204 protein-coding genes, 1 pseudogene and 2 riboswitches (1 of these 207 cut by a window edge) are annotated in these 230,686 nt (G+C 51.3%); of the genes and pseudogenes, 146 read left to right on the top strand and 59 right to left on the bottom strand.

Going from position 1 to position 230,686, the window contains the following annotated elements; translation table 11 throughout:
- From ACFVTB_RS07350 to ACFVTB_RS07330, 5 genes are all read left to right on the top strand, one after another.
- Window positions 1–149, top strand: partial view of a hypothetical protein gene (locus tag ACFVTB_RS07350; protein WP_387746863.1) — the end only. 310 nt of this gene lie to the left of the window's left edge; only the last 149 of its 459 coding nucleotides appear in the window; its start codon lies off the left edge, out of view; the stop codon is at window positions 147–149.
- A 600-nt stretch (window positions 150–749) separates the two neighbouring features.
- Window positions 750–1,913 carry a Gfo/Idh/MocA family protein gene (locus tag ACFVTB_RS07345; RefSeq protein WP_387746861.1) on the top strand — a complete coding sequence of 388 codons (1,164 nt, stop codon included), beginning with the start codon at window positions 750–752 and terminating at the stop codon, window positions 1,911–1,913.
- Window positions 1,914–2,393: 480 nt separating this feature from the next.
- Window positions 2,394–3,467, top strand: a complete 1,074-nt coding sequence (locus ACFVTB_RS07340; protein ID WP_387746859.1) for a Gfo/Idh/MocA family protein — start codon at window positions 2,394–2,396, stop codon at window positions 3,465–3,467.
- 229 nt (window positions 3,468–3,696) lie between these two features.
- Complete coding sequence (locus ACFVTB_RS07335) at window positions 3,697–4,557, top strand: sugar phosphate isomerase/epimerase family protein (protein WP_387746857.1); 861 nt, start codon at window positions 3,697–3,699, stop codon at window positions 4,555–4,557.
- Window positions 4,558–4,562: 5 nt separating this feature from the next.
- On the top strand, window positions 4,563–5,411 hold the full coding sequence (locus ACFVTB_RS07330) for an AraC family transcriptional regulator (protein ID WP_387746855.1): 849 nt from the start codon (window positions 4,563–4,565) through the stop codon (window positions 5,409–5,411).
- 51 nt (window positions 5,412–5,462) lie between these two features.
- Here the strand turns inward: ACFVTB_RS07330 and ACFVTB_RS07325 are convergent, their stop codons facing one another.
- Entirely contained in the window at window positions 5,463–5,711 is a 249-nt protein-coding gene (locus ACFVTB_RS07325; RefSeq protein ID WP_387746853.1) for a hypothetical protein, read from the bottom strand.
- 233 nt (window positions 5,712–5,944) lie between these two features.
- Here ACFVTB_RS07325 and ACFVTB_RS07320 point away from each other — a divergent pair, with 233 nt between their 5' ends.
- The 5 genes from ACFVTB_RS07320 to ACFVTB_RS07300 all read left to right on the top strand — a co-directional run bounded on the left by ACFVTB_RS07320 (window position 5,945) and on the right by ACFVTB_RS07300 (window position 9,839).
- Entirely contained in the window at window positions 5,945–6,670 is a 726-nt protein-coding gene (locus ACFVTB_RS07320) for an MBL fold metallo-hydrolase (RefSeq protein ID WP_387746851.1), read from the top strand.
- A gap of 28 nt (window positions 6,671–6,698) precedes the next feature.
- On the top strand, window positions 6,699–7,283 hold the full coding sequence (locus tag ACFVTB_RS07315; protein WP_387746849.1) for a TetR/AcrR family transcriptional regulator: 585 nt from the start codon (window positions 6,699–6,701) through the stop codon (window positions 7,281–7,283).
- Window positions 7,284–7,344: 61 nt separating this feature from the next.
- On the top strand, window positions 7,345–7,710 hold the full coding sequence (locus ACFVTB_RS07310; protein WP_387746847.1) for a hypothetical protein: 366 nt from the start codon (window positions 7,345–7,347) through the stop codon (window positions 7,708–7,710).
- A gap of 111 nt (window positions 7,711–7,821) precedes the next feature.
- Window positions 7,822–9,075, top strand: coding sequence for an MFS transporter (locus ACFVTB_RS07305; RefSeq protein WP_387746845.1), 1,254 nt, complete (start codon window positions 7,822–7,824; stop codon window positions 9,073–9,075).
- Between the two features lie 152 nt (window positions 9,076–9,227).
- Entirely contained in the window at window positions 9,228–9,839 is a 612-nt protein-coding gene (locus ACFVTB_RS07300; protein WP_387746843.1) for a hypothetical protein, read from the top strand.
- An 88-nt stretch (window positions 9,840–9,927) separates the two neighbouring features.
- Here the strand turns inward: ACFVTB_RS07300 and ACFVTB_RS07295 are convergent, their stop codons facing one another.
- A complete protein-coding gene (locus ACFVTB_RS07295) occupies window positions 9,928–10,155 on the bottom strand; it encodes a 3-dehydroquinate dehydratase (RefSeq protein ID WP_387746841.1) in 228 nt (75 codons plus the stop codon).
- Window positions 10,156–10,660: 505 nt separating this feature from the next.
- Between ACFVTB_RS07295 and ACFVTB_RS07290 the strand changes: the two genes are divergently transcribed.
- From ACFVTB_RS07290 to ACFVTB_RS07260, 7 genes are all read left to right on the top strand, one after another.
- On the top strand, window positions 10,661–11,440 hold the full coding sequence (locus tag ACFVTB_RS07290; RefSeq protein WP_387746839.1) for a sugar phosphate isomerase/epimerase family protein: 780 nt from the start codon (window positions 10,661–10,663) through the stop codon (window positions 11,438–11,440).
- 32 nt (window positions 11,441–11,472) lie between these two features.
- Entirely contained in the window at window positions 11,473–12,492 is a 1,020-nt protein-coding gene (locus ACFVTB_RS07285; protein ID WP_387746837.1) for a Gfo/Idh/MocA family protein, read from the top strand.
- Between the two features lie 210 nt (window positions 12,493–12,702).
- Entirely contained in the window at window positions 12,703–13,023 is a 321-nt protein-coding gene (locus ACFVTB_RS07280; protein WP_387746835.1) for a PadR family transcriptional regulator, read from the top strand.
- A complete protein-coding gene (locus tag ACFVTB_RS07275) occupies window positions 13,020–13,577 on the top strand; it encodes an HAAS signaling domain-containing protein (RefSeq protein ID WP_387746833.1) in 558 nt (185 codons plus the stop codon). Before ACFVTB_RS07280 ends, ACFVTB_RS07275 begins: the two co-directional genes overlap by 4 nt.
- Window positions 13,574–14,476 (top strand): DUF4097 family beta strand repeat-containing protein, encoded by a 903-nt coding sequence (locus ACFVTB_RS07270; protein ID WP_387746831.1) that lies wholly within the window; start codon window positions 13,574–13,576, stop codon window positions 14,474–14,476. The genes ACFVTB_RS07275 and ACFVTB_RS07270 overlap by 4 nt, the downstream gene beginning before the upstream one ends.
- Window positions 14,477–14,870: 394 nt before the next feature.
- Window positions 14,871–15,725: a CAP domain-containing protein gene (locus ACFVTB_RS07265; protein WP_387747047.1), complete on the top strand. Its 855-nt coding sequence runs from the start codon at window positions 14,871–14,873 to the stop codon at window positions 15,723–15,725.
- A gap of 116 nt (window positions 15,726–15,841) precedes the next feature.
- On the top strand, window positions 15,842–16,681 hold the full coding sequence (locus ACFVTB_RS07260; protein WP_387746829.1) for a 3D domain-containing protein: 840 nt from the start codon (window positions 15,842–15,844) through the stop codon (window positions 16,679–16,681).
- A 65-nt stretch (window positions 16,682–16,746) separates the two neighbouring features.
- On the opposite strand, the gene ACFVTB_RS07255 is transcribed toward ACFVTB_RS07260, so the two are convergent.
- Together ACFVTB_RS07255 and ACFVTB_RS07250 are read right to left on the bottom strand one after the other, a co-directional pair.
- Window positions 16,747–17,619 carry a polysaccharide deacetylase family protein gene (locus ACFVTB_RS07255; RefSeq protein WP_387746827.1) on the bottom strand — a complete coding sequence of 291 codons (873 nt, stop codon included), beginning with the start codon at window positions 17,617–17,619 and terminating at the stop codon, window positions 16,747–16,749.
- Window positions 17,620–17,921: 302 nt separating this feature from the next.
- Window positions 17,922–19,184, bottom strand: a complete 1,263-nt coding sequence (locus tag ACFVTB_RS07250; RefSeq protein ID WP_387746825.1) for a methyl-accepting chemotaxis protein — start codon at window positions 19,182–19,184, stop codon at window positions 17,922–17,924.
- 251 nt (window positions 19,185–19,435) lie between these two features.
- Here ACFVTB_RS07250 and ACFVTB_RS07245 point away from each other — a divergent pair, with 251 nt between their 5' ends.
- Window positions 19,436–19,843 (top strand): O-methyltransferase, encoded by a 408-nt coding sequence (locus ACFVTB_RS07245; RefSeq protein WP_387746823.1) that lies wholly within the window; start codon window positions 19,436–19,438, stop codon window positions 19,841–19,843.
- Between the two features lie 50 nt (window positions 19,844–19,893).
- On the opposite strand, the gene ACFVTB_RS07240 is transcribed toward ACFVTB_RS07245, so the two are convergent.
- Both ACFVTB_RS07240 and ACFVTB_RS07235 read right to left on the bottom strand, forming a co-directional pair.
- Window positions 19,894–20,430, bottom strand: a complete 537-nt coding sequence (locus tag ACFVTB_RS07240; RefSeq protein WP_387746821.1) for a DUF1980 domain-containing protein — start codon at window positions 20,428–20,430, stop codon at window positions 19,894–19,896.
- Entirely contained in the window at window positions 20,427–21,443 is a 1,017-nt protein-coding gene (locus ACFVTB_RS07235) for a permease (protein WP_387746819.1), read from the bottom strand. Before ACFVTB_RS07235 ends, ACFVTB_RS07240 begins: the two co-directional genes overlap by 4 nt.
- Window positions 21,444–22,371: 928 nt before the next feature.
- On the opposite strand from ACFVTB_RS07235, the gene trpS reads away from it, so the two are divergent.
- Window positions 22,372–23,361, top strand: coding sequence for a tryptophan--tRNA ligase (trpS, locus tag ACFVTB_RS07230; RefSeq protein ID WP_387746817.1), 990 nt, complete (start codon window positions 22,372–22,374; stop codon window positions 23,359–23,361).
- A gap of 1,194 nt (window positions 23,362–24,555) precedes the next feature.
- Here trpS and ACFVTB_RS07225 read toward each other — a convergent pair.
- Entirely contained in the window at window positions 24,556–24,729 is a 174-nt protein-coding gene (locus ACFVTB_RS07225) for a DUF5325 family protein (RefSeq protein ID WP_387746815.1), read from the bottom strand.
- Window positions 24,730–24,865: 136 nt separating this feature from the next.
- Between ACFVTB_RS07225 and ACFVTB_RS07220 the strand changes: the two genes are divergently transcribed.
- Window positions 24,866–25,090, top strand: coding sequence for an alpha/beta-type small acid-soluble spore protein (locus ACFVTB_RS07220; RefSeq protein ID WP_387746813.1), 225 nt, complete (start codon window positions 24,866–24,868; stop codon window positions 25,088–25,090).
- 174 nt (window positions 25,091–25,264) lie between these two features.
- Here the strand turns inward: ACFVTB_RS07220 and ACFVTB_RS07215 are convergent, their stop codons facing one another.
- Window positions 25,265–26,251 (bottom strand): metal-dependent hydrolase, encoded by a 987-nt coding sequence (locus ACFVTB_RS07215; protein WP_387746812.1) that lies wholly within the window; start codon window positions 26,249–26,251, stop codon window positions 25,265–25,267.
- 151 nt (window positions 26,252–26,402) lie between these two features.
- On the opposite strand from ACFVTB_RS07215, the gene ACFVTB_RS07210 reads away from it, so the two are divergent.
- Window positions 26,403–26,705, top strand: coding sequence for a hypothetical protein (locus ACFVTB_RS07210; protein WP_387746810.1), 303 nt, complete (start codon window positions 26,403–26,405; stop codon window positions 26,703–26,705).
- On the opposite strand, the gene gerQ is transcribed toward ACFVTB_RS07210, so the two are convergent.
- Complete coding sequence (gene gerQ / locus ACFVTB_RS07205) at window positions 26,702–27,112, bottom strand: spore coat protein GerQ (protein ID WP_387747044.1); 411 nt, start codon at window positions 27,110–27,112, stop codon at window positions 26,702–26,704. The two genes, ACFVTB_RS07210 and gerQ, sit on opposite strands and share 4 nt — an antisense overlap.
- Here gerQ and ACFVTB_RS07200 point away from each other — a divergent pair.
- The gene (locus tag ACFVTB_RS07200; RefSeq protein ID WP_387747053.1) at window positions 27,072–27,590 is read left to right on the top strand and encodes a pentapeptide repeat-containing protein; all 519 of its coding nucleotides are present in this window, start codon (window positions 27,072–27,074) and stop codon (window positions 27,588–27,590) included. The genes gerQ and ACFVTB_RS07200 overlap by 41 nt on opposite strands.
- A 122-nt stretch (window positions 27,591–27,712) precedes the next feature.
- On the opposite strand, the pseudogene ACFVTB_RS07195 reads toward ACFVTB_RS07200, so the two are convergent.
- Window positions 27,713–27,967 (bottom strand): annotated as a pseudogene (locus tag ACFVTB_RS07195) (cell wall hydrolase); the annotation flags it as partial.
- Window positions 27,968–28,229: 262 nt separating this feature from the next.
- Between ACFVTB_RS07195 and cyoE the strand changes: the two are divergent.
- The 3 genes from cyoE to ACFVTB_RS07180 are packed head-to-tail and all read left to right on the top strand — an operon-like array spanning window position 28,230 to window position 30,679.
- A complete protein-coding gene (cyoE, locus tag ACFVTB_RS07190) occupies window positions 28,230–29,084 on the top strand; it encodes a heme o synthase (RefSeq protein ID WP_387746808.1) in 855 nt (284 codons plus the stop codon).
- A gap of 32 nt (window positions 29,085–29,116) precedes the next feature.
- The gene (locus ACFVTB_RS07185; RefSeq protein WP_387746806.1) at window positions 29,117–29,734 is read left to right on the top strand and encodes an SCO family protein; all 618 of its coding nucleotides are present in this window, start codon (window positions 29,117–29,119) and stop codon (window positions 29,732–29,734) included.
- Between the two features lie 6 nt (window positions 29,735–29,740).
- Entirely contained in the window at window positions 29,741–30,679 is a 939-nt protein-coding gene (locus ACFVTB_RS07180; RefSeq protein ID WP_387746804.1) for an AEC family transporter, read from the top strand.
- On the opposite strand, the gene ACFVTB_RS07175 is transcribed toward ACFVTB_RS07180, so the two are convergent.
- The 3 genes from ACFVTB_RS07175 to ACFVTB_RS07165 all read right to left on the bottom strand — a co-directional run bounded on the left by ACFVTB_RS07175 (window position 30,670) and on the right by ACFVTB_RS07165 (window position 32,648).
- Window positions 30,670–31,038 (bottom strand): toprim domain-containing protein, encoded by a 369-nt coding sequence (locus ACFVTB_RS07175; RefSeq protein WP_387746802.1) that lies wholly within the window; start codon window positions 31,036–31,038, stop codon window positions 30,670–30,672. The two genes, ACFVTB_RS07180 and ACFVTB_RS07175, sit on opposite strands and share 10 nt — an antisense overlap.
- A 168-nt stretch (window positions 31,039–31,206) precedes the next feature.
- Window positions 31,207–31,317, bottom strand: a complete 111-nt coding sequence (locus ACFVTB_RS07170) for a YjcZ family sporulation protein (protein ID WP_387746800.1) — start codon at window positions 31,315–31,317, stop codon at window positions 31,207–31,209.
- 161 nt (window positions 31,318–31,478) lie between these two features.
- Window positions 31,479–32,648 (bottom strand): MFS transporter, encoded by a 1,170-nt coding sequence (locus ACFVTB_RS07165; protein ID WP_387746798.1) that lies wholly within the window; start codon window positions 32,646–32,648, stop codon window positions 31,479–31,481.
- A 158-nt stretch (window positions 32,649–32,806) separates the two neighbouring features.
- Between ACFVTB_RS07165 and ACFVTB_RS07160 the strand changes: the two genes are divergently transcribed.
- The 17 genes from ACFVTB_RS07160 (at window position 32,807) to ACFVTB_RS07080 (ending at window position 53,554) form a co-directional block, all read left to right on the top strand.
- Window positions 32,807–33,262 carry a hypothetical protein gene (locus ACFVTB_RS07160; RefSeq protein ID WP_387746796.1) on the top strand — a complete coding sequence of 152 codons (456 nt, stop codon included), beginning with the start codon at window positions 32,807–32,809 and terminating at the stop codon, window positions 33,260–33,262.
- Between the two features lie 46 nt (window positions 33,263–33,308).
- Window positions 33,309–34,475 carry a transglutaminase domain-containing protein gene (locus ACFVTB_RS07155; RefSeq protein WP_387746794.1) on the top strand — a complete coding sequence of 389 codons (1,167 nt, stop codon included), beginning with the start codon at window positions 33,309–33,311 and terminating at the stop codon, window positions 34,473–34,475.
- Window positions 34,476–34,518: 43 nt separating this feature from the next.
- The gene (locus tag ACFVTB_RS07150; protein ID WP_387746793.1) at window positions 34,519–36,594 is read left to right on the top strand and encodes a peptidoglycan D,D-transpeptidase FtsI family protein; all 2,076 of its coding nucleotides are present in this window, start codon (window positions 34,519–34,521) and stop codon (window positions 36,592–36,594) included.
- Window positions 36,595–36,933: 339 nt separating this feature from the next.
- Window positions 36,934–38,985, top strand: a complete 2,052-nt coding sequence (locus ACFVTB_RS07145; RefSeq protein WP_387746792.1) for a peptidoglycan D,D-transpeptidase FtsI family protein — start codon at window positions 36,934–36,936, stop codon at window positions 38,983–38,985.
- Between the two features lie 421 nt (window positions 38,986–39,406).
- Window positions 39,407–40,384 carry a metal ABC transporter solute-binding protein, Zn/Mn family gene (locus ACFVTB_RS07140; protein ID WP_387746790.1) on the top strand — a complete coding sequence of 326 codons (978 nt, stop codon included), beginning with the start codon at window positions 39,407–39,409 and terminating at the stop codon, window positions 40,382–40,384.
- 33 nt (window positions 40,385–40,417) lie between these two features.
- Entirely contained in the window at window positions 40,418–41,230 is an 813-nt protein-coding gene (locus ACFVTB_RS07135) for a metal ABC transporter ATP-binding protein (RefSeq protein WP_387746788.1), read from the top strand.
- Complete coding sequence (locus ACFVTB_RS07130; RefSeq protein ID WP_387746786.1) at window positions 41,230–42,219, top strand: metal ABC transporter permease; 990 nt, start codon at window positions 41,230–41,232, stop codon at window positions 42,217–42,219. The genes ACFVTB_RS07135 and ACFVTB_RS07130 overlap by 1 nt, the downstream gene beginning before the upstream one ends.
- Window positions 42,216–43,103 carry a metal ABC transporter permease gene (locus tag ACFVTB_RS07125; protein ID WP_387746784.1) on the top strand — a complete coding sequence of 296 codons (888 nt, stop codon included), beginning with the start codon at window positions 42,216–42,218 and terminating at the stop codon, window positions 43,101–43,103. Before ACFVTB_RS07130 ends, ACFVTB_RS07125 begins: the two co-directional genes overlap by 4 nt.
- 1,179 nt (window positions 43,104–44,282) lie before the next feature.
- Window positions 44,283–45,746 carry an ABC transporter substrate-binding protein gene (locus tag ACFVTB_RS07120; protein WP_387746782.1) on the top strand — a complete coding sequence of 488 codons (1,464 nt, stop codon included), beginning with the start codon at window positions 44,283–44,285 and terminating at the stop codon, window positions 45,744–45,746.
- Window positions 45,747–45,823: 77 nt separating this feature from the next.
- Window positions 45,824–46,582 (top strand): Cof-type HAD-IIB family hydrolase, encoded by a 759-nt coding sequence (locus tag ACFVTB_RS07115; RefSeq protein ID WP_387746780.1) that lies wholly within the window; start codon window positions 45,824–45,826, stop codon window positions 46,580–46,582.
- A 6-nt stretch (window positions 46,583–46,588) separates the two neighbouring features.
- Entirely contained in the window at window positions 46,589–47,068 is a 480-nt protein-coding gene (locus tag ACFVTB_RS07110) for a DUF456 domain-containing protein (RefSeq protein WP_387746778.1), read from the top strand.
- Window positions 47,069–47,124: 56 nt separating this feature from the next.
- A complete protein-coding gene (locus tag ACFVTB_RS07105; RefSeq protein ID WP_387746776.1) occupies window positions 47,125–48,777 on the top strand; it encodes a putative polysaccharide biosynthesis protein in 1,653 nt (550 codons plus the stop codon).
- 140 nt (window positions 48,778–48,917) lie between these two features.
- Window positions 48,918–50,504 carry a copper amine oxidase N-terminal domain-containing protein gene (locus ACFVTB_RS07100; RefSeq protein ID WP_387746774.1) on the top strand — a complete coding sequence of 529 codons (1,587 nt, stop codon included), beginning with the start codon at window positions 48,918–48,920 and terminating at the stop codon, window positions 50,502–50,504.
- A gap of 19 nt (window positions 50,505–50,523) precedes the next feature.
- Window positions 50,524–50,865 carry a thioredoxin family protein gene (locus tag ACFVTB_RS07095; RefSeq protein WP_387746772.1) on the top strand — a complete coding sequence of 114 codons (342 nt, stop codon included), beginning with the start codon at window positions 50,524–50,526 and terminating at the stop codon, window positions 50,863–50,865.
- A 175-nt stretch (window positions 50,866–51,040) separates the two neighbouring features.
- Entirely contained in the window at window positions 51,041–51,964 is a 924-nt protein-coding gene (locus tag ACFVTB_RS07090; protein ID WP_387746771.1) for a COX15/CtaA family protein, read from the top strand.
- Between the two features lie 74 nt (window positions 51,965–52,038).
- The gene (locus ACFVTB_RS07085; protein ID WP_387746769.1) at window positions 52,039–52,746 is read left to right on the top strand and encodes a Cthe_2314 family HEPN domain-containing protein; all 708 of its coding nucleotides are present in this window, start codon (window positions 52,039–52,041) and stop codon (window positions 52,744–52,746) included.
- Window positions 52,747–52,777: 31 nt separating this feature from the next.
- Entirely contained in the window at window positions 52,778–53,554 is a 777-nt protein-coding gene (locus ACFVTB_RS07080; RefSeq protein WP_387747042.1) for an SDR family oxidoreductase, read from the top strand.
- Window positions 53,555–53,629: 75 nt separating this feature from the next.
- On the opposite strand, the gene ACFVTB_RS07075 is transcribed toward ACFVTB_RS07080, so the two are convergent.
- Window positions 53,630–53,875, bottom strand: coding sequence for a NifU family protein (locus tag ACFVTB_RS07075; RefSeq protein ID WP_387746767.1), 246 nt, complete (start codon window positions 53,873–53,875; stop codon window positions 53,630–53,632).
- Between the two features lie 92 nt (window positions 53,876–53,967).
- Between ACFVTB_RS07075 and ACFVTB_RS07070 the strand changes: the two genes are divergently transcribed.
- Window positions 53,968–54,213, top strand: a complete 246-nt coding sequence (locus ACFVTB_RS07070; RefSeq protein WP_387746765.1) for a YuzB family protein — start codon at window positions 53,968–53,970, stop codon at window positions 54,211–54,213.
- A 17-nt stretch (window positions 54,214–54,230) separates the two neighbouring features.
- On the opposite strand, the gene ACFVTB_RS07065 is transcribed toward ACFVTB_RS07070, so the two are convergent.
- Window positions 54,231–55,301, bottom strand: a complete 1,071-nt coding sequence (locus tag ACFVTB_RS07065; protein WP_387746763.1) for an NAD(P)/FAD-dependent oxidoreductase — start codon at window positions 55,299–55,301, stop codon at window positions 54,231–54,233.
- A 73-nt stretch (window positions 55,302–55,374) separates the two neighbouring features.
- On the bottom strand, window positions 55,375–56,478 hold the full coding sequence (gene mqnE / locus ACFVTB_RS07060) for an aminofutalosine synthase MqnE (protein WP_387746761.1): 1,104 nt from the start codon (window positions 56,476–56,478) through the stop codon (window positions 55,375–55,377).
- A gap of 314 nt (window positions 56,479–56,792) precedes the next feature.
- Between mqnE and erpA the strand changes: the two genes are divergently transcribed.
- The 3 genes from erpA to ACFVTB_RS07045 all read left to right on the top strand — a co-directional run bounded on the left by erpA (window position 56,793) and on the right by ACFVTB_RS07045 (window position 59,582).
- Window positions 56,793–57,149: an iron-sulfur cluster insertion protein ErpA gene (gene erpA, locus ACFVTB_RS07055; RefSeq protein WP_387746759.1), complete on the top strand. Its 357-nt coding sequence runs from the start codon at window positions 56,793–56,795 to the stop codon at window positions 57,147–57,149.
- Between the two features lie 409 nt (window positions 57,150–57,558).
- A complete protein-coding gene (locus ACFVTB_RS07050) occupies window positions 57,559–58,716 on the top strand; it encodes a hypothetical protein (RefSeq protein ID WP_387746758.1) in 1,158 nt (385 codons plus the stop codon).
- Between the two features lie 350 nt (window positions 58,717–59,066).
- Complete coding sequence (locus tag ACFVTB_RS07045; RefSeq protein ID WP_387746756.1) at window positions 59,067–59,582, top strand: PCYCGC motif-containing (lipo)protein; 516 nt, start codon at window positions 59,067–59,069, stop codon at window positions 59,580–59,582.
- Window positions 59,583–59,688: 106 nt separating this feature from the next.
- On the opposite strand, the gene pstA is transcribed toward ACFVTB_RS07045, so the two are convergent.
- The 4 genes from pstA to ACFVTB_RS07025 form a co-directional block, all read right to left on the bottom strand.
- Entirely contained in the window at window positions 59,689–60,600 is a 912-nt protein-coding gene (pstA, locus tag ACFVTB_RS07040) for a phosphate ABC transporter permease PstA (RefSeq protein WP_387746754.1), read from the bottom strand.
- Window positions 60,597–61,559: a phosphate ABC transporter permease subunit PstC gene (pstC, locus tag ACFVTB_RS07035; RefSeq protein WP_387746752.1), complete on the bottom strand. Its 963-nt coding sequence runs from the start codon at window positions 61,557–61,559 to the stop codon at window positions 60,597–60,599. Before pstC ends, pstA begins: the two co-directional genes overlap by 4 nt.
- 86 nt (window positions 61,560–61,645) lie before the next feature.
- Window positions 61,646–62,497 (bottom strand): phosphate ABC transporter substrate-binding protein, encoded by an 852-nt coding sequence (locus ACFVTB_RS07030; RefSeq protein WP_387746750.1) that lies wholly within the window; start codon window positions 62,495–62,497, stop codon window positions 61,646–61,648.
- A gap of 39 nt (window positions 62,498–62,536) precedes the next feature.
- Entirely contained in the window at window positions 62,537–63,898 is a 1,362-nt protein-coding gene (locus ACFVTB_RS07025; protein WP_387746748.1) for a TolB family protein, read from the bottom strand.
- A 206-nt stretch (window positions 63,899–64,104) separates the two neighbouring features.
- Between ACFVTB_RS07025 and ACFVTB_RS07020 the strand changes: the two genes are divergently transcribed.
- The 8 genes from ACFVTB_RS07020 to ACFVTB_RS06985 all read left to right on the top strand — a co-directional run bounded on the left by ACFVTB_RS07020 (window position 64,105) and on the right by ACFVTB_RS06985 (window position 71,881).
- A complete protein-coding gene (locus tag ACFVTB_RS07020; RefSeq protein WP_387746746.1) occupies window positions 64,105–64,821 on the top strand; it encodes a winged helix-turn-helix domain-containing protein in 717 nt (238 codons plus the stop codon).
- Entirely contained in the window at window positions 64,821–65,885 is a 1,065-nt protein-coding gene (locus tag ACFVTB_RS07015) for a sensor histidine kinase (protein WP_387746744.1), read from the top strand. The genes ACFVTB_RS07020 and ACFVTB_RS07015 overlap by 1 nt, the downstream gene beginning before the upstream one ends.
- A 117-nt stretch (window positions 65,886–66,002) precedes the next feature.
- Window positions 66,003–66,779, top strand: coding sequence for an ABC transporter ATP-binding protein (locus ACFVTB_RS07010; RefSeq protein WP_387746742.1), 777 nt, complete (start codon window positions 66,003–66,005; stop codon window positions 66,777–66,779).
- Window positions 66,754–68,718: an FtsX-like permease family protein gene (locus tag ACFVTB_RS07005; protein ID WP_387746740.1), complete on the top strand. Its 1,965-nt coding sequence runs from the start codon at window positions 66,754–66,756 to the stop codon at window positions 68,716–68,718. The genes ACFVTB_RS07010 and ACFVTB_RS07005 overlap by 26 nt, the downstream gene beginning before the upstream one ends.
- A gap of 235 nt (window positions 68,719–68,953) precedes the next feature.
- Window positions 68,954–69,799 (top strand): SDR family oxidoreductase, encoded by an 846-nt coding sequence (locus tag ACFVTB_RS07000; RefSeq protein WP_387747039.1) that lies wholly within the window; start codon window positions 68,954–68,956, stop codon window positions 69,797–69,799.
- 236 nt (window positions 69,800–70,035) lie between these two features.
- On the top strand, window positions 70,036–70,509 hold the full coding sequence (locus ACFVTB_RS06995; RefSeq protein WP_387746738.1) for a hypothetical protein: 474 nt from the start codon (window positions 70,036–70,038) through the stop codon (window positions 70,507–70,509).
- Between the two features lie 82 nt (window positions 70,510–70,591).
- Complete coding sequence (locus ACFVTB_RS06990; protein WP_387746736.1) at window positions 70,592–71,335, top strand: AAA family ATPase; 744 nt, start codon at window positions 70,592–70,594, stop codon at window positions 71,333–71,335.
- 18 nt (window positions 71,336–71,353) lie between these two features.
- A complete protein-coding gene (locus ACFVTB_RS06985; protein WP_387746734.1) occupies window positions 71,354–71,881 on the top strand; it encodes a hypothetical protein in 528 nt (175 codons plus the stop codon).
- 136 nt (window positions 71,882–72,017) lie between these two features.
- Here ACFVTB_RS06985 and ACFVTB_RS06980 read toward each other — a convergent pair whose 3' ends face one another.
- Window positions 72,018–73,163, bottom strand: a complete 1,146-nt coding sequence (locus ACFVTB_RS06980) for a metallophosphoesterase (RefSeq protein WP_387746732.1) — start codon at window positions 73,161–73,163, stop codon at window positions 72,018–72,020.
- Window positions 73,164–73,346: 183 nt separating this feature from the next.
- Between ACFVTB_RS06980 and ACFVTB_RS06975 the strand changes: the two genes are divergently transcribed.
- From ACFVTB_RS06975 to sda, 3 genes are all read left to right on the top strand, one after another.
- On the top strand, window positions 73,347–75,497 hold the full coding sequence (locus tag ACFVTB_RS06975; RefSeq protein ID WP_387746730.1) for a DNA topoisomerase III: 2,151 nt from the start codon (window positions 73,347–73,349) through the stop codon (window positions 75,495–75,497).
- Between the two features lie 124 nt (window positions 75,498–75,621).
- Window positions 75,622–76,293, top strand: coding sequence for a YheC/YheD family protein (locus ACFVTB_RS06970; protein ID WP_387746728.1), 672 nt, complete (start codon window positions 75,622–75,624; stop codon window positions 76,291–76,293).
- 315 nt (window positions 76,294–76,608) lie between these two features.
- A complete protein-coding gene (sda, locus tag ACFVTB_RS06965) occupies window positions 76,609–76,758 on the top strand; it encodes a sporulation histidine kinase inhibitor Sda (protein WP_387746726.1) in 150 nt (49 codons plus the stop codon).
- A gap of 15 nt (window positions 76,759–76,773) precedes the next feature.
- Here sda and ACFVTB_RS06960 read toward each other — a convergent pair whose 3' ends face one another.
- The gene (locus ACFVTB_RS06960; RefSeq protein ID WP_387746724.1) at window positions 76,774–77,016 is read right to left on the bottom strand and encodes a hypothetical protein; all 243 of its coding nucleotides are present in this window, start codon (window positions 77,014–77,016) and stop codon (window positions 76,774–76,776) included.
- A 110-nt stretch (window positions 77,017–77,126) separates the two neighbouring features.
- On the bottom strand, window positions 77,127–78,134 hold the full coding sequence (locus ACFVTB_RS06955) for an NAD(P)/FAD-dependent oxidoreductase (RefSeq protein ID WP_387746722.1): 1,008 nt from the start codon (window positions 78,132–78,134) through the stop codon (window positions 77,127–77,129).
- 375 nt (window positions 78,135–78,509) lie between these two features.
- Here ACFVTB_RS06955 and ACFVTB_RS06950 point away from each other — a divergent pair, with 375 nt between their 5' ends.
- Window positions 78,510–79,703, top strand: a complete 1,194-nt coding sequence (locus ACFVTB_RS06950) for an NAD(P)/FAD-dependent oxidoreductase (RefSeq protein ID WP_387746720.1) — start codon at window positions 78,510–78,512, stop codon at window positions 79,701–79,703.
- Window positions 79,703–79,969: a hypothetical protein gene (locus ACFVTB_RS06945; RefSeq protein WP_387746718.1), complete on the top strand. Its 267-nt coding sequence runs from the start codon at window positions 79,703–79,705 to the stop codon at window positions 79,967–79,969. Before ACFVTB_RS06950 ends, ACFVTB_RS06945 begins: the two co-directional genes overlap by 1 nt.
- A 354-nt stretch (window positions 79,970–80,323) precedes the next feature.
- On the opposite strand, the gene hemQ is transcribed toward ACFVTB_RS06945, so the two are convergent.
- Window positions 80,324–81,070 (bottom strand): hydrogen peroxide-dependent heme synthase, encoded by a 747-nt coding sequence (gene hemQ / locus ACFVTB_RS06940; RefSeq protein WP_387746716.1) that lies wholly within the window; start codon window positions 81,068–81,070, stop codon window positions 80,324–80,326.
- A 210-nt stretch (window positions 81,071–81,280) separates the two neighbouring features.
- Between hemQ and ACFVTB_RS06935 the strand changes: the two genes are divergently transcribed.
- The 8 genes from ACFVTB_RS06935 to ACFVTB_RS06900 all read left to right on the top strand — a co-directional run bounded on the left by ACFVTB_RS06935 (window position 81,281) and on the right by ACFVTB_RS06900 (window position 90,363).
- Window positions 81,281–81,568: a YuiB family protein gene (locus tag ACFVTB_RS06935; RefSeq protein ID WP_387746714.1), complete on the top strand. Its 288-nt coding sequence runs from the start codon at window positions 81,281–81,283 to the stop codon at window positions 81,566–81,568.
- 116 nt (window positions 81,569–81,684) lie between these two features.
- Window positions 81,685–83,199, top strand: coding sequence for a replication initiation and membrane attachment family protein (locus ACFVTB_RS06930; RefSeq protein WP_387746712.1), 1,515 nt, complete (start codon window positions 81,685–81,687; stop codon window positions 83,197–83,199).
- 25 nt (window positions 83,200–83,224) lie between these two features.
- Window positions 83,225–84,184 carry a primosomal protein DnaI gene (dnaI, locus tag ACFVTB_RS06925; protein WP_387746710.1) on the top strand — a complete coding sequence of 320 codons (960 nt, stop codon included), beginning with the start codon at window positions 83,225–83,227 and terminating at the stop codon, window positions 84,182–84,184.
- Window positions 84,185–84,575: 391 nt separating this feature from the next.
- Window positions 84,576–86,303, top strand: a complete 1,728-nt coding sequence (locus ACFVTB_RS06920) for an ABC transporter substrate-binding protein (RefSeq protein ID WP_387746708.1) — start codon at window positions 84,576–84,578, stop codon at window positions 86,301–86,303.
- A gap of 96 nt (window positions 86,304–86,399) precedes the next feature.
- Window positions 86,400–87,371 (top strand): ABC transporter permease, encoded by a 972-nt coding sequence (locus ACFVTB_RS06915; protein WP_387746707.1) that lies wholly within the window; start codon window positions 86,400–86,402, stop codon window positions 87,369–87,371.
- Window positions 87,368–88,357 (top strand): ABC transporter permease, encoded by a 990-nt coding sequence (locus ACFVTB_RS06910; protein ID WP_387746705.1) that lies wholly within the window; start codon window positions 87,368–87,370, stop codon window positions 88,355–88,357. The genes ACFVTB_RS06915 and ACFVTB_RS06910 overlap by 4 nt, the downstream gene beginning before the upstream one ends.
- Window positions 88,324–89,343, top strand: a complete 1,020-nt coding sequence (locus ACFVTB_RS06905; RefSeq protein WP_387746703.1) for an ABC transporter ATP-binding protein — start codon at window positions 88,324–88,326, stop codon at window positions 89,341–89,343. Before ACFVTB_RS06910 ends, ACFVTB_RS06905 begins: the two co-directional genes overlap by 34 nt.
- Before the next feature lie 6 nt (window positions 89,344–89,349).
- Window positions 89,350–90,363: an ABC transporter ATP-binding protein gene (locus ACFVTB_RS06900; protein WP_387746701.1), complete on the top strand. Its 1,014-nt coding sequence runs from the start codon at window positions 89,350–89,352 to the stop codon at window positions 90,361–90,363.
- 86 nt (window positions 90,364–90,449) lie between these two features.
- On the opposite strand, the gene ACFVTB_RS06895 is transcribed toward ACFVTB_RS06900, so the two are convergent.
- Complete coding sequence (locus ACFVTB_RS06895; RefSeq protein WP_387746699.1) at window positions 90,450–91,889, bottom strand: hypothetical protein; 1,440 nt, start codon at window positions 91,887–91,889, stop codon at window positions 90,450–90,452.
- A gap of 273 nt (window positions 91,890–92,162) precedes the next feature.
- On the opposite strand from ACFVTB_RS06895, the gene ACFVTB_RS06890 reads away from it, so the two are divergent.
- From ACFVTB_RS06890 to ACFVTB_RS06875, 4 genes are all read left to right on the top strand, one after another.
- On the top strand, window positions 92,163–93,281 hold the full coding sequence (locus tag ACFVTB_RS06890; protein WP_387746697.1) for a sulfate ABC transporter substrate-binding protein: 1,119 nt from the start codon (window positions 92,163–92,165) through the stop codon (window positions 93,279–93,281).
- 40 nt (window positions 93,282–93,321) lie between these two features.
- Window positions 93,322–94,170: a sulfate ABC transporter permease subunit CysT gene (gene cysT, locus ACFVTB_RS06885; protein WP_387746695.1), complete on the top strand. Its 849-nt coding sequence runs from the start codon at window positions 93,322–93,324 to the stop codon at window positions 94,168–94,170.
- A gap of 12 nt (window positions 94,171–94,182) precedes the next feature.
- Window positions 94,183–95,073 (top strand): sulfate ABC transporter permease subunit CysW, encoded by an 891-nt coding sequence (gene cysW / locus ACFVTB_RS06880; protein ID WP_387746694.1) that lies wholly within the window; start codon window positions 94,183–94,185, stop codon window positions 95,071–95,073.
- Window positions 95,074–95,217: 144 nt separating this feature from the next.
- Window positions 95,218–95,454, top strand: coding sequence for a YezD family protein (locus ACFVTB_RS06875; protein ID WP_387746692.1), 237 nt, complete (start codon window positions 95,218–95,220; stop codon window positions 95,452–95,454).
- Between the two features lie 120 nt (window positions 95,455–95,574).
- On the opposite strand, the gene ACFVTB_RS06870 is transcribed toward ACFVTB_RS06875, so the two are convergent.
- Window positions 95,575–95,721, bottom strand: coding sequence for a YqzM family protein (locus ACFVTB_RS06870; protein ID WP_387746690.1), 147 nt, complete (start codon window positions 95,719–95,721; stop codon window positions 95,575–95,577).
- A 148-nt stretch (window positions 95,722–95,869) separates the two neighbouring features.
- On the opposite strand from ACFVTB_RS06870, the gene uvrC reads away from it, so the two are divergent.
- Window positions 95,870–97,774 (top strand): excinuclease ABC subunit UvrC, encoded by a 1,905-nt coding sequence (uvrC, locus tag ACFVTB_RS06865; protein ID WP_387746688.1) that lies wholly within the window; start codon window positions 95,870–95,872, stop codon window positions 97,772–97,774.
- Window positions 97,775–98,509: 735 nt separating this feature from the next.
- Here uvrC and ACFVTB_RS06860 read toward each other — a convergent pair.
- The gene (locus tag ACFVTB_RS06860) at window positions 98,510–100,123 is read right to left on the bottom strand and encodes a CPBP family intramembrane glutamic endopeptidase (RefSeq protein ID WP_387746686.1); all 1,614 of its coding nucleotides are present in this window, start codon (window positions 100,121–100,123) and stop codon (window positions 98,510–98,512) included.
- 286 nt (window positions 100,124–100,409) lie between these two features.
- Window positions 100,410–100,590, top strand: a riboswitch (cyclic di-AMP (ydaO/yuaA leader).
- Window positions 100,591–100,673: 83 nt separating this feature from the next.
- Here ACFVTB_RS06860 and ACFVTB_RS06855 point away from each other — a divergent pair.
- Complete coding sequence (locus ACFVTB_RS06855) at window positions 100,674–102,014, top strand: TrkH family potassium uptake protein (RefSeq protein ID WP_387746684.1); 1,341 nt, start codon at window positions 100,674–100,676, stop codon at window positions 102,012–102,014.
- A gap of 15 nt (window positions 102,015–102,029) precedes the next feature.
- Window positions 102,030–102,692: a potassium channel family protein gene (locus ACFVTB_RS06850; RefSeq protein ID WP_387746682.1), complete on the top strand. Its 663-nt coding sequence runs from the start codon at window positions 102,030–102,032 to the stop codon at window positions 102,690–102,692.
- A gap of 64 nt (window positions 102,693–102,756) precedes the next feature.
- Here ACFVTB_RS06850 and ACFVTB_RS06845 read toward each other — a convergent pair whose 3' ends face one another.
- Window positions 102,757–103,638 (bottom strand): LysR family transcriptional regulator, encoded by an 882-nt coding sequence (locus ACFVTB_RS06845; protein WP_387746680.1) that lies wholly within the window; start codon window positions 103,636–103,638, stop codon window positions 102,757–102,759.
- Window positions 103,639–103,891: 253 nt separating this feature from the next.
- On the opposite strand from ACFVTB_RS06845, the gene ACFVTB_RS06840 reads away from it, so the two are divergent.
- The 4 genes from ACFVTB_RS06840 (at window position 103,892) to ACFVTB_RS06825 (ending at window position 107,764) form a co-directional block, all read left to right on the top strand.
- A complete protein-coding gene (locus ACFVTB_RS06840; RefSeq protein ID WP_387746679.1) occupies window positions 103,892–104,563 on the top strand; it encodes a succinate dehydrogenase cytochrome b558 subunit in 672 nt (223 codons plus the stop codon).
- 24 nt (window positions 104,564–104,587) lie between these two features.
- Window positions 104,588–106,333, top strand: coding sequence for a succinate dehydrogenase flavoprotein subunit (sdhA, locus tag ACFVTB_RS06835; protein WP_387746677.1), 1,746 nt, complete (start codon window positions 104,588–104,590; stop codon window positions 106,331–106,333).
- A gap of 32 nt (window positions 106,334–106,365) precedes the next feature.
- The gene (gene sdhB / locus ACFVTB_RS06830) at window positions 106,366–107,130 is read left to right on the top strand and encodes a succinate dehydrogenase iron-sulfur subunit (protein ID WP_387746675.1); all 765 of its coding nucleotides are present in this window, start codon (window positions 106,366–106,368) and stop codon (window positions 107,128–107,130) included.
- A gap of 244 nt (window positions 107,131–107,374) precedes the next feature.
- Window positions 107,375–107,764 (top strand): hypothetical protein, encoded by a 390-nt coding sequence (locus tag ACFVTB_RS06825; protein ID WP_387746673.1) that lies wholly within the window; start codon window positions 107,375–107,377, stop codon window positions 107,762–107,764.
- A 169-nt stretch (window positions 107,765–107,933) separates the two neighbouring features.
- Here the strand turns inward: ACFVTB_RS06825 and ACFVTB_RS06820 are convergent, their stop codons facing one another.
- The 4 genes from ACFVTB_RS06820 to ACFVTB_RS06805 all read right to left on the bottom strand — a co-directional run bounded on the left by ACFVTB_RS06820 (window position 107,934) and on the right by ACFVTB_RS06805 (window position 111,192).
- Complete coding sequence (locus ACFVTB_RS06820) at window positions 107,934–108,242, bottom strand: winged helix-turn-helix transcriptional regulator (protein WP_387746671.1); 309 nt, start codon at window positions 108,240–108,242, stop codon at window positions 107,934–107,936.
- Window positions 108,243–108,326: 84 nt separating this feature from the next.
- Complete coding sequence (locus ACFVTB_RS06815) at window positions 108,327–109,184, bottom strand: DMT family transporter (protein WP_387746669.1); 858 nt, start codon at window positions 109,182–109,184, stop codon at window positions 108,327–108,329.
- A 234-nt stretch (window positions 109,185–109,418) separates the two neighbouring features.
- Entirely contained in the window at window positions 109,419–110,228 is an 810-nt protein-coding gene (locus ACFVTB_RS06810; protein ID WP_387746667.1) for a histidinol-phosphatase, read from the bottom strand.
- Between the two features lie 61 nt (window positions 110,229–110,289).
- On the bottom strand, window positions 110,290–111,192 hold the full coding sequence (locus ACFVTB_RS06805) for a LysR family transcriptional regulator (RefSeq protein ID WP_387746665.1): 903 nt from the start codon (window positions 111,190–111,192) through the stop codon (window positions 110,290–110,292).
- A 156-nt stretch (window positions 111,193–111,348) separates the two neighbouring features.
- Here ACFVTB_RS06805 and ACFVTB_RS06800 point away from each other — a divergent pair, with 156 nt between their 5' ends.
- Together ACFVTB_RS06800 and cysK are read left to right on the top strand one after the other, a co-directional pair.
- Window positions 111,349–112,623: an MFS transporter gene (locus ACFVTB_RS06800; RefSeq protein WP_387746663.1), complete on the top strand. Its 1,275-nt coding sequence runs from the start codon at window positions 111,349–111,351 to the stop codon at window positions 112,621–112,623.
- A gap of 129 nt (window positions 112,624–112,752) precedes the next feature.
- Window positions 112,753–113,688, top strand: a complete 936-nt coding sequence (cysK, locus tag ACFVTB_RS06795; protein WP_387746661.1) for a cysteine synthase A — start codon at window positions 112,753–112,755, stop codon at window positions 113,686–113,688.
- An 882-nt stretch (window positions 113,689–114,570) separates the two neighbouring features.
- Here cysK and corA read toward each other — a convergent pair.
- Together corA and ACFVTB_RS06785 are read right to left on the bottom strand one after the other, a co-directional pair.
- Window positions 114,571–115,506, bottom strand: a complete 936-nt coding sequence (gene corA, locus ACFVTB_RS06790) for a magnesium/cobalt transporter CorA (RefSeq protein WP_387746659.1) — start codon at window positions 115,504–115,506, stop codon at window positions 114,571–114,573.
- An 18-nt stretch (window positions 115,507–115,524) separates the two neighbouring features.
- Window positions 115,525–115,656 carry a hypothetical protein gene (locus ACFVTB_RS06785; RefSeq protein WP_387746657.1) on the bottom strand — a complete coding sequence of 44 codons (132 nt, stop codon included), beginning with the start codon at window positions 115,654–115,656 and terminating at the stop codon, window positions 115,525–115,527.
- A 223-nt stretch (window positions 115,657–115,879) separates the two neighbouring features.
- A riboswitch (SAM riboswitch) is annotated at window positions 115,880–115,981 on the top strand.
- Between the two features lie 111 nt (window positions 115,982–116,092).
- On the opposite strand from ACFVTB_RS06785, the gene metA reads away from it, so the two are divergent.
- The 6 genes from metA (at window position 116,093) to ACFVTB_RS06755 (ending at window position 121,822) form a co-directional block, all read left to right on the top strand.
- A complete protein-coding gene (metA, locus tag ACFVTB_RS06780; protein WP_387746655.1) occupies window positions 116,093–117,010 on the top strand; it encodes a homoserine O-acetyltransferase MetA in 918 nt (305 codons plus the stop codon).
- 22 nt (window positions 117,011–117,032) lie between these two features.
- The gene (locus ACFVTB_RS06775; RefSeq protein WP_387746653.1) at window positions 117,033–118,196 is read left to right on the top strand and encodes an aminotransferase class I/II-fold pyridoxal phosphate-dependent enzyme; all 1,164 of its coding nucleotides are present in this window, start codon (window positions 117,033–117,035) and stop codon (window positions 118,194–118,196) included.
- A 3-nt stretch (window positions 118,197–118,199) separates the two neighbouring features.
- Window positions 118,200–119,372 carry a trans-sulfuration enzyme family protein gene (locus ACFVTB_RS06770; RefSeq protein WP_387746651.1) on the top strand — a complete coding sequence of 391 codons (1,173 nt, stop codon included), beginning with the start codon at window positions 118,200–118,202 and terminating at the stop codon, window positions 119,370–119,372.
- 155 nt (window positions 119,373–119,527) lie between these two features.
- Window positions 119,528–120,667 carry a cyclic dehypoxanthinyl futalosine synthase gene (mqnC, locus tag ACFVTB_RS06765; RefSeq protein ID WP_387746649.1) on the top strand — a complete coding sequence of 380 codons (1,140 nt, stop codon included), beginning with the start codon at window positions 119,528–119,530 and terminating at the stop codon, window positions 120,665–120,667.
- Window positions 120,668–120,913: 246 nt separating this feature from the next.
- Window positions 120,914–121,189, top strand: coding sequence for a hypothetical protein (locus ACFVTB_RS06760; RefSeq protein ID WP_387746647.1), 276 nt, complete (start codon window positions 120,914–120,916; stop codon window positions 121,187–121,189).
- 309 nt (window positions 121,190–121,498) lie between these two features.
- Window positions 121,499–121,822, top strand: coding sequence for a hypothetical protein (locus ACFVTB_RS06755; protein WP_387746645.1), 324 nt, complete (start codon window positions 121,499–121,501; stop codon window positions 121,820–121,822).
- A 486-nt stretch (window positions 121,823–122,308) separates the two neighbouring features.
- Here the strand turns inward: ACFVTB_RS06755 and ACFVTB_RS06750 are convergent, their stop codons facing one another.
- Window positions 122,309–122,680, bottom strand: a complete 372-nt coding sequence (locus ACFVTB_RS06750) for a hotdog fold thioesterase (protein ID WP_387747036.1) — start codon at window positions 122,678–122,680, stop codon at window positions 122,309–122,311.
- A gap of 308 nt (window positions 122,681–122,988) precedes the next feature.
- Between ACFVTB_RS06750 and ACFVTB_RS06745 the strand changes: the two genes are divergently transcribed.
- From ACFVTB_RS06745 to ACFVTB_RS06720, 6 genes are all read left to right on the top strand, one after another.
- Complete coding sequence (locus ACFVTB_RS06745) at window positions 122,989–123,930, top strand: putative sporulation protein YtxC (protein WP_387746643.1); 942 nt, start codon at window positions 122,989–122,991, stop codon at window positions 123,928–123,930.
- A 406-nt stretch (window positions 123,931–124,336) separates the two neighbouring features.
- A complete protein-coding gene (thrS, locus tag ACFVTB_RS06740; protein WP_387746642.1) occupies window positions 124,337–126,274 on the top strand; it encodes a threonine--tRNA ligase in 1,938 nt (645 codons plus the stop codon).
- Between the two features lie 82 nt (window positions 126,275–126,356).
- Window positions 126,357–126,959, top strand: a complete 603-nt coding sequence (locus tag ACFVTB_RS06735) for a 3D domain-containing protein (RefSeq protein WP_387746640.1) — start codon at window positions 126,357–126,359, stop codon at window positions 126,957–126,959.
- Window positions 126,960–127,020: 61 nt separating this feature from the next.
- A complete protein-coding gene (locus ACFVTB_RS06730) occupies window positions 127,021–127,185 on the top strand; it encodes a hypothetical protein (protein WP_387746638.1) in 165 nt (54 codons plus the stop codon).
- A 232-nt stretch (window positions 127,186–127,417) separates the two neighbouring features.
- The gene (locus tag ACFVTB_RS06725; RefSeq protein ID WP_387746637.1) at window positions 127,418–128,830 is read left to right on the top strand and encodes a methyl-accepting chemotaxis protein; all 1,413 of its coding nucleotides are present in this window, start codon (window positions 127,418–127,420) and stop codon (window positions 128,828–128,830) included.
- An 82-nt stretch (window positions 128,831–128,912) separates the two neighbouring features.
- Window positions 128,913–129,293, top strand: coding sequence for a hypothetical protein (locus tag ACFVTB_RS06720; RefSeq protein WP_387746635.1), 381 nt, complete (start codon window positions 128,913–128,915; stop codon window positions 129,291–129,293).
- Window positions 129,294–129,381: 88 nt separating this feature from the next.
- On the opposite strand, the gene ACFVTB_RS06715 is transcribed toward ACFVTB_RS06720, so the two are convergent.
- Window positions 129,382–130,677 carry an ammonium transporter gene (locus ACFVTB_RS06715; RefSeq protein ID WP_387746634.1) on the bottom strand — a complete coding sequence of 432 codons (1,296 nt, stop codon included), beginning with the start codon at window positions 130,675–130,677 and terminating at the stop codon, window positions 129,382–129,384.
- A 271-nt stretch (window positions 130,678–130,948) separates the two neighbouring features.
- On the opposite strand from ACFVTB_RS06715, the gene liaF reads away from it, so the two are divergent.
- The 4 genes from liaF to ACFVTB_RS06695 all read left to right on the top strand — a co-directional run bounded on the left by liaF (window position 130,949) and on the right by ACFVTB_RS06695 (window position 134,168).
- Window positions 130,949–131,962: a cell wall-active antibiotics response protein LiaF gene (gene liaF, locus ACFVTB_RS06710; protein WP_387746632.1), complete on the top strand. Its 1,014-nt coding sequence runs from the start codon at window positions 130,949–130,951 to the stop codon at window positions 131,960–131,962.
- A 7-nt stretch (window positions 131,963–131,969) separates the two neighbouring features.
- Window positions 131,970–133,013: a sensor histidine kinase gene (locus ACFVTB_RS06705; protein WP_387746630.1), complete on the top strand. Its 1,044-nt coding sequence runs from the start codon at window positions 131,970–131,972 to the stop codon at window positions 133,011–133,013.
- A gap of 13 nt (window positions 133,014–133,026) precedes the next feature.
- Window positions 133,027–133,674, top strand: coding sequence for a response regulator (locus ACFVTB_RS06700; RefSeq protein WP_387747033.1), 648 nt, complete (start codon window positions 133,027–133,029; stop codon window positions 133,672–133,674).
- Between the two features lie 80 nt (window positions 133,675–133,754).
- Window positions 133,755–134,168, top strand: coding sequence for a YugN family protein (locus ACFVTB_RS06695; RefSeq protein ID WP_387746628.1), 414 nt, complete (start codon window positions 133,755–133,757; stop codon window positions 134,166–134,168).
- A gap of 94 nt (window positions 134,169–134,262) precedes the next feature.
- On the opposite strand, the gene ACFVTB_RS06690 is transcribed toward ACFVTB_RS06695, so the two are convergent.
- Window positions 134,263–134,391, bottom strand: coding sequence for a hypothetical protein (locus ACFVTB_RS06690; protein ID WP_387746626.1), 129 nt, complete (start codon window positions 134,389–134,391; stop codon window positions 134,263–134,265).
- 310 nt (window positions 134,392–134,701) lie between these two features.
- Here ACFVTB_RS06690 and ACFVTB_RS06685 point away from each other — a divergent pair, with 310 nt between their 5' ends.
- From ACFVTB_RS06685 to serC, 7 genes are all read left to right on the top strand, one after another.
- Complete coding sequence (locus ACFVTB_RS06685) at window positions 134,702–136,396, top strand: S1C family serine protease (RefSeq protein ID WP_387746624.1); 1,695 nt, start codon at window positions 134,702–134,704, stop codon at window positions 136,394–136,396.
- Window positions 136,397–136,530: 134 nt separating this feature from the next.
- Complete coding sequence (locus ACFVTB_RS06680) at window positions 136,531–137,220, top strand: response regulator transcription factor (RefSeq protein WP_387746622.1); 690 nt, start codon at window positions 136,531–136,533, stop codon at window positions 137,218–137,220.
- Between the two features lie 9 nt (window positions 137,221–137,229).
- Window positions 137,230–138,774: a sensor histidine kinase gene (locus ACFVTB_RS06675; RefSeq protein ID WP_387746620.1), complete on the top strand. Its 1,545-nt coding sequence runs from the start codon at window positions 137,230–137,232 to the stop codon at window positions 138,772–138,774.
- Window positions 138,775–138,849: 75 nt separating this feature from the next.
- Window positions 138,850–139,836, top strand: coding sequence for a 4-hydroxy-3-methylbut-2-enyl diphosphate reductase (locus ACFVTB_RS06670; RefSeq protein ID WP_387746619.1), 987 nt, complete (start codon window positions 138,850–138,852; stop codon window positions 139,834–139,836).
- 1,021 nt (window positions 139,837–140,857) lie between these two features.
- Window positions 140,858–141,919 (top strand): 3-deoxy-7-phosphoheptulonate synthase, encoded by a 1,062-nt coding sequence (gene aroF / locus ACFVTB_RS06665; protein ID WP_387746617.1) that lies wholly within the window; start codon window positions 140,858–140,860, stop codon window positions 141,917–141,919.
- A 253-nt stretch (window positions 141,920–142,172) separates the two neighbouring features.
- Window positions 142,173–143,597 carry a type I glutamate--ammonia ligase gene (gene glnA / locus ACFVTB_RS06660; protein WP_387746615.1) on the top strand — a complete coding sequence of 475 codons (1,425 nt, stop codon included), beginning with the start codon at window positions 142,173–142,175 and terminating at the stop codon, window positions 143,595–143,597.
- Between the two features lie 466 nt (window positions 143,598–144,063).
- Window positions 144,064–145,152, top strand: coding sequence for a 3-phosphoserine/phosphohydroxythreonine transaminase (gene serC, locus ACFVTB_RS06655; RefSeq protein WP_387746613.1), 1,089 nt, complete (start codon window positions 144,064–144,066; stop codon window positions 145,150–145,152).
- A 54-nt stretch (window positions 145,153–145,206) separates the two neighbouring features.
- On the opposite strand, the gene ACFVTB_RS06650 is transcribed toward serC, so the two are convergent.
- Window positions 145,207–145,923 carry a response regulator transcription factor gene (locus ACFVTB_RS06650; protein WP_387746611.1) on the bottom strand — a complete coding sequence of 239 codons (717 nt, stop codon included), beginning with the start codon at window positions 145,921–145,923 and terminating at the stop codon, window positions 145,207–145,209.
- A gap of 180 nt (window positions 145,924–146,103) precedes the next feature.
- Between ACFVTB_RS06650 and trmL the strand changes: the two genes are divergently transcribed.
- The 3 genes from trmL (at window position 146,104) to ACFVTB_RS06635 (ending at window position 148,543) form a co-directional block, all read left to right on the top strand.
- The gene (gene trmL / locus ACFVTB_RS06645; protein ID WP_387746609.1) at window positions 146,104–146,568 is read left to right on the top strand and encodes a tRNA (uridine(34)/cytosine(34)/5-carboxymethylaminomethyluridine(34)-2'-O)-methyltransferase TrmL; all 465 of its coding nucleotides are present in this window, start codon (window positions 146,104–146,106) and stop codon (window positions 146,566–146,568) included.
- A 120-nt stretch (window positions 146,569–146,688) separates the two neighbouring features.
- Window positions 146,689–146,937: an AbrB/MazE/SpoVT family DNA-binding domain-containing protein gene (locus ACFVTB_RS06640; protein ID WP_387746607.1), complete on the top strand. Its 249-nt coding sequence runs from the start codon at window positions 146,689–146,691 to the stop codon at window positions 146,935–146,937.
- Between the two features lie 409 nt (window positions 146,938–147,346).
- Window positions 147,347–148,543 carry an aminotransferase-like domain-containing protein gene (locus tag ACFVTB_RS06635; RefSeq protein ID WP_387746605.1) on the top strand — a complete coding sequence of 399 codons (1,197 nt, stop codon included), beginning with the start codon at window positions 147,347–147,349 and terminating at the stop codon, window positions 148,541–148,543.
- Between the two features lie 89 nt (window positions 148,544–148,632).
- On the opposite strand, the gene ACFVTB_RS06630 is transcribed toward ACFVTB_RS06635, so the two are convergent.
- The gene (locus ACFVTB_RS06630) at window positions 148,633–149,376 is read right to left on the bottom strand and encodes a DUF2161 domain-containing phosphodiesterase (protein ID WP_387746603.1); all 744 of its coding nucleotides are present in this window, start codon (window positions 149,374–149,376) and stop codon (window positions 148,633–148,635) included.
- Between the two features lie 219 nt (window positions 149,377–149,595).
- On the opposite strand from ACFVTB_RS06630, the gene ACFVTB_RS06625 reads away from it, so the two are divergent.
- The 13 genes from ACFVTB_RS06625 to ACFVTB_RS06565 all read left to right on the top strand — a co-directional run bounded on the left by ACFVTB_RS06625 (window position 149,596) and on the right by ACFVTB_RS06565 (window position 168,283).
- Window positions 149,596–151,494: a PrkA family serine protein kinase gene (locus ACFVTB_RS06625; RefSeq protein WP_387746601.1), complete on the top strand. Its 1,899-nt coding sequence runs from the start codon at window positions 149,596–149,598 to the stop codon at window positions 151,492–151,494.
- 156 nt (window positions 151,495–151,650) lie between these two features.
- Window positions 151,651–152,652 carry a protoglobin domain-containing protein gene (locus ACFVTB_RS06620; protein ID WP_387746599.1) on the top strand — a complete coding sequence of 334 codons (1,002 nt, stop codon included), beginning with the start codon at window positions 151,651–151,653 and terminating at the stop codon, window positions 152,650–152,652.
- 238 nt (window positions 152,653–152,890) lie between these two features.
- Window positions 152,891–154,348, top strand: coding sequence for a circularly permuted type 2 ATP-grasp protein (locus ACFVTB_RS06615; RefSeq protein ID WP_387746598.1), 1,458 nt, complete (start codon window positions 152,891–152,893; stop codon window positions 154,346–154,348).
- Between the two features lie 60 nt (window positions 154,349–154,408).
- Window positions 154,409–155,404, top strand: coding sequence for an alpha-E domain-containing protein (locus ACFVTB_RS06610; protein ID WP_387746597.1), 996 nt, complete (start codon window positions 154,409–154,411; stop codon window positions 155,402–155,404).
- The gene (locus ACFVTB_RS06605) at window positions 155,401–156,288 is read left to right on the top strand and encodes a transglutaminase family protein (RefSeq protein ID WP_387746595.1); all 888 of its coding nucleotides are present in this window, start codon (window positions 155,401–155,403) and stop codon (window positions 156,286–156,288) included. The genes ACFVTB_RS06610 and ACFVTB_RS06605 overlap by 4 nt, the downstream gene beginning before the upstream one ends.
- Before the next feature lie 197 nt (window positions 156,289–156,485).
- Window positions 156,486–157,577 carry an endospore germination permease gene (locus ACFVTB_RS06600; protein WP_387746593.1) on the top strand — a complete coding sequence of 364 codons (1,092 nt, stop codon included), beginning with the start codon at window positions 156,486–156,488 and terminating at the stop codon, window positions 157,575–157,577.
- Window positions 157,578–159,080 (top strand): spore germination protein, encoded by a 1,503-nt coding sequence (locus ACFVTB_RS06595; RefSeq protein WP_387746591.1) that lies wholly within the window; start codon window positions 157,578–157,580, stop codon window positions 159,078–159,080. It abuts the gene before it with no gap.
- 2 nt (window positions 159,081–159,082) lie between these two features.
- Window positions 159,083–160,228 carry a Ger(x)C family spore germination protein gene (locus ACFVTB_RS06590; RefSeq protein WP_387746589.1) on the top strand — a complete coding sequence of 382 codons (1,146 nt, stop codon included), beginning with the start codon at window positions 159,083–159,085 and terminating at the stop codon, window positions 160,226–160,228.
- Window positions 160,229–160,361: 133 nt separating this feature from the next.
- Window positions 160,362–160,502: a hypothetical protein gene (locus tag ACFVTB_RS06585; protein WP_387746587.1), complete on the top strand. Its 141-nt coding sequence runs from the start codon at window positions 160,362–160,364 to the stop codon at window positions 160,500–160,502.
- 71 nt (window positions 160,503–160,573) lie between these two features.
- The gene (locus ACFVTB_RS06580) at window positions 160,574–161,485 is read left to right on the top strand and encodes an aldo/keto reductase (protein WP_387746585.1); all 912 of its coding nucleotides are present in this window, start codon (window positions 160,574–160,576) and stop codon (window positions 161,483–161,485) included.
- A gap of 183 nt (window positions 161,486–161,668) precedes the next feature.
- Window positions 161,669–162,226 carry a sigma-70 family RNA polymerase sigma factor gene (locus ACFVTB_RS06575; protein ID WP_387746583.1) on the top strand — a complete coding sequence of 186 codons (558 nt, stop codon included), beginning with the start codon at window positions 161,669–161,671 and terminating at the stop codon, window positions 162,224–162,226.
- The gene (locus ACFVTB_RS06570; protein ID WP_387746581.1) at window positions 162,210–163,592 is read left to right on the top strand and encodes a DUF4179 domain-containing protein; all 1,383 of its coding nucleotides are present in this window, start codon (window positions 162,210–162,212) and stop codon (window positions 163,590–163,592) included. The genes ACFVTB_RS06575 and ACFVTB_RS06570 overlap by 17 nt, the downstream gene beginning before the upstream one ends.
- 140 nt (window positions 163,593–163,732) lie before the next feature.
- On the top strand, window positions 163,733–168,283 hold the full coding sequence (locus ACFVTB_RS06565; RefSeq protein ID WP_387746579.1) for a DUF7948 domain-containing protein: 4,551 nt from the start codon (window positions 163,733–163,735) through the stop codon (window positions 168,281–168,283).
- Between the two features lie 894 nt (window positions 168,284–169,177).
- On the opposite strand, the gene ACFVTB_RS06560 is transcribed toward ACFVTB_RS06565, so the two are convergent.
- Entirely contained in the window at window positions 169,178–170,626 is a 1,449-nt protein-coding gene (locus tag ACFVTB_RS06560) for a SpoVR family protein (RefSeq protein ID WP_387746577.1), read from the bottom strand.
- 238 nt (window positions 170,627–170,864) lie between these two features.
- On the opposite strand from ACFVTB_RS06560, the gene ACFVTB_RS06555 reads away from it, so the two are divergent.
- Window positions 170,865–172,136 carry an ATP-binding protein gene (locus ACFVTB_RS06555; RefSeq protein ID WP_387747030.1) on the top strand — a complete coding sequence of 424 codons (1,272 nt, stop codon included), beginning with the start codon at window positions 170,865–170,867 and terminating at the stop codon, window positions 172,134–172,136.
- A 61-nt stretch (window positions 172,137–172,197) separates the two neighbouring features.
- Here the strand turns inward: ACFVTB_RS06555 and ACFVTB_RS06550 are convergent, their stop codons facing one another.
- Window positions 172,198–173,025 carry a GGDEF domain-containing protein gene (locus ACFVTB_RS06550; RefSeq protein WP_387746575.1) on the bottom strand — a complete coding sequence of 276 codons (828 nt, stop codon included), beginning with the start codon at window positions 173,023–173,025 and terminating at the stop codon, window positions 172,198–172,200.
- A gap of 172 nt (window positions 173,026–173,197) precedes the next feature.
- Between ACFVTB_RS06550 and nagZ the strand changes: the two genes are divergently transcribed.
- Complete coding sequence (gene nagZ, locus ACFVTB_RS06545) at window positions 173,198–174,505, top strand: beta-N-acetylhexosaminidase (protein WP_387746573.1); 1,308 nt, start codon at window positions 173,198–173,200, stop codon at window positions 174,503–174,505.
- Window positions 174,506–174,779: 274 nt separating this feature from the next.
- On the top strand, window positions 174,780–176,156 hold the full coding sequence (locus tag ACFVTB_RS06540) for an FAD-dependent oxidoreductase (protein ID WP_387746571.1): 1,377 nt from the start codon (window positions 174,780–174,782) through the stop codon (window positions 176,154–176,156).
- Between the two features lie 172 nt (window positions 176,157–176,328).
- Here the strand turns inward: ACFVTB_RS06540 and odhB are convergent, their stop codons facing one another.
- Window positions 176,329–177,570: a 2-oxoglutarate dehydrogenase complex dihydrolipoyllysine-residue succinyltransferase gene (odhB, locus tag ACFVTB_RS06535; protein WP_387746569.1), complete on the bottom strand. Its 1,242-nt coding sequence runs from the start codon at window positions 177,568–177,570 to the stop codon at window positions 176,329–176,331.
- A gap of 6 nt (window positions 177,571–177,576) precedes the next feature.
- Window positions 177,577–180,453 (bottom strand): 2-oxoglutarate dehydrogenase E1 component, encoded by a 2,877-nt coding sequence (locus tag ACFVTB_RS06530; protein WP_387746567.1) that lies wholly within the window; start codon window positions 180,451–180,453, stop codon window positions 177,577–177,579.
- Between the two features lie 411 nt (window positions 180,454–180,864).
- Between ACFVTB_RS06530 and ACFVTB_RS06525 the strand changes: the two genes are divergently transcribed.
- The 4 genes from ACFVTB_RS06525 to ACFVTB_RS06510 all read left to right on the top strand — a co-directional run bounded on the left by ACFVTB_RS06525 (window position 180,865) and on the right by ACFVTB_RS06510 (window position 187,884).
- Window positions 180,865–185,211, top strand: a complete 4,347-nt coding sequence (locus ACFVTB_RS06525) for a helix-turn-helix transcriptional regulator (protein WP_387746565.1) — start codon at window positions 180,865–180,867, stop codon at window positions 185,209–185,211.
- Window positions 185,212–185,324: 113 nt separating this feature from the next.
- Window positions 185,325–186,017, top strand: a complete 693-nt coding sequence (locus ACFVTB_RS06520) for an S-layer homology domain-containing protein (RefSeq protein WP_387746563.1) — start codon at window positions 185,325–185,327, stop codon at window positions 186,015–186,017.
- 170 nt (window positions 186,018–186,187) lie between these two features.
- The gene (locus tag ACFVTB_RS06515; RefSeq protein WP_387746561.1) at window positions 186,188–187,144 is read left to right on the top strand and encodes a 3'-5' exoribonuclease YhaM family protein; all 957 of its coding nucleotides are present in this window, start codon (window positions 186,188–186,190) and stop codon (window positions 187,142–187,144) included.
- A 65-nt stretch (window positions 187,145–187,209) separates the two neighbouring features.
- On the top strand, window positions 187,210–187,884 hold the full coding sequence (locus ACFVTB_RS06510; RefSeq protein WP_387746559.1) for an HNH endonuclease: 675 nt from the start codon (window positions 187,210–187,212) through the stop codon (window positions 187,882–187,884).
- A gap of 157 nt (window positions 187,885–188,041) precedes the next feature.
- Here the strand turns inward: ACFVTB_RS06510 and ACFVTB_RS06505 are convergent, their stop codons facing one another.
- The 3 genes from ACFVTB_RS06505 to ACFVTB_RS06495 all read right to left on the bottom strand — a co-directional run bounded on the left by ACFVTB_RS06505 (window position 188,042) and on the right by ACFVTB_RS06495 (window position 191,058).
- Window positions 188,042–188,467, bottom strand: coding sequence for a DUF4190 domain-containing protein (locus tag ACFVTB_RS06505; protein WP_387746557.1), 426 nt, complete (start codon window positions 188,465–188,467; stop codon window positions 188,042–188,044).
- Window positions 188,468–188,631: 164 nt separating this feature from the next.
- Window positions 188,632–189,573: a glutaminase A gene (glsA, locus tag ACFVTB_RS06500; RefSeq protein WP_387746555.1), complete on the bottom strand. Its 942-nt coding sequence runs from the start codon at window positions 189,571–189,573 to the stop codon at window positions 188,632–188,634.
- A gap of 129 nt (window positions 189,574–189,702) precedes the next feature.
- Window positions 189,703–191,058, bottom strand: a complete 1,356-nt coding sequence (locus ACFVTB_RS06495; protein ID WP_387746553.1) for a dipeptidase — start codon at window positions 191,056–191,058, stop codon at window positions 189,703–189,705.
- A gap of 199 nt (window positions 191,059–191,257) precedes the next feature.
- Here ACFVTB_RS06495 and ACFVTB_RS06490 point away from each other — a divergent pair, with 199 nt between their 5' ends.
- Window positions 191,258–191,668: a YkvA family protein gene (locus ACFVTB_RS06490; protein ID WP_387746551.1), complete on the top strand. Its 411-nt coding sequence runs from the start codon at window positions 191,258–191,260 to the stop codon at window positions 191,666–191,668.
- 620 nt (window positions 191,669–192,288) lie between these two features.
- Here the strand turns inward: ACFVTB_RS06490 and yhbH are convergent.
- From yhbH to ACFVTB_RS06460, 6 genes are all read right to left on the bottom strand, one after another.
- Window positions 192,289–193,452: a sporulation protein YhbH gene (gene yhbH, locus ACFVTB_RS06485; RefSeq protein ID WP_387746549.1), complete on the bottom strand. Its 1,164-nt coding sequence runs from the start codon at window positions 193,450–193,452 to the stop codon at window positions 192,289–192,291.
- A 200-nt stretch (window positions 193,453–193,652) separates the two neighbouring features.
- Window positions 193,653–194,945, bottom strand: coding sequence for an alpha/beta hydrolase (locus ACFVTB_RS06480; protein WP_387746547.1), 1,293 nt, complete (start codon window positions 194,943–194,945; stop codon window positions 193,653–193,655).
- Between the two features lie 15 nt (window positions 194,946–194,960).
- The gene (locus ACFVTB_RS06475) at window positions 194,961–195,104 is read right to left on the bottom strand and encodes a DUF5808 domain-containing protein (protein WP_387747027.1); all 144 of its coding nucleotides are present in this window, start codon (window positions 195,102–195,104) and stop codon (window positions 194,961–194,963) included.
- Window positions 195,101–196,036, bottom strand: coding sequence for a DUF1648 domain-containing protein (locus tag ACFVTB_RS06470; RefSeq protein ID WP_387746545.1), 936 nt, complete (start codon window positions 196,034–196,036; stop codon window positions 195,101–195,103). Before ACFVTB_RS06470 ends, ACFVTB_RS06475 begins: the two co-directional genes overlap by 4 nt.
- Entirely contained in the window at window positions 196,033–196,425 is a 393-nt protein-coding gene (locus ACFVTB_RS06465) for a GntR family transcriptional regulator (RefSeq protein WP_387746543.1), read from the bottom strand. The genes ACFVTB_RS06470 and ACFVTB_RS06465 overlap by 4 nt, the downstream gene beginning before the upstream one ends.
- A gap of 180 nt (window positions 196,426–196,605) precedes the next feature.
- Complete coding sequence (locus ACFVTB_RS06460) at window positions 196,606–197,607, bottom strand: ABC transporter substrate-binding protein (RefSeq protein WP_387746541.1); 1,002 nt, start codon at window positions 197,605–197,607, stop codon at window positions 196,606–196,608.
- Between the two features lie 619 nt (window positions 197,608–198,226).
- Here ACFVTB_RS06460 and ACFVTB_RS06455 point away from each other — a divergent pair.
- A complete protein-coding gene (locus tag ACFVTB_RS06455; RefSeq protein WP_387747024.1) occupies window positions 198,227–199,390 on the top strand; it encodes an exonuclease SbcCD subunit D in 1,164 nt (387 codons plus the stop codon).
- Window positions 199,387–202,485, top strand: coding sequence for an AAA family ATPase (locus ACFVTB_RS06450; RefSeq protein ID WP_387746539.1), 3,099 nt, complete (start codon window positions 199,387–199,389; stop codon window positions 202,483–202,485). The genes ACFVTB_RS06455 and ACFVTB_RS06450 overlap by 4 nt, the downstream gene beginning before the upstream one ends.
- 1,411 nt (window positions 202,486–203,896) lie before the next feature.
- Here the strand turns inward: ACFVTB_RS06450 and ACFVTB_RS06445 are convergent.
- Window positions 203,897–204,439 (bottom strand): hypothetical protein, encoded by a 543-nt coding sequence (locus tag ACFVTB_RS06445; RefSeq protein ID WP_387746537.1) that lies wholly within the window; start codon window positions 204,437–204,439, stop codon window positions 203,897–203,899.
- A gap of 92 nt (window positions 204,440–204,531) precedes the next feature.
- Between ACFVTB_RS06445 and ACFVTB_RS06440 the strand changes: the two genes are divergently transcribed.
- Both ACFVTB_RS06440 and ACFVTB_RS06435 read left to right on the top strand, forming a co-directional pair.
- Entirely contained in the window at window positions 204,532–204,924 is a 393-nt protein-coding gene (locus tag ACFVTB_RS06440) for a DUF423 domain-containing protein (RefSeq protein ID WP_387747021.1), read from the top strand.
- Window positions 204,925–205,062: 138 nt separating this feature from the next.
- The gene (locus ACFVTB_RS06435; protein ID WP_387746535.1) at window positions 205,063–206,964 is read left to right on the top strand and encodes a putative bifunctional diguanylate cyclase/phosphodiesterase; all 1,902 of its coding nucleotides are present in this window, start codon (window positions 205,063–205,065) and stop codon (window positions 206,962–206,964) included.
- A 74-nt stretch (window positions 206,965–207,038) separates the two neighbouring features.
- On the opposite strand, the gene ACFVTB_RS06430 is transcribed toward ACFVTB_RS06435, so the two are convergent.
- A complete protein-coding gene (locus ACFVTB_RS06430) occupies window positions 207,039–207,530 on the bottom strand; it encodes a hypothetical protein (RefSeq protein WP_387746533.1) in 492 nt (163 codons plus the stop codon).
- 169 nt (window positions 207,531–207,699) lie between these two features.
- Here ACFVTB_RS06430 and ACFVTB_RS06425 point away from each other — a divergent pair, with 169 nt between their 5' ends.
- Window positions 207,700–208,026: a YunC family protein gene (locus ACFVTB_RS06425; RefSeq protein WP_387746531.1), complete on the top strand. Its 327-nt coding sequence runs from the start codon at window positions 207,700–207,702 to the stop codon at window positions 208,024–208,026.
- 102 nt (window positions 208,027–208,128) lie between these two features.
- Here ACFVTB_RS06425 and mtnA read toward each other — a convergent pair whose 3' ends face one another.
- Entirely contained in the window at window positions 208,129–209,181 is a 1,053-nt protein-coding gene (gene mtnA / locus ACFVTB_RS06420) for an S-methyl-5-thioribose-1-phosphate isomerase (protein WP_387746529.1), read from the bottom strand.
- A gap of 69 nt (window positions 209,182–209,250) precedes the next feature.
- Window positions 209,251–210,471: an S-methyl-5-thioribose kinase gene (gene mtnK / locus ACFVTB_RS06415; protein ID WP_387746527.1), complete on the bottom strand. Its 1,221-nt coding sequence runs from the start codon at window positions 210,469–210,471 to the stop codon at window positions 209,251–209,253.
- A gap of 278 nt (window positions 210,472–210,749) precedes the next feature.
- On the opposite strand from mtnK, the gene ACFVTB_RS06410 reads away from it, so the two are divergent.
- From ACFVTB_RS06410 to sufB, 6 genes are all read left to right on the top strand, one after another.
- Entirely contained in the window at window positions 210,750–211,334 is a 585-nt protein-coding gene (locus ACFVTB_RS06410; protein ID WP_387746525.1) for a DUF1802 family protein, read from the top strand.
- Window positions 211,335–211,510: 176 nt separating this feature from the next.
- Window positions 211,511–212,290, top strand: coding sequence for a Fe-S cluster assembly ATPase SufC (gene sufC / locus ACFVTB_RS06405; RefSeq protein ID WP_387746523.1), 780 nt, complete (start codon window positions 211,511–211,513; stop codon window positions 212,288–212,290).
- 22 nt (window positions 212,291–212,312) lie between these two features.
- A complete protein-coding gene (gene sufD / locus ACFVTB_RS06400) occupies window positions 212,313–213,620 on the top strand; it encodes a Fe-S cluster assembly protein SufD (protein ID WP_387746521.1) in 1,308 nt (435 codons plus the stop codon).
- The gene (locus tag ACFVTB_RS06395) at window positions 213,617–214,843 is read left to right on the top strand and encodes a cysteine desulfurase (protein ID WP_387746519.1); all 1,227 of its coding nucleotides are present in this window, start codon (window positions 213,617–213,619) and stop codon (window positions 214,841–214,843) included. Before sufD ends, ACFVTB_RS06395 begins: the two co-directional genes overlap by 4 nt.
- A complete protein-coding gene (sufU, locus tag ACFVTB_RS06390; protein WP_387746517.1) occupies window positions 214,830–215,249 on the top strand; it encodes a Fe-S cluster assembly sulfur transfer protein SufU in 420 nt (139 codons plus the stop codon). The genes ACFVTB_RS06395 and sufU overlap by 14 nt, the downstream gene beginning before the upstream one ends.
- A 54-nt stretch (window positions 215,250–215,303) precedes the next feature.
- Window positions 215,304–216,701 (top strand): Fe-S cluster assembly protein SufB, encoded by a 1,398-nt coding sequence (gene sufB / locus ACFVTB_RS06385; RefSeq protein ID WP_387746515.1) that lies wholly within the window; start codon window positions 215,304–215,306, stop codon window positions 216,699–216,701.
- 194 nt (window positions 216,702–216,895) lie between these two features.
- Here sufB and ACFVTB_RS06380 read toward each other — a convergent pair whose 3' ends face one another.
- Entirely contained in the window at window positions 216,896–217,558 is a 663-nt protein-coding gene (locus ACFVTB_RS06380; protein WP_387746513.1) for an HAD family hydrolase, read from the bottom strand.
- Between the two features lie 105 nt (window positions 217,559–217,663).
- Between ACFVTB_RS06380 and ant(6) the strand changes: the two genes are divergently transcribed.
- Window positions 217,664–218,524, top strand: a complete 861-nt coding sequence (gene ant(6), locus ACFVTB_RS06375; protein WP_387746511.1) for an aminoglycoside 6-adenylyltransferase — start codon at window positions 217,664–217,666, stop codon at window positions 218,522–218,524.
- Window positions 218,525–218,608: 84 nt separating this feature from the next.
- On the opposite strand, the gene ACFVTB_RS06370 is transcribed toward ant(6), so the two are convergent.
- The gene (locus ACFVTB_RS06370) at window positions 218,609–219,688 is read right to left on the bottom strand and encodes an HD-GYP domain-containing protein (protein ID WP_387746509.1); all 1,080 of its coding nucleotides are present in this window, start codon (window positions 219,686–219,688) and stop codon (window positions 218,609–218,611) included.
- A gap of 168 nt (window positions 219,689–219,856) precedes the next feature.
- Window positions 219,857–220,597, bottom strand: a complete 741-nt coding sequence (locus ACFVTB_RS06365; protein WP_387746507.1) for a molybdenum cofactor biosynthesis protein — start codon at window positions 220,595–220,597, stop codon at window positions 219,857–219,859.
- A 103-nt stretch (window positions 220,598–220,700) separates the two neighbouring features.
- Here ACFVTB_RS06365 and moaA point away from each other — a divergent pair, with 103 nt between their 5' ends.
- The 7 genes from moaA (at window position 220,701) to ACFVTB_RS06330 (ending at window position 229,060) form a co-directional block, all read left to right on the top strand.
- Window positions 220,701–221,705 (top strand): GTP 3',8-cyclase MoaA, encoded by a 1,005-nt coding sequence (gene moaA, locus ACFVTB_RS06360; RefSeq protein ID WP_387746505.1) that lies wholly within the window; start codon window positions 220,701–220,703, stop codon window positions 221,703–221,705.
- 7 nt (window positions 221,706–221,712) lie between these two features.
- The gene (locus tag ACFVTB_RS06355; RefSeq protein WP_387746503.1) at window positions 221,713–223,143 is read left to right on the top strand and encodes a bifunctional metallophosphatase/5'-nucleotidase; all 1,431 of its coding nucleotides are present in this window, start codon (window positions 221,713–221,715) and stop codon (window positions 223,141–223,143) included.
- A 140-nt stretch (window positions 223,144–223,283) separates the two neighbouring features.
- Window positions 223,284–224,402, top strand: coding sequence for an HD-GYP domain-containing protein (locus ACFVTB_RS06350; protein ID WP_387746501.1), 1,119 nt, complete (start codon window positions 223,284–223,286; stop codon window positions 224,400–224,402).
- 280 nt (window positions 224,403–224,682) lie between these two features.
- Window positions 224,683–225,822, top strand: coding sequence for a radical SAM/CxCxxxxC motif protein YfkAB (gene yfkAB / locus ACFVTB_RS06345; RefSeq protein ID WP_387746499.1), 1,140 nt, complete (start codon window positions 224,683–224,685; stop codon window positions 225,820–225,822).
- 36 nt (window positions 225,823–225,858) lie between these two features.
- Entirely contained in the window at window positions 225,859–227,172 is a 1,314-nt protein-coding gene (locus ACFVTB_RS06340) for a hemolysin family protein (RefSeq protein ID WP_387746497.1), read from the top strand.
- A 135-nt stretch (window positions 227,173–227,307) separates the two neighbouring features.
- Window positions 227,308–228,339: a sporulation integral membrane protein YtvI gene (gene ytvI, locus ACFVTB_RS06335; protein ID WP_387746495.1), complete on the top strand. Its 1,032-nt coding sequence runs from the start codon at window positions 227,308–227,310 to the stop codon at window positions 228,337–228,339.
- A 43-nt stretch (window positions 228,340–228,382) separates the two neighbouring features.
- Window positions 228,383–229,060, top strand: a complete 678-nt coding sequence (locus ACFVTB_RS06330; RefSeq protein ID WP_387746493.1) for an HAD family hydrolase — start codon at window positions 228,383–228,385, stop codon at window positions 229,058–229,060.
- Window positions 229,061–230,686: the final 1,626 nt, after the last annotated feature.

Below are 230,686 nucleotides of genomic sequence, written 5' to 3'. Positions count from 1 at the left end.
CCGTCTGTAAGCCGGAAAACCGTCTTACAGAGGCGAAAAACGAGCCAGCGCCCATCTGTAAGCCGGAAAACCGTCTTACAGATGTGAAAAACGAGCCAGCGCCCGTCTGTAAGCCGGAAAACCACTTCTGTAAGGCTTACAGAAGCTGAAAACTCCAAAGAGTTGAACTGTAAGGCTCCAAAGCGCCTTACAGAAGTAGAAAACGCGAAAGAGTTGAGCTGTAAGGCTCCAAAGTGCCTTACAGATGCAGAAAATGTTAAAAAGTTGAGCTGTAAGGCTCCAAAGCGCCTTACAGAAGCAGAAAACGCAAAAGAGTTGAGCTGTAAGGCTCCAAAGAGCCTTACAGAAGCAGAAAACACGAAAAAGTTGAGCTGTAAGGCTCCAAAGCGCCTTACAGAAAAGAAAAACACGAAAAAGTTGAGCTGTAAGGCTTCAAAGCGCCTTACAGAGATAAAAAGCGAGTCTGAACAAGTCTGCACTAGTCTGTGAGGTTGCAAACCGTCTCACAAAGAATGTTTAAGCACCGAACCGAGCCCTCTCTATTATTACTGCTATCTCGCGTAACCTCTATCCATTGGTTTAACTCTCAATCCCTTTTCGTAAAGCGAAGAAAAGCGTATTAGGACAATGACAGTTAAACGATCGTTCGGATTGATCATTATCAATCAAGCGCTTTCAAGTGCTGCATGCTACAATTAACGAAGAAACAGAAGCAGACAAATCCTTGAAAGAAGAGGGTGTTTTCTAATATGGAGAAGGTTAGAATCGGCATAGTCGGTTTAGGTAATATGGGTGCGGGTCACGCTAAGTATTTGATTGAGGGAAAAGTTAAAGGAGCAGTGCTGGCAGCCGTTACTGACGTTCGGCCGGAGCGCCTGCAGCAAGCGGAAGAGGAGTGGGGCGACGCAGTCAAGCGGTTCAGTGAGCCGGAGGCTATGTACAAGTCTGGCGAAATTGACGGAGTACTCATTTGCACGCCGCACTATGATCATCCGCAGCAGGCGATTGCCGCATTCGAAGCCGGACTTCATGTACTAATTGAGAAGCCGGCCGGCGTTTACACCCGTCAAGTCAGAGAGATGAACGAAAAGGCCGCCGCAAGCGGTAAAGTATTCGGTATTATGTACAACCAGCGCACCAATCCGCTGTACGCGAAGCTCAAAGAGCTGATTGCTTCTGGCGAGCTAGGAGAAGTGAGACGCACGAACTGGATCATTACAAACTGGTATCGTTCGCAAAGCTATTACGACTCTGGCGGCTGGCGTGCTACATGGGCGGGAGAAGGCGGAGGAGTCCTGATAAATCAAGACCCGCATCAGCTTGATTTATGGCAGTGGACGACCGGCTTGATGCCAAAGCGAGTCCGCGCCTTCTGCTCCTTCGGCAAGCATCGCGACATTGAGGTGGAAAATGATGTAACCGCCTATGTGGAGTACGACAACGGGGCGACCGGCGTGTTCGTTACGTCGACGTTTGAATCACCGGGAACAAACCGGTTTGAAATATCGGGCGATCGTGGAAAGATCGTCATCGAGGACAATCAGCTGACGTTCTGGCGTCTGCGCACGCCAGAGTCAGAGTTTAACCGTACGTTCAAAGGAGGCTTCGGCCAGCCAGAATGCTGGAAATGCGAGGTGCCGATTGCTGGCGAAGGCGGAGATCATCGGGCGATTACAGAAAATTGGGTTAGTGCAATTATGAACGGGACGACGCTGCTTGCGCCGGGAGAGGAAGGCATTAAAGGCTTAACGCTGTCGAACGCTATGCTGCTCTCTACTTGGACTGATCAATGGGTCGATCTGCCGATCGACGAGGAACAGTTCTACGAGAAGCTGCAGGAGCAGATCAAACAGTCGGGCAGCGGTAAAGACGCGTCGCAATACCGGAACTTGGACGTCGCAGGTACACACTAAACGGACTAAGGTATCGTCGCAATACCAGAACTTGGACGTCGCAGGCACACACTAAACGCACTAAGCGTATCGTCGCAATACCGGAACCTGGGCGTCATAGGCACACACTAAACGCACTAAGCGTATCGTCGCAATACCGGAACCTGGGCGTCATAGGCACACACTAAACGCACTAAGCGTATCGTCGCAATACCGGAACCTGGGCGTCATAGGCACACACTAAACGCACTAAGCGTATCGTCACAATACCGGAACTTGGACGTCGCAGGTACACACTAAACGGACTAAGGTATCGTCGCAATATCGGAACTTGGGTGCCACAGGTACGCACTATACACACTAACGTATCGTCGCAATACCAGAACTTGGACGTCGCAGGCACGCACTAAACACACTACGTATCGTCGCAATACCGGAACTTGGACGTCCCAGGCAGATACGCACTAAACGAACTAACTTACCCGGAGAGGAGAGGTTGGATTGTCGGCATCGAATGGCATGAACTACGCGCCGAAAGGCAAGCCGAGCGCGGTTGTCAAAGAAGGCGAATTTATAATAGCTGCGATGGCGCTTGACCATGGCCATATCTACGGCATGTGCAACGGTCTGCGCGAGGCGGGGGCTATAATCAAATGGGTATACGATCCCGATCCCGAAAAGGTGAAAACCTTTTGCGAGACCTATCCCGAAGCGCGGCCAGCGGCCTCGATTGAGCAAATTTTGCAGGACAGAGAAGTGCAGCTTGTAGCGGCGGCCGCCGTGCCCTGCGAGCGCGGACCGCTTGGCGTGAAGGTGATGCGTCACGGCAAGCATTATTTTACCGACAAAACGCCGTTTACTACAATGGCGCAGTTAGACGTAGCGAAAGCGGCGGCGACCGAGACGGGCCAGAAGTATGCGGTTTATTACAGCGAACGGCTTCATGTGGAAAGCGCTGAATTTGCCGGACAGCTCGTGAAGGGCGGGGCGATTGGTCGTGTTATTCACGTGATGGGACTAGGCCCGCACCGGTTGAATGCGTCCATGCGGCCGGATTGGTTTTTCGAGAAAAAGAAATACGGCGGCATTTTATGCGATATCGGCAGCCATCAGATTGAACAGTTTCTTTATTATGCCGACTGTCGAGACGCGACCGTGCAAGCCAGCAAAGTAGCAAATTACAACAACAAGCAGTATCCGGAGCTTGAAGACTACGGCGACGCTACACTGATCGGTGACAACGGGGCAACCAACTATTTACGCGTCGACTGGTTTACGCCGAACGGCTTGTCGGCCTGGGGCGATGGCCGGACGATGATCATCGGAACGGAAGGCTACATTGAGTTGCGTAAATATGTCGATATTACACGCAGCCGAGAAGGCGATCATCTGTATCTCGTCAATGGAGAAGGAGAGCATAAAATCGATGTGAAGGATAAGGTCGGTTTCCCTTATTTCGGAGCGCTTATTCTCGATTGTCTTAATGGTACGGAGTCAGCCATGACACAGGAACATACGTTTAAGGCCGCCGAGCTGTGCCTGCGTGCGCAGGAGCAGGCGATAAGGATTGAATAAAGTATGGATGCTATTAAAAAATGAACCCAAGAGCGCGGTGTGTTTCGTTGTATGGACATGATCAGGATGATGATCTCCGTATGCGATGGGTCGACAGATATAGAGTTTCAGCAACCAGGATGGACGTTTACAGCAGTACAAAAACAGCGAGCAAACTGACGATGGAACTGTCAATGAAACTGAAAATAAAGCTGAAGATAATAAAGTGAATCGAGAGGGGCGGAAACGGATGAAACTTTCCGTATTTACAGTGGCGACGCCGGAGTTTACGCCGGAGCAATTGGCCGAGGCGGCAGCTTCAGCGGGCTTGTCGGCAATCGAGTGGCGCTATAAGGAAGCGCCGGAAGGAGCGGAGAGCCAAGCCCCTTCCTTCTGGGGAAACAATTTATGCACGCTGCTGCCTTCCGGCGGCGACGCGATGGTCGAACGGCTGCGGCAAGCGGCTGCAGACCACGGACTGAAATCGATCAGCCTGACGCCTTATTTACAGGCAGGCGACTTGGAAGAAACAGAAGAAGTGCTGCGGAAGGCGGCGCTGATTGGCGCATCGTTCATTAGGCTTGGCGTACCGGCTTACGACCGAACCCGACCGTTCCACGAACTGTTCGAGCTGGAACGCCGCTACTTGCGCGAAGCGGAGAAGCTATGCGCGAAGTACGGAGTGAAAGGGCTCATTGAAACGCATCATCAGACGATTTCGGCTAGCGCGTCGGCGGCTTACCGGCTTTGCGAGGGTCTTAATCCCGATCACATCGGGGTCTTGTTTGACCCAGGCAATATGGTGCATGAAGGTTTTGAAAATTTCCGCATGGGCATCGAACTGCTCGGTCCTTATTTGGCGCATGTCCATGTGAAAAATGCAGGCTGGAGCATCGACGGTCAGCTTGCAGACGGCAGTGCGCAGTGGGTATCGAAATGGGTCGGCTTAAAGGAAGGCGTCGTTCCTTGGCAGCAAGTGATCGAAGATTTACAGTCGGTCGGATATGACGGCTATCTGGGCATCGAAGATTTCAGCGGCCAGTTTAGCGATTCTGCGGATATGCTGAATCATTTTGCCGCTTATATGAATGAACTGCTCCAAGGGAAGTAGGCGACATGCTTGATTTTACGTATTACGCCACTCACCCGATCGAGCCTGTGTTCCACTCTCATCCATACTACGAGGTTTATTATTTCCACGAAGGCAGCTGCAATTATTTGATCGGCGACAGTATCTATAAACTTGCTCCGGGCGATCTTATCATTATGTATGGGATGACGCTTCATTGCGCCAAAATAAATCCTTCCGTCCCGTATATCCGCTCGATCATTCATTTCGAGCCGGGACTTATCAAACCGCTGCTCGACATGCCGGGGGCAGTTCAACTGCTGGAGCCGTTTCAGCGGCTCAAAAATTACAGGCTCCGATTGCAGGATGAAGCTAAAAAGGAAGTCGAAGACATTCTCGCATTAATGCATAAGCATGAGCAGCAGGGAGGAGAAATCGGAGAAGGCAGGCTGCGGCTTGCATTCGCCGATTTGCTTCATCTGATATTCGCCGAATGCGCGCAGCCGCTCCGAGAACGCCAGGATTTTTCAAGCGAGAAAGAGTCCTCGGTTCAGCGCATCATTACGCTGCTTGAGCAAAGCTACAAAGACGATTTGCACATGGAGCAGCTTGAAGAGCAGCTTCATATGAGCAAGTCGTACTTGTCTAAGCTGTTTAAAGAAGTGACCGGTGTTACGATCTTTAACTATATATACCGGAGAAGAATAAATGAAGCGAAAATGCTGTTTTTGCTTGAGCCGGAGCTTTCGGTTACTGAGGTCGGCTTCCGTCTCGGCTTCAAACATCTGGCCCACTTCAGCCGTCTGTTTAAGCAATATACGGGCGTGTCTCCGGAGCAGTTTAAACGGCAGGAAGGCAGGAGCGCATTGCCGTTGGGGGCCGAACAACTGGTGTAAAGCCTTTGCGAGCGGCAAACAGCCAAGTCCCAGGGAAAAGCGTTCCGAAGACTAGCCAAGCAAGCCAAGCAAACCAAGCAAACCAAGCAAACCAAGCAAACCAAGCAAACCAAGCAAACCAAGCAAACCAAGCAAACCAAGCAAACCAAGCAAACCAAGCAAACCGAGCAAACCAAGCAAACCAAGCAAGCTAAGCAAGCCAAGCAAGCAAGCCAAGCAAGCAAGCAAGCCAAGCAAGCCAAGCAAGCCAAGCAAACCAAGCAAGCTAAACAAGCTAAGCAAGATAAGCAAGCCAAACAAGCCAAGCAAGCCTCATATTGCAGGCGCCGCATTGGGGCCTTACGGCGCTATAACAGGCAACTGGTATATGGCGGCTGCCATCGTAGTACGTCCGGTCCGTAACGCTACCCCACATTTTCAGTAAACGTCTGCTCTCGATATAAAGCCAGAAAAATAAAGCGGTTGACGACAGCCGCTTTATTCGATATTCTAAAACTAACAACATTAGTTTTAAGTGAAAGGTGGTTAGTTTTATGAAAATGACAAAACATCAATCGATATATCAGCTTACGTATTTGCCAAACCTGTTTCCGGTAAATTGCTACTTGATCGAGGAGGAAGATGGATTGACGCTTATTGATGCCGCTATGCCTGGGAACGCAGCCGCAATTTTGAACGCTGCATCAAGCATCGGCAAGCCAATCGTGCGTATTGTATTGACGCATGCGCACAGCGATCATATAGGCGCACTCGACGCATTGAAGGATAAGCTGCCCGAAGCGAAGGTGTATATTTCCGAACGGGATGCCCGTCTGCTGCGCGGCGATCGCACGCTTGATCCGGCCGAAGGGAATTTGCCGATCAAGGGCGGCGTGCCTAAGCCGGGAGCCATTCGCACCGTTCCAGATACGCTGCTGCGCGGAGGCGACAGGATCGGCTCGCTGCTGGCCGTCACAGCGCCGGGGCATACGCCGGGCTCGATAGCTTTCTTGGACACCCGGGGAGGAGAATTGATTGCCGGGGACGCGTTTCAAATTCGCGGAGGATTGGCCGTATCCGGCCAGCTGCAGTGGCGTTTTCCTTTTCCCGCATTGGCAACTTGGAACAAGCAGGTCGCATTGGACAGTGCCCGCAAGCTGAAGGATTTGCAGCCGACTCTGCTTGCTGCTGGACACGGCAGCTGGATTCACCATCCAGAGGAACGAATGAATCTCGCGATTGCAGCGGCAGAGGCGCGAATGGCCGGCGCATCGCGGTAGAAAGCTTAAAGAAAGGAGGGCAACACACATGTCGCCTCGAGCAGGAATTGATTTGCCTATTATTGTACAAGCGGCAGCGGAACTGGCCGACGAGCGGGGCTTGCAGGAAGTGACGCTCGCGTCGCTTGCCCAAAAGCTTGGCGTTCGTTCGCCTTCCCTCTACAACCATATCGACGGACTTGGCGGGCTGCGGATCAAGCTTGCTATTCACGGACTGAAAATAATGCGGGAGCAGCTGCTGCGAGCCGCGGCTGGCCGCTCCGGCGAGGAAGCGGCGCTTGCGTTGGGTCGGGCGTATATCGAGTTTGCGCTGGCCCGCCCCGGTTTGTACGAAGCGGCTCTTGCGCCGCATCAGCAAGAGGACGGCGAATTGAAGGAAGTCAGCGACGAACTCCTCGAACTGCTGCTTCGCATCGTCGAAGCTTACGATTTGGAGCGCCAAACGGCTATTCATTTGGCCAGAGGACTTCGCAGCTTGCTTCACGGCTTCGCATCGTTGAAGAGCAAAGGCGGATTCGGCCTGCCTTACGATTTGACCGACAGCATCGACACGGCGCTGCGCGCATATTTAGCAGGCATTCGCAACCAATATTCAAATTCCAAGTCGTCCTAGTCCCCTCTATTTCCTGCCTGCTTTCGTCATATATGGGCTTCCTCCTGGAGTAAGTATTAGCATGAACACTTACGAAGGGCAGGAGGGGATGAATTTGTCCGAAAAAAGATTGCCTCGCAATTCGCTGCTGTCGCTTGGCGGCTTGTTGTTTCCGATTGTGGTGCACGGCATTCATATGCTGCTGCCGCTTCTCGTTTCTGGTGGGGCAACGTTGGCGGGAAGCGTCCATCGTCATCAGAACGGCGGCGGCAGCTTGCCCGATCCGTTCATGGATGCGCTTATTCTCGGCATTACGGTTATTTCGTCTTTATTTACGCTGTGGTATTTGTATCGCATTTGGTCCCGCAAGGAGTGCAGCCGGGCAGCGGCTTGGGGATATACGTTCATTTCTGTTTTATGCTTTGCGCTAATTCTTGTTCTTCTGTAAAAAACGCCATGGTCCCAAAATTTCGGTTGCGCTTCCCGCTGTTCTCTGCTCTAATGAGAATGAAAGTGCAGACAGCAACTCGAACAGAGCGGAAGAAGGGAATAGCTCTCCATGGAGACGAAAGGCAGCGTATACAAATTTGGCTTGCAGATGACGCCGCGCGTATGGCATAACGCCAAAATCGACTTGGGCACATCGCTTTTATTCAGCTTATTTAATGTCGTATTAAATCAGTTTTTTATGCCGTTTGCGATTCAGCAAGGCGCAAGCAACGTACAGGTAGGGCTGTTATCGGCGGCTCCCGCCGTCGGTCTGCTTTTCTCTCCTTTGTGGGCGGGTATTATTGAGAAATGGGGCAATCCGAAGCCTTTTGTTATTATTCCGAATATGATCGGCAGAACGCTGCTGTTGTTGCCCGCCATCTTTCCCGATCCGGCCGTCTATGTAATGACCGCTATCGTGTTCCAACTGCTGATGGGCATACAGTCACCCGCATACGCGGCTCTGATCTCCCGAATGTATCCGGGTGATGTGCGCGGCCGATTAATGGGATACGTTCGCGTCGCGATGGGCGGCTTGATGATTCCGCTTGCTTACATCGTTGGCAACTGGGCGGATGCGGCAGGGCCGGGCTGGCCGCTGGCGGTCGCTTCACTGACAGGGCTCTGCTCTATTTTCTTATTCAATACGGTTAAAATGCCGAAAACGGCACCGGCTGTCGATTCCGCAAAAGCGAAGCCTGCCGGCGGCGGCCGGTTCCGGGTGCGAGAGCAATGGGAGCTGGTCAAAGGAAACCGAACGCTTGCCGTCATGCTGGTGGCCACGAGCCTGTCCGGCTTCGGCAACATGCTGAGCAATCCGCTTTATCAGCTTATTCAAGTGAATGTGCTTGAGCTGACGAATTCACAAATCGGCTATGCTAGAGTATCCTATTTTACGATGCTGCTCCTCACCTATTGGGTGGCAGGCACGATGATCGACCGCTACCCGATTAAGTACGTGCTGGCATGCGGCATCGCTGCTTATGCGATCGTTCCGATGCTTTATGGCTTATGGGGAACGTACCCGGCCGTTATTTTGGGCAACGGTATTCAAGGGATAGGGGAGGCGATATGGGATATCGGCATCCTTTCCTTTATTTTTCGTCTGGCGCCAGGGCGGGAAGCGGTCGTATTCGGCATCCATCTCATGTTGTTCGGGATTCGGGGAACGGTCGGCCCATTGCTTGGTGCGAGCTTATCCGGCAGCGTTTCATTGACCGTTATATTGATCGCTGCATCCGTATGCGGCTGGCTAGGCGTTCTTGTGTTTTTGTCCGGTAATCGCAGCCGTCCGCGCAAGCAGACAGTTACGCAATCGATATAATAAACTTCATCCTTCCAAAAAGCTCGTCCCGTTCCGGGGCGGGCTTTCCCTTTGGCGATCCAACATGTTCAAAACGTTCATGTCATGTTCATATTGAAATGCTACACTGCAACCGTCAACTTCATAACAAATGATTGAGGTAGAAGGGACGGTTGATTACATTGAAAAAAAACGGTTGGAAACTCATAATTGGAGCAGTTTTGCTTGCCACGGCCGTTAGCGGCTGCGGAGGCGCGGGCGGATCGGATAAGACGGATGCGCAGAGCGGCATTCAAGGTGAGATGCCAGGGCAGCGGCGTCCGGAAGGAGGTATGGCAATGAACGGAACGCTTGGGAAAATCAAATCGATCGACGGCAAAACGATGGTTATATACCAGTCGTCGTTTTCTCCCGGACAGCGCCCGGAAGGCGGACCGGACGGGGAAGCGCCGCCGCGAGGCGGCGAACAAGGCCAATTTCGCGATCGCAAGCAAGCGCCGGAGAGAGCAGAAGGTAGAGACATGCCGGAAGAGATGTTTTCGAACGAGACGATGGAAGTCGAATTATCCGACTCAACGACGGTTACGGAGACGTCATTCGCGAATGGCGAACGAGTGGAGGAGAACAGATCAATTGCCGATTTAAAAGAAGGCGATACGGTTTTCGTAACACTGAAAGAAGGTACACAGCAAGCGGAGGCGATCCGAATCGGCGGGATAGGCGGCTTCGGCGGTTTCGGAGGCGGCCCGAGAGCGGGCGGCAATGGCAATACCGGCGGGAAATAAACAATAAAGAGGCGAGCAACAACAAAACCTCCTACGGATATGGAAAAAATCCGAGGAGGTTTTATTTGTACAAGCAGCAATATTTCCATTAATACAGCGAAATCGTAAGCGTGTCTTTTTCGTAGAGCGAATGCAGCGTCGCTTCACTGCCGATGATCTCAACGCTGATGAGCGACTTAATACAGTTTTTCAACGCATTTTTGCCGGTTGTTAGCTTGCGATTCAATACGTCGGACAGTTTCTCGATTGCTTTTTTATTAGTGTCGGTAAAATAGACGGGAATTGTTTGCTCATTGAACAGAATCATTGTTTTCATAACAGGATCCTCCATTCCGGGGTTAAAAATAAAATTGATATCCGCCAGTATGCGGGCATCTGCGATCGTTATTAAAATAGTATTGTACCCTATACGACATCAACCGGAAAAAAGTTTCGATTTTCCCTTGAAAATGCACCAATGGCGAGGAAAACAACTAACTTTCTTCCACATGCTACTATCATAAACGAAATTAATTAATTTTATCTTAAAAAACAATTAGATTTTGGTTACAAAATGATGTCTCAGCGTCGTTTCTGCTTGATTTTATGCCGTTTCGGCCGTATAAGAAGGGGGACGCTCGTTCATGTTAAGAGTGTCTGTCAACGGTTACCGAAGTGCCGCGACGCAGGCAGCAATAGGGCTCCATAAGGGAATGACAAAAATGCATATAAAAAGGCTAAAAAATCACCTGTTTTTTTGCCGGATTAGCCCTTTATAATGGTAATCGAACAACAAAATCACATGAGACATCCATAGAATAAGCTAAGGAGACGATGATCCGATGAAACGTTTGGGGATTGGGCTGCAGCTCTATACGCTGCGCGACGTAATTGGCGATGACTTGGAAGGCACGCTGCGGAAGGTCGCGGCAATAGGATACGAGGGCGTTGAGTTTGCCGGCTACGGCGGCATCGAAGCGGATAGAATGCGTGATTTGCTCGAAGAGCTTGGTTTAAAAGCGATTGGCAACCACGTTTCGCTTGAAAACTTGGAGACGAAGCTGGACGAAGAAATTGCTTACTTGAAAACAATTGGAGCTCAATATGCGATTTGCCCATGGCTGCCGGAAGACCGTCGTTCGGCTGAAGCCTGGCTTAAGCTGTTCGTAGATTTCGAGCAATATGGAAAGCGGTTTCGGGAAGCGGGCATCGATTTCTGCTATCACAACCACGAATTCGAATTTGAAGTCGAAGTGGACGGAAAATTTGTATTCGACGCGCTGTATAATCGAATCGACGCCGACTTTTTGAAAGTGGAAATGGATTTGGGCTGGGTTCAATACGCGGGACAAGACCCGCTTGCTTATATTTCTAAGTATGCTAACCGCTTGCCGCTGCTTCATCTGAAAGATTTCCGCAAAGGTGACGGAACTCCAGGCAAGCGCATCGACACGGTTGAGCTTGGCCGCGGCGATCTTGATTTGCTGCCGCTTATCGAGCGTGCAGGCGAATCCGGCGTTGAATGGGTTATCGTGGAACAGGACGTATGCGCTAACCCGCCGCTTGAATCGGTAGCGGAAAGCATGGAATGGCTGAAAAACAATTATTTAAGTAAAATCTAAACTACGGATATTTAGAAGGGGCAGGGGAAACGATGAGTAAAGTAAGAGTAGCGGTAATTGGTTGCGGATCGATTTCGAAACATCGTCATATTCCGGAGTATGCAAGCAACGAGAACGTTGAGCTTGTTGCATTTGTCGATCCAGTCATTGAACGGGCGGAAGCTTATGCGGCTCAGCATGGCGGCAAAGCGTTTGCCGACTATGCAACAATGCTTGCTGAAATCAAGCCAGATGCGGTAAGCGTATGTACGCCTAACGCAACGCATGCTCCAATTTCCATTGCTGCAGCAAATGCAGGCGCGCATGTACTTGTCGAGAAGCCAATGGCTTCCACAGACGAGGAAGCGAAAGCGATGATCGAAGCGGCGGCTGCCAACGGCGTTAAGCTGATGGTCGGACACAACCAGCGCTTCATGCCTCCTCACGTGAAGGCAAAGCAAATTTTGCAATCCGGTGTGCTCGGCAAAGTGCTGACGTTCAGAACTTCTTTTGGCCATCCGGGTCCGGACGGCTGGAGCGTCGACGGCGCAGCTAGCTGGTTCTTCCGTAAAAACGAAGCAATTATGGGCGCGATGGGCGACTTGGGCGTTCACAAATCCGATTTGATCCGTTGGCTGCTTGAAGACGAAGTTTCCGAAGTGGCGGCGTTCATTGCAACGCTGGATAAACCGGGCGATGTAGACGACAACGCGAACGTTATTTTGCGTATGAACAAAGGCGCGATCGGCTCGCTGGTTGCAAGCTGGACGTATTACAAAGGCGAAGACAACAGCACGATTCTGTGGTGTGAGAATGGCGTTATGAAAATCGGCACGCATCCTGAAGATCAAGTCATTATTGAGCTGCGTGATGGAACGATTGAAAAGCACAACGTCGGCGGCATCTCGACGAACGAGAAGCAGCTCTCGAGCTTTGTCATCGATTCTTTTATCGACTCCATTGTAAGCGGCAGCGCAGTTGCGGTGCCAGGCGAAGAAGGACGGAAATCGCTTAACGTGATTTTGAGCGCCTTCGAATCGCAAGCAACGGGTCAATTTATTAAGCTGAACTAATTCCAACGAAATGGAATAACGATTCAAGCCTATACCTGCGACGGGGAACGCCTCCGTCGCAGGTATTATTTTTTGTTTACTATCTTGCATTGTAGAATAGCGTATGCTACATTAAAAATGGTTGAGAACAAGATGATACAGGCAACTCTCACTTACTATTCAACATAGCATAATAGCTTTCAATACAGTATAGATGGGGGCAATCATCAGATGAATGTGCAGTTTAAGAAAGGGGTATTGGAGATATGCGTGTTAGTCTTGGCGGCGAAGGAGGATCGATACGGCTACGAACTGGCAGTTAAAATTTCCGAGAAGTTCGAAGTAGCCGTAGGCAGTGTCTACCCGCTGCTCAATCGGCTAACGCAGGACGGTTATTTCTCTACTTATTTAAAGGAGTCGACAGAAGGGCCGCCGCGAAAATATTACCGGCTGACAGAGCAGGGATGGCATCATATGCGCGCGCAAATCGATGAGTGGTCCGTCTTTACAAATGCGGTTAACAAAATTATTGAGGAGGGGCTCGAATTATGAGCATAAGAGAGCAATATATGCTTGAACTGGAAGGGCTGCTGAAGGAAGTGCCGGCGCAGCTTCGCCAGGAATGGCTGTATGATTATTATAATCATTTTGAGCAAGCTAATAAAAACGGGCAAACCGAAGCGGAAGCGGCAATGGAATTGGGCGACCCGCGAACGATTGCCTACGAATTGCTGCTAGGCTTTCGCGTAGAGCAAGCAGAACGGAGCAAGAGCTTTGCCAAGCTATCCAAAGCCGTATTTGCAACGATGGGTATCGGCTTTTTTAATGTCATTTTCGTATTGGTTCCGTATATTGCTTTGTGCGCTTTATTATTGGCTTTGTGGATGACCGCCGTCGCACTGGCCGCCGGCAGCATCATCGTGACGATCGACAGCGTTAATTCCGGAGCATTTACACTGCAGCAGGCCTTATCGCTTGGTTTGATTGGCTTGGGGCTCGCGATGTTGCTGGCGGTATGGCTGTTTAAGCTGACCCGGAAATTTTTCGCGGTGACGCTGAAGTACTTGAAGTACAATCGAAAGCTGATGAGGGGGAATCAGGCTTGAAGAAATGGTTGATAAGCGGTCTGTTAATACTCGGAGTCGGGATTATCGGTGCCTTACTATCCTTTAATGGAACGGATTGGCGCAATTTTGGCACTAAGCCTTATTTTGAAGAAAAAACGGTAGATCTCGGTGATGCAAGAAAGCTTCATATAGAAAGCGTTTCGTTGGACGTGAAAGTGATACCCGGAAATGGACAAATGGTCGTCGTTCGCCTTGAGGGCAAAGCAAGTCCGAAATTTCACGATAACTTTGCATTCTCCGCAGAACGGGCAGGCGACACGATTGAGATCGAAAGCAGTATGGACAATTACATATCCTTCGGTCTCAATATCGTAGATGTGAAGCTGACCGTGGAACTGCCGAAGCAGTCCTGGGATGAAATGACGCTGGAGAGCAGGAGCGGCAATATACTTGTGCGTGAGCTTGAGGCAAAAGGAGTCAAAATCAACATGAATTCCGGCAATTCGGTTATCGAGAAGATTCATGCCGCAACGCTTGATTTTGCAGGAACGAGCGGAAATTTGAAAATCATTGATACGGATACTGAACAGCTTAACTTTAAGTTGAACAGCGGCAATGCCGTGGTAAGTAATACGACTGGCGTTACAAAAGGAAAAACGAACAGCGGCAATATTGTGTTCCGGACGGATTCGCTTCAGCATTCGCTGACGCTGCAAGCGCGCACGGGCAATATTAACGTCGAAACGAATCAAGAGCCGGCAAGCGCATGGCTGAAGGCGACCGTGAGTTCAGGGAATATCAAAAACAATTGGAGCGGGTTAGCTGCCGACGCACAAAGTGAACATTCGCTTACTGGAGGTATAGGCGGTGCGAATAGCAACGCGGCGCTTGTTGTCGAGCTGGAGACGACCTCCGGGAACATTCGAGTAGGCCGTTAATAGTTTGAGTAATAAAGATAGAACCGTCAACGAGCATGAATAATGCCGTCTTGACGGTTCTTTTTTGTACTGATATATGGGGAAAGCAGCGTTGAAAACGTTTTCTGAATGTATTCTAATCTTTCTTAGCATCTATACCGAGCGTATATCAAATTCGATTGCAATTCCTTAGTCTCTGCTTGTTTTCATCGTTTTGAGGCAAAAGTGAGCACTTTCTAATAAACACGAAAATATGCAGCTTTTATTAGGAAAACACGATTATTACCAGTTTTTGAGCCGTGAAACGGTTTTAAAGCCCATGTTACGATAGGTTGCGTCAAGAGGAACCACACAAGACACATCGACAAGGCATCATATCACATACATTATGAGGAGGACGATTTACTTGAAAAAGATGCAAACTTTACGTGTTGGTATTGCTAGTGTAGCGGCGGCGGCATTGATTGGCACTGGGGTGGGAGCAACTAACGTAAGCGCAGCTCCTGCAGCAAACACTAACGTAACGGCAAAAACATTTACGGTCAGCAATTTCAATAACGACCTTCTAAAACAAATCGCCGATCAATACGGCATTGATTTGAGCAAAATTTCGTTTAACGGCATTACAATTACTTTCCCAGGCGCTAACAACGGTGCCGGTACAGTAACGAAGCCGGACACTGGCAACAACGGTTCGACGACGAAACCGGACACAGGCAATAACGGTTCGACAACGAAGCCGGGCACAGGCAATAACGGTTCGACGACGAAGCCGGGCACAGGCAATAACGGTTCGACAACGAAGCCGGGCACGGGCAATAACGGTTCGACGACGAAGCCAGGCACGGGCAACAACGGTTCCACGACGAAGCCGGACACAGGCAACAATGGATCTGCATCGCTTAGCGAGTTCCAGCAACAAGTTGTTAATCTCGTCAACCAAGAGCGTGCAAAAGGCGGCTTGTCTCCACTGACGGTCGACACGCTGCTGACGAAAGTAGCGCAGGAAAAAGCGAGAGATATGGACGTTAACAAATATTTCAGCCATACTTCTCCGACGTACGGATCGCCATTTGATATGATGAAACAATTTGGCGTTACCTATTCCTATGCCGGTGAGAACATTGCTGCTGGCCAAAGAACGCCTCAAGAAGTTATGAATGCCTGGATGAACAGCCCAGGACACCGCCAAAACATTATGAGCCCGAACTTCAAAAAAATTGGTGTCGGTTTTGTAAACAACCAATGGGTGCAAGAGTTTACTGGCTAAGTTTGATGCGCAATGAAACGATCAAAGCGTCAGGCTGAGAAGCCTGACGCTTTCATTTTAAGAGCGAAATGCTTCATAACTTTAAATGCTCTGTATGCAGACATGAGGAGGAAATGATGAAGAAGACGATAATTACGGCTTCCGCTTTTGGTTTGTTACTTATTTTGATGGCCGCAGGGTTGGTTAATGCAGCTACATATCAGACGTCAGCCGATGGCTCTCCGTTTGAAACTGCCGATCATTCGGACATGCAGCCGCTTGCCGGCAGCACTGTTCATGCCATGAGTGCGGGAACGGTTATGCTGTTAAGTGCTGCTAAAGAAGAGGAGAAAAAGCGAGCTGCAGCCGCTGCGGAGACGAGACAATCGGCACGCATGCTGGTAGCTGACAACAAAAAAACGATTGCCGAGAAGGAACGCGAGAAACAGACGGCAAGCGTAAAAGCGGCTGCTAAAAAGGAAACGGCTGTCGTTTTGGATGCAAAGACAAGTAAAGCGGCTAAGGCGCAAACGGCAAAAAAACCGGTTGCCAAAAAGGAGCCGGCAAAATTGAAGACGAGCAAAAAAACATCCGGGCAAAAGTCGTCCTCCGCAGCTGGAGCCAGCAAAATTACCGTTAATGGAACGGAGCATTCGTACAGCAACAAGCTATCGATCGTAGCAACTGCATACAGCGCGGCCGCATCAGAGAACGGCGGCTGGGGAGCGGTCGATTACTTTGGAAATCCGCTTGCCGTCGGCACCATCGCAGTTGACCCCAATGTCATTCCACTGGGTACGAAAGTCTACGTTTCCGGATATAATCATGCCGGATTGCCAAGCGGCGGTATGATTGCATACGCGAAGGATACCGGCGGAGCGATTAAAGGCAACCGCATTGATATTTTTGTACCGGGCACATCGCAGCAAGTCAGCACGTTCGGCTATCAGAACGTAAGCGTTTTTATACTGAAATAGTCAGGAAGGCCAGGAGGCCGGGCATTCATGCAAGCATGAGGGGGCCGGAATACTCCTGGCTTTATTTATTTCTGCGCCTTTACCTTCGATTGAGAGAGGAGCTCCGGCAAGGTGACCAGCTCATAGCCTCTCTTTTTAAGCGAAACAATGAGCCGAGGCAGCGCCTCGATCGTACCGGTTAAGCTTTGACCGTCTCCGCCGCCGGCATGCTGCAGGACGATTGAACCTGGCTGAAGCGTCCGTTTAATGTTAAGCAATACTTTGGAGCTGGAAGGATTATTATTCCAATCGACCGAGTCAACGTCCCAATTGACGACGATAAAGCCGTTTTTTCTTGTCCATGCCACCTGAGATGCGGCTACTTCTCCGTAAGGAGGTCGAATAAAACGGGGCCGATAGCCTGTTATCCGTTTAATAATGGCATCGGTTTTCAAAATCTGCTTACGGAAGGCTTGCTCTGATAACTTCGGCAGCACTGCATGATTATAAGAGTGATTCCCTACGACATGTCCTTCGCGAACCATTCGCCGGATGAGATCCGGATGCGCGGCAGCACGATTACCGACAACGAAAAAGGTGGCGCAAACCTTATGCTGAGATAAAATGTCGAGGATGGCTGGCGTAAATCTCGGATCGGGCGCATCGTCGAACGTAAGCGCGATCCGTTTACGATTGCGAGGGCCATGCGTGACGAAAGCGCCGGGAAATTGCTTTTGCAGTCTGACCCAACTCATTTCATCAGTCGACTTTTTTTTAGCCGGTTTTGCTGCTTCGAGCATTTGAGCCTGCTCAATTGCCGTTGCATCGATGAGGGCGGTGGAAGCTCCCGCTGACGCCGGAGTAAGGCCGTTCCATGGCAGCGCATGCCAAAGCAGAAGAACGGCAATCAACGCCGCCCCTATCCGCCCTATTGAACCGCCCGATCGTATACGCCACATGAACTGATCCCCGTTTCTTGTTAAATTTCGCTCGTTCGGCTAGTATGCCCGTTTCCAAAGCACGCATCCGAGAAAACGAAGTCATGGCAAGATGAATGGTACGAATCCGTAGAGCGTCGCCATTGGGAACAGCGTTTCACTCCACAATTGAAAGAGCTCAAGCTTTAGCGCAAAAAAACATCCCGTCTCACATAAATCGTGAAACGGGATGTTTTTTTGTTCTATTTTTGGGGAACCTGCTCTCGTTTCGGAGCATCCCTTTTAGAAATCTGTTTTATGCTTCCAAACCTATCGGGCCGATCTTATTTCATTTTGAAAACTTGAATGGTCCGTTGAAGCTGCGTTGCCATATTGAGCATCCGTTCGGTTTCTTCAACGACGCCTTGTACGGAGCTGATTTGTTCATTCATGGACGCCGATACTTGCTCCGTGCCAGCGGCCGATTGCTGCGTAATGGACGAAATATTTTGTATCGCATCCGAAATTTTGCGGGCGCTTTCCAGCATCGCATCGCTTTCTTGAGCGAAGGCTGATATCTGGGTCGTAATAAACGTAACGCTTTCTACAATTTCATTGAATACCTGCTCTGACTCGCGAATTCGCTCGGTTTGAAGCTGAACGACTTCTTCATTTACCTTCATGTTCTCGATGGTATGCTTGATGCCTTGATCGATACTTTTTACCAGTTGGAATACTTGTTTGGTCGAAGAGCTTGACTCTTCGGCCAGCTTGCGCACTTCTTGCGCTACGACAGCAAAGCCTCTGCCGTGCTCACCCGCCCGTGCAGCTTCGATTGAAGCATTAAGCGACAGCAAATTGGTCTGTTCCGCGATATCGGAGATCGTCGTCGTTATGGCGGAAATACCTTGCGCCTTGCGCGCCAGCTCGGTGATCGTCTCTGATACTTTTGCGGTAGAATCCACATTGCGCTGCATAGCGTCGGCTTGCTCTTCGAGCGCCAGCCGGCCCTTATCGACCAACTGCAGCGTAAAATCGGAACGTTCGTTCATTTGTTTTGTCGAGTGTGCATAGCCGGCGACCATTTTTTCGATTTCTGAGATAGAATCGCTCATATGAGCGACATCATCGGAGATTTCGTTTGCGCCTGTAGCCAGTTCGTTCGAAGAGGCGGCAACCTGCTCCATCGCTTCTTTAATATGTGTATTCTTGTCAAAAATATTGCGGCTAGTCTCGGACACATGCTTCGTAATATTCGACGTTTCTGTCAAAATGTCGCGCAGCTTGTCCACCATGCTGTTGAACGCGAAGCCCAGTTTTCCAAGAGCGGCGTTGGATGTATCGATTTTTTGTGTGAAGTCTCCTTTGGAAATCCGGTATGCGGTGTCGGAAACATCGTCGTACAGCCCGCTGAACGATTTCTCTATAAAAGAGACGATAGGGTAGGCGATTATGGCGACAATCGCGGCAACCACGATCCCCGCGACGACGGAACCGCCTGAAAAAGAAAGCACCAGGATCATGGCAATGGCAAATATCGCTAAAATGGAATACGTTGCGAGCAATAATTTAATCCTCACAGATAACGAGTAGTACCATTGGATCATATGTAAGCGCTCCTTTATTGAGAATATCCATATTATAGCACTGGCGTAGAGATTGGTCTACGGAGTATCGACAATGTTTTACAAAAGTACGAGTCTTGACGAATTTAGGCTGTAAACAAACCTAGAAAATGAAAGAATTTTGTAAAATTATATTTATTACTATATTGCCAATTAATTGAAAATGACATATAATCGGACTTAAGAACTAGATACATACATCAAAGTAAATGGGTGGAGGGAGGAATATAAGTATGAATATGGATGCTATGCCGTTAGCTAGACAAGTGGATTACGTTTTTCGCCAGCTGGAGGAAGAATTGACGCATGCGACCGCAGGTACGGTTATGATTCACATTCGCAATAATGCGATCGGCAAGTTCGGGATGCGGCATAATCCGATTGAAAGCAAGAACGGACAAGTTGAGCATGCCGGGCAAGGAATGACGCCGCTGCAGGTGCAAGCTTTTCGAAAGCTGGCTATCGATGCATTGAAACTTAGGCGCAATTGGACGCACGGCGAGATCGTGTATGATTTCGCAGTCAGGCCAAGCGCTGGAACATGGTCGGCTAGCATCTGTTATGAATCGAATTACAACACGTCTAATTGGAATCACCGTTATCAGCCGAAGCATCCTTCTGCCTCGGAATGGGACAAGTAACGGCGCAGAAACCCCCGACTCCAGCTCTGGAATCGGGGGTTTCTGCGTCGTTAAGGATGGTGGTGGCCGTGATTGAAATGAACGTGTTCCTCCAGCCAAGCAGTCGTTTCTTTATCGAGGGCGGGAGTGAAGAAGCCCAACAGCAGCGGTAGCAGAAACAAGAAATAAATAAAAACACTTTTCCAATTAATGTTATTCGTAGGGCTGTGGTCATGCTGGTTGTTTTTGTCGGAATGATCGCCTATCTGACCAACACAACCGTAATTATGATGGCCGTCGTCTAAAGAATGATTGCAGTAGTCGTGATTGTAGAGATGATCAGCGTGATTGTGGTTATGGTGATTATGATGGTGGTGGTGGCCGTCTTCCATGCCGCAACCGCAGCTGGCGGAATGATTATTCGTCGATTTCGAAGAGGCCGTGTAGGCTTGATGAAAGGCGAATGCGAGAAGAATAAAAGAGCTAACGCGGATCAGCGGCTCCAACCAACCTGCGGCGAGTAGGGGAAGTTGACCTGAGTAATCCAAATATACGATTAGCAGGGCAAAGCCGGCCAGCAGAGCGGCTTTTATCCAATTATGAGTCATAACGCCGCCTCCATTAAAGCCGCTCCAGCCAACACAAGAACGAACGCTCCCAGCGCAACGGCCAACACGATTTTCGTCCGGAAAGCGGAAAGCAGCATGAGCATATTTTTAATATCGATCATTGGACCAAAGACGAGGAAAGCAAGCAGTGGTCCCGCTGAGAAAATACCTGTAAAGCTCGAAGCGATAAATGCATCCGACGTGGAGCAAATTGAAAGCAGGAAAGCGAAGCCCATCATGAATGGATACGCAAGTACTGGCTGATCGGCAATAGCGGACAGCGCTTCTCGATCGACAAAGCTCTGCATCATCGCAGTGAGCAGTGCACCAATAATCAAATACTTGCCCATATCGAATAGTTCCTCCGAAGCATGACCGATCGTGCCAGACAGGCGTGAACGAAAACGAACCGGTTTTGGACCAGTTGAGCCGTGTGTGGCCTGAGAATGAGGCAGCACTGCAAGCTTCACTTGCTCCTTCAGCAAGTTGCCTTTCGTGAACCTATAGATCAACAAGCCGATGACGGTAGCGACTAGGAAGGCTATTCCCATCCGACTGTATGCGATGGCGGGGGTGGAACGAAAAGCGGCGTATGTTGATAGAAACACGACCGGATTGACGATCGGTCCGGCAAGTAAATAAACGATGCCGATATAAGCGGGCATTCCTTTTCGGATGAGCCGCCTTACAACGGGTATCATGCCGCACTCGCAAAGCGGGAACAGCAAACCGAGCAAGCCGCCGAACACCACCCCGATGAATGGATTTCGAGGCATAATTTTTGCGATTAGTTCATCTGATACGAACATTTGAAGGAGGGCGGAGAATAGAACGCCGATTAGAATGAATGGAAAAGCTTCCAGAAGAATGCGGAGAAACAGCAGTTTGAACAGCTGTAAATCCGGTGAGCCGAGCGCTGCTAAAGTATGCGATTCACCTGATAAAATGAGGCTAAGCATAACAAGGCACCCTACGCCCAGCAAGAGCGTTCCGAGCCGAAACAACAATTTCATTCGAGCCAGTCCCCTTTTTGCTTGCTAGCTTGTAATAGCCGATAAATTTGCACCGAGTGCAATCCATGAGATACAGAGCGCCAACCATGTGCAAACAGAGTGAAACCTATACGCACATTGAGTGCATACGCAAACTGAGCGCAAACCGAGAAAACTAGGCATAAACCGCGAATCCCATGCGCAAACCGAGCGCAACCCTATGCGCAAAATGAGCGAGTACTTGGGCAAGCAAGTGCAACCGATGAGCAAACCGAGCGCAACCCATGCATATACCGAGCGTAACTCATTAGTAAATGGAGCGAATCCCGTGGGCAAACCGAGTGCAAATCATGCTCAAATCGAGGGGATACCATGAAAAAGCCATGGGGTAACCCGAGCATAACCCATGCATACACGAGAAACCTATGACAAACCGAGCGCAACTCATACTCAAACCAAATGCAAACCATGCACATTTTTTTTGTAGCTTGTTTGCGGCAGTTTGACTGTATAGATTTCCTTCCAGTCTATGCATGTCCGTATACGAATAGGACAACTTTTAAACGGAATTAGGGGCGATTCATCTTCTTGACTTTAGGAGGCTCGGCGTTATAATGAGGGTAACGCGTTGATGGGAACAAGTAAGCTTGAGGCGTTTATGCGAGCAGAGAGCCGGTGGGTGGTGCGAACCGGAGCAAGCCTTAAGCCGAATGGATCCTGGAGTGGAGTGCGGAACGCGGCAATCGGTGCCGCCAATGCATCCCGGCTGTTCCCCGTTATGGAACCAAAGAGGCTTTGCCGACTTTTCGTCCCCGACCGATTCGGGTTTACGAACAAGACGGCGATAGCGAATTAGGGTGGCACCACGGTCCTTCGTCCCTTTGCGGCGAAGGCTTTTTTGCGTTCGCCAATCATTATCGGTCCAGATTTATTAAAGGAGAGATATTAGATGGGTAAAGTATTATCGGGTATTCAACCGAGCGGACAATTAACTATAGGGAATTACATCGGCGCGCTCCAAAACTTCGTCAAACTACAGCATACTGAAGAATGCTTCTTTATGGTTGTCGACATGCACGCCATCACAGTGCCGCAGGAGCCTGCAGCATTGCGCGAGCAATCGGAAGCGGTAGCCGCTTTGTTTATTGCGGCAGGCATCGATCCATCCAAAGCAAACGTCTTTATGCAGTCGCATGTTCCTGCACATGCGGAGCTGGGTTGGATGTTGACGACGCTCACCAATATGGGCGAATTGGAGCGAATGACGCAATTTAAAGATAAATCAGCTGGCAAAGAATCGGTAGGCGCAGGCTTGTTCGTGTATCCTTCTTTGATGGCAGCCGATATTTTGATCTACAACGCTGATCTCGTACCGGTCGGAGACGACCAGAAGCAGCATTTGGAATTGACCCGCGATTTGGCTCAACGGTTCAACCATCGGTTTGGTGATTACTTCACGCTTCCTAAGCCGTATATTCCAGAAGTGGGCGCAAGAATTATGGGGCTTGACGACGCCAGCAAGAAAATGAGCAAAAGCAGCTCTAATCCAGGCAGCTTCATTACGTTGCTCGATCCGCCCGACGTTGTCCGCAAGAAGATTAGCCGGGCGACGACCGACTCCGGCCGCGAAGTGAAGTTCGATCCGGCGAATAAGCCGGAGATCAGCAACTTGATGGGCATTTACGCACATTGCTCCGGCCTGACGCTGGCGGAGATCGAGGCACGTTATGAAGGGCAAGGTTATGGGCCGTTCAAGAAAGAGCTAGCCGAGCATGTCGTTGCGGTTCTGGAACCGCTGCAAGCCCGGTACAATGAAATTCGCAGCTCCGGCGAAATTCATCAGATCTTGAAGCGGGGTGCTGAGCGTGCAGCGGAAGTTGCGAACAAAACAGTAGCCGATGTGAAAGAAAAAATGGGCTTCCTCGCTCCGAGAGCTTAATTGTTTGGTTTTTCGGCTGTGAGAAGCATTTAGAGCAACCACGTCAATTGGTAACTAAGGTGTGCGAAGCGCGAATACGTTGCGGGTAAGGTTCTGTAAGGCTCAAAAGCGCCTTACGGCGGCAAAATGTGGCAGCGACGATGCTGTAAGGCTCGAAAGCGCCTTACGGCGGCAAAATGTGGCAGCGACAATGCTGAAAGGCTCGAAAGCGCCTTACAGAAGCAAAAATGTGACAGCGACGACGCTGTAAGGCTCGAAAGCGCCTAACAGAAGCAAAAATGCCGCAGCGAAGGCGCTGTAAGGCTCGAAAGCGCCTTACAGAAGCAAAAACGCCGCAGCGACGGCGCTGTAAGGCTCGGAAGCGCCTTACAGCAGCAAAAACGCCGCAGCGAACGGCGCTGTAAGGCTCGAAAGCGACTTACAGCGGCAAAAATGTGACAGCGACGACGCTGTAAGGCTCGAAAGCGCCTTACAGCAGCAAAAACGCCGCAACGACGACGCTGTAAGGCTCGAAAGCGCCTTACAGAAGCAAAAACGCCGCAGCGAAGGCGCTGTAAGGCTCGAAAGCGCCTTACAGCAGTAAAAATGCCGCAGCGACGGCGCTGTAAGGCTCAGAAGCGCCTTACAGAAGCAAAAACGCCGTAGCGATGGCGCTGTAAGGCTCGAAAGCGCCTTACAGAAGCAAAAACGCCGCAGCGACGGCGCTGTAAGGTAGCTGAGAAGCCACCGTAAGACGTAAAACCGTCTTACAACGGCGAAAAAGTAGCTGAGAAGCCTCTGTAAGACGTAAAACCGTCTTACAGAGGTAAAAAATTAGCTGAGAAGCCGCTGTAAGACGTAAAACCGTCTTACAGAGGTAAAAAAGTAGCTGAGAAGCCACCGTAAGACGGAAAACCGTCTTACAGAGGCAAAAAAGTAGCTGAGAAGTCGCTGTAAGACGTAAAACCGTCTTACAGAGGCGAAAAAGTAGCTGAGAAGCAGCTGTAAGACGTAAAACCGTCTTACAGAGGCAAAAAAGTAGCTGAGAAGCAGCTGTAAGACGTAAAACCGCGTTACAGCAGCAAAAAAGTAGCTGAGAAGCCGCGTAAGCCGCAATACAGCCATACCCACTTACAGAGGCGCAATTCCATACCAAAAATCAAAAAGCCCCGACTGGCCATTCACTTCATGGCCAGTCGGGGCTTTTTCCGATGCTTACTCCGCACGGCGGCGCAATCTTGCTTTTACGATAAAACCGCTGCCGATCATCAAAATCGATAAAATACCAAACAGAGCGGCAAACCAGCCGTTGATCGAAATCGAGACCGCGGTAGCGAGCATGAGCACGACGGACAAAACGGCAAATAGCAGAGATAGAGGTTTGGACATGGCGTATCGTTTCTCCTTTTTTAAAACCGGTAATTTAAAAAATTGCGGAAAGAAGCATAGTTTGCAATGGAGTGAGCATAATAAGCTTGCAAGCTTGCAAAACACAAAGTTCCTATACTGAAAGGAGATTTTCCGCATGGCTAGCAACAGAAGCAGTAATCAACTGGTGGTTCCTCAAGCACAACAAGCACTGAATCAAATGAAATTGGAAGCAGCCCAAGAGCTGGGCGTACAAATTCCGGCCGACGGCTACTATGGCAATGTATCGACTCGCGATGCAGGTTCTTTAGGCGGATACATCACTAAAAAGCTTGTCCAAATCGCCGAGCAACAATTGTCCGGTTCGAGCAACTTCCGTTAATCGCTTTTTATACACAAAGAATAGCCATAGGCTCAAGGGAAACCTTGAGCTTTTTGCTGTTTCTGGAAATCGATCAGCGCGGCAAAAAGAAAAGCCCCTTCTTATTGTGCGACGGGGCTTTTCTGAAGTCAATCCCAATTGCGTTATCTCCAAAAGATGACTGAACCGTAATGTTCAATAAGTGTTCATCCGCAGCCGCTTCGTCAAACGTTCGTCGCTAAGCCAGCCTACGTATGAGCCAACCGTCTTATATTCCCGATCCATCAGCAAAACGCCGACAAAAGGGTACTGTTTGCGATGCCGATAGCGGACGTCGGACCAGCGTACCTCATAACCCCATTCATGCTCTTTCACATCGGCGCAGGCGAATTTGGTAAAATAGAGAAAGGAGCGGATAGCCGGGTCGTTTTGCGATTTCGCTACGGCCGGATGATCGGAGCATGTCGCTTTGTCGAGCCAGCGCAGATTTCCTCCACGCAAATCTCCAATATGAAAGGTGCCGTCCTCCGTCCGCTTCACGATGTTCCAGTTTGCCAATGAAATAGTCGGAATGACGATAGTGGCATCCGTTGGCTTGCGATACGGATCAAGCTTCGAAACCGCCCGCATCGTCGCCCGTTGGGCAACCGTTCGCCAAATAAAATAAACGGCGGTGAATGCGTAAAGAAGCGAGAAGAGGAGAGCAGGAGACGCAGCTCCGATCGCCCACAGAACAATAGCCCCGACATGAGTAGCGAAAATGACCGGATCGAAAATATGGATAATGTTCCATGATATCCATTTATCCGTGAAAGGCCGCATAGCCTGCGTGCCATAAGCATTGAACAAATCGGTAAGCACGTGTACGCACACGGACAGCAGCACCCAGCCGCCTACATGCAGCCAAGGAAGGCTGCCTCGGTAAAAGAGCTGCAGCAGTCCGGTAATTAGTATGGTCCAGATGGCAATCGCCGGCAGCGAATGCGAAATGCCGCGATGGTTGCGGATATAGCTGGCGTTTCCTTTTAAACGCAAAAAAGTATCGAAATCCGGCGCCTGTGAGCCAACGACTGTTCCAATTAATACGGCCATATGAATGGACGGGTTGGCGGCAACGACGGGATCGACGGCGGCAAGCCCAGCTAGACCGATGCCCATGACAAGATGTGTGCCTGTATCCACAGTGTATTATCCTCCTCTTTCGTTAGCGATGCCGGATGGTGGATGGAACGAGCGGCACCCAAGACTTTAAATGTAGTATCAACGAAGAAGAACGACTTTATCAAAAACAGCGCCATCGCATATATGGCAATAAGCAAAGGGAGAAGTGGAGATGCAAGCGATTTGTTTTGCCGAATACCGGATTGAAGACAGGCACCGGGATACTTATTTGGCCTATACGGCCAAGCTGTTGGAGAAAACGGCTGGCGTCCATTTATATGAAGGAACAGATCAAATCAACCTGTTCGTGGAAATATGGCATGCTGTCGACGAGAAGGAGGCTGAGCAGATAAAAAAAGAACGCTGCGCCGAGCGTTCTCCATGGTATCGCATAGCCGAATGGATTCCCGGCGGAGCGGATAAAATGCATGTGTGGACTTTCAAGCCGGCAGCTTTGCCATCCGAAGACCGTTAGTTCTCGCGGCTGCCCGATATTGGCGTCGTATTCGTGACAACGCCGCCTTCAAAAGGATATTCGTAGTTAATGGGGCCGTCAAAGGTTACATAATCGAGGTTCAGCATGAGCAGCAAATAGCGCATGCCGGTCGAAGGATCGCTGATGATGATATGGTCGCGTCCAGCCGCTTCGATGACTCCGCGGAAAATTTTCGCATTCCATTCGCGATTGTTTTCGTAGGTCATATAGAAAGTGCCGACTTTGCCGCGGTTCAAACGGAGGATGTTCTCAACGTAGGATTCTTCGGCAACTGGTACGGCGACGATATTGCCGCCTCCTTGCGTGATAAAAGAACCGCTTGGCACGCTAGGTACGCCAGTCGGCATGGATTGGACGCCCATTACGCCAGCATGGGACATTGGCATATTCGGCCCGACGGCTGCAGGCATCATTTTCGGCCCTACGTTCGAAGGCATTACCATGTTTGGCCCTACGTTCGAAGGCATTACCATGTTTGGCCCTACGTTCGAAGGCATTACCATGTTCGGTCCTACGTTCGAAGGCATTACCATGTTCGGCCCTACGTTCGAAGGCATTACCATGTTTGGTCCTACGTTCGAAGGCATCACCATGTTTGGTCCTACGTTCGAAGGCATCACCATGTTTGGTCCTACGTTCGAAGGCATCACCATGCTTGGTCCTATGCTCGAAGGCATCACCATCTTCGGTTCTACGCTCGAAGGCATGACCATTTTCGGTGCCACACTGGCAGGCAGCGTCTTGCTTGGTTCGGCACTGGCCGGGAGCACGGCCGATTTGTTCGGTCCTGTGCTAGCGGGCAGCGTCTGCGCGCCGTATCCGCCGTATCCTCCCGTGTTGGCCGGACTGACCGGCCCATTGTAACCATAACCACCATAACCGTTAGACATTATGTTGCTCCTCGCTTTCGTTTATGCAAATTAATGGAATGCCTTGATGCCTATCAGCGGTAAACGCTCGGACAATCTGCCGATGTCGGAAAAAGAAGCAATGCAGATATCGCTTTCCCGAGCTTTCTGATAGAAGTAACCCTTCTGCGTAGCTTCGAAACCTCCAGGGCTTTGATAGACCATTTGCGGAATAGAACGAATATTTTTGAAATCGAGGCAGTTGCCCAGAACGCGCTTAACGCCGACGTTGCCGATCATCAGCATGCCCAATTCGCCTTCTCCTTCGGTCTCTGCTCTCATTAGCCTGGCAAGCATTTTGGTATCTTCGGAATTGGATTTGATGACTGCCATAAGGTTAGAGCGTTCCCTTCCTTTCGCAATCTTTGCCGGTTGGCATTACCTCAAGCGCTAGGCATCAAACTACATAGACATCATATTGTGCGCCCGCCCAAAGGGTTCCAAATTATTTGTCACAATTTGAATGGCGAATTGATGAACAATGGGCTCGAACGTTGTCATTGTTATATTTTTTAGGTATGATTAAGAACGATTCAACAACGAAATGTTAAGGACGCGTCAGCGTCTTGCTGCATAATTTAGGAGGCATTGCAACGTGTTGGAAGACTTAATCGCAATAACAAAACCAAAGCTCCTAAGGCTCAACGTGTTTGCCGCCATCGGCGGCTTCTGGGTTGCTTCCAAATGGCATATCGATTGGTTGACGCTGCTCTGGGTCGTACTGGGGACAACGCTCACCATTGCGTCGGGATGCGTCATCAACAATTATTGGGATCGTGAGCTGGATTTGAAAATGGAGCGGACGAAGAACCGCCCGCTGCCGACTGGCCGACTGACACCGAACTTTGTGCTCGGATACGGCATCGTTCTTGGCATTGTCGGACTGGCTATTCTGTTTTTGCTCGTCAACCCGCTTACCGGTTGGCTTGGATTTCTCGGATGGTTTGTTTATGTCATCATCTATACGATGTGGCTGAAGCGGACTTCGACTTGGAACACATCCATCGGCGGCATTTCGGGAGCGATGCCTCCCGTACTCGGCTATTGCGCTGTAACGAATGAAGTGGATGCTGGAGCTTGGCTGCTTTTTATTTTCTTATTTTTATGGCAGCCGCCGCATTTCTGGTCGCTTGCGATTCGTCGGGTGGAGGAATACCGGGCTGCCGGCTTTCCAATGCTGCCGGTCGTGAAAGGGATCAAACGGACCAAGCTGCAAATGATTCCTTACGTCGTGCTGCTTATCCCGACTTGCATACTAATGTATGTATACGGTTATGTCGGCATCGTATTTCTTATCGTATCCATTCTGTGCGGCGTCATTTGGGCGGTACAAACGATTCAAGGCATGAAAGCCAAGGACGACGAGAAGTGGGCGAAAGTAAATTTCCTTATTTCCGTCAATTATTTGATGGTCGTCTTCATCGTCATGATGGCCAACACGATAAAGTAATGTAGCGTTAATTTCGGAGAGGAAGATAACGAATGGCATTTTTACGGAAGCATAGCTTTAAAATCGCCGTACTTGCGCTTTGCGCGGCAATGGGCATTTATTTGTTAATTACCAATCTCTCGCAAAACGATGAGAAGATGCCGATTCAAAAAGCGGCGCCCGCATTCGAGCTGTCCGATATCGACGGCAATGAGGTATCGCTCGCTTCGACTAACGGCAAAGCGCGCCTCGTCTATTTCTACTTCGCGAACTGCCCGGATGTCTGTCCACCGACGACGTTCTTGCTGTCGGAGACGCAGGATTTGCTCGAAAAGAAAGGCGTGCTTGGAAAAAGCGCGGAGATGATTTCCATTACGTTCGATCCGGAACGGGATACGCCGGAAGTCATCCGGGCGTTTGCCGAGCGTAATTTCGCGGAGCCGAATAACGGCTGGCGGTTTTTGCGCGGCGAAGGAGACGCTACCATCCAACTGGCTCAGGATTTTGGAGTCGGCGTGAAGAAGGACGAAGTGAATAAATCGTTTATTCATTTCAATACGATCACTCTCGTCGATAAGGACGGTCAAATTCGCAAATGGATTAACGGCAGCGACGAAAATTTGACGCCGGAGATGCTGGCCGACGATTTGATCCGACTGGCGAAGGAATAAGCGAACGTGGATATTTTCTTTCATATTTTATGGAGCAATATATTGCCGCTGACATTGATGATTTTAGTAGGATTCACAATGCAGCGGCTTTTTTCTTTGGATATCCGAACGCTTTCGAAGCTGAATTTTTTCGTGTTTTCCCCGGCCGTTATATTTAAGCTCCTTTATACGACGGATATTTCCGTCTCCTTAATCGGCAAGGTACTGCTGTTTGTCGCCGTATTTCTTGGATTGCAATGGGTAGTCGTAGAGGCGGCCATTCGGTTGCGAAAACTGCAGGGAGGAATGCGGGGGGCGATGCGCAACAGCGTGCTTTTCTACAACAGTGCCAATTACGGCATACCGCTCAACCAGCTCGCTTTTGCCGGCAATCCGTACACGTTGTCCGTTCAAATCATGGTGATGGTTACGCAATCGCTGCTTCCCAATACATACGGCATATACAGCGTCAACGCGCACAAGCTCCATTGGCGCGAAACTGTAAGGACCATTTTGTCCCAGCCGATTATTTACGTTATTCCGCTTGCCTTCGCGCTGAACGGCATGGAGGTAACGCTGCCGAAGTCGGTCGAGACTCCGATCAACTACCTTGCAGACGCCTTTATCGGCACTGCTTTGCTGACGCTAGGCGTTCAACTGGGCAGCATGAAATGGAATATTCGGCGGTCGCTGTTCATGAATGTTTTGCTTTCCAATTTTTTAAGACTGGCTGCCGGACCAGCGCTTGCCGCCTTTACCGTATGGGCAATCAGTCATTGGATCGAGATCGACCGGATGATGGCGGCGGCGCTGATTGTCTCGTCGGCCGTACCGACTTCACTAAGCAGCGTGCTGCTTGCGGTCGAGTTCGACAACGAACCGGAATTTGCTTCACAGGCCGTATTTTTGTCCACGTTGGTCAGCATTGTCACGGTAACCGTCGTTATTTATTTGGTTCATATTTGATCGTCCTTGCTCCATTCGGCGGCGGGCTTTGGGTAGCGGATATGCTCCTCGAGGCCCGCCTTTTCAAATTGCTCGATTAAGTATTCCTCAGGCGTATGCTCGACGCCGGAATAACCGCGTCTAGTATAGATATGGTCGGCGTCGGGAAACAGATCGCTCAGCATGCCGCGAATCCGCTTGCCCGACGAATCGTTGTCGGTGAATATGTAGACTTGCATTCCTGCCGTTTGCTTGCGCAGCCGATCCAGCTGATCCGGCCCGGGCGTTCCGAAGGTGCAATAGACAGGAATGTCCTCGTGCAGCACTTTCCGGATACGGCTCCGGTCGTTTTTTCCTTCTACAATAATGGCAATATCCACGTTGCGACCTCCGTCTGCGTAGCTTCAAGAAGAGGACAGCCAATAGAGAAGATGGTGTCCTATTAGCCAATAGTGTATCAGTAATCGGCCGTTAAAAAAAGCGATCCCGCCGCTCATGGAAGCGGCAGGATCGCTTATCGGTTTTTGTTGAACCTTTGATTGTCGTTATTAGCACCAAGCGCAGGCGATAATGACAAGCAAGATAAACAGAACAAGGATTAGCGCTATGTTAGAACCATGATGATGGCCGTGACGGGCGGCATCAACTGTTTGCGACATCGATGAGTCACCCCTCTCTTTTCAAGTTTGATGCGCAAGGTCGGCAAGGCTGATCGCCGCATTACATTTTCCATATGCAAACGCGATTCTCCACCAAGCTCGCTTTGGCCTTTTGACAATGTAGTATATGTGCCGGGGTGGCAATAGCCTTGTGCGAACACCTATTTTAATGAAAAATGGGTGTTTGTCGGTAAGCCTCTTTTTCGATGGAAGGGCAGCACGGTAGCGGCAATCATTAAAGCGAGAAAAGCCAAATAATACGGCGACAAATGGTCACGGAGCTGTCCAGCCAGCATCGGACCGATAAAAGCGCCGATCGAATAAGCGATGGACAGCACAGAGAACGTTCGGCCGTATCTGGCCCCGCCGCTAAGCTCGATGAGCAGCGTCGGGATAGCCGGAATGATGACGCCTTTCGCCATGCCGACAAGAAGCAGCGCTAGTGCGATCGGCATATAAGGACCGGATGCGAGCATGAAGTAGACAAGTCCCAGTGCGACGGAGCCCCATAACGTCCGGTAAAAGGAGGAAACTCGGTTCAGAAACAGCATACTGAGCGTAATAAGGGCGCCAATACTGACGACAGAGAAGAGCAGGCCTGTCGTCAGCATCGCTTCTTTCGTTTGCGCCATAAGCGGCAGCTCGAAGGAAAGGATGCCCTGCGCGCAACTGGTGGCAATCGGCAGGACGAAGACGAGCCAAGGAATCGGTGTGCCGGCATCTGCAACTGCCGAAGGGATGGCCGCCGGAGCCGGCGCTGCGGGCTTTGCGGCAGCGGCCGTCGCCGGAATATCACGTACGAAGAAAAGGGAACAAACGGCGGTCACGATCAAAATCCAGCCCAGTACATAGAAAGCGGTCGTGAAGCCGATCTTGGCGACCAGAAAAGCGCCTGCGGCAGGGGAAATGACGGTGGCCAGCGTATGCACGAGTCCGTTGCCGGCCATCAGCTTCCCTTGTTCCTCCCGGTTGCTGGTCATTCGAGCGAGCAGCGCCAGACAGGCGGGAGAAAGAAACGCCAGCACGAATCCGCTGATGGAACGGATGGTAAGGAGCTGCCAAGGGTTCGTCACATAAGATTGAAACAGCAGCAGCACGCCGGCTCCCATCAGGCTGAAGAAAATGAATAGCTTGCTGCCATAGCGGTCAACGCCATACCCGGCCATCAGATTGCCGGGGAGGTGAGTAATCGAATACATGCCCATCATCAATCCGATAAAAGAAGGAGCGGCCCCGAGAGAGATCGCGAACGGCGTCAAAATCGGGTATTGCGCATGCAGATCGAAAAAGGCGACAAAAAGAAACAAATAAAGCCATAATGCCGTTTTCACGTCCGGAACCCCCTTGCGTAACTTCATAGTCTACTTGTACGTAAAAGGAGGACAGGATATGTCTAGTCCAATAGACCTGCCACGTTTACGGTAGATTATGGGTGGGGTATAATGTTTGATAATGAGGGTACGCTCGCGTTATAATAGGGGGGATTGGGTTGGATTTTTTGAATTTCTCGAATTATGATTGGAACACCTGGACTACGTTTCTGAAAGAGCATTGGATCGTTCTGGCTGTGGCGCTCGTCGTCCTGCTGCTCGTAATCGGCATTGTGAAGACGGTTTTGAGATGGGCGCTTGTCGCTGTGATCGTCGTCGGTATTGTCGTGTATAGCGGGTACAGCATGGACGATTTGAAGGCAATCGGGACGAAAGTAGCCGACAGCGTGAAGCAGGAAGCGGTCACGGCGATGGTCGGCGAAGTGGAGAAGGCGACGTTTGCAACCAATTCGGACGGTTCTTTTACGGTGAAGACGGACAATTTGGAGTTGAAAGGCAAGCCGGGAAGCGGCGAAGTGTCCGTATCTTTCCGCAATGCGCCGCTCGGAACGTGGAAAATTGACGATACGATACAGAGATTGATCGACGAAGCGAAGCAAAATAGTAAAGCGTAAGCGGCGAGAAGCAGTTACGCCGAGGAACGGTAAGGAGGGGAACGGCATGACAAACGGTCTAGGATGGGACTCCACGCTGGAGCCGATCGCGATTGTCGTTCTCCTGCTGCTGCTTGGCTCGCTCTTGCAAGGGATGAGAAGAGGCGCATCGGGTTCAGCGAAGCGTCTTTTCTTCTTTTTATGGGACGCCGTCTCGCTGGTGGTTTGCCTGCTCGTTGCCTGGAAAGCAGCCGGAGCGTTGTCGAGTCCGGCGGCCGAATGGCTGACACGGGCGGTACAAGTGCCGGAAGGCGCGCTAAGCGGGTGGCAAAATTATTGGTACACGCTGGTTACTGGCCTTAGAGATTTTTCGCTGCTGCGTTTCGCCGTTTTGTTCTTGCTTACCTATGTGCTGCTTCGTCTGATCGTCTCTGCGCTGCTGACGCCGCTTGCAGGCCTGCTTCTGGCCGGGACGGGCCGCCAGCGTTCGGAAGGACGCCACGCTGCGTCCGTCATTCCCGGCAGTCGGGCGGCAAGTCGCGCAGCGGGAGCGGCGCTTGGTGCGGTGCACGGGGCCGGCCGCGCTTTCGTATTTATAGCGGTGCTGTTCGTATATGTATCGCTCGTACCGAATGGCTGGCTGGTCGGTGATATTAAGAAGTCGCCGCTTTACAACGAAGCGGCAGCCGTCCTGGAACCGGTCGCAGGCGACATACTGGCCGGACAAGGCCCGGTGCTGGCCGAGGCGGTGCAAGCCGAATTCCGCAAGGTGCTGCAGCGCAAATACGAGCTAATCGATGCAAATATTCCAGACGATATCGGACAAGCGGCGCTTGAAGTGACGAAGGGAAAGTCGGACGAGGAAGCGAAGGCGCGGGCTCTGTACGACTGGCTGGGTACTAGAATCGCTTACGACTGGGATAAGGCCAACAATTATGTGGAGCAGGGAGTCTGGAAGGAACAGACGCCTAGCGATACGTTTCGGACGAGGATAGGCGTATGTATCGATACCGCAAGGTTGTATGCCGTTATGGCAAGAGCGGCTGGCTTGGATGTGCGGGTCGTGACCGGACTTGGCGCCGACGGGCGCGGAGGCTACGGGCCGCACGCCTGGAACGAGGTGCGGGTCGGCGGCGAGAACGGCTTTTGGATTCCGCTGGACGCGACATGGGCCTCGTCGGGCGATTGGTTTAACCCGCCCGGCTTTGACAAAACACATATTCGGGAAGCTTAGCCTTCTCACTTGAACATAAAGAACGATAACAGAAGAGCATGAGGTGAGAGCTTTGCACGACGATCCGCAGAAGCGGGAAATAGTAAACAGACGGCATTTTTCGTTTCGGCTGAATTTTTTCTTTTTTGTCGTATTTGGACTTTTTAGCATTCTTATTATTCAGCTTGCCATTTTGCAGTTCGTGGAGGGGCCGACGCTTAGCGCCGCAGGCAGCAAGAAAAGCACGAGAAGCGTGAAAATCGCGCCGATTCGCGGCAATATATACGATTCTGCGGGCGAGCCGATCGCTTATTCCACATCGACGCAATCGCTGTATTTCACGATCTCCGCTGAGTTCAGAACAAAGGACCCGGATTACGCGATCGGAGTCGCCCAGAAGCTGGCTTCTGTGTTCGACAAGTACGGCGATCCCGAGAAAGCGATGACGGTCGACGATATCATTCGTCAGATGGACCTCGATTTCCGCCGCAACATTATCTCGACGCCGAGACGGATCAAGTCCGGACTGACTCAGAAGGAAATCGCATATTTCCTCCAAAACCGCAGCGAATTTGCGGGCGTCGATATCGTCGAGGAAAGCGTCCGCAATTACAGCAACGATTCTGTCTCGGTACAGCTTGTCGGTTACTTGAAGAAATACCGAGGCGTAAAGGAATCGGTTGATTTCTATAAGGACAAGGGCAGCGTAGAAGATCCGCAGCTTCAATATTTGGATGAAGAAGACGTAGGCTTCGACGGGCTGGAATATATGTATCAGGACATCCTGCGCGGCAAAAACGGATTGAAAAGCTATCCGGTCAACAATGCCGAGCGGATTATCGGGCCGATGGAAATTACGAATCCAGAGAAGGGCGCCGATTTGTTTCTGACGATCAACCGCAACGTACAGTTGAAGACCGAAGAAGCGATTATGAGCCATTTGAAAAAAATAAGCACTTCTCCGAACCGCTTCGAACGCGCGGAATATGCGAAGACGGGTTATGCCGTTGCGATGGAGGTTCAGACCGGCAAGGTTATTACGATGGCCAGCATGCCGGACTACGATCCGAATATTTGGGCTGGCGGCCGTATTAGCAGCGAAGACTACGAGAACTTCGAGTCGGTGCTGAGGAACGGTACGATCGGCGAGGTTTACGCCAAATACGATTCGAAAAACGAACGGGATCGTCACCCGTCTTCGCTCGTTCCTCCTGGCTCGACACTGAAGCCGTTGTCGATTCTGATCGGCCTGAACGAGAAGCTGTTTACCACGTCGACGACATATAACGATAATGGCGCGTTCTTTTTCGGACGCGAAGGACATCAGGTTCGAATCGGTAACGCAGGCGGTCACGCGTACGGCTTGCTAGATCCGGCCAGAGCGATTGCCAAGTCGTCCAACCCGTTCATGGCGGCGATGGTCGGCAACAATTTGTACAAAAAGTATAACGGCGCCAAAGGGGTCGACGTTTGGGACGATTACATGAAGCAGTTCGGCCTCGGAGTCACGACCGGCAGCGGCTTGAAGGGCGAGTCGGCCGGCACCGTCGACTACTATCATGAGGCGCAGAACGCGAGCTCGCAATCCGCGCTTGTCCGCGCATCATTTGGTCAACAGGCCCGCTACACGCCGCTTCAACTAGCGCAATATGCGACGATGCTGGCCAATCACGGAAAACGGCTGAAGCCGCAATTCGTCAGTGAAATCCGGAACTCTGACGGCAGCGTGCTGCAAAGCTTTAAACCGGAAGTTCTAAATACTGTTGATTTGCCGGACTCCTATTGGAAAGAAATCGAGACGGGCATGTCCCAAGTTAACGTGCAGGGCTTCAACGGTGTTTCCTACACCTTTAACCGGAAAACCGGTACGGCGGAATCGAGCGTTAAGGGACGGATGGCGGATAACGCGGTGTTCATCGCTTATGCGCCGGCTGACAATCCGAAGCTTGCCGTCGCGGTTGTTATTCCGGACGGGGGCTTCGGCGGCTGGGGCGCCGCGCCGATCGCCCGCCAAATTTTCGACGCTTACGATTATGAGATCGGCCTGAACGGCGTGCCAGGAAAGAGCAAGGATAGCGGCAATGGAGGCAGCGCCGAAGGAGGCGCGGCCGATGCTCCCGCAAACGGCAACGCGCAGTAAGCTCGCGGTCTCGCGAGGGAACGATAAGGCAAGAATGATAAAGCAAGAAATAGTAAAGCAAGAACGATAAGGCAAGAACGATAAAGCAAGAACGATAAGGCAAGGTCATTTCAAGCGTTGCAAGGCAGATGCTGAAAGCCTTTGCGCATAGTAGATATAAGCTGCTTTCGTCGGCCGTTTAACGGTCGGCGAGGCAGCTTTTTTTATGCCAAATTGTGTATTAGATACTCGTATTAAGCGCAATCAAAAATGCTCTTTTTTTGTTAATTTTGTGATATGATAGTGATCGTGCTAGGAAAATTTACCGGTTATTGCGCAACGGAAAGTGGGGGGAGTGCGTTGCACGAGGACGATCAGAAACGCCAAATTTCAAACAGGCGGCATTTTTCATTTCGTTTGAACGTTTTCTTTTTGATCAATTTTGTATTATTCAGCGTATTGATTATTCAGTTGGCCATCCTGCAGTTTGTGGAAGGTCCTACTTTAACGGAGATCAGCAACAAAAAATATACGAGAAGAGACAGTATTCCGCCGATTCGCGGCAACATTTACGATTCCGCAGGCGCTCCTATCGCTTACTCGACGTCGACCCAGTCGCTTTACTATACGGTACCGCCGGGCTTTAAGGTGAAAGACCCGGATTATGCCAGAGCTGTTGCCCAAAGCATTGAGAATGTATTTACGGAATACGGCGACCCGGAGAAAGAGATGTCCGTCGACGATATTATTCGTCAAATGGATTTGGAAGCGAGACGCAACGTATTATCTACGCCGCGGCGCATTAAGTCGGGGTTGACGCAGAAGGAGATCGCTTACTTTTTACAAAACCGCACCACGTTCAACGGAATCGAAATCGTCGAGGAGAGCGTCCGTAATTACACCAATGATTCGGTTGCTGTGCAGCTTGTCGGGTATTTGAAAAGATTCGGCGGCGGCGTCAAGGATAATCTTTCATTCTACAAAGAAAAAAGCTTGGAGAAGGACCCGCTGCTTAAATATTTGGAGGAAGAAGAGGTTGGAGTCGACGGACTGGAATTTATGTATCAAGATGTGCTGCGCGGAAAAAACGGTCTGAAGATGTACCCGATCAACAAAGACGAGCGGGTTATCGGCCCGATGGAAATCACGAATCCGCAAAAAGGCGCCAGCCTCTACTTGACCATTAACCGGCAGGTGCAGCTGAAAACGGAAGACGCCATCATGAATCATATTAAAAAAATAAGTACCTCGACGCATAAATCGGAACGGGCTGAGTACGCCAATATCGGCTATGCGGTCGCTATGGAGGTTGAAACTGGCAAAGTAATCGCGATGGCGAGCATGCCCGATTACGATCCGAACATTTGGGCCGGTGGACGGATTAGTCCGTCCGTGTACAAAAACTATGAAACGGTTCTGAACAACGGCACAATTCGCCCGGTGTACGGAAAATACGAAACGGATGATGAACGAGATCGCCATCCTTCCTCGCTCGTTCCTCCCGGCTCGACGCTGAAGCCGCTCTCGATTCTGGTCGGCTTGAACGAGAAACTGTTCACGACCAACAGCACCTATAACGATACGGGAGCCTTCTATTTCGGTAAAGCGGGGCACGAGGTTCGGATCGGCAATGCCGGCGGCCATGCGTACGGATCGCTTGATCCTGCAAAGGCGATTGGCAAATCGTCGAACCCGTTCATGGCCGCTATGGTTGGGAATAAGCTATACGAAAAATATAGAGGCAAAGCAGGCGTCGACATCTGGGACGGTTATATGAAGCAGTTTGGGCTGGGCGTCCTGACCGGCAGCGGGCTGCCTAATGAAAGCAAGGGAACGATTGACTACTATCACGAGGTCGAGACGGCCAGCTCACAATCGGCGCTGGTTCGCTCCTCCTTTGGACAGCAGGCCCGTTATACGGTGCTGCAGCTTGCCCAATACACCTCCATGCTGGCGAATCACGGCAAGCGGATGAGGCCGCAGTTTGTAAACGAGATTAAAGATTCGGAAGGCAACTTATTGCAAAGTTTCGAGCCGGAAGTTCTAAATACTGTTGATTTCCCGGACTCCTATTGGAAAGAAATCGAATTAGGCATGTCGCTGGTCGGCGTACAAGGCTTTGAGGGCGTTTCCTATACCTTTAACCGGAAAACCGGTACGGCGCAATCAAGCGTTAAGGGACGGATGGCGGACAACGCGGTGTTTATTTCCTACGCGCCAGCAGATAATCCGAAGCTTGCCGTCGCGGTCGTCATTCCGGACGGGGGCTTCGGCGGCTGGGGCGCTGCGCCGATCGCCCGTCAAATATTCGACGCTTACGACTACGAGATCGGCTTGAACGGCGTGCCGGGCAAGAATAAACAAGTTAACTTGCCGGTAGACGGGAATGCGCCCGAAGGGCAACAGCCTTAACACAATTTTAGGCCATTTTACAATTAATTTTTATCGCGCGCTGGGAGACGCGTGCGGTGCATAAATTTGATGTTGCTGGATGGAGCGACAAGTGCAAGTCTTGAGAGTGCCTGCGTAAAGAAGTGCCTGCGTAAAGACGCAGGCACTTCTTCTTTTTTGGATCAAATTATTTTAAAAGGTGAGCGCAATCGTTTCTCAAGAATCTCTTTGTCATTTCGTTGTTCTCCCCTTTTCCGTCAAACACTGATTTTAAGTTCGAACGATTTGGCGTGCAAAATTCGAGCTGCTCAAGGGGGGAGCAATTTTTTTTGGCTTAAAATGTTGCATAAGAGAAACTTTTTTGTATAATATAAAAAAAGAGTCGCTTGGCAAAATGATGTGAGCATAGGAAACATATAAGCGGCGGAGGAGAGGATAAATAATGAATCGCACTAAACCGTATAAGATGAATTCAGCCATTAAACGTTTTATTATGACAATTTTATTTCTGACCGCTGCGGCGCTGCTCGTGACAGCCTGCGGGGGAGAACGGGGACAAGAAACGGAGAGCGCGGACAACGGCAAGCTGAAAGTGACGACGACGATCGGCATGATTGCAGACGCGGCTAAAGAGGTCGGCGGCGATTATGTGGCAGTCACCGGCTTGATGGGCTCCGGCATCGATCCGCATTTATACAAAGCATCGCACGGCGACGTGGCCAAGCTGGACGATGCGGACATTATTTTTTACAACGGGCTTCATCTGGAAGGGAAAATGGCGGAGATGTTCGAGAAGCTGGAGAAGACAAAACCGACTATTGCCGTTTCCCGCAATATTTCTGAAGAACAATTGCGTGCTAATCCGGCAGCCGGAAGCGGGGCGCATGATCCTCATATTTGGTTCAATGTGAAGCTGTGGATGTCGGCGACGGAAGTGATCCGCGATACGCTGGCCCAGAAAGATCCGGCTCATGCAGACTATTATGCAGAACGGGCCGCCGATTATTTGGGCAAATTGGAACAACTCGATGCGTACGTACACGAGCAAATCGGCCTTATTCCGGAAAAAAACCGCATCCTCGTGACGGCGCATGACGCCTTCGGTTATTTCGGCGACGAATACGGATTGCAGGTGACCGGCCTACAGGGGATGAATACGATGTCGGAGTATGGTTCAAAAGATGTCAGCAAACTGCGCGACTTTCTCGTCGAGAATGGCATTAAGGCGGTATTTATCGAATCGAGCGTTCCTCGAAAATCGATTGATTCGGTTATCGAGGGTGCCAAAAAGCTTGGCCACGAGGTGGCGATCGGCGGAGAGTTGTTTTCCGATGCAATGGGCGATGAAGGAACGGAAGAGGGCACCTATATCGGCATGGTGAAGCATAACGTAGATACGATCGTTCAGGCGTTAAAATAACATTTTTGGCGGAATAGAAAGCGAGTGATCAAGATGGCAGAGCATAGAACGGCAGAGGAGAAGGTACAGCGGCAGGGAGCATCGCCGTTAACCATCCGCAACCTGAGCGCAGCTTATCAGAAAAAGCCGGTGCTGCGGGATGTCAGCTTTACTGTAAAAGAGGGCGAGCTGATCGGTGTGATCGGGCCGAACGGCGCCGGAAAGTCGACGATGATGAAAGCAGCGCTGGGCTTGATTCCACGTTTGAGCGGTGAAGTGCTGGTGTACGGCAAGCCATATAAAGAGCAACGCAAATTAGTAGGCTATGTGCCGCAGCGAGAATCGGTGGATTGGGATTTTCCAACTCACGCTTTAGATGTCGTCACGATGGGACGATACGGCCATTTGGGGCTGTTCGGAAGGCCGGGTGCGAAGGAGCGGGCCATTGCGCTGGAAAGCCTGGAGAAGGTCGGCATGGCGGACTTTGCCTATCGGCAGATCAGCCAGCTGTCCGGAGGCCAGCAGCAGCGTGTATTTCTCGCCCGGGCGCTTGCGCAGGACGCCAGCCTCTATTTTATGGACGAACCGTTCGCGGGTGTAGACGCCGCAACCGAGAAAGCGATCATCACGCTGCTGCAGGAGTTGAAGCAACAAGGCAAGACGGTAATCGTCGTTCATCATGATCTGGCGACTGTGGAGGATTACTTCGACTCGGTACTGCTGCTGAATGTGGAGCTTCGAGCATTTGGCCGGACGGAGGAAGTGTTTACGCAGGAACTGCTGCAGGAAACGTACGGAGGCAGGCTTGCCTTTCTTGGACAAAGAGACGGGACGGCGCGTGCGCGGGGCGAAAGGGTGATTCGGTAATGGAAACGTTGGGAATGTTGCTCCGCGATCCGAATATGCAATGGATTTTTCTAAGCTGTACGCTGCTCGGCTTGAGCAGCGGCATTATTGGATGCTTTTCTTATTTGCGAAAACAAAGCTTGATGGGCGATACGCTTGCGCATGCTGCTTTGCCCGGCATTTGCATCGCTTTTATGCTGACTGGAATCAAATCGCTGCCGGTGTTTCTGGTAGGCGCATTGGTGGCGGGTATTGTAGCTACCTTCGGAATTGACTGGATTACGAGGCATACGAGAATTAAAGCCGATGCGGCGATGGGCATCGTCCTGTCGGGCTTTTTCGGACTCGGCATTGTTTTGCTGACGGTTATACAGCACGGGAATTACGGCAATCAGGCCGGCTTGGATAAGTTTCTATTCGGTCAAGCGGCGGCGATGGTTGGCAGAGATGTTGTGACGATGTCGATAATGAGCGCTGTTCTGATTGCGATATGTTTCCTGCTGTTTAAGCAATTTAAGCTGATTTCATTTGATCCAGGATTCGCCAAAGGAATCGGTTATCGGGTAGCGCTGTTGGAACATTTGTTAATGTTTCTGACGGTGGTTGCTGTCGTAGCTGGCATTCAGGCGGTAGGCGTCGTATTGGTAGCGGCTTTGATCATTACACCTGCCGTATCCGCTCGCTATTGGACGCATCGGTTGGGTGTCATGGTTGCAGTATCCGGTTTGTTCGGTGCTTTGAGCGGTGCGCTCGGTACGCTTATCAGCTCGGCTGCTTCGAACTTGCCGACAGGGCCGCTGACCGTGCTTGTTGTCACTGCAGGCTTTATCTTGTCTGTATTGTTCGGGCCGGAGAAGGGGCTGCTCGCCAAGCGGCTCGTTCGCGCAAGATTGAAGCGGAAGCTGGAAATGCGGACAGTGCACGTGATGGGCACGGCGGAGACTTTGGAGTCGGATAAGGCTGTTCGAGGCGGAGTAAAGGACGCGGCAAACAAGGGGGCGACGTTATGACGACTTTTTGGATTTTGCTGACGGGGTCGCTGGTTGCAAGCTGCTGCGGCATTTTAGGCGCTTTTCTCGTCCTGCGCCGGATGGCGATGATCGGTGATGCGATTAGCCATTCGGTTATGCCGGGGATCGTCATCGCCTATCTGCTTAGCGGTTCGCGGGATTCCTTGCTTATGCTGGCGGCCGCCATGCTCTGCGGTTTGCTCGCTGTTTTCCTGATTCAGCTGTTTCAGCAGCACGGCATTCAATCGGACGCTTCGATCGGCGTCGTTTTTACCGCCATGTTCGCGTTCGGCGTGTTGCTCGTCAGCTTGTTCGCCAGACAGATACACTTAGATCAGGACGCCATTTTGTATGGCGAGATTGCTTATGTGCATTGGAATACATGGACGGTGTACGGATTCGATCTCGGGCCAAAAGCGGTTTGGTTGCTAGGCTCGACGCTGCTAGTGATCGTGCTAGTGATCGGGTTGTTCTATAAGCAGTTCAAGCTATGCGCATTCGACCCGGCGCTCGCCGCTGCACTCGGCATACCGGTAGCGCTGTTTCATTACTTGCTGATGGGGCTCGTGTCGATGGCAACGGTCAGTTCGTTCGAAAGCGTGGGGGCCATTCTCGTCGTCGGCCTACTCGTTATTCCGGCTTCCACCGCCTATTTGCTGACCGATCGTCTCGGAACAATGATCGGCTTGAGCGTTGTCGCAGGCATCGTCAGCACCGTGCTTGGCTATTACACGGCCGCTTGGCTGGACGCCTCGATTGCCGGCTGTATCGTTTGCGCCGCGTCGTTGCTGTTCATCCTCGCTTTCCTATTCTCGCCGTCGCACGGCTTAATCGCGAAAAAGCTCCGACAGCGCCAATTGGCGAGCGAATCGGCCGCCGCTTAGCCGCGGGCGGTCTGCGCAGTAAGGCGCAGGAGAGGAGTGCCTTACTGCGTGCGTTGTGACGGTGAAGCTGGCCGTTACTTCTGCCCCTGTAAGGCTCCAAAGCGTCTTACAGCAGCAGGAGTGACGGCCAATCGGAGCTGTAAGGCTCCAAAGCGCCTTACAGCAGCAGGAGTAATGGCCAATCGGAGCTGTAAGGCTCGAAAGCGCCTTACAGCAGCGGAAAGTAACTCCAATCGGAGCTGTAAGGCTCGAAAGCGCCTTACAGCAGCAAAAAGTGGCTCCAATCGGAGTTGTAAGGCTCGAAAGCGCCTTACAGCAGCAGAAAGTGACTCCAATCGGAGCTGTAAGGCTCCAAAGCGCCTTACGGCAGCAGAAAGTGACTCCAATCGGAGCTGTAAGGCTCCAAAGCGCCTTACAGGAGCAAAAAGTGGCTCTCGAAGGAGCCGTAAGCCGGAAAACCGTCTTACAGAGCAAAAAGTTGCTCTCGAAGGAGCCGTAAGCCGGAAAACCGTCTTACGGAGGAGTAAGCCGGGAGTCGAAGGAATTGTAAGGTGCAAAAGCGCATCACATAACAGAGGCATAAAGTGTGTTTTATAGGAGCAACAATCGAGCGTATAGACAGTCGTGACACGAGAGTGCCACGAACATGAGCAAGAACAGGATTAGTTGAGATCAGACGATGTTCCCCCTACTGCGGACTAACCAACTAACCGTCCTCCATTATCGATGGCCAATTCAAAAGCAGTTGACTCTACAGCGTCCATCTAACTTCAACTACAGGCGAAACTCCTATCAAAGCAACTGGTACAAATAAGGGGCTGTTCCCACAGGAACAGTCCCTTATTTGTGTCTAGTGGAGCCGGAGTCTAGTGGAGCCGGAGTCTAGTGGAGCCGAAGTCTAGTCGAGCCCGTGACTAAACGAACCCATGCCTATTCGTCCCGTTGTCTCTTATGCCCTGCTTTGATGCAGCAACGTGCAGTTTATCGCCCCGCGCTCAGCTCCCAACGCGCGGTATTTCGCTGCATCACGGCTGTCGGTCGGTCAATTCCAACCAAACGACAACACAGCAAAATTTGGAACATTTATGAGAAAAATGAAACATTTACCCATGGTTATACGTCTATTATATGGAGCTTAATGGAAAAAGAGTCGAAACGATAGGGGAGTGTTTTAAAAAGATGAGATCATGGATGAAGAAAACGGCCACCGCGGGACTGGCTTTGCCGATCCTGCTTACCGGATGCAGCATTGGCGGAAGCGACAAAGGACAGAGTAATGAAGAGCAAACGCTGAGAGTCATGTATTACGATGAACAGTCTTTCTTTCAGCAATACGGCATGCTGTTCTCGGCCATTCACCCGAACGTAAACATCGAAGTCGTGAATACACAAAGCATACGCCCTGGGGAGGGCGAGGATTACAATAAGCTGCTCGATGAATTTATCGAGAAGGAACAGCCCGATATTGTGATGCTGGGCTCAGACCAGTACGAGAAAATGTCGGCTGACGGCAAGTTGTACGAGCTCGATGGTTTTATCGAGAAGGACAAGTACGATACCGAAGGTCTTCTGCCGGGTATGATCGATTATTTGAAGGATCTGGGCGGCGGCAAGCTTTACGGCATGTCCGGCGACTATTCCAGCCAGGCCTTATACTATAATAAAGATTTGTTTGAGAAATACAATATTGATTTTCCAACCGATAAAATGTCTTACAGCGATGTGATCCAACTGGCGAAGCGTTTTCCAACCGACGGAGGAAAAGAGCGGATTTACGGTTTGAGAATGGGTTATAGCGACAACTTGTTCCAAGTTGCAACTCAACTCGCAAGCACTCAAGGATTAAACTATATTAATCCGACCAAGCAAGAGATGACGATCAATACCCCAGGCTGGAAGAGCATCGTCGAGCTTGCGCGCGACGCCATTAATTCCGATGCGCTTTACTTCGAAGATCGTGCAAACAGAGAAGGCCCGATGCAATACGAGGACTATCTGCTGAGCAATCCATTCGTTTCCGGAAAAGTGGCGATGACAGTCGACGGCCCGTATATGCTTCAGCAAATGAAACAGGCCCAGGATTATTTGAAAGAAGAGCAAAAAAGCAAGTTGGTTTCCAACTGGGATATGGTGACCGTACCTGTCGATCCAGCTAATCCGGACACGAGTACGATGGTCAATTTTTATAACATTTTCGCGATCAACAATCAGGCGGACAACAAGGAAGCGGCATGGTCGTTTATTAAATACATTACGGGTGACGATTTTGCGAGAGTGTCCTCGAAATCCAACATGTATGGCAACTTCTCGGTACGCACCAAGTATGCTAAAAAGGATGACGAGCATAACTACGCCGCTTTCTACGCGCTGAAACCGAGCAGAGTCAACCAATATAAAGATTGGGACAAACTTCCGCAAAACTTCTATATGGAGTTCAACGGACAGGCGGAAAACGAGTTCAATCAGCTCAAAGAAGGCAAGCAATCGGTCGACGAGACGCTTGCGAAGGTGCAGACGCTTGGGCAAAGCATTCTCGACAAAGCTCCTGAGACTAAGCCGGAAGAAGGCGGGAACGCTTCGGAAGGTGCTGTTAAGAGCGGAGGTGCATCCGAAAGAACAGAGCAAGTTATTATTACGAATTAACGGCGTTAACCGTTTGGAATATGCCCGATCTGTGCTAAAATGGCAGTAGCAAATGGGATACAGCACAGGAGGATGACATGGGACATTACAAGCTGGTAGCGCTCGATATGGACGGAACACTGTTGAACGAGCAAAGCGAGATTAGCGACGAGAATGCATTATGGATTCATCGGGCGCTGGACGCCGGAGTAACGGTCAGCTTCTCCACTGGAAGGGGCTTTCGCAGCGCCCTTCCGTTTGCGGAGCAGCTGAATTTGACAACGCCGATGATCACCGTCAACGGCAGCGAGATCTGGGAAAGGCCTCATGTGCTGCACCGGCGCACACTGCTGTCTGCCGCTTACGTGAGAAGGCTTCACGAAGTCGCGCTCAAGCACACGGGCACCTGGTTCTGGGCCTATTCGACGGACGATATTTACAATCTGGAAAAATGGATCGACCCTTCGACCGACTACGAGCATCATCATTGGCTGAAATTCGGCTACTATACGGAGGACGATAAGGTTCGCCGGTTGATTTTCGAAGAAGTATCCGAATGGGACGCGCTGGAGATTACCAACTCCTCGCCGCATAACTGGGAAATGAACGCCAAGGGCATTAATAAAGCGAGCGCGATCCGGGAGGTTTGCAACAATATGGGGATCAGCATGTCTGAAGTGATAGCGGTCGGCGACAGCTTGAACGATATTGCTGCGATTCGCGAATGCGGTCTCGGCGTTGCTATGGGCAATGCGCAGGAAGAAGTGAAGGCTGCCGCCGATTTTGTCACGCTGACTAACGATCAGCACGGCGTTGCGGAAGTCATCAAACGATACGTTTTTCATGAAAGAGGTTGATCCGGCGTGGATATTTTAGGCTGGGCGCTAGTTATTATTTTATTTGCCGTCGGGATGGCGGGAACGGTATATCCAATATTGCCGGGGGCACTAGCCATATACGGAGCTTTCTTCGTATACGGCTTTTTCTTCTCTTTTGAACCGTTCGGCTGGGTATTCTGGACCCTTCAAACCCTCATTGTCGTCGTCCTATTTATAGCGGATTATGCGGTCAGCGCCTGGGGGGTGAACCGCTTCGGCGGTTCGCGGGCATCGGTTGTCGGGAGCACGATCGGCATTATTATCGGTCCGTTCGTCATCCCGGCATTCGGTTTAATTATCGGCCCTTTTGCCGGAGCAGTAATTGGCGAATTGATTATCGGCACTTCCTTCGTGCAATCATTGAAGGTCGGCGTCGGTTCGCTTGTCGGCTTACTAACCAGCGTTGTCGTCAAAGTCATTCTGCAGGCCATTATGATCGTCTTGTTCATCATTTGGATTCTGTAGTCACTCATCCCTTTATTTCACCTAACAGAAACGATTGAGAAAGAAGAGACGATCCCGTGAAAAAAGATTCGCTTATAAAAGGTACGTTAATATTGGCCGCAGCGGCGCTAGTTGCCCGCTTTTTAGGCATTTTCCAGCGCATTCCGCTCGAGCATATCCTTGAAAAAGAGGGGATGGCTCATTTTGCCATCGCCAACACGTTATATTTGACGCTGCTCGTCATCGCGACAGGAGGCATTCCGAGCGCAATCAGCAAGCTCGTATCCGAACGCTACGCCCTGCAGCGCCCGGAAGAAGCGAAACGGATTTATCAAGCTGCGCTGGTCTTTGGCCTCGCGGCAGGCATTATTCTTACCGTTCTGCTTTACTTTGCCGCCCCTTACTATGCGATACATATCGCCAAAACGCCGGGAGCGGAGCTGGCGATTCGAGCGGTTGCTCCTACGCTGCTTATTTTCCCAATCATCGCAATGATGAGAGGCTATTTCCAAGGCAGACAAATGATGGCGGCAGGCGGCATTTCGCAGATCGTCGAACAGATTGCTCGCGTCATCGTCGGCGTCGGACTGGCTGTACTAGTGCTGGCGTGGGGATGGGGCGACCAATGGGCTGCGGCCGCAGCGACGTTCGGCAATGTGATCGGCGGCGTCGGCGCTTTCGTCGTCATGCTGTGGTACGCCCGCAAGCTGAAACGTCTTGATCGTGCGGAAGATATTGCAAATGGCGCCGGAGCGAATGCGAAAGAAGCGGCGGAAGCTGCGTCGCGCATTCCTTTCCGCTCGATCTACAAAGAAATTTTTACGATGTCCATTCCCGTCGTCATTACGGCGATGACGGTGCAACTGATTTATTTGTTCGATACGTCCCTCATGATTCGGCTGACGGAAATTTATTACGGCGGTTACCGGAACGCGCTGACGGTGCTTGGCGATTTCAGCTTTAAAGCCCAGTCGATTGCAGGCATTCCGCCGATTCTGGCTATTGCGCTCAGCACGTCAATTATTCCGGTCATTTCGTCAGCTTATTCACTGAGGAATATGGGCGAGGTACAGCGGCAAACGTCGCTTGTTATGCGAATCGTACTGTTCACAGGCGTTCCTGCGGCGCTTACACTGACCGCAGCTTCGTATTCGGTAACGGGCTTTCTGTTCAGCGGCCCGTCGGGCAGCGGCATTGTCGCGGCTCTGACAGCCGGCACCGTATTCCAGATTACGATGATGACAAGCAATTCCATTTTGTTCGGCATGGGCAAGCCGCGCCAGCCTATGATGCATACGTTTGTCGGCATTGGCCTGAAGCTGCTGCTCAGCGCAGCGCTTGCTCCTTTATTCGGCGCTTACGGTTTGATCGCCGCTTCAACGATTTGTTTTATCGTTATTACGTGGTTGAATCTGGAGACAATCGGCAAAGAAGCGAAGCCTGTCGTACTTGGCCGCAGATGGGTGCCTTACATGCTGACGATTGCGGTATCTATCGCAGCCGGCTGGGCAACCGAGGCTGGCATGCGCCAGCTGTTGGCAGATTGGCCGAATAAGCTGGCTTATTTGACCGCTGCCGTAACTGCCGGAATCGTTATTGGGCTGCTGTACTTGCTGCTGCTCATCGTTCTTCGCGTCGTTACGGTGGAAGATGCAAAGTCGTTTCCGGGTCCTCTGCGCAAGCTTTTCATGAAGCTGCTGAAGCCGTTTCAGGCGAAAAGCGCTTCATAAGTCACGAATGCGCCGAATATTCAGGCTATTTTTACTGCCAAAATATATACATCCATAGATTTACATCCCTAAATCAGTTAGGTACAATTAGGAAGATTGGACGATTGATCCAATAGTATCTGGGAGAGGGGTATTGTACATTGAAAAGATTGTTTACATTTAAGAGGGGGCTTGTGCTGCTGCTGGCGCTAACGCTCGTGTTTGCTGCGGGCTGTCAAGCCGTAGCCGGCGTTAACTTGAACGGTGTTTTGAAGAATGTTCTGAAAACGACGTCGATGGAAGGGAAGCAGTCTGTTGAAGTGCAACTGCTTGTCAATGAGAAATCATATGAAGGCATTCCGGAAGAAGAACTTGCACTTATCAAGCTTTTTAGCAAAGTAAAGGTTGATCTTAATAATGTAAAGGTACAGGACCCGTCGAATGCGTCTTATGACGGCAAGCTGGTGTTTGGCGATCAAGTATCGATCGGCTTCTCGGCGAAGATGTCGACGGAAGCGTTGGTTGTCGAGATCGAAGGTGCGAAAGCACCGTTTGTCTTCGATTTGACAGAGGAAGGACTGGCTGCATTTACAGGGCTGTCTGCCGCAGACCTGTCCGGCGTTACGCCTGAACAGCAGCAATCAATAACGGCGCTTGGCTATGAATTGATCGATTCTGCCGGCAGTTACTTGATCGACAATTTGCCAAACCCTGACAAGCTGTCGGTAGCGACAGTGAACGAGCCCATTAATGGCGTATCGACTTCACTCGCTCACATCAAAGCGGAGCTTGATGGTCCAGCGATTTGGGCTTGGATCAAAAAGTACGTAGATGCGCTCGCAGCTGACCAAAAAGGTTTGGAGACGTTCGTGTCGACAGTCGTGAACATTGTCTCCGAGAACGAAGCGGTATGGGCTGCTATCGGAGAAAGCAATCCATTCGCTGCTGGAGCATTGGATGGAGTCACCAAAGAAGAATTGATTAAAGAACTGACAAAGCAGCTTGTAGAAGGCCTTGGCTACCTGCAGGAGCAAATCAAGCTGTTTGAGAAAGAGGATCCGAAGACGCTTGCAGAAATTTTCAATAAGGATTCGTACATAAAGGCGGATCTGTATGTGGATAGCAAGCTGGATGTGCGCAAGCAAATCTTGGAAGCTTCCTTTAAAATTAACGGAGCTGATTTGATCCCGATCGACGGCATCGTCCTCCGCTCGGAGACTGAGCAATGGAATGTGAACGGTAAAGTAACGTCCGATAAGCCGGTCGTTCCAGAGCAATCCATTGCAATCGCCGATCTGTTTGATGCACAAGGCTACCAAGTGCTGCGTCAATTCGACGAGAAATCGGTCGTATACGATCTCTTGAAAAACAAGCTGCACATTGGCAAACAGGAAGTTCGCTTCTATGGATTCGAAGACTATCCAGCGATCGTTACGCCGACTAATGTCACGATCGTACCTCTTCGCGACGTTGCAGAGCAACTGGGCGCTGAGGTCGGCTATAATAAGCAGACGAAAAACGTGACGGTATTCGATGAAGCGACGAACACGACGATCGTCTTGAAAGAAGGATCAAACCAAGTTACAATTAACGGGAAAGCGGTCAAATGGCAATTCCCTGCTACAAGCATTGACGGCGCCTTATACGTGCCGGCAAGAAACTTCGCTGATGCATTGAAAGCGAAAGTGCGCTGGGAAAAAGCCGGCGGCGACTTCAAAACGTTCGTTGTCGACCGTGAAGTAAGCTAAGCCTGGAGGTCATATCAGCATGAACAAGTTGTCAACCGAAGCCGAGTTCCGCGATGCGGTGCAAAGCGAAGGAGTAACCGTTGCCGTATTCAAAACGACCTGGTGTCCGGACTGCCATTTTATTGATCCGTTCATGCCGGAAGTCGAAGAGCATTATAAAGGCGTCATCACCTTCGTCGAGATCGATCGCGACGATTTGCCGGACGTTTGCTCGGAGCTGAATATTCTCGGCATCCCAAGCTTTGTCGCCTTCAAGGGAGGCAAAGAACTTGTTCGTTTCGTCAGCAAGCTTCGTAAATCGCGGGACGAAATTGAGCAGTTTCTTGAACGGGCCGTTCAAGTTTCCGCAAATCTCGCATAACGATCAACAGTGTATCCGTGCGGTCGCAAGACGCCGCACGGATTTTTTCTGCCCTTTCGTAGCACGCTAAGTTTCACTTCCCATTTGCGAAACGTCACATTTTGAACATGGCTTTTGCCAGTTGTTGTCGCTATAATGTGAGGTGTAAACAATACCCGAAAATAGGTGATTTATTATGGTAACCGGCCGTTTTCGCACGTTAGCTATGCTTTCGTGCATCGGAATGCTTCTCGTACTGCTTGCCGGAGCGCTCGTTACGAATACGGAGTCGGGGAGAGGCTGCGGAGACGATTGGCCGCTCTGCAACGGCAAATTTATTCCTTCGTATACGGTGGAATCTTTCATTGAATATTCACATCGTTTAATTACCGGTTTTGAAGGACTGCTCGTACTGGCAGCTTTTTATGCGACTTATCGTCTGTACCGCAACAACAAAGTGGATTTTAAAGAGCCTCTCTATTATGCGGGAGGAGCCTTGCTGTTTACCATTGTTCAGGCGCTTATGGGGGCGGCTGCTGTACTCTGGCCGCAAAGTCCGCCCATTATGGCGATTCATTTCGGCATCTCACTAATCGCCTTTGCTGCGACTCTGCTGCTGGTCATTTGGACGTACCGCGTCAAGAACGGCAAACCGGTGGAGTTCAGCGTACCTAAGTCGATCTATCCAAGGGCGCTGGCCGTCACTGTTTACGCCTATGTTGTCGTATATTTAGGCGCATTCATCCGGCATACGGATTCGGCTGGAGGATGCGAGGGGTGGCCGCTTTGCAACGGTAAAGTAATACCGGAGTTCGAAGGTGCGACAACAAGCGTTTTTATTCACCGTGTAGCGGCGCTTATTCTAGGTCTGGCCATCTTTGGTCTGTACACGCACATTCGCCGCGTATCTAAGAATAAGGCTGGCTTGTCCGTTTCGGCCGCTTGGGCCGTTATTCTAGTCGTTTGCCAAATTTTCAGCGGAGCTTGGCTGACTCATTCGATCGGCAGCGACAACTGGTTTTTATTCACAAGCCTTTTGCATAATTTGATTATTACAGGTCTGTTCGGAATTTTGATCGATTTGCTTATCCGTTCTAAGCGTTTGCAAGAAAAGGAATAAAAGCAGGCTTTCAGTATTCGCAAAACTTTCGTAAAACTTCGCAAACGAAGGACAGAAGGGAGTAGGTCGGCTGCATGCTGCGATTTATGTTCGGTGAGGAAGAGCGGGAGCCGGAAGGAAGCTATGTTGAAGCGATCCGCTTGATGGAGCGTTTCGGCGACCGGCTTCGCGGACTAATCGATTCGGGAAAAGATACCGATCATAAGCTTCGGACCTATGAAGTGTGGACGCTCGGTTTATGCGCTTCGTTGAACGAATTAGAGCAAAGCTGCTATGCGGCTGACCGATTTCGGCGAAAGATTCGTTCCGATTCGACGGAGGATATGGCAGAGGAAGAGTCCATGAATTACAAAAGATACGTATATTTCGATAAGAACGCATTTATACGGATTTTTTCAATTATGGACAAGCTGAGCATTTTATTAAACGATTTGCTTGGGATGAAAACGGAACGTATTAAGGCTCATTTTTCCTACTTTACCGTGCTGCGCAACATGAGGGAGAAAAACGCGCATCCGGCTTTAACATGGAAGCTGAACGACCTCAAAGAGAACTGCAAAGAGCCAATGGGGCGTCTGCGTAAGCGGAGAAATACGGAGATTCATTATATGAATTCGGAAATGCAGGATGATTTGGTTCAACGCCATAAAGGCTACGGCGATGAGGTCAGACTTGAAAATATTGCTCAGCAAGCCGCCGATTTAGAGCAAGGATTTGCGATGGTTACAGAGTCCATGAAACTCACATTCGACTACGCCTGCGGACTACTGCGAACCAGATAGTCTAATCGCGAGGAGGAGAAGGCTCTTGGAGCTGCACGGACGAACCGCGCTAATTACGGGGAGCGCGAAAGGGCTGGGAAAACGCACGGCATTGCAATTGGCTGGGCTTGGCTGCGATGTTGTGCTGAATTATAAAGATAGCAAGGAAGAAGCACAGCGAACGGTAAGCGAAATCGAACGGTTAGGCGTAAGGGCGACGGCGATTCAAGCCGATATTACAACGATCGACGGGGTGAGCCGACTAGCCGAGGAAGCTTCCGCTTGGAACGGGGATATCGACATCCTGATCAATAATGCAGGTCCGTTCGTTCGCGAGCGCCGTCTGTTCGCCGACTCGGATGAAGCAGAGGTGATCCGGCTCGTGAACGGCAATTTAACGGGCGTCATGCTGTTGGATCATAAGCTGCTCCCTGGCATGCGCAAGCGCCGCTGGGGGCGGATTGTTCATTTTGGCTTTGGTCATGCGGGGGAGGCGAGAGCCTGGCCGCATCGGGCCGCTTATGCGGCCGCGAAAACGGGTCTTGTGTCCTTCACGAAGACGCTTGCCGTCGAGGAAGCGCCTTTCGGCATTACCGTCAATATGATTGGTCCTGGTGATATTAAAGGTAGCTTTAAGGAAGCATCCATCGTCGAGACAGCAGGGAAGATAGACGAGGAATCGCCGATCGGAAGGCCAGGCACGGGCGAGGATGTGGCGAGAGTTATAAGCTTTCTTTGTCATCCAAACTCCGATTTTCTAACTGGCAACATTATTAATGTGACCGGAGGCTTCGATCCGATTCGGCCTAATATACATACGAACGGATAAACGGAAAAGAAATAAAGCAACGCAAAAAAAAGCCTGCCGGAAATGAAAACCGGACAGGCTTTTTATGGTTGCCGATTAGAATACTTGAACGACTTCTTGAACGCCTTCGACTTCTTCGAGAAGCGCGCGTTCGATACCGGCTTTCAACGTAATTGTAGAGCTTGGGCAGCTGCCGCAAGCGCCCATCAAACGGAGCTTAACGATGCCGTCCTCCACGTCCACGAGTTCTACGTCTCCTCCGTCGCGTTGCAGGAACGGACGCAATTTATCGAGTACGTCCAGCACTTCATCGTACATAACGTCTTGTGTTTGTTCACTCATTGCATTCATCTCCTTTCTCCCCTATTATAGTACAAAGCGAAGCAATTGAAAATGGATATCAACACTTTAAGGCCAGGTGAAAAAAATTGCAAATGTCTTTGGTGGAATTTTGCGCAGGCAACATGCACCACGGCACCGAACGCGTTATGCAGTCGCTTGAGCGGCATTCGCAAGTACGCGTCGTCGAATACGGCTGCTTGGGCAATTGCGGAGAATGCTACCTGCTTCCATATGCGCTTGTGGACGGTACAATCGTATCCGCAGACGATATCAATCAATTAAATGATAAAATCATGGCTGCGATTGCCGAAACAGGAAAGTCGCCTCGTAGCACATAGTGCCGTGCCACAAGCAGTTATCCGAAATGCCGTTTAGATTTCCAAAGCACGCCGCTTTTGACGAGCCGCGGAATTTTACCGACCAGCGGTGTTTCACCCATCATGCCAAAGCCGCTCTTTTTACCGAGCGAGCCGAGCACGCCCTTCAGCTTGATTTTGCCAAGCTTGGCCGTTCGGTTGTTCCAAACCCCGTGAAGTACCTCGGCAATTTGCTTGCCCTGCGCGCCGGCGGCTTGCCCGCTTGGCGATAAAGGCAGGGAAGCGCAGTCTCCCACAACGTAAACGTCGTTATAATCCGGCAGCTGATGCAGTTCATTTAGAAGGAGGCGGCCTTGGGAATCTTTCGGCAGGTTCATTCGCTGGACGAGCGGAACCGGCTGGATACCTGCCGTCCAGACCGTCACATCGGTTAAAATCTCGCCATGGGCGTTGCAGTCGTGCAGGACGCCTTGTTCCAGCTTGTACAGCGATACGTTGCCGAGCATCTCAACGTCGTGCTCCGTGAACCATCCGGCGACAAATTTCTGCAGTGGACCTGGGAATGCCGAAAGTACGCTCGGCCCCCGGTCGAGGATGCGAATATTTAAGTCAGGCCGGCTTTCACGCAGCTCAGCCGCCACTTCGACGCCGCTCAGACCGCCTCCGATAATGGACACTTGTCCGTAAGGCTTAACGTCGTTGAGCTGCTGATAGGTGCGTCTCGCGGCCGACAACGATTGAATGCTCGTCGAGTATTGCTCGGCACCTTCGATGCCGTGATATTTATCCGTGCACCCGAGTCCGATAATGAGCCATTCGTACGCAAGCGGATCCTGATCCTTCATATATATAAGCTTGTGTTCTAGGTCAAGATCAACAACGTTGCCATACTTCACGGTCAAACGCGGGTCATGCGGGAACTTGACGCGAATCTCCAAGTCGGAGACCGTTCCCGCCGCCAGCGCATAATACTCGGTTTTCAACCCTTGGTAAGGCATTCGGTCGATCATCACAAGCTCGACATCGAGCGGTAATTGCTTTTCAAGCAGTTCCGCCGCAATAGCTTGGCCGCCGTAGCCGCCTCCTAAAATTACTGCTTTTCTGGTCATTTTATTCAGCCCCATCATTCTAGTTGATACTGTTGTTGCGTCATGGTGCTAATATTTGCGGCGGAAGCCGCGATTACTCATAAACCTGAATTTCGTTATAGAACGTATCGCGCTCGACAGGTATGCGACCCGCGCCTTTAATAAGCCAGATCAGATCCTCGCGCGTAATGCCTTCCGGCGTTAATGCGCCTGCGGCATGGCTGATTTTCTCTTTGACAATCGTACCGTGAGCGTCAGATGCGCCCATCGTGAGCGCGACTTGCGTCAGCTGGGTTCCGATATTAATGAAGTACGCTTTAATGTGCTGAATGTTGTCCAGCATGAGCCGGCTGATCGCAATTGTTTTCAAATCCTCGAACGCCGAGTTGCGGCGGCGGATGCCGGCACGCGGATTAATCGGCTGCATCGACAGCGGAATGAACACTTGGAAGCCGTTCGTTTCGTCTTGAAGGTCGCGAATATGGATCATATGACGGACCCGGTCTTCTTTCGACTCGATCGAGCCGTACAGCATCGTCGTATGCGTACGCATGCCGAGTTGATGGGCTGTCCGGTGAACATCCAAGTATTGGCTGACGTCGGCTTTGTCTACGCGCATTTTTTTGCGGTAATGGTCGGATAATATTTCTGCGCCGCCGCCCGTGAGCGATTTCAGTCCGACCTTCATCAGTTCCTGAAGTACCTCTTTATAGCTCAGTCCGCTGATTCGCGAGAAGAAATCAATTTCCGCCGCCGTGTATGCTTTCAGCGTAACGTCCGGGTACTTCTCGTTCAGCGCTTTGAGCGAATCAACATAGTATTGAAAAGGCACATGCGGATTATGACCGCCGACGATATGGAATTCGCGTACGCCTGGGTGGATATGCTGCTCGACGTATTCGATCATTTCAGGTCCGCTAAGCGTGTAGGCGCCTTCCTGGCCCTCATCTTTGCGGAAATTGCAAAATGCGCAATGGGCTTCGCATACGTTTGTAAAGTAAAGACTCATGTTTTCGATAAAATAAACCTTTTTGCCGTTCTTGCGAAGATTCGCCTCGTTCGCCAATTGTCCGATCGTCAGCAGGTCGTCCGATTGGTAAAGGAAGATACCGTCCTCAAGCGAAAGCCGTTCGCCGTTTCTTACTTTCTCTGCGATATCCTGCATTTGTTTGCTGTCGCTTTGCAAAGCGATGTTCATCCGAATTACCTCCCATATAAGCATTTCTATAATCGCATCAACCGGAATAGGAATGCGTTGCTATGATTTGTGAAAAAAAGAACTTTCTTTATAACGCTATAAGCTGACATTATTATAAACCTGTTCCTGAACAGGGGCAACCATAAAAGGCAATGAAAACCGAATACAAATTTACCCGAACGGAAACGGTTCCGACGGGCATTCCACTCTTGAGGAAGCGATAGAAGAGGAGTATACTACAAGTAACGGAGGCGCTATGCCGCCGTATTGGCATAACAGTCATCAGCGGGCGCTGAATGATAGGAGGAAAAGGCATGATTACAATTACAGATTCGGCTACGGATAAAATAAAAGAAATGCTCGAAGAGGAAGCTACACCGGGCTTGTTCCTGCGCATCGGCGTGAAGGAAGGCGGCTGCAGCGGCTTCTCCTACGGAATGGGTTTCGACGACGAGCAGCATGACAACGACCAAACGATGGAGCTGTTCGGCTTGAAAGTGGTCGTTGACGACGACAGCTTGAAATATTTGAACGGCTTGAACATCGATTGGAAGGAATCTGCTATGGGCGGAGGCTTCACGATCGAGAACCCGAATGCAACTCGCACATGCGGCTGCGGTTCGTCATTCCGCACGGCGGAAGCGGCGGGCAAGCCGGATAGCGATTGCTAAGTAAGTTTATCGAAGCGTTTGGCTTATCTATTAATAACAGCCTTGAATGAAGGTTGCGAATGACGTAAAAAAACCTCCCGATACGTGGTGATTGCTAATCACTTACTATCGGGAGTTTTTTTATTTGTAAAGATTTTTAGTTTGTATCCGATTCTACGATTGTCATATAGACAACAACAGCCCCGGATTGCCAAAACAAGAACTTATGTTCTATTATAGAAGACAATGGAAGTTGTTTTTCCTAAGGTACACTCAGAAGGTGTAATCGTAATGAGCAAAACGGCTTTGCTCATTATCGACGTTCAGAATGGCATGTTCGACGAAGCTGCTGCGGTTTTTCACCAAGCAGCGGAAGGCGGAAGAAATCGTATTTGGGTAACGAATTGAAATCGGGAGGAGAACAGAGGACTTGGATAAGAATAATCGATCGGAAGATATCGCCTTTGTTTTGGCTGAGTATGCGCTAACTCAGGATAATCATCGCGATCAGTTGATGATGGTTTTTGATTTGGAATTTGGCTTGAAGGGTGAACTAACAGAGGAGAAGCTGCAAGCGATGGACGAGAGCGGCTTTCGGACGATTGTCGGGGTGATGAAAGGTTTAATGATGACTCGCGAGTATGTACCCGATATAATAAATGCCTATAGTCATACCGATGTCCAATATTTACAGTCACAAGTGAGTTTCGGCTATCATCAAGAAGAGGAGCCGCCGCTTTCGGTGACAGATGAGCACTATGGCGCCTACGAAGTTCCGCCCACGATGCGGAAGCTAATCGAACTGGAGCAGGAAATGGGCAAAGCGATGGATAGGCAGTTGGGCCTTTGCCTCACCCGATCGGATTTTCGTTACATAAGTACGCCGCCGGACTTTATTCCGTTCGCTACCCCGGGCGTTGACGGCATACACTACTGCTTCGCGACCGACTTCGGATCGGTGCCGAACTTGGAAGAAGCAAATATAGCCGTCGTATCGCCGATGGATTTCGGAGATGCGGTATGGTTTGTCGCCCGCAACCTTCACGATTTCCTACGAATCGTTTGCACGGACGGCGACGTTCTCTACAATAACTTTAAAACCAGGGATGCCTACTTGGCGTATACGAAGAGAAGGGAAGCGGCAAGAGCGGAACCTGGTTACAAAGCCGAAGATAATAAGCGAGTACAAGCGCACGACCGACTGAGAGCGGCTTTCGGCTTGTCCGACATAACGGATTTGGCTGACTATATGGACGGCTTGAAACGGGAGAGAATGGCTAAAGCGGCGGTCATGACGCGGGATACGATCGGCGTAATGCCCTTACGGCGGGGAGAGGGAGACGGACCATCGGCTGAGCGGACTGAGCCCCCAATGATCGAAAAGATCCCTCAGGACGAGCGAGAGCTCACGGAAGCGTTTGCGAAGGCGGCGACGTCCGAGCTTAAGCTTGCGATTGTACGAGAGCTGCAATATGACAATGCGCTGTATGATAATCAGAGCATGCTGCTGATCTGCATGCGAGAGCTGGAGCGGTTAGGTCTAAGAGACGAGCGAAACCGTTTGGAGGAGGCGTCTAAGAGAGGCTAGTGAGACGGCAAAGACCTCCTTTTTGGAATATGGATGGACAAGCCCGCTCAGAAGAATGCCGAGCGATATCCTCAATTTTAGAATAAATAACCGGTTACACTGGCAATGACAACGAGCAAGCCAACGGCGGAAAGGCTGATGAGCAACCTTTTTTCCCAATAAGTCAACCGGATCTCCCCCTTTCTATCATTAAATGGCGGCAGCGTCCAGAAGGTTCTTCTGACTTTGTGGGACAAGCGTCTCTTCTGTAATAAAGGGGCCAAACCTGCTATGATAGAGCGGATAAGAGCGGAACGGCGCAGGGCCGCGCAGGTATGCCCGCCCGTCCCGAAGTGAAAGGAATCGATAACGTGAGAAAACAGCTATTATTTGGCATTCTAATGAGTCTGATACTGGTTTTAACAGCTTGCGGGGGCAGTGCGAAGAAGCCAAGCGGCGGAAACATCGAGCATGATGGCCATGCCGATCATGGCGTACATACCGCAAGCGGCGATTTGCAAGAGGAAACCGCCTCGGCGCGCGTGCTTCCATCATTTCTGGATAGCCAGAGCGACGACATCCGTCTTGTGTACGCTGCGGCCGGTCAAGCCGCCGACGTGCTGGAGTGGATTCCGTGCTACTGCGGCTGCGGAGACAGCGTCGGTCACAAGAGCAGCTTGAATTGCTTTATCGCCGAAATCAAAGAAGACGGATCGGTCATTTGGGACGATCACGGCACGCGCTGCGGCGTTTGCTTGAAAATTGCAGCCCAATCGATGAGCATGAAGCAGGAAGGCAAAACGAATCTAGAAATTCGCAATTTCATCGACGAAACGTATAAGAAAGGCTTTGCCGCTCCGACGGATACAAAGATGCCGACGGCATAAAAGAAAAAGAGGTTGTTTGACTGGCACATCGCCATCGAACAACCTCTTCGTATGATTAGGCCAATCGGATATTCCGGTTGGCCTATGCCTATTCATATGAGCTGAACTAGCCGCGCAGCTTCCGTGCACTGATCCACAGCGGGAGGCGGAACAGTAAATTAATCGCAAGTACGACGAATACGAGCACCGCAGCAGCTTTTTGCGCGATTTCCCGTGCATCGGGCACGATCGCTTCGGATTGGACGTACCAAAGGTGGACGGCGAGCGTTTCGCCAGGCGAGAACAGACTGAAGTCCCACATCGCTCCCGAGGTTGTAACACCCGCGGTAAGAATGATAACGGCGCTCTCGCCGAAGGCGCGGCCTGCCGTCAAGCAAATGCCAGTGATAAGTCCGCTTGCGGCAGCCGGTACCAGCGCCTTTACGATCGTCTGCAAATGAGTGGCCCCAAGCGCAAAGCTGGCGCTCTTCAATTCCTTCGGCACGGCGCGAATCGATTCCTCGGTTACCCGGGTCAGGACAGGCAGGTTAAGGAAGGCGAGGCTGACGGCACCGCCGAGGATCGTGAGACCGATTTGAAACATCTCAACGAACAAGGCGATGCCGAACAGGCCGAAAATGATCGACGGGACGGAAGCCAAGCCCTCGACGCAAATCCGAATAAAACCAATCCACTTGTTATCCGGGGCAAATTCCGCCAAGTAGATGCCGGCTGCCATGCCAAGCGGAATCGAGATAATAAGCGACAAGATCAAAATATAGAAGGAATTGAACAGCGTCGGTCCAATGCCGCCGCCCTCGTCGATTTCACTTGGAAGGCCGAATAGAAAATCCCAGCTCAGCTTAGGCAGACCTTCCTCCAAAATAAGAAACAACAGGCCGAAAATAAAGAGCGCCGCTGCGATCCCGATCGCCCAGACAAGCCAGCTGAATAGACGGTTGTTCCATTTGTTCGCGCCGCCCGGCTTACGGAATGGATTCGGAACGGCGGCCGTTCCGCTTGCGTTTTGCAGTTTCATCCTTGGGGTCCCCCTTTCCGCTGAAGCCAGCGTACGGTAACGATCATCAGCAGTGAAATAACGAGCAGCAGGAAGCCCATTAAATAGAGGGAATAGTTCCATGTTGAGTCAAAAGGCACGTTAGAAATTTGCATAACGATGTTGCTCGTCAGAACGGATGTTGGCTTCAGCAGGCTGTCGGCCAACTGCGCCGTATTGCCGATAACCATGACGACGGCCATCGTTTCGCCGATCGCCCGCGCCATACCGAGTATAACGGCGTACATGATGCCGCTGCGTGCGGACGGAAGCAGCACTTTCCAGACCGTTTGAAAGCGGGTCCCGCCTAGTGCGTACGAAGCATCGCTAAATTTGCGCGGAACGGCGGAAATCGCATCATCGCTAATACGGCTGATTGTCGGCAGCACCATAATCGTGAGAACGAGCGATGCGGCCAACAGACCGTCGCCCATGCCGCTGCCAGTGACATTCCGAATTAACGGAATGAGTACGGTAAGCCCCAAATAACCGTAGACGACGGAAGGAATGCCGACAAGCAAATCCAAAACAGGACGGAGCGCGTTCTTGAGCCAGCTAGGCACGAATACGGAAAGAAAGACGGCAATCATAATCGAGAGCGGCACGCTAATGAGCAGCGTGAGCGCGGTCAGAGCGAACGTTCCGAATATAAAGATAAGCGCTCCGTACTGTTCCTCCATCGGATTCCAATTGGCCGAGAGGAAAAAGTCGGCGAACGAAATATGACTGAAGGTCATAATGCCGGTGCGGAACATGAGCAGCAAAATAAGCACAAGCACAAGGCAAACGAAGCAAGCGCTGGCAATGCAGGCCCAACGGAAAAAGCGGTTCATCGCAAACAGGCGGCGTTTGCGGTCGAACGGCTTGCCGCTTCCGGTCGTAAGGCTGCCGCCAAGCTCGGAACGGGAAAGCGTTGGGCGGGAGGCAGCGGATTCTAACATGGGTTATCGGCTCCTTTATAAGAAAAACGGCCGGCTGCCATCGTTCATACGCGGTGCCGGCCGCTTCTCGAGAATTCGTCTTACGATTACTTCATTGCCGAAATCGGAATGAATTTCAGCTTTTTCAGCGATCCGTTTTGGAACTTGGCGCTTTGGACATACTCGATGAATTCCTTCGTTGCGCCTTTTGGTTCGCCTTTTGTCATGTAGTAGCCATAGCCCCAAACTTTGTATTTGCCATTGATGACGTTTGCTTCCGTAGGAGCCACGTCGTTAACGCTGAGAGCGGTCATTTTGTCGGTAACGTAAGCAAGGTCCATATAACCGATGGCGTTAGGCGTTGTTTCGATTGCAGTTTTCATGTCGCCGCTCGTTTTCACTTCTTTGTAGTTGTTGCCTTTGGTCATAAAGTCTACGCCGCCGAGCGCTTTGTCTTGGAAATTGACGCGCGTGCCGGAGCCGAATGTACGGTTGACAACGATAATGTCCGCGTCTTTGCCGCCTACGTCTTTCCAGTTGGTTACTTTGCCGGAGAAGATGTCTTGCAGCTGTTTTGTTGTCAGGTTGGTTACCGAAACGTTTTTATTAACGACAGTCGCGAAAGGAATGACTGCAACTTTGTGAGCGACTTGGCCGTCGAACTTTTTAAAGCCTGGAACATCCTTCGTTGCGTCCCAGTCTACAGCGCCGATATCGGCGATGCCTTTGCGTACCGCTTGAGGGCCAGTGATCGAGCCAGCGGCGGATGCGGAAATTTTCACTTTCGGGTGGAGCTTCTTGAATTCATTGGCTGCTTGCAGCGTAAGCGGGAGCAGGGCGGACGAGCCGTTGATTACAACTTTGCCGCTCAATTTGCTTGCCGCATCAACGACAGGCACTGCGCTAAATCCGATTGCGGCGATGAGCGCCGCGATAGTCAATTGTTTAAACCATTTCATAGCTAAATTCCTCCGTTATTTAAGGATAGGATGATAAGACTAGCGTGTAATCGTCGAGAATTTTCCGTTGGCTGCAACTGCAAGCTGGCCGTTGCTCAGTACGGCAATGCGTCCGCCATTCGAGACGAACAGCTCGGTGACGCCGTCGGAAACCGTATGTAGAAGCTTGGATGCGCCGGTAGCGGCATTAACCGAATAGATGGCATTTTTGTCCCCGTTGCCGCTCAGCAGGTAGAGGTTGTCGCCATGCGAGACGAGCTGGAACACGTCTTGATCAGCGAATACGACGGATGCTTCGCCTGCGGCGGATACAGCGGCAAGCGAGCCTACGCTGGCTTCGTCGTTTGTGAAGTTCACATAGAATGTTTTTGCACCGTTTGCAGCGATTTCCGGGAACGCTTTATCGGTTGCTTCTTTCGTCAGCTGCAGCGCTTTGTTATCGCCTGCGGCCGAATCGTAGAAGTAAATTTGCGGCTCAGTGCCCGTAGCGTCGATCGCCACATCGTCAAGATTGACGTCGGCTGCGCTGTCAGCCGTTACTTTCGGCTGCTTCGTTACGGTATAGGAGAATTTTTTGCCGTCAGCGGAGACGGAGAGATTGCCTTTATAGTCAACTTTATCTTCCAGCACTTTCGAAACGGCGCCGTCCGCAAGGTTTACCTTCGCGATAACGGAGTTTTTGTCGCCTTGCAGGAAGTAAAGCGAGGAGCCGTCTGCGGACCATTGCAGCTCGTTCTTAATCGAGCTGTCTTCGCTCGCCTTTGTCGATTGTTTTGTATCCAGCGCGATGATGTATACCGCACCTAACTCATCCGTATAAGCCGCTTTTGCTCCATCTGGAGAAATGACAAGTTCGGATGTGTTGGACGACTTGAGCAGCAGTTCGTTTTGCCCATTTGAAGCGTCGACCAGGTAGTCCTCACGGCCGCCTTCGATGCTGCGGGAGACGATGAGACGAGAGTCGCCAGCCCATACGGCGCTATCGATATCGGCCAACAGCTTGAAGGAAGTGATCGTCCGTACGCCGTTTTGCACGGAGTAACCGGCGCCAACGGCTTTCAGCAGCGCGGCTGGATCAACGAACGAGCCTCCGTCCGCTTTAACGGCGGCAGTCTCTTTCAGCACGTAGCTTTTGTGGTTCAGGCTTACGGTGATGTTTCCTTTCGATACGTTCAGGCTCGCGTCAATCGCTTTGGCGATGTCGCGTACGGAAACAAGCGTCGTTCCCTTCGATTGAATCGTGCGAAGAGATACTTTCGCGCCGTTAACGACAAACGGAGTTTGACTGATTTGAACGGCATTGCTGGTTACGGCTGCTGCGCTTGCCACCACAGGGCTTACGGCAGTAGCGGTCATTGTTGCGGCAAGAATGGAGAGGAGTAGTGCTTTTTTCATTTGCATCGGCTTCGTCACCTTTCCTTATATCGAACTGTTCATTGCCAAACGGTTCGTCTAGCTCATTGACGAATGCCGTTTGTGCTTGATCCAAGATTAACAGCCGATTATTATCCCATTATTTAGAATTTGTAATGATTTTGTGAAGGTATTTGATTGGTTTTCAACAAACTGCTATCATGAGTCTGAAAAAAAATGGGAGGGTGAACACCATGTATCGTATTTTTATCGTGGAAGACGACGATAAAATCGCATCCATCCTGCAGGCGACGATGACGAAGTATGGCTTCGAGGCGCGCCGCGCTGCGAAGTTTAGGGATCTGCTGGAGGAATTTGAACATTATGCGCCTCATTTGGCGCTTCTTGATATCAATTTGCCGTATTATGACGGTTATTACTGGTGCAGGCAGTTCCGCAAGCTGTCCAATTTGCCGATCATCTTTATTTCCGCCCGCGCCGGCGAGATGGATCAAGTGATGGCGATCGAGAATGGAGGAGACGATTACGTCTCCAAGCCGATCCATCTCGATTTGCTGATGGCGAAGGTGCGGGGAGCGCTTCGCCGCGTTTACGGGGAATACGCGAATGCAGCGCCCACGCAATCGGGAGGCGCCGGACTTTCCGCGAATGGTCTCCTGCTGCATATGAACCGCAACGAGCTGGAATGGCTCGGCCGGAAAGTAGAGCTGACGAAGAACGAAATGCTGCTGGCGGAATGCTTGATGCTTCAGCACGGGGAAGTGGCGAGGCGGGAAGAGCTGTTGGAAGCGTTATGGGATGACGTACAGTTCGTCGACGACAATACGCTGACCGTCAATGTGACCAGACTGCGCAGGAAGCTGGAGGAGCTTGGCTTATCGAAAGCGATTGAGACCATTCGCGGACAGGGCTACAAGCTGACCGTGTCCGAGGAAGAAGGAGAGGCGTAATGAGAGCTTATTTATGGGACCGCAAAATGTGGATTGCCACGTATATGGTATGTACGGGACTTGCGGCTGCGATGTTTTTGCTCGATAAGCTCAGATACGAAGATCAGGTCGATTCCGGTCTGGTCTATTATTTTGTGGAGCTGTCGCTTGTCGTTTTGATAGCGGGGCTTACCGTCGACTATATCCGTCAGCGTTCCTTTCAGAGGCAGTTGAAAGAAGCGGCAGGCAAACGGGATCTGCTGGAAGCTTCGCGGATCGTCCAAGCCGGCGTGACGAATGAGCAGAAGGCGATGCAGCGGCTGCTGGAAGCGCAGTACAGCGCATGTATGACCGAAATCGACCGCTACCGCAGACAGCAGGAGAGGCATAATCATTTCGCTATGCAATGGGTGCATCATATGAAGACGCCAATTTCAGTCATCGATCTGCTTCTTCAGGAGGCGCAGTCCAAAACATTGTCGCAGGAAGAGCAGGCGCTGCTGCTGACGAGCTTGCAGGAGGAGAACGAGCGGCTGGTCCGGGGATTGGAAACGATGCTGCATACGGCTCGGCTCGACAAGTTCGAAATCGATGTGCACATCCGCAGCGTTCCGCTGCACGAGATCGCTAGGAATGTCATTAATGCTCATAAAAAGCTTTGTATCCGATACGCGATTTATCCGCGCGTGGAGGGAGAGGGCTATGCGGAGACGGATGAGAAGTGGCTCGCTTTCGTGCTGAATCAGCTCGTGAACAATGCGATCAAATATTCGAAGCGCAAGCCGGGGAGCAAGAAGCTGGCCGTGCAGGTGTCAAAGCTGATGGACGGAGCGATTCGCCTGTCGGTAACGGACGAGGGGATCGGTATTGCGGCGCAGGATCTGCCGCGCGTCTTCGATCCGTTTTTTACCGGAGAAAATGGACGAACGATCGAAGAGTCGACGGGAATGGGTCTTTATTTGGCGAAGCAGGTATGCGGGCGGCTCGGGCATGAGCTGACGGTGGAGTCTGAGGAAGGACAAGGAACCCGCGTCTCGATGATTTTTTACAATCAATCGTTGTACAAGATCGCTGAGGCGCGCTAACATGACAACATTGTAAGGTCGGGCGTCCGCATTGAAAGGGAAATCGATGGGTCCGGCGGCCCTCTCGGGGATATACTTAGCTTACTAATAGGCCATGCGCCGGGAGGGTATAGACAAATGAGCGTTCTTCGTACAGAAGGGTTAGGTAAAATATACAGTTCGAAAGGCAACGTATCCTACAAAGCGTTGGAGGATATTGATTTGGCGGTGGAGGCAGGCGAGTTTGTCGGCATTATGGGGCCGTCGGGAAGCGGGAAGACGACGCTGCTTAATTTGCTGTCAACGATTGATAAGCCGACATCGGGAAGGCTGGAGGTAAACGGAATCGAGCCGGCCAAGCTGAACGACAAGAAGCTGGCGCTGTTCAGACGCCGCGAGCTCGGCTTTGTATTTCAAGATTTTAATTTGCTGGACACGCTGGCAATCAAGGAGAATATCGTTCTGCCGCTCGTTCTGGAAGGCATGCCGCCGAAGAAGATAGAAGAGAAGCTGGCGCCGCTTGCCGAGCTGCTGCAAATCAGCCATATCTTGAACAAACGGACGTATGAGGTATCCGGCGGACAAAAGCAGCGTGCGGCGATCGCGAGAGCGATTATTCATCAGCCGTCGCTTGTACTGGCCGATGAATTGACCGGCAACCTGGATTCCAAAGCGGCTAAGGATGTAATGGACGCACTTAAAGACATGAATGAACGGCTGCGTGCAACCGTGCTGATGGTTACGCATGATCCGTTCTCGGCGAGCTATTGCCAGCGCATTATTTTCATAAAAGACGGCAAGTTTTTCTCGGAAATTCGGCGAGGTTCGAATCGGCAGGCGTTTTTCCAACAAATACTCGACGCGCTCAGCGTGCTGGGGGGTAACTTCGATGACGTTCCGTTCGCTCGCGCTTAGCAATATCCGCGGCAATTGGCGGTCATACAGTGCGTTTTTCTGGAGCAGCGTTTTCTCGGTTATCATTTTTTATATTTATGCGGCGTTTCTATTTCATCCGGATGTCGTTAGCGGTCATATTTTGCAAGCGCAGCAGGTGCGCACAGGCATGGAGTTTTGCTTGTATATCATCGTTATCTTTTCATTTTTATTTGTGCTTTACTCCAATTCCGCTTTTCTAAAAACGAGAAAGCAGCAATTCGGACTGCTTACGCTATTCGGCATGACCCGGATGCAGCTTCGTAAAATGGTTATTTGGGAAAGCGTCATTATTGCGCTGCTTTCGATTGGCGCCGGGATCGGTTTCGGCATGCTGTTCAGCAAGCTCTTTTTCATGGCGCTGGGCGTTATGCTGAAGGTAGCCGAACCCATTCCGTTCGCAGCTCCATTGAAGGCGCTGGGCATGACGGGAGCAGGCTTTTTTATCCTGTTTCTTGTGATTGCCATATTCACCTCCACCCGCGTCGGCAAGGCAGAAATTATTGATTTGCTGAAAGCGGGCAGGAAACCGAAAGGCGAGCTCGTCTTTTCAAAATGGCTGGTCGCGCTCGCGATCGTCTGTCTCTCGGCCGCTTACGGCATGGCTTTAACGATGAAAATTAACACCTTCTTGATTACAGCGCCGTTAATTCTGGTTACGGTTATTATCGGTACCTATTTTATGTTCACGCAGCTCAGCGTACTGCTCATCCGGCTTTTGCAAAAACGCAAAGGGCTGTTCTACAATCGTACCAATATGCTGGTGCTTTCACAGCTCGGCTATAAGCTGAAGGACAATGCGCGCATTTTGTTCATGGTTTCGATTATGAGCGCCGTTATTTTGACCGCTTCCGGCACGTTCTATTTGATGCAGGTCGGCTATAAGAAGCAGGTAACCTCCTGGTCGCCTTATACGATTGCGGTCATCGAAGAGGGGACAAAGTCGCATGATGTAATCGATCCGGCCAAAATGAAAGCTATTTTGGAAGAAAACGGCCATCCGGTCGAGCGAGAGGTTCAATTTACAGGCGCAGCGATCAATAAAATCGTTTATACGAATACGGGCGGCGGGGAACGGGACTTACGCAACGACAATACGAAGGTCATCGTTTTATCGGCTACCGACTATAACCGGTTGGCCGAGCTGCAAGGACTTCCGACAGTCGTCGTCCCTCAGGATAAAGTGATTCTTGACTCATCCTGGAACAGCTATGTCCGGTCGGTACGCGGAGAGTTGAACGGTAAACCGATCGAGTTGACGGTTTCAGGTACAACGGACAAAACAGAAGGCTCTTTTATGAACAGGACGAATTACGAGATGTTCTATCTCATCATGGACGACTTTGCTTTCACGAAGCTGATGGCCGATATTCCGGACGAGGAGCGCGTCGTCGTATACGGATATGCAGTCAAGCAATGGGATAAGGCAGGCAAAGCCGTTGCTCAGGCGACGGAGCATGTATCGGGAGAAAAGCTGAACCAGATCGAAAAAGGCAGCACGGAATACTACGACAGGTATCAGCAATCCTCTTCGCTGACGCTGTTTATCGGCTTGTTCATCAGCCTGCTGTTCTTTATTGCCTCCGGCAGCTTGATCTACTTTAAGCTGTTCACGGAGCTGCAAGAGGATCAGGCGCAGTTCAGAGCCTTGAAACGCATCGGCATGACCAAGCAGGAAATCCGGCGCGTGTCGGTCAGCCAGATAGCCATCATCTTCTACATCCCTTGCGTCGTCGGCACGATTCATGCTCTGTTTGCGATGCGCGCGCTCGACCGATTGATGGGCTCGTCGATATGGCTCTATTCGCTCTTAGTCGTCGGTATATTCGTCGTCATGCAAACGGCCTACTTCCTTGTCGCAAGCTCCAGTTACTTGAAGGCCGTTAACAGCGGTAACGCCGCTCAGGCGAGCGCGCAGTAATACTGATCTAAAATAAGGGCGACTGGCACTGCGAGAAAAAAACGGGCTGGGATGCTTATGAAATTGGAACGGTTAAATATCCTTCGTATCCGCTTCTCATCTTTACAACTTCGGCTAAACTGCTATTGTATAATTAGAGCAAACAAACAGATAAAGTCATGCGAATATGCTGCTAATTTGAGAAGATAGACGAAGTTTCGTAAAACGATGGAGGAGGTTCGAGATGAGTGCGGATATGAAAGATAAACTGGTGATCGTGACTGGCGCCAATTCCGGTATGGGGCTGGCGACGACGGTTGCGCTTGCGTCGGCCGGCGCGCACGTCATTATGGCATGCCGCAGCAAAGAACGCGGGGAGCAAGCGTTGGAACAGGCGATCCAGCGGAGCGGAACGAACAACATCGAGCTGATGCAATGCGATTTGGCATCGTTTGCAAGCATTCGATCGTTTGCCGAGCAGTTTCGCCAGCGTTACGACCGGCTGGATGTGCTGATTAACAATGCTGGCGTCATCTCGTTGAAGCGCCAGGTGACGACTGACGGCTATGAAGTGGGTATTGGCGTCAATCATCTAGGACACTTCCTGCTGACCGAACTGCTGCTTGAATCGCTTCAGCAAGCGCCGCAAGGACGCATTATCAATGTCTCGTCGGGTGCGCATAAAGCGGGTACGATTCATTTCGACAATCTCAATTTGGAGAAGGGCTACAACGTTTGGAAAAGCTATTCGCAATCGAAGCTGGCGAATATTCTTTACACGAAGGAGCTCGCCAAGCGTCTCGCTCATACGAACGTGACGGTAAATTGCTTGCATCCTGGAGCGGTCGGAACGAATTTCGGAGTGGATCGGGACACGGGCTTCGGTAAACGTGTAATGGCGCTCGTCAAGCCGTTTTTCTTGACTCCCGAGCAAGGGGCCGACACGGCCATTTACTTGGCTACGGAAGAAGAGGGCGGCCGAGTGAGCGGAGAGTATTTTGTAAAGCGGCGAATCGCGAACGTTTCCACTAAGGCGAAGGACGAAGCGTCGGCAACCAGGTTTTGGGAGTGGAGCGAACGGCAAGTTGCATCTGGAAATTGAAAATAAAGGGAAACATCTCCATGACGGGGATGTTTCTTTTTTTAGAATTGCAACAACCATTTGCTGTTTTTTAGCGTCTATAATAGTAGGAAACATTTGCTAAATCAGGGTTATTGCTGAATAATAAAAGGTAGCAACAAGCAGGGATATCCGTTTGGACTGCACTTTATAGCGGCTGCGATCAGAGTAAATTTCCTGATACTAGCGTTTAGTTAGAAAAAGAGGCAGGTGTAACGATGAGTGTAGGCGTGATTGCCAAACTGCTGCTGGCGCTATTGCTGGGCTCGGCGATTCCGGGACAGACCTGGCAGAGTACGGCGAGCAGCTCCGTATTCGATCCGGAGCAAGTGGAAGAGGGGGACATTCTATCGGGCCTGACGGTCGAGCGCATCGACTACAATGCGAAGGACCGCTCATCCGTGCATGTCTTTTTTACAGGTGAAATTTTGGTTAAAGGCACGTACTGGCAGGAGCCTGTCTGTGAGACCGGATGCAGCGGAGAGGAGCATGGCGGGGCAATTTGGTTTACGGTATCGTCCGAATCGCGTCTGCCTATCGCCTCCTACGAGGAAAGCCGGCGCGCTTTTCTACTTGAAGGCTCTCCGTTAACGGGGGAAGGAAAAGCGACGCTAGTCATTAAAAATTACGAGATTCATTACGAAGGCAAAGAAATCGTCAACACGGCCGATTTCGTCCGCTTAGCCCACTAACGACTATCGATAGGAGGTCCTTCGTAAACGCAGCAATATGCGGGAGTGTCGGCGATCCGAACAGAAGGGGGAAGAACGGTAAATGCCTTTTTTGCAACGTATAAGTTTTGAATGGGATAAGGCATCGGCCGATCTACACCGGTATCCGTTCAATATCGAGGCGCTGCGGCGGATGGATGAACTGGAGATCGAGGGGAACGTAACTTTTTTCATCGGCGAAAACGGCTCGGGTAAGTCGACGCTGCTGGAGTCCTTAGCGCTGTTATGCGGCTTCAATACGGTTGGCGGACAGCATTCGCTGCTTGAAAAGGAAAAGGACGACATGTCGCTCTCCTCTGTCATGAGCTTGTCGTGGATGCTGAAAGTGAATAACGGCTTCTTTTTCCGAGCGGAAACGTTCAATGCATTCGCCGATTACATCGACGAGCTGGCTAAAGATCCGTGGAACGAACCACAAAGAGTCTATCAAGCGTACGGCGGAAAATCGCTCAACGAGCAGTCGCACGGGCAAGCGTTTCTTTCCTTGTTCAAGAACCGGCTGGGAGGCGCAGGCATTTATTTGCTTGACGAGCCCGAGTCCGCGCTTTCGCCGCAAAACCAGCTCGCGTTTATGCGAATCATTTGGGAGCTGGAACGGGCCGGGAACTCGCAGTTTATTATTGCGACGCACTCGCCTATTTTGCTGGCCTATCCGGGCGCGACGATTCTAAGCTTTGACCGTTCGCCGATTGGGGAGATCGATTATGAGGAGACCGATCATTATCGATTGACGAAGGAGTTTTTGAACGACAGGGGAAGGTATTTTCGAACACTATTCGAGGAATAAAAAAGGGAGGAATGACTTATGAAATTACAGGCGTTTTCCTTTACCGCACTTCGATTGTTGGCGATTTACTTTGTAGTACAGGCGTTGGGGACGCTGCCTTCGGCCGTTCATTATTCACTTTATAACAATTATTCGGCGGCAATCATCATATGGGCTTATGTCCCTCTAGTGTTGATAGGCGTCTGCGCATGGCTGCTTTGGAGCAAGGCTGACGTTTTAGCAGGAAAACTGACGTCCGCAAATGCAGCAGATGAGGCGGGACGGAACGAGATATCGGAGAGCGCTTTATACCGGGTGGGCTTGCCGATAGCGGCGATTTTTATCATCGTGACCGCACTGCCTGTTTTCATCGGCAGCGTCGTCCAATTGCTTCAAATTAACGTATCGGAATACGGCTTTTCTTCGGCAATTGCGAGCAGCACGTGGAGCTCTCTCATCGTCAGCTTTTTGAAAGTGGCGCTGGCCGCCGTATTGCTGTTTAGAGCCGATACGATCGGCTCTTGGGTAAGCGGCTTAGTCAACCAAGTCAAAACACAAAACAAATAAAAGAAAAGCCGCACGCTCGTGAAGAAATGAGCGTGCGGCTTTTCTTTTATTGCAACTGCGGCATTTTCGCTTTCTCGCAGCGTCCTGCCCGCGGCGTTATTAACCTTCTAGCTTCTGCTTATTTGGCTTATTGTACTTATTCGAATCGTACGTCGATCTGAATAACTTCCGATCGGCTGCCAATCCGGATCGGCGGGCCCCAGGAGCCAAAGCCGGAGGAAACGATGGCATGCAGGCCGCCTTTGCGCAAGTAGCCCCAGTCCAATTCGAACATTCTGCGAGTGACGAGATGGTTGGGCGCCATCTGGCCGCGATGAGTATGACCGGATAAACTTATATCGATGCCGTTCGCGGCTGCTTGTTCGAGGTCAGACGGCTGGTGATCCATCAGAATCAGCGGCAGCGAAGTATCCAGAGGAGCGATCAACTCGGCAATCGATTGCCGTCCGTCTGCGTCGCTCCGGGCCGCTGTTAGATCTTTACGGCCAATGACGTAGAAGCTGTTGTCGACAAGAACGGTCTCGTCCATAAGGACAGGGATGTCGATCGCCTTCATTTCGGCTACAAACCGGTCGATATGGCCGCCGTAATATTCATGATTGCCAAGCACCGCATATACCCCGAGCGGTGCTTTTAATTTTTTCATTACATTAGCCATGCCGTAACGGATGAACGGATCGATGTCGTCGTCAATTACGTCGCCGGGGATAAGGATGAGATCGGGCTTCATGCGCTCCATCTCGGCGACAAGCTTCTCCAGATGCCGATTTCCGACGATCGTGCCGAGATGAATATCGGATGCCATGCCGATCCGCAAGCTTTTATAGGAACCGGCCGCTTTCGAAATCGTGACGTTGTAGCTGCGGACGATCGGCGTCCATGCGTTCCAGCTCCCTCTGATGAGAATAGCGGCGAGCGTAACCAGCGTGACAGTGCCAACAAGCGTCACTGCTTGCGAATAAGGAACCGAGGCGAGGGTAAGCAGCCAGACGAGCAGATCGGCAATCGGGAACAGCAGCAGGCCATATTCCATAACGGCGAACCAGTAGGAGCCGACCAGCTTCACCGGCTTAGCGACCGATCTGAGGCCCGCAACCGATTGGCCTAGGCGGCCGAGTATATAGGAGAGCGCAAGCAAGGCAATCACAATGCTATAAACGGCCGGGTTCTCCAGACCGAACACAATGCGAAGGTACTCCCACCCGTTCCAGCCGAGGTACCAATGAATCAGGCCGATGACCAGTAAAACGGACAGAGTGGAAAATAGAAATCGAAGTTTCATCAACAACAGCTCTCCCTTAATTTAATAGAATGCAATCTAATGTGAAACTACTATATCATAATTGAAAGGGCAGGGTAAAATAAGCCGGCGATAGCCGTTGCGGCGATACCCTCCGAGCCTTCCCTATGAAAAATATGCTACACTATATACAGTTACAACCGAAATGAAATGGAGAGAAGAAAGATGAAATCGCTTGTACTTGCTGAGAAGCCGAGCGTGGCCAAGGAAATCGCCCGCGTGCTCGGTTGCACGAATCGCAATAAAAGCTATATCGAAGGACCGCAATACGTCGTCACTTGGGCGCTCGGACACTTGGTTACGCTGGCCGAGCCGGAGGAATACGACGTCAAATATAGAACATGGAATTTGGAAGATTTGCCGCTGCTGCCGACTAAAATGAATTTAAAAGTAATGAAGGAAACGTCGCATCAGTTCAAAGCGGTCGCCCAGTTGTGCAAGCGCCAGGATATCGGGGAGCTGATTATTGCAACCGACGCCGGCCGCGAAGGCGAATTGGTGGCGCGTTGGATTATGGAGCTCGTCCATTGGCGCAAGCCGTTCAAACGGTTATGGATTTCTTCACAGACCGACAAGGCGATCAAAGACGGGTTTCAGTCATTAAAGCCGGGCAAAGCGTACGATCACTTATATGCGTCGGCCGTTTGCCGCGCTGAAGCCGACTGGCTGATCGGGCTTAATGTGACCCGGGCGCTGACGGTTAAGTATAACGCCCAGCTTGCGGCTGGACGCGTGCAGACGCCGACGCTCGGAGCGCTGATGGAGCGGGAGAAGGAAATCGCCCAATTCCAATCGCAGCCGTATTGGACCATTGCTGCCGATATGGGCGCATTTCAAGCGATATGGCGTGAGCAGGACGGTCATGACGGCCGTCTGTGGAACCGCGAGGCGGCGGAGGCTGTAATTGGCCGGCTGAACGGGAAAACCGCCAAAGTCGATAAGCTGCGCACGACGGAGAAGCAGGAGCCGCATCCGGAAGCGTACGATTTGACCGAGCTCCAACGGGATGCCAATAAGCGGCTCGGTTTCTCCGCCAAGCAAACGTCTAACGTCTTGCAAAAGCTATATGAGCAGCACAAGCTCGTTACGTATCCGCGCACCGATTCCCGTCATTTATCGAGCGATATGGTGCCGACGCTGAAAGGCCGGATTGAAAGCATCGCAGTCGGACCGTATGCGCCGATTGCCCGCAAGCTGCTGCGCGGCCAGCTTAACGTTACCAAGCGAATCGTGGACGACAGCAAAGTAAGTGACCACCATGCGATTATTCCAACGGAGCAATTCGTAAACCTTTCGGCTCTTAGCAGCGACGAGCGCAGACTGTATGATTTGATCGTGAAGCGATTTATTGCGCTGTTTTATCCGCCTTACCGTTACGAGGAGACGAGTGTTACGCTCGTTGCCGGAAGCGACAAGCTGTATGCGAAGGGCAAGGTTCAGAAGGATCTTGGCTGGAAGGAAGTGTACGGCGCAGACGTCCGGCTTTCGGACGAAGATGAGGAGGAGGGCGGAAGCAGCGGAGCCGATCGCCAGCCGGAGCAGCTGCTGCCATCTCTTGCATTAGGCGCCCAGCTGCCGATCAAACAAAGCCGGCTGAAGGAGCTCCGCACAATGCCGCCTGCCCGTTATACGGAAGCTTCATTGCTGTCCAAGATGGAGAAGCACGGGCTGGGTACGCCTGCGACGCGCGCCGACATTATCGAGAAGCTGCTGTCTACCGATACAATCGAGCGTTCTCAGAATCGGATAATTCCGACCGGGAAAGGAAAGCAGCTGTTTGAGCTGGTTGTCGAGGAGCTGCGCAGCCCAGAGCTGACGGCGCAGTGGGAGCGCGAGCTGGAGCGGATTGCCCAAGGAAAAGGCGACCCGTCCACATTTATGGCCGGTATCCGCGAGCAGGCCGGCAAATGGGTGTCCGAGGTGAAGCGGGAAACGAAAGAATACAAGCCGCATAACTTAACGCATTCGCGTTGTCCAGAGTGCGGCAAGAACCTTATGGAAGTGAAAGGGAAGCGCGGCAAATCGCTTGTCTGCCCGGATCGGGAATGCGGTTACCGGCGTTCGGCGGAGCCGCCGCTGACGAACAAGCGTTGTCCGCAATGCCATAAGAAAATGGAAATTCATGATGGAAAAGCAGGCAAGTACTTTCAATGTCGCCCCTGCAACGTCATCGAAATGGTCGGCGACAAGCAAGGCGGCCGTGTGAACAAGCATCAGCAGAAGAAGATGATTGCTCAGTACAGCGATAACGTTTCCTTGTCTAACAGTCTCGCAGATGCGCTGAAAGCGGCTCTGTCGGAGAAAGATAAACAGTAAAGCTTTCCTTTTAAAACTCGCTATTCACGCAATTAAGGCTAGTAACCTGCGCCATTCATCCAAGAGACAGATGCATCCCCGTCATATGCTATCAATGAAATAGCAGGAAGGGAGATAGATTGTTATGGGTGAACATACCGGCAGGCAGTTGGCTAGCAAATGGGCGAAGACGGCCGTGCTTAAGGCTCATTCGGAAATCGCGCCGCATATTCCGCCGACGATGAAGTATACGGCAGACAATTTGCGAAGCATGCTGAATACGCATAGCATGGTTGTCGTGAAACCGGTCAAGGGAGCGGGAGGAAACGGCGTTATCAAAGTGTCAAAAAGCAGAGGGCAATTCTCGTACACGTATTATTCCAAAACGAAGACGTTCTCGACCTTCGATGCGATGAAGCGCTCGCTGGACAAAAGCCGGAAGCCTCGCCGTTATTTGATACAGAAAGGAATCCGTCTCGCGACGGTGAATGGCCGGCCAATCGATTATCGCGTTAAATATGTGAAAACGGAAAATGGCTGGGTATACCGTTCGATGGTGGGACGGATCGCTAAGCAGGGGCTGTTCGTAACGAATCTGTGCAAAGGAGGGACGATGGTGACGGCTGCGCAAGGAATCCGCATGTCGCTGTCGTCGTCCGCCGTTGCTGCGAAAAAAAGCAAGATGAGACGATTGACCGTTCTGTCAACGGCAATGCTGGAGAAAAGCTTCCCGGGCATCGGCCAACTCGGCTTCGACTACGGCATCGATAGGGAAGGAAAGATTTGGATTTTTGAAGTGAATACAAGGCCGCAATAAGCCTGGCATTGCTGGAATAAACCCTCTACAGGGTTTATTTTTTTGCCGTCGTTGGTCTAGCAATTCCAATTAACGGAATTAATAGAGTAGAAATAGATGATTAAAGTTTTTTATCGATAGATTTGAATGATAGGCTGTGTATAACAATATCCACATTATCCACGCTGATATCCCTCATAATTCGACGTATGTCCACAAATCATGCACAGTATGTCCACAAAAGGTTGTGAATAAGTGAGGCGTTGTTCTATTAAACATTCGATGATACGATGAGGAAGAAATTAGGAAAACATATGGAGAAAGGAAGTGCCCACTATGGAGCTGCTGTCCGATGAATTACTGGAAGACACCTATAATGCGGCCATCCAATTTGACTTGGAAGCGGAGTTCATTCTCATGCTGCAAATCGAAATGAAACGCAGAGAGTTAGGGCTGCGCAAGGAACAAAGCCGCATTACCGCCTAGATATATAAAGCGCAATTAGAACCGTCCTTCGGCAACGATGACATCAACGGTTAAGCTGCAATGCGCGCAGTATGCAACATGCTTGCAATAATAAGTAGTATTGGACGACTGACTATATAAAGTGATCTGTTCGAGAGGCTCATAAGGCGAGTAAGGGCCGGTCCAATCGGCCGAACGCCCCATATCGGACATAGGCTCATGACATACGCTGCAATTTTCTTGAAACGGCTGCAAGCCGTTGCATACGGGACAAAACATAAAGGGTATCCTCCTTGGCAAAGCCGGACGCCGCCGCTGCGGCTCCTGCAATGAATCGACCAAGGTTAGGATACCCTTCTTATTTTCGGATTACGCGCGCAATCGCGGCTTTATAGCTTCATATTGCTGCTGTGGCCAGGCGATAGCTTGGCGCTTGGATCTACATATACTTTTGCATTATTGATGGCTGTTGGAGCTTCGCCGAAGCCAACTGCAATCAGCTTTAATTTGCCTGGATAAGTCGTAATATCGCCAGCGGCAAATATGCCCTGAATGTTCGTCTCCATACGGGTATCGACAGCGATCGAGCCATGCTCAATATGGATGCCCCAGTCCGCTATCGGACCGAGCGAGGAGACGAAGCCGAAATTGACGATAACGGCATCGACATTCAGTTGAACCGCTTCTTTCGTTTTCACGTCGGTTAACGTAACGGACGTTATTTTTCCTTCGCCGCCGTCGTGCAGCGCTGTAATTTCCGTAGGGGTAATGACGGTAACGGTAGACTTCAACAAATTTTCAACGCTATGCTCATGAGCCCGGAACTTGTCGCGCCGGTGAATAAGCGTCACGCTTTCCGCGATCGGCTCTAGCATTAACGACCAGTCGACGGCGGAATCGCCGCCTCCGCTAATCAGCACCTTCTGTCCGCGGAACCTTTCCAGATCGCCGACAAAATAGTGAAGATTGACCCCTTCGAAAGCAGCCGCTTCAGGCAAATCCAGTCTGCGCGGTTCGAAAGCGCCAACGCCGGCGGTAATGATAACTGCTTTTGCATAATACGTCGATTTGCTCGTAACAATTTCGAACAATCTCTCGTCTTTTTTAGTGACGCTCTGCACCTTCTCTTCCAGCCGGATATCCGGTTTAAACAGCTCCAGCTGTTGAATGAGCCGGTCGACGAGTTCTTGGGCAGTCACCTTCGGAAATCCGGCTACGTCATATATATATTTCTCCGGGTAAAGGGCGGCAAGCTGGCCGCCTAACTGAGGCATGCTTTCTATTAATAATACTGAGGCTTGCCGCATGCCGCCGTAGAAAGCGGCGAACAGGCCAGCGGGACCTCCGCCGATAATGGCGATATCGGTAACAGACGCGGTTGGTTCGGAATGAGTCATCAAAGCACCTCCAAGCGATCATAGTCATTTATGCACTTCTTCATTATAAGCTTTTCGGAACGTACAAAGGAATATCGAATTTGTATGCCCCTCTAAAGTTTTTCGTATATTTTGCTCTTGAACTTTTGGTTAAAACTATGTAATATTTCTGATGTATATTCAGATTGCACTGGCAGAAAAAGACGATCGAAACAAGCTTTTTTCTAAATAAATGAGCTGATTGAGATAAGAGATACGAATGCCGGTGTGGTTTTATAAAGAAGAAAGAAGTTGCACAAGCTACCGGGAGCGCCGTTATATGTCCTACATTGCTGATGGGTTTGTGTAATTTTTCACACTGGATAGTAAAAGCATAGGAATGGATGGGATCATACAATGAGCAACATACCCAAAATCGTTATTTTAGGTGCCGGCTACGGCGGCGTTCTGACTGCGCTTCGCCTGCAGAAGGAACTGAATTACAACGAAGCCGACGTCACTTTGGTCAATAAGCACGACTATCATTATATTACAACCCATTTGCATATGCCGGCGGCAGGTACGGACAATCCTGAAAACGCGCGCGTCAGCATCTCCAAGCTGATCGACGAATTTAAAATCGATTTTGTCAAATCGACAGTTGTGCAAATTCGTCCGCAAGATAAAAAAGTCATTCTCGAGGACGGCACGCTTTCCTACGATTATTTGGTTATCGGCCTCGGCGGCGAGCCGGAAACGTTCGGCATCCCGGGTCTCGGCGAATATGCGATGAACATTCGCAGCATCAACTCGGTTCGTTTGATTCGCGAGCATATCGAATATCAATTCGCACGCTATAAACGCGAACCGCATCGGACCGATTATTTGACTTTTATCGTCGGCGGCGCCGGCTTCACGGGCATCGAGTTCGTTGGCGAGCTGTCCGATCGTATTCCGCAGCTGTGCAGACAATTTGACGTCGATCCTTCGCTCGTCAAAATTTACAATATCGAAGCGGCTCCTACCGCACTTCCGGGCTTTGATCCCGAGCTTGTGGAGTACGGCATGAACGTGTTGACGAAGAAAGGCGTGACGTTCCGAATCGGAACGGCGATTAAAGAGTGTACGCCGGAAGGCGTCGTTGTCGGCGAGGGCGAAGAGATCAAGTCGCAAACCGTCATTTGGACCGGCGGCATCCGCGGCAACCGTTTGATTGAGGACGCTGGCTTTGAAACGATGCGCGGACGCGTGAAGGTTGACGATCATTTGCGCGCGCCAAATCATGACAATATTTATATCGTCGGCGATAACTCGCTGATGTTCAATCCGGAAGGCCGTCCTTATCCGCCTACGGCGCAAATCGCGATGCAGCAAGGCGTTGTGTGCGCGCATAATCTGGTAGCTTCGATTCGCAACCAGCCGCTGAAAGGTTTTGTATTCAGCAACAAGGGAACAGTAGCTTCACTCGGTAAAGGCGAAGCGATCGGTGTCGCATTCGGCAAGAAATATAAAGGCCGGACTGCTGCATGGCTGAAAAAGCTGATCGATATTCGCTATTTGTTCATTATCGGCGGCATTCCGCTCGTGCTTCGCAAAGGCAAGTTTCTGTAATGCGCCATTGCAGCGTGCAAGTGAGAGGCTTGCTGACGAGGGAGGAGCTCGACCGCTATAACGCATTGATGGAGGTCGGTTCCTATTTGGAATCGCAAAGTCGCCATGATCTTGCGTATACGGTTCAGAAGGAAGTCGACATTCTCATTTTACCGGCGATTGAAAGGTTGAAGGAGAAAAGCAGACAGCGCGACCGTGATACCGAGCAATATCTGGAATCGAAGAGGCTTGAAGCGCTTCAAATCGATGACGAGGACGACGAGTAACGATTAATTATAAAGAGGCTTCTTAAACAGCCAGCGGTGGTACTGCTGCTTGTTCAAGAAGCCTCTTTCGCATACTGGCCGGATTAGGGTGTAAACTTAAATCTTTGCACAAATTTAAGATATAGAGAAAGAGGAAGAACCCTCTGACCCGTAACGTTTCATCGTGTTGGAACTCAAGCGCTGATTGCGGTTTTGAGCCTTAATACAAATGAATAAAAACCGACCATAAAAATAGGCCAACCAGTAAAAACTGGCTGACCCAATAATACGAAAAAGCCTCTCGAATACCGGCGATTGAATGCCGATATTCGAGAGGCTATCCTGCCGCTGGCAGAATCAAAATCCAATGCAAGCTTACAGCTTCAGCATCGTGGAAAACTTGTCCGGCGTCAACAGGTTGCCGACATAGAAGTCTCCGAAGTCGCCGTAACGGGCGCTTACTTCGTCGAAGCGCATTTCGTATACGAGCTTCTTGAATTGCAGCGAGTCGTCTGCAAACAGCGTAACGCCCCACTCCCAATTGTCGAAACCGACCGAGCCGCTAATGACTTGCTTTACTTTGCCCGCGTACTGGCGGCCGATCATGCCGTGGCTGCGCATCATGTTGCGGCGCTCTTCCATGCTGAGCATATACCAGTTGTCATTGCCCTGGCGGCGTTTGTTCATTGGATAGAAACAAATATGAGCCGCTTTCGGCAGCGTCGGCTTCAGCCGAGCGATGATTTCCGGATTTTGCAGCGGGTCTGCGCCCGGTTGATTGACATAGTTGCTCAGCTCGACGACGCTAACATAAGAGTAGGTCGGAACTGTAAATTCCGCAAACAGCGTTTTATTAAAAGCCGTTTCCAGCGCATTCAAGTCTTCGAGCGTTTCACGCAGGTGCATGAAGACGAAATCGGCCTTCTGTCCGACAATGGAATAAACCGCTGTGCTGCCTTCACGGTTGTTTTCAGTTTCCGCCCATTGGCTCAGTAAGGTATGAAGCTCGTCCAAAGCGCGGCTTCGTTCCGCTTCGCTCGCGTTCCGCCAAGTGGTCCAGTCGATCGTGCGGAAATCATGCAGCGCATACCAGCCTTCCAGCGTTAAAGCTACTTCACTCATCGTTCAATCTCCTCTCGTTCCAAGAGCCCAGTCGCATCGCGGCTTTCGCGCCGCAGCTTCCGGTTCTTGGTTTCGCTTCCCATATTGTAGCGTAAACGCTCAAGCTAGATCAAATGGCGGTCTTGTGACAAAACGGCTTGTCCGATTGACTTCCGCAAATGCTTTCATTAAACTGAGAACGAGAGTCTCATACATAAAGGGGAATTGTGCATGCTTCAGCTAATTGTGGCGACGGTGCTGTTCTTGGTCATGATGTTCGGCATCGGCTTCATTCTCAATATGCTTTTAAAAACGACTTGGTTTCCAATCTATGTTTTTATCATCGTGCTTGTGCCGCTTTATATTTGGCAAACATGGGACGAGAGCAAATCGTTCGTAGGCAACTTTACCGCCTTTACGATTGTCGATCTCATTCCGGTCATCGGAGCGCTGGTCGGCGCTTACGTGAGCGGCTGGGCGATCCGCGCGCTGCGGCGGGGCGGCTATAAAATGTTTTAGCAATGAAAATCCTCCATCGGGGGATTTTTCTATTTTTCGACCCCTCTTGTGGAGTACGGTTTTATGTTAGAATGATAGAAAGCAAAGCAAGTATAGATGGATGGAGTAGATGGCGCGTGCGCATCGGTAATATATTGCAATTTACGGAACATCACCGATATTACATATTTCGTGATTTTTCGCTAAGCAGCTTGGATTATAAAATGTTAACGCTCATTTATCAGCCTCTAATCGGCGCGTTTGCGATAGCGCTGTTCCAGCAGCTCTATCACGGCGTTCCCGAAGGCCAGGCTGGCTACTCGCCGATCGAGCCGCAGCGCAAGCTGTTTCTTGGCCTCGGCCTCGACATGAGCGAGCGCAGCCGTAAATCGCTGGTTGAGCAAGCTTCGAAGCTGGAAGCGGTCGGCTTGCTGCAGACATCCCGTTTGGGCATGCCCGATCAGGCCGATGTCCTCTACGAGTATGAATTGATCGCGCCGCTTTCGCCAAGCGAGTTTTTCCGCAACCAGCATTTGACGATGCTGCTAAGAGATAAAATCGGCAAGTACGCGGTCATTTCCTTGCGCGAATCGTTTGGCGCGGCAGAGCCTGACGAGCTTGCGGATGCGCGTCAAAAGTTGACGAAGGAAAACATATCCGTACCGTTTTACGAGCTGTTCCAGTTGAATGCGCAATCGGTCGACAACGAGCTGGAGCAAGCGCTCTCCGAGGTGGCCCCTGCCAGGCAAGCCGCTTCGCGCGCTCAGTTGGAAACGGCGGGCATGGCCTATGGCGAAATCATCCTGCGTTTTCCGCGAAACTCCGCGAACCGCACTTACGTCGAGAGACTGCGGCACAACGAAGACCGGCTGGCGCAAATCAACTACGTCGCCTATAAGTACCATTTATCGGTCGCCGACGTATGCCGTCTTCTTGATGAGGATGGCGTTTTCCAGCCGGACGGCGAGCTGCTCCTTGACGAGTTGCAGCTGCGGGCCAATCAGCTGTACCGGCAGGATAAGAAGCGGGAAGGCGACCGGCAGCGGGCGATAGCCCGTTCGCAAGCGCAAACCGAGAACGAGGACGAGTTGGAAGAGGTAGGCGTTCCCGAGGAATATTATTTAAGCGTTCCAAGCCAGTTGCTTGGACGGTGCGACGTGCAGCAGTTCAACATGCTGATGCGGAACGAGCCTCATACCCGCTTTTTACAGCGGTTTTTCCCTGGCGCAGTGCCGGACTGGATCGAGAGAACCTTCGAACGGATCGACTTGAACTACCGATTGCCGGCACCGGTCATAAATGTTCTTATTTATTATGTAATTGGGATGAACGACGCGCAGCGCGTAACCAAATCGTTCGTTGAAGCGGTCGTCTCCAATATGCTGATGAAGCAGATCGATACGTTTGAGAAGGCGGTCGATTATGTGCGCGAGCAGACCGCCGTCGAGCAGGAAAAGGAGCGCCGTTCTAAAGCGGGCGTTTCGCCTTCCGCAGGCAGAGGCGGAGCCAGAAGCGGCGGGGCAAGAACGGGCGCGTCGCGGAAGCCGTCTATTCCGATCGTCCCTCAGGAGAGCGGTGACGGGGGAGCTGCGATCTCGCCGGAGCGGCTTGAGGAAATGCGCCGGCTGGCTCGCAAGCTGGACGGCAAGTAATAAATAATAAGGCGGGTGAATAGAGATGGAATCGCTTGGCGAATTGCTGAAGGCTTGGCCGGCGGGACGCAAGATGACGAATCAGGCAGACCAAATGATGGAAGAGCTGATGGCCGATCCGCTTGTCGAGCGGCTGCTGGAGAAGCATCCCGAACTGGACGAGCAGGCGGTCCGGCTCAATCTAAACCGCGTTTATCAATATGTGACGGAGTACCGCAATTGTACGAATTGTCCGGGGCTCGACAAGTGTCCGAATGATTTCGAAGGACACTATACGCTTCTATCGAGCGAGAGCGTTAACGGCAACCCGCAGCTGTACGACCGCAAAGTATCGTGCAAAAAATTTACTGCTCGCCGCAGCGAGGAGCAAATTAAGAGCCGTATTCGCAGCTTTTATGTAGACGAGCGTGCGCTTGAAAATGGCTATTCGGCGGATGAGATTCTGTTTAACGATCCGAACCGGACGGAAGCGGCTTATCAGATTTTAAACTATATCGATCGTACGAAAGAGGAAGGCTTGCAGCAGGAAGGGCTTTATTTGGCGGGCAGCTTCGGCACGGGAAAAACGTTTCTCATGTGCTACCTGCTGCACGAGCTGGCCAAAGCGGGCTATACCGGCGCAATTGTCTATATGCCGGAGTTCGTCGAGGATTTGAAATCGATGATGCACGAGCCGGGCAAGCTGAAGGAAACCGTTGAGATGATGAAAGAGACCGATCTGCTTATCTTCGACGATATCGGAGCGGAAAATTTGAATCCATGGGTACGGGATCATGTACTAGGCTCGATTTTGAATTATAGGATGAACCGCAAACCTACCTTTTACACGTCCAACCACGGTCTGGAAGCGCTGGAACAGCATTTCAGCTTTACAAGCAAAGACGGTGACGAACGGCATAAAGGCCAGCGGCTGATGGATCGGATTAGACCTTACGTGCAGGTCGTCATGGTAAACGGCGATAATAAACGGGGTCGTAAAAGCTAACATACAAACATCATAAAATAAGCGTGTATCGGTTTTTTAAAATAAAAAATCGAAGCACGCTTATTTTTTTTGTAAACAAATATCACTTTCACCATTTACCGCGTTAATATATTGTAGTATACTTTGATGCTAAGAAGGGAGTTGAGAGAATGTGTCATATTTGGGTGGCGGGGGTTGGTACGCCGGGGAGGGTTGATTGCAGCTAGCTCTGGGGACAGACGTTTGTCCTGATGAGCGGCACTGGCAAATGCTTCTAATTGCTGATGATACTATAGTAAATTTATCGAATCAGGAATGCAATAGTCTGCCTAAAATTATCTGAAAATTTAAAAGATTGAATAAAAGAGCGCTTTCAGAACGATTGGCAAATACAAAAAAGGAGGAGATTACGATGAAATACAAGCCTAGAAGCTACATAGTTGTACTGCTTATGGCATTCGTGCTCATTGCAGGATGCTCATCGAACAATTCCAATAGCCCGACTAACGCTCCCAAAGCGACCGACGCCGCTACAAAGGCGCCTACGGACGCTCCGGCAGCAGATCCGAACACCCCGAAAGACGGAGGCACGCTGACCATCAGTACGTTCTCCGATATCGTTAGCGTCAACCCGCTTTTTGTTCAGGACACCGCCTCAGGCGATGCAGAAAACTTCCTTTTCTCGAAATTGTACGATCTCGATCGCGACGGCAACGTCATTGCCGAGCCTTGGTCGCTCGCTTCCGAGCCGCCGGCTATATCCGAAGACGGCAAAACGTATACCGTTAAGCTGAAAAACAGCGCGAAATGGAGCGACGGTACACCGGTTACGGCCGATGACATTATTTTTTCTATTAATGCGACTATAAATCCCGATGTCGGTTCGCCTGGTATCAGCAACTTCGACAAAGTGGATAAATTGGATAAAGTAGATGACCATACGGTCAATATTACACTGAAGCAAGTATACGCGCCTTTCGCCTATTCCTTGACGTTCAGACCGGCTCCGAATCATATCTTGAAGGATGTGAACCCGAAAGAGCTGCAAAAACACGTATTCGGCAAAGATCCGGCGCAGACGGTCACGAACGGCCCATGGAAATGGACGGAATGGAAAGAAGCGCAATATTTGACGTTCGAAGCCTATCCGGAATATTGGAGCGAAGTGAAGCCTCATATTCAGAAGGTCGTTTATAAAATTTACGCCGATCAGAACACAGAGGTTCAAGCACTGATCAAAGGCGACGTCGATACGACGCTGGCCATTCCAATCACCCAGTTGGCGGCAATTGAAGGCAACGACAAAATCAACGTCATTAAAGGAAGAAACGCAACTTATGAATACATTAACTTTAGCTTCAACAAGGATAACTTCCCGAACAAAGTAGTGCCGTTCGAATCGCAAAAAAGCCGCCAAGCGATCGCGTACGCGTTGAATCGCCAAGGCATGGTCGATAACGTGCTGAAGGGCTACGGCTACCTGATGAACTCGCCATTCCTGCCGGGCTCGTGGGCCGATCCGGGCGATAAAGCAATCAACTACGGCTATGATCCGGAGAAAGCGAAGGCGCTGCTCGCCGAAGACGGCTGGGTGGCTGGCAAGGACGGTATTGTTGTGAAGGACGGCGTCCGCTTCTCCTTCGAGCTGCAATACAACTCGGGCAACAGCCGCCGCGAGGCAGTATCGCAAATTATTCAGCAAAACTTGAAAGACGTCGGCATCGAAGTGAAGCCGAAGGCGATGGAGTTCTCGACTTGGATTGACCAGAATCTGACACCTGGCAAATTCCCGGCCGTCCTGCTCGGCTGGTCGATGGATTCGCCGGACCCGAACCAAGAAAGCATCTTCTCGTCGAAATATTTCCCGCCAACTGGTCAAAACTCCGGATGGTACAAAAACGAGAAGCTCGACAAGCTGTGGGTTGACGGCTATTCGGTTGTCGACCAAGCGGAACGGAAAAAAATCTACGACGTCGTCGCTGAAGAAATTTCTGCCGATCTGCCTTACGTCTTCCTGTATCAATACGGCAACCCGCAAGGCATCGGGCCGAAAGTCAAATACGCCGAAGAGGATGCGCCGGAGCCGTCGCACCAGAACGGATACTTCTTCCATATTATCAAATGGTGGATTGCCGAGTAATGTCTAACCGAGAGCAGCTGCTATAAGAGCGCGGGAGAGGGGAATGAACTCCTCTCCTCGCGTCATTTCTAATTACACTCTTGGGAGGATGGAGGCATGACAGAATTTATTATCCGGCGCGTATTGCAATCCGTCTTGGTTCTATTTCTGATTACGATTGTCACGTTCAGCCTGATCCATCTGGCTCCGGGCGGTCCTTTCCAAATTATGCTCGCTCCGGGCCTGTCGCCGGAAGCGTTTCAGACACAAGCGCATAATATGGGGCTGGACAAGTCGGTCCCCGAGCAGTACATCAAGTGGATCGGTAATTTCTTAAAGGGCGATTTAGGCACAACGTTCAAAAACAACAAGCCCGTCGCCGATCTGCTCTGGCCAACGGTGAAAAATACGGTCGTGCTTATGGGCTCGGCCTGGATCTTGACGCTCCTTATCGCGATTCCTTGGGGAATCTACAACAGCACAAGAGAATACAGCCTGTCTGATCAGACGGCTTCCTTTATTTCGTACTTGGGCTTTGCGATGCCGACGTTCTGGTTCGGGATCATCTTGCAGCAAATATTCGCCATCAAGCTGGATTGGCTGCCGCTGTCGGATATGTATACGATGGGCAATGAAGGCCAGATCGGAGATCTGCTCCAGCATTTGGTTTTGCCGGTTTCGGTGCTGACGCTCGGCTTCTTAGCCGCTTATGTGAAATATTCACGCTCCAGCATGATGGAGGTGCTGCACCAGGATTACATTCGAACGGCGCGAGCCAAGGGCGTCCGTGAAGGCAAAGTGATTTACAAGCATGCGCTGCGGAATGCGCTCATTCCGATCATCACCATTATCGCGCTCGATCTGCCGATGCTGGTGGCGGGCGCCGCTTTAACCGAAAGCGTGTTCAACTGGCCGGGCATGGGCCGGATGTTTGTCGAATATGCAGTTGCGCGTGAGTATAACGTGCTGATGGCGATTACGATGATAACGGCAGTTATCGTCATCATTGGCAATTTGATCGCCGATCTGCTGTATGCGGTCGTCGATCCGAGAGTGCAGCTTGGCAAAAAAGGAGGCCGGTCAGCATGAGTGACGCTTTATTGAAATCGCCGTCTTCCACACCTGAGCCGTCGCCGGCGAGACCGGACAAATCGGGCCGAACGGAGAAGCTAAAGCGGCCTCCGGGACCGTGGCGTACCGGCTGGGCCAGCTTTCGGAAAAATCCGTATGCAGTGACGGGGCTAATCGTGCTCATACTGTTTATTCTTATGGCGGCATTTGCTCCTCTTCTGACCAAGTATGATCCGGCAAAAATCGATATGATGTTTACCAATCTGAAAGCGGGTACAGATGGACATTTGCTCGGCACCGACGAACTAGGCCGCGATATATTTGCCAGACTGATCTATAGTGCTCGCATTTCGTTGCTGGTCGGCTTCTCCGTTGCGATTGGCGCGGTGCTGATCGGTACGCTGGTGGGTGCGGTTTCCGGCTATTTCGGCGGTTTTATCGATTCTTGTTTTATGCGTCTCGTCGACGTAATGAATTCGATTCCACTGTTGTTTTTAAACATTCTGATTCTTGCAATCTTCGGCACCAAGTTCAGCTATATGATTATCGTACTCGTGCTGACGAGCTGGATGAGTGTTGCCCGCCTTGTGCGAGGCACCTTCCTGCAGCTGCGGGAAATGCAGTATGTTGAAGCGGCCAGAGCGATCGGCGTATCCAACGCCGGTATCATATTCCGCCATCTGCTGCGCAACTCCAGCTTCCCGATTATCGTTAACGCTACGCTAATGGTTGGATCGGCCATTCTGAGCGAGTCGGCGTTGTCTTATCTCGGACTTGGCATTCAAGCGCCGGATACGAGTTGGGGATTAATGCTCAGCAACGCTCAGCAATTTATGCTCGTCGATCCGCTGCAGGCGATCTATCCGGGCATGTGCATTCTGATCGTCGTGTTGGCCGTTAACTTTATCGGAGACGGGCTGCAGGACGCTTTTAACCCCAGGAAGAAAACGACCGGAAGGAGGCTGGAGCAATGGAGAAAGCGCTTCTCGAAATCCGGGGCTTAACGACTGGCTTCGCTACGGATAAAGGCGTCGTAAAGGCGACCGACCGCGTCAACTTGAAGCTGAAGAAAGGCCAGACGCTCTGCCTTGTCGGCGAGTCGGGCAGCGGCAAAAGCGTGACGGCGCTGTCCGTCATGCGACTGATCGACTATGCCGGCGGCGCGATTTTGGAAGGAGACGTGCTATTTCAGGGCGAAAATCTTGCGGTGAAGAGCCAGGACGAGATGATTCGCATTCGCGGCAATCAAATCGCGATGATTTTCCAGGATCCGATGTCGGCTTTGAATCCGGTCTATACGGTGGGCGATCAGATCGCCGAAAGCATCATGCTGCATCAAGGTAAAAACAAGTCGGAAGCGGTAAAGGCAGCAGTCGATTTGCTTCGGCTGGTCGGGATTCCGGCGCCGGAAATGCGGGCAAAACAATATCCGCATGAATTGTCCGGCGGCATGTGCCAGCGCGTCGTTATCGCTATCGCATTGGCTTGCGATCCCGCCTTACTGATCGCCGACGAACCGACGACGGCGCTTGACGTCACTGTGCAGGCGCAAATTCTTGACCTGCTGCTAAAGCTGCAGCGCGAGCTCGGCATGTCCGTGCTGCTGATTACCCATGACATGGGTGTTGCCGCCGAAGTAGCGGATCGCATTGCCGTAATGTATGCAGGCGTAATTGTGGAGGAAGGAGCGGTGGAAGATATTTTCAACCAGCCGAGCCATCCTTACACGGTGGGGCTGCTGAAGTCGGTGCCGAGCCTTGAGGGCAAGCGTGGCGGCGATTTGTATACGATTAAAGGAAACATCCCGGGCTTGTCGCAGCTGCCAACAGGCTGCCGCTTCCACCCGCGCTGTCCGAACGCAAGGGCCGTATGCGCGGAGCAGGAGCCGCCTTCTTTCGCAGCAGCAGGCGATGGACATCAAGTCAGTTGCTGGATGTACGGGCCGGAAGCCCGGTCGCAGCATTGGCAATTCGAAGCGGAGCAGAGGTGACTGATCGTGAATACGGACTATGTACTGGAACTGAAAAACGTGAAAAAGTATTTTCCGATCAAAACGGGCCTGCTGAACCGCGTTATCGGGCATGTCAAAGCGGTTGACGACATTTCGCTATCGATTCGGCAGGGCGAAACGTTTGGTCTTGTCGGCGAATCGGGCTGCGGGAAGTCGACGCTCGGACGGGTTGTGCTGAACCTTCAGCGGGCAACGTCCGGCGAGGTCGTATTCGAAGGCCGGGACGTTCAAGCTGTGGGAGGGCGGGAGCTTCGCGAGCTCCGCAAGGAGATGCAGATCATCTTCCAAGATCCTTACGGCTCGCTCAATCCGCGTATCCTCGTGAAAGATATTATCGGCGAGCCGCTGCGGCTGCATCAGAAGCTGAAGCCAAAAGAGATCGATCGCCGCGTCGTCGAATTGATGGAGCTTGTCGGTCTCGATGCTACGAGACGCAATCGCTATCCGCATGAATTTTCCGGCGGACAACGCCAGCGGATCGGCATTGCCCGCGCGATTGCGCTCAATCCGAAGTTTATCGTCGCCGACGAAGCGGTATCGGCGCTGGACGTTTCAGTGCAATCCCAGGTGCTCAACTTGCTGATGAAGCTGCAGCGCGAGCTCGGGCTGACGTTTCTGTTTATTGCGCACGGCCTCCATGTTGTGCGCCATATCTCAGACCGCGTCGGCGTTATGTATCTAGGCAAGCTGGCCGAGGTCGGCCCAACCGAGGAACTGTTCGACAAGCCGCTTCATCCCTATACGGCGGCGCTTATCTCCTCGATTCCGCGGCCCGATCCGGGCCGAAAGCGGGAGCGCATCGTGCTGCAAGGCGACGTGCCGTCGCCGGCCAATCCGCCTAGCGGCTGCCGCTTTCACCCGCGCTGTCCGTTCGCACAGGCTCGCTGCTCGGAAGAAGAGCCTTTGCTGCGTGAAGTAGGAGAAGGCAGGCAGGTTGCTTGCCACTTCCCGCTTAATGCGGACAGTCTGCCGAAGGCGGCCGTTCAATTGCAAGCATAAGCTTTTTATAGAAAATAAAAGGCGCGATTGCGTGGAGGAAGCCCCTCCCGGCAATCGCGCCTTTTATTTTTTTAACCTGCGGTATTCTACGCTTTTACATCGAATAAATAATCGGCGCGGCTTGCACAGCCGTTGTCTTTCTCGCTGTTGACGCCGCATGTGTGGAGCCAGTAGCCCTGCACGGGAAGCTGATCGTTTTCGATTGGCTTCACACCGTTTTCATTCACCTCGAATTTGTGACCCTCTTTAATGCCATAGCTGACTTTCGTACCGTCGCTCATCAGCTTCAGCTTTCCGTAGGGGAAGTCGTCATCTCTCAAATGCGCAAATTGCAGCAGGTCGGCTTGCTCAAAAAAATAGCCGGCGTCCATTTGACGGTCGTATTGCACCCATTGATTCGTAGAGGCATGTCGAGTCAACTTCAATTGAAGCTTTTGTACGTCATAGAGAGCCTCGGTATGAAGATAGCGGTCGCCTGACCGTTCAACGAGACGGAAGTTCAGTTGAATCCATTCACCGCTCTCGGCATGCGTCACTTCAAAATCGGCAAGTTTGGCATGCTGTCCGATTTTCGTTTGAGCAATGAGGCTTTTCCATAGCCCGTCGTAGCCGAGTTCTTCTTCGGAAACGTGACGGATGACAGCGCTTTTGAAATCCCCGGTTGCCAATCCTGCAGCGGCAGGCATGAACAACTGCCATAGATAGAGCAGCAGCCCCAGCAGCGCCGCTTTGTTTTTGATCGCAAAATTAGCTTTCGTTTTGCTGAAAAATGGAAAATAAACGGCGAAGCCGAGCGGCAGTTTCACCTCATTGAGCGAAAGCGTGAAGCCGCCGAGCAGCGTATAGCCAATCAGCCTCCATTCCAGCCCTCTCTCATCGGAAGTGCGCCGCCGGTACAGAAGCGGAAGGAGAGCCAGCACAATTAGCAAAGGAATAAAGTACAAATAAGATGAAAGCCCGCTGTCCAAAAGGTGATAGCTATATAAATTGTAGCCCGAGAATCGAACGAGAACGTCTTGTTCGAACTTATGCAATTGGGAGCTTTCAATGGAAATGCCGGTTAAATTGCCTGGACCGTCGCCCATTCCAAACTGACCGCCGAGCAGGTCACGTCCCGCGGAATCTGTAATCGACCACCGATTGAAATCTGAATTGGTCGTAAAAGAACCGTTCGGATTAATATAAAAAGCTGTTAGTAATTGCCCTGATTCACGATCGGGATGAGACACCGCGTTTAACTCGATGTGGAGCTCGTTTGCATTTTTAATGATGGAGTCCAAAATAATTTGCGTCCCGAATTTTTCAGCGATCACAAGTTTCAGGCGGTTTTCCTCGCCATCCTTTTTCGGCAGCCATTCAGGCTTTAGCGTAAATTCAACGGCTACTTGTTCCTTAACGAGTGAAAGAGCGTATCCGTTCTTGTTAATAATGCGATCGTAAACAGCGTCGCTGCGATTATGATACATCCAAGAGCCAGTTAACAGTATAACGGCTAGTACTATAGGAAGAAGGAACTTCCATTTCATTAAATTTCCGCCTTTCGTTCAAGCGTGGGGGACGGCCCCGAATTGAATGCTCATCTCATTTTATACGCTTCCAGTCTTTGGATAGTTGCTTTAAATAATAAATCCTTATCAATCATATAAATTTTTACCATTTTTCTATTGACAGGTTGGCGGAAACACTGGTAGAATTCTTCCATAACCAACTAAACAGGTAGGAATAATCTTTTAACTACCGGACCACCGGAGCCGCAAGCTTATTCATCTGTCACAAACAAATAAGGGGTGTGTTGACTTATGAAGAAACGTACTGCCATTCAATCTGCCGTTTTAATGCTAGTCATGGCTCTGGTGCTTGGCGCATGCGGCTCGAACGGAAGCTCAAGCAGCAACGGCGGAAACAAATCAGCTACGAACCCGCCTGCTGCAACTGATAATACGTCTGGAGCAGCTGCAACGGATAAGCCGAAAGAAGATTTGAAGCCGGTTGAATTGTTGAACGTATCCTATGACCCGACTCGGGAATTATATGTTGCTTATAATGAAGCTTTTTCGAAATATTGGAAAGATAAAACCGGCCAGCAAGTGACGATCAAGCAGTCGCACGGCGGTTCGGGCAAGCAAGCGCGCGCCGTTATCGACGGTTTGAAAGCAGACGTTGTAACGCTGGCGCTTGGCTACGACATCGACTCGCTGGTGGAACCGGGCCTTCTGAAAGAGGATTGGCAGAAGTCCTTCGAGCATAACAGCGCGCCTTACACGTCGACCATCGTCTTCTTGGTCCGCAAAGGCAATCCGAAAGGCATTCAAGATTGGAACGATCTGATTAAAGATAAAGTTGAAGTTATTACGCCTAACCCGCAAACATCGGGCGGAGCGCGTTGGAACTACCTGGCTGCTTGGGGCTATGCCTTGAAGCAGAACAACAATGACGAAGCGAAGGCGCAGGAATTTGTGAAAGAGCTGTACAAACATGTACCGGTTCTGGATACCGGCGCTCGCGGATCGACGACGACGTTCGTTGAGAAAGGTATCGGCGATGTGCTGCTTGCTTGGGAAAACGAAGCGTTCCTCTCAGTCAAAGAATTTGGCGAGGACAAATTCGATATCGTGTATCCAAGCTTGAGCATTCTGGCTGAGCCGCCTGTTGCAATCGTCGATAAAATCGTCGATTCGAGAGGTACGCGAGACGTTGCGAAAGCTTATCTGGAATACTTGTACTCTGATGAAGGACAGGAAATCGCAGCGCAAAACTTCTATCGCCCAATTAATCAAGAGATCGCCGATAAATACAAAGATACGTTCAAGCAGCTTGAGCTGCTGAAGATCGACGATTTTGGCGGCTGGAAAACAGCACAAGAGAAGCATTTTAACGCTGACGGCATCTTCGAGAAAATCTATACGCCGGGTTCGTAATCATTATGAGAGAGATATGCGGAAACGGAGCTGACTTCTCATGAAAGGTTCCAAATCGGGAAAATCGAAATCGAAAAACGTCCTGCCGGGCTTTGGTTTATCCATGGGCTTTACAATTGCCTATTTAAGCTTGATTGTCTTAATTCCGCTGGCCGGGGTATTTGTGAAAAGCTCCGGTCTTAGCTGGAACGAATTTTGGGCGATCGTCTTAAATCCGCGTGTGCTGGCCTCGTACCGAATTAGCTTTGTAACCGCGTTTTTGGCGGCTTTCGTCAATCTCGTATTCGGTCTGCTCGTCGCCTGGGTGCTCGTTCGCTACCGTTTTCCAGGCAAACGGTTTATCGACAGTCTCGTCGATTTGCCGTTTGCGCTGCCGACGGCGGTAGCCGGCATCGCGCTCACTGCGATTTATGCGCCGAACGGCTGGGTCGGTTCGCTGCTGGCGCCGCTAGGGCTTAAAGTTGCTTATACGCCGCTCGGTATCACGATTGCGCTCATTTTTATAGGCATTCCGTTCGTTGTCCGTACCGTGCAGCCGGTGCTGCAGGATTTCGAGAAAGAAACGGAAGAAGCGGCGGTTATGCTGGGCGCTTATCGGCTGCGCACGTTTTGGAAGGTTGTCTTGCCCGAGCTGATGCCAGCGTTGTTAACAGGGTTCGCGCTGGCGTTCGCCCGAGGCATTGGCGAATATGGCTCTGTCGTCTTCATTTCCGGCAATATGCCGATGAAGACGGAGATCGCCCCTCTGCTCATTATGACGAAGCTTGAGCAGTTCGATTACGAAGGCGCTACCGCTATTGCAGTCGTTTTGCTTGTCGTATCGTTCTTGCTTCTGCTGCTCATCAATTTCTTCCAATGGCGAATAAACCGCCGGACGGTCGGAGACTAGGAGGGAAAGTCTATGGCAGGAGCCGTAACCGCTCATTTATCAGATGAAGCGTCTGTTCGACCGAAGCATATTACCGAGCCGCCATTCGTCAAATGGCTGCTAATCGTCATTGCCTTGCTGTTTCTGGGACTCGTGGTTATGCTGCCGCTCGTTTCGGTATTTGTCGAAGCGTTCAAGAAAGGGTTCGAAGTATATACGGCTGCGATAACTGATCCTGACGCGCTGTCCGCTTTAAGACTGACGCTGCTTGTGGCCGTCATTGCGGTACCGCTTAATACGCTGTTCGGCGTTGCAGCCGCATGGGCGATCAGCAAGTTCCGTTTTAAAGGCAAAAATATACTCATTACGCTCATCGACTTGCCGTTCGCCGTCTCGCCGGTCATTGCCGGTATGATCTACATTCTAATGTTTGGAGCGCAAGGTTTTCTAGGGCCGTGGCTCGATGAACGCGGCATTCAAATTGTGTTTGCGCTGCCGGGCATCGTACTGGCAACCGTCTTCGTAACTGTGCCATTTGTCGCCCGTGAGCTCATTCCGCTCATGCAGGCGCAAGGCGTTCAGGAGGAGGAAGCGGCGGCTAGTCTCGGCGCAAAAGGCTGGCAAATCTTTTGGCGCGTGACGGTTCCCAACATTAAATGGGGATTGCTGTACGGCGTCATCTTGAGCAATGCGAGGGCGATGGGAGAGTTCGGCGCCGTCTCGGTCGTATCCGGCCATATTCGCGGGGAGACCAACACATTGCCGCTCCATATCGAAATCTTGTACAACGAGTATCAGTTCTCGGCTTCCTTTGCAGTCGCTTCCTTGCTCGTACTGCTGGCGGTCATTACGCTGCTGGCAAAAGCGTTGTTCGAATGGAAGACATCACAGCGGAAATCGTCTGATCGCGCAGAAAATGAATAAACGGCGAATAGCCGTAAAAAAAATAACATATTGACCGCTATTGGGACATTTATAGCGAAGAAGAGGACTCTTTCTGACGAAGAGGGAGTCCTTCCTCTTCCTCTATAATCCCCAGTAAGTCGGTTATAATGGAGGGAAATAATAATGGCAAAGCCTTTGGAATTGGATCAGCAGTGGCTGGACAGAATCTCGGAACAGGTGAACGGTCTTCAGTACGGCTCCGTTATTATTACAGTGCATGACGGGCGGATCGTGCAGATCGACCGTACGGAAAGAACCCGTTTCGACCAGCCCTCCCATAAGCATGTACAGCATGAGCAGCAAAACAAATCACGCGAGTCGGGCGGCAACTCGGCCGAATCGATTCGCGCCGTAAAATAAAGAAAGAAGCTTCGCTCGGAGGAAATCCGGGTGAAGCTTCTTTTAGTTATGCGCTTTTTAAAAAAACAGCTGCCCCGCTTAGAAACGCGGGACAGCTGTTTTTTTGCGTCGAGTATTCGTTTAGGAAATGACGAATTTCACAATGACCGCAACTGCGAAAATGACGGTCATCAGACCAAGCATGCCGCCAAATCCGAATATAACGTCTTTCAAATCGTCGCGCGGTTCTTCGTTATAATGTTCGCGCGGGTCTCTAACGTTTTCCATCTATGACGCCTCCCTTGAACGCAATTCAGCTTTATATAGTATACCCAACATTCCGAATAATTGTAAAGCAAAAGAGAGGATAAATGTAAAGCGAAACGGCTTCCTTCTATGCTAAAATGAAGGGTAGGAAAGTTACGGGAGGGAAAGCATGGACGAGCAACAGCATAACAAGGCGGCGGGACATGCCGAAGCCGCCGAACGGATACGAAATAAACTTGCGCTGCTCCCGGATCAGCCTGGCTGTTATTTAATGCGGAACGATGCGGGCACGATCATTTACGTCGGCAAGGCGAAAATTTTGAAAAACCGGGTTCGTTCCTATTTCAACGGTACGCACAACGGGAAAACGCAGCGACTTGTTTCAGAAATTCGCGATTTTGATTTTATCGTTACGTCCTCGAATATGGAGGCGCTCATTTTGGAGTGCAACCTGATTAAGCAGCATCATCCTCGCTACAACGTGCTGCTGAAGGACGATAAAACGTTTCCTTATATTAAAATTACGCATGAAGCTCATCCAAGGCTGGAGGTAACCCGGCGGGTCGTCAAAGACAAAGGCAAATATTTCGGCCCGTACCCGAACGCCTTCGCAGCCCAGCAAACGAAAAAGCTGCTTGACCGTCTGTATCCGCTGCGCAAATGCAACACTCTGCCTGATAAGGTTTGTCTTTATTATCATTTGGGACAGTGCATTGCACCTTGCGAATTCGAAGTGGAGCAGCACACGTATGATGAAATGATTCAAGAAATAACAAAGTTCCTAAACGGCGGTCATGATGTCGTTAGAGGAGATTTGCAGGCGAAGATGGAAGCGGCCGCCGAAAAGATGGAATTCGAGCGGGCAAAAGAGTATCGCGATCAAATCGTCGCGATCGACGCGGTCATCGAGAAGCAAAAAATTACGATGAGCGACGCGCTTGACCGCGATATTTTTGGTTATGCGACGGAGAAGGGCTGGATGTGCGTACAAATTTTGTACATGCGCCAAGGCAAGCTGATCGAACGGCGCGGTTCAACCTTCCCTTACTACGGCGAGGAATACGATGACTTCATGACTTTCGTTACGCAGTATTACAGCGACAATCCGGCGCTGCCGAAGCAAATATTGCTGCCGCAGCCGCCGGAAGAAGAAGAACGAAACGCTGCCGGAGGAGATGCTGCAGCAGCCGCAGAGCATATCGACCACGATGCTTACGCCGATGAAGTGATCGCTTCGCTTCATAATTGGCTTAAAGTGAAAGTCCATATGCCGCAGCGGGGGAGGAAAAGTGAAGTCGTGGCAATGGCCACCGACAACGCCCGTATTGCGCTGGCGGACAAGTTCAGGCTGATCGAACGGGACGAGGAACGAACGGTGAAGGCAAGCGAAGGTCTGGCCGAATGGCTTGGTCTGCCGGAGGTTCGCCGCATCGAAGCGTTCGACAACTCGAATATTCAAGGTACAAATCCGGTTTCGGCGATGGTCGTTTTTACAGACGGCAAGCCGGATCGCAAAGAATACCGCAAATATAAGATTAAGACCGTCGTCGGACCCGACGATTATGAAACGATGCGTGAAGTCGTCCGGCGCCGGTATGAACGGGTGTTGAAGGACCAGCTTGCTGCTCCCGATCTGATCGTCGTCGACGGCGGAAAAGGCCAAATCTCCGCCGCGATCGACGTGCTTCATAACGAGCTCGGGCTGCATATCCCGGTATGCGGCCTCGTGAAAGACGCAAAGCATAAGACGGCGCAACTGATGACCGGCGAGCCGCCGGAGATCGTACCGCTGCCGCGGGATAGCCAAGAGTTTTATTTGCTTCAGCGCATCCAAGACGAGGTGCACCGATTTGCCATTACGTTCCACCGCGAGCAGCGCGGCAAATCGATGATTGCCTCTCAACTGGACGCCATTCCGGGCATCGGTGAGAAGCGACGGAAGCTGCTGCTGAAGCACTTCGGCTCGATCAAAAAAATTCGCGAAGCTGCGGTAGAAGATTTCCGGCCACTCTCAATTGGCGATAAGCTGGCGTCGCAAATATTAGAAGCGTTAAATGAGGAAAAGCCTTCATAAAACAAATAGGCCAGGCTACCCCAGTTGAACTCGGGCGGCCTGGCCTATTTGTTGAGCGGAAGTGGTGACCTTACTATTGGACGAGGCAGAATGGGCTGTGCTCGGTCGTCAAAACATGTCCTTCACACTGCTGTAACGGCCAAAACGGCCGTTAAAGCGAAGAAAAGCGTGCGAGTGTGCGAAATAGCGGCCAAAATGGCCGTTGGACGAGGCAGAATGGGTTGGGTTCGCTCATAACAGGCACTTCACACTACTGCAACGGCCAAAACGGCCGTTAAAGCGAAGAAAAGCGTGCGAGTGTGCGAAATAGCGGCCAAAATGGCCGTTGGACGAGGCAGAATGAGTTGGGCCTGGTCAAAACAGGTCCTTCACACAGCTGTAACGGCCAAAACGGCCTTTACAGCTAAGAAAAGTGCGCGAGTGTGCGAAATAGCGGCCAAAATGGCCGTTGGACGAGACAGAATGGGCTGTGCCCGGTCAAAACAGGTCTTTCACACTACTGTAACGGCCAAAACGGCCGTTAAAGCGAAGAAAAGTACGCGAGTGTGCGAAATAGCGGCCAAAATGGCCGTTGGACGAGGCAGAATGAGTTGGGTTCGCTCAAAACAAGTCCTTCACAATACTGCAACGGCCACGACTCCAAGGCCTCTACAAACGCGTCAGTGACCGCCGCCGCACCAGCATAAACAACCGTCATCCTTCATATTCGAAAGGATGACGGTTGTTTTGTTCCCGCTACTTATTCAGCGCAGCAGGCTGTCGTGGATGCCGGTTGCGATGCCACGCCCGAATGACCCAAGCGATCGGCACCGGCAGAATGATGTAGATAATGGCCGCTGTTACGTTGACTGTCCCGCCGACGCCGACTAGCGAGAGTGACATGAGCAGGCTGTCGAAAATGGCGTGTGTAAAGACGGCGGTCACGAAGCCGTAACGCAGGAAGATATAACAGAAAATCAAGCCGATGATGATAAGCTCGATTACGCGCGTATAGAACGGAAAGATTGGATAGCCGACATGACCAATCGCCCACATAACAGTCGGGATCAGGCATGCGATGAACGTGTTGCGGAACCAGCGCTTGAAGATGGCAACGCCAAACAGCCGGTAGATTGCTTCTTCGGATATCGCTGCGCACCAGGCGAGCATCGGCATTATCCAAAGGACGCTCATGTTATATGGCGATTGAGTCGCATCGCTGCTGGACCAAGAACCGATCGCATTTTCCAGTACGAGAAAAATAATCGATTGAATGCCAAGCAAAATAATTGCGAACAAATAGGACAGGCCAACGCTGCGCCAGACGTGATCGCCGTAGCCGCGTTCACGGAACCCGGACCAAAGCGGCTTTTTCCAAGAGCGCCACATGCCGTCGCCGGCAACAAGCGAGAAGTAGACGGCAACGCCGATGGGCAGCAGCATGAGGGCGGTTACGAACATCATCGCAATCTCCGAGGAACGAGTGGTCGCTTGCTCGCCTAGCTGTGCTTTAACACCGTCTAACAGGTTTAAGTTATTAAAGATATAGAAAAAAGTGAAAATCAGACTGATCGCGATTCCCCGCTTAAAAGTCGTATTACGCCGGTACAAAACCGCGTAAATGATTGCGAGCACCAGCGTGAACACGTACATGTAGATCAGGCTGACAACAGATATAGAGCCTGCAATATCCTGCTGTTTTTTAACGTGGGCCGTATAGTCGGCAGGCGGTTCAAATACAGGCTTATAACGCGTAACCGTCCACTCGTCTCCGTTCAGCTGCCGGACGCCGACAGTCAGGTTCAAGGAGGCGTCGGCCAGCTTATAGCCTGACGGATGGAAAACGACCTCTCCATCGTCGTTCACGTAACGATCGGTCAACTGCTCTTTGCTAAAGCCTTTCGAAACGGCGAAGCTTTCGGCCGCGGCAATCAGCGGCTGTTCATTCACGGCAAATCCCGTTTTCCAATGCCAGCCGACGATGCTGCTGCTGGTCATATGTACGTAGATGAATGCGTTGCTGCCGTCCTCCAGCTTCAAATGCACTTGAAACGCATCGGTTGGAAAATTGCTGCTGTATTTTTTTTCATATTCCCCGAGCTTTTTTTCTTTGGAGAAATAACCGCTTGCCAAGCTGTCGGTTTGATGGATGACATCGGCACTCTGCGCCGCTAGCCCGAACTGCTGTTTGGAAAAGGAGCGGGCAGCCGCTTCGGCTTCGCTTTTGGCAATCGCTTTAGCGAATGTTACATCGCTGGAAGCTTCCCCGCCGGCCAACGGAATGAGCTGTGCTGCGATAAATATAAGCAAACCGATAAGAGCGGCTACTATAAATCGCTTCCAATCATGCTTTTCAATGGAATGAATCATGCTTCACCTCTGACTTTAATTTCGCCCTGCGGCTATTGAGCCCTTGTTTTCAATGCGTAATGGACAGCCATTCTGTAACAATAACATATGACAGTCTGAAATATCCAATGCTTGACAGCCGCAAATCTGGTTAAAAGGTTTGAAAACGAGAGAAATAACGACATTGGGACAGCGTTGAACGTCTCACGAATCAAGGGCGGGCTAATTTGAACTAATTTCGGCGAAATTCTGCTATTTGCTTGGTTGGTAAAACGAATGAAATAGGATTATAATCGTTATCGATAATCGAATAGAACAGCCGAATTTCCGTTGGAAAACGGGGGAACCATAACGCTGCCGGCTTGTCCGTCAGCACGGGGTGAATTTCGGCGGCGCGCATTCGTCATACGAAGCGAACCGCTCGAATAGGGCCGCCTGTCCAGGCCCGAATCCGTCAGCTAACCTCGCAGGCTGTGTGGAACAGGAACTCATCGCAGCGGCATTGAGCGTCCGGTGCTTTTTTTATGCCCAAATTACACCATAACGGCTCTACAGCCGGGGAGCGCAATCCATGTTATCCTTTTTTGATATTCGCAAATGGTCGCCGCCGCGGATCCTTGTATCCGGTTTTGCGGTCATTATTTTAATAGGCGCTGTACTGCTGATGACCCCTCTCGCGCTAAGCGAAGGCGCGGAGCTTCGTTTTCTCGACGCTTTGTTTATGGCTACATCTGCAGTTAGCGTAACCGGGCTTGCCGTTGTTGATACCGGCACGTTCTTCTCGACGCCAGGGCAGATCATTCTGCTGCTGCTTATTCAAATTGGCGGATTGGGCTTCATGACGACGGGCACGCTGATCGCCCTCATGCTGCGCAAACGAATTTCGCTGAGGGAGCGTCTGATTTTGCAGGAAGCGATGAATCAGACGAGCATGCAGGGCATCGTGAAGCTGGTGCGCAAAGTCATTGTCTATTCGCTTTTGATCGAAGCGTCCGGATGGCTGCTGCTTTCTATCCGCTTCGCTTTTGATATGCCGCTCGGAAAAGCGATATACTTCGGCCTATTCCATTCCGTTTCGTTGTTCAATAACGCCGGCTTTGATATTTTCGGCCAGTTTCGCAGTATGACGGACTATGTCGGCGATCCGCTGATTAATATTGTGTCTATGTTGCTTATTGTTTTAGGCGGTCTCGGCTTCGTTGTCATCTCGGATTTGCTCGATTGGCGGAACTGCCGCAAGCTGACGCTGCACAGCAAAGTGGTCCTTACGACTACCGGCCTGCTTATCGCAGTTGGGGCGATCGTCATTTTTATTTTCGAGTTTTCAAACGCGAATACGCTCGGTTCCTTGAATGCGGGCGAGAAAGTGCTTGCTTCTCTCTTCCAGTCAGTTGCGCCCCGCACAGCTGGAGCGAATACGCTCGATTATTCGGCTATGCGGCAAGCGACTTTATTTTTTACCGTTATATTGATGTTTATCGGTGCGTCCTCAGGCTCGACTGGCGGCGGGATCAAGACGACCACGTTCGCTACGCTGATCGGAGCGGTGCTGGCCATGGTGCGCGGACGGCAAGATATCGTGATGTTCCGTTATCGGCTGGCGAAAGACCGGATTTATAAAGCGCTGACCATTACGATGCTGTCGGTGGCGCTCGTCATTTTCGTCACGATGCTGCTCTCGACGACGGAAGATCAGCAGTTTATGAAAATATTGTTCGAAGCGACATCCGCTTTCGGCACGGTTGGTCTATCCGCCGGTTTGACGCCGCACCTGACCGATTTCGGACGAGTGATTATTATGTTTACGATGTTTGCCGGCAGGCTTGGCCCGTTGACGCTTGCATATGCGCTCGGCCCAAAAACAGAGAAAGAGCTGTACCGGTATCCCGAGGGGAAAATTACGATCGGATAGGGGAATGGGAGAGGAATGAAGAATCACCAGTTTGTCATCGTCGGCCTCGGCAGATTCGGGTCCAGCTTGGGGAGAGAGTTGATTCAGCTTGGGCATGAGGTGCTTGGCATCGACAAGTGCGAAGAAGCGGTACAGGAGATGAGCGACGTGCTTACGTACGCGGTTTCAGCTGATTGTACGGACGAAGAGGCGCTGCGCTCACTCGGCGCGCGTAACTTCGATTGCGGCGTCGTGGCGATTGGAGACGATATTCAAGCGAGCATTTTAACGACGATATTATTGAAGGATTTGGGCGTGAAGCGGGTGGTGGCCAAAGCAATGAGCGAATTGCATGGCCGTGTGCTGGAGAAAATCGGAGTCGACCGCGTCGTCTATCCGGAGCGGGATATGGGTATCCGGGTAGCGCATCAGCTCGTATCGCCAAACCTGCTCGATTATATCGAATTGTCGAAGGATTACACGATCGTCGAGTTGACCGTGCCGAAGCAGATGAACGGCAAGTCGCTCAAGGAGCTCAATCCAAGGGCGCGTTTCGGCTGCAGCATCGTTGCTATAAATAAGCCAAGCGGCATTATTATTGCTCCTACGGCGACGGATACGCTGATGGAGCGCGACGTCATGGTTGTGATCGGGACGAATGATCAAATCGAGCAGTTTGAAGATGCGGTAATCAGGTGAAGATAAGGACAACGGCTACGCGACGCCGTTGTCCTTTTCATTGATACATAGCCGGGCGGCGCTATTATTTGCGGGCCAGCTCTTCAATCCAGCCTCGTACACCCGGATCGAGATAGGCCGGGTCGGAATGGATGAGGCAGGTCGTTCTTTTTGTATCCTCCAGTTCACGGATCGAGACGACGGTCAGCTCGTTGTCCTCGATCATTTGTTTGCGGAGATAAGAATGAGGGAGCAGGGTGGCGGCGCGGCAAGTGTTGAGCAGTCGGAGAATCGCTTCGAACGAATCGATCTCCATTTTTACATCCGGCAGCAGGTTGTATTTGGCGAGTATCTCATCCGTCAGCTTCCGATACCACGTTCCTTTAGAAAATAAAATCATTGGCAATTCGTTCAAATCTTGAATGCCCAGCTCTTGCTTGTCGACGAGTGCAAGACTCGTCGGCAGGACGAGCAGCAGATGATCGTCGAACAGAGGGACGCAGTGCAGCTGCGTATCCTCAATACGCGAAGCGACGAGCGCAATGTCGGCTTTGTTTTCGCGGACGAGGTTGACGATTTCATGCGTTTTGCCAGTTACCGCCTTGATGTCGAATTCCGGATGGCTGTCGTTCAGCGCCTTAATGAAATCGGGCAGCGTCGTTTGCAGCGTCGTGAGACTGGCCCCAATTGTGATCGATGTACGCCCTTCCTGAGCGAACTCGGCGACGGTGCTCATGAACCGGCGATGCATTTGCCCTAGCTCCAGCGCGTATTCGTAAGTGAGCTGTCCGATTCTCGTCAGTTCAAGCCGTTTGCCGACTCGCCGAAACAGCTGCACGCCGATATCTTCCTCCAGCTTAGCGATTTTTCGCGATAAGGCGGGCTGGGACAGGTTGAGTACGGCCGCGGCTTTGTTCATGCTGGAATGCTCGACGATTGCGACGAACATATTCAACTCTTCAAGCATAGGATAATCTCCTTCTATTAATAATAGAATGCACCAAGCGTGACCAGAAGAACAGCTGAAAACGATCTCTTATGCAGAAAAGTTATAATAAATTATAATAAATATGCAATTCCATTATAAGCTGAAAAGGAGTAGGATTGAAAGTGTGACCAAATCGTGTCATCTTTTGTTGACGCGCTTACAGGCCGGGGGTAAAATGTAGGATGGTTTGTACAATTGTGCGTATTTACAGTCTAGAAAGGAGAAGTACTTAATGAAAGGAAATTCGTATTACTGGCGCAAGCTTCACTCTTTGCTTGGGGTGATTCCGCTCGGCGGGTTTATTCTCGTACACGCGCTCACTAACTATCAAGCATTCGAGCGCGGGCCGGAAGGATTCGCGAACGGCGTGCATTTCATCAACAGCTTGCCGATCGTTCCGATCCTTGAAGTTTTCGGCATCTACCTTCCGATTCTGTTCCACGGAATCTACGGCTTGTACATGGCCTATCAGTCCAATCTGAACTCGGGTCAATACAGCTATAGCCGCAACTGGGCGTTTACGCTGCAGCGTATTACGGGGGTAATCACCTTTATTTTCGTTTTCTGGCATGTATACCAAACTCGCTTTCAAGTGTTCGTGGGCAACATCACGCATGAAGATCTCGGCTCGACGATGCATGATATCGCGACGAATCCGCTGTTCTTCATTTTCTATGTCGTAGGCGTACTGGCTGCGGTATTCCACTTCAGCAACGGCTTGTGGGCATTCCTGATTAGCTGGGGCATTACGATTTCCCCGAAAGCGCAAAAAGTTTCTTCCTATATTTGCATGATCATTTTCGTACTCGTATCCGCGCTGTTCATTCTTTCGCTTACGGCGTTCACGGGCGACGAATTCAAAGAAGCAGCAAGTGCCGCTCTGGCATGGACGAATATCGGCTAGTTTGAAGACAAGGAGCGAATCGTAATGGCTAAAAATAAAGTTATTGTCATTGGCGGCGGCCTCGCCGGTCTGATGGCAACGGTTAAAGCGGCAGAAGCGGGCGTTCACGTCGATCTGTTCTCGATCGTACCGGTAAAACGGTCCCACTCCGTTTGCGCGCAAGGCGGCATCAACGGCGCCGTTAACACGAAAGGCGAAGGCGACTCGCCATGGGAGCATTTTGACGACACTGTATACGGCGGCGACTTCCTCGCGAACCAGCCTCCCGTAAAAGCAATGTGCGAAGCTGCTCCAGGCATCATTCATTTGATGGACCGGATGGGCGTTATGTTCAGCCGCACGCCGGAAGGCTTGCTTGACTTCCGCCGTTTCGGCGGCACGCAATATCACCGTACCGCATTTGCGGGCGCAACGACGGGTCAGCAGCTGTTGTACGCGCTGGACGAGCAAGTTCGTCGTTGGGAAGCGGCCGGTCTCGTAACGAAATACGAGCACTGGGAATTCCTCGGCGCGGTTCTCGACGACGACGGCGTATGCCGCGGTGTTTCAGCGCAAGATCTTCGCTCGATGGAAGTGCAAACATTCTCCGGCGACGCCGTCATTATGGCTTCCGGCGGTCCCGGCATTATTTTCGGCAAAACGACCAACTCGGTTATTAATACAGGTACGGCGGCAAGTGCGATCTACCAACAAGGCGTTCATTATGCGAACGGCGAATTTATTCAAATTCACCCGACTGCCATTCCGGGCGACGACAAGAACCGTCTGATGTCCGAATCGGCTCGCGGCGAAGGCGGCCGCATCTGGACGTACAAGGACGGCAAGCCTTGGTATTTCCTCGAAGAGAAATATCCGGCTTACGGAAACCTTGTTCCGCGCGATATTGCAACACGCGAAATTTTCAGCGTCTGCGTCGACGAGAAGCTCGGCATCAACGGCGAGAACATGGTTTATCTCGACCTGTCGCATAAAGATCCGAAGGAGCTGGACGTTAAGCTCGGCGGCATCATCGAAATTTACGAGAAATTTACGGGCGACGATCCGCGTAAAATTCCGATGAAAATCTTCCCTGCCGTTCACTACTCGATGGGCGGACTGTGGGTTGACTACAACCAAATGACGAACATTCCTGGCCTGTTCGCTGCCGGCGAATGCGATTACCAATATCACGGCGCGAACCGTCTCGGCGCTAACTCGCTGCTTTCCGCGATTTACGGCGGCATGGTAGCTGGTCCGAAAGCGGTTGAGTACGTTAAAGGGCTGAAAAAATCGTCCGATGACGTGTCCTCCCAGGTGTTCGATCGCGAGAAGAAACGCCAGGAAGACAGAATCAGCATGATTCGCGGCCTCGACGGCAACGAAAATGCTTACGTTATTCAGAAAGAGCTAGGCGAATGGATGACGAACAACATGACCGTCGTTCGCTTCAACGATAAGCTGGAGCAAACGATCGATAAGATTAAAGAACTGAAACAGCGTTACAAGAACATCAACATTAACGACATTGCGCAATGGAACAACTCCAGCCTGTCGTTCACGCGTCAATTGGGCAACATGCTCGAACTGGCCGAAGCGATGACATTGGGCGCGCTGCTGCGCAACGAAAGCCGCGGAGCACACTACAAGCCGGAGTTCCCTGAACGTAACGACGAGGAGTTCCTGAAAACGACGAAAGCGACTTGGACGCCGGAAGGTCCGCAAATTTCGTACGAGGACATCGACGTTTCGCTCATCCCGCCGCGTAAACGCGACTACACAACAAATAAATAAACATTAAGATAAAGAAAGGAGTATGAACGACAATGGCAGAAACATCACAACCAACCAAAACGATTAAATTCGTCATTACGCGTCAAGATACGCCGGACTCCGCTCCGTACAAAGAAGAGTTTGAAATTCCATACCGCCCGAACATGAACGTGATCAGCGGTCTGATGGAAATTCAACGTAATCCGAAAAAAGCGGACGGCGGCAACACGGCCCCAGTATGCTGGGAATCGAACTGCCTGGAAGAAGTTTGCGGCGCTTGCTCGATGGTGATCAACGGCAAGCCTCGCCAAGCGTGCAGCGCGCTGATCGACCAGCTTCAACAGCCGGTTACGCTTGAGCCGATGCGCACATTCCCGATCGTACGCGACCTTGTCGTCAACCGTCAGCGTATGTTCAACTCGTTGAAACGGGTGAAAGCATGGATTCCAATCGACGGCACATACGATCTCGGCCCGGGACCTCGTCTCGCCGAGTCGAAGCGCCAATGGGCGTACGAGCTGTCGAAATGCATGACGTGCGGCGTCTGCATGGAAGCCTGCCCGAACGTCAACGACCGCAACAGCTTTATCGGTCCGTTCGCCATTTCCCAAGTTCGCTTGTTCAACGTTCACCCTACGGGCGAAATGAACAAGGAAGAGCGTCTTGACGCTTTGATGGAAGACGGCGGCATCGAAGGCTGCGGCAACTCGCAAAACTGCGTGCGCGCATGTCCGAAGGGCATTCCGCTCACGACGTCGATCGCGGCCATCAACAAAGATACGACGAAACATTTGTTCAAGAAATGGCTTGGCGTTTAAGCCGAGCATGCCTTTATTTGCCCTTCGCTTCGGCGGAGGGCTTTTTGCATGTTCAGCATCGATCGCTCTCATGAAAATGATAATTATTATCACTAATTGTAGTGGAAATTCCTCTTCATGTCAACGACGGCCGTATAAGGAGCGGAACGGGCAAAACTTTGAAATCGGTTCGGCAAGGAGTACGAGAATGCCACGTCGAATAAGAAAAATTCGGGCCTCAACTTTAATATTGGAGTTGATTTCAATGGATTTGCTGCAGCGAAGAGCTTGGAATGAAAATCATAAGAGGTTAACCGATATCATCGTAAAACCTGAGGAGCATTTTCAGGCGATTGAACAATTCCTTCATCATCATGCTTTGTTACACTCTTCGAAAATGACGAATGACGGCATGGTTACCTTGGAGGACTACGTTCTGGCAGATTCGGACGAGGGGATGCTAAGGAATTATCCAGTAAGTGCCCCGGATACAAAGAATTCAATTGTATGGCATCTTTGGCATATGGCAAGAATCGAGGATATGACGATGAATCTATTAGAATCAAACGGTTGTTTGATGAACAAGCCATTGTTCGAGAGGCAAGCGGCATTGCCGAATATTGGAGCAAGAAAACGGTCGCAGGACTTGTGTTAATGCCGGCAACGAGACATCCTTTTTTACACCTGAACAAATGCGTTCGTATAAAGAACAGATTGCAAATGGGGATTGTAAAATCAAACGAGGAAGCGCAACAAACGGGAAACGGATGACCTATTTTAGCAAAAGAAAAAGCCGCTTGCGCGGCTTTCTTGGCGGGCAACCGTTACATCCACTGTTCGCCCCATTTTTGAATCGATTCGATGACCGGTTGAAGCTCACGGCCTTTTTCGGTTAATTCATATTCGATTCGAACAGGCATTTCAGGAAACACAGTCCGTTTGACGATTCCTTGCGCTTCGAGCTCCTTCATCCTGTCGGTCAACATTTTGTCGCTCATGTCGGCGATTTGCCCTTTGATATCCTTGAATCTCTTCGGTCCGCCAAGTAGCACCCGAATAATCAGGCCCGTCCATTTCTTACCGAGTACATCGGTTGCAGCCTCATACTTCGGGCACATTGTTGAATAATCCAACGCGATCACCCCGCTTTTTGTAATTTCTATTGTAGCATATGTACTTAGGAAAAGTAAGTAGAATTAACAGCCATTCCACGCCGATTAAAACCTGATAATGATTAAACCCGCGAACATACAGGCAAAAGCGGCCCATTGCAACGGATTAAGCTTCTCTTTATAGACCAGAATAGCGCCAGCGGCCACGACAAGGCTGTTGGTCGAAAAGATCGGCGCAGCAATATTGGCCGGTCCTGTCGCAAGAGCGATCGAGTAGAGCTGTAAGCCCAGATAAGAGAAGACTCCGGTCAGCAGGCCTAATCTGAGACCTTGCAGCGATCCAGTTCGCTCGCCGTCAGGTTGACTGCGAAGAGGGAGTCGGAAGGCGAACCAAAGCATTGACAAGGCGTAGCCGACAAGCAAAATCGGTGCGGCCGGCAAGCCGAGTTCATCCGATACTTTCAAGCCGCCGTTGCGGAAAAAGAAGAGGACGAGACCGGCTCCGACATAAATGGCCCAAGCTTTCTCCAGAGCCGCTTTGTCGCCGCTTTTTTTATAAGAGATGAGCAGAACGGCAACAAACAGCAGCGAAATACCGGCCAGCTCGGCGGGGCCAAGCGATTCGCCGTAAATCCAGGTGCCCATCATAACAACAAGCACGACATTCATATTCGTCACTTGCGAAGTTAGCGCGGCCGGTCCATGGCGCAGCGCCTTCATGTAAAAAGCGTTGCCTAGCGCGGAGCCTGCGCCGATGACGAGTCCGGCCAGCCAGACCCGGTAATCGAGCAACTGCGTCAGCGTCCCTTCGGCGGCGGCATGGACGCCGAATCCAGCCGCTCCAGCCGCATAGAGGCCGAACAGCATGACCGAAGTCGGGTCACCGCGCATTTGGCTAACCTTCATCCACCAGCCGGCAAGTCCGAAGAGCAGCGCGCTGCCGATCGCGGTAGCGAGCCACATCGAGTTCACACTCCTTAATAGGATCTTTGTATTTGTTACAGAAATGAAATATTCCTGTTATGGAGCTTAAATATTAATAGGCTATTATAATAAACAAGACCCCCTTTTAATATATCTCTTTGGACCTGTGGATGCACAGGTCCACTTTTTTTGTCCGCATAGCGAATGCCGCTCAGCAAAAAAGGGCCTGCCTTCTCCGATGGTTGGCACCGGATGGCAGCAGCCCTTATCGATTTAAAGCGGAACGATGATTTGCTGGCGTTTTCGATAGAAGACCCATTGTTTAAAACCAATTTCTTTCAACCGCTTGCGAACGAGCTCCCAATCGTCGCCGACCCTTTCCGGCACATGAGCGTCCGAACCGAAAGTGACATTGACTCCGAAGTGAAGCGCCCGCTCTAAGATTTCATCTGAAGGATACCAACCGCCGACCGTCTTCGTTTTGCCGGACGTATTAATTTCGATCGATACGTCGTAACGGGCAATAATGCGAAGCGTCTCGTCGATCGCGTTATGGGCGGGAATTTCTGAAAATGCCGGATAGTAGCCTTTCATTGCATCGATATGGCCAAGCACGTTGAACATGCCGCTGCTCGCCGATTGCCGGATCAGATCGTAGTAGAGCTCTTTTTCTTCCAAGTGTCGTTGCTCAGACAGCCCTTTCCACCGGTTGCGGTTAAAGATGCTGACGCCGCTTACTTGATGAACAGAGCCGATGACATAGTCGAACGGGACGCCTTCATAGGCTCTTTTGTACGCTTCGATATGCTCTGGAAAAAAGTCCGATTCCATGCCGAGCAGCACCTCGATTTTGCCTTCGTACTGCTTTTTCAGCCGCAATACTTCATCTACGTAGCGAGTGAACTCGCTGGTCGCCATCGCGATGCCTGGAAAAGGCTGATCCTCCTTGCTTGCGAAATACGGGGAGTGGTCGGAGATGCCGATCACTTGCAAGCCCGCGTCGATCGCTGCGATGACGTAATCCTCGATGGTGCCGGTAGCGTGGCCGCATCGTTCGTTATGCGTATGTAAATCAAATTTCATACCGATATGTGCCTCCTCAAGATCCTCAAGATGCTAAATAATTGAGCTTGCTTGAAACGGGCTATTCGCTGCTAATAAATGAATGCTCCGGCATCCCTTTCAAGTCGCTTAAAAACTGCTGCATCGCCGTATTTAAATAACGGCCTGATTTGTAGACGACGCCGACCGGATGGGTCATCTCCAACTCGTTTACTTTAATCATGCGGAGCGAGCCGTGTTTCAATTCATTATAAATGGATAGCTTGGAGACAACGGCCGCGCCCAAATTAATTTCGACCATCCGCTTCACTTCCTCGCTGCTCGAAAGCTCCATGACAATGTTTGGCTGAAGACCGTATTTGCGGAAAATTTGATCGAGAAAACGGCGGCCCAGCGTATCGGGAGCAAGCATAATAAAGGGGACGTCTCTCAATTTATCGACCGTCGTATGTGTCAAGCCGCTCATCGGGTGATCGGGCGCAACGACGAGCTCGAACGTATCGAAATAGAGGACGGAAGAGTCGACGTTCGGATTCTTCTCGGTCAGGTAGGTAATGCCGATATCTACGGTTCCATGTTCGACGCTGGTCATCACTTGGGAGGATGGCATCGTATGGATGGTCGTCTTAATAAGCGGGTATTGATTCTGGAAGTAGGATAGAACCCTGGGCAGCAATTGAATGGCAATGGATGAAGTGGTGCCAATCACGATATGGCCTTGCGGAGTGGAGCTTAAGTCGGAGAGCCTTTGCTTCAGATCTTCGACGATCGTAATTATTTTTTCGGCGTGCTCAAGAAACACTTGGCCGTGATCCGTTAATGTGACGGGCTGATTGCGGTCGATCAAAAGCGTTTTGAACTCGTCCTCAAGCGTACGGATTTGCGCCGATACGGCTGGCTGTGTCAAATTAAGCAGTTCGCCGGCCTTGCGGAAGCTCATCGTTTTGGAAATCGTAATCAGCGTCTCCAACTGGCTTATATTCACTTGAATCCCTCCTTCGGGCAGTGACTATATTTATTATAAAGGAATTGCTTCGATACGGCAAAGAAGAGAGCGGTTTACGAAGGTTTAATAAAGGAGTATGGCGGCTCTTGTCGAAACAGCAAACGAGGAACAAAACGTGAACGAGGAGGAGCTTGCTTGGATAGAAAAGGAGTCCGTGGCTGGCTGCTATACGACTGGGCCAATTCCGCTTTCGCAACGACGATGATGGCTGCCGTGCTGCCGATCTATTACAACGAGGTAGCGGCAGCCGGCTTGCCCGGCCATACGGGCGAAACGTACTGGGGTTATACGCAAAGCATCGCTATGCTTTTGATCGCTGTGCTGTCGCCGATTCTGGGCGCAATTGCCGATCATACCGGAACGAAGCTGAAGTTTTTGCTTGCCTTTACAGTGATCGGCTCGGCCGCTTCCGCCGCCACCGCGCTTGTCGGCGAGGGGGACTGGCTGCTTTGCTCAGCGCTGCTTGTCGTCGGCACCATCGGCTTCACTTGCGGCAATACATTTTACGATGCGCTGCTTGCGGACGGGGTTCCTCCTGAACGCAGAGACGTGGTCAGCGCGCAAGGTTATGCTTATGGCTATTTAGGAGGCGGCTTGCTGCTGCTGTTGAACGTCGTCATGATAGAGGGTTGGGAAGCGCTCGGCTTCCCGAGCAAAACGTTTGCCACCCGCATCGTTTTTGTAATGGTGGGGATATGGTGGCTGCTGTTCGCGATTCCGATTTTCAGATGGGTGAAAGAACCCGCTCGCTCGCGCGGCGAAGGGGCGGCTGCGGCCGTTCGCAACGGTTTGACGCGCCTTGCCGGAACGTTTCGTTCGCTCAGAAAATACCCGGAGCTGCTGAAATATATGGCAAGCTTTTGGTTTTTCAACGACGGCATTAATACGGTCATCGTCATGGCGACCATTTATGGCAACGGGATCGGCATCGGGACGACCGATTTGATCGTCGCGCTGCTGCTGACGCAAATCATCGGCTTCCCGAGCACGCTGCTATTCGGCAAATTCGCAGTCAAATACGGCTCGAAGCGGATGCTTTACGGATCTCTGCTCGTCTATATGTTTATTGTCGGGCTCGGTTATTTCATGACGACCGGCTGGCAGTTTTATGCTTTAGCGATAATGGTCGGCCTCGTGCAAGGAGGCAGCCAAGCGGTTTCCCGTTCCATCTACGCAAGCATGCTGCCGCCATCGCGCACGGGCGAGTTTTTCGGCTTTTTATCCTTCTCCAGCAAATTTTCGGCTATCGCCGGACCGCTCGCATTCTCCGTGGTTGCGACGATTACGGGCTCTAGCCGATTCGGTATTTTAACGCTGCTCGCCTTCTTCCTGATCGGAATCGTCCTGCTTCGGTTTGTCGATCTGGGCAAAGGGGCGCTGCAGGCGCGTGAAGCGGATGGCATCGGGTAGGGAAAACGGCGTCATTGTGCAGGGAAGAGGCTATAAAAGCGATTTGGGTTAGAGCGCGTAATAGTGGTATACTGAAACTATACCGATTTAACTTATGCGAATTTCCCAATTGAAAGGAAGGCTGCCGCTATGGCAAACATTCATCGTAATTTGACGGAACTAATCGGCAATACGCCGCTGCTAGAGCTTGCAAACTTTGAGAAGAAGGAACAAACGGGAGCGACAATTGTCGCCAAGCTTGAATACTTTAATCCGGCCGGAAGCGTAAAGGACCGTATTGGCTATGCCATGATTAAGGATGCGGAGGAGCGGGGACTGCTGCAAAAAGACTCGGTTATTATCGAGCCTACGAGCGGCAATACGGGCATCGGGCTTGCGTCTGCAGCTGCTGCGCTTGGGTATCGGCTGATCATTTGCTTGCCGGAGTCGTTCAGCGTGGAGCGCCGCAAGCTGTTGAAGGCGCTTGGCGCTGAGCTTGTACTGACGCCTGCGGCGGAAGGCATGATGGGAGCTATTAATAAAGCGAACGAACTTGCCGCCGAATATCCGAATTCGTTTATTCCGCAGCAATTTGAAAACCCTGCCAATCCGGCTGTTCATAAAGCGACAACGGCGGAAGAAATTTGGCGAGATACGGACGGCAAGGTTGATGTTTTTGTAGCCGGCGTCGGTACAGGCGGCACAATCTCTGGCGTAGGAGCTAGACTGAAGGAGCTCAATCCGGCGGTGAAAATCGTTGCTGTCGAGCCGTTCAGCTCGCCGGTACTATCCGGCGGTACGCGCGGCGCTCATCAAATTCAAGGGATCGGCGCAGGCTTCGTGCCAGGCAACTATAACGGTTCGGTCGTAGATGAAATTATTAAGATCAAGAACGAAGACGCTATTCAAACGGCTCGTCAGCTGGCTAAAGTCGAAGGACTTTTGGTTGGCATCTCCTCCGGCGCTGCCGCTTTCGCTGCAAAAGAAGTAGCTTCTCGCAGCGAGAACAAAGGGAAAACGATCGTTGTGCTGCTGCCGGACACCGGCGAACGCTATTTGTCGACGCAGCTGTTCGACGAAGACTAAAAACGTTGCTGAACCATTGGCGTTCGAGACCGTTCGACAATGTGCTATACAACAAAAGAACCTCAGCTCCTTGCAATTTGGGAGCTGAGGTTCTTTTTGTTTGGAAAATATGGGCGAATAATCATATATTATCAGCGGGGAAATTTGAAATGGCCAATTATATACGAAATGTCGGCTTAAACTTTAAATCAATGCTTGCCGGAAATTGAGAGTAAAACGTAGCGCACTCAGTTGGAGGCTTGGCTGAATATATGTGAAAAATCATATATATTTAGCTCTAAAATGGAGGTTTAGTTAAATATGGGCGAAAAATCATATATAATTTTGCTCTAAGGTGGAGATCTGGCTGAATATGTATGAAATTTCATGCATATTCAGCGCTAAGATGGAATTTTTGAAAATTATATACGATAAATCATACACATTATGCACTCAGATGAAGATTTGGGTAAATAATCAGTGCCTCATGGAAAAGGAGAGTTAAGCGGAGGAACCCTTTGTCCCGCAGCGCTTCCCTCTCGCCGGTACTCGGCCATCTCGGTAGACAGATGATGCTGATGGGAGGTTTGACCGCCGACGTGTGACCGAGCACCGCGTGCCGCGATGGCACCGCGCGCCGGGAGGCGCCGCTGCCATCATGCAACGTCCTGACGCACGAGGCCTTCAGGCCATAACGTGTGCTGGGAGAGGCGCGCGAAAAACTGAAGAGTGCGGTCGCTATCGGGATCAGAAACGCAAAATGGCGGTACAGGGATAAAGCATATAGCTTCCCGCACCGCCATTTTTGTTTTGCCGAACTCTCTCATCATGAGTGCATCCTATTGAGCGATCCACTCGCTTTTGGCTATCGGCTCCTATACATATATCCATTGCCTATACGCATTAGAGCCAGTTTTTCTTTTTGAAAATATAAAACATGCCGAAGCCGAGCAGCGTCATAATGCCGAGTAAAATGTAAGAGCCGTAGCGCAAATGCATGCCCGGAATGAAATCGAAGTTCATCCCGTATATGCCGGTAATAAACGTCAATGGCATGAAGATCGTCGTCATAGCCGTAAAGACGCGCATGATCTCATTGGCTCTCGCCGAAATGCTCGACTGATAAGCTTCTCGTAAGTTGCCCATCAGCTCTCGGTACGTATCGAACGACTCGGCGATTTTGACCGTGTTTTCGTAGATGTCGCTGAAGTATTTTTGCAGCTGGTCGTCGATCAGCTTCAAGTCGCGTTTGTTCAGCGTCGCGATAACATCCTTTTGCGGTCCCAGCATTTTTTTCAGCCACAAAATTTCACCGCGCAAACCGATAATTTCGTTCAAATGCGATTTTTTCGTATGCATCAGAATGTCCTCTTCCAGCAGCTCGATCCGGTCATCGATCCGGTCGCCTACAAGGAAGTAGCTGTCGACGACAAGGTCGACGAGATGGTAGAGGAAATAGTCGGGACGGCTGACTTCCTCTTCCCATAGAAGGGGCTTCAGAGAGCGCAGCTCGTTAATTTTTTGCTTAGTAACGGTTATAATGTAATGTCTGCCTAGAAAAATATTGAGCGCACGCAGAAAAATTTCTTCGTCGTCAAATCGGATACTGTTAATCACAATAAAATAATGGCCTTCATAAATTTCAAGCTTCGGACGCTGCTCTTCCTCGCTGAGGCAGTCTTCGACGGCCAGGTCATGCATGCCGAACAAAGGCTGCAGCATAGCCAAATCCTCGACGTCGGCGTCTATCCAATAGAAGCCTTCCGCCGCTGGCAGCAGCGTTTCATTAATATCTTCAACAGGAGTAAACACTCCGTTGTTCACGAGACGAATTTTCATCTCATCCGCATCTCCCTTCTAACTGACGGAGACTGCCGGACGAGCCGCGCATAAGGACATTGCGAATAGACGCCGGTTGCCCGTCATACGCCGCCGGTCAGGCAGCAGCCGTATCGGAATATCGTCAGGCTTCGGTCGCTCGCCTTCCATGTCCAGATGCACTCCTTTACTAATAAAATGAGGATTTAGACCGCAATCCTTGTCTAGTATACTCCCGCATCCCGTTTACATTCAAGCAGAAAAAAGGCGCTTTCCGCATGTAATCAGGATATGTAAATATCCATCTTGACGCGAATGTCCGAATCCATTAAAGTTAATACTATAATTTGCGTCAAGCGCAATCGTTACACAACGATAACTGAATAGATCTACTTTCTTATCAAGAGCAGGCGGAGGGACTAGCCCGATGAAGCCCGGCAACCGGCGAAAGCACGGTGCTAAATCTTGCGGAAACGTTGTTTCTGAGAGATGAGAGAGGCGAAGAGCTTATTTCTTCATAATAAGCGCACGACCTTTTCTCGCCAAAGAAAGGGTCTTTTTTGCGCTATGGCGACATTATTCCATTCTAGAATAGGGAGTGAATCGCATGCCGATCAAAGTACAGGATCATTTGCCAGCGAAAGAGATTTTAACGAACGAGAACATTTTTGTGATGGACGAGAGCACTGCTTACAGGCAGGACATCCGTCCGTTACGAATTGTGATCCTGAACTTGATGCCCACGAAGGAAACGACAGAGACGCAACTGCTTCGGCTGATCGGCAATACGCCTCTCCAAGTGGAAGCCGTACTGCTTCATCCGAAAACCCATGTGTCGAAAAATACATCGGCCGAGCATCTCGAGGCGTTCTATAAAACGTTCGACGAAATTGCTAACGAATATTATGACGGCATGATTATTACAGGCGCTCCGGTCGAGCATTTGAATTTTGAGGACGTCAATTATTGGGAAGAGCTGAAGACGATTATGGATTGGAGCAAGCGGCATGTGACGTCCACCTTCCATATCTGTTGGGCTTCACAGGCGGGTTTGTATCATCATTACGGCGTTCCGAAGTATGATCTGGACCATAAAGTGTTCGGCGTATTTCCGCACACGATCGAGAAGCGCAACATCAAGCTGCTGCGAGGCTTTGACGAATTGTTTTATGTGCCGCAATCGCGCCACACCGATGTTCGGCGGGAAGATATTGAGAAGATCGAGCAATTGGAAATTTTGTCGGAATCGGAGGAGTCGGGGGTTTACATCGTTGCTTCCAAGGACGGCAAACAAATTTTCGTCAGCGGTCATTCGGAGTACGATCCACTGTCGCTGAAGTTCGAATACGACCGCGACAAGGCGAAGGGACTGCGAATAGACGTTCCGAAAAATTATTTCCCGGGCGATAATCCGGACAAACAGCCGCTCTCCACTTGGCGTGCTCATGCCACTCTGCTTTTTTCAAATTGGTTGAACTATTACGTTTATCAGGAAACGCCGTATGATCTAGGCGCCGGCATTTAATGAAACGAAGGAGCTAACGAACATGTTGAAAATTGAAAGCCAATTGGCCCAAATCGGTTCCGTCAAGGAGCCCGTAACCGGAGCAGTAAGCTTCCCGGTCTATCAAGCAACAGCGTTCCGCCATCCGAAGCTCGGTCAAAGTACCGGTTTCGACTATGCCCGTACGAAAAGTCCGACTCGCTCCGTTCTGGAAGAAGCGGCTGCGCAGCTCGAATCTGGTGATGCCGGCTTTGCATGTAGCTCCGGCATGGCCGCTCTGCAAACGGTTTTCGCATTGTTCAGCCAAGGCGATCATTTGCTTGTGTCGCTCGATCTGTACGGCGGAACGTATCGCTTACTGGAGCGGATCATGTCGCGCTTTGGCGTAACGGCTTCTTATATTGATACGAACGATCTTGACGGATTGAACGAATTGCTCCAGCCGAATACGAAAGCAGTACTGATCGAGACGCCGACCAATCCGCTTATGATGATTACGGATATCGAACGGGTAGCGTCGTGGGCCAAAGCGAAAGGGCTGCTGACGATTGTCGACAATACGCTGTTGACGCCATTCTTCCAGCGTCCAATCGAGCTAGGCGCCGATATTGTCGTACACAGCGCCAGCAAATATTTGGGCGGCCACAACGACGTGCTTGCCGGCCTGATCGTGACGAAAGGGAAAGAACTGTCCGAGCAAATGGCGTTCCTTCACAATTCCATCGGCGCGGTGCTGGGGCCGCAAGACTCTTGGCTGTTGATGAGAGGCATGAAGACGCTGGCGCTGCGGATGGAGCGTCATCAGCATAATGCGACGATAATCGCTGAATATTTGAAAGAGCATCCTGCTGTGGAAGAAGTTTATTATCCGGCGTTTGCGCATCATCCGGGCCATGAAATTCAGAGTAAGCAATCGTCGGGCAATACCGGCATTTTCTCCTTCCGTTTAAAGGACGCTCGTTATGTAGAACCGATTCTTCGTCATATCCAATTGATCGCATTCGCCGAAAGCTTGGGCGGCGCCGAGTCGCTGATGACCTATCCAGCCATTCAGACGCATGCGGACATTCCGGAAGAAATTCGCCGGAAGGTAGGCGTCGACGACCGTTTGCTTCGTTTCTCGGTCGGCATCGAGCATACCGACGATTTGATCGCCGATCTGGAACAGGCGCTGGCTGCGGCCAAGCAGGAAATCGAGGGGGAATAGGGCATGAGCGACAGAACGAATAAGGATCAGATCGCCAAACGCGGCTTTGCAACGAAGCTGCTCCATTTCGGCGCTGAGATCGACGAGCAGACGGGCGCATCAAGCGTGCCGATTTTCCAGGCTTCGACTTTCCATCATCATGACGTATTTAATCCGCCTCATCACGATTACAGCCGCTCGGGCAACCCGACGCGGGAGGCGCTTGAAAATTATATTGCACTGCTGGAAGGTGGCACTCGCGGCTTCGCGTTCGCTTCCGGTATGGCGGCTATATCGACAACATTTCTGTTGTTCTCCTCGGGCGATCATCTGATCGTTACGGAAGACGTATACGGCGGTACATACCGCTTCCTGACGACGGTTGCGCCGCGTTTGGGCATCGAGACGACCTTCGTCGACATGACCGATTTCGAAGCGGTGACGGCGGCTCTGCAGCCGAACACGAAAGCGGTATTTATTGAAACGCCATCCAATCCGACGTTGAAAATTACCGATATAGGCCGCGTGGCGGAATGGGCCAAGTCGAACGGCTTGCTATCGCTGCTCGACAATACGTTCATGACTCCGTACCATCAGCGTCCGTTCGAGCTTGGCGTCGATATCGTGCTGCATAGCGCGACGAAGTTTTTGAGCGGACACAGCGATGTGTTGGCCGGACTTGCGGTTACGAAGGATGAGGAGCTTGGACGCCGTCTGTATCAGCTGCAGAACGGTCTAGGCACCGTTCTCAGTGCGCACGAGTCTTGGCTGCTGATGCGCGGCATGAAGACGCTGCAAGCGCGCATGGAACACAGTGAGCGTAGCGCTAGAAGACTGGCCGAATGGCTGTCCGATCATCCAGAAGTGGAACGTGTCTACTATCCGGGACTGCCGAATCATCCGGGCCGTGAAATCCATGAACGGCAATCGGCCGGCTACGGCGCGGTTGTCTCGTTCGATGTCGGCAGCGGAGAGCGCGCCAAGGCGCTGCTCAACCGTGTACAGCTTCCGCTTGTCGCTGTCAGCTTGGGCGCTGTCGAAAGCATCCTGTCCTATCCGGCTATGATGTCCCACGCTGCGATGCCGCTGGAAGTTCGGCATGAGCGCGGCATTACCGACGGCCTGCTTCGTTATTCTGTCGGCCTCGAGGATATTGAAGATTTAATTGCCGATCTGGACGCCGCGCTTCGCGGCTAACGCTCGGAACATTTCAGTTAATGATGCGGCTGCCGGATTTGGCAGCCGCTCTTTTCTTGGAATAGACACATTTCGGCGGGTGACGAAAGGAAAAGATTTGTGATACGATGGACTCACAGGCTTATATCGGGAAAATGTAGGAGGTGCAAGCGGTTATGGCAACCGTTGATGAAATATTAGATAAGGCGCTGCAAGGCAGCCGCATTACATTCGAGGAGTGCATCACACTGCTTGAATCCGATGAAATCGAGAAAATGGGCCATGTTGCGAATCAATTGATGCTGAAGAGGCATCCAGACCCTATTACGACTTTCGTAGTCGGACGTAATGTCAACTACACAAATATATGCGATGTTTACTGCCGGTTTTGCGCATTTTACCGCGCGCCTGGCTCGAATGAGGGCTACGTGCTGCCGAACGAGACGGTTCTCGCGAAGATTCAAGAGACGATCGACGTTGGCGGAACGGAAATTTTGATGCAGGGCGGAACAAATCCGAATTTGCCGTTCAGCTATTATACCGATCTGCTCCGCGAGATTAAACAGAACTTCCCGGACATTACGATGCACTCGTTCTCGCCGGCGGAAATTCAGAAGATGAAGGAAGTATCCGAAGGCCTTTCGCTCGACGAAGTCGTTCGGCAATTGCATGAGGCGGGTCTCGATTCGCTGCCGGGAGGCGGCGCCGAAATACTGGACGACCGCACACGCCGCAAAATCAGCCGCTTGAAGGGTTCTTGGACGGATTGGATGGACGTAATGAAGTCGGCGCATCGCAACGGCATGAACACGACAGCCACGATGGTGTACGGCTTCGGCGAGACGAGTGAGGAGCGGGCGCTTCACTTGCTGCGCATCCGCGACGCACAGGACGAATGCATCGAGAACGGCTACGATTCGACCGGTTTCCTCGCGTTCATTTGCTGGCCGTTCCAGCCGGACAATACGAACATGAAGAAAACGGAGAAGTCGAAGCCTGAGGAGTATTTGAAGATGGTGGCGATCAGCCGCATCATGCTCGACAACATCGAGAACTTCCAATCGTCTTGGGTAACGATGGGGCCGGAAATCGGCAAGCTGTCGCTGTCGTACGGCTGCAACGATTTCGGCAGCACGATGATTGAAGAGAACGTTGTGTCCGCAGCAGGTACGACGCATAAGGTCAATATCGAATCGATCTTGCAACTGATCCGCGAGTCGGGCAAAACGCCAGCGCAGCGCGATACAAAGTACAACCTGCTGAAGGTGTACCAAGACACCGATACCGTTGCCAAAGATTTTGTTATGCAGAACTAATTCTTTAATATGTAGGGTAGGGACTGTTGCGGTTCCTGCAATAGGTACAAAAGGACCTCGTCTTCCACAACATAGTGAAAGACGAGGTCCTTTTGTAGCAATATGGGTAGCGACCCTGTAGTTATCAGATATTTATCAAACTGGCATATGTTTTGCGACAGGCCGAATTGTCTGCTAACGGAGCAGACTGAGCTAACTACGCTAACGAGGTGTTGCTTTAATAATCTGCAAAGTGAGGTTTATGAAATGGCAATTTGTTTGAACTTCGAATTAGTTACCATAAAAGGAACTATTGCAGAGTACCGATTTGGCAATTGCTTAAAGGAATTAGATGGAATATTTGAAATTGATCTACCCAATTTGATAAGTGGGGAAATTTCAATGGAGACTCCAATCGATGAAGTAGTTAGACTAAAAAATAACAGTCAAACACAATCCATGGCAAACAGGGTGTTTGGAAAGATATATAAGCATTATCTTGAACATAACGAATACCCTGCGAAGGGCGGATACTACGCGTAGTAGACATTAGGAGATTGAGCTAACTGGGAACGACCAATGGTATCCCTCAGGATTATTCAACCAGTAGATATTCTACGACTGACGGCTTTCATTTTTTCGAGGAGGAAGGCAAATGGTACACCTGTTTTAGAGAAAGGGGTCATATCAACAATGACAAAATGTTTGATGATTATGAGGTTGGTCAAAAGTACGTAGTGGACATGTTGCTGAAACTTACAGGAACTGGTTTATTTTAAAAGAGAATAAGCCAAACAGATATGTTTACTCAACTAACGAGGTGCGTTAGTAACATGTAGATGGAGGTTCTAAATGGACGATCGCGGTTTTGATGAAATTCAAACGGACAACATCAGTCAAAATTTTTCGGGGTTTCATTGGCGTAGCCATGGTCGCGGTGTAAACATATACTTCGTGGAAGGTCAGTCAATTGTAATCATTCACGGCGAGATGCCAGCAGTAAGAGATTATGATGTTCTCGTTTTTGGAGAGACAGAGCACATAAACAAGCGTTACCTTCTGAGTGAGCGAAGGGTTGAAATCATTCCTTTAGATGATCGATTCAGGATTCAGAAGTTGCTAGTCGAATGGTTGGCAAGCCAAGGGATGCGTCATGATATTAGCGTGGGCAAGTAGTCAGGGATTGAACTATCGGCAACGATAGCTTGATCGAACATTCAATTTGATCGAACATGCAATTTGAGCTAACTGAGCAGACCGAGCTAACTGAGCTTGTTCCTGTCGCCTTTCACTTTTCTGGGCCAACGCTGCCCGCACCGCAGATTTGAGCGTGCTATTCTACCAATAACTGCAGAAATGCAGTTATTTCCTCGTATCACATCCTACTTCGAATCAATAACTGCATTTATGCAGTTATTAGTCACGTCAAATCGCCGATTCACCTATTTTTTAGAAAATAAATGCAATTTGGCAGTTATTTTCCTGGGGAAGGCCTAATTGAACATAAATAAATGCGTTATTGCAGTTATTTCACGCGCTCTCGGGTCAGCGTCCAGCACACACTTCATACCTCCCACGCTAGGAAATCGTACTAAGTGCCGATTAGCTTCAAAATCCCTTGCATCAAGACATATTAATCACAATGGTCGATCTAGCCCGGCCCTAGCCTCTCACTTTCGGGATAATACCTACCGTACAGCGCGAAATGGAAATAAGCTTGTCCGCTTCATCGGTTATTTTAATATCCCAAACCATTGTTGTACGGCCTTTGTGCAAAGGCGTTGCGATAGCGGTAACGATGCCGTCCCGCTTGGTGCGAATATGGTTGGCGTTGATTTCCATCCCGACCGCCAATTGCGTATCCTTGTCAATCAGATGAAAAGTACCTACGCTGGCGACAGTTTCTGCAAGAGCGACCGAGGCGCCGCCATGAAGCGAGCCGAAATACTGCTTGGAAGCGGGCCCTACCGGCATCGTCGCTATAACCCGTTCGGGCGTGCATTCGGTAATTCTCATATTCAGCGCGCCAAACATCGATTGCTGGTAAGCTTCTTCGCTGTCAAGCATAAACCATTTGTAATTGTTGTCGTCCATTGTCCATTCTCCTTGTTGTTTCCGGCTGCGTGCATGGTTTCGGATTCTTAGGCTGCTTATTTTATTTTACCGATAGGCTGTTCTTTATTTCAATGCTATTCGATAATGGCTGGAAAAAGCCGCAGCATGCGCCTATAACGACGGGTTCCACTCATGTATCACCGCTCGCTCACTTCCCAATCTCTTCATCGTATATCCCCATAGCCGGGGCCATATACTGTTTATGGGGAACGAAAGGGGTGGATCTTATGGAACTGTTCACGATAACGCTGCCTGCAAGCATTGAGCAAGCGCTGGCGAAACTAACGGCCTTACTGACAGATAGTATCTCCGACGATTTACATAAAGCGCAGGGCTCCAGCCGCGCGCTGATCCGCTATACGCCGCATACCGGCGAAATCGTCAGCTGCGAAGCGATCCTGCCGCATTTTCAGCTTGCCTCGCATGGCACAGCCGTTTATCGTTCCGCCGCCAAGGCCGTTGCCGAATTTATTGTGACGGAGATGGAGCCGCATATTTTATCGGCCATTATCCGCAGAAAATATCGGGAGCATTACGCGGTGGACGCACCGATGATCGAAAAGTATTGTCATGAGCTGCTTCACGGCAGCGAATGGGACGGTCTCGGAACGAAATTTCTCGACGCCGACAAGCAGCGGAGAAAATTAAAGGTCTCGGAAGAAATCGAGCATTATTTGCAAGGACACACGTCACTTCATTTGGACGGCTTTACGATGTTTCGACTGCAGCCTTACCGCAAGGAGCTGGCCGAAATTGTCGATTATGCGCTGGATGAATACGTGCTGGATAAGCAATATCAGGAATTTATTTCGCTGCTTAAATATTTTGTGGGCCTTCAGGAATCGAAAGTTCCTTTAGTCCATCTCGTCCATAAGGGCAATCACGAGTTCGTTATGTACAACGAAAAGTTTCAGCCTTTTGAGCCGAAGCCTCATTCCGATCGGATGGTAGCGGAAATGCTGGAAACGGAAATGAATATTGAGGATATGGTGATCAGCTCTCTGATCGCGGTATCCCCTAAACAAATTATGATTCATACGAGGCAGTCGGATATGCAGGTAATCCGCACCATCGAGACGATCTTTGACAACCGGGTATCGGTATGTCTTCAATGCGTCGATTGCAGCCCTTGCTTCGATGTCGCCAATAACGGGCTTATTCAGCCTTGAACTATTGACCGGATGACGATAGAGGGCTATAATGATCCACATAACGCTATGAACAAACAACGGCAATGACGAAGACAAGTATCTGCTCAGAAGCCTGCCCAGAGAGAGGAAACTCGGCTGCAATTTCCTTCATGGTATGAACAGATATACCCCTTTATAGCCGTGCGGTTGAACCGCGGGCATCGCTTTTATAGGCGATTGCTATCGCGAAGTATGCTGCGCCGGATCTCTCCGTTATCAGAGCATACAAGGATCGTCGTCTCCTCTTAACAGGTGCGGCGGATCGAAGTAGGGTGGAACCACGGGTATAAGCACTCGTCCCTTTGCGGGACGCGTGCTTTTTTTGCGTTCATTGGCCGATTCGGTTTCCTTTGAGGGAACGACAGTGAAGAGAGGATGAAGGAAAATGTCTATTCAAGTTACTTTTCCGGACGGAGCGGTTCGCGAATATGCCGCCGGAACGACAATTGAAGAGGTAGCCGGTTCGATCAGCCCGGGCCTCCGTAAAAATGCGATTGCCGGCAAGCTGGACGGCAAAGTCGTTGATGTTTACACGCCGATCGAAGCGGACGCCGCTATCGAGATCGTAACGGTTGAATCGGCCGAAGGCCTTGAGGTATATCGCCATAGCACGGCGCATTTGCTTGCGCAGGCGATCAAGCGTTTGTATGCAGACGCTAACGTAAAGCTCGGTATCGGTCCTGTTATTGAAGACGGATTCTACTACGATATCGATATGGATTATTCGTTGACGCCTGAAGATCTGGTGAAGATCGAAAAGGAAATGGATCGCATCATTCAGCAAAATCTCGACATCCGCCGCCGCGTCGTCACTCGCGAAGAAGCGCTCGCCGTATTTACCGACATTGGCGACAATTTGAAGCTTGAGCTGATCGAAGGCATGCCGGAAGGCACGGTGCTGACGATTTACGATCAAGGCGAGTTTTTCGATTTGTGCCGCGGGCCGCATTTGCCTTCGACCGGACGTATCAAGTCCTTCAAGCTGCTTAGCATTGCGGGCGCTTACTGGCGCGGCGATTCGAAAAATAAAATGCTGCAGCGCATTTACGGTACGGCATTCGCCAAAAAAGCGCAGCTGGACGAGCATTTGCATTTCCTCGAGGAAGCGAAGAAACGCGACCACCGCAAGCTAGGGAAAGAACTGAAAATGTTTACGTTCTCCCGCGAGGTTGGCCAAGGCCTGCCGCTATGGCTGCCAAACGGTGCAAAAGTGCGCCGTACATTGGAGCGTTATATCGTTGATCTTGAGGAACGTCTCGGTTACGAGCATGTCTATACACCGGTGCTCGCCAATGTCGAGCTATATAAAACATCCGGCCACTGGGAGCACTATAGCGAAGATATGTTCCCGAAAATGGACCTCGACAACGAGGAGCTTGTGCTTCGTCCGATGAACTGTCCGCATCATATGATGGTGTTCAAAAGCGAAATGCGCAGCTATCGCGATCTGCCGGTCCGAATTGCTGAAATGGGTACGATGCATCGCTATGAAATGTCCGGGGCGTTGACAGGCTTGCATCGCGTGCGGGCTATGACGCTGAACGATGCTCATATTTTCTGCCGTCCGGATCAAATCAAAGAGGAATTCGCTCGTGTCGTCAACCTGATTCGCAAAGTGTACGAGGACTTTGGCATTAAAGATTACCGTTTCCGCCTGTCCTACCGCGACCCGCAGGATACAGAAAAATATTTCCAAAACGACGAGATGTGGGAAATGTCGCAGCGCATGCTGCGCGAGGTTGTCGAGGAGCTGGAGCTTCCGTTCTTCGAAGCCGAAGGCGAAGCGGCTTTCTACGGACCGAAGCTCGACGTGCAAATTAAGACGGCGCTCGGCAAGGAGGAAACGCTGTCAACTGCTCAGCTCGACTTCCTGCTGCCGGAACGTTTCGAACTGGAATATATCGGAGACGACGGCAAGAAGCATCGTCCTGTCGTCATTCATCGCGGCATCATCAGTACGATGGAACGCATGACTGCTTTCCTGCTCGAGAACTTTGCAGGCGCTCTGCCGCTCTGGCTGTCGCCGATGCAAGCGAAGGTTATTCCGGTTTCGACCGCGTACGAAGGCTACGCGCGAGATGTGGAAGAGAAGCTGCGCGAAGCGGGCATCCGCGTCGATAGCGATCTTCGCAACGAGAAGCTGGGCTATAAAATTCGTGAAGCGCAGTTGGAGAAAGCGCCTTACATGCTGATTGTCGGCGACAATGAAGCGCAATCCGGCAGCGTATCTGTTCGTAAACGCGGCGAAGGCGATATTGGCGCGAAGCCGGTCAGCGAGCTGATCGCTCTGCTTCAAGAAGAAATCGCGAGCAAAACGATCTAAATCACGCGTATAACTGCATAACGATTTTCGCATAAAGCTTGTGCCATTGGGGCAATATTCTTCTGAGGAGGAAGTTGCCCACATGGTTACAAGCTTTTTTGTTGATATAAAACGGATCATTACGATCCGAACCTGCCGCATACATGCGCTAGCACTCTTGGCGACTGCGTTTCTGTTAATGACGGTTATATGCCCGTCGGCGGCTTCGGCTGCTGCTGAAGCGGGTCTGAAACCGAAGGAAACGGTCACGGCGTATGAGTTTGCCAGGGAACAAGCTTTAGCGACGGTAGAAGTCGTTGCAACGGGTTATACTGCGGGGGTTGAATCGACAGGCAAGCGGCCAGGACATCCGCAATACGGCATCACGTATTCGGGGGTGAAGGTGCGCCGCGGCCAAGTGTCGACAGTCGCCGCAGATCCGAAGCTGTTCCCAATCGGAACGGTGCTTTACATTCCAGGCTATGGATACGGCGTTGTCGCCGATACCGGCTCGGCTATTAAAGGCCGGAAGCTTGACCTCTATTTTGAGACGACCAAGCAGGTCTATTCGGAATGGGGGAAAAGAAAAGTGGCTGTACAGGTGCTTCGCAAAGGGACAGGCAAGCTTTCGCAAAACTGGCTGAACCAGGTCAATCTTGCCTTCGAAGCGGGCAAACCGATTCCGCAAGCATACCTGAAATCGTAGCGGGGATGTGCATAATAACGACGGGCATTGCCATACTAGAATCGACGGGGAGGTGACAACATTGGCTAAAAACAATAAAAACAACAAAGCGAACCAGAACAATCAATATAACGCTGAGTTCGCGGAAGATTTCAACAATAACCAAAACAACTCTCAAAATCAACAAAATCAACAAAATCAACAAAATCAAAAAAACGCGAACCAGGCATCCCAAAACAACCAGTAATAATAACGGGAGCCGCTTAGCGGTGTAGACGGCTTTGCGCAAAGCCCGAAACAATACTTAATGTGGACACGGTAAGAAGGAGGAACCGACAAAGGTTTCTCCTTCTTTTTTTGACGTGATACGACAAGAAAACGTTTACGCCTGTCGAACGATAAGCTATAATGTGAAATAAAAATTTTCAAAAATTTTACTGCACACTTTTGATGGCGACAAGGAGAGGTGGCGTTCGATTATGGCTTTGTTTGACGGCTTCAAACGCCGTTCCGGCAATGGCCCGGAGACGGTCGGCAAGGAAGAGTACGCCCAGTTGACGCAATTGATGAATGAATCGGTCGTCTTATCGGATCAGCTTAACGCTGCCGTGGACGAGGTTGATCAAACAATCGGAGATTTATCGGCCGTCGCCGATTCCTCCGCCGTCCAGGAGCAGCATTTGCGGGCTCGAAGCGAGCAGGCGATGAATCGGATCGAACAAACCTTCTCGGCACTGCAAGAGGTGTCGGCCGCAGCTGCGGAAATTAGCGGCGCTTCTACGCATTTGCATGAGAAAAGCAAGGAAACGACCGAAATTGTACTGGACGTACGCCGCTCTCTTGCGAATACGGATCAGGTCATGAACGATTTAAGACAGCAAAACGAGGCGATGGAACGGCATATTAAGCAATTGATTGATCAGACGTCGCATATTACGGAAATAAATGAGCTGATTCGGGAGATCGTATCGCAAACCTCGCTGCTTGCCCTTAATGCATCGATCGAAGCGGCACACGCCGGGGAATACGGCAGAGGCTTCTCTGTTGTCGCTCAGCAAATTCGAAAGCTGGCCGAGCAAAGCCATGAAGCGGTTACCCGTTCATCCGGTATGGTGGAGGAGATAGAAAAAGGAGTGCAGCTGGTTGTCGGTTCAGTCGAGAACGAGCGGACTGCCGTTTCGAGAGGGATTGACGAGATGAGCGTGAACAAGGAGCGCATGGATCTCATCTTTTCGCGAATTCATGAAGTGAACGAGCTCGTTCATCAAACGAATACGGCAAGCACCCAGCAGACGATACATATGAACGGTACGACGGAAATGTTGAGAGAAGTGGTTGATTCCGTGAACGATACGCTGGTCAGCGTCGACGGCACTTTGCAAATGACGAAGAAGCAGCGTGAGATGATCGGCCGTCTAAACCGAGTAGGCCGCAATTTGCAGAAATCGTCGACGGAGCTATCGCAGGCGGTAGACAGAGTCGGCCTAAATAAGGGCTCAACTGCAGCGGAAGAAGGAGCCGGACTTAATACCGCCGCTTTGCAGGAATGGCTGCGCGGCGCGGCCGCCGCTTCAGAGCTAATCGGCATGGATGAGGTCAGCCATCGGCAGTCGCTTACGGAGCTGCTTCGTTCGAAGTCGGAAATCGAAGCGATCTGGTCCAATCGAGAGGACGGTTCTTTTGTCTTCTCGCTGCCGGAAGCCGGACTGCTGAATGCAAAGGGAAGAGAATGGTGGAGAAAAGGGATGGCCGGCCAGTCGTTCAAGTCCGGCGTCTACGTATCGGCGATTACGAAAAAGCCGTGCGTAACGATAGCCGTACCGATTCGTTCCGCCGAAGGGAAAATCGTCGGCGTTGTCGGGGCTGATATTACGATTCGGGCCGGTCTATAAAAATAATAGTTTTCAAGCGGCACTGGTTTATTGTATGATAGGTTATGTTAGTAAATATAACATGACAGTTGGGTGAGTTATTATGACGGATCCGATTATCCATACGCCTTATGCTGCCGCTCATCACCGCAAGGCGGCCGATGTGCTCCCGTTTATCGATCGTTACATCTCGAAGAAAGAACAAGAAATCGCGGAGATCGAACAGATGGTTGAGCGTTATGAAACGCGCCGGATGAAGGAAGAGCGCGCTTATCAGTCGATGTCTACGCTGCGCCGGCTGCTGGCTGGCAAGAAGCCTGATCACCATTTGGCGGTCGAATATATTCATTTCGTTAAAAAGCCGATGGAGAAAGTTCGCGAGCTTCGTCAAGAAATTGAGAACGTTCGCTCGATCCAGCAAAGCGCAGGCTTAAACGACATCATCTCCGTATCGTCGGATCTGGCCAGCGAATTGAACGGATAAAGGCGCATGGAGCGCTCTCAGAGTAACAAAAACGGCGTCCCGTCAGGGACGCCGTTTTTTACTGCCGCTATGCTTGTGCGCCGATTGATCATTTGCTTCGCTTCATTGATTCCATGTCGATAAAGTCGGTATCGCTGCTGTAGGCGGGAACGCCGTGAATGCCGACGTCGAGTCCAACAAGCTCCTCGTCCTTCGAGACGCGAACCGGCATGACTCTCCGAATGAGCCATAGGACTGCCAGTGTAACAAAGAATCCCCAGACGGCAACAGTGAGAAGTCCCAACGCCTGCACGCCGAGCAGATTCCAGCCGCCGCCATAAAAGAGCCCGTAGTAACCCTTGCCGACTCCGGCGCTTAACTCTGGCTTGGCGAATAATCCGACCGCAATCGTCCCGATGCTGCCGCTGACGCCATGAACGGCGAACGCGCCGACCGGATCGTCGATCCGTTTGCCTTCAAGCGCTTCGGTCGCCAGCACCATAGCGATGCCGCTTACCGCTCCGATCAGGATGGCCGCGCCGTCGGAGACGAATGCGCAGCCCGCTGTAATGCCGACAAGGCCGGCCAAGGAGCCGTTAATGACCATCGGGGGGTCCGCCTTTTTGTAACGAAACATTGTGAACAGAATACAGGTTGCGCCGCCGGCCGCCGCGGACAGCATCGTCGTTACGGCGATATGTCCGATGCCGGTATGAGTGGCGCTCAGTGTGCTCCCGGCGTTAAAGCCGAACCAGCCGAACCATAGAATGAAAGCTCCTACGGAAGCGAGCGGCAAATTAGACGGAGGGACGATGTTCACTTTGCCGTCTGCGCCGAATTTGCCAATTCGGGGTCCAATGAACATCGCTGCAGCCAGCGCTGCAAAGCCGCCGAGACCGTGAATGACGGCAGAACCGGCGAAATCGATCATGCCAAGCTTGCCGAGCCAGCCGTCCGCCGACCAAACCCAATGTCCCGCTAGCGGATAGATCAAGCCCGTCATGGCGATGGTGAACAAAATATAGGCACGGAAATGGATGCGTTCCGCGACCGCCCCGGATACGATGGAAATAACGGCGATTACGAAAGCGCATTGGAACAGCCAATAGGTCTCCTGCGTAATCGTCAAAGCGATATGGGACAAATCCCCCTTGAGCATAAAACCGTTCGTACCGATAAATCCTCCGGCATCTTTGCCGTACATAATGGCAAAGCCGACAAAATAAAAAATAAGAGCTCCGAAAGCGATGTCGACGAAAACCTTCATAATAATGCTGACCGCGTTTTTCTGGCGGACGAAACCGGCTTCCAGCAAGGCGAAACCGCCTTCCATCAACAGAATCATAGCTGCCGTTAGAACGACCCAAATCGTATCCAGTCCTTTGGATAATTCGATTATGTCCATTGTAATAACTCCTGTTCCGAAAATAATGATTTGATGTTATGTTTCATCTCTCAAATTAGCTCGTTCATCATTATAAAGATTTAAAGTTAGCTATGTCAACGAAAAGAGTTATGTTTCATGACGTGTGAGATTCAAACCGTGAATGGCGCTGCTTTTCGCATCGGTCTCGAGACCGAGATCAAGTTCAATCGGCCGTCCCTGTTTAACGGTAAAAGGTTTAGTTATACTTAAAATTAAATTAGAGGAAGGCAAGAGTAGGAGTTGAATAATAATGAATGGAAACTTTATTAACCGCTTGTTTGTTGGCATCATCATCATCGGTATCGGCGTCTATTTTCTGCTCCGGCAAACCGGTCAAATCGACCATGACATCGATCTCGGCTATATTTTTTCGACGTATTGGCCGGTTTTCCTTATTTATTTCGGCGGTATGAGCCTTCTTTCCGGACTTTGGAGCGGCACCGGATCCGGCTGGTGGGGCGGCCTCGTGCTGCTGATCGGCTTATCGTTCCTCGGCCGCAACCTAGGATGGTTTGATTGGTCGATCGGCAATCTGATTTCTTACTTTTGGCCGGTTGCGATCATATTGGTAGGATTGAATATGCTTCGTCGGCCTCGCAAGAAAAAGCATCATCATTCAGAAGAGGAAAAATGGAAATCGTATACGGGCTATGGGGAGCATGGGAGCGATGTGCCGCCAGCTCCGCCGCTTCATCCCGATCCGACTCAAGCGGGAGACGCGGAGACGGACGGTCAAACCATTCATAACAACGAAAATAAGAGTGCAGCTTGGAACGAGGATGCAGGCTCTAAGAAAGAACATCGCCGTGAGCGTCGCGAGCGCCGCTATCATCATGGTCAGAGCATGCAGTCGGGAGAGTACGACTACTGGAACGACAGTCCGGACGCCCAGAACCGCTCCAACTTTATCGGAGATATCCACATTGGCCATGACTACTGGGAACTGAAGCCGATGAACATTTCGCATTTTATTGGCGACACCGTGCTCGATTTGACAAAAGCGCAAATCCCATACGGAGAAACGAAGCTAACCATTTCTTCTTTTGTCGGGGACGTGAAGGTGTATGTGCCAAACGACTACGAGGTCGGCGTGCAGGTGATTTCGAGCGCATTCGTCGGGGATGTCAAAATTCTCGGCCATAAGGAAGGCGGCTTCTTTAAAAATTTAAATATCCATTCTCCTTCCTACCACGATACCGATAAAAAAATAAAACTGGTTGTCAGCACGTTTGTTGGAGACGTACGGGTGACGAAGGTGGGGTAAACGCGTTATGATGGTTCGGTTTCTGCGAAGCGGCAAGTGGGAGCTCATATTTATGTTCGCGGCTTCTTCAGTCGCTTCGCTGCTGCTCGGATTTGCGGCATGGCTTGGCCTTATTAAGGAAACGGGACTTACGGAGGCGCGCGTTGGCGCTGCTTTCGTTTTTCTGCTGGTGAGCGCCGTTTTTGGTTATTGGGCCGGCCAGCGAATGCAGCGGCGTATAGATACGCTCCAACTGGCATTAAAGCAGGCGAATAACGGCAATTATGACGTTCAAATTACGGAAAACGGCGCTTTGTCGTTTGCGGAAGCATACCGGGAATTTAACGAATTGGCGGAAAAAATGAAGGAAAAGATGAAGCAGCTGCAAATGGCGGGCGAAGAGCAGGTCATGATTGCCACATCGAATGAAGCGGCCGTTCTAGAGGAACGAAAACGGCTCGCTCGCGATCTCCACGACACCGTCAGTCAGCAGTTGTTTGCGATACATATGTGCGCTTCTTCGCTTCCTAAGCTGCAGGAGATTGACCCCGTAAGGGCGGCATCCGTTCAAGATCAGCTCATTCAAATGTCGACGCTGGCGCAGAAGCAGATGCGCATATTTATCGCCCAGCTTCGCCCGCTTGAATTGGAAGGCCGAACGCTGAGAGAAGCGCTAGACAAATGGTTTCCGGACTACTGCCGGCAAAACGGCTTGCAAGGACAGCTGGATTGGCGGATCGAAGACGATTCACTGTCGGAAGCGAAGGAGCATCAGCTTTTCTTAATCGTGCAAGAAGCAATGGCCAATATCGTCAAGCACGCCCAGGCGCAGCATTGCTCGCTGACGCTCGCCGAGACAGAACGGCAAATTGTGCTTGGCTTGCAGGATGACGGCGCAGGTTTTCGCGTGAACGAAGTGAAACGAGGCTCTTACGGATTGTCGACGATGCGCGAGCGCGCGCAAAAGCTGGGCGGTGACACCGAAATTATTAGCAAGCCGGGAAGCGGCACAAGAGTGAAGGTTACGATTCCTAAAATAGGGCAAGGAGCGAATCCAAGTGACTCTGAATAATACATTAAAAATTATGATTGTCGATGACCATGAAATGGTAAGAACCGGCTTGCGCACCTATTTGATGCTGGAGCCGCGTTTCGAAGTGATTGCCGAAGCGAGCGGCGGACAGGCCGCTCTTGACTGGCTGGAGCAACAGACGGAGGATCGTCGGCCGGATCTTATTCTGATGGATATGATGATGCCCGGCATGAACGGCATCGAAACGACCAAGGCGATAACCGATCTCTACCCATCGCTTAAAATTGTCATGCTGACAAGTTTTCTGGAGGACGATAAGGTGTATGCGGCGATTGAAGCGGGTGCGGTCAGCTATGTGCTGAAGACGGTATCGGCCGAGGAATTGATCTATGCCTTGAACGGCGCGTCCAAAGGAATGCCTGTTATGACTGCCGACGTTTCGCAAGCGCTGACGAGAGGGCTGCGCCAGCGGACGGCGCAAAGCGGCGACGAGGGTTTGACGGAACGGGAAAAGGAAGTGCTGCTCCTGATCGCCGAAGGCAGGTCGAACAAGGAAATCGGCGAAGAGCTTCATATTAGCATCAAAACGGTAAAAACGCATGTCAGCAACCTGCTGATGAAGTGCGAGCTGGATGACCGTACGCAGTTGGCCGTACTGGCGCACCGGAAAGGCTGGGCTAAAAAAGAAACGGGCTCATAATGCCGAAGCGTTTCGTCCATACTACCTTTTAGCATTTCAATTAAAAGATCGTTGAGAGCAAAAGGAGCGGACGAGAATCGATGATGCCACTTTCTTCTTCATTGGAATCGCGTCAAGAACATTTTACCGAGCTGCGCAATCTGCTAGAGCAACAGGGCTTTTCGCTCGGGGGCAACTGGGACTATACGAACGGCTCGTTCGACCGGGCGCTGGACGAGGCGCAAAAAGTATGGCTGCGCATTCCGTTTCAAGTGATTACAGGTCATGTGGACGATTCGGCGCAAGACCGGGATGCCAAGATTGTGCTCGGAACGCCTTACGTGCTGAAGCACGTCTATAATGAAGGAAACGATCTCGGCGGGAATGGCGGTTTGGTCAGCGGGCTATTTAATCAATTTCAGCCGCCCCTTGATCCCGATGCCAGAATCGAGCCGAAATGGCTGAGCCGGGCGAAGAAAGCGCTAGAGGAAGCGGAGCAGGCCATACAGTCATAGGCTGCCCTCCTAACCGCATAAATCAGAAACACCGCCGAAGGATTGTTCAGCGGTGTTTTGATTTTTATGGTTGATTTTTATGGAGAAGAAGCAATTAGTTGAGAATCCATTTGAAGGCGCGAATAAAGAGACGTGGTATATAGACGACCAGTTCCAGCGCTATTTCAAAAAAGGCGGAGCCAGTCTCATACTTGGACCTGGACAGTTTAGGTTTTCGGTTCATCTATCAATCTCCTTTACTAGGCTTTCGAATCGTACATACAAGGGTTGTATAGATCCTGAATTGGGATTTATTAGCTATTATAACACAAAAAGCGCCGAAGGGTGGGGTGAAGGACTCCCCGCCTAATAGTCGCCCAGTAGTCGCTTAATGGTTCGCATAGTCGCTATACATTTCCAAAAGTTATTTGATTTTCATGTGCTTTTAAGTTTGTTTTAAGGTAGAATGTGCATGATAGGACTATAAACATTGAATGCAGCGGCCGCCTGATAGGCGACGCTACGTGGAAATAGCTTTAAGGAGGAGAACGGAAATGGACGATCAAAACAAGAAGAACGGTTTCGACGATTTCTTTCGGGACGGAGATGAAGGGAACCGGCATACGGATTCCGAGCCTTCCGATTCGGTAAGGGAAGACAACGCAGCCGACGCGTCCGCGCCCGAGGAACAAAGCAAGCCTTCCTACTATTATTCTTATGGACCGTTTAAGCCGGGAGCTCAAGAGGAAGGCGCTTATCGTTCATCCTCGCCGGGCAACGAATACGGCAAGCCGCAGGAGTCTCAACCGCAGCCCCAACCGACTTCGCCTTATCAAGCGGCGGGCAATGACGAGCCTTATAATCCGTACCAAACAGGTGGCGTTTCGCAAGAGCCTTCCCCACCAAGATCCGAAGGCGCGTCACAGCCACAGCAGCAGCAACAGCAGCTAAGACCGATCGTAACTAGCAAGCAATCGGCGCGCAGCGGCTGGCAAGTAAGAGAGCCTCGCAGACGGACGTCGTTCCGCGCGATGTTCCTTTCATTTCTTGCAGGGGTTGTCGTCGTTGGCGGTCTGATGTATACGGCTGACACTCGCAACTGGTTTACTCAAGGTGCAGCAGCGCCTGCCTCGCAGCAATCGGCGGGAACGTCTACAGGTACAACTGGAACGGGCGGTAACGGAGGCGCTTCGATGGCTGCCGCGAAGCCGGATAATATTGCGTCGCTGTTCGAAACGGCCAGCCCGGCCGTCGTCAAAATCGAGACGTTCGTTAACGCTTCGAGCCGGAGCGGCGGTAGCATTTTGGACGATCCGTTCTTCCGTCAATTTTTCGGTGACAACTATCCGGGGACGAAAAGCGAAAGCAACAAGGATAGCGGAAAGATGCAGCCTAGCGGTATCGGAACGGGCTTCTTCTTTGACAAAACAGGCTACATTTTGACCAACCAGCACGTTGTCGGCAATTCCGATAAGATTGAAGTGACCGTGCAGGGTTACGATAAGCCTTTCACGGCTGAACTGCTCGGCTCCAGCTATGAATTGGATCTTGCTGTACTGAAAGTAACCGGAACGAAGGATTTCCCTACGCTTCCGCTCGGTGATTCCGATAATATCAATATTGGCGACTGGGTGGTAGCAATCGGCAATCCGTACGGTTTCGATCACACGGTAACCGTAGGGGTGCTTAGTGCGAAGGAGCGTCCGATCGATATTCAAGATCAGCAAGGCACGCGCAACTACGAGCATTTGCTGCAAACCGACGCCTCGATCAACCCGGGTAACTCCGGCGGTCCGCTTCTTAACGTGAAAGGCGAGGTCATCGGTATCAATACAGCAGTTAGCTCGCAGGCGCAAGGCATTGGCTTTGCCATTCCGACAAGTACGATCCAAAGCGTACTAGATACGCTTAAAAACAATAAAGAAGTCCCGAAGGCCCCACTGCCATTTATCGGCGCCGAGTTGACGGATGTGACGGAAGCGGTCGCTAAACAGCTTGGAATCGAGAAGGCGGAAGGCTCAATCGTCAGCAACGTTTACTATAATTCGCCGGCTTACCTCGGTGATCTCAAGCAGTATGACGTCATCCTTGGCATTGACGGGAAAAAATACGATTCAACACAGGCGCTGATTAAAGGCATTCAAAGCCATAAAGTCGGCGATAAAATCGAATTGAACGTCATCCGCAAAGGTCAGGCGGTCAATTTGCAAATCGAAATCGGCGATAAAAACAAATTTAACGCCGAATAACGGGGCCGGTTCAATGGCCGCGGAAAGCGGCATCGACAAGCGCAGAGCAAGCCTCTGCGCTTGTTTTGCCGAAACGGGAACTGTATGCGCTTGCCATTGCTTATGGCAGGAACGGTTTATGAGGGGGATAACGGATGAGAATGCATATTATGGTTGTTGACGATGACGAGAAAATTACATCTTTGCTGCGCCGAAGCCTCGCGTTTGAAGGCTATGAAGTGACGACGGCGGGCAACGGCATGGAAGGGCTGAAACTGCTGCTGACGGCGGAGCCGGATCTGCTTATTCTGGATGTCATGATGCCGCAGGTCGATGGATGGGAAGTATGCCGCAGAGTGAGAGAAGGAGGCAGTACGGTTCCAATTCTGATGCTGACGGCAAAGGATGATATTTCGGATCGGGTGAAAGGACTGGATGCCGGGGCCGACGATTATCTGGTCAAGCCGTTCGCTTTGGAAGAATTGCTGGCGAGAGTAAGGGCGCTGCTGCGAAGGAAAACGGATAAAATAGATGATTCGGGCAGCAAAATTATGTTTGAGGATTTGGCTCTGGACCAAGATTCTCGTGAAGCGATTCGCGCGGGCAGGCGCATCGAATTGACGGCAAAAGAATACGATCTGCTGCTGCTTTTCATGCAAAATCCGCGCCGCGTGCTGACGAGAGACGCGATTATGGAGAAAATATGGGGCTATGATTTTAGCGGTGAATCCAACGTGCTTGAAGTGTACATTGCCATGCTGCGGCAAAAACTGGAGGAAGGGCAGGGCAAACGCATCATTCAAACGGTAAGGGGTACCGGCTATGTTTTACGCGGAGAGGGTTGAGGTAGAGCAATGACGATTCGGCTTCGATTGACACTCTGGTATTCCAGTTTGCTTGGAACGACGCTGCTTGCGTTTTGCTTCGCGATTTACTTTTTCGTCAACATGAATACGTATGGCGAACTGAAGGCGACGATGCGCGAGCAAGCGGAAAACTTGCGGTTTGTCGGCTCTAATGATTCCTATAACTTGCAGCGCGTGGACCGGTTTTACGAAGAAGATTTGTACGTTCAGGTCGTTAATTATAAAGAAGGCTTTATCGCGCTGGCGCCTAATATGAAGCAATATGGCATTCAGTTTTCCTATCCGGAGGAGTCCGGCAAGCCGCACTTGGGATTCCACAAAACGAAGGTTGCGATGAGCGGCGGACAATTTTCGTTTCTGATCTATCAAACGCCTTTAACTCAGAAAAATGCGGACGGCCAGCTAACATCGGTCGGATTGATCCAAGTTGGCGCTTTTATCGGCGCGCAGGAGAGATACTTAAACGGACTGCGTTCGATTTTGTTTACCTCATCGGCGGCCGCCCTTATCGTAGCGTTCACGTTTGGGCTCTTCTTGGCCCGGCAGGCGTTGCAGCCGATCGAGCGCGTTATCCGCTCTACCGAAAAAATTCAAAGCGGTTCCGACTTAAGCGTGCGCATTCCGATGGAAGGGCCGACAGACGAGGTCGGCAGACTGATTCATACGCTCAACATCATGCTCTCCAGGCTTGAGAGCGCCTATAACGGGCTAGATGAGTCCTACAAGGCACAGCGGCGGTTCGTTTCCGATGCCTCTCATGAGCTTCGCACGCCGCTGACGACCATTCGGGGCAATATCGAATTGCTTGAGAAAATGTGGAGCCAACCGCAAAATGGCAGCCGCGCGGCGGGCGGCATTGTCGCAGCAGCGGACGCTGCAAACGGTATTGTGGTGAAGCTTGATGCCCAGCGATGGGAAATGACGAATGAAGCGATGCAGGATATATCCGACGAAGCAAGAAGAATGTCTACGCTCGTCAATGATCTGCTCGCGCTTGCTCGCGCCGATGCTGGATATGTGATGGAGAAGCAGCCGCTTGGTATTCAGGCGCTTGTGGAGGAAGTGACACGCAGGGCGCAGCTCCTTCCGCGGACAGCTGAGTGGAGAATCGGCGATTTGTCCGCGCTGGAAGGAGTGAAAGTGAACGGCAGCCATGATTATTTGCAGCAGTTGCTGTTCATTTTCATCGAAAACGCCTTTAAATATACAGAGCAAGGGCATATTGAGCTGAGCGCGAAGCGGAAGGACGATCAAATCGGCATCGTCGTAACCGATACGGGGATTGGGATGGATCCGAAGGAAGTGCCTCATATTTTCGACCGGTTTTATCGGGCCGATGAATCGCGCGGGCAGAAGGTTGGTACGGGACTCGGATTGTCAATTGCCCAATGGATTATTGATGAGCATCGCGGTTCGGTTGAAGTGTGGACTCGTCCTGGAGACGGATCGGTATTTACGATCTGGCTGCCGATAGACTTTTCTGAGCGGCAGGATTCGACTATAATAGAGGTAACGGACCGGGATGAAGCGTAATCCGGCTTAGAATCGATTGCGGTTCTTGGCTGCTGCGCATAGAGGGGAAGTCCGGTCAGAAAGCAGGTGCAACCGATGGAAATCGTTAAAATATCGCCGCGCGGCTATTGCTACGGCGTCGTGGACGCAATGGTGCTCGCATTGCAGACGGCTAAAAATCTTGATCTGCCGCGACCGATTTATATTTTGGGCATGATCGTTCATAATGCACATGTGACGACAGCGTTCGAACAAGAAGGCGTTATTACGCTTGATGGAGAGAATCGGCTGGAAATATTGGATCAGGTGGAACAGGGCACCGTTATTTTCACGGCGCACGGCGTATCGCCTGAAGTTCGGAAGCGGGCTCGCGACAAGGGATTGACCGTCGTCGACGCGACTTGCCCGGATGTAACGAAGACGCATGATCTTATTCGCGAGAAGATTGCTGAGGACTATCATATAATCTATATCGGCAAGAAAGCCCACCCTGAGCCGGAAGGCGCAATCGGGGTAGCGCCCGACCGCGTTCATTTGATCGAGCGGGAGGAAGAAATCGCCGCGCTCGACGTACCGGGCGACCGTATTATCATTACGAATCAGACGACGATGTCGCAGTGGGATATTCGCCACATTATTAGCCGTTTATTGGAGAAGTATCCGAAGGCGGAAATTCATAACGAGATTTGCTTGGCGACGCAGGTCCGCCAAGAGGCGGTAGCCGAGCAGGCAGGCGAGGCGCAGCTTTGTATTGTCGTAGGCGACCCGCGCAGCAACAATTCGAATCGTCTAGCGCAGGTGTCCGAGGAAATCGCCGGTGTGACAGCGTACCGCGTCGCCGACGTCTCCGAAATCAAGCAGGAATGGCTGACGGGCATCGACCGCGTCGCCGTTACTTCAGGCGCTTCTACGCCGACGCCGATTACGAAGGAAGTCATCGCGTACTTGGAGCAATACGATCGCAATGATCCGTCCACATGGGAAATTAAGCGGACAGTCAATATGAACAAGCTGCTGCCGAACATTCGCGTTAAGTCGACAAGCCCGGATGCAGCGGCATCGTCTACTCCGGCGTCTTCGTAGGGTAGCATTATAGGTTTGCTCATAGGGCTGGCTCTGCCGTGATCGAACGATGAGACCAGTCCTATGATTTACAGTTAGGTGCAATAAATATAAGTTGAATCGGATTGTTTTTGAAAAAAGCGGTGCGGGGAGCGAATGAGAGCTCCTCCGCACCGCTTTTTTTGCAGCTATCGCCCGCTAGAAGAAGACAATTAAATGGCGAATTTCTTGACGGTTCGTTTTTAACTAACGACCGAAAGAAGATTGGGCTGCTTTAATGCTTTCATACGAGCCGGGCCCAAAAAGTGCTGCGCGTAGCGTGCTGGAACAAAATAACATCCAAAATGCAGTTATTTATTTCTGATATAGGAGTTTCAGAGGTAATAACTGCAAAAAGGCAGTTATTACCTCTGAAAAGCTCCAATCTAAGGGGATAATGATGGAAATAACATCCAAAATGCATTTATTGTCCTAGAGACCTCTCAAACGACCTAGTTATTCATTGAGTTATTCTCGCTCAATGCCATCTGTAACGATCTAATGGCAAAAGAAATGAAGTAGTCTGGTGAGTACAGATGCAATACGAGGCGAGGCTTTGGAGTGCGAGTGCTGGATGAGATTACACCAACTCATGAGCGCAAGTGTGGAGCACTATGCACAAGGCCACAAGGTTTGAGTATAAGCGTGAATGCTGAATAGGAGCACGAGATCTGTTATTCGTTCGAATGTGGCAGATACACAGATGCACGGTGATGGTACCGGAAACTGCCACAACAGCACGTTGCTATCATTGAGCCGCAGTCGCAGTGCTGCGTTAGGAGGTTACCCGATTACTACTACAACTGCCCCAACTGTGAGAAGTTAAATTTGCTGTACGTAATTGAAGCAAATCCCTTTTTTCATCACAATTTAATACTTGACGGAAGAGCGAACCATCGTGTATATTTACTTTAGCAAATAAAAGCGTAGAAGCACAAAAGCTAAAAAGCATAGAAGCTAAAAAGCGAACAAGCGTTGAAGTGAAAAAAGGGAGAGATGAATAATGATCGTTATTACTAAGTCGCAAGTGTCGGATGAGCGTATACAGGAAATCGTTGAGCAAATTGAAAAAGCGGGCGTGCAAGCCCATGTGTCCAAAGGAACGGATCGTACCGTCATCGGTATTATCGGTCAAGTCGAGCCGTCGCTTGCCGAGCATCTTCGTCAATTGAAGGGTGTAGAGAACGTCGTTAAAATTTCGAAGTCCTACAAGCTGGCAAGCCGCGACTTCCATCCGGAAGATACAGTTATTGATATTAAAGGTGTTAAAATCGGCGGCAACAACCTCGTCATTATGGGCGGACCGTGCGCCGTTGAATCGCCGGAACAAATTGACGAGATCGCAAGACTTGTAAAAGCGGCGGGCGGACAAGTGCTTCGTGGCGGAGCATTCAAGCCGCGCACAGGTCCTTACAGCTTCCAAGGCGTTGGCGTAGAAGGGCTCATTATGATGGCCGAAGCGGGCAAGAAGCACGGTTTGCTGACGATAACTGAAGTCATGACGCCGGAATACGTTGACGTTTGTGCGGAATATGCCGATATTCTTCAGGTCGGCACGCGCAACATGCAAAACTTCGACTTGCTCCGCAAGCTTGGAACGATTCAAACGCCGGTGCTGTTAAAACGCGGTTTCAGCTCTACTTACGACGAGTTTCTGAATGCGGCGGAATACATTCTGGCAGGCGGAAATCCGAATGTGATGCTGTGTGAACGCGGAATTCGAACATTTGAAACGTACACGCGCAACACGCTCGATCTGTCGGCGATTCCAGTACTGCAAGGCCTCAGCCACTTGCCTGTCATTTCTGACCCGAGCCACGGCACGGGCCGCCGGGAGCTGGTGGAGCCTATGTCCAAAGCATCCGTTGCGGCAGGCGCGAACGGCCTGATCGTGGAGATGCATACCGACCCGGACAATTCGATGACAGGAGACGGTGTACAATCGCTGTTCCCGGATAAGTTCGCCAATTTATTAAAGGACTTAGAGAAGCTGGCGCCAATCGTCGGCAAGCAATTCGATACGCCTAAAGCGCCAGCGGATGCATTTCTGGAATGGAAGAAATAAGCGCCAGTCCGCTCAAAAACCCCCAAATCCCTTTGTTGTCAAAGGATTTGAGGGTTTTTTTCTCATTTTTAGAGGGGCAAATGTGAACAAATGTTTAAAGCTGTAAGTATAGCTTACATGCCTATAAAAAATACCTTACATAACTATTGACGGTCAGAAATCGTGGTTTTATAATTACTTCATAGTTTGGAACGAAAATTGAACAATAACAGTTCACAACAAAGCAAATGTTCGGAAATGGAGGAAATATCAGATGTCAGTTCAAAATGTTTTGGACCTTATCAAAGAAAACAGCATTCAGTTCGTAGATTTCCGCTTCGTGAGTCTTTCCGGTCATGCACACCACATCACTCTTCCTTCGACAGAAGTCGACAGCGACACTTTCGTAAATGGTGTAGCATTCGACGGTTCCTCGATCCCAGGGTTCCGCGGAATTGAAGAATCTGACATGGTGATGATGCCTGATACGGAATCCGTATTCATCGATCCTTTTACAGACCACCCAACACTTAACATCATGTGTAACATTTATACGCCAGACGGCGAACGCTACGAGCGCGACCCGCGCAGCATCGCTCAAAAAGCGGAAGAGTACCTGCAAACGACTGGTATCGGCACAACAGCGTTCTTCGCTCCAGAATCCGAGTTCTTCGTATTTGACGAAGTTCGTTATGAAAGCACAATGAACTCCTCTTCTTTCTTTGTTGATTCCGAAGAAGCGGCTTGGAACACAAACCGTAAAGAAGAAGGCGGCAACCTTGGCTTCAAAATTCCGGTCAAAGGCGGCTACGTTCCAGTTGCCCCAGTAGACCAACAACAAGACATTCGCAGCGAAATGGTTCGTCTGATGCAAGAAGTCGGCCTTCGCGTTGAACGTCACCACCATGAAGTGGCAACGGCAGGCCAAGCGGAAATCAACTTCCGTTTCAGCACGCTGACGAAAACAGCTGATAACCTGATGGTTTACAAATATATTGTTCATAACACAGCTCGCCAATACGGCAAAGTGGCAACTTTCATGCCTAAACCGCTGTTCGGCGACAACGGTTCCGGTATGCACGTTCACTCCTCGATCTTCGACGGCGACACTCCGCTGTTCTATGAAAAAGGCGCTTACGGCAACCTGAGCCCGCTCGCTATGCACTACATCGGCGGCATTCTGCATCACGCTCCAGCCCTGATCGCTTTGACGAACCCAAGCACGAACTCGTTCAAACGTCTGGTTCCTGGTTATGAAGCACCGGTTAACCTTGTATTCTCGAAAGGCAACCGTTCCGCTGCGGTTCGTATTCCAATCGCTTCGGTTACGCCAAAAGGCTGCCGCATTGAGTTCCGTACGCCGGACTCCACGGCTAACCCTTACCTCGCATTCGCAGCAATGCTGCTTGCAGGTCTGGACGGCATCAAGCGCAAACTGGATCCAGTTGCTCTTGGCTACGGTCCATTCGACAAAAACATTTACGAATTGCCGGAAGAAGAGAAGAAAGAGATCCGCAGCGTACCTGGTACACTGGACGAAGCTCTGGACGCTCTGGAAGCCGATTCCGAATTCTTGACTGAAAACGGCGTTTTCTCGAAAGAGTTTATCGAAAACTACGTTGCCCTCAAACGCAGCGAAGCGAAAGCTGTTTCGATCCGCATTCATCCACACGAGTACAGCCTGTATTTCGGCTGCTAATCCTTGAAAAGAGCCTCCTCGGAGGCTCTTTTTTACGTTGTGGCGTTCGAAAATGTCAGCCTGTGGGCTGTACAGTTCCTTGCGGTAGTTAAGATAAAACAGTTCTACATCAAAATCAGTGCTTGACGAAAAAGGAGAAAAAGTGGAGGGGCAGAGGGATTCTGGAGAAACGAAAGTGGTCGCTTTTAAAGCCAGATTTCTACCACAAACATTTATCAAATAAAGGAATCAGGCTTTAATGGCGATCGGAAGAACCCTCTGACCCGTAGCGCTTCCCCTCACTTAAAGTCGGTTTTGAAGCTAAAAACCGAATGTTTTTTATATGTAAAAGAGGCACCGTTCGACTTTTTGTCAATAAAAGAGACGGAATGCACTTGATGGTTGCGCGTAAAATTGTTATCATTAGCGTTATCATGCGAGAGCTTCTTCGGAAGCAAGACTATTATAAAAGGGTGGGTTAATGGAGATGAAGAGAGCCTATAACTTCAATGCAGGTCCGGCCGCGTTGCCGCTTGAAGTGCTGCAGAAGGCGCAAGAGCAATTTGTGGAATACGGGGGCGCCGGCATGTCCATTATGGAAATGTCGCACCGCAGCGCACTGTATGAGAACGTGAACAACGAGACGCAAGCGCTCATGCGCGAATTGTTCGGAATTCCCGACAATTATCATGTCCTGTTCCTGCAAGGCGGAGCAAGCCAGCAGTTTGCTACGATTCCGATGAACCTTCTTCGTCCCGGCCGTCCCGGCGCTTATGTCATGACTGGCAATTGGGCCGAAAAAGCGATTAAAGAAGCGAAGCTGATCGGCGAGACCGTTGTAGCCGCTTCGTCCGAAAGCGACAGCTTCAAGCGCATTCCGAGCCTCAGCGAAATTGCGGTGCCGGACAATGCAGCTTATCTCCACCTCACGTCGAACGAAACGATTGGCGGTACGCAATTTGCTGAATATCCGACGATCGGCGGCAATGTACCTCTTATTGCCGATATGTCGAGCGATATTTTGTCCCGCCCTGTAGATATTAGCAAGTTCGGACTCATTTATGCGGGAGCGCAAAAGAACCTGGGTCCGTCCGGCGTAACAGTCGTTATCATTCGCGACGATCTTGCTGAAGAAAGCCCGAAAACAATCCCGGCGATTTTCCGTTATAATACGCATACGAAAAACAACTCGCTTTACAACACGCCTCCATCCTTCTCGGTATACATGGTCAACCTGGTACTGAATTGGATTAAAGAAAAGGGCGGAGTCGCGCAAATCGAGCAATACAACCGCGATAAAACAAATCTAATTTACGATCAAATCGATCAAAGTGGCGGCTTCTACAAAGGCTTCGCGCATAACGACAGCCGTTCGGTCATGAATATTACGTTCCGCATCCATAACGAGGAGCTGGAAAAGCTGTTCGTGAAAGAATCGGAGCAGCAAGGTTTTGTAGGCTTGAAAGGACATCGCGACGTAGGCGGCCTCCGCGCTTCCACGTACAATGCAGTGCCGCATGAAAGCTGCAAGGCGCTTGCTGAGTTTATGGCCGACTTCCAACGCCGCAACGGTTAATTAGCGAAAGGACCTCGACTCCCTGTATGAAGGGAGAGAGGTCCTTTTTTTTCTCTAAGCGAGCGACGAATCGACCATTGCCGGGCCATGCAGCTTATAACCGACGTTGCGGACGGTCATAATATATTCCGGCATCCGCGCATTTTTCTCGATTTTCTCGCGTAGATGGCTAATGTGAACGTCCACGATACGGGTGTCGCCAAGGAAATGGTAATCCCAGACTCCGTGCAGCAACTGCTGCCTGCTTAATACTTTCCCTCGGTGCCTGCACAAGAAGAGAAGCAGCTCAAATTCTTTAGGGGTCAGTTCGACATCCTTGCCGTCAATGAGTACTTCCCGCTGTTCGGCATGCACCGACAGATTGCCGATATCGAAGACGGTTGCCGGAACGGCGCCAGGGAGGCTTTGAATCCGCCTGAATATCGCCTGGATTCGCGAGATCAACTCTTGCGGGCTAAAGGGCTTCGTCATATAATCATCGGCTCCGTTGTCCAAACCGGCTATTCTATCGGTGACGTCTTGCAGTGCGGTCAGCATGACGATCGGTACAGCGTTTTGCTGCTTGCGCAGCTCTCGGCATACTTGAATGCCGTCCATTTTCGGAAGCATCAAGTCGAGCACGATAAGATCGGGGCGGAACGGTTTAAGAGCTTCGAACACCGCTTCTCCGTCGCCGACACAGCGAACATCGTAGCCTGCAAGCTTAAGGTTGAATTCGATCAGCATGGAGATGGAGGGCTCGTCATCGACGACTAATATTTTTTTCTTCATGATCTATGCTCCTTTTGTCTCCTAATGGTTCCTGCATTTATGTCTCCATTATGAAAGACGACCTTAAAGAAAAGATTAAGCGTACGTTAACCGTGTGTAAAAATTGCCTATGTCCGGCTATTTCGTGCGATCAAATAGCAATTCATGTATAATAGTCAAGGATGAGAGGTGAAAGAAAGAATGGCATTTCATATTGTTCTGGTTGAACCGGAAATTCCTGCGAATACGGGCAACATTGCGAGAACGTGCGCCGCTACCGGAGCCCATCTGCATCTTGTTCGTCCGCTCGGCTTCCAAACCGACGATAAGACGCTGAAGAGAGCGGGGCTCGATTACTGGCATGCGGTGCATGTGGAGTACCATGATTCGTTCCAGGAACTGCTGGATGCGAATCCGCAAGGACGCTTTTTCTATGCAAGCACCCGTGCGACGAAGAACTATGCCGATTTTGCTTATCAAGACGGGGATTTTCTCGTTTTCGGCAAGGAAACAAAGGGGCTTCCGCAAGCATTAATTGAAGCGAACTTGGATACTTGCATTCGCATACCGATTACGGGCGATGTTCGTTCGCTCAATTTATCGAATTCCGCCGCGATTGTGCTGTATGAGGCGCTGCGGCAAAAAGGTTTTCCGTCGCTGCGTTAATATTTTGCAGGATATTAAGAATATCCGGGCCGGGGAAGGAATTGCCTAACGTCCATCGAAAGCTATTATGCAAAGGTTTCTAAGCAGGCTAGCAATCAAGACACAGGAGAGGTGAATAGAATGAAACCAGCAGGCGTAGTAAGAAAGGTGGATCAACTCGGGCGAATCGTTCTACCGAAATCGTTAAGAAAACGGTATCAAATGAACGAAGGAGATCCCGTTGAAATTTTAGTGCAAGGCGATCACATCATTTTGGAGCGCTATCGTCCGAGATGCGTATTTTGCGGATCGATGGAAGAAGTACGTGATTTTAAAGAACGGTACTTATGCGGACAATGCATCGGTGAGATGAAACAAATCCGCCCTTAATCCATAGCATAATTAATTGAATCACTTCACTCATTAAAAAAAAGAAGCTTCCTGCCCGGGCGATTCGCGCCAACAAGCAGGAAGCTTCTTTCTTTGTATAAAGGCTGTAGCGCGGGCTTACAGGCCTTTCGTTTTGTCGTCATTATAGGAAGAAGTAAGCATCGCAGTAATGAACAACACAAATACGGTCAACACGGTAATCATAGTAATGGACATGTGCTACACCTCCGAAACGACAGCATTTGATTACATTATACCCAACACGGCAAAAAAAGAAAACGTGAAAAGTTGTGAACAGATTGTTACGCAAGGCGAGAAAAGAAGAAAGGCTTGCCGTTATCCGATTTATTATGAGAAAATAACAGAATGAATATAGAATGAATACAGCTTAAATTGGGGGCGTAAAGCTATGGAATACCGGTTTGCATCTAAGATTTCCCAAGTGAAATCATCGGCAGTAAGGGATATCCTGAAATTGACGCAAGGCAGCGATTTGATCTCGTTTGCGGGAGGTTTGCCGGCGGAGGAGCTGTTCCCGGTACAAGCGGTTCGCGAAGCGGCCGACCGTGTTTTTTCCGGAGGAACCGGATCGCTTCAATATGGTTTGACAGAGGGGTACATTCCGCTGCGCGAGCAGCTTACCGAAAGAATGGCATTAAAAGGGATGAAGACGAGTCCGGAAGAAATGATTCTGACGACCGGCTCACAGCAGGCAATCAGCTTGCTCGTGGAAGCGTTGACGGACCCGGGAGACGTCGTTCTGGTGGAGAAGCCAACCTATTTGGCCTGCTTGCAAGTGTTCCAGTTGCACGGTCTTCGCGTCATCGCTGCGGAAAGCGACGAATTCGGCATCGTTCCTGAAGATGCAGAACGACTGATCCGCGAGCATAAGCCAAAGCTGCTGTACGCGGTGCCGACTTTCGGCAATCCGACCGGCAAAGTGTGGACGACAGAGCGCCGCAAGCAGCTGCTTGAGCTGTGCGTTCGTTACGGCGTTCCGGTGCTCGAAGACGATCCGTATGGCGAAATCAAATATGATGCGGATGCGGAATATCCGACGATGTTCTCGCTGGATCAAGCGGCCGGCGGCAATTCAGTCATCTATACAAGCACCTTCTCGAAAACGGTTGCTCCGGCGCTGCGCACTGGCTGGGCAATCGGCGACGCGGCTGTCATTCAAATGATGGCGAAGGCGAAGCAGGCTGCCGATATCCATTCGAGTGCGATCGATCAGCAAATTTTGCATCATTTGCTCAAGCATTTCCCGTTGGATGAACATATTAAAGTGATTTCGAGCTCGTACGGCGAGCGGATGCGGGAGATGCAATCGCTGCTGCAGGCGCAGGCGATCGACGGCTTGACGTGGATCGAACCGAAAGGCGGCATGTTCCTATGGGTAGAGCTGCCGGAAGGTTTGGATGCGGAAACGCTGCTGAAGGTTGCAGTCAAGAAAGGTGTTGCTTTTGTGCCGGGCAGCTCATTCTACGGAGACGACCCGCAGCGCAATACGGCCCGTCTTAATTTCACGCATAATAAAGGGGAAAGAACGCGCATCGGCGTAGAGCGTCTTGCCGAAGCAATTCGCGAATTTACGGCGCGCAGCTAATACGACTTTGCAGCAGATGAACGGCCGGCAGAAAGTTAGCATTCTCTGTTCTCGGCTCATATTAATAGAAAGAAGCCGCCCGGCTCCGGTCAATCGGAGCTTGAGGCGGCTTCTTTCGTTGCGAGTCCGGAAACCCAATCGGCGATAACGTCGCCGTATTCCTCTAAAGCGGTCTCGCCGCTTGGCAGCAGGCCGTATTTGCCGCGTTCAATTCGCGTGAACCAGCCGTAATAATTATGTCGAAGCACCTGCGCGCTTTTCGGATTGCCGGTGATGGCGGCCAGCTTGCTTGGCGACAACGGTCCGAATTGCTGAAGCGCATAGACGCAGCGCAGCGCCTTCTCCCGATAAGCGGTAACGAGCTTGCGTCCCGTGCTTCCGCCAACGTTGTAATCACCGCTGCGCTCGCGAAATTCCTGCAGCAGCCGGGCTTGCTTCTTCCGTCGCGCCCCGCGCTGCGGCGGCTCCCCGGGCTCGCAAAGCATCTCGATGACCGGCGACTTTGTTTTGAAGAAGGTAACGGTCATGAGACCGATGCCGAGCATGCGGCACAGCTCCGTAATGTCGCCGAAGCGCTGGTTGTGGGCGCCGCTCTTTTTCCGATTTCGTTCGACCGCGAGTACAACCGTGTCCGTCAGCCGCAAACGTTCGATCCCTTGCAGCAGCAGGGCGAGATTGAACGTCTTTTTCATTTCGACGACAATCGTCTCCGAGCCGTCCGGCTTCATCGCGACGAGATCGCAGTGCAATACCTCGCTTTTGACCGTATAGCCAAGCCGCTCGTAAAAGGCTTTGATTGGACCGTACAGCTCCTCTTCCTTATGTACTGCCAACGCGATCCCCCGCTTTCTTTCTTCTATTATAACAAAGGAATGACCCTGCTTGTCGCAATTTGCTGGATTGCCGACTAAAATAGTGGTCAATTTCCGCTAGGCCGAAGCATAGGAATGTAATACTTCAATAAAAATGGTTCCCCCTCGATAGATTGTCTAGAGAAAACCCCGGGCGGAGTGAAAAAAGCGGATTGCGGAAGCGATGGGAGGAGGCACGGCATGGACATTTTCAAGCGAATATCGGAATATCAGACGGAGAGCGAAAAGCTGGCGTGGACAGGAACATTTAAAGACTACATCGGGCTGCTAAGCGAAGACCCGTCTCCGGCGATGACAGCGCATGCGCGCGTCTATGAAATGATCGAATCGTTTGGCGTAGAGGATAACGGCGGCGGCGGAAAGCGGTACAAATTTTTCGAGCAGGAAATTTTCGGACTGGACCGCGCCGTTGAGAAGCTGGTGGAGGAATATTTCCATTCTTCGGCCAGAAGGCTGGATGTTCGCAAACGGATACTGCTGCTGATGGGTCCGGTGAGCGGCGGCAAGTCGACGATCGTGACGATGTTGAAAAAAGGATTGGAGCGGTTCTCACGTACGAGCAGAGGCGCCGTTTATGCCATTAAAGGCTGCCCGATGCACGAGGAGCCGCTTCATTTGATACCGCATGATTTGCGTCCCGAGATCGAGAGGGAGCTGGGGGTTCGCATCGAAGGCAACTTATGCCCTTCCTGCCAAATGCGCTTGCGTACGGAATACGACGGCGATATTGAGAACGTATTAGTTGAGCGGGTGCTCATATCCGAGGAAAATCGGATCGGCATCGGCACATTCAGTCCGTCCGATCCGAAGTCGCAGGACATTGCCGATCTGACGGGCAGCATCGACTTCTCGACGATTACCGAGTTTGGCTCGGAGTCCGACCCGCGGGCCTACCGCTTCGACGGCGAGTTGAACAAGGCGAACCGGGGTCTGATGGAGTTTCAGGAAATGCTGAAATGCGACGAGAAGTTTTTGTGGAATCTGCTTTCTCTGACGCAGGAAGGGAATTTCAAAGCGGGAAGATTTGCGTTAATTTCGGCTGACGAGCTGATCATTGCCCACACGAACGAATCGGAGTATAAATCGTTTATTAGCAACAAGAAAAACGAGGCGCTGCAGTCGCGGATGATCGTTATGCCGATTCCTTACAACCTGAAGGTGTCGGAGGAGGAAAAAATATATACGAAGCTGATCGGCCAGAGCGATATGAAGCATATTCATATTTCGCCGCATGCGCTGCGGTCAGCCGCTATCTTCAGCATACTTACCCGTCTCAAGGAGACGAAAAAGCAAGGCATGGATTTGGTGAAAAAGATGAGGATGTACGACGGCGAAGAAATTGAGGGCTTCAAGGAAGCCGATCTGAAAGAAATGCAGAACGAATACATTGAGGAGGGCATGTCAGGTATTGACCCGCGCTATGTCATCAATCGAATTTCGAGCGCTCTCATCAAGCAAGATATGTCCTGTATCAATGCGCTGGACGTGCTGCGGGCGCTGAAGGACGGCCTGGATCAGCATCCTTCCATTACGAAGGAGGAGCGCGAACGCTACTTGAACTTTATTTCCGTCGCTCGCAAGGAATATGACGGCTTGGCGAAAAAAGAGATACAGAAAGCGTTTGTTTACTCCTTCGAGGAGTCGGCTCGCACGTTATTCGAAAATTATCTCGACAATATTGAATCGTACTGCAATTGGTCGAAAATTAAAGATCCGCTGACCGGCGAGGAGATGGACCCGGATGAACGGCTGATGCGGTCGATCGAGGAGCAAATCGGCGTCTCGGAAAACGCGAAGAAGGCGTTCCGCGAAGAAATATTGATTCGAATTTCCTCTTACTCACGCAAAGGGAAGAAATTCGATTTCACCAGCCACGAACGGCTTCGCGAGGCGGTGGAGAAAAAGCTATTCGCCGATCTCAAAGATATCGTCAAAATTACGACGTCGACGAAGACGCCGGACGAGAGCCAGTTGAAGCGGATCAACGAAGTGACGAAGCGTTTGATCGACGAGCATGGCTATTGCCCAGTATGCGCCAACGAGCTGCTGCGTTATGTTGGGAGTCTGTTAAATCGATAAAAGAAGCATTAGAATAAAAAAATCGGCGGGGTTTAAACCCGCCGATTTTTTGCGTATATGCCGTCCTTCTACAACTAAAGTTTACAAATATAGCTTATTTGACGATATAATAGGAACAGGATAAATATAACATCATAGAAAGTAGGTACTAATTAAATGATACAAGTATCCGCCGAACGAGAGCGGCAGTTGAATTATACGGGTATTACAGAAGAGGATTTGCAAAGACTGGCGTCCTGCCGGCCGATATTCGAGCAGGTGGTCGAGGAAGTCGTTGAACGCTTTTACAGCAGCATCGAACAATATCCCGAGTTGATGGAGCTCATAGCGCGCGTCAGCAACATCTCGCGGCTGAAGGAAACCCAGCGGGTTTACTGGCTGTCGCTGGCCGACGGCACGATCGACGAGCCTTTTATCGAGAACCGTATCCGTATCGGTTTGGTTCATTCGCGCATCGGGCTGACGACAGAATGGTATTTGGGCACTTATATGACTTATCTGGATATCGCCGGCACGGTGCTGAAGCGGGTTATGCCAAACGGATGGATAGAGGTCTACCATTCTCTCAGCAAAATGTTCAATCTTGACTCGCAGCTTGTTTTGGAAGCGTATAACCAGTCGGAGCAGGCGAAGGTGCAGCGCCTCGCAGACGAGCGCTCGGAAATGCTGACGACGATAACGGGGGCGGTAGAGAAGCTGGCGGGCCTCATCGTCGAACTCGACGAAAGCACGAAGTCGATCGCCGAGACGGCCGTATCGACCTCGCAATCGCAGCAGCAGGCGCATGGGCTTCTTGGAGAGCTGCAAACGGAGCTGGACGGCATCACGGAGATGGGCGTGCTGATTCGCGGCATTGCCGATCAGACGCATCTGCTTGGCTTGAACGCTGCGATCGAAGCGGCGCGGGCAGGCGAGCAGGGCAGAGGCTTTGAAGTCGTCGCCAACGAAGTGCGGAAGTTGGCCGCATCGTCACGTCAGGCACAGGAGACGATTCAGCGTAATTTGGATGAAATCGCCAAGAAGGTGGCGGAGGTGCGGAAGGAATCAGATCGGACTTCGAGTGAAGCGCGCAATCAGGCGGCACGCTCCCAGGCGCTTGCGGCGTTCGTGGCGATGATCGATCAGGTGGCGAAAGATTTGCGCCAATTGAATACATAACAAAAGAATAGGCATATGATATAAAGCAGGGTTTCTTCGTCACCGTAGAAACCCTGCTTTTATGATATATAACTTGACATCAATATTCGGATTTAGTATGATATCCCTAACATAATTTTACTTTTAACTCGATATAACGTCCAATTTCCTAACATTAAGTTGACACCATGATAACAATAGTCAACAAACGCAAGCATTCATAGAGAAATGCTGCGTCAACATGAAGGAGGCGGTTGGCATGTCGACGGCCAAACAGTCGCAATCGCATTATTACGATTCGCAGTCTTTTTACGATGAAATGTTCGAGAAGGACTTGTCGGTTCGCCCCCACTACGACAGCGTGCACCGATTGTTCGGACGCATGAAGCATTCCGAGCTGACGATGCGCCAGCATGCACTTAACCAGCGGATGCTGGAGGAAGGCATCACCTTTACGCTGTACAGTCCTAGTCAGAGTGAGCCGCTGGAGCGAACGATACCGTTCGATTACATTCCGCGAGTCATTCCGAAGCACGAGTGGGAGGCGGTTGACCGCGGCGTTAAGCAGCGCATTCAGGCGCTGAATCGGTTTGTTCACGATATTTATCATGAACAGCGAATTGTAAGAGACGGCGTTATCCCTCGGAAAATGATCGTTGCCAATACGTATTTTCGACCCGAAATGGTCGGCCTGGACGTCCCGGGAGGCGTTTATATTACCGCCTCCGGCATAGACTTAATTAGAGACGAGAAAGGCCGTTACTTTGTATTGGAGGATAACTTGCGTTCTCCGTCCGGTTTTTCCTATTTGTTTAAAGGCCGCACCTTGATGAGCGAGCTGTTCCACGATTTATATTTATCCTCTTCCGTACAAAGCATCGAGCGAAGCTTGAACCACTTCTTAAGCTCGCTTCGGTCGCTCGCGCCGAACGGCAAGCGCGATCCGCTCATTGTGCTGCTCACACCGGGATCTTTCAACTCCGCGTATTACGAGCACACCTTTCTCGCCCAGCAGATGGGCATCCATCTGGTCGAAGGACGGGATCTCGTCTACAAGGATCATAAAATTTATTTGCGCGATCTGCGCGGCCTGCGGCAAGTAGATGTCATTTACCGGCGCATCGACGACGATTTTCTCGATCCGCTCGCCTTTCATCCCGATTCGCTCCTCGGCGTGCCGGGATTGATGAACGCGTACCGTGCGGGCAACATCGCCATCGCGAACGCTCCGGGAACGGGCGTGGCCGACGACAAAGCGGTATACGCTTATGTGCCGGATATGATTCGCTACTACTTAGGCGAAGAGCCGGTCTTGCACAACGTTCCAACGTATATTCTTACTCGCAAGGAGGAACGGGATTACGTACTCGAGCATCTTGAGCAGCTGGTTGTGAAGGAGACATCGCTGTCTGGAGGCTACGGCATGCTGATCGGTCCAAGCGCGTCGGCGAAGGAGATCAGCGCGTTCGCGGAAGCGATCAAGCGGGAGCCGGAGCGTTATATCGCGCAGACGACGATGAAGCTGTCACGAGCGCCGGTTATGGTGGACGGAGCGATGACCCCTCGTCATATCGATTTGCGGGCTTTCGCGTTAATGGGCGAACAGACACATGTCATTCCGGGCGGGCTGACGAGAGTGGCGATGCGCGAAGGCTCGCTTGTTGTGAATTCCTCTCAGGGCGGCGGCGTGAAGGACACTTGGGTGCTTAGCCGTTGATTCGAGGCAGGAATGGATAAAATGGTAAAGAGGCGGGTCAAAAGAAAAGGAGGGGTCGCTATGCTTAACCGCAATGCGGAGGCGTTGTTCTGGATTGGCCGCTATATGGAGCGTGCGGAAAACCACGCGAGATTGATCGATGTTCATTACCATCTGCAGGCGGAGGATGAACGAATGCTGGAAGCGGGCGGCCCAGAAGAAGAGAGTGCCGACGCCCCGTGCAAATGGACGCGAATCGTGGACGCTCTGGGCAGCAGGGAGTCTTACGAAGCTCAGTACGGCAGTTACAGCGAGCCCGATGTGCTGTATTACACGACGCTCGACCGGGACAACGCGAACTCGCTCGTCTCCTGCGTAAGCCACGCCCGCGGAAATTTGCGCACCTTGCGCGAGAAGGTGCCGAGCGAGCTGTGGGATACGATCAATTCGTTCTATTTATGGCTGAGAGAGAAGCAGCCGGAAGATTTAATGAAGGAATCGCCCCATCTGTTTTACGGGCGGATCAAGGAGTGGACTGCGCTGTTCCAAGGCATCAGCCAGTCGGTCATGCCCCGCGAGAACGAATGGCATTTTATCGAATGCGGCCGTTACTTGGAGCGAGCGGAGAATACGCTGCGCATTATTAAGGCGGTCGGCAACGCGGCGAGCGGGGATGGCTGGAACAACGCCGGCGCTTACCCGTATTTGCAAGCGGTGCTGAAGTCGGTTAGCGGCTATCAGTCGTTCCGCCGTTACTACGCAGACGGCATGTCGGTCGAATCGCTCGTTGAGTTCGTCATTTTGAATCCGGCTTTCCCGCGGTCGGTTCATTTCGCCTTCCATACGCTGGACGGTCATATGCGGCAAATCGAATTACAGGATAAACAGCTGAAGAGCGCACATGACCGGATCATTCGCCAAGTTGGCAAGGTGACGGCCGATCTGGACTGCCTTGAGCATGAGGATATGGTTATCGATCGCAACGGCTCGATTGTCGGGCATCTGCTGGAGGCGTGCCAGACGCTGGGGACGCTGTTTGCCAAAACCTTTTTTCGCATGGGGGAGGCAAGCGCATGAGACTCAACATTTCCCATGTCACCCAGTACGACTACGAGGGTCCGGTCACGGACAGTGTCAATGAAATCCGTCTCACCCCGAGCACGAATGACCGCCAATCCTGTTACCAGCAAGCGATTTGGATTGAACCGAACGCTTCCTTGTTCAGCTATGAAGATTATTTCGGCAACCGGGTACACAGCTTTTCCGTCAATTCCCCTCATCGGAGGCTGACGATCCGAACGCAAATGACGGTCGTAACGAAGAACGCGCTGAGTCCGGAGAAGCAGGCGGCGCTTCTGAACGGGAAGCCGGCTAGGGAGGCGTGGTCATGGCTGGAGACGGAGGAAGCAGCCAATCGATTTGCTGAGTTTCTGCTGCCTACCGGCTATGCGGACATAACGGATGGCGTGCAGTCTTTTGCCGACAGCATTTGCGATAAGGAAGGACTCGATATGAGCGTGCTTGGCTGGCTGACTCAGCTGTCTTCTAGCATTCGTCAGCAGTTCACATACGATCCGGAAGCGACGACGGTCAAAACGAAGGCGAGCGATATGATTGACGCCAAGCGGGGCGTTTGCCAGGATTTCGCCCATTTGATGATCGCCTGCTGCCGGGCGCATCAGATTCCCGCCCGATACGTCAGCGGCTACCATTTCGTCGGCGACTTGCAGGGCGGAACTGCTGATTTCGAGCAAGCCTCCCACGCTTGGGTGGAAGCCTACGTTCCGACGCTTGGCTGGTGCAGCTTCGATCCGACGAACGAAGCCCCGGTCGGCGAAAGATATGTGAAGCTGGGTCACGGCAGAGATTACAAGGATATCGTGCCGGTCAAAGGCGTCTACCGCGGCAATGGCGGACAAACGCTTCAAGTGACGGTAGATGTCAGAAAATTCGATGAATAAATGTAATTTCTGTTTCGATAACGGGTATGCAGCGCCGCTGCGGCCGATGCTCCATTCAGGAGAGCGGCTGCAGCGGCATTTTGTTTGTCTGCGCCCCTCTAGCAATTCCGCCTTTCCTTTCATTCCTTCCGCATAATCGTTCTAAAATTTGGAACTCTATAGGATAGCTTTGAATGGGGGATGGGGGTTACGCTTCTATGAAAATCGTCAGCAAGCCGATCACGATCTGGATGGCGTTCTCAATATTGCTGCTCAGCGCCGGTTTGGTCTGCCATGTATTCTCCATATCGGCGATACTCGATATGGCGGGAAGAGACGGCTGGATATCGATTTTAGTTGCCTCCCCGTTTTTTCTGCTCTTTGTGACGCTGCTCTTCGTCATAATCAAGCGGTTAAAAGGCCAGCGACTTCCGGATTGGATTGCCCGCGAGTTCGGCGTGTTTCCGTCTTGGCTGTTTCGGCTGACGGCTTCGTTGCTGCTGCTTATGCTTGGCGCTCATACGCTGTTTGAAACGTCCAACTGGTCGATTACGACTTATTTGCAATTTACGCCTGTAGCGGTCGTCGTCGTGAGCGGCGCCGCTGTGTCCGCTTTGGCTGCGTTTCGAGGACTTCGTTCCATCGCGATGACCTCCAGCTTGCTATTGCCCGTTGTGCTGTTTCTCGGCTATTTTGTCATGACGGCCAATACAAAGTATAAAGACTACCATCATTTGCTGCCCATAATGGACAACGGCATGCTGCCGGTCTGGAAAGGGGCTATTTATGCGTTAGGCGGCCTCGTTGAAATATGGATACTGATGCTTTATTCCCATGAAGTGAAGAAGAAGATCAAGTGGTGGCATTTAGTGCTGCTGGCTATTTTTATGATTGGAATGACGATTGGGCCTACGTTAGGCGCGATTACAGAATTCGGTCCCGAGGAAGCGTCCAAGCAGCGAAGCACGCCGTTCGAGCAGTGGAAGCTGGTTAGCGTAGGAAAGCTGTTGCAGCATGTCGATTTTTTATCGATTTATCAATGGCTGAGCGGCTCCTTCGCCCGTATCGCAATTTCGATCTACCTGATTGTTGATTTGCTCGACATTCGCCGCCCGCGCAAAAGGCTGGTTGCTGTGGGGGTGGTGACCGCTGTCATGTGCGGTGTGGCGATGTACTGGTGGAGAATCGATCTGGTCTACGAATATGTAAATCGCATTCAATTTCCGATCATGCTCATCTACGTCTGGTCGGTCACGTTCATTCTAGCTCTGCTGACCTGGTTTAAAAAAGAAGACAAGGAGGCGGCATAAGTGGAAAAGGACAAAAGGCCGATGAAGAATGAGGATGGAGAGCAAACATTCGTAATGGACGGACATACGCTGACGAAGTTTTTTGCGAATTGCGACGACGTTATCATCGATATTCATTCGATAGGCGATCCGCCCGTTCGGGCAATTATTGTCTATTGCAGCGGGATGGCGGAGACGAAAATGATCAACGACGTCGTCCTCCCCGAGCTTTCCCGGGTTTATGAGAAAACGAAATTTTTACGCAAAGAGGATATCGAACGAGTGACGAATCTGGAATGGTCGCAGCTCGATTTGACGACGGAGCGGTTCGGTGCGGAAGCGATGGCAGTGCGCGTATTCGAAGGTCATTTACTCTTCTGTCTTCCTAATCTGCAGTGCATGTGGAGCATCGACATCTCTAATATCCCGACCCGAAATCCGGAGCAATCAACCAGCGAGGTGTCGATCCGCGGCGCGGGCGACGGCTTCATCGAGCCGCTGGCTGTGAACGTTGCGCTTATTCGGACCCGATTGCGTACCTCCGATCTGGCCTGCAGATTCGAAGTGATCGGGACAATGTCGTCGAGCAAGGTCGCGCTGCTGTATATGAAGAGTATTGCCAATCCAGAGATGATCGAAGGTGTTCTGCAAAAGCTGCAAAATATCAAGGTCGAGCGGCTGCTGACGTCAAACCAGCTGGAGGAGCTGCTGTCGCCGACGCAATTTACGCTGTTTCCCGTCACCCACTATACGGGCCGTCCTGATTTCGCTTCCGACTGCTTGATCAACGGGCGCTTTATTATATTGGTGGACGGCAACCCTAGCGTCATTATCGGGCCGGTCAATCTTTTTCTGTTGTTGAAATCGCCAGAGGACGCCAATTTTCCTTTTCTGTCCGTGAATGTCGGTCGTGTTTTGCGCTTTGTCGGTTTAGCCATATCGTTGTTCTTGCCGGGATTTTATATTGCTTTGACGACTTTTCATACCGACCAGCTTCCCTTTACGCTCGTGGCGACGATCTCGACCGGCAGAATGGGGCTGCCGATGGAAACGGGATTGGAAATGTTTGTGATTATGAGCCTGATGGAGCTGTTTCGAGAGGCCGGCGTGCGGCTGCCAATCGCGATCGGCCAGACGCTGACCGTCGTTGGCGGACTTATTATCGGCGAATCGGCGATTCGGGCGGGAATGGTATCGCCGCTCATGATCGTTGTCGTGGCGGTAACGGTTGTGGCCGGAGCGACGGTCGTCAATCAGGTGATGACCAGTTCGATCATCCTGCTCCGTTTTATGAGCTTTATCCTCAGCGTGACGCTTGGCATTTACGGGTTCATTCTTTCGGTTATTTTGTTTCTGATCTACATTACGGGATTGGAATCGTTTGGCGTGCCTTATTTGTCGCCGCTCGTTCCGCTCGATTTGAAACAGGCGGCAGCAGCGATATTCAAGATGCCGCGCATGTGGAACAAGCGCCGTCCGGTTTATTTGGAAACGCAAAATCCGCGCAAGGAAAGGGATGGTTAACGATGGCGGGCAGGCTGCCGCTTGCCGTCCTGTCGCTAGCGGTATGCTTGCTGACTTCAGGCTGCTGGAGTTCGACCGAAATTCAAAGCAACAGCTATGCCAAAGCAATCGGTCTGGATTACAAGGACGGCATGTATTACGCATTCGTTCAATTTCTCGACTTCACCACCGTCTCCAAGGGCGAGGGAGTTACCGATGAGAAGCCTTCTGTCTGGGTAGGCAAGGGCAGAGGGAAGACGCTATCGATGGCTATTAACGAGCTGTACCGCTCCGAGCAAATGCGCATGACGTGGGGGCATGTCTCTGCGTACGTACTGAGTGATAGTTTGCTTAAAGCGGGAAAAGTGGAAGACGTCATGGATATGTTTATCCGTTATCCGGAGACTCGGTACACAATCTGGCTGTACGGCACTTCGGAGCCGATGAACGAGTTGCTCAGTATGAGCTCGATTTTTGATGAATCGCCGCTGGAATCCATTCTTCACAATCCGCTTCCTTCCTATAAGGAGGATTCACAATATCCATCGGTCATGGCGTTCCAATTCATCTCTGATATTAGAAGCAAATACGGCAACGGCTACTTGCCGAATATCGCAATTAACAAGTCCGTTTGGTCCGAGAATAATAAAAATAAGCCTCTATATTTTATTGACGGGGCGTATTTTCGGAAAGATGAGGCGTTCGAATATATGCCTCATACTAAAATGGGCGGTTTCCCTTGGCTGCAGCCCGAAATGCGAAAAATACAAATTTTACTTAAAAAGGACGATACGTTGTACGGGTCGGTTAGCCTGGGGCTGCCAAACATGAAGATAAAGTCGGTAGTGGTGAACGGCGAGCCGAAATTTCGGATCAGCATCCGTTTTTATGGGGCGTTGTACGAATATTTCAAAGAGCTTCCTTATGACGAAATGACGAAGCTTATCGAGGACGATTTGCAGGAGCGGATCGAACAGACCTTTCAAGCAGGCGTTGCCAAAGGAATTGATGTAATGAATTTGGGAGAACAGCTGTACCGGACGCATCCGGACGTCTGGCGAAAAGAGACGGAGCAAGGGACGAAACCGTTTCTGAATAAGCATTCGCTTGAGCGCGTCGACGTCAAGGTTGAAGTTATTTATAACGGGAAGTACAAACGCAGAAAATAAGGAGGTTCGGCCGTTTCATCTTATAGAGATGAAGCGGTTTTTTTCGAGCGGAGACTCGCGTTCATTCCGAATGTATGCTATTTTGGAAGAAATAAGCGAAGAACGGCCGGGACTGCCGGAAGGAGGCGCTGTAGTGGGAATTGTTATTATTTTGCTGCTGATCGTCATCATTGCTTTGCTGATCAACATTAATCATAAACTGTCTCCCCGCGATTACGTCAAGGAAGCGATGGAGCGGGACGAGGCGCGTAGAACGGGCGGGCATCAGGGTTAGCATGGTATTTTATGAAGCTTCGCATTATGGAATTCGACGATTAAAATACATAGAAGAAAGGGAGCGATACTGTGAAATATAGAACATTGGGCAGTACTGGCTTGAACGTCTCGGTCATCGGGATCGGTACTTGGCAATTCGGCGGCGAGTGGGGGAAGGAATACAGTCAGGCCGAAGCCGACGCCATATTGGATAAAGGCAAGGAGCTTGGCATTAACCTGATTGATACGGCCGAATGCTATGGCGACCATTTGTCTGAATCGTTGATTGGCGACTATATAAGCCGGCGAAACCGTGAAGAATGGGTAATTGCTACAAAATTCGGACATCAATTTCACGAGCGCTTCACCCGCACGGACAAGTTCGATGCAAGGAGCGTCGTCGCTCAACTGGACGCGTCGTTAAAGGCGCTGCAGACCGACTACATCGACCTATACCAATTCCATTCCGGTCCCGACGACGTGTTCGACAACGACGAGTTGTGGGAGACGTTAAATAAGCAGGTGGAAGCGGGCAAAATCCGTTATTTAGGTACTTCCATCGGAAGCAACGATAATTTGCATCAAACAGACGCTTCGACCAAAGTAGGGTCCAAGGCGATTCAAGTCGTATATAACCGGCTTGACCGGAAGCCGGAGGAGCGGGTATTCCCGTCCTGCGAGCGTCAAAATTTGGGCGTGCTGGCGAGGGTGCCGCTCGCGAGCGGTTATTTGAGCGGCAAATATAAACCGGGCGCCGTCTTTGGAAGCACGGATGTGCGCCATCGTCACGATGCGGAGGATACGAGGCGCAAGCTTGCGGAAGTGGAGCAGATTGCCCGTGAGGAGGTGCCGGAGGGAACGGATATGGCAAGCTGGGCGCTGGCCTGGTGCTTGCGGCATCCGGCCGTAACCGCTGTCATTCCCGGCTGTAAGGACCCGGCCCAAGTGGAGGCTAACGCCCGCGCGGCGGACTTGGCCGATCCGCATCGGCAGGACGTCTGACCCGTGTGGGGCGAGAGAGTATATGGAAGGCCGCCGGGGATGATCCCCGGCGGCTTTTTCGTTTGCTGGGCTTGGTTACTCGTAGAATAGGAACTCAAAAGCGATCTTTTTTTCAACAAGCGTGAACCAAACGGGCTTATGCATGATCTAATTGGCATCGATCGTCAGAGAAGAGGTGAAGGATTGGCGGAGCATAGTCAGAACAACGAGGATGACGTTAGGGCAGCGCAACGGGGGCGCCATGCCGCTTTTGTGCGGCTGATCAAAACCGAGGAGCAGGCAATGTACCGGATCGCCAAAGCTTATTTGAAATCTGATGCCGAATGTGCCGACGCGATGCAGGAGACGGTGCTCAAGGCATATAAGACGATCAGGTCGCTGCGAGAGCCTGCCTATTTCCGCACGTGGCTGCTTCGTATTCTGATTAACGAGTGCAAGCGGATTTTACAGTACAAAAGCAAAGTTGTGACGATGGAGACTGAGGCTATCGATGCTGCGTCGGAGAGTAAAAGCAAAGAAACCGAGGCCATGGATCTTGGCGAGGCGCTGCAGTCGTTGGACGAAGAGTTGAGGGTGGTCGTTTCGTTGTACTATCTGGACGATAGACCGCTCAAGGAAGTGGCGGGCCTATTGGAATTGCCGGAAGGCACCGTAAAATCGCGATTGTACAGGGCGCGGGAGAAGCTTGCCCGTTTTTTGCGCCCGGAAAGGAGCGTAACAACGAATGCAACGAATGAATGAACGGCTTCTCGACGACGATCAATTGAAGCTTATGCTTAAGCTTGAGCAAGCGGATCAACCGATTCCTCCACTTGTTGCTTCCCGGATTGACGAAACCTTGCAGATGCTCGCTTCCGCAGGCAAGAGGAAGCGGCGGCGACGGCTGGGTTTTGCGGGGGCTGCGGCAGTCCTAATTTTTGTTGTTTTGGCGGCTGGCTCTTTGTTGTCGGCCGGAATGGCGGAGGCTTTATCCAGAGCGCCGTTTATCGGCTCCGTTTTCGAGGCAATCGGCGATACCGGGATCCGTTCCACTGCGCAGCGGGGGATGGTCGCAGCCCTAAACGAGCCGTCGTCGGATCAGCAAATCACGATGACTGTAACCGAGGTGTTTTATGACGGATTCCGATTATCAATTGGTTATGTGATAGAGGGGGCTAACGAGTATCGCCCAGAAAACGGGGAGCTGTTAATCAATGGAAAGACGGTCGACGACTTAAGCGGAAGTGAAACGATTATGGAGACGGACACGCCAAACCGCTATGTCGGAATCATAAACTACGATGTGCGGGAGCAACTGCCGGACAAGTTCCGGGTTGCGCTTACTTTTCGCGGCATGGAGGACTGGACCAATTTACCGAAAGAGGATGAGGTCGAGTACAAGACAATGAATAAAGTGACGGGAGAGTGGAAATTTTCTTTTCCGGTACGCAAGCTTCAGGAAGGGATCACGGTCAAACGATTTGATCCGCCTGCTCAATTCCAGCAGGGATATTCAAAGATCGTAATTCACGAGATTATGTTCACGCCAGCTGCTACCCACATCCGTATGGATGCTTACGGATCTGCGGTCTCGAATTTCAAGCTGTTTGACGATCGAGGAATGGAAGTAGAGCCGCTCGGCATGAGCCGCTCCAGCCAGAGTGACAATGAAAAGGTGGAACATTGGCTGAGCTTCGCTCCTTTAAAAACGATTCCAGCTTATGTGGAGTTGAAGCGATACAGTGTAGCCGATAGTCTGCATCGGGAAAATGCGGTTCGGGTTGGACTTGAGTCCGGCAGCCTTCCCATAATACTATCTCAAGGGGCTGCAGGCTCCATGACTATAACGGATGCCGAGTTTACCGAACAAAACGTTACATTGCGCTACGAAATAAAGGGCAATAATCCATACGCGCAGGCGTGGGTGCTTATGCTTACGGACGCAGAAGGCCGTCACCTCCGGGTCAGAGAAGAAGCGGCAGTGGACCGGGACGCGGAAGAAGGCGTCTATGCATTCCGCAAGAGCTTTTTCACGGAGATGCATGAATTGCCCTTACAGCTTGTCACGATGGAGCTTCCGGCTGTAGTTATTTCTGAAAAGTCGATTATTCGCATTCCGATTCAATAAAGCAATGAGTGAGCGGACGCCGTCCTGAACGGCGTCCGCTTGCTCATTAGCGTAGTGTTTGCCGCCGCTTTGCTGATCATGGCACCTCCAACCCCAGACATTCATACTTTAATGATAAATGTCTTGGAGGAGAGCTGATATTGAATACTGTTACAGCTGGCCTGAGAGAAGCCGTTCCTTTCGCTAAGCTGCCTTTGCTATTCGCGAGAAATATAGGCCAATTCAATGAGGAATCGAAGCTGCTGGCACAAGCTTCAGGCTTTCGCTGCGCGTTTGAAGCAGAACGTTTTTTGCTGACATTCTATACACTCGGGCAAGAGGGGGACGAGGCGCTAAGCTCCAAGGGCGTTGTGCTGGCATGGACCTTCTTGGACGCTTGCCGCGAGGTGAAGCTGGAAGGGATAGGGCTGGAAGCGGGCAAGGCCCATTACTTCAAAGGCAATGACCCGGCGCACCACCGGGTGAACGCGGATCTATACCGCGCAGCAGCCTACCGCGGACTGTGGCCAGGTATCGATGTCGTCGTACAAGGAGCGGAAGGGAAGCTGAAGTTTGATTGGTTTGTAAAACCGGGAGCGAAGGCGGAGGATATCAAGCTGCTGTGCGAAGGCGCGGATGCGGTATCGATTGATGAAGAGGGCCAGTTGCGCTTTACAACGCCGTTCGGAGAGCTGATTGACCAGAAGCCTATCGCCTATCAGGAAATAGACGGCAAGAGAACGTACGTCGCTTGCCGATATCAGCTAGAAAACCATTCAAACGGCGGAGTCTGCATCGGGTTTGATATAATCGATGATTACAATCGAGAACAGCCCCTCATTATTGATCCCGTCATCGAATATTCGACATATCTAGGCGGAAGCAGCACGGAGAACGGGCTTGCCATTGCGGTGGACGACTTCGGTCAAGCCTATGTTACCGGCAGCACGATATCCGCCAATTTTCCCGTGACGCCGGGGGCGTTTCAAACGGCTTTGAAGGGCGCGGAGGACTTTTTCGTGACGAAGCTGGACCCGACTGGTACCGCTCTGGTCTACTCCACTTATATTGGGGGCAGCGCTCGAGACATCGGAAGGAGCATAGCCATCGACCAAGCCGGCCATGCGTATGTAACTGGGTCTTGTTTCTCGAACGATTATCCAACAACGCCAGGCGCCTTCCAGCCGGCCGTAGCTTCGGCAAGAGCGCATGCCGTTATTACGAAGCTAAGCCCTGACGGCAGATCGCTCGTCTATTCCACGTATTTAGGCGGTACCGGCGGAGACGGCGCTTTTGGGATTGCCGTCGATTTTTCAGGGAATGCCTATGTGGCCGGACAGACGGATTCCCCTGATTTTCCGGTTACAGCCGGAGCGATTCAGACGACGAATCCGACGGAAGTACCTATTGCCTTTGTAACGAAGCTGAACGCGGCCGGCTCGGGCCTTGTTTATTCTACTTATTTGGGCGGCTCTGGAGGGACAACCGACGCAACCTGCATCGCCATCGACAACAGCGGCAACGCTTATGTGTCGGGAGGTACCGTATCCCGCAATTTTCCGACGACGCCCGGCGCTTTTCAAACGACGCTTCAAGGCGATATCGACAGCTATGTTTCGAAGCTGAACCCGACCGGCACAGCGCTTGTCTACTCTACGATTTTAGGATCGAGCTTGAACGACACTGCGAATGCGATTGCCGTCGACGACGCAGGCAACGCCTACGTGACCGGCCAGACGACGTCGCCCGACTTTCCGACGACGCCGGGCTCGTTCGTGACGCCCCTAGGCATTCGGCGCGTCTATGTTACCAAATTCAATCCCGACGGAACCGGCCTGATCTACTCGGCGCTTATCGGCGGCGACGCCTCTAACACGCCTTTTGCGATGGCGCTTACTCCATTTCGTCAAGTAGTCGTAACGGGACAAACGACTTCGACGGACTACCCTGTAACGCCTGATGCATTCCAGCCCTTCTTGAACGGCGCGGCAGATGCCTTCGTTACGATGCTCGATCCGTTTGGGTCTTTTCTCGAGTACTCCACTTATCTGGGAGGGAGCTCGACCGACAGCGGCAATGGGGTAGCCGTCGATCATTCGGAGGCCATTTATGTAACGGGCCAAACCTTTTCGTTCGATTACCCGACGACGCCCGGCGCCTTTCAGCCGTCCCGTAACGGCATTGATGCCTTTGTAACGAAATTCGGGAACAAGGCGACGCTTGAATTAATTAAATTTTCCGATCGTTTCGAAGTGCGGCCGGGGGAGCACGTCACTTTCTTCATCGAACTGAGAAACGAGAGCGTTGCACTGACAAATGTAGTGATTGATGATCCTTTCTTAGGTTTCTTTACTGTTTTACCGGTACTACATCCGTTCGAAACGCATATTATTGCGCTTGGCTTTTTCGTGCCGGAGCAGCATCCGCCAGGCATCATTGTCAATGAGGTCTTTGTAAAGGCTGACCAACTGCAGGAGCTGCTTATCGCGAGGGCTGATTTGCTGATTACCGAATCTCCGGTTCTTTCCGCATTAAAGAAAGTCAGTCCGGCTGCGGCTGCGCCGGGCGAAACTGTTATTTTCACAATCACGCTCAACAATTTGGGAAATGTGGATCTGTTTAATGTTCGCATAGTCGACTCGCTGCTCGGGCTAGATCAAGTCGTGGAAGTGCTTCGTACGGGAACCAGCTTTGAAATCGATTGGCCATTTGTCATTCCGGAGGGGCAGCCGGTCGGCTTGACCATTGCTAACGTAGCGACAATTACAGGGGATAATTTGCCGACGCCGGAGCGGGTTGGGACAGTGGTTGAGGTGCTTCCGGCGCCAAGGATCGAGCTGGTGAAATCGGCTGACCGAATATCGGTTTTCCCTGGCGAAACGATTCAATTCACACTAATGGTTACAAATACGGGCAATACGGCATTGACCAACGTTCGCATCGCTGACGATACAATCGGTGAGCAGTTTCTAATCCCAAGTCTAGCAGTAGGCGAGACCGAGACGTTTACCGTTCCGTTCCATGTTCCGCTGGAGACGCCGCCGCAGACGTATACCAACACGGCGGTTGCGACTAGCGATCAGGCGCCAAACGCCTCTGCCAGCTTCGATGTGGCTGTGCTGGCGGAGCCTCGCATCGGGGTGCGCAAGCTGCCTTCCGTTCAGTCGGCGATGCCGGGCCAGACGATTCAATATACGATCGTCATCGACAATATTGGCAACGTTCCGCTGACCGCCGTTCGCTTGGACGATTCGCTGTTAGGCTTTTCTCAAACGCTGCCGAGCTTGTTAGTTGGCGAGAGACAAGAGTTCGTCGTACCGTATGTCATCCCGCTTAGCGCACAGGCCGGGTCGGAAATTATTAACGAGCTGACGGTGCAAACGGCGGAAACGGGGCAGCAGCAGGTTAGAGCCACCGTGACGGTCACCGCTGTTGGACTTCTGTTGACGAAGACGGCGGATCGGGCGACGGCCGCTCCCGGCGATACTATAACGTATACGTTAAGCGTTACGAGTCTTTTATCCGAAGCGCAAACGAATGTCGTACTGAACGACCCGTTGCTTGGATTAAGCGAAACGATTGCGTTGCTGCCGCCTGGCGCAACAATCACTAGAAGCGGAACCGCTGTAGTGCCTGCGGGCGCCGCCAACGGAAGCGTCATAGTCAATCAGTTCACGGTGTCATCGGATCAGACGCCGTTGCAATCGGCGACGGCGGCAGTTGTCGTTATTGTGACTCCCGGAGGGGAGACGACGCTTTCGGTTAGCAAGCTTCCGGACCGCGATGTGGCAGCGCCGGGCGAATCGGTTCGCTATACGGTGGAGATTACCAATACGGGGGGGAATCCGGCGACCAACGTCACTATAGCCGATTCCTTAACGGGAACTACGGCCATTGTGCCGGTGATTGCGCCCGGCGAGACGGTTATCGTCGAATTCGACTTTCCGGTGCCTGTGACGGCGCTTCAAGGAACCGTGTTTGCCAATCGCGTGACGGTCAATTGGCCGGAGAATCCGACAACGACGCCGGAAACGAGCGAGGCGCAGTTTGTGACCGCTTTGCCGTCTACGCTGCTTGAACTGACCGTTGAGGCAACCCCGGGAACGGCTGCGCCGGGCGCCGTCGTTCTGAAGACGATTCGCATTACGAACGTATCGGATCGGACGCAGACAGATGTGTCAAACCGGACATTAACGAATGTCCATGTCATCGACACCCTGCTGCAGTTCAGTACGATTATCGCGTCGCTCGGGCCGGGGGAATCACGCTCCTTTACACTTCCGTTCACGATCCCGGCGGATTCGATAGGGGGACAGATTTTCCGCAACGATGTGATCGTCTTCTCCGATCAATCGCCTCTGCAGCAGGCGTCTGTCGATATTGTAACGGAATCGCTGCCGAACGCTGCGCTGACGGAAACGGTCGATCGTCCGGTCGGGCATCCGGGAGATATCGTTCATTTCACGATTACGTTAAAAAATACAGGTAATTTAGCGCTTTTGAACGGCGTGCTGACCGCTCCGCTGTTGAATCTGATCGTGCGTATCGAAGTGTTCGATATCGGCGCTGTAGAAATCATCCGCGTACCGTTCAAGCTGCCGGAGGTCGAGGAGGATACAGTCATCGTCAGTCCGGTTACATTCGTCTCGGATAACGGACCGCCGAGATCGGCAACCGCCTCTGTCCGGGTAGTGACGGAGGAAGAGGAGTAATCGGCGTGGACCGGGGGGGCTGCGAAGTGCACCTAGAGTTTGGGGCGGTTGAGGTTAAGTAAAGAAGTGGCGTAAGAGTAGGGAAGTGTGACCGAGCACCGCGTGCCGCGATGGCATTACGCGCCGGAGCGGCGTTTTGATTGCTTTTTGAAACGAAACTGATTAACGCAAGAGAAGCCGCCCGGGCTGTAGCTCGGATGGCTTCTTTTTCATACCCTCGAATACGTCGAATCAGCCACTGTAATGACGATTCTCGAAAAGCTGCGTTTTTAGAATAAACGATACCATCCGAAGTAGGGTTTCAGGAATGAGCTTTTGTCTAAAAGCTCCTGATAATACTGTCATTGAATCGAATCAAAAAAATCGATGGGAAGAACCCTGTGTCCCGCAGAGTTCACTCTCACTGGAAGTCATGCACTGATGTCGGCATTAAGCTCCGGTTTTCAATTTATATGAAATTTCATATATAATTTGCGGATTTTGAGCAAAAGCTTCGATTATATATGATTTTTCAACTATAATCGTCCAAAATCCCGATTTTTGAAAAATTATATATGATATTTCGTACATATTTCTCATGTCGCCCCTAAGGCTGCTGCTCCTTCGGCAGTTGGAGGACTTTGCTAGGTCTTTCGGACAACAGGCAACCTGAGGTGACCAGAGCGATTCTGGAGAAACGATAGTAGTCTCCTTTAAAACCCGTTTCCTACCGCAAACTTCGGTCCAAAGAAAGGAATCGGGCTGTATCAGCGATCGGAAGCCCCCTCTGTCCCGCAGCATTTCCCCTCCTTGGCGTTCAAGCGCTGATTAGGTTTTGAGCCATTAAAACAAAAAAAGTGGTGCAAGGACAATGCTTATCTCCTTGCACCACTTTTTATTTCTCCATGCGTACTCTCACAAAAACTTCCGCGTCGTTTTCTTCCCGTCGCAGCTGAACACAATCTTTTTATCCTCGACGATGGTTTCGAGATGGACGTTTTTGCCCCACAGCTGAACGACATAAGGGAGGGTGCGTTCCACATACTTGAGATCGAGCTCGGTACCCTCGTAGTTATGCTTCAAGTAGAGCTCTCCGATCCGGTTGAAGTCGCCGTCTATGACGACGATGCTCGGAAAGCCGCCGTTCACTTTGGAATAGACAAGCTGGTCGCGAATATGCTCCCAGGACTTGTCGGTAATTTTCCATTCGGGACCCTTCTTCTCGAAAATATACAGATCGAGCTCGTTGACGAGATCCTTCGTTAAGTAATTGCGCAGGAAGCTGATATCGGAGTCGAATTCGCGCACCTCGAACATTTTTTCACGGCCCTTGCCCGGCGTACGTCCGAACCGCTCACGTTCTTCTTTCGTCGGGTTATCCCAGCGCTTCTCGATATCTTCAAATATTTTCAGCCCGAGATAATAAGGGTTCAAGCTGTGGCGGGATGGAACCACGACGGAAGAATTCAGCTTGGCGAACTCGATCGTTTCGTCGCTCGTCAGCGGCATTTCGCGGATGATGCGCTGGTGCCAGTAGGAAGCCCAGCCTTCATTCATAATCTTGGTCTCGATCTGCGGCCAGAAATAAAGCATCTCGTCGCGCAGCATGGACATAATATCGCGCTGCCAGTCTTCGAGCAGCGGCGAATATTCCTCGATGAACCAGACAAGGTCCTTTTCCGGCTCTGGAGGAAAATGCTTGACCGCTGCAGCCTTCGCGCCCGCTTGCTCAGCCTCTGCGCTCTCCTCGCTCTCAAGGGACCATAGATCTTCGTAATCAGAGGAGGCAGACGATTTGCTCAAGCGATTTTTTTCTTTTGTCAGCAGTTCAATGTAGCGCTGCTTATCAAGCTGATAGGGCTTGATGATCGACGGATCAACATGCTCTTGAATGGCGAGCACCGCGTCGATAAATTTCTCAACCGCTTCCGAGCCGTGGTCCATCTCGTAACGGTGAATGCGGTCAGCCGTAGCCGACATGCTTTCGACCATATTACGGTTAGTGGCGCTAAACCGCGCGTTATTTTTGAAAAAATCGCAATGAGCAAGCACGTGCGCAACGATCAACTTGTTCTGGATAAGCGAGTTGCCTTCAAGCAGGAAAGCGTAGCACGGATTAGAATTGATGACGAGCTCGTAAATTTTGCTGAGACCGAAATCATACTGCATCTTCATTTTATTAAAAGTTTTTCCAAAACTCCAATGACTGAACCGAGTAGGCATGCCGTACGCCCCGAACGTGTAAATAATATCGGCCGGGCAAATCTCGTAGCGCATCGGGTAGAAGTCAAGTCCGAAACCGGATGCGATTTCCGTTATTTCATCGATTGACCGCTCTAACGCGCGGATTTCATCCTGGTTCATCCGCTATCCCTCCGTACTGATTAATACCGTTCATACCATATGTATGCTTGATTGGCCAAGGGTATGACGGCGGCTTATAGAGGAGGAAAAAAAAGTAAAAATGAAACTTGTATACATATGATAAAATATGGAAATGAATCGCTTTCTGTTGTATGATGATTAGACAAGAAATTGATCATAAACTGAAATTTCGCTATTTATCGACATCATACGAAGGTGAAGTTTCTGTTTGCAAAGGATGTTGTTAACTATTTACGAAATAGTGGCTTCTATTATTCAAGGGCTGCTTTATAATTTGACTGCCAGTCTGTTATTCGTTATAACGCCGAGATTTACTTATCGCCGTCATCGCCGTAAGCAATTGTTCGTCGTTTTACTGGCTCTGTTTTCCGCCCTTTATCTTGTCTTCGGTAAGCCTGATCCGTTCGTTTATGCCCTTCATTTAACCCCCTTATCGATGACGCTTGCGGTACTGTACGAGGGACTTTTTCCATCAGTGGCTAGTTGGATCGTATTCAGTATCGCAGGGTTAATTGTCGGTAATGATCCTTATACGGTATTAATTCCGAATACGTTCGTTTTGTTGGCCGGCCTTGTGATCCATTATCGGATAAAGGGAGGTTCCCATATTCGAATGATGCTTTTGTTTCTGTTGCTTGTTGCCAGCAATCTGACGGTGACAGTAGCGACGATGCTTGCACAAGGAAAAACATTAGATTATGTGGAGCTGACTGTTGTCTGCGCAGCAACGCTGCTGTCGGCCGTACTCGTCAATTATGTTTTCTTTCAGGTGAAAAATCAGGAGCGTGTTCAACAGGAGCTGATTTTATCCGAACGGTATCAGATGATCGGCCAACTGACCGCTTCCATTTCACATGAAATCCGCAACCCGCTAACGACAACAAAAGGATTTCTTCAACTGATGGGCAAAAAAGGGGTCGATCTCGACACGATGGAGCGTTATCGTCAGCATGCGCTCGAAGGAATCGAACACGCGAACACGGTCATCAGCGATTATTTGAACTTCTCCAAACCGACATCGGAAGAACAGCGAAAGCTGGAGGTTAAAGAAGAAATCAATAGCGTCATTCCTTGGTTACAGCCCTTGTCCATGCTGTCGAATATCGCTATTCAAATTCATCATCTGACGAAGGAAAAGATGTTTATTTATGGCGAGACGAAGAAGTTTCAGCAAATTATGCTGAATGTCATGAAGAATGCGATCGAGTCGATGCCGGACGGCGGCACGCTTACGGTGCAGACGCAGCTGAACAATGGTACGGTACAAATTTTTATTCGAGACACCGGCACGGGAATGAGCCATTCGCATGTAAAACGTCTAGGCAAGCCGTATTTCACAACGAAGTCGAACGGTACGGGGCTTGGACTTATGGTTGTTATGAGCCTGGTTCAATCGATGAACGGAAAAATGATGTTTCGCAGCAAATTGAATCAAGGTACGATCTGTGAGCTGCATTTCGAACAAGCAAGCGAATTAAAAAACCTTTGAAGAAGGGCAGGCGTTACGGGCAACCGGCATGTATCCGGCTGCCGCTGTGACGACCACAGCCCTATTCGTCTTCAAAGGTTTTTTTGTATCGGCGTTTGGAGTCGTACATGGATTGGTCGGCATTTACAATCAGCTGCCTCAGGTCGGTTTGCCTGTCGTCCTTGCGGCTGAAGCCAATGCTTGCGGAAATCGGAATAGTGAGATCGCCAATGAGAAAGGGCTGCTGGAACGCTTTCTCGATGTTGGCGCGCACGGTTTGGATAGCAGACTCGTTGGCCCTATCGCCGAAACAGATTAGAAACTCGTCGCCGCCGTATCGGATGATGCGGTCGTTACTGCCGGCTTGGCTTTTCAAGCGAGCAGAAATTTGCTCAAGCAGCCGGTCGCCGGCCTCATGGCCAAAGCGGTCGTTAACGGCTTTAAAATCATTTAAATCGATAAAGAGGACGGCTGGCGGAACTTCATCATGCTCAAGCAGGTTGTCCAAATAACGCCGGTTGTACAAAGCAGTGAGGCTGTCCGTCACCGCTTCGTTCTCCAGCTCCATCTCATAACCGAGCATAGCCGCCATCGACTCGAGCAGGGTAAGCTCGTCCGGCTGAAGCTCGAAACTTGGCTTTCCTCCCGCAATAATCACGCCGCATACGGAATCCGCTGCACAGAAAATGGGGACGGAAACGAAAGCGTCAGGAGCGTAGCTGCCCGTAATCTCGGCTAACGAAGCGCCGTTTCGAGCGGCCGGCTCCTGCCGGTTGAATGCTTTTACGACTCGGTTGTCGCTGAAGCCGTCGGTCGTTGCGATAACGATGGCGTCGGCATGCAGCTTTTGTTTCAAAATATTAATGATATGCTCGGCGGCTTGATCTAAGTTGGGAGGACGATTTCTCATGGTGTGTGTCAGCTCCTGGGCTTATCCGGGCAAGGAAAAAGTGCGCTGCGCCCGTTACTCTTCCCCCAAGTGTAGTCGAAACGGAGGAGGTACTCAAGATATGACGGGATGGAAAAAAGATGAATAGATGGATATACTATTTCCATATCGATGGATGAGGTGAACGTTTCGTATGCGGATTCGATTCGTGCAGGACAAGCGGGAAAAACGGCTTTTGGCGTCGAACATGCTCTTTCGTTATCGCTCGTTTCGGAAAAAAGGGGCGCTCTTGTTGACATTGTCAGCGGCGGCGCTTGTCATGAGCTGTTCCCGGCCGCTGCCTGCCGATCCGCAATCGCCTCTTACGGCTCCTACCCAAGCTCCGATCGTACAACCGACGCCTACGGAAGATCCGCTCGCCGGTCTGACGCTTGAGGATAAGATCGGGCAAATGATTATCGCCGGCGTTGACGGAGAAACGATTGATCCGGGCGCTGTTCGTATGATTGAAAAAGAGAAAATCGGCGGCATCATTTTGTTTGGCAGAAATATGGGCAGTCTTAAAGGAACAGTAGCCTTGGTGAATGCTTTAAAACAAGCGAATGCGGGGCATCCTGCGCCGTTGCTCATCGGCGTCGATCAGGAAGGCGGAAAAGTGAACCGGATGCCGAAGTCGTTCACCGCGATTCCTTCCAATAAGACGGTAGGCAAGACGAATGATGCCGAAGCGGCTGCCGAAATGGGCAGACTGCTGGCCGAGCAAGTCAAACTAACGGGCATGAATATGAATTTTGCTCCCGTACTCGACATAAACAGCAATCCCCGCAATCCGATTATAGGCAGCCGATCGTTCGGCAGCACGGCCGAGATGGTCGCCCGCCTTGGCATTGCCGAGATGGAAGGCATTCGGGAGAGCGGTATTATTCCGGTAGTAAAGCATTTTCCGGGGCACGGCGATACTGCCGTCGATTCGCATCTGGAATTGCCGATTGTCCGCAAATCGAAAGCAGAGCTGGAGAAATTGGAATGGCTGCCTTTCGAAGCGGCTATTGAACAGCAAGCGGATGCGGTTATGGTCGCGCATATTTTATATCCACAGCTGGATGCGGATAAACCGGCTTCTCTGTCCACTCCCATTATCGGCGGGCTCCTAAGAGGTACAATGCATTATGACGGGGTTGTTATGACCGACGATTTAACGATGGGCGCCATTACTAAAAACTATGGCATCGCTGAGGCGGCGGTAGCGTCCGTTCAGGCAGGAAGCGATATCGTTATGATTGCTCACGGATATGATAATGCTTTACAGGTTCGAGACGCGTTGTTACGCGAGGTGAAGTCGGGAAAGCTGTCCAGCGATCGAATCGATGAAAGCGTTAGGCGTATTTTGGCATTGAAGCAGCGCTATCGACTTCGCGATGAAGAAACGGCTGTGCCGGATTTAACCGAACTGAATGCGCGAGTAAAAGCGTGGATCGGGCAGGTGACGGCGGCCCCTTAGCTGGGGTCGCCGTTATTACGACGTCACCAATTATTCACATTTGATCGAGAAAATAGCGAAATACGCATCAGACCGCTTGCAAGAAGCTAGCCCGATGAGTAAGATAATAAATATCAAATGATTGTGATTTAAATCACAAAGTTGACAAAGAGCAAAAGATCAACAGGATGGAGAGAGCCTGCGTATCGTAAAGGATGGCACAGGAAGTAGATAAGATCTTTTTTTACACAACATTGTGATTCTTTTCACAACTTAAAATGAGGAGGCTATCATCATGACTTTAAAAATTGCAGTAATTGGATGCACCCATGCAGGAACGGCCGCGGTAAAAACAATCGCCGAGCAACATCCGCAAGCGAAAGTGACTGTCTACGAACGCAATGACAACATCTCGTTCTTATCGTGCGGTATTGCACTGCATGTCGGCGGGGTCGTAAAAAACGCAGAAGAGCTGTTTTACAGCAATCCGGAGCAGCTGGCTGGCATGGGCATTCATACGCGAATGCGTCATGATGTGCTGGAAGTCAATACAAAGGCGAAAACGCTGAAGGCCCGCAATCTGGAAACCGGAGAACTGGTGGAGGATGACTTTGACAAGCTTGTGGTAACGACGGGTTCGTGGCCGATTGTGCCTCAGATGGAAGGAATTGAGCTCGATAATATTCAGCTTTGCAAAAACTACGGGCATGCGAAGGAGATCATCGAGCGGGCGACGGACGCGCAGCATATAACGGTCGTCGGCGCCGGTTATATTGGAATCGAGCTGGTTGAAGCTTTCCGGGATCAAGGGAAGCAGGTTACTCTGATTGATAATATGAACAGCGTGATGGCGAAATACTTGGATCGGGAATTTACCGACTTGGCGGAAACGGAACTGTTGCGGAAAGGCGTAAGACTGGCGCTTGGAAGAACAGTTACCGGCTTTGGGGGCGAGAATGGAAAAGTTCGCGAGGTTCGGACAACGAAAGGCAACTTGACTACAGATATGGTTGTGCTGTGCATCGGCTTCCGGCCGGGAACGGATTTATTTAAAGGACAGCTCGAGATGCTTCCAGGTGGCGCATTAGTCGTTGACGAATACATGCGCACAAGCCATCCTGATGTGCTTGCGGCAGGGGACAGCTGCGCAGTGCGGTACAACCCGACAGGTAAGGATGCTTATATTCCGCTAGCAACGAATGCTGTGCGTATGGGAACGCTGGTCGGATTGAACTTATTGGAGCCAATTGTTCCCTATACGGGTACGCAGGGCACTTCGGCGATCAAGCTGTTTGATTGGAACATCGCATCGACCGGCATGACAGAGGCGGCGGCGCTTGCTGCGGGAATGAATGTGAAAACTATCACAATCAATGAGCAAAATAGACCTGAATTTATGCCGACGTACGAAAATGTCATGGTGAAGCTTGTATTTGAAACGAATGGCAGAATCGTCGGCGCGCAGGTGATGTCGAAAGCGGATATGACGCAAGCCGCCAATACGTTGTCGGTGTGCATTCATAATCGAATGACGGTGAAGGAGCTTGCTTTTGTCGATTTCTTCTTCCAACCGCACTACAACAAGCCTTGGAATGTGCTGAATACGGCAGGACTGGCAGCAATGGCTGCTTTGGAGAAGGCACGGAAGGCAACAAAGCCGGATGTCGCTTAAAGAATACAAACGGGGAACTGGAGAGAGTCGGCGTTGTCGATTAGATGATTTCGGTCCTGAGCCGTAATTGAAAAACAAACAAAAAATGGCGGTGCGGGATGATTTCCCTGCACCGCCATTTCCAGGAGCTGTCCAAATTCGTTTCGAGACAGCCCTGTTATAGAAGAAACGATTAGCCCTCGAGGAGCAGCGTTTCTGGATCTTCAAGCATTTCTTTTACTTTGACGAGGAAGCGAACCGCTTCGGCGCCGTCTACAATTCGGTGATCGTAAGTCAATGCGATGTACATCATCGGACGGTTCTCGGAACGTTCTGCGTCGATCGCAACCGGACGAAGCTGAATTTTGTGCATACCCAGAATGCCGACTTGCGGAGCGTTCAGAATTGGCGTCGAGAGCAGGGAACCGAAGGTGCCGCCGTTCGTGATCGTGAACGTGCCGCCTTGCAGCTCAGCGAGACCGAGCGTATTGTTGCGAGCCTTCCCTGCCAGATCGACGATTTGCTTCTCGATTTCAGCGAAGCTCAAACGGTCGGCGTCACGTACGACCGGCACGACCAAGCCTTCTTTCGCCGATACGGCGATACCGATATCGTAGTATTGCTTAGCGATAATATCGTCGCCGTCGATTTCTGCGTTCAGCAGCGGGAATTCTTTCAGCGCGCCGACAACAGCTTTTGTGAAGAAGGACATAAAGCCGAGACCGACGTCATGTTTTTTCACAAATGCATCTTTACGGCGTTTGCGCACATCCATAATGGCCGTCATATCAACTTCGTTGAAGGTCGTCAGCATCGCTGCCGTTCTTTGCGCTTCTACGAGACGGTTAGCGATCGTAGCGCGGCGACGGGACATTTTTTTGCGCTCGTAAGGCTTGTTCGATGTGAATGCCGGTTGCGCTGGCTTCGCAGCCGGCGCTGCCGCTGGAGCGGCAGCAGGCTGTTGGCCCGCCGAACGTACATCGTCTGAACTTACGCGGCTTAACGAGTTTTGTGCTTGCGAAAGATCGATGCCTTTTTCGCGAGCCAGTTTGCGAGCGGCAGGAGATGCGTTGATCTGTCCGCCTTTCGCGTCTGCTGCAGGAGCCGGAGTCGCCGCAGGTGCTGCTGGCGCTGGAGCGGCTGCCGCCGCTTTAGCTGGTTCCGCGGCAGGTGCGGCCGCAGGAGCTGGAGCCGCTGCGCCGCCTTCCGCGATGCTGCCGATGACTTCGCCGATTTGTACGGTATCGCCTTCGTTGCGAGTAATTTCTTGCAGTACGCCGTCTTGCTCAGCGCTAATTTCGATGTTGACTTTGTCGGTTTCAAGCTCCAGGAGCACGTCGCCTTGTTTTACGGCATCCCCTACTTTAACGACCCATTTAGAAATGGTGCCTTCCGTGATGGATTCGCCCATGGCTGGTACGATAATTTGTTGCACTTGCGACTACCTCCCCGAATTGTATGTCAGTGACGGACTATGCTTTAACGTTTGCATTAAAATATGTTGCTGCTCGAACGCATGGACTTGCTGGAAGCCGCTTGCCGTACTTGCGCGTTCTGGACGGCCAATGTAGCTTACGCTGACGCCGCTTGGCGCGATTTTGCGAATACGCGGTTCCATGAAGCTCCAAGAGCCCATGTTTTGCGGTTCTTCCTGAACCCAGACGATTTCCTGCAAGTTCGGGAAGCGGGCGATGATGGCTGCGATTTCTTTGTCCGGGAACGGATAAAGCTGTTCGACGCGGACGACATGCAGCCAATCTTTATCCTCGCTCTCGTCCTTCTCGATTGCTTCCTCGATATCGATGGCCACTTTGCCAGTTGCGAGTACGAGACGCTCGACACGATCCGGACGCGCACCAAGACCCGGCTGCTCCAATACGGTTTGGAACGAGCCTTCGGCGAAATCAGAAGCCTTCGATGCGACGCGCGGGTTACGGATCAGGCTCTTAGGCGCCATAACGATCAGCGGACGAGCTTCTTCCGTTTCCGTAATCGACGCTTGACGGCGCAGCAAGTGATAATACTGAGCGGCGCTGGACAAGTTCGCGACGGTCCAATTTTCTTCGCCGGACAGCTGCAGGAAGCGCTCCAGACGTCCGCTGGAATGCTCGGGCCCCTGGCCTTCGTAGCCATGTGGGAGCAGCATGACCAGACTCGATTTTTGATGCCATTTCGAACGGCCGGCAGCGATGAACTGGTCGATCAGTACTTGCGCGACGTTCACGAAGTCGCCGAATTGCGCTTCCCAGATGACAAGTGTCTCTGGCGAGTAAACGTTATAGCCGTATTCGAATCCAAGAACAGCTGCTTCGGACAGCGGGCTGTTGTGAATGGCGAACGAAGCTTTCACTTGCGGAATCTGGTGCAGCGGGCTGAACGTCTCACCGGTCTGCGCATCGTGAAGCACAAGGTTGCGATGAGCGAACGTTGCACGCTCGGCATCCTGGCCGGTAATGCGGATCGGTTTGCCTTCTGCCAGAATCGTAGCGAAAGCGAGCGTCTCGGCATGCGCCCAGTCGATTTTCTCGCCTTCCTCGAAAGCGGTAGCGCGGCGTTCCAAAATGCGCTTAAGCTTCGGATATACGGAGAAGGTTTCCGGCCAGCGCAGCAATTCGGTATTGATCTCGCGAAGCTGTTCGAGCGACACCGGCTGAATCGCAATGCCGGCAGGCTGCTCGGCCGAAGGCTCCTTCGTTTGATGAACCGGCTCTTGGCCGTTGTTTTGCTTCATTTCCTCGTAAGCGGCTTTCAGCTTTTCGACGACCTCTTGTTTAATCGCTTCGGCTTCCGCTTCGACGATCGTGCCTGCAGCTACCAATTTATCGGTATAAATGCGGCTTACCGTAGGGTGAGCTTTCACTTTTTTATAGATAAGCGGTTGAGTCGTTTCTGGATCGTCCGTCTCGTTGTGGCCGTATTTGCGGTAGCCGATCAAGTCGATCAGGAAGTCCTTCTTGAACACCGTCCGATATTCGCTTGCCATACGGGCAACGGCGATAACGGCTGCTGGATCGTCAGCGTTCACATGAACGATCGGGATTTCATAGCCCTTCGCCACATCGCTCGCGTAATGCGTCGAACGGGAATCGTGGCTTTCTGTTGTGAAGCCGATCCGGTTGTTAGCGATAATGTGAAGCGTGCCTCCGTGCTTATAGCCGTTCAACTGAGCCAGATTGAGCGTTTCCGCTACAATGCCCTCGCCAGGGAACGCCGCATCGCCATGAATAACGATTGTGGCTGCCGCATCAAGGTTTTGCACCGGATATCCAGGCTTGCTGCGATCGTCTTGCGCCGCGCGGGTGAAGCCCTCAACAACTGGATTGACGTATTCCAAGTGGCTCGGGTTGTTCGCAAGCGTAATGCGTGTCTCAACCGTTTCGCCCGTTTTGAACGAGCGGTTGGCGCCCAAGTGGTATTTCACGTCGCCGGTCCATCCGTAATTGATGCCGATAGAGCCTTCGGACGGAATGAGACGCTTGTTCGGCGAATGATGGAACTCGGAGAAAATTTTGCTGTACGGCTTGTTCAGTACATGCGCCAAAATGTTCAGGCGACCGCGGTGAGCCATGCCGAGCAAAATATTCGAAGCGCCGTCGTTTGCCAGATCTTGAACGATTTCGTCTACCAGCGCGACGAGCACGTCGTTGCCCTCGACGGAGAAGCGTTTCGCGCCGACAAACGTGCGCTGAAGGAAGTCTTCGAACTGCTCGGCTTCGAACAGTCGTTTCAACAGCTTCTTGCTCTCTTCCGGTTTAAGGGAAGTTTTCGGCAGTTCCTTCTCGGCTTTCTGTTTCAGCCACAAACGTTCTTCTTCGTTGTGAACGTGACTGAATTCAAAAGCGATAGAACCCGTATATGCTTTGCGAAGCTTCTCGATCGCTTCGTAACCGTTCTTTACGTCGGCAGGAGCTTTCGTCCAGACAAGCTCGGCCGGCAACGCCTCAAGGTCGGCTTGCGTCAAGCCGTAGGTAGCCGCGTCCAGCATCGTGGTGTTCGATTTCGGACCGATGTCGAGCGGATCGATATCGGCGGCCAGATGGCCGAATGCGCGGATGTTCCAAACGTATTTGCCTGCAGCAACCAGATTTTGCAGCACTTTAGCATCGACTTGCGCTGCTCCAGATGCGCTAATTACAGGGCCGGAAGGCTGCCCTGCGTATTGTGGAGGCTCGCCATGACGGGCGAACAGCTCGCGGTATTCAGGTACTACGGATTCAGGATTTTGTTTGTAAAGTTCATATTGCTCTTGTACATATCCAAGGTTGGGCCCGTAATAAGACGCCCAAGGGTCAAGCTTTTGCTCATTGCCAGCTGACATCGACAGATACCTCCGTCTTACGGATTTTGAAGTTCATGGACGGAAATTAGAACATTCATATACAACCATTATAGTATAAAAAGGCCTCATAACTTAAATAACGATTATGTATCAATATTATCTTGAAAATAGATTGATTACGCTATCATTCGCGCAGATTCCGTCTTTATTATGCCCTATTTCGCTAAAATTCAACAGACCTATTTCGACAAAAGGAAAAAAAGCAAGGCGATCCTTCATGGGGGAGGGCGAGTCTGCTCTTTTTTTATCTTTCGCTTAGGCCAATCCGACAATCTTCCGATATAAAATTACATCTGTTATATTCATTTACCATTTTTGAAGCAAATGGAATAGAAAAAAGAGGAAATTAATTATAAAATAGAGCCAATGTTAGTTTGGAGGCGTTTTAAGGTGTATTGTGACGATTCAATCAGGAAGGACCGTTTCACAAAGCCGATCAGAGGCGCGAAGCTGCCGGGGGAGGTGCCGCTTCGTCATTTCGGCGTATTCGAGCGCTCGCGGCTGCAGCTGTTTTTGCGCATTGCGATTCAGCTCGTTGAGCGGCTCGGCGACTGGCGTGCGGCCGCTGGCGTTCGCAGAGGCATTACGCTCGACTGCTTCGTTATTGATCCGGAATCGCTAAATATTCGTTTCGTAGATAAAAATTACGACGCCGTTCCGGCGGCCGAGAAATGGGCTTACACCGCGCCCGAACGGATGGCTAGAGCGAGCGCTCCCTCCGACGAACGCTCGGATTTGTATGCGATAGGGGTGCTGCTCTACGAGCTGCTCACGGGACGGCTTCCGCAGCCGGAAGACAGCCGCTTGCAAACAAGGAGACTCCCGTTCGAAGTGAGGTCAAACCGGTTGGACCGGCTTAACCCGACGATGCCTCCGTCTGTAACGCGTTTGGTAATGAGGCTTTTAGAGAAGGCGCCGGAGAACCGGTACGGAAGCGCTGATTTGCTTGTTCGCGAGTTGAGTCGCTGCTTGACGGAAGGAGAGCCGGCGGACGGCGGTTCTTTCTCTGTGCCGTCTGAGGCCAGAATAAGCCAAGGCGAACGGATTGAGATGCCCGATCGGCTAGTTGGCAGGGAGAAGGAAAGCCATGCGTTGCGGAGCGCGTACCTCAAGGCAGGCTTAGGCTCTACCGAGACCGTATTCATTACGGGAGAGCAGGGCGCCGGAAAGACGGCTTTGGCCGAGGACGCCTTGACACAAATGGCGAATGAGAATGCCTTCGTTGTCAGAGGGACATTCGACCGGTCGGAGCGAGAGTTGCCGTATTTACCGGTTATCGAAGCATTCCGGAGTGCGGCCGCGCGGCTGCTGAGCGGGCCGGAAAGCGAGCTGAAGCGATTTCGCACGGAACTGGCCGCTCTTCAAGGAGATGCGGTCCTTGCCGACTGGCTGCCGGAGCTGGATGTTTTTGCAGCCGGCGAAACCAAGGACGATCACTTCGATGTTGAATATCTCCGAGGAAGGTTTCGCGGGACGTTTCGCAAATTCGTTCAAGCGTTTGCGGATTCGAATCGTCCGCTTGTCTTGTTTTTCGATGATTGGCAGTGGGCGGACCCGGCATCGCGTTCTTTGCTGAAATGGATCGCCACCGATCCGGAAAGCAGTCATTTACTCCTGATCTTCGCTTACCGAGACATGGGAACGGATGCGCTAAGCGACGAATGTGATTTTGAGCCGTATTGGGCGATGGATGCGGAGGCTCGCATGCTAAAGCTTAGGCCTCTGTCTGCGACAGATATTGAAGAGCTGCTTATGGAGTCGCTTGAATGCGAGCAGGAACAATGCGAGGAGGCAGCGGTCATCCTGCACGAGAAGAGCGGCGGCAATCCGCTGACGCTGACGCTGCTGCTTGCGGATAATGGCGCCGATGGAGAACCATGGCTCATCTGGAACGAGACGGAGCTGGAGTGGAAGTGTCTTGCAGGTCCGCTTTCGCGGCTGCCGGTAGTTAGAAAGCTGCCGGTTTATTTGGAAAAGAGACTGAAGCAGTTGCCTGAGGAACTGATTGAGCTGCTGTTCGCCGCTTCCTGCCTGAGCAGCAGCTTCCGACCGAGAGAAGCCGCTGCGGTCGCGGGGTACACCGTTCCTAAGACGCAGGAGCTGATCATGCTCGCTGTACAGAGGGGATGGATCACGCCCGCAGGGAAAAGCGCCGAGGCGGAAGAAAGCTGCCGGTTTACTCACCCGTCGTTCCGTCAGGCCGTTTACGATTTGATGGATCAGGAGAGAAAACAGTTCACGCATTTCACTTTCGGCCGTGAAATGCTGCAGCGTATCGGACCGGACGAAACCGGTGAGCCGTTGCTTCGAGCGGCTGATCATTTGGCGAATAGCGCTGAGCTGATCAGCCGTGCGCAAGAGCGGACAGACTATTCGCGCATGTTTCTTAAGGCAGGAGACAAGGCGCTGCGAGCTTTCGCTTATGACGCCGCGCTCCGATTTTACAACCAAGCAATTGCTTGCTTGCCGGAAGGAGATCCGGGGATAGCGGATCGCTTCATATTCAGCTTAACGTTAAAACGTGCGCGCTGCGAATGGCTATGCGGTCATGAGCAGGAGGCTCGTTCGCAGCTTGAGGGGATGCTCCGTGAAGCGGTGCCTTGGAAGGATAGGGCTGCTGTTTACCGGGCTTTAATCGAACTTCTGCTCGGCAGCGGCAAGCCGTCCGAGGCGCTTAAGCGCGGTCTGGAAGCGCTGGATGAGGCCGGCGTGCGATTGCCGGAGAAGCCGAATCGAATAATGGCTGCCGTTGAGCTGAAGCGCGTCCGTAAAAAGCTGGCGGGACGGATCGAGACGCTGGCCGGACTGCCGCAAGCGGATGAAGAAACGGCCTCTGCAGTGGAGATCGTGTTGTCCATTCTTCCGTCCGCTTATAACGAGAACTGCCATTTGTTCTCGCTGCTTGCCGCTCATTCCGTCAGCCTGATTCTAAATCGCGGAACAACGCCGGCAGCGCCCGTCGTCATGGCCGTATTCGGCATGCAACTGGGACATGCCCTGGACGATTACGGAATGGCGTACCGGCTTGGACGATTAGCCGTCATTCTCGCCGATCGCGGCGGTTCCTCTCAGTCCCGAGGATTGGCCTACATTGTATTTGCGGGAACGATTTCCCCTTGGGTCAGACATTATCGCGAAGGGGACGGACATTTGAATGCGGCTTTCAATCTCATGCTGGATTCAGGACGCTATGAGCATGCGGGCAGGGCGATTGGGCTTAAGATGGATCATCTGTTCGCGCAAGGGAAGCTGACGGAGGTTGTCTCCGGAGGACGCTCCTTCTTGAATGCTGCAGAGCGGCTGGGAATTGAAACGGCATCCCGCAATACTGGGCTTTATCTGCAGTGGGCAAAGCGATTGCAGGATCCTCTGATGAACAGCGTTACAGCAGGCGGAGACTGGTTGAACGAGCCGTCTGCGGGGAACGCTGCCGATGCCGGTCAAACAGGGAGAATGCGCTTTCTATTCTATACGCTGAAAATGCAAATCTACTACTTTTTCGGCCATTATGCGGCGGCTGCGTCGTGCGCCAAGCAAGCGGAAGAGTATGCGGCTTACGCCTCTCATTCGCCATACTTGCCGCAGCATCATGCGTTTGCCGCGCTGTCGATCGCAGCCGCTTGGGATGAACTTTCATTTACGGAACGAAGGCAAATGAAGAAATATAGTCGCAAGCTGCTGCGGTGGGCCTTGAAAGGGCCCGACAACTTTCTACATTACGCGATGCTAGTGAAAGCGGAAGAGGCCCGTCTGGACGGAAGCTACGAGAAAGCGCTTGAGCTTTATAACGAAGCCGTACGTTTGTCACATGACCACGAATGCTTGCAGGCGGAAGGTTTGGCGTACGAGCTGGCCGCCAAGCTTTACGCCGGCAAGGGCAATGGACGTATTGCGGGCATGTATATGATACGAGCCGTCGAATGCTATGAACGATGGGGAGCTTTTGCGAAAACGGCCGATATGCGAGCTAAATATACCGATTGGCTGCCAGTCGGCAGCGGCGGATCGATCGACGAGGCACCCGCTGGCGGTAAGCATGCAGCTGCTGCTATCGCCTCCGATTTCTCATTGGCAACGGTTTTCTCGAAGGAATGGTTATACGGCAGGCTGACGCTGGCGATGGAAGCAGCGGGAGCGGAAAAAGCGGCGCTGCTGTTCGAGGTCGACGGAAATTGGATGGTTGACGCAGTGTGCGGCGACAAAGGCTGCGAGAGCCGTCAACTGCCGCTTGCCGAATGCGGCGAGGTGAATGCGTCCGTTGCGCTTCATGCGGCTAAGTTGAAGCGACCTTTGACGCTTAATGACGCATACCGGGAGGGCATGTTTGCCGGAGACCGCCAGGCGATGAAGGCCGGATTGCGATCGGTTTATTGTTTGCCGGCCGTTCGGCAAGGCAGCGTGAAGGCAATGATCTATATGGAGCACAACGGAATGAAAGGCGCGTTTGAAGCGATGAAGCCAGAATGGCTGGAGCAGTTGCTTATGCAAATCGAGTTTGCAAGAAGACTGAACGATGCCTTCGGAAACGGGGCTGGGAGCGGTCAAGCTTGGCTGTTAGAAGAAAAGGAAACGGACGAAACGGATAAGGAAATTTTCCGTCTGATGTCAATGGGCAAGACAAACAAGGAAATGGCTGCGAAGCTCGGGTTAACGACGGGAGCGGTAAAGGCCGGCGTTCGCCGGACGCTCGACAGACTAAGCGTTCAGCAAAGGACGACAGAACCGGTTCACGTTTAATGATAGGCAGCATAAGTCGGAAATCAGCTGAGACACTGCAACCTTCCGCTTTTCTCCTGCGTTCATAAAGTCACAACAGCCATTTGTCAGCATTGTTAAAGGAGGAAATCAACATGAAAAAACAGATCGCAGTCGCAGTCCTGTCCGCAGCTCTGCTGGCAGCCGCCGTATATCCGGCGTCAACCTTTGCCGCATCAACCTTTCAAGATATTGCCCATTCGAAATATAGAACGCAGATTGAAGCGCTGCAGGAAGCGGGCATTGTAAAAGGGGTGTCCAAAACCGAATTTCAGCCGGAAGAACAGTTAACGGCGGGGCAAGGCGTTTCCCTCATCGTCAAGACGACAGAAATTAGTTTGGCGGCTATTTCCTTCAAGAAAGCGCCAACGGCCGACGGTTTCTATACTCGCGTCAAAAACGACGCTTGGTACGCGGACTCTTTCATTATTGCGCACTATAACGGACTTGATATCCCGAAGGATATCGACCCGAACGCAGCGATTACAAGAGAGCAGTTCACACATTATTTAGTGCAGGCGATAGAGAAAACCGGGCAATACCCGCTTATAAAAATGTATATTTCGATCTCCGACGAGCAGGATATCGAGACGTCCTACCAAGGAACGGTTCAAAGAGCGCTCTTGTATAAGCTCGCCTCGCTCGACAAGGATGGACGGTTTCATCCGCAGCAGGTGCTAACCCGCGAGGAAGCGGCCGATATGCTGTACAAGGCAAATGAATTTATTCAATCGCATCGGGACAACGCTCCTGTTTCGCCTGTAGATGAAGGGCAGCTGTTCGAATAGCCTTCATTGAATGAACGGAACGACTTTCACAGACCCGATCCTGGCAGCGGCCCGCTGCCAGGATTTTTTTATGCGCTGAGCGTCTTGGCCGAAATGGGTGCGTCACGGAGCGCCATTCCGTTGTATAATGGAAATATATACGCTTTACTGGGGAGAAGAGGGGCAACCGAATGACGCTGATCAAACAACTGACGAATCAGGACGATTTTACCGGCTATTATTTACTGAAGGAGTTGGAGGTCAAGCTGACCAACGGGACGACTCCGCGAGATTACTTCGATATTGTGCTTTGTGATGCCAGCGGCCAAATGGCGGCAAAGTTTTGGGACGTGACGCCGACCGATAAAGAAACGTTTTTTCCAATGGGACTGGTAAAGGTGCAGGGCGTGGTACAGACTTACCGCGAGAAGCTGCAAATTAAAATTATTCGGATGCGGCCGGCTGAGCCGGAGGACGGCGTCGCGCTAACCGATTTCATCCGTTCCGCGCCGATTGCACCCGTCGATCTGCTCCACGCGATCAATCAGGCGAAGCTTAGCATAGCGGACGAGGAAATACGAAGCATCGTCGATTATTGCGTATCCAAAGCAGGCGATAAGCTGAACCATTATCCGGCCGCCAAGACGTATCATCACGCGTATTTTGCCGGTTTGGCCTACCATATGGCAAGAATGCTGGAAATCGGCGAATTTCTTTGCCGCCAGCGCCCGTTTCTGAATGCCGATCTGCTTAAGGCAGGCATTATCTTGCACGATATCGCCAAGCCGGAAGAGATGATTGCGGAGCTAGGCATCGTAACCGATTATAGTTTGCAAGGCAAGCTGATTGGCCATATCTCGATTGCTTCCGGCTGGATTACAGAGGCCGCTCTAGCGCTTGGCATTGATATCGAATCGGAGAAGGTCATCGGGCTGCGGCATCTCGTATTGTCCCATCACAATCTGGGGGAATGGGGAAGTCCGGTTCAGCCGCAGACGGCCGAGGCGGTTGCTCTGCACTATATCGACGCGATGGACGCAAAGCTGCAAATGGTTGAGGATGCGCTTGATACGACACCGCAGACCGAGCCATGGACGCCGTCTATTCGCGGATTGGAAAACAAGCCGATTTACCGGACGAAGCTTTAGAGTAAAGGCTTATCATTGCGATCATGATAGAACTTGAGGTGACGACAGGGCGACAGGTAGCCCGGATGAAAATGGCTGATACCGAACAACAAACCTATAAACAATGCGCGCATTGCAATCAGCGCAAGCCAATCGGCGAATTTTTGCGCCGTACTGGCCGGCGGTCGGGAGCCGACTCGCGGCGCGGCGCCTGCCGGTCCTGCCGCAAGCTGAGGAAGGCGGCGGTTTCCGGGGCGGCCGCCGTGCAGACAGCCCCTCCGAAAGCGGAGTCTGCCCCTCCCAGCGCCGAGAAGAAGCGGCCGCGCGTGAAAGCGCCCGTTCGGCCGTCAAAGCCGAGAACGCAGCCGAAGGCTACTCCGCATTCGCCGACCGACTTCACGTTTCTGCGTCCGACGCGTCAAGGGACTGTGTGGATGCGGGGCAAAACGGATAAAGGCAGACGCTGGCATCAGGAAATCGATCTTGGTCTAGCGGAGACGCTGGTGAAGGAGAGAGCAGCTGTCGTCGTCAACCGGCATACGATCCGGCGGCTGTTCAGCAATAAAGATTTTCGCAAGTATATATTGACCCGCGACAGTTATACCTGTTATTTCTGCGGAGAGTACGGCGATACGATCGACCATATGCTGCCGCGGGCCAAGGGCGGGCATACGACGCCCGACAATTGTGTTTGCGCCTGCAACGAGTGCAACCAATCAAAGGCGGACAAAGATTTGGAAGAGTTTATGCGGGAAGTCTAGTCTTACTTACTCTTTGCAAACGAATGCGCTTAGCGTTGACGGGAGTAGGGGCGGGACGGTAGAAGCGGACGCATGAACGAGGAATATAAAAAGCGTCTCGATCCTTCGCGGAAATAAATTCGCAAAGGATCGAGGCGCTTTTTTTTCAGGCGTAGAACTAGGCGCGAAGCGATAAAAGCAGATTACTGGCGACATTATAATTGCTGTAGTAATAGTCGTTCTCGTACCCGCCGCTAAGGCCAATGATTAATATGATCAAAAAAATAAGGACAGCAATGGTGTAAAGGCTCGTGACGACAATGTTGATTACCAGTCCGGCAATCGCCATCCCTCTGCCTTGCTGTTCAGAGTGCTTCAACTCCTTGAGAGCTAACGCGCTAAAAATGATACCGACAATGCCAATGATGTAGCCTACATAAATAAAGGAAAATGCGCAAAGGCCCAGCACCAGAGCGGCAATCGCTTTGCCGTTTGTTTTTGGGGCGTAAGGGGGCGGCGTCCATTTCTGCTGCTGCTGCTGCGGATAGGGCGGCGGCGGTGGTGCATGGTTGTATTGATTTTCGTAGTTGTTATTACCCGACAATGATCTTCCTCCTACTTTCGGTTTATTAGTTAGGGACATTATACCTGCATTTCCTTATTTTATCCACAATGAATAAAGAGAGTGCGACGATCTGCGAGCCGCTACGCTGCGCATATCGTCGCACTCCTGGAGCTGCGCGCGGCACAGAGCATCTCTGGCATGTATTAGAACATGCTCAAATCCAGCTCGCGGGACATCGTTTCGAGCAGCTGAACGCCGGCGATACTATTCCCTTTGGCATTCAATGCGGGACCGACGACGCCAATACCGTATTGCCCGGGAACGAGCGTTAAAATACCGCCCGAGACGCCGCTTTTCGCCGGCAGACCGACTTGGATGGCGAATTCTCCGGAAGCGTTGTACATGCCGCAGGTCGTCATGAACGTTTTGGCGATCTGTACGTAGCGGCGCGGGATAAGCCGTTCACCCTTGATCGGGTCCACACCGTCAAAAGCAAGCACCAGCGCCATGCGGGCCAGATCCGCACAGGTAACGCTGATCGAGCAATGATGGAAATAAACGGCCAGCACCTCTTCTACGTCACCCTCCAGCACACCATTATCTTTGAGCAGGTAAGCCATTGAGCGGTTCAAATTGGCCGTCTCCGACTCCGATCGCCGAACGTCCTCATCGCATTCCAGCGAGTCGTTGCCGGCAAGCGAACGAAAGAACTGGAGTGTGCGCGCCGATTTTTCCTCTGCATTTCGTCCGCCGATCAGCGAGGATATCGCGATCGCGCCCGCATTAATGAGCGGATTAAACGGAATGCCTGGCCGAACGAGCTCGAGCTTGAGCATCGAGTTGAAGTTGTCGCCGGTCGGCTCCATGCCGACTTTATGAAAAACCGCTTCCTCGCCATTTTCTATTAGAGCGAGAATAAGCGTAAATACTTTCGATATGCTTTGCATCGTAAAGGAAAGGCCGCAGTCTCCGGCTGATGCGGACCTGCCGCTGCCGTCCAGTAGATGGATGCCGAGCGCCTCGGTTGGCGCTTTGGAAAGCTCGGGGATATAGGAAGCAACCCGTCCTTCGGACGAGCATTTTCGGCTGTCTTCCACCCATAAGGGAAGTTTGCCGGCAATTTGATCAAGTATGATGGCTGTCAACGGTGTCCCTCCTATGTCATGCTTCTCCTTAGTATAACAGTTCATGCTATTTTCCGGCACTGCGGTTTTGCGTAAAAAAAGCGGATGCCCGGCTGCCGAAGCAGCGGACATCCGCCGATACAGAGGCTGTTACAGCTGGTTCAAAAATTGAACGATCGTCAGCAGCCCTTTATCGAAGTTTTCCAGATTGAAATGCTCGTTCGGTGCATGCAGATTCTCATCCGGCAAACCGAAGCCCATCATGACGACCGGCGCGCCCAGAACGCGGGAGAACGTCTCGACGATCGGAATCGAACCGCCGTCTTTTGTAAACAGCGCCCGCGTACCGTAGACGCTTTCGTAGGCGTCGGCTGCTTTTTGCAGCATCGGGTGGGAAGGATCCATATTAAAAGCGCGTGCTTTCTCGCCAGGCACGACAGTCAGCTTCGCGCCTTGCGGCGTATGCCGATGAAGATGATCGGCAATACGCTCCAGCATCAAAGCCGGATCTTGGTCGCCGACCAGACGGCAGGTAATTTTCGCATGGGCTTCTTTCGGAATAACCGTTTTGGAGCCTTCACCCTGAAAGCCGCCGTACACGCCGTTCAGCTCCAGTGTCGGCCTTGCGCCGGTCCGCTCCACGAAGGAGTAGCCTTCCTCGCCGAACAACGCATCCAGACCGAGCTTCTCGCGCAGCTTGTCGTCGTTGAAGTTCTGCTTGGCGAACTCCTCACGCATCGCTGCGGAAAGCTCGGGAACGCCCTCGTAGAAGCCATCGACCGCAACTTTTCCTTGGCTGTCATGAAGCGTAGCCAGCAGCTCAACGATCGCATGCAGCGCGTTCGGAACGCCGCCGCCGTACGTGCCGGAATGCAAGTCGGTATTCGCCGTATGAATGGCGATTTCAAGCGAGCATAACCCGCGCAGGCCGGTAGAGATTGCAGGCTTGCCTTTCTCCAGCAGGGAAGTGTCGGAGATCAGCACGACATCGGCCGCCAGCTTGTCGCTGTTCCGGTCCATAAAGCCGGGTAAATTCGGGCTCGATATTTCTTCCTCGCCCTCAATGCAAAACTTGACGTTAACCGGCAACGCGCCTTCCTCACGGAGCAGCGCCTCGACTGCTTTAATATGAAGGAACAGCTGGCCCTTGTCGTCAGTTGCGCCTCGTGCGTAAAGCTTTCCGTCCCGCTCCTCGGGTTCGAAAGGTGGGGAATCCCACAGATGAAGCGGATCGACCGGCTGTACATCATAGTGCCCGTAGACAAGAACCGTCGGTTTTCCCGGCGCCTGCAAATGCTCCGCATATACAATCGGATGGCCGTCCGTTTGATGAATTTCGACCGTTTCAAGTCCCGCTTCCTTCAGTTTGTCGGCGACCCAAGTGGCTGCCTGCTGCATATCGTTCTTATGGGCGGACAACGCTGAGACGCTCGGTATGCTCAGAAATTGTTTCAGTTCGTTTAGTTGCGCTTCCCGGCGCTCTGCAAAATACGTTTCGTAGCTCATTCGTTATGTACCTCCTGATTTAAAGCATCATCGCCTTGCTTATTCTATTGTACTACTTTTCGGGCCGGAACTATAATCCCGCTTCCGTTTTACGTGAACGGCTTGCGACCAGAGGCCGGGCTTTTCCTTGTCTTTAGTCCAGCAGACGGAGAACATAGCGCATGGTATAGTTAGCGTAAAAAAAGAGGGAGGCGGCGTCATGCAAGGAACAGGAACAGCCGAATATCAAGCGTTTGCCAATGCCAGTGCCAATGCGGTCAAAAACGAAGCGGCGGTGAAGAAAGGGTTTTGGAGCAAAATGAAGAGGGCTGCGGGCAAAATTCCGTTCGCAAAAGAAGCCGTCTCTATGTACTATTGCGCGATAGACGCAAAAACGCCGGTATACGCCAAAGGGATTGCCTTCGCGGCGCTTGCTTATTTTATAAGTCCGATCGACGTGATTCCGGACGCGATCGTCGTGCTCGGCTTCACGGACGACGCATCCGTGGTTGCCGCGGCATTGGCCGCGATAGGTCGCCATGTGACGGAGGACCATAAGGGGAAGGCGGAAGTTTTCTTTTCGGGAGAAGCAGCGGCGCCTGCCGCCGAGCTTCAGGAAACGGGCAGATAGGGCGATACTGGGGATGCGGTTTAATCTCATTACAGACTTGACGAAGTAGATGCCCACTGAGGCAGACCCAGGTAAGTTAGAAGCTGTTCCGCTTCGGAACAGTAACTCTCGCGTACTATAACGGCCAAAATGGCCGTTATAGCGTGGAAAAGTGTGCGAGTGAGCGAAATAACGGCCGTTTCGGCCGTTGCACGCGGCGCAATAGGCCGTACCGCGTCAAAACAGCAGCGCTAGCGTACTATAACGGCCAAAATGGCCGTTGCAGCGTGGAAAAGTGTGCGAGTGAGCGAAATAACGGCCGTTTAGGCCGTTGCACGCGGCGCAATAGGCCGTACCGCGTCAAAACAGCAGCGCTAGCGTACTGCAACGGCCAAAATGGCCGTTGCGGCGTGGAAAAGTGTGCGAGTGAGCGAAATAACGGCCGTTTCGGCCGTTGCACGCGGCGCAATAGGCCGTACCGCGTCAAAATAGCAGCGCTCGCGTACTATAACGGCCAAAATGGCCGTTGCGCAAGAGTTAGCCATGAAAAAGGCTGAGAGACATCTATTTTACGCAAAAACCAAGGAGCTATGCAGCCGGATTCGGTTGCATAGCTCCTTGGTTTTTTTCGTGATTAACACTTATCCGGTTATGCTCTCCCGCTTATGGAAGAACGACTTTAACGCATTGTACACTTCGCCTTTCTCGCGAATGACATAGTACATGAAATGCTGCATGTTGATATGCTTGTAGGCCGACATGAGCGTGCTGGAGCGGTTGTATTGGTTCACTTCGCCGTAGCCGAACAGGTTCGAGCGTTTGAGCAACTCTCCGATCAGCTTGACGCAGCGCTCGTTGTCGCTGGTCAAATTGTCGCCGTCGGAGAAGTGAAACGGATAAATGTTGTAGACGCTCGGCGAGAATCGGCTGTCGATAATTTCTAGCGCTTTAATGTAGGCGGAGGAGCAAATCGTGCCGCCGCTTTCGCCGCGGGTGAAAAACTCTTCCTCCGTCACTTCCTTCGCTTCCGTATGATGTGCGATAAAGACAATTTCGACATTCTCGTATTGGCGGCGGAGGAAGCGGGTCATCCAGAAGAAGAAGGAGCGCGCCACATACTTCTCGAAACTGCCCATCGACCCCGACGTATCCATCATAGCCAGAATGACCGCATTGGATTGCGGCTTGACGATTTCCTCCCACGTTTTGTAGCGCAAATCGTCTGGCGTAATGCCGTGAATGCCGGGATTGCCGGAGGTGGCGTTGCGCCGCAGATTTTCCATGATAGTCCGTTTTTTATCGATGTTGGACATGATGCCCTTCTTGCGAATATCGTTAAAGCGGATTTCTTTCGTCTCCAGCTGATCCTTGTCCTTCTGTCTCAGAAAGGGCAGCTCCAGCTCTTCGAACAGCATCGTTTCTAATTCTGCGAGGCTAATCTCGGCTTCAATGACATCTTCGCCAGGCTGATCGCCTGCTCCTTCGCCTTTGCCAGGGCCTTTCGCAGCTTGCGGATCGACGCCAAGCACGTCGCCGACCTGGCTGTCGCCGTCGCCTTGGCCGACATGTTTATTTTTATTGTAGTTATAAACGAACCGGAATTCATCAAGGCTCCGAATCGGCACTTTGATGACTTGCTTGCCGTCGGACATAATGATGCTTTCTTCGGATACGAGATCGGGCAAGTTCTGCTTGATCGCTTCCCGAACCTTTTGCTGGTGACGGGCTTGATCCTGATAGCCCTTGCGATGCAGCGACCAGTCCTCTCTGGAAACAACAAACAGCCTGTTATCCGTTGAACCCACTTCGGAGCACCTCCTTGACTAAATAATAAATGGTTGTTATTCAATATATTCAAGTCCTCCCCGGATATGTGAAGCAAAAGTTGCCCGATTCTATCGCTGCGCTATAGCAAACTATGAACCGGATGGGAGAGCGTAGAGTCCTGAGGAACGTAAAAAAGCCTGAGTTCCGCATCGGAACTCAGGCTTTTTCGTCTGAAGATTTAAGGCGTGCTCAAAATAAATTCGCTAAGAAGCGGTATCAGCTCTTCATGCAGAGGTAAGGATTGATCGGAATAGGTCGCTAGATTTTGCTCCCGGTCGGCCGGGGCTTTCTTCAGCACATGATTCATCCCCTCTACGATATGAAGCTTTGCTTCCGACTTGGCCTCTGCCAGCGCCTTAGCGTCCTCTACTAACACTTGAATATCCGTGTTTCCTTGCAGGATTAAAGCAGGGATATGCAGCTTCTTTATTTCTTGAGCAGGATTATAGGCCAGCCAAGAGATAAGGTAGGGCTGTACCGATGCTCGGAATAACGCGTTGAGATCGGGAGAGACGGTTGATACCGATTTCCCGTTCTTTAACGATTGCAGAATAGCTTCCGATTCTTCAAATAGCTTCGGAGAAAGCTGGCCCTTGAGCTGCGCCAGCAAAACCTCATCAATCGGCTTGCCTGCGCCAGCAAGAGAGACATAGGACTGAGCGTTCGCCGTATTGGCCGCGATCATGCCAATCAAGGAGCCCTCGCTATGTCCAATGACATGAACGGAGGTGAACTCCTTCATAGATGAGAGGAGCTCGATTGCGGCAGCGGCATCCTCCACAAAATCGTCAAAGGACAGCTCTTCCTCACTGCCGGCAAGAGCCATATTTTCTCCGATGCCGCGCTTGTCATAACGAATGCTAGCAATGCCTTGTGCCGCCAGTCCCTCCGCTAACAGCTTGAGGCTGTCGTTTTTGCCCGCTCCCATCGAGTTACCATCCTTATTCGTAGGGCCTGAGCCGGCGAGTATAAGGGCGACGGGAGCTTGATCGCTGCCCTCGGGCTTGACGGTTGCGCGTTGCAGGGCTGCCTTTAGCTCCCCGCCTTTGACAGGAATTGAGATTGTTTCGTAAGTAACGGCATGGCCGCTGGATTCAACCGGACTAAGCACTAGCGGAAAGCTTCCGCCATTTTGCTTAAAAACGGCTGCTATTTTACCATCCTTTAATTCGCCTTCAATTTGAATGGTCGATTGGTTCAGGATAAACCGGATGGCCACCGCATCTCCGTCGTAATCGGGCTTTTCAAAAGGATAATCATGCAGGCCTTGGACCGGCACGGAGAAGGTGCCTTTATCCTTATCCAATGTTAATTGAATAGGGAGAGGCTGTTTCGGAATTTCGATATCTCCGCTCCATTCTCCGATAAATTGTTGATTCATAGGCGCTTTTTCTTTTTCAGTCGCCGTTTTTCCACAAGCCGTTAGTGTGACCAATAGAAAAGCCATCGAATATACAAGCAGGGTTCTCATATCTGGCACTCTCCTTTAAAGGAATAGAAATAAAAGGGGCGGAACAAGAAGCAGCAAAATGACAACAGCTGTCCATTTATTGCCCATATTGATGGTCCAGCCGAGACCGTATTTTTTTTCGACAATGAGAGAAGGATCATTTTTATTGATATAGATCATCCCCATATCCAATACTGATCGTCCTGGACGCTGGATTCGTTCGTCAGCTCGTGATTGAACTTCTCTTGAATGCTGCTTGTTTTACGAATCATGACCACAAGGCCTAGCAGGATAGCAATTAAAAAAACCGCAATCGGGAGGAGGCTAACTGTTCGGCTGCTCTCCTGTAACAGCAAAGAATGGAACTGCAAAAAAACGAAAAGAAAGGTTACGGCATAATTCACGACTAGAGCATACCAGCTTCCGTACAGTCGCTGTAACAGCTCGCGATTAGCTGAGCTTTGCCGATTTTGAGCAGTGAGATTAAGCTTGGCTGCTTTGAATTGATAAGAAGTAATGAGAAAGAAAACTTGCAGGCTAAGTAAAATTAACGGGGATAGGATGATGGACAGAGGGGATTTGTCTACCCAACGATCGGCTTCCCCGTTTATTCCCCAATGGATGGGGATCTGATCGGCTATTTGCGAATAATTCATAAAGGTAAAAGCGATAAGGGCTGCCGTTATGACGATCGGGATGATAAAGAAAGGTGCAGGCGCCAGTCTGAGTTTTTGTCGCAGTGCAAGGTCGGTGACATGCACGTAATGGGCCTGCTGCTCCCAGCCTGCATCCTGCTTGAAGCTTTTCACTTTATGGTGAAAAAACAAATAAACGGCCGTAGTAATCAACAGCATGAGCATGAGCGCGATGAAAAAACTTAGGTTTAGAATCTGCAAATCTATCGGAAAAAGATTCCCGGCCAATTGCAAGATGAGGAGAATGAGACTCGCCCCGCCGATGGTTAGACGATACGTCTTTTTCCACTGCCCCAGCTTGGGATGATGGACGAACGCTTCAGGAATCGATATGCCGAATACATTCGTTTTGCGAGTAAGGTAAGGCATTGACATTTCGATCACAGCGATTAGGACAAAAAGAGCGATATTTATCATAACGAACCCCCGTTCCACTGCTTTAAGATGCGTTGAAACAGGCTGGTGATTTGTTCCTTCTCAAGTCCTAGCGCATAGGCTTCCGCCATAACCGGCTTTAGCGCCTGCTCGACTTGCTGTAGCTTTCCTTCCTCCGCTTCTCTAGGGATACCGCCGATAATAAGCGCTTTTGCTTTAGGTCTGAGCTCGATTAGTCCTTTGCTTTCCAGCTCGTGATAGCTTTTGCTCACGGTATTCAAATTAATGCCCAGATCGGCAGCCATGACTCGAACTGACGGCAGCGTATCCCCATTCTTAAGCTCGCCGGTTGCAATCATCTCAATCAGTTGATTCGCAAGCTGCTTATACAGTTGAAGCTCATGATCGGGATTAAGCCGTATTTGCATCATCGTTCACCTCAATCTGTTATGTATGTAGTATGACAGATCTGTTATAGATATAGTATGACAGATTTGAGGGGGTGTCAATGTCTTGATCATATCAGAGCATCATAAAAAGCCCCCTGATAGGAACGGAATTTCTTCCAAGCAGAGGGCTAAAGGTTAATGATTGGTATGGAAGCTTAGCCGTTACGGCAGCAAGCTTTTCAACACAAGGTCAAGATGAGCCTCCAAGGATACAGGGTCGCTGTAATTGGAGTATTTAGGATCTAGCTGGTATACCCGATTGTTTTTCACGGCCGGAAGTGACTTCCACACATTGGTTTCATACATGTCTTCTTGCTGGCTGGCATCGCCTGTCCATGGGCTGGTGAAAATGTAGTCGCCGGCGAACTCAGGCAATTTTTCCATCGAGAGGCTGGCATATCCGGCCCCGCTGTCGATGGCTTCTTTTTGAATGATCTCCGGGGCTTTAAGATGGAACTCCCCATAAATAATTTCACCGCCGCGGCCATAATTATGGCCGAAAGCATAGATGCCTTTGGCCGAAGGCTGCAGGATGGAAACCGTCTTATCACCTACAGCTGCTTCAACTTTAGGCTTATTGTCTGCAATTTTGGCATCCCAACGCTCAATCCACGCTTTAGCTTCAGCTTCTTTGCCGGTAATGACACCGAAGTCAAGCAACTGCTCGCGGAAGTCCTTCTCTCCATATTCGATGGCAATGGTTGGAGCGATCTTTTCGAATTGCTCGATTGTTTTGGAACGAGTAATCGTAATAATGAGATCGGGCTCCAAGGAGACAATCTGTTCAAGAGAGGAATCCATTTCTCCGATGCTGCTGATGCCGTCTACCATTCCTTCGAAATAAGGGTTGTGCAGAGCTTCTTCAGGCACACCGACTGGTTTAATGCCTAGTGCCAGGAAGTAGCCGACGTAAACCTTGGAATCGACCACGATTCGCTGCGGATTGATTGGAACCTCTATATCACCATTGGCGGCTTTATATGTAATTGTTTTTTTGTCTTCAGTAGGGGCGGGTTCAGGGCTGGATGCAGGGACAGACTCAGCGTCCGAAGGCTTTTCTTCAAGGGATGGAGCAACGTTGTTGCTGCCGCAAGCCGCTACAAATAGCAGCATAAATACCATCATCGTAATATAAGCGACTCGTTTCTTTTTAAAACTTTGCATCTGTTTGTTCTCTCCTTCTTTCTGTCTGAAAATATTGAGAATGATTATTATTACTATTAGATTATGGTAACAGTTAAAAACTGTTTTTTCAATACGTACAGTATAATTTGTACAAAAAAAGGCCTCAAAACCGAAATCAGTGCATCACGGAAAAGTTGAGTAAGGCGAAGAGGCAGAGGGATTCTGGAGGAACGATAGTGGTCGCTTTTAAAGCAAGATACCTACCACAGCCATTTATCGAATAAAGGAATCAGGCTTTAATGGCGATCGGAAGAACCTTCTTACCCGCAGCGCTTCCTCTCACTCCAAGTTAAGCACTGAGTTCGGTTTTGAGCCATTAAATGAGTAGAAAATAGAATTATTGAGATGATCGTTCTCTACCTTCTCGGGCAGTTCATAGGTGGGAGGACGATTTTTTTTAATTCATTTCCTGTTGTCCAAAGGCATCTTGTTCTGCTAGACCTCTCCCCAATTTTCAATTGCATCGCTGGAGGGCAATATTTCCCGGCAGGATTTGCGGCGTTTGGGAGCGAAATAAGTACTGTTTGAAGGTTTGGCGGGGTTGTGTTTGGATAAGCGCGGTATCGACCCGTTTTGCCGAGGAAAGGATGAGGTTGAAATGAAGCTGATTCATACGGCGGACTGGCATTTAGGCAAGCTGGTTCAAGGTGTATATATGACGGAAGACCAACGCTTTGCGTTGAAACAACTGCTGGCAGCGATTGAGGAGGAGAAGCCCGACGCGGTCATAATAGCAGGCGATTTATACGATCGGGCAGTGCCGCCGACGGAAGCGGTAGAGCTGCTAGATGAACTGCTGGAACGAATTGTGATCGGGCTGGGCACGCCGGTGTTGGCCGTTTCGGGTAACCATGACAGCCCGGACAGGCTGGATTTTGGAACCGCAATGATGAAGGCGCAGGGATTACATATCGCAGGCAAATTGAAAAAAACGCCCGAGCCGGTCGTGCTGCACGATCGTTTCGGTGAGGTGCATTTTCATTTGGTGCCTTACGCCGACCCGGCGCAAGCGAGACAAGCTTACGGGGATGACGCGATTCGCACCCATGACGATGCGATGCGGGAAACGACCCAGCGGATCACCCGGCAAATGGACACGAAGGCGCGGCATGTACTGATAGGTCATGCGTTCGTAACACCTACCGGAGCGGCGGAGCCGAATACGAGCGATTCGGAGCGGCCTTTGTCGATCGGCGGAGCGGAGCATGTGACCGCTGACTATTTTACGCCTTTTCACTATACGGCACTTGGGCATTTGCATCAGGCGCATTTCGTCGCTCGCGAGAATATACGCTATGCCGGCTCTCCGCTTAAATATTCGATTTCGGAAGAACGCCATAACAAAGGCTTTTTGATTGTCGAGCTGGCGGAGGACGGTATGGTTACTGTTGAGAAGCGGGAACTGAAGCCGCTGCGAGACATGCGAAGGGTGGTCGGCATGCTCGAAGACATCGAGAAGCAGGCGCCGAGCGAAGATTATGTATTTGTCACGCTGCTGGATGAAAACCCCGTCATGTTTCCGATGGAGAAGGTGCGCGCCGTCTATCCGAACGCGCTGCATGTTGAGCGCAAGCCCGTTCGCACGATTTCGTCAGGCGAAACGGCGACAGTTGAAGCGGCTGGCCGCAGAGAGGCCGATCCGACGGCGCTGTTCGGCGCTTTTTATGAAGAGGTGAAAGGCATGCCGCTAGGCGAAGAGCAAAGAAAGCTGTTCGAGGAAACGCTTGAGCAGCTGCTGAAAGAGGAGGGCGGCGTCGCATGAGACCATTGAAAATAACGATGACCGCTTTCGGTCCTTATCGCGATGCGGAAACGATCGATTTTTCAGAGCTTGGCGATCATCGCTTGTTTGTCATTTCCGGCAGTACCGGAGCGGGCAAGACAACGATTTTCGACGCTATTTGCTTTGCGCTGTACGGCGCCGCGAGCGGCGAGGATCGCTCCGAACCGCGAATGCTGCGGAGCCATTTTGCAGACGACGACACGCATACGGCGGTCGATTTCGAATTTGCCGTAGGAAGGCGAACCTTCCGGCTGTTTCGGCAGCTTCCCCATCGCAAAGGAACGAATAAAAGCGAGACGGGCGGCAAAGCCGAGCTTTATGAGACGACGTCCGGCGGAGAGGAAATGGCCGTCGACCGGTTTACGGTCGGGGACGTGAATGCGAAACTAGAGACTATCATTGGGCTGACGAAGGATCAGTTCAATCAAATTGTCATGCTGCCGCAAGGCGAGTTCCGCAAACTGCTGACGTCTGATACGGACAATAAGGAAGAAATTTTGCGCCGTATCTTCCGAACGGAGCTGTATGAGCGGCTCGAAGGAAAATTCCAGCAGCAGACGCGGGAGTTGACCGATAGCTTGAAGGAAGCGAGGATTCGGACGGAGCTGTACCGGAATCAGGCGGCGGAGTCTCTCCCAAGACGGGAAGAAAGCGATCTGGCGGCTTTGCTCGCTCAGCCCGGCGGCAGCGCTTCTCAGCTGTCCGCCGGCATTGCGGCCGAAGCGGCCTATTACCGTGAGCTCGGTGCTGGAGCGGAAGCGGACAAAGCAGCGAGAGAGGCGGAATTGGCGGCGCACGAGGCCGAACTGCGCGAGGCGCTGGCGAGGCAGGCGCGTTTTGCGGAGCTGGCTGCCGAGCAAGGCAAGCTCGCGGAGCTGGAAAGCCGGCGCAGCGAGCATGAGGAGCGGGAGCGGAGGCTGAAGCTGGCGGAGCGGGCGGCGCTGCTCGCTCCGTATCACGAGCAGGCGGAGCGGGCCGGGCGCGACGCTGCGCAGAAGCAACGGCTGAGCGAGGAGCGGCAGGCGCTCGCTGAAGCGGCGCAGTCAGCCGCGGCGGAGGCCGAGCTGCGTTATCGCCACGAGGAGGAACGCGAGGAGGAGCGGGAAGCGGCTCGCCGCGAGCTGCATCGGCTGATAGAGCTGGCGCCAGCGGTAGAAGCACTCGCCGTTCTGCGGCAAGAGGCGGAGCGGCTCGCGGAGGCCGAGAAGCTGTGTTTGGGTCAGTTGGCCGAAGCGGAAGCAAGACTGGCTGCGGCTAAGGAAGAAAAGCAAACCTCGGCTGTTCAGTTGAAAGCGCTGGAGACCGAAAACGCGCTGCTGCCGGAGATGCTGGACCGGTTGCGCCGGGTCGAGCAGCAGGGCAGGCATGTTTCGAAGCTGCTTGAATACGAAGCGGAGCTGGGGAAACACGCCGAACTGGAAGCGCACCAGCAGCGCGAGCTGGGGGCAATGAAGCAGCGCCATGACCAGCTTGAACGATTGTGGTTGGAGGGTCAGGCAAGCCTGCTCGCCGCTCATCTTCACGATGGCAAGCCTTGTCCGGTATGCGGCAGCACTGAGCATCCGGATAAAGCGGAGGCTGCGGAAGCGGTGCCTTCGCGCGAGCAGCTCCAGCAGGCGAAGGAACAGCTTGCTCGGCTAGAATCGGAGCTGCAGGCAGCTATGCTGCAAAGCGCGGCTGCAAGAGCTGGTCGGGACGGCAGCTTGAGCGAGTTGGCCGAATACGGAGAGGTAACGGAGAATGTGCCGTTGTCAGAGCGGCAAAGCACGCTGCGGCAGGAATGGAAGCAGCTGAAGGGAGAAGTCGATCGGCTGGAGCAAGGGATGCGGACGGCTGCCGACATGAGGAAGCATGCGGAGGAGCTGGAGGAGCGGCAGGAGCAGCTGCTGCTGCGGAAAGACAAGCTGCAGGCTGAACTGCAAGTTGTCGCTGCCGATTCTGCGGCCAAGCGAACGGTGCTAGAGAAAGAGCTGGAGCGCATTCCAGAGGAACTGAGATCGCCGCAGCTGCTTGAGAAGCGGCTCGCCGATCAACGCCGTCTGGCCGATTCGCTTGCGGCGTTGTGGAAAGAGGTGCAGGACGCGCTCAGGCAGACGACGGCGAAAGCGGCCGAGGAGCGGGCGCTTTCCGAGCAGCAGAAGCTTCATGCCGCAGAGGCGGTTGCGCTTGCGAAAGAGGCGGCTGATCGTTTTAAAGAGCAGCTGGTTCAAGCACGCTTCGAATCTCAGCAAAGCTATGTCGAAGCGCTGCTGCCGGAGAGTAGCATGAGCGCTTTAATAGAACAGATCCGGGCTTACACGGCGCAGTTGGCTGCGGCCGAGAAACGGGTCGAAGATTTGAACGCTGCGTTGGCAGGGTTGCAGTTGCCTGATCTGGACGCCTTGAATGAGAAAACAGCTGGGCTGAAAAGCCGGCTTGAGGAAGCGGTTCTGGCGCTCCAATCAGCACTTCGGCTGGCATCGGAGGCGGAACGGCTTGGCAAGGCGCTGGACGAAGCAAACGCAGCGGAGCGGGCGATTGAACGGAAGCTCGGGCAGGTGCTTGACGTGTATCAGATGCTGAAAGGCGATAACGCGTTAAAGATTTCGTTCGAGCGCTACATTTTGATTGAGTATCTGGAGCAAATATTGGCGGCAGCGAACGAGAGGCTGGACCGGCTGTCCGGCGGCCAATTCGTCCTGCAGCGCAGCGACAGGCTGGAATCGAGGGGCAAGCAGAGCGGTCTGGGGCTTGACATTTATGACGCATATACAGGACAAAACCGCGATGTCAAAACGTTGTCCGGCGGGGAGAAGTTCAATGCTTCGCTATGTTTGGCGCTGGGGATGACCGACGTCATTCAGTCGCATCAGGGCGGCGTGCAAATCGAAATGATGTTCATCGATGAAGGATTCGGCTCGTTGGATGAGGATTCGCTGGGCAAAGCGATTGAAGCGCTTGTCGATCTGCAACAGGCGGGCAGGATGATCGGCGTCATCTCCCACGTGCAGGAACTGAAGCGTGCGTTCCCCGCCAGTCTGGAGGTTCGCAAGACGAAGGAAGGCTACAGCACGACGAAGATTTTTGTTCAGTAGAAAAGTTTTGTTTGGTCAATCTAGTACAGTTGAATGAAAGCGGCGCAGAGGCACATGTGGTTGATTAACGCTCTCATGCAGTGAAGCTACTACACTCTGGGAGTTGTGTGTGATGCTCTAATCAACTAGGAGACGATCCTCCACCTCGCAAATGGCCTAGAGTGAGCATGTATAGCTATCTGCTGCTCGAATAACGGCCAAATCGCAGTTATTCTGAACAAAAAGGAGCAACTGGCGCGCATTAACTGCAAAAAGGCAGTTATTGTGCATTGCGAAGCCAGATCTAGTGGCCGGGATGAGGGGATAACTGCCAAATCGCAGTTATTCCGAGCAAAAAGGAGCAACCCGCGCACAATAACTGCAAAAAGGCAGTTATTGTGCATTGCGAAGCCAGATCTAGTGGCCGGGATGAGGGGATAACGGCCAAATCGCAGTTATTCCGAGCAAAAAGGAGCAACTGGTGCGCATTAACTGCAAAAAGGCAGTTATTGTGCAGCCCGTAGTCATATCTAGTGGCCGGGATGAGGGAATAACTGCCAAACCGCAGTTATTCCGAACAAAAAGGAGCAACTCGCACGCAATAACTGCAAAAAGGCAGTTATTGTGCAGCCCGTAGTCAAATATGGTGTTGGGCATGAGTGAAAAACTGCAAAAGGTAGTTACTTTGAGCCAATAGGGGCTGATTGCACGAAGTAACTACCAGTATGCAGTTATTGTGCAGCTCGTAGTTAAATATGGTGTTAGGCATGAGTGAAAAACTGCAAAAGGTAGTTACCTTGAGCCAATAGGGGCTGATTGCACGAAGTAGCTACCAGTATACAGTTATTGCGCAGCCCGTAGCCCATTCTGATGGTGGTAGAATAAAGGCAGTATTCTGTAGCCCTGCAGTCAGAGCTGAGGAGTAGTTGGGTGGAAACTTGCAAAAGGCAGTTATTCGTGCCAAGAGGATGGAATGGCGTGAAATAAATATTAGACTATAGTTTAAACAATAACTCCAGTGGGGTTTAACCGGGAAACTCCATGCGATTGACCAGACGTTCAGCCTCGAGCGCGGCTGCGACGCAGGGCTTCCCCGAATTTCGATCATGCAAATAAAAAAGCGTCCGAACCGCCTTCACATGGGCGACTTGGACGCTTTTTTATTTGTACATCATAGTTGCCGGCGTATGGGAGCGATGTGCATGATAATTGTACGCATCACCACGAGTCCGGCGCAGACATTGTCTAACATGCCTAACAAGCTGCATGCCCACGGTATGCTGCTTGTTAGGCACGTCAACGCGAGTTGCTTGAAATGCCGCTAGCTGTGGCAGATGCGCACGATTGCAAGCAACCCGCCCACGCTAATGAGTCAGTCCCCGCTATTGCAAGAGGCCCACCCATACTATCAGCGCGCCCACGCTAACCCTGGCTATATGCCAGCACTAGCCGCGCCGACGAAGAAACCGATCAACATCAGGCCGCCCATTCCGAGTACGATCAAGCCGTTCAGAATGAGGCCGATAATGCCGAACACTTTGCGGCGATTGCGGGATGCAACGCTTACGATACCGAGGATAAGTCCGATAAACGAGCAGCCGATGCCGATGATCATCGTTAATCCTGCAGAAGCTAATGCTAGAAACCCTTCCGGCACTTCTCCGTTGGACTGCGTCATGGAATCCATGAAACCTGGATCGTTGGCAACCTGGCCAGCAAAGCTGATCGATAAAATTATTCCGGCAATGCCAAGCAATACTGAGATGATCGCCAGTACGAATGAGGCGATGCCGACGCCTGAATGCTTCAGCGGTACAGGTCTGGCCGGAGCATCCGGATTCGCTCCAAACTGCGGAGCGCCATACGAATTGTCGCCGTAATCGTTGCCTCCATATCCGTTACGGCCGTCCGGCTCGCTTGAGGGCGAAGCGTAAGGATTTGATTGTTCTTCGTTGTTGTTACGGTTGTCTTCCATTCAAAATCGACTCCTTTATGGTCAAAATGATATAATGTCCCTGGATCATGCATACCGGCAACACGGTAAAAGTATACACAAATATGGAAGGAATGAACAACACTTTGCTAAGAAAATATTTTGCTATCGGCGCCGTTGGTGCCGCTTTGGCCGTCGCTTTGGGCGCATTCGGCGCTCATGGGTTAAAAGAAACGCTGTCTGACCGTTTGCTTGAAATTTACGAAACCGGCGTTCGCTATCATATGTATCATGCGCTGGGGCTAATGCTCGTTGCGCTGCTTGCCGATCGTCTCGGAGAAAGCAAGCTGCTGCGGACAGGCGCGAATCTGCTGATCGCCGGCGTTGTCATTTTCAGCGGAAGCCTCTACGCACTGGCGCTTACAGACAAGTCCATACTCGGAGCGATTACCCCGATCGGCGGCGTCGCTTTTCTGGCAGGTTGGGGCTGTATCGTGGCTGCTGCTGTTCGCAAAGGAATAAAATAATTCAATCTGCGACAGAATTCAGCAAAATATTCCAACATCCCTCTTTCATTTAGTAAAAATTTCTATACCGACGGCTTGCTTTCGTTTATAATGAGACTAACACAAACTTGACCTGAGCAGAGGAAAGGAAGTTGGTGCGTGACTCGACGAATAGATGACTCCCTCGCAAGCCGTCCAAAGCTCGCTTCTTCCCGGCAGCGCAGCGTTGCATGGACGCTCTGTATACTCTTATTGGTCGCTTCGGCGATTTCGGTTATCCTTTCGTTTGTCTGGGCCGCCAGCACGGTGCTGGAATGGGTATCATCGCTCATATTCGCCTCCCTATTCACCATTTCTTTCATATTATTTGCAAAACGGGGACAAACGCCGGCATTCGAGCATTACCATACCCCGATCGTCGAGACGCTGCTTCGCTCGGAAGCGGTGCCTCTTGCGGTTTTGGATCGAAACGGCGTCATTATGGAAATGAACGAGGCTTCGAGCCGAACGCTTGGCTACCATCGTACTGAACTGCTCGGCAATCCGCTGGAGCCTTTGATTGAGCCGGGCAGCAGGCCGCTTTTGCAAGACTTGCTGAACAACGCCTTGAAGGGCGAATCCGGACAGACAAATGTCGGTATTACCCACCGTTCCGGTTATCCGCTGGAATTGCAGGTGGTATGCGCTCCGATGGTTAAAGCGGACGATGTGATCGGCACCGTTATTGTGAGCCATGACTTGAGCGATCGTAAACGGAATATCGAACGCATACGTTATATGGCCTACTACGATGATATGACCGGTTTGCCAAACCGGACGCTTTTTCATATCAAGCTGAGCGAAAGCCTTACAGAGGCGCAGGCTTGCGGCGGCTTGGTCGGTCTCTGCTATTTGGATCTGGATCGGTTTAAGCTGGTTAACGCTTCGTTCGGCCGCGAATTCGGCGATATGCTGCTCATGCAGGTGGCTGAGCGATTGAGCCGGACGATAGGAGAGCGTGGACTAGCCGCCAGAATGGAAGGCGACGAGTTCGCCATGTTGTTCCAGTCGATCGATTCGGAGGAGCAATTGCTGGTGTGGACGAAAGAAATGCTGCATGCAATCGAGGAGCCGTTTGAGCTGAAGGGCTTTCCTCTGCACATTACGGGCAGCATAGGGGCGGTAACAAGCCGAGTGGCCGAGGATGACGGCTATACGCTGCTCAAGAAGGCCGATATGGCGCTCGTCAAAGTGAAAGAGGGCGGCAAAAACGATTGCTTGCTCTATTCCGAGAGCTGGAGCAACTCCTCTTTGGAGCGGCTTACGCTGCAGCACGAGATGTACCGGGCCATTAAGCGCCAGGAATTCGTGCTCCACTACCAACCGCAATACGATATCGATTCCGGCGCGATGGTAGGAGTAGAGGCGCTCGTACGCTGGTGTCATCCGATCAAAGGTATGATTCCTCCGGGCCAGTTCATTCCGCTGGCGGAAGAAAGCGGGATGATCGTCCAGATCGGCGATTGGGTGCTTGAGGAGGCTTGCCGGCAAAATAAAGCGTGGCAAGAGCTCGGACTTCCGCCGATGCCGGTATCGGTTAACTTGTCGATTCGTCAATTCGTCCAGCACGATCTGGCGAGCAAAGTCGCTGCGGTTCTAGCCAAAACCGGTCTGGAAGCGCGCTATCTCGATCTGGAAATAACGGAGTCGATGACGATGGACGTCGGCCACGTCTCTCGCTGCTTGCTCCAATTGACGGAGATGGGCGTCGGCATCAGCGTAGACGATTTCGGCACAGGATACAGCTCCTTTCACTACTTGAAAAACTTCCCGATCGACCGGCTCAAAATCGACCGTTCGTTCGTCAGGGATATCCAGCAGGATCCTAGCGATGCCGAGATCGTCGCGGCGATTATCGCAATGGCTCACAACCTCAACATTCAAGTGATTGCAGAGGGCGTTGAAACCGAAGGGCAAATGGAGTTTCTAAGGAAGCATAATTGCGACGAGATGCAAGGCTACATATGGAGCCCTCCCGTAACGAGCGACAATATCGAAAAGCTGCTGGGAGCAGCCGGATAATAGGAAAAGGACGAATCGGTTACCAGCCGATTCGTCCTTTTTTTGTAAATACGATGCGCTCTTCTAATTCCTCTTCATTCTTGAAAGTCTTCGATCTCGTTCAAACGAAACGTATAAACCTGCTTCTCGTCCACATGATAAACGGCCACAACGTTTGTATCTTCATCGAAGTTGATAATGCGGCACGGGATGCTCAGCTTAACGCCGAACCCTTTGTTAACAAGCAGCCGAATCAGTTTATTGTTTTTCATATAGCCGCGAATGGCTTCGAATCCACTGGCGGACGGATCAGATTGAGGGACGGCCTCTTTCGGAGTCGGTGCGGACGTTTTCTTCGATGCGGCCTTCGGTTTGACTTGAACCGGAATAGGAGAGACGTCGGCCGCTTCCTGTTTCCGCTGGTCGATAAGCTGTCCGAGTTGAATGCCGCCGGTTATGCGATAATCTTTCAAGGGCAACTGATTAAGGGCATGAAGCAGTTGTTCCAGAGCGACGCCGTTATTCGGGCCTTCTACTAGCAGCTCCACTTGAAAAACGTAGGATTGGTTATGGGCGGTTGTTTTCATAGTTCCTCCGGGCTGTTTGTACAATATAGGATAAATATATCATTTTTTGAACAAGGGATATAGTCCCAAATTAAACGAATATCCATCCCCGTTTTCGCCTTGCTGCATATAATGATCGTGCAGCTTATCTCATGCTCGAGAGGCAGTATTAAAGGGGGTGGAACTTAGAATGATGCGAATGGTTCCGGTTACGCTGGGTAACGGAGTAACGGCGCTTGGCGTAGAAGTGAAACTGCCCAAAACGACGCTTCTTGCGATTTCGACGGACATCGGTTACATTATGTGCGGCGCTCTTGACGTAGGTCTTTTGAACGATAGACTGAGAGACCGTCGGATTGTCGCGGCGCGGGCGGTTGGTGTTCGGACTTTGGAAGAGCTGCTGGAAGCGCCGCTTGAATCGGTTACGGCAACAGCGGAAACGCTCGGCATAACCGTAGGAATGAAGGGCTCGGACGCTCTTCAAGTCATGTCGGCGGCGTCGGTTGCCGAAGACTGAATCGTTGGGCCGAATTGGTATAAAAAGAGCCTGCCGCGTCATGCCGTTAAGGCTTGCCCATGCGGCGGGCTCTTTTGATAGGGCTTCCTTATCTCCGTACGTTTACTCGAACAGGTTTTTCAGATTAACGTCATAAGGCGCGCGAATAATGCCTTTTTCCGTAATAATCGCTGTCACCAGTTCGTTTGGCGTAACGTCGAACGCTGGGTTGAATACTTTTATGCCTTGCGGAGCGGTCCGTTTGCCGAAGCCTTCGGTAATTTCCTCGGCGCTGCGCTCTTCAATCGGAATCTCGGCGCCGGTCGGCGTATTCAGATCGATAGTCGACATCGGGCACGCTACATAGAATGGTATGCCGTGAGCTTTCGCCAGTACGGCAACGCTGTAGGTTCCGATTTTGTTGGCGACGTCGCCGTTAGCTGAGACGCGGTCGGTTCCGACGATGACGGCGTCGATCCATCCTTTGGACATAACCATGCCGGCCATGTTGTCGCAAATAAGCGTGACGTCCACTCCAGCCTGCTGCAGTTCAAACGCCGTCAGTCTTGCGCCCTGCAGGACAGGCCGCGTCTCGTCGGCAAATACGCGCAGCTCGATGCCGCGCTCTTTTGCCAAATAGAATGGCGCGAGAGCCGTGCCGTATTTTGCTGTTGCGAGAGCACCGGCATTGCAATGGGTAAGCACGCCCATGTTGTCTTCAAACAGCGACAAAGCGTGCTCGCCGATTCTGCGGTTCGTTTCCTCGTCTTCTTGCTGAATGGCAATGGCTTCGTCCAGCAGCGCCTGCTTCGCATCGGAAAGCGGAATGCCGCTGGCTGCGATCGCTTCCGCCCGCGCCTTCATGCGGTCCAGCGCCCAGAACAAGTTGACGGCTGTTGGCCGCGAAGTCGCCAAATAATCGGCTTCCTTCCGCACTGCCGCCAGCCATTCATCGGCGGTAGAAGCCAGGCGGCTTCCGAGCACGACGCCGTATGCCGCGGAAATGCCGATTGCCGGCGCGCCGCGTACCTTCAAGTGGCGAATGGCTTCCCAGACGTCTTCCGACGTCGTAAGAGGCAAATATACGATTTCTTCCGGGAGCAGCCGCTGATCCAGCAGATCAACTTGCTCGCCCGACCAGATGACGGATTGCAATCCTGCGTAGTTGTTGGACATGTTGTTTTCTTTCCTTCCTGTAAAAAAGATATCGGGCAGAGGATGTCTGCCCGCTTTTCGCAATTTGGTTTAGGACCGCTCGTGAGCTGTGGCGGTGACAACAGCGTCGATCGCTTGCTCGATCGAAACGGCGCTGCGGTTAAGCAGAATGAGAGACGTGCCGATGGTTAGGGCCAGTCGCTGAGCCTGTTCGCGATCGGCTGCGTCCGGAATACGGTCGATGTCGGCGACATGGGACAGGCCGACGATACGGCGAACGATTTTGCAGCCAGCGAAGCCTATAGCATCCTGAAGCAGCCGGTTCATGTAATAGTCCTGGTAGCCGGCGGCCGATTTGGCCAGCCGGTCGACGTTGTGCTCGTTCCAGAGCGCTCGGAATTTTGCATCGAACTTCGCCCATACTTCACGAATCGTATCGAGCAAGTAAGCCCGGAAGCTTTCGCGTTCCGCTTCGTCTTTGATCCAATGGCCCTGCCCAGCGTAGTTGAGCAGCAGGTTCGCGATGACTGCGCCGATATCAAAGCCGATTGGTCCGTAATAGGCGAATTCCGGATCGATCACTTTTGTCGATTCAGGCGTTGCGAAGACGCTGCCGGTATGAAGATCGCCATGTAGAAGCGCCTGCGCGTTCGTCAAAAATTTTTCCCGTAAAATAGCGACTTCCAAATGGAGAGCGCCGTTTGTACGAAGCGCTTCGGCTGCGTCTTCGATAGCCGGTTCGTAATTGTTGTTGGACGAAACAGCGTAGGGATCGTCGAAAATGAGGTCTTCCGTTATTTTGCACAAATCCGGATTAACAAATGATTTGACCTGCAGCTTTTTATCCTGCTGGTTCATGCCCAGATCGGAAGTGAAAAACAGCGTTTGCGCCATAAAGGTCGAAATATCCTCGGCAAACTTCGGGTAACGAACGCCATTAATGAGACCTTGGCGCATAATGATATGGTCGCTTAAATCTTCCATAATGGTTAGCGCCAAATCGGCGTCATAGCTGTATACTTGCGGGACAAGCCCCGGAGCAAGCTTATGCTGTAATATTAATGCATCGCTTTCGATGCGTGCGCGTTCAAGCGAGAGCGGCCACGACTCGCCGACAACCTTCGCGTACGGAACGGCCTGCTTCATAATGAGGCTTTTACCGCTAACGGTATCTGTAATGTGAAAGACCAGATTCAGGTTGCCGTCGCCGATTTCTCGAGACGAAAGCTGAGCGTCTTCCGGGAAGAAGCTGTCGAGCGCGCGGGCGATTTCAATCGCTTCTTGTTCGTTTAAAGGATGATAAGCAGACATGGATGGTCCACCTCCATGGAAAATGGTTAAATGCAGATAAAGCCCAGTATTCTTCTCCGTATAGTATAACTGATGAAGTTTCGTCTTGGAATACTGGGTTTGGCGAAGGGCGTTTGATGAATGTTGGTATCAAACACCAGATCGGCCGAGCATTTTCAGATTGGGGCGGTACTGCTGACTGCGAGTTCACGCCGCCGGAAAGTGCTGCTTTTTGTATAACCTCTACAAATGATATAATGGATGACAGTAAAGCTCAAGACAAGTTTGGGGGAAGGCAAATGACGGATAATACCGAGCTGCAGCCCGCTGCGCTCAAGGAATGGGCCGTTACGGTCGAAGCTTTAAAGGAAGGTGAACTGATGATGGTCATGCGGAAAGGAGGCATTGCCGAGGAGACAAAGGAGTTTAGGCTGGTCAGTCCCGGATTCTATTTGATGCCTGCCTATGAGCACCAGAAGGAGCATTTGCTGAAAGAGCCTTTTCAAGGCCGCATTCCTGGCACAATGGCTGAATGGAAGCCGGATATGGCGTCGATCAAACTGGATGCTTACGCGGAAGCGGTCGAGGACATTGAAATTAACGATCAGGAAACGCTGGAGAAGCTGCGAGAGTTTCATATTTGGACCGATGGATTTGCGGAGGAAAGATTGAAGTGGAAACGCACCAAACCGCTGCATTTACTGCTGCTTCGAGTGTACAAGCTCGCGGAACCGATCGAGGTTCCGATGCAACCTGCTTATACGGGCTGCAAATCTTGGGTACAACTGGAAGAGGGACAGCCGCGTCCGCAAATGATCCAATCAATTCCAGAGGATCGTCTTCAACGGCAAATCCAAGCGATCAAACAAGCGATTGGAATGTGATCTGCATCACATACAGTTTAAAATTATTTTAAATAAGAGCCGTATCGCATTGCTTTATAACGTAACTTATAATAAAATAATTATTGAGAATCATTGAGAATCACTCTATAATAGTCTGATGGATTTTTAGAGAGTGAAAGAGCCGAATATACCAACCTTGGAGGGATCGACATATTATGGCAACGCAATTCGTCATCGACGGCCTTAAGGCTGAGATCGAAGGAAAAGAAATTTTGAAAGGCATTAACCTAGAGATCAAAGGCGGAGAAATCCACGCGATCATGGGTCCGAACGGTACGGGTAAAAGTACGCTTGCTTCCGCACTGATGGGTCATCCGAAGTATGAAGTAACCGAAGGCACGGCTGTGCTCAACGGCGAAGACGTGCTTGAAATGGGCGTAGACGAAAGAGCGCGCGCAGGCCTGTTCCTAGCGATGCAATATCCTAGCGAAATTCCTGGCGTGACCAATTCCGATTTCCTTCGCAGCGCTATCAACGCTCGCCGCGAAGAAGGCAAAGAGATTTCGCTGATCAAATTCATTCGCCAAATGGAAGGCAAAATGAAAGAGTTGGAGATGAATCCAGAATTCGCTCATCGCTATTTGAACGAAGGTTTCTCCGGCGGCGAGAAGAAACGGAACGAAATTTTGCAAATGGCGATGCTTGATCCAAGCATCGTGATCTTGGACGAAATCGACTCCGGTCTTGACATCGACGCACTGAAAATCGTTTCCAACGGCGTAAACGCAATGCGTTCTGAGGATCGCGGTTTCTTGATTATTACACACTACCAGCGCCTGCTGAACTATATCACGCCTGACTTCGTTCACGTAATGATGCAAGGCCGCATCGTGAAATCGGGCGGTCCAGAGCTCGCTGAGCGTCTGGAGAACGAAGGCTATGACTGGGTTAAAGAAGAACTGGGCATCGTAGACGAAACGGTTGGCCAGGAGTAGACGCCAGAGAGGAGCATAACGAATGAGCACACAAATTTCGACTCCGACTGACCGTCAATCCGCCGAGGCGCTTGCCCGTAGCAAAGGAGAGCCGCAATGGCTCGTCGATTTGCGCGGCGAGGCGGCAGAACTTGCCGGGACGCTGGAATGGCCTAAGCCGGAAAAAATGAAAATCGACCGTTGGAACTTGACTGCGGTAGGAAGCTACGAACAACCGCAAGCGGCATCGTCGCTTGCTGAGTTGCCAGCCTTCGTTACCGAACTGGCGGCCGAAGGAACTGAAAACATCGTTGTACAGCAAAACTCCGGGGTTGCCTGGAAGCAACTGTCCGCCGAGTTTTCGGCGAAAGGTGTTATTTTCACCGATCTCGAGACAGCCTGCAAGGAGCATGGCGATCTCGTTCAACCTTATTTGTTCCAAGCCGTCGACAAAGGCGAGGACAAATTGACAGCACTGCATGCGGCGCTTTGGAACGGCGGCGTGTTCGTATACGTGCCTCGCAACGTGGAAGTAGAGCTTCCGCTGCAGGCGATTCTGTTCAACAATAAAGCAGAGGCTGCTTTTGCGCCTCACATTTTGATCGTAGCCGACGCAAACAGCAAAGTGACCTATGTCGACTATGTTGTTTCCGATGCGGCTGCGGTATCTGCTCCGTTCGTTCACCACTCGGTGGTTGAAGTGTTCGTGAAGCAAGGCGCGCACGTTCGATTCGGTTCTATTCATCATATGGCGGAAAGCGGCGTTGATATGACCATTCGCCGCGCTGTCATCGAGAATGATGGCCGTATGGAGTGGGTTGTCAGCGATCTGAACGATGGCTTCACCGTTTCGGATACGAAATCGATATTGAAAGGCAATGGCTCGAACTCCGACGCCAAGCTGATCAGCATCGGCTCGGACGAGCAGCGTCTAAGTCTGACGACGCAGGCGGTTCACTTCGGCCGCAGCTCGGAGAGCGATATGGTTACCCGCGCGGTAATGAGAGACAATGCTACTGCGATCATCAATGGCATTACGAAGATCGAGAAAGGCGCGACGAAGGCGAACGGCCAGCAGACAGAGAAAGTGCTTATGCTGAGTCCGAAAGCGCGCGGCGACGCTAACCCGATCCTGCTGATCGACGAGGATGACGTGAAAGCGGGCCACGCGGCAAGCGTAGGCCAAGTCAATCCGGAGCAAGTGTACTACTTGATGTCCCGCGGGATTAGCAAGCAAGACGCTGAGCGTTTAATTATTTACGGATTTCTGGCGCCGGTCGTATCGGAGATTCCGATCGACGCGGTCCGCGAGCAGCTTCAGCGTTTGCTCGAAAGGAAGCTAGAAGGATGAATATAAAAGCGGTACGGGAACAATTTCCTATACTGCATCAAGAGGTAAACGGGCATCCGCTCGTTTACCTAGACAGCGCGGCGTCTTCACAGAAGCCGCGTTCCGTCATTGATGCGGTTAGTCGTTATTATGAGCATGATCATTCGAATGTACACCGCGGCGTGCATACGCTTGGTTCCCGTGCGACGGACGCTTACGAAGGAGCGCGCTCGAAAATCGCATCCTTTCTGAACGCGGCCGATGCCGAGGAAATTGTATTTACGCGCGGTACGACTGCTGCTCTTAACTTGGTCGCATCCAGCTATGCGCGCGCCGTATGCAAGGAAGGCGACGAAATCGTCATCACGCCGATGGAGCATCATGCGAACTTGATTCCATGGCAGCAGGCGGCGAAAGCGACGGGCGCGACGTTGAAATATATTCCGCTTCAGCCGGACGGCACCTTGTCGCTGGAGGATGCGGAGCAGGTCATTACGCCCCGCACGAAAGTAGTTGCGGTAACGTATGTATCGAACGTGCTGGGCGTTATTAACCCGGTTAAGGAGTTGACCGCCATTGCGCATCGCAACGGCGCGGTAATGGTCGTCGACGGTGCGCAAAGCACGCCGCATATGAAAGTCGACGTTCAGGATCTGGACTGCGATTTCTACGCGTTCTCCGCTCACAAAATGTGCGGTCCCACCGGCATCGGCGCCCTGTACGGGAAAAAATCGCTGCTGGCGGGCATGGAGCCGATCGAGTACGGCGGCGACATGATTGATACGGTAGAGCTGTTCGAATCCTCTTGGAAGGAAGCGCCGTACCGTTTCGAAAGCGGTACGCCGATTATTGCGGGAGCCGTTGGACTAGCCGCAGCGATCGATTTCCTGGAGCAAATCGGTTTGGACGAAATTGATAAGCATGAGCGCCAGCTGGCTGCATATGCTTATGACAAATTATCGGAAATCGATGGCGTGACCATCTACGGTCCGCGCGACAACCGCGTAGGGCTGATCACGTTCAACGTGGACGATATTCACCCGCACGACGTGTCGACCGTGCTAGACGCGGAAGGCATCGCCATTCGGGCCGGACATCACTGCTGCCAGCCGCTAATGCGTTGGCTGAATGTTTCCTCGACAGCAAGAGCAAGCTTTTATTTATACAATACGGAGGAGGAAATCGACCGCCTAGCGGAGGGCCTTCTTCAAACAAAGGAGTTCTTCGGCCATGCAATTGGATGATTTATATCGCCGTGTCATCATGGATCATTATAAAAATCCACGAAATCGCGGAACGCTCGATGCCGAAGCCGTTACGATCAACCTGAACAATCCGACGTGCGGCGACCGCATCTCGCTCCAGCTGCAAGTGGAGAACGGGAAAGTCATTGACGCCAAGTTCAACGGAGAAGGCTGCTCGATCAGCTTAAGCTCCGCTTCTATGATGACCGAAGCCATTAAAGGCAAAACGTATGACGAAGCGATCGAGCTCGCAGAGCGGTTTTCCGGTCTGATGAAGGGCGAAGAGGTCGAGTTCGAAGAAAACGAGGACATCGAAGCGCTGTCCGGCGTCAATAAGTTTCCTGCCCGCATCAAATGCGCGACTCTGGCTTGGAATGCGTTACGCAAAGGAATTGAACAAAAGTAATAAAAGCGTTGCGTATTCAAAGATCAGCTTTTACAAACAAGGAGCGTGAATACTATGGCAAAGCAAATGCCTGAAATGGAAGAATATAAGTACGGTTTCCGCGATGAGCATAAAGCGGTATTCCAGTCCGGCAAAGGGCTGACGGAGGAAATCGTACGCACGATTTCCGAGATGAAGGGCGAACCGGAATGGATGCTGGAATTCCGTCTGAAGTCGCTGGAGCAGTTCAACAAAATGCCGATGCCTAAATGGGGCGGCGACCTGGATGAGCTCGATTTCAACGACATCCAATACTACGTAAAGCCTTCCGAAAAGCAAGGCAAAACGTGGGAAGAGGTACCGCAAGAAATTAAAGAAACATTCGATAAGCTCGGTATTCCTGAAGCGGAGCAAAAGTTCCTGGCCGGCGTATCCGCGCAATACGAATCCGAAGTTGTCTATCACAGCATGCAGGAAGATCTCGAGAAGCAAGGCGTTATTTTCACCGATATGGATACGGCGCTTCGCGAGTACCCTGATCTGGTAAAGGAATATTTCAGCACGATTATTCCTCGTACCGACAATAAGTTCGCGGCTTTGAACAGCGCGGTATGGTCCGGCGGCAGCTTTATCTACGTGCCGAAGGGCGTCAAATGCGAAGTTCCGCTACAAGCGTACTTCCGTATCAACTCGGAAAACATGGGTCAGTTCGAGCGTACGCTCATCATTGCCGACGAAGACAGCTTCGTTCACTATGTTGAAGGTTGTACGGCTCCGGTATACAGCACGAACTCGCTGCACAGCGCGGTCGTTGAAATTCTTGTTAAGAAAAACGCTCGCTGCCGCTACACGACGATCCAAAACTGGGCGCCAAACATCTACAACCTCGTTACGAAACGCGCGGTTGCGGAAGAAAACGCGACGATGGAATGGGTCGACGGCAACATCGGCTCCAAGCTGACGATGAAATATCCGGCTGTTATTCTGAAAGGCCGCGGCGCGAAAGGCATGGTATTGTCGATCGCCGTTGCCGGTAAAGGCCAGCATCAGGATGCAGGCGCGAAAATGCTTCACCTCGCACCGGATACAACGTCGACGATCGTCTCGAAGTCGATCAGTAAGCACGGCGGCAAAGTAACGTATCGCGGTATCGCTTCGTTCGGACGCAACTCCGAAGGCGCGAAAGCGAACATCAAATGCGATACGCTCATTCTCGACAACGAGTCGACGTCCGACACGATTCCGTACAACGAAGTCATGAACGACAACATTACGCTCGAGCATGAGGCGACAGTATCCAAAGTGTCTGAGGATCAACTGTTCTACCTGATGAGTCGCGGCCTAAGCGAAGCGGAAGCGACGCAAATGATCGTTATGGGCTTCATCGAGCCGTTCACGAAAGAGCTGCCGATGGAATATGCGGTCGAAATGAACCGTCTCATCAAGTTCGAAATGGAAGGTTCGATCGGTTAACTATATCCGAACACGAACATTTTCTCTAAGAATCCGTAGATTTTTTCTACGGATTCTTTTTTTTTCGTGGATTAGGGATTGAACTTAAAATCAGTGCTTGACGGAAAAGGAGAAAAGTGGAAGAACCCTCTGCCCCGCAGCGCTTTCCCACACTTATAGTCATGCACTGATTTCGGTTTTGAGCCGAAGTAGACTCAATCGAATAGTACAATGTCAATTAACTCCTCTAAATCGTCAATAGTCGCATCAGCGTCAACAAGGGTTTCGAATGGACGATTTCGTTTCCAAACGGCCTTCATTCCGGCGTCGCGACTGGCTCGGATATCGTTTTCCGGATGATCTCCCACAAAGAGGGCGTTTTCGGCGGCCACTCCAAGCTTAGTCAATGCGCGATCGAAAATCGCTTTATCGGGTTTTCGCAATCCTTCCCATTCCGATATCAATACCTCGTCAAATAAATGTTCGATATTCAAGGCTTTGAAATTGTCATATTGGAATTGTCCAAAGCCGTTTGAAACCAACGCTAGCTTTATACTGTGACTCTTTAACTCAGTAAGCATGCTCAATAAGTTCGGAAAACCTATGCAGTGCTTTTGAAAATTTCTCAAATAATCATCCAAAAGTAACGACCAGTCTAGATTTGGAAGCAAAAATTCCTTTATAATTTGTTGATATACTTTGTCCTTCCATACGTAACCGTGATTATCAAGCTCAATAAATCGTTGAACGAAAAGCTTTTTATCAATGATATGAAACTCTGAATAACGCTCATATTGATTCTCAACGAACTTTACAAGCGACGAGTCGCGATCCAGCAATGTGCCGTCCAAGTCAAAAAGAATCGCTTTGATAGTCACTAAATACCCTCCGTTTTTCTAAAATTTGTCCTGAACAAACAGCCTTCTTCCCAAAACAGCGCATTTAGGAGCGGAGCTTGAACTTTGTGAAAAGGGGGAAATGGTATGCGTACTGAAAATGAGATGTTAACTCAAATCGATAAAATAGTCGCCAGTGACGATAGAATCAGGTTAACCGTACTTGAAGGGTCCAGAACAAACCCAAACATCTCGAAGGATGATTTTCAGGACTATGATGTATCCTTTTTCGTAACGGATATCGAGTTTTATAAGAAGAATGATGCTTGGCTTGAAGCATTTGGCGGTCTTACTTTTATGCAAAAACCGGAGGACATGGAGCTGTACCCGGCGGAGCTTGGAAATTGGTTCAGCTATATCATGTATTTCAACGACGGTATAAAGATCGATTTGACACTAATTCCTTTAAATGAAGTTGACGCTTATTTATCCGAATCAGACGGTTTAGTGGAAGTGTTATTGGATAAAGATGACCGATTGCAAGAAAGTCTATTTCCAAACGACAAGAAGTATTGGATTCATAAACCATCCGAGGGGCAGTTTGACGATTGCTGCAATGAGTTTTGGAGCGTATCCTCTTATGTAGCAAAAGGCTTAGTAAGAAAAGAGCTGCTTTTTGCATTGGATCATATGAACCAAATTATTCGCCCGGAGCTTTTGCGCATGATGTCATGGGAGGTAGGGATCAGGCACGGGTTTCATTTTAGCGTTGGGAAAAACTATAAATTTATAGATCGTTATGTCCCTGAACAGGAGTTTGAAAAGCTCGTTCAAACCTTCTCGCAGTCCGGTTATCAACAAAGCTGGGAGTCCTTCGAGTTATGCTGTGAAATGTTTAGAGACTACTCCCGCAAAGTGTCGTTATCATTAGGCTATAAATACCCTGACTATGATGAGAAAATGACCCGGTTCGTTCATACGTTTTACACGAAACTAAGTAAATCATAATCTAATGACAACTGCAGTTAAATGCAGTTGCGTATGTTAAAAACAGCCCGTAAGCCGTAAACGGCCGTCGGGCTGTCATTTATTTTAGATAATGATTTCTTTAATCTCGTATTCGCGCTCCACCGTCAGGTCAATAAAGCGGTCTCCGATCTGGATGAGCGGACAGAAAAATTCGGTCGGATGCGTCATAATGATCGTACCGGTCTCACCGGATTCGAGCAGCGCTTTTTTGCCTATAAAATTCGGGATCATATGCTTGATAAACGTTTGTGCGATGTGAGGGTCCAGCTCGCTGAAACTCAGTCTGTACAATTCTTTTAAAACAAACAGCAGGTCCCGTTTCTTCTGATAGACACGCTCCGAAATCATCGCGCTGTAAATGTCGACGACGGCAATGATCTTGGCGACAGGATGGATCTCCTCGCCCGTCAAGCCGTGCGGGTAGCCGCTTCCGTCGTTGCGCTCATGATGCTGCAGCGCGCTGACAGCAAGGAAAGGCTCCTCATCAATCGATTCGGTGATGATATCATGGCCGTATTGCGCATGCTTCTTCACTTCCTCGAATTCTTCTTTCGTCAGCTTGGCGGGTTTGTTCAAGATTGCACTTTCCACTTTGCTCTTACCGATGTCGTGAAGAAACCCGGCTTTGCCGATCTGCAGCGCTTCTTCGTCCGAATATTCGAGCCAAGTGGCCAAATAATAAGCGAGCATGCCGACCTGCACCGAATGCTGATAAGTATAGTCATCGGTCGTATTCAGCAGCAGCAGCATGGAAACGACATCGCGTTCCATCTCGAAATTGGAGATCAGCGGCTTGAATGCATTCATCACCGCATCGTTATTGAGAACGCCTTCATTTGTGGCCTGATTGTAGATGTCTTCGAAGCCTTTAACGGCTTTTTCGTAATCCGGCCTAACAGAGGGCAGCCAATTGGGGCTTACAATCGATTCGAGCGTTCGCTCGGGCGACGGTTCAGGCGTTGCTGCGGCCTCGGTCGCTCGATCATTATCCACATCGACATATTCGATGTGATGCTGGAGCAGCAAAGAAATCTCTCGATGCTGCAGCTGCGTGCCTTTCGACAAAACATGCAGGCCGTAGTCGTTAAAGGTATCCGAAACGAGCAGATCGCCTTCTTTTAGATCAGATACGTGTACCCTCATCACTGCACCTCAATTTAAGTAATTGTACATAACAACATAGTAGCAATGTATAAAAAGAATGGCAATAAGAGGAATCGGAAAAGATGACTTTTTTCCTATTATTTCGGCATTAATTGCACTTGCGGATGTCGAATATCCGACTATCTTCTCTAATTTTGGAAAATGAATTCAAAAATGCAGCGGCGCGTCAGGCTTCCAAGGTCCTTGCTGATGCCCCTTCCACTCAGAGCCGTCCTCCCAAATTTCTTTTTTCCATATCGGTACAATTTGTTTTAATCTTTCAATGGCATAGCGGCTAGCTTCGTAGCAGCTGTCACGGTGAGGAGCCGACACGGCGATGATTACGCTAATTTCGGCCAGGTCCACCGTCCCGATTCGGTGGGAAATGGCGGTAAGCGCGCCGTTCCAGCGCTCGGCGATTTCTTCACCTATTTGTTCCATCATTCGAATCGCCATAGGCGCATAGGCCTCGTATTCGAGACGGACCGTTCGCTTGCCTTCCGTCCACTCTCGGGTCGTGCCGACGAAGATGATAGAAGCGCCGTGAGCCGGTACGACGACTTTGGCCAGCACCTCGTCCGAACGCAGCGGCTCAGCGGTAATAATGTATCGATCAGGCTCCAGACTGGAATCGTCACCGTTGTCGGTCATACCGTCTCCTCCCGATACCGGGGGCAGCATAGCCAACTCGTCGGCCGCATGCACGACGGCATCGTCGGGAGCATAGGTCTGGTTGCAGGCGACGAAAGAAATTCGCAGCCATTCTTCATGCTCCGGATAATTGGCTATAAGCGTATCTTTGAGCTGTCCTGCCGTCATTTCCGACTGTTCGGCAGTAAAGCGGATGAATGGTGTTCCGAATCGTTCCGGCAATCCGGCAAATAATTGTATCGTCCACGTAAATTCCATTGCATTCTTACCTTTCTATTAACGAGGCTGTCTGATGGCAATAGCATATCATAACGGTCGGAAAAATGTTATTCTACATGTATAGAGAAAGGGAGTGAACGGCATGCAGGAACGACTGGTTGATCGCTTCGGGCGTGTCCACGATTATTTGCGTATTTCGGTTACAGATAGATGCAATTTGCGTTGTCTTTACTGCATGCCGGAGGAAGGAATGGAGTTTGCGGACGCCGATACGCTGCTCAGCTATGACCATATCGTAAGCGTAGTCGAGGCTGCGGCGGAAATGGGTGTTACGAAGCTGCGCATCACCGGAGGGGAGCCGCTTGTCCGGCCGGGTCTGGACGGATTTATTCGCCGTTTGAAGGCAATTCCCGGTATTAAGGACATTGCGCTTACGACGAACGGCATATTGCTGGCGAAGCAAGCGGAGGCGCTGAAAGCGGCCGGTCTCGATCGGGTGAACGTTAGTCTCGATACGCTTGACCCAGCCCGTTTCCATCTTATCGCCCGAAGAGGCGAATTGAAACGCGTCATGGAAGGAATCGAAGCTGCGGCTCGCTGCGGCCTGTCCCCGATTAAATTGAACTGCGTGCTCTTGAAGGGAATTAACGAGGATGAAATTGCGAAATTTCTGAAGCTGGCTTACGAGCAACCGCTCCATGTCCGCTTTATCGAATATATGCCGATCGGCCATGCCGACGACAACTGGCGGAATCATTATTTGCCGCTTTCCCGGGTATTGGAGGAAGCGGAACGTGAAGGCTATCGTTTGACTAAAAAAGCGGATGTGCGTGGCAACGGTCCTTCGGATGATTGGCAAATGGATGGCGGGACCGGCTCATTCGGCCTCATTCATCCAGTTAGCGATCATTTTTGCAAAAGCTGCAATCGGCTGCGACTGACGGCTGACGGCTCCGTCAAGCCTTGCCTGTATTGGGTAGATGAATTAAACGTCAAAGATGCGCTCGAAGACCGCAGAGCTCTGAAGCATCTGCTGCTAAGGGCGATGGACGTCAAGCTGGAAAATCATGAAATGGCCGAGAAACTGGCGAACGAGGCGCTTTCCCATGTGCCGACGGATCGCCGAATGTCGCAAATTGGAGGGTAATCAAGCCATGGATGGAGAACGAGTCGTTATCCTTCACAGCAACGATATTCACAGCCGTTTGGAGAATGCCGCGAAAATCGCGACAATTATAGAGGAAGAAAGGAACAAGCAAGGGGCCGACGGTTTGCTTGTTCTCGATATCGGCGATCATATGGACCGCACGCGGCTCGAAACGGAAGGAAGCGACGGGAAGGTGAACGCGGAGCTGCTGGCCGCCGCTGGATATGAAGCGATAGCGCTCGGCAATAATGAAGGCTTAACCTATTCGCGGGATGAGCTGGTTGAGGCGTATCGGGATGCGTCGTTTGCCATCCTCGGGGCAAATATGCCGGAGCGCTACACAGGCAAGCTGCCTTCTTGGATGAAGCCTCATGCTGTCATTGAGAAGAGAGGTCTTCGCATCGGTCTTATTGCCGTGACGGCCGCGTTTACCGACTTCTATTCGCTGCTGGGCTGGGATTTGACCGATCCGATCGAAGCTGTCCGTCAGGAAGTGCAACTGTTGCGTGATCAGGTAGACGTTATCGCCGTCCTCTCCCACCTCGGTTTGTCTTTCGATAAACGGATGGCCGAAGAAATTAATGGCATCGATCTGATTATGGGCGGGCATACTCATCATTTGCTAGAAGAGCCGCTTGTTATCGGAAACACGACGATTTGCGCTGCCGGCAAGTTTGGCGAATATGTCGGGCGTATCGAGCTGCAGATGAATGCGGAAGGCTGCCAAGTCATTCGAGCTGAAGTGATTGCGACGGCGGCTTATGAGGAGCAGTCGGAAGCGTTGGCGATCATCCGCCGCTACCGGGAGTCGGGCATTCGCCGGCTTAACCGGGTGATCGCCCGGCTCGAAGAGCCATTGCCTGCGTCGGCTGAACAGGAATCACCGCTAGCCAACCTGCTTGCGGCTGGACTTCGCCGCCACACCGACGCCGAAATCGGCATCGTCAACACGGGGCAGCTGCTCGGCGGCCTGCCGCGCGGTGATGTGACGGAGCGGCAACTGCACGCGCTCTGTCCTTCGCCGATCAACCCATGCCGGATGCAGCTCACCGGCAAGCATATCCGCGAAGCGCTGGAACAGGCGCTGCTTCCGGAGTATACCGCGATGCCTATCAAAGGGTACGGCTTTCGCGGAGAAGTGCTGGGCACACTGGCGCTGGACGGGATGCGCGTTGAGTACGATAAAGGCCGATCGCCGATGGCGCGTATTTTATCCGCGACGGTGAACGGGGAGCCGCTGGATGACGAGCGGAGCTATGTCGCGGGCTGCATCGATATGTTTACGTTTCGAACCGGTTATTTATCGCTCGCGGAAGGCCGCGAAATTACGTATTATTTGCCGGAATTTATCCGCGACGTTATCGCCGCCGAGCTGACCGACGCTGCGGCGATTCGCGAAAGCTATCGCGATAGATGGCAGAGTTTGTCGAATTTTTAGTATAAAATGGTTGCTAATCGCTGATTTTTACCTTAAAGTAACATTACGGATAGCTTTGTCCGATTTATATAGTAGAGACTGGCAAATGGCTTATTGTCCGTCCATACGATAAAGATTACGGAAGAGGAAGGGTCGAGAAAATGCGCTTGGTGCCGATTACGAACTGTCAACCTGGTATGAAACTGGCTAAAAGAATTTTCACTGGCGACGGCCTTGTACTCTTGGGAGAAAATGTCGAATTGACTGCGAGGATGATTACTCGTTTAGAACAATGCGGCATCCACTACGTATTTATAGACGATCCGCACACCAGCGATATCGTCATGCCCGAAATCATTAGCGAAGATACGGTGCGCATCGCGCTCAAAGAGATTAAAACCAATTTTCGCAATTTGATGGATAGGCCGAAAATGAAAAAAGGCGTCACCTACCCGTACATCGCACAGCCGTTCAAACAAATGATGAATATGATCATTGACGATTTGTCTGCGAACAAGGATGCGATGATTATGCTGATGAATATGGGCATTGTGGATGATTACCTATTCCAGCATTCTTTAAACGTTTGCGTGTATACGACGCTTCTTGGCACAGCTCACGGCTATTCGCGCGAAGAGCTGGTTACGCTGGGCATGGGCGCTCTGCTGCACGATATCGGCAAGACGCAAATATCGATGAATGTGCTGAAGAAGCCGGGAGCGTTGTCGGCCGAAGAGTTCGAGCTAATGAAGTCGCATGCGCGCATCGGCTATGAACTGCTCAAAGATGAGCCGAATTTGCCGCTATATGTGGCGCACTGTGCTTTCCAGCATCACGAGCGGATCGATGGGAGCGGTTATCCGCGCGGGATCAAGGGCGACGAAATCCATGAATATGCCAAATGGATCGGTCTCGTCGATTCCTACGACGCAATGACGACGAACCGGGTGTATCGGTCGCCGATGCTGCCTCACCAAGCGATTGAACTGCTGTATGCGGGAACGGGTACGCTTTATGAGCAGCATATGGTACAGTTGTTTCGCGACAAGGTGGCGATCTACCCGATCGGCATAACCGTGAAGCTGCATAGCGGCGAATCCGGCGTTGTTGTCGATTTCAATCAAGCCTATCCGCATCGCCCAATTGTACGCATTCTCAACAATGAAGCCGGAGAGCAGTTAAGCGTGCCGTATGAGGTTGATTTGTCCAAGCAACTGTCGACGATGATCGTCAGCGTTAACGGCGGGCAGTCAGAGGTCCAGTTGGCGTCGGGCATATAATGAATTGGGGGAGGGGCCGAAGGGCTCCTCTTTGCGTTTCTAGGGGTTTTTGAAGATTATGAGGCGGTCGGTCCGAGGGGCGGGACCGCGAGGTATAGAGCGGCGTTTCGCTTTTTACGTATAAACGGGATGAAACCGGTCAATAAATGAATGGATATGGAACGGAAAGCCGTCTTGCGCAATTGCTTCCATTCCCGTTGAACCTTATTATAGTTATAATAAGCATATCGATAAGAATGTTATATTTTTTAACGAAATTTGTAAGTCAGGTGCTGATAAGATGAAGACGATAGATTTGCGACAACCGCTAACGGGGCAGCCGGCCCCTCTGTCTCCGGCTAATGACCCTTGGGACCCGATCCGCTCGCTGCAAAAGCATGGCCGGCATCGGCTGACAAGCGTCGAAATGACCGTATCAAATCTATGTAATATGCGCTGCGAGCATTGTGCCGTCGGCGATACGCTCGTGATGGCCGAGCCGGCGAAGCTGCCTCTCGAGCTTATGCTTAAGCGGTTGGATGAGGTCGAGCATTTGGAGACGATCAGCATTACTGGCGGGGAGCCCAGCTTTTCCGAAAAAACGGTTCAGGAATATATGGTTCCGCTGCTCAAATATTCCAGAGAAAGAGGAGTTCGCTCTCAGATCAATTCCAACGTTACGCTGCCTTACAGCCGCTATGAGCAGCTTGCTCCCTATCTTGACGTTATGCATATTTCCTTCAACTATACGAATGCCGACGAGTTCCATCAGATTGGATTCGCGAAAGCGGGGCATTCCGTCGCCCGCGGCGCTGCGGTCAAGCTCTACGAGCGTATGATCGACAATGCGAAAAGACTGAGCGAAGCCGGTGTTCTCGTATCGGCGGAATCGATGATTAATTATCGCACGCACGAGAAAATCGATGAAATTCATCGGCTTATTGTCGAAATGGGCTGCCAGCGCCATGAGGTTCATCCGATGTATCCGAGCTCCTTCGCCAAGGATCTTCCGGCGATTACCCGGCAGCAGATGAGCCAGGCCGTCGAGAAGCTGCTGGATACGCGGGACCGTTCGATTTGGATGCTGTTTGGCACACTTCCCTTTTACCATTGCAGCGAGAATGCGGAAGAACGGGCGCTGCTGAAGCGTTTGTCGTCCGAGCCTAATGTTACCGTTCGCAACGATCCGGACGGAAGAAACCGGCTGAACGTCAATTTATTTACCGGAGACGTGTTCGTGACGGACTTTTCCGACGTTTCGGCATTCGGAAACATCGCGTCCGAGAAGCTGGACAACGTGTTCGACCGCTGGCTTGATCATTCCCTTGCGAGAAGCGTCAATTGCCATTGTCCCGCCGCTTCCTGCTGCGGCCCTAATTTATTGGTGAAAGACATGTATTACCGCGATATCGATTTCCATCAAAGAAGCGCTGTACTCTAAAACGCATTCCGATTTGCAAAAGGAGAGAAAGCCGTCTTGCCGCATACTGAATTTTTGCTGGGAGACATCGTTCTAAATCTGGTTATCGTTGTTGCCCTCGTTCTGTTGAACGGATTGTTCGTCGCCGCCGAGTTTTCACTCGTCAAGGTCAGACTGACCCGGCTGACGCAGCTGTCCAACGAGGGCAACAGGCGCGCCAAAACGGCCCTCAAAGTGAACGGCAAGCTGGACGCCTATCTGTCAGCAACCCAGCTCGGCATCACGCTGGCTTCGCTCGGGCTTGGCTGGGTAGGCGAACCGGCTATTTCCAAGCTCATTGTGGAGCCTCTTTTGCACAAACTCGGCGTCGCCGATCAGACCTTGATCTCGACGCTGTCCATTGCTATCGGCTTTTGCGTTATTACCTTTTTACATATTGTCCTTGGAGAACTGGCGCCGAAATCACTGGCTATCCAAAAGTCGGAGCAAGCTTCGCTGTGGCTGGCCATGCCGTTGTCGGTCTTTTACAAGCTGTTCTATCCCGTCATATGGCTGCTGAACGGAGCTGCCAACCGCTTGCTTCGGCTGGTTGGGGTAGAGCCGGCCGGTGAGACGGAAGGCGCGCATACGGAAGAGGAAATTCGGCTGCTGATGAACGAAAGCGCCAAGAGCGGCATCATCGATAAGGACGAAATGCAGCTGTTTGATAATATTTTCGAATTTTCCGACCGATTGGCCCGCGAGGTTATGCTGCCTCGTACCGATATGGAATGCCTTTTTACCAATATGAGCTTTGCCGATAACTTGAAGCGCGTATATGCGACTAAGCATACGCGTTATCCAGTAGGCGTCGAGGATAAGGATCAAATTATCGGATTCGTTCACATTGCCGATTTGCTGACCGCCGATCCGGATGAACCCCATGATCTGGAAGCATTTCTGCGACCGATATTGGGCGTGCCGGAGTCGATGGAAATTAGCGACGTGCTGAAGCTGATGCAGCGGAGACATTCGCAGCTGGCTATTGTCGTGGACGAATATGGAGGCACTGCAGGGCTGCTTACGACCGAAATGATTCTGGAAGAAATCGTCGGCGAAATTCATGGGGAATTCGATAAGGAACTTCCGAGTATTGTAGTAAAAGGGGACATCACCTCGGTCGACGGAAGAATGCTCCTCGAAGACGTCAACGACCTGCTGGGGACGGAGATCGAAGCGGACGACATCGACTCCATTGGGGGCTGGATGTTTATCCAGCTCGACGGAAACCCGGTCAAAGGCAAAGGATTGGAGGAGGATGGATACTGGTTTGAAGTGGCCGAAAGCAAGCGGCTGCGCGTCACGAGAGTACATATTCGAAAGCTGAAATAGGCGGTGTATAACAGCCGCCATTACGCCGTGTTTTGACGCAGGGCGCCTTGAGCCATAAGTGCGCGCCGGGAGAGGAGCGCAAAAAAAGTCGGGCATATTGGACTGACTTAAACGTGCAAAGGAGGGAAGATTGCGGTGTCGTTAAAAACACTTGTTATGCTGGCGGTAGGATTATTGCTGCTCTACCTGCTGTTTACGGTTGGAGCGCCGTTCCTGCTCGCTATCGTCGTCGCGATCTTTATGGAGCCGCTGACGCAATTGCTTACCCGTAAGTTCCGTTTTAACCGGTTGATTGCATCAACCGTATCGAGCACGCTTTTTACGCTCATTTTAATCGGCCTGATGGGACTGCTTGGCATTAAAATCGTAACCGAGCTGATTGCTTTTGCTCAGAAGGTTCCCGGCTATGTGGGCGAAGCCAATAGCTATGTTACAAAGCTGATGAATGATGCCGAGACGATGTACGAGCATCTGTCTCCGGAAGCGGTGGCTCAGTTGGAAAAATGGCTGACCGGACTTAGCAATACGCTGCTCGGCTTGGTCAACAAGCTGTCGTCGGCCGTTATTTCGTTCGCTTCTGGCATCCCGGGCATGTTTATTTTTTTCATCGTTTTCCTCGTCGCGGTATACATGTTCGGTTATAGCCTGAACACGATGAAAGCGTCCGTTTTATCTGTTTTTGAAGAGAAGTCGCGTCCGCAAGTGAATGAAGTGCTCGATAATTTGAAAAGATCGATTTTCGGTTTTTTACGCTCGCAGCTCATTTTAAGCGCGCTTACTTATGCGCTATCGCTGGTCGGCCTGCTCATTCTCGATATAAAATATCCGCTTGCCATCGCGCTGTTGATTGTGGTCGTCGATATTATGCCGATTCTGGGCACCGGCTCGGTGCTTGTTCCTTGGGGAACCTATCTGCTCGCGACAGGAGATGTGTTCACCGGACTTGGCCTGTACATCTTATTTTTATTCATAACCGTGTTCCGGCGGATCGTTGAGCCTAAAATATTGGGCGATTCGGTCGGTATCGGCTCGCTTGCCGCTTTAATCAGCCTATATGTAGGATTCAAATTGGTTGGCGTCATCGGCGTCTTCCTCGGTCCTCTTGTCGTCATTATTTATATGGCGGCGCGTAAAGCGGGACTGTTCAAGCTTAATATCAAGCTTTAGCTTTAATCTACTATCATTCGCTGCTGAAAAGGAGATAGCCATCATGAATCCATCCATCAAGTTCGATAAGCCCGAAGCCATTATTTTCGATATGGACGGCACGCTGTTTGAGACGGAGACACTGCTCCGTTCTGTCCACGAGCGGTTGTTCGCAACGCTGCGCGAGGAAGGATTATACGGAGAGACGCCTCCTATTGAGCATGTGCTGGCCTGCCTCGGCATGCTGCTGGACGACATTTGGCGCAATTTGATGCCGGACAGCTCGGAGGCCGCGCGCGAACGGGCAAATGAGCTGTTCCTGCAATATGAGGTTGAGGATTTGATTGCGGGGAAGGGAAGCTTGTACCCGAATACAGCCGAGACGCTCCGCCAGTTGAAGGCGCAGGGTATTAAGCTGTTCGTCGCGAGCAACGGCCTTGAGTCTTACGTGAAAGAAGTGGCCAAGTATAGAGGAATCGCCGACCTGTTCGAAGGTCTGTACAGCGCGGGCGAGTTCCAAACGTCCAGCAAAGTCGATTTGGTACGGCGACTGCTCGAAGATCATGGCATCCGCTCCGCGTGGATGGTCGGCGACCGTTCCTCCGACGTCGAGGCCGGCAAACGCAACGAGCTGATCGTCATCGGTTGCGCTTATGCGGGCTACGGCCGCGATTCGGAGCTGGACGGAAGCGACGCGCTTATCTCCGGCATGGCGGAATTGCCGCAGCTGATCCGCGGCTGAAGCGGCAGGTGATCGGCAATTGAAGCGGTAGGTGACGGCGGCTGAAGTGGCAGTTGATCTGCTGCTGAAGCGGCAGTTGATCGGCGGCTGAAGTGGCAGTTGATCGGCAGTTGAAGCGGCAGGTGATCTGCGGCTGAAGCGGCAGGTGGCAGGTGATCGGCTGCTGAAGAGTGAGGACGCTTTGTCGACGCTGCGGCCCGAGTGGGGCGGGGCTTGACTCGAACGCGTAAGCGCCCCTTTTCCACGCCGCAGCTTGAGTAAGACTGGGCTTGTCACGGACTCGTAAAGCCCCTGCAAGTGGGAAAACCACTTTGCAGGGGCTTTTTTGCGTTGAGCGAGCTGAGGGTGGCCCGCAGCTGCAAGTTTAGGCAAGGCAGTAGGGGCTAGGGAGTACTCTGTAAGAAGCATGAGCGGGCCTAGCGTGTGGATGACTCGGATGGTTTCTGTAAGCCGGGAAACCGTCTACAGTAGCTGGAGCTGGCCCGTAAGGCTCGTAAGGCTCGTAAGGCCTCGTAAGGCTCGTAAGCGCCTTACAGAGAAAACGAACCCAAAGAGCTTACGTAAGGCTCGAAAGCGCCTTACAGAGGCGAAAACCAGCCCGAGCGACCTCTGTAAGGCTCGAAAGCGCCTTACGGAAGCGAAAACGAGCCCGAGGAACCTCCGTAAGGCTCGAAAGCGCCTTACAGAGGCGAAAACCAGCCTGAGGGACCTCCGTAAGGCTCGAAAGCGCCTTACGGAGACGAAAACAAGCCCAAGCGACCTCCGTAAGGCTCGAAAGCGCCTTACAGAGGTGAAAACAGGCCCGAGGGACCTCCGTAAGGCTCGAAAGCGCCTTACGGAAGCGAAAACGAGCCCGAGGAACCTCCGTAAGGCTCGAAAGCGCCTTACGGAGACGAAAACAGGCCCGAGGGACCTCCGTAAGGCTCGAAAGCGCCTTACAGAGGCGGAAAACGAGCCCAAAAGGTCTCTGTAAGACGGAAAACCGTCTTACAGAAGCGGAAAACGAGCCCAAAAGGTCTCTGTAAGACGGAAAACCGTCTTACAGAAGCGAAAACGAGCCCGAAAGGTCTCTGTAAGACGGAAAATCGTCTTACAGAGACGAAAACGAGCCCGAAAGGCCTCTGTAAGACGGAAAATCGTCTTACAGATGCGAAAACGAGCCCGAAAGGCCTCTGTAAGACGGAAAATCGTCTTACAGAAGCGAGAAAGATCTCGAAAGGTCTCTGTAAGACGGAAAACCGTTTTACAGAAACAAAGACAAGCTAGAAGGACATTAATACGTCGAGTATTCGCGAGAGAATGAGGTCAAGTATGAAATGCTGAGTTTTGCATCAGCAAGAGTGTATATACTTTAATATCTATCTGCGATAAACTGCGCCTGATTCTGGTGTTTATAAAGGTGTCGCAAGCATATAAAAAGATCCTGACCTCGGTAAAGGTCAGGATCTTCCCCACAAACAGATCAGCCGTGCAGTAAACGGAGGTTCCCCGTAAACAGATCAGCCGTGCAGTAAACGGAGGCTCCCCGTGAACAGATCAGCCGTGCAGTAAACGGAGGCTCCCCGTGAACAGATCAGCCGTGCAGTAAACGGAGGCTCCCCGTGAACAGATCAGCCGTGCAGTAAT

Source organism: Paenibacillus sp. NPDC058071, from assembly GCF_042885235.1.
In the GTDB taxonomy this organism is placed as follows: Bacteria; Bacillota; Bacilli; order Paenibacillales; family Paenibacillaceae; genus Pristimantibacillus.
The sequence above is the reverse complement of the archived record's forward strand: the minus strand, read 5'-3'. Positions and strand labels throughout refer to the sequence as shown.

Coding starts and splice junctions, on each gene's coding strand:
- ACFVTB_RS07345 (WP_387746861.1), top strand. CDS start 750: ATGGAGAAGGTTAGAATCGGCATAGTCGGTTTAGGTAATATGGGTGCG.
- ACFVTB_RS07335 (WP_387746857.1), top strand. CDS start 3,697: ATGAAACTTTCCGTATTTACAGTGGCGACGCCGGAGTTTACGCCGGAG.
- ACFVTB_RS07330 (WP_387746855.1), top strand. CDS start 4,563: ATGCTTGATTTTACGTATTACGCCACTCACCCGATCGAGCCTGTGTTC.
- ACFVTB_RS07320 (WP_387746851.1), top strand. CDS start 5,945: ATGAAAATGACAAAACATCAATCGATATATCAGCTTACGTATTTGCCA.
- ACFVTB_RS07315 (WP_387746849.1), top strand. CDS start 6,699: ATGTCGCCTCGAGCAGGAATTGATTTGCCTATTATTGTACAAGCGGCA.
- ACFVTB_RS07310 (WP_387746847.1), top strand. CDS start 7,345: ATGAACACTTACGAAGGGCAGGAGGGGATGAATTTGTCCGAAAAAAGA.
- ACFVTB_RS07305 (WP_387746845.1), top strand. CDS start 7,822: ATGGAGACGAAAGGCAGCGTATACAAATTTGGCTTGCAGATGACGCCG.
- ACFVTB_RS07295 (WP_387746841.1), bottom strand. CDS start 10,155: ATGAAAACAATGATTCTGTTCAATGAGCAAACAATTCCCGTCTATTTT.
- ACFVTB_RS07290 (WP_387746839.1), top strand. CDS start 10,661: ATGAAACGTTTGGGGATTGGGCTGCAGCTCTATACGCTGCGCGACGTA.
- ACFVTB_RS07285 (WP_387746837.1), top strand. CDS start 11,473: ATGAGTAAAGTAAGAGTAGCGGTAATTGGTTGCGGATCGATTTCGAAA.
- ACFVTB_RS07280 (WP_387746835.1), top strand. CDS start 12,703: ATGAATGTGCAGTTTAAGAAAGGGGTATTGGAGATATGCGTGTTAGTC.
- ACFVTB_RS07275 (WP_387746833.1), top strand. CDS start 13,020: ATGAGCATAAGAGAGCAATATATGCTTGAACTGGAAGGGCTGCTGAAG.
- ACFVTB_RS07265 (WP_387747047.1), top strand. CDS start 14,871: ATGCAAACTTTACGTGTTGGTATTGCTAGTGTAGCGGCGGCGGCATTG.
- ACFVTB_RS07260 (WP_387746829.1), top strand. CDS start 15,842: ATGAAGAAGACGATAATTACGGCTTCCGCTTTTGGTTTGTTACTTATT.
- ACFVTB_RS07255 (WP_387746827.1), bottom strand. CDS start 17,619: ATGTGGCGTATACGATCGGGCGGTTCAATAGGGCGGATAGGGGCGGCG.
- ACFVTB_RS07250 (WP_387746825.1), bottom strand. CDS start 19,184: ATGATCCAATGGTACTACTCGTTATCTGTGAGGATTAAATTATTGCTC.
- ACFVTB_RS07245 (WP_387746823.1), top strand. CDS start 19,436: ATGAATATGGATGCTATGCCGTTAGCTAGACAAGTGGATTACGTTTTT.
- ACFVTB_RS07240 (WP_387746821.1), bottom strand. CDS start 20,430: ATGACTCATAATTGGATAAAAGCCGCTCTGCTGGCCGGCTTTGCCCTG.
- ACFVTB_RS07235 (WP_387746819.1), bottom strand. CDS start 21,443: ATGAAATTGTTGTTTCGGCTCGGAACGCTCTTGCTGGGCGTAGGGTGC.
- trpS (WP_387746817.1), top strand. CDS start 22,372: ATGGGTAAAGTATTATCGGGTATTCAACCGAGCGGACAATTAACTATA.
- ACFVTB_RS07225 (WP_387746815.1), bottom strand. CDS start 24,729: ATGTCCAAACCTCTATCTCTGCTATTTGCCGTTTTGTCCGTCGTGCTC.
- ACFVTB_RS07220 (WP_387746813.1), top strand. CDS start 24,866: ATGGCTAGCAACAGAAGCAGTAATCAACTGGTGGTTCCTCAAGCACAA.
- ACFVTB_RS07210 (WP_387746810.1), top strand. CDS start 26,403: ATGCAAGCGATTTGTTTTGCCGAATACCGGATTGAAGACAGGCACCGG.
- ACFVTB_RS07200 (WP_387747053.1), top strand. CDS start 27,072: ATGGATTGGACGCCCATTACGCCAGCATGGGACATTGGCATATTCGGC.
- gerQ (WP_387747044.1), bottom strand. CDS start 27,112: ATGCCAATGTCCCATGCTGGCGTAATGGGCGTCCAATCCATGCCGACT.
- ACFVTB_RS07185 (WP_387746806.1), top strand. CDS start 29,117: ATGGCATTTTTACGGAAGCATAGCTTTAAAATCGCCGTACTTGCGCTT.
- ACFVTB_RS07170 (WP_387746800.1), bottom strand. CDS start 31,317: ATGTCGCAAACAGTTGATGCCGCCCGTCACGGCCATCATCATGGTTCT.
- ACFVTB_RS07155 (WP_387746794.1), top strand. CDS start 33,309: ATGACAAACGGTCTAGGATGGGACTCCACGCTGGAGCCGATCGCGATT.
- ACFVTB_RS07140 (WP_387746790.1), top strand. CDS start 39,407: ATGAATCGCACTAAACCGTATAAGATGAATTCAGCCATTAAACGTTTT.
- ACFVTB_RS07135 (WP_387746788.1), top strand. CDS start 40,418: ATGGCAGAGCATAGAACGGCAGAGGAGAAGGTACAGCGGCAGGGAGCA.
- ACFVTB_RS07130 (WP_387746786.1), top strand. CDS start 41,230: ATGGAAACGTTGGGAATGTTGCTCCGCGATCCGAATATGCAATGGATT.
- ACFVTB_RS07125 (WP_387746784.1), top strand. CDS start 42,216: ATGACGACTTTTTGGATTTTGCTGACGGGGTCGCTGGTTGCAAGCTGC.
- ACFVTB_RS07120 (WP_387746782.1), top strand. CDS start 44,283: ATGAGATCATGGATGAAGAAAACGGCCACCGCGGGACTGGCTTTGCCG.
- ACFVTB_RS07115 (WP_387746780.1), top strand. CDS start 45,824: ATGGGACATTACAAGCTGGTAGCGCTCGATATGGACGGAACACTGTTG.
- ACFVTB_RS07095 (WP_387746772.1), top strand. CDS start 50,524: ATGAACAAGTTGTCAACCGAAGCCGAGTTCCGCGATGCGGTGCAAAGC.
- ACFVTB_RS07090 (WP_387746771.1), top strand. CDS start 51,041: ATGGTAACCGGCCGTTTTCGCACGTTAGCTATGCTTTCGTGCATCGGA.
- ACFVTB_RS07085 (WP_387746769.1), top strand. CDS start 52,039: ATGCTGCGATTTATGTTCGGTGAGGAAGAGCGGGAGCCGGAAGGAAGC.
- ACFVTB_RS07075 (WP_387746767.1), bottom strand. CDS start 53,875: ATGAGTGAACAAACACAAGACGTTATGTACGATGAAGTGCTGGACGTA.
- ACFVTB_RS07070 (WP_387746765.1), top strand. CDS start 53,968: ATGTCTTTGGTGGAATTTTGCGCAGGCAACATGCACCACGGCACCGAA.
- ACFVTB_RS07065 (WP_387746763.1), bottom strand. CDS start 55,301: ATGACCAGAAAAGCAGTAATTTTAGGAGGCGGCTACGGCGGCCAAGCT.
- mqnE (WP_387746761.1), bottom strand. CDS start 56,478: ATGAACATCGCTTTGCAAAGCGACAGCAAACAAATGCAGGATATCGCA.
- erpA (WP_387746759.1), top strand. CDS start 56,793: ATGATTACAATTACAGATTCGGCTACGGATAAAATAAAAGAAATGCTC.
- pstA (WP_387746754.1), bottom strand. CDS start 60,600: ATGAAACTGCAAAACGCAAGCGGAACGGCCGCCGTTCCGAATCCATTC.
- pstC (WP_387746752.1), bottom strand. CDS start 61,559: ATGTTAGAATCCGCTGCCTCCCGCCCAACGCTTTCCCGTTCCGAGCTT.
- ACFVTB_RS07030 (WP_387746750.1), bottom strand. CDS start 62,497: ATGAAATGGTTTAAACAATTGACTATCGCGGCGCTCATCGCCGCAATC.
- ACFVTB_RS07025 (WP_387746748.1), bottom strand. CDS start 63,898: ATGCAAATGAAAAAAGCACTACTCCTCTCCATTCTTGCCGCAACAATG.
- ACFVTB_RS07020 (WP_387746746.1), top strand. CDS start 64,105: ATGTATCGTATTTTTATCGTGGAAGACGACGATAAAATCGCATCCATC.
- ACFVTB_RS07015 (WP_387746744.1), top strand. CDS start 64,821: ATGAGAGCTTATTTATGGGACCGCAAAATGTGGATTGCCACGTATATG.
- ACFVTB_RS07010 (WP_387746742.1), top strand. CDS start 66,003: ATGAGCGTTCTTCGTACAGAAGGGTTAGGTAAAATATACAGTTCGAAA.
- ACFVTB_RS07005 (WP_387746740.1), top strand. CDS start 66,754: ATGACGTTCCGTTCGCTCGCGCTTAGCAATATCCGCGGCAATTGGCGG.
- ACFVTB_RS07000 (WP_387747039.1), top strand. CDS start 68,954: ATGAAAGATAAACTGGTGATCGTGACTGGCGCCAATTCCGGTATGGGG.
- ACFVTB_RS06995 (WP_387746738.1), top strand. CDS start 70,036: ATGAGTGTAGGCGTGATTGCCAAACTGCTGCTGGCGCTATTGCTGGGC.
- ACFVTB_RS06990 (WP_387746736.1), top strand. CDS start 70,592: ATGCCTTTTTTGCAACGTATAAGTTTTGAATGGGATAAGGCATCGGCC.
- ACFVTB_RS06985 (WP_387746734.1), top strand. CDS start 71,354: ATGAAATTACAGGCGTTTTCCTTTACCGCACTTCGATTGTTGGCGATT.
- ACFVTB_RS06980 (WP_387746732.1), bottom strand. CDS start 73,163: ATGAAACTTCGATTTCTATTTTCCACTCTGTCCGTTTTACTGGTCATC.
- ACFVTB_RS06975 (WP_387746730.1), top strand. CDS start 73,347: ATGAAATCGCTTGTACTTGCTGAGAAGCCGAGCGTGGCCAAGGAAATC.
- ACFVTB_RS06970 (WP_387746728.1), top strand. CDS start 75,622: ATGGGTGAACATACCGGCAGGCAGTTGGCTAGCAAATGGGCGAAGACG.
- sda (WP_387746726.1), top strand. CDS start 76,609: ATGGAGCTGCTGTCCGATGAATTACTGGAAGACACCTATAATGCGGCC.
- ACFVTB_RS06960 (WP_387746724.1), bottom strand. CDS start 77,016: ATGTTTTGTCCCGTATGCAACGGCTTGCAGCCGTTTCAAGAAAATTGC.
- ACFVTB_RS06955 (WP_387746722.1), bottom strand. CDS start 78,134: ATGACTCATTCCGAACCAACCGCGTCTGTTACCGATATCGCCATTATC.
- ACFVTB_RS06950 (WP_387746720.1), top strand. CDS start 78,510: ATGAGCAACATACCCAAAATCGTTATTTTAGGTGCCGGCTACGGCGGC.
- ACFVTB_RS06945 (WP_387746718.1), top strand. CDS start 79,703: ATGCGCCATTGCAGCGTGCAAGTGAGAGGCTTGCTGACGAGGGAGGAG.
- hemQ (WP_387746716.1), bottom strand. CDS start 81,070: ATGAGTGAAGTAGCTTTAACGCTGGAAGGCTGGTATGCGCTGCATGAT.
- ACFVTB_RS06935 (WP_387746714.1), top strand. CDS start 81,281: ATGCTTCAGCTAATTGTGGCGACGGTGCTGTTCTTGGTCATGATGTTC.
- dnaI (WP_387746710.1), top strand. CDS start 83,225: ATGGAATCGCTTGGCGAATTGCTGAAGGCTTGGCCGGCGGGACGCAAG.
- ACFVTB_RS06920 (WP_387746708.1), top strand. CDS start 84,576: ATGAAATACAAGCCTAGAAGCTACATAGTTGTACTGCTTATGGCATTC.
- ACFVTB_RS06915 (WP_387746707.1), top strand. CDS start 86,400: ATGACAGAATTTATTATCCGGCGCGTATTGCAATCCGTCTTGGTTCTA.
- ACFVTB_RS06910 (WP_387746705.1), top strand. CDS start 87,368: ATGAGTGACGCTTTATTGAAATCGCCGTCTTCCACACCTGAGCCGTCG.
- ACFVTB_RS06905 (WP_387746703.1), top strand. CDS start 88,324: ATGGAGAAAGCGCTTCTCGAAATCCGGGGCTTAACGACTGGCTTCGCT.
- ACFVTB_RS06895 (WP_387746699.1), bottom strand. CDS start 91,889: ATGAAATGGAAGTTCCTTCTTCCTATAGTACTAGCCGTTATACTGTTA.
- ACFVTB_RS06890 (WP_387746697.1), top strand. CDS start 92,163: ATGAAGAAACGTACTGCCATTCAATCTGCCGTTTTAATGCTAGTCATG.
- cysT (WP_387746695.1), top strand. CDS start 93,322: ATGAAAGGTTCCAAATCGGGAAAATCGAAATCGAAAAACGTCCTGCCG.
- cysW (WP_387746694.1), top strand. CDS start 94,183: ATGGCAGGAGCCGTAACCGCTCATTTATCAGATGAAGCGTCTGTTCGA.
- ACFVTB_RS06875 (WP_387746692.1), top strand. CDS start 95,218: ATGGCAAAGCCTTTGGAATTGGATCAGCAGTGGCTGGACAGAATCTCG.
- ACFVTB_RS06870 (WP_387746690.1), bottom strand. CDS start 95,721: ATGGAAAACGTTAGAGACCCGCGCGAACATTATAACGAAGAACCGCGC.
- uvrC (WP_387746688.1), top strand. CDS start 95,870: ATGGACGAGCAACAGCATAACAAGGCGGCGGGACATGCCGAAGCCGCC.
- ACFVTB_RS06860 (WP_387746686.1), bottom strand. CDS start 100,123: ATGATTCATTCCATTGAAAAGCATGATTGGAAGCGATTTATAGTAGCC.
- ACFVTB_RS06855 (WP_387746684.1), top strand. CDS start 100,674: ATGTTATCCTTTTTTGATATTCGCAAATGGTCGCCGCCGCGGATCCTT.
- ACFVTB_RS06850 (WP_387746682.1), top strand. CDS start 102,030: ATGAAGAATCACCAGTTTGTCATCGTCGGCCTCGGCAGATTCGGGTCC.
- ACFVTB_RS06845 (WP_387746680.1), bottom strand. CDS start 103,638: ATGCTTGAAGAGTTGAATATGTTCGTCGCAATCGTCGAGCATTCCAGC.
- ACFVTB_RS06840 (WP_387746679.1), top strand. CDS start 103,892: ATGAAAGGAAATTCGTATTACTGGCGCAAGCTTCACTCTTTGCTTGGG.
- sdhA (WP_387746677.1), top strand. CDS start 104,588: ATGGCTAAAAATAAAGTTATTGTCATTGGCGGCGGCCTCGCCGGTCTG.
- sdhB (WP_387746675.1), top strand. CDS start 106,366: ATGGCAGAAACATCACAACCAACCAAAACGATTAAATTCGTCATTACG.
- ACFVTB_RS06825 (WP_387746673.1), top strand. CDS start 107,375: ATGGATTTGCTGCAGCGAAGAGCTTGGAATGAAAATCATAAGAGGTTA.
- ACFVTB_RS06815 (WP_387746669.1), bottom strand. CDS start 109,184: ATGTGGCTCGCTACCGCGATCGGCAGCGCGCTGCTCTTCGGACTTGCC.
- ACFVTB_RS06810 (WP_387746667.1), bottom strand. CDS start 110,228: ATGAAATTTGATTTACATACGCATAACGAACGATGCGGCCACGCTACC.
- cysK (WP_387746661.1), top strand. CDS start 112,753: ATGGCAAACATTCATCGTAATTTGACGGAACTAATCGGCAATACGCCG.
- corA (WP_387746659.1), bottom strand. CDS start 115,506: ATGAAAATTCGTCTCGTGAACAACGGAGTGTTTACTCCTGTTGAAGAT.
- ACFVTB_RS06785 (WP_387746657.1), bottom strand. CDS start 115,656: ATGGAAGGCGAGCGACCGAAGCCTGACGATATTCCGATACGGCTGCTG.
- metA (WP_387746655.1), top strand. CDS start 116,093: ATGCCGATCAAAGTACAGGATCATTTGCCAGCGAAAGAGATTTTAACG.
- ACFVTB_RS06775 (WP_387746653.1), top strand. CDS start 117,033: ATGTTGAAAATTGAAAGCCAATTGGCCCAAATCGGTTCCGTCAAGGAG.
- ACFVTB_RS06770 (WP_387746651.1), top strand. CDS start 118,200: ATGAGCGACAGAACGAATAAGGATCAGATCGCCAAACGCGGCTTTGCA.
- mqnC (WP_387746649.1), top strand. CDS start 119,528: ATGGCAACCGTTGATGAAATATTAGATAAGGCGCTGCAAGGCAGCCGC.
- ACFVTB_RS06760 (WP_387746647.1), top strand. CDS start 120,914: ATGGCAATTTGTTTGAACTTCGAATTAGTTACCATAAAAGGAACTATT.
- ACFVTB_RS06755 (WP_387746645.1), top strand. CDS start 121,499: ATGGACGATCGCGGTTTTGATGAAATTCAAACGGACAACATCAGTCAA.
- ACFVTB_RS06750 (WP_387747036.1), bottom strand. CDS start 122,680: ATGTTTGGCGCGCTGAATATGAGAATTACCGAATGCACGCCCGAACGG.
- ACFVTB_RS06745 (WP_387746643.1), top strand. CDS start 122,989: ATGGAACTGTTCACGATAACGCTGCCTGCAAGCATTGAGCAAGCGCTG.
- thrS (WP_387746642.1), top strand. CDS start 124,337: ATGTCTATTCAAGTTACTTTTCCGGACGGAGCGGTTCGCGAATATGCC.
- ACFVTB_RS06735 (WP_387746640.1), top strand. CDS start 126,357: ATGGTTACAAGCTTTTTTGTTGATATAAAACGGATCATTACGATCCGA.
- ACFVTB_RS06725 (WP_387746637.1), top strand. CDS start 127,418: ATGGCTTTGTTTGACGGCTTCAAACGCCGTTCCGGCAATGGCCCGGAG.
- ACFVTB_RS06720 (WP_387746635.1), top strand. CDS start 128,913: ATGACGGATCCGATTATCCATACGCCTTATGCTGCCGCTCATCACCGC.
- ACFVTB_RS06715 (WP_387746634.1), bottom strand. CDS start 130,677: ATGGACATAATCGAATTATCCAAAGGACTGGATACGATTTGGGTCGTT.
- liaF (WP_387746632.1), top strand. CDS start 130,949: ATGAATGGAAACTTTATTAACCGCTTGTTTGTTGGCATCATCATCATC.
- ACFVTB_RS06705 (WP_387746630.1), top strand. CDS start 131,970: ATGATGGTTCGGTTTCTGCGAAGCGGCAAGTGGGAGCTCATATTTATG.
- ACFVTB_RS06700 (WP_387747033.1), top strand. CDS start 133,027: ATGATTGTCGATGACCATGAAATGGTAAGAACCGGCTTGCGCACCTAT.
- ACFVTB_RS06695 (WP_387746628.1), top strand. CDS start 133,755: ATGATGCCACTTTCTTCTTCATTGGAATCGCGTCAAGAACATTTTACC.
- ACFVTB_RS06690 (WP_387746626.1), bottom strand. CDS start 134,391: ATGAACCGAAAACCTAAACTGTCCAGGTCCAAGTATGAGACTGGCTCC.
- ACFVTB_RS06685 (WP_387746624.1), top strand. CDS start 134,702: ATGGACGATCAAAACAAGAAGAACGGTTTCGACGATTTCTTTCGGGAC.
- ACFVTB_RS06680 (WP_387746622.1), top strand. CDS start 136,531: ATGAGAATGCATATTATGGTTGTTGACGATGACGAGAAAATTACATCT.
- ACFVTB_RS06675 (WP_387746620.1), top strand. CDS start 137,230: ATGACGATTCGGCTTCGATTGACACTCTGGTATTCCAGTTTGCTTGGA.
- ACFVTB_RS06670 (WP_387746619.1), top strand. CDS start 138,850: ATGGAAATCGTTAAAATATCGCCGCGCGGCTATTGCTACGGCGTCGTG.
- aroF (WP_387746617.1), top strand. CDS start 140,858: ATGATCGTTATTACTAAGTCGCAAGTGTCGGATGAGCGTATACAGGAA.
- glnA (WP_387746615.1), top strand. CDS start 142,173: ATGTCAGTTCAAAATGTTTTGGACCTTATCAAAGAAAACAGCATTCAG.
- serC (WP_387746613.1), top strand. CDS start 144,064: ATGAAGAGAGCCTATAACTTCAATGCAGGTCCGGCCGCGTTGCCGCTT.
- ACFVTB_RS06650 (WP_387746611.1), bottom strand. CDS start 145,923: ATGAAGAAAAAAATATTAGTCGTCGATGACGAGCCCTCCATCTCCATG.
- trmL (WP_387746609.1), top strand. CDS start 146,104: ATGGCATTTCATATTGTTCTGGTTGAACCGGAAATTCCTGCGAATACG.
- ACFVTB_RS06640 (WP_387746607.1), top strand. CDS start 146,689: ATGAAACCAGCAGGCGTAGTAAGAAAGGTGGATCAACTCGGGCGAATC.
- ACFVTB_RS06635 (WP_387746605.1), top strand. CDS start 147,347: ATGGAATACCGGTTTGCATCTAAGATTTCCCAAGTGAAATCATCGGCA.
- ACFVTB_RS06625 (WP_387746601.1), top strand. CDS start 149,596: ATGGACATTTTCAAGCGAATATCGGAATATCAGACGGAGAGCGAAAAG.
- ACFVTB_RS06620 (WP_387746599.1), top strand. CDS start 151,651: ATGATACAAGTATCCGCCGAACGAGAGCGGCAGTTGAATTATACGGGT.
- ACFVTB_RS06615 (WP_387746598.1), top strand. CDS start 152,891: ATGTCGACGGCCAAACAGTCGCAATCGCATTATTACGATTCGCAGTCT.
- ACFVTB_RS06610 (WP_387746597.1), top strand. CDS start 154,409: ATGCTTAACCGCAATGCGGAGGCGTTGTTCTGGATTGGCCGCTATATG.
- ACFVTB_RS06605 (WP_387746595.1), top strand. CDS start 155,401: ATGAGACTCAACATTTCCCATGTCACCCAGTACGACTACGAGGGTCCG.
- ACFVTB_RS06600 (WP_387746593.1), top strand. CDS start 156,486: ATGAAAATCGTCAGCAAGCCGATCACGATCTGGATGGCGTTCTCAATA.
- ACFVTB_RS06590 (WP_387746589.1), top strand. CDS start 159,083: ATGGCGGGCAGGCTGCCGCTTGCCGTCCTGTCGCTAGCGGTATGCTTG.
- ACFVTB_RS06570 (WP_387746581.1), top strand. CDS start 162,210: ATGCAACGAATGAATGAACGGCTTCTCGACGACGATCAATTGAAGCTT.
- ACFVTB_RS06560 (WP_387746577.1), bottom strand. CDS start 170,626: ATGAACCAGGATGAAATCCGCGCGTTAGAGCGGTCAATCGATGAAATA.
- ACFVTB_RS06555 (WP_387747030.1), top strand. CDS start 170,865: ATGTTGTTAACTATTTACGAAATAGTGGCTTCTATTATTCAAGGGCTG.
- ACFVTB_RS06550 (WP_387746575.1), bottom strand. CDS start 173,025: ATGAGAAATCGTCCTCCCAACTTAGATCAAGCCGCCGAGCATATCATT.
- nagZ (WP_387746573.1), top strand. CDS start 173,198: ATGCGGATTCGATTCGTGCAGGACAAGCGGGAAAAACGGCTTTTGGCG.
- ACFVTB_RS06540 (WP_387746571.1), top strand. CDS start 174,780: ATGACTTTAAAAATTGCAGTAATTGGATGCACCCATGCAGGAACGGCC.
- ACFVTB_RS06530 (WP_387746567.1), bottom strand. CDS start 180,453: ATGTCAGCTGGCAATGAGCAAAAGCTTGACCCTTGGGCGTCTTATTAC.
- ACFVTB_RS06520 (WP_387746563.1), top strand. CDS start 185,325: ATGAAAAAACAGATCGCAGTCGCAGTCCTGTCCGCAGCTCTGCTGGCA.
- ACFVTB_RS06515 (WP_387746561.1), top strand. CDS start 186,188: ATGACGCTGATCAAACAACTGACGAATCAGGACGATTTTACCGGCTAT.
- ACFVTB_RS06510 (WP_387746559.1), top strand. CDS start 187,210: ATGAAAATGGCTGATACCGAACAACAAACCTATAAACAATGCGCGCAT.
- ACFVTB_RS06495 (WP_387746553.1), bottom strand. CDS start 191,058: ATGAGCTACGAAACGTATTTTGCAGAGCGCCGGGAAGCGCAACTAAAC.
- ACFVTB_RS06490 (WP_387746551.1), top strand. CDS start 191,258: ATGCAAGGAACAGGAACAGCCGAATATCAAGCGTTTGCCAATGCCAGT.
- ACFVTB_RS06480 (WP_387746547.1), bottom strand. CDS start 194,945: ATGAGAACCCTGCTTGTATATTCGATGGCTTTTCTATTGGTCACACTA.
- ACFVTB_RS06475 (WP_387747027.1), bottom strand. CDS start 195,104: ATGATCTATATCAATAAAAATGATCCTTCTCTCATTGTCGAAAAAAAA.
- ACFVTB_RS06470 (WP_387746545.1), bottom strand. CDS start 196,036: ATGATAAATATCGCTCTTTTTGTCCTAATCGCTGTGATCGAAATGTCA.
- ACFVTB_RS06465 (WP_387746543.1), bottom strand. CDS start 196,425: ATGATGCAAATACGGCTTAATCCCGATCATGAGCTTCAACTGTATAAG.
- ACFVTB_RS06460 (WP_387746541.1), bottom strand. CDS start 197,607: ATGCAAAGTTTTAAAAAGAAACGAGTCGCTTATATTACGATGATGGTA.
- ACFVTB_RS06455 (WP_387747024.1), top strand. CDS start 198,227: ATGAAGCTGATTCATACGGCGGACTGGCATTTAGGCAAGCTGGTTCAA.
- ACFVTB_RS06450 (WP_387746539.1), top strand. CDS start 199,387: ATGAGACCATTGAAAATAACGATGACCGCTTTCGGTCCTTATCGCGAT.
- ACFVTB_RS06445 (WP_387746537.1), bottom strand. CDS start 204,439: ATGGAAGACAACCGTAACAACAACGAAGAACAATCAAATCCTTACGCT.
- ACFVTB_RS06440 (WP_387747021.1), top strand. CDS start 204,532: ATGAACAACACTTTGCTAAGAAAATATTTTGCTATCGGCGCCGTTGGT.
- ACFVTB_RS06430 (WP_387746533.1), bottom strand. CDS start 207,530: ATGAAAACAACCGCCCATAACCAATCCTACGTTTTTCAAGTGGAGCTG.
- ACFVTB_RS06425 (WP_387746531.1), top strand. CDS start 207,700: ATGATGCGAATGGTTCCGGTTACGCTGGGTAACGGAGTAACGGCGCTT.
- mtnA (WP_387746529.1), bottom strand. CDS start 209,181: ATGTCCAACAACTACGCAGGATTGCAATCCGTCATCTGGTCGGGCGAG.
- mtnK (WP_387746527.1), bottom strand. CDS start 210,471: ATGTCTGCTTATCATCCTTTAAACGAACAAGAAGCGATTGAAATCGCC.
- ACFVTB_RS06410 (WP_387746525.1), top strand. CDS start 210,750: ATGACGGATAATACCGAGCTGCAGCCCGCTGCGCTCAAGGAATGGGCC.
- sufC (WP_387746523.1), top strand. CDS start 211,511: ATGGCAACGCAATTCGTCATCGACGGCCTTAAGGCTGAGATCGAAGGA.
- sufD (WP_387746521.1), top strand. CDS start 212,313: ATGAGCACACAAATTTCGACTCCGACTGACCGTCAATCCGCCGAGGCG.
- ACFVTB_RS06395 (WP_387746519.1), top strand. CDS start 213,617: ATGAATATAAAAGCGGTACGGGAACAATTTCCTATACTGCATCAAGAG.
- sufU (WP_387746517.1), top strand. CDS start 214,830: ATGCAATTGGATGATTTATATCGCCGTGTCATCATGGATCATTATAAA.
- sufB (WP_387746515.1), top strand. CDS start 215,304: ATGGCAAAGCAAATGCCTGAAATGGAAGAATATAAGTACGGTTTCCGC.
- ACFVTB_RS06370 (WP_387746509.1), bottom strand. CDS start 219,688: ATGAGGGTACACGTATCTGATCTAAAAGAAGGCGATCTGCTCGTTTCG.
- ACFVTB_RS06365 (WP_387746507.1), bottom strand. CDS start 220,597: ATGGAATTTACGTGGACGATACAATTATTTGCCGGATTGCCGGAACGA.
- moaA (WP_387746505.1), top strand. CDS start 220,701: ATGCAGGAACGACTGGTTGATCGCTTCGGGCGTGTCCACGATTATTTG.
- ACFVTB_RS06355 (WP_387746503.1), top strand. CDS start 221,713: ATGGATGGAGAACGAGTCGTTATCCTTCACAGCAACGATATTCACAGC.
- ACFVTB_RS06350 (WP_387746501.1), top strand. CDS start 223,284: ATGCGCTTGGTGCCGATTACGAACTGTCAACCTGGTATGAAACTGGCT.
- yfkAB (WP_387746499.1), top strand. CDS start 224,683: ATGAAGACGATAGATTTGCGACAACCGCTAACGGGGCAGCCGGCCCCT.
- ACFVTB_RS06330 (WP_387746493.1), top strand. CDS start 228,383: ATGAATCCATCCATCAAGTTCGATAAGCCCGAAGCCATTATTTTCGAT.